We start from the raw sequence: 205,741 nt of genomic DNA, 5'->3' as shown, positions 1-205,741 counted from the left end.
GCCATGCGCGGCCACTCCTTCGAGTTCCGCATCAACGGCGAAGACCCCGGCCGCGGCTTCCTGCCCGCCCCCGGCACCGTCACCCTCTTCTCCCCACCCACCGGCCCCGGCGTCCGCCTCGACGCCGGCGTCGAATCCGGCTCCGTCATCGGCCCCGCCTGGGACTCCCTGCTCGCCAAACTCATCGTCACCGGCGCCACCCGCCAGCAAGCACTCCAGCGCGCCGCCCGCGCGCTCGCCGAATTCACCGTCGAAGGCATGGCCACCGCCATCCCCTTCCACCGCGCCGTCGTCACCGACCCCGCCTTCACCTCCGACCCCTTCCGCATCCACACCCGCTGGATCGAGACCGAGTTCGTCAACGAGATCAAACCGTTCACCGCTCCCGCCGACGCCGAGACCGACGAGGAGCCCGGCCGCGAAACCGTCGTCGTCGAGGTCGGCGGCAAGCGCCTCGAGGTCTCCCTGCCCTCGTCGCTGGGCATGAGCCTGGCCCGCACCGGACTGGCGGCGGGCGCCAAGCCGAAGCGCCGCGCGGCCAAGAAGTCCGGCGCGGCAGCCTCCGGCGACACCCTCGCCTCCCCCATGCAGGGCACGATCGTCAAGATCGCCGTCGAAGAGGGCCAGGAGGTCAAGGAGGGCGACCTCATCGTCGTCCTGGAGGCCATGAAGATGGAACAGCCGCTCAACGCCCACCGGTCCGGCACCGTCAAGGGCCTCGCCGCCGAGGTCGGCAGCTCGCTCTCCTCCGGTGCCGTCATCTGCGAGATCAAGGACTGATCCTCGCGACACCTGTTCCACCGGCGCCCCGCTCATGTCGGAAGACGTGACCGGGGCGCCGGTCATCGCGCGGTCCGGCCCGGCCGTACAGCGTTACGGAGGACACCTCCGGTTGCGCGATGGCATCCTGGACTCCGGAGCGGACACAGGGAGGACTGCGCGATGGCGATGAGTACGGCAGGGACAGCGGTCCGCACGCCGGACCGGCCCATGCGCGCCGACGCGCGCCGCAACTACGACCGGCTGCTGACCGAGGCCCGTGACAGCTTCGCCGAACACGGCACCGACGCGTCCCTGGAGGACGTCGCGCGGCGGGCGGGCGTGGGCATCGGCACGCTGTACCGGCACTTCCCGACCCGGCACGCGCTGATGAGTGCGGTCTTCCAGGAGGCGGTGACCTCCCTGATCGACCGCTCGCACGAACTGGCCGAGGCGGAGCAGCCGTGCACCGGTCTGGTGGAGTGGCTGGGCGCGCTCATTACTCATGCGGGTGAGTACCGGGGACTGGCCCAGGCGCTCATGTCGACGTGCCGGGACGAGACTTCGGCACTGTCGGGGTGCAATGTGCCGTTGCGCGAGGCGGGTTCGGTACTGCTTCGCCGGGCGCAGGCGAGCGGGACGGTGCGGGCCGACGTGTCCATCGACGACCTGATGCAGCTGACGAACGCGATCGCGCTGGCCGCCGAGCAGTCCCCGGATGATCCGGGGCTGGCGGGGCGCTTGCTGACGCTGACGCTGCGGGGGCTGCAGGCCGCCTGAGGGGGCCCCAGGCTGGTCCCGGCCCGATCCGGAGCCCGCGAGGCCCCCGGGCGGCGTACGGGGGCTTGAGGGGCGGAGCTCCGGGGGCTGCGCCCCCGGGCGGAACCGTGACCGCGCCCGCCCCGCTACCGGCGACGAAGGTCCGCCACTCTCGCCCGGTCCCCCGGCCCGGGCTCCGCCAGCACCGCCGCGCCCCGCAACTGCTGCGCGTGCGTGCGGCGCTGCCCCGGCAGGGGCATGTCGCGGCGGGCGGCCCGGCCGGGCGGGGCCGCATCCGCCGAGGACGGCCCGTTCCCGGCGCCCGCCACCGCGATCTGCACCCCCTGGTCCGCCAGGGCCTGCAGTTCCGCGGCCGCCCGGTCGTCGTGCGAGGCCGGCTCGTCCGTCACCAGACGGGTGATGAGATCCGTCGGCACGGTCTGGAACATGGTGTCGGAGCCGAGCTTGGTGTGGTCGGCGAGGACCACCACCTCCGCCGCGGCCTGCACCAGCGCCCGGTCCACGCTCGCGGAGAGCATGTTGGACGTGGAGAGTCCGCGTTCGGCGGTGAGCCCGCTCCCGGACAGGAAGGCGCGCGAGACCCGCAGCCCCTGGAGCGACTGCTCGGCCCCACTGCCCACCAGGGCGTAGTTGGAGCCGCGCAGGGTGCCCCCGGTCATCACCACTTCGACCCGGTTGGCATGGGCCAGCGCCTGGGCGACCAGCAGCGAGTTGGTGACCACGGTCAGGCCGGGGACCCGCGCGAGCCGGCGGGCCAGCTCCTGCGTGGTCGTACCGGCGCCGACCACGATGGCCTCGCCCTCTTCGACGAGACCGGCCGCCAGGTCGGCGATGGCCGTCTTCTCCGCGGTGGCGAGATGGGATTTCTGCGGAAAGCCGGACTCCCGCGTGAATCCGCCCGGCAAGACCGCACCGCCGTGCCGGCGGTCGAGGAGTCCTTCTGCCTCCAGTGCCCGCACGTCCCGCCGTACGGTCACTTCGGAGGTCTGGACGACGCGGGCGAGCTCACGGAGGGATACCGCCCCGTTGGCACGCACCATTTCGAGGATCAATTGACGACGTTCTGCAGCGAACACAAAACTGACAGTAACGTGACCGCCCGAGCGTTTTCAGCTGTTTGCGCCGAATACCAGAAGTTGTACATCCAAGGGGCCCCCAAGTGGTATAGGTGGCCCCGTTGTTGTCCCGTACTGACCGAACGGCGGCCGCCGGCACGCCTGAGCTGCCGGGGGTTGCCGCGTCAGGCCAGGCTGCCCGGCTCTCCGCGGCTCCCCCCGGGAGCGGTTACGCCTCGCCCGCCTGCTTACGGGTGTGCAACTGACGGGCCACTTCCGCGATCGATCCCGACAGCGACGGGTACACGGTGAAGGCGTTCGCGATCTGTTCCACGGTCAGATTGTTGTCGACCGCGATCGAGATGGGGTGGATCAGCTCGCTCGCCCGGGGCGCGACGACACAGCCGCCGACCACGATGCCGGTGCCGGGGCGGCAGAAGATCTTGACGAAGCCGTCGCGGATCCCCTGCATCTTGGCGCGCGGGTTGCGCAGCAGCGGGAGCTTGACGACCCGGGCGTCGATCTTGCCGCCGTCGACGTCCGCCTGGCTGTAGCCGACGGTGGCGATCTCGGGGTCGGTGAAGACGTTCGAGGAGACCGTCTTCAGGTTCAGCGGGGCCACGGCGTCACCGAGGAAGTGGTACATCGCGATCCGGCCCTGCATGGCGGCGACCGACGCCAGGGCGAAGATCCCGGTGACGTCACCGGCCGCGTAGACGCCCGGCGCGCTGGTACGGGAGACCTTGTCGGTCCAGATGTGGCCCGAGTCCTTGAGCCGCACCCCGGCCTCCTCCAGGCCCATGCCCGCGCTGTTCGGGATCGCGCCGACCGCCATCAGGCAGTGCGAGCCGGTGATGACCCGGCCGTCGGCGAGGGTCACCTCGACACGGTCGCCGACCCGTTTGGCGGACTGGGCGCGGGAGCGGGCCATCACGTTCATGCCGCGGCGCCGGAAGACGTCCTCCAGGACGGCCGCCGCGTCGGGGTCCTCGCCCGGCAGCACCCGGTCCCGGGACGAGACGAGGGTGACGCGGGAGCCGAGGGCCTGGTAGGCGCCGGCGAACTCGGCGCCGGTGACACCGGAGCCGACCACGATGAGCTCGTCGGGGAGCTCGTCGAGGTCGTAGACCTGGGTCCAGTTCAGGATGCGCTCACCGTCGGGGAGCGCGTCCGGGATCTCCCGGGGGTGGCCGCCGGTGGCGATCAGCACGGCGTCCGCCGTGAGCGTCTCCTCCGTGCCGTCGGCGGCGGTGACGACGACCTGGCGCGAGCCGTCGGCGGCCTGGAGGCCCTCCAGACGGCCGCGCCCGCGCATCACCCTGGCGCCCGCACGGGTGACGGATGCGGTGATGTCATGGGACTGGGCGAGCGCCAGGCGCTTCACCCGCCGGTTGACCTTGCCCAGGTCGACGCCGACCACGCGCGCCGCCTGCTCCAGGTGTGGCGTGTCGTCCGCGACGATGATGCCGAGCTCCTCGTACGAGGAGTCGAAGGTGGTCATCACCTCTGCCGTCGCGATCAGGGTCTTCGAGGGCACGCAGTCGGTGAGCACGGACGCGCCGCCGAGGCCGTCACAGTCGACGACGGTCACCTCCGCGCCGAGCTGGGCGCCCACCAATGCCGCCTCGTACCCGCCGGGTCCGCCGCCGATGATCACGATCCGGGTCACGAAAAGTCCGCCTCGCGTTTCTCGTCCCGCGGCCGTCTGCTGCCCCGGCCGGGGGTCCGGGGGGCCGCCCCGGGGGAATGCAGTACGTACTTCATTGTCCCGCACGCGCCAAGGTGCTTCGCCCCGGGGCCCTCCATACGTGCGCCGGGGGCCCTCGGGCACGGGAAGCGGCAGGTGCGTCCGGGTTGCCGGGCGGGGCTGTTCCTCCCAGGAACCGACGCTCCCGGTGTCACCTCCCGTACCCTCGATCCCATGTCGCTCTACGCCGCGTACGCCGGCAACCTCGACGCGCGGCTGATGACGCGCCGCGCACCGCACTCCCCGCTGCGCGGCACCGGCTGGCTGAACGGCTGGCGGCTGACGTTCGGCGGCGAGCAGATGGGCTGGGAGGGTGCGCTGGCCACGGTGGTCGAGGCGCCCCGCTCCCAGGTGTTCGTGGCGCTGTACGACCTGGCGCCGATGGACGAGGACTCCATGGACCGGTGGGAGGGCGTCGGCCTGGACATCTACCGCCGCATGCGGGTCCGGGTCCACACCCTGGACGGCGAGGAGCCGGCCTGGATGTACGTCCTGAACGGGTACGAGGGCGGGCTGCCGTCCGCCCGCTACCTGGGCGAGGTGGCCGACGCGGCCGACTCCGCGGGCGCGCCGCACGATTATGTGATGGAACTCCGCAAGCGCCCCTGCTGAGCGCCGGAAACCCGCACTGATCTGCCTTTTCCCGCGATCACCGCGGGGACGCTGTGCGAACACACGAACGAACGCGGCAAGACTCTGTACGGGCGCATCTACGCGCGTAGGGATTCAGCGGTTACGCTCATCCGCGTGAACGCATCAGTTATTCCGGAACACATCCAGGGCGACCCGCACGCCGCCGCCGCCGACGCCGCCGCCCGCCTGCGCGAGCTGACCGGTGCCGAGACCCACGACGTCGCCCTCGTGATGGGCTCCGGCTGGGCACCCGCCGGCGATGCGCTCGGCATTCCGGAGGCCGAGTTCCCGGTGACCGACCTGCCCGGTTTCCCCGCGCCCGCCGTCGAGGGCCACGGCGGCACGATCCGCTCGTACCGCATCGGCGACAAGCGCGCCCTGGTCTTCCTGGGACGTACCCACTTCTACGAGGGCCGTGGCGTCGCCGCAGTGGCGCACGGGGTGCGTACCGCCGTCGCCGCGGGCTGCAAGACCATCGTGCTGACGAACGGGTGCGGCGGTCTGCGCGAGGGCATGCGCCCCGGGCAGCCGGTGCTGATCAGCGACCACATCAACCTCACGGCGGCCTCGCCGATCGTCGGCGCCAACTTCGTCGACCTGACCGACCTGTACTCCCCGCGGCTGCGGGCGCTGTGCAAGGAGATCGACGAGACCCTCGAAGAGGGCGTGTACGTGCAGTTCCCCGGCCCGCACTACGAGACCCCGGCCGAGATCAACATGGTCCGCGTGATGGGCGGCGACCTCGTCGGCATGTCCACGGTGCTGGAGGCCATCGCGGCCCGCGAGGCGGGCGCCGAGGTGCTGGGCATCTCCCTGGTGACGAACCTGGCGGCGGGGCTGAGCGGGGAGCCGCTGAACCACGAGGAGGTCCTCCAGGCGGGGCGCGACTCGGCGACCCGGATGGGCTCGCTGCTGGCGAGGGTCCTGGACCGGATCTGACCCGGAGCGTCGGCCCCGGCCCGCCCGGCCGGTGGGGACGGCGGCACTGCCCCGCCCCCACCGGCCGGGCGCGGGCCCGGAGCAACGCCACATCCGGCCGGCCGAGCCCCCGGCCCGTCCGGCGATTGAGGAGCGGGGCGCGGGGCAGAGCCCCGGGTACGGGAAGGCGCGGGCAGGGGAACGAGGCCGCCGCAGGCGCGAAGACACCCCCGGCGCCCCACCGCACCCCGGCCCCGCACGCGCACCCGCTCCCGCACCCCACCCCCGAAGCACCCCGGAACCCGGACACCGTAAAGGCGGACACCGTGACGACGCAGGACCTCATCGCCCGGGCCACGACCTGGCTCACCGAGGACCCCGACCCCGAGACCCGCGACGAGCTCGCCAAGCTCATCGACGCCGAGGACCTCGACGAACTCACCGCCCGCTTCGCCGGCACGCTCCAGTTCGGCACCGCCGGACTCCGCGGCGAGATCGGCGCCGGGCCCATGCGGATGAACCGCGCCGTCGTCATCCGCGCCGCCGCCGGGCTCGCCGCGTACCTGAAGGACCAGGGGCGGGAAGGCGGCCTCGTCGTCATCGGGTACGACGCCCGCTACAAGTCCACCGAGTTCGCCCGGGACACGGCAGCCGTGATGACCGGCGCCGGTCTGCGGGCGGCGGTGCTCCCCCGCCCGCTCCCCACCCCCGTGCTCGCGTACGCCATAAGGCATCTGGGGGCCGTCGCGGGCGTCGAGGTCACCGCCAGCCACAACCCGCCGCGCGACAACGGCTACAAGGTCTACCTCGGCGACGGCTCGCAGATCGTGCCGCCGGCCGACGGCGAGATCGCCGCCGCCATCGCGGCGGTCGGCCCGCTGGACACCGTGCCCCGCCCCGACAGCGGCTGGGAGACCCTCGGCGACGAGGTCCTGGACGCCTACCTGGCGCGCACGGACGCCGTGCTGGACGCCGGCTCGCCGCGTACCGCCCGCGTCGTGTACACGGCCATGCACGGTGTCGGCACGTCCGTGCTCACCGCCGCCTTCGACCGCGCCGGCTTCCCCGCCCCGGTCCTCGTCGCCGAGCAGGCCGAGCCCGACCCCGCGTTCCCCACCGTGGCGTTCCCCAATCCGGAGGAGCCCGGCGCGATGGATCTCGCGTTCGCGACCGCGCGCCGTTCGGACCCGGACATCATCATCGCCAACGACCCCGACGCGGACCGCTGCGCCGTCGCCGTCCCGGATCCGGCCGCGGACGGCGGCTGGCGGATGCTGCGCGGCGACGAGGTCGGCGCGCTGCTCGCCGCTCACCTGGTCCGCCGCGGCGTCACCGGCGTGTTCGCGGAGTCCATCGTGTCGTCGTCGCTGCTGGGCCGGATCGCCGGGAAGGCGGGTCTCGGCTACGAGGAGACGCTGACCGGCTTCAAGTGGATCGCCCGCGTGGAGGGGCTGCGCTACGGCTACGAGGAGGCGCTCGGCTACTGCGTCGACCCGGACGGCGTCCGCGACAAGGACGGCATCACGGCCGCGCTGCTGGCCACCGAGCTCGCCTCCGTGCTCAAGGAGCAGGGCCGCACGCTCCTGGACCTGCTGAACGACCTGGCCCTGGAGCACGGACTGCACGCCACCGACCAGCTGTCGGTCCGGGTCGAGGACCTGTCCGTCATCGCGAACGCCATGCGCCGCCTGCGCGAGCGTCCGCCGACCGCACTCGCGGGCCTCGCCGTCACTTCGGCCGAGGATCTGACGGAAGGCGCCGGGCAGCTGCCGCCCACGGACGGGCTGCGCTACCAGCTGGAGGGCGCGCGGGTGATCGTCCGTCCGAGCGGCACCGAGCCGAAGCTCAAGTGCTATCTGGAGGTCGTGGTGCCGGTCGGCTCGGCCGACGAGCTGCCCGCGGCCCGCGCGAAGGGCGCGGAGCTGCTGGCCGGCATCAAGCGGGACCTGGCGGCCGCGGCCGGCATCTGATCCGGAAGGTCCGGGGCGCCCTGCGCGGGTGTCGTGCCCGTCCCCCGGCAGGGGTGGCCGCGACCCGTGCGGGGCGGAGCGCCCCGGCCGGGCGCGACGGCGCCGCACACGCGGCGGACCGTGCGGCCGACGGGAGGGCCCGGCGGCGGGCGGGGAGCATGAGGGGGCCCTGCTGGTGAGCCGGGCGGTCACCACGCCGCCACCGCTCCCCGCGACGCCGCACCGGCGGCGCGGGCCCGCCACCGCCGGACGCTGGCCTGTCCGCCGCCCACCGCCCGGTGCGGGGCACACGTCACGGCCCTCAGGACCGGACGCGCTCCCCCCGCTCGCGCGGCGGTCCGTCCCTCAGCCGATCGCGCCCAGCACCACCAGCAGCACCGCGCCCGCCGCGGCCGGCGCGATCACCTCGTACGCCCAGCGCACTGACGTGACGGGGGCCCCGGGGACGGGCTTGTCGCCCGCGCGTTCGGCCATCTCCCTCAGGTCCACGACCGTCTGGTCCGCGGCCGCCACCCGTGCCTTCGTGTCGCGCACGTCGGCGGTGACGGACGTCCTGCGGTACGGGTCGTCCATCGACTGCCGGGACTGATCGCGGGCGGCCTTCTTGCGCTGCCGCAGCGACACCGGGACCGCCCACAGCTGGTACTTCCGGCCGTCGTTCGCGATGACCTCGCTGGAGTACCCGGCCCGGACGTCCGCGACGTCGGTCCACGGCAGCGTGATCGTCCGGAACGGGTTGCGGATCCGCAGGCGCTGTTCGTTGGCGAAGACCACGGGGCGCAGCGTGAAGGCGACCACCAGCGGCACCGCGGTCAGCAGTCCGGCCAGCGCCAGCCACGGCACCCGGCCCTCGCCCCGGATCGCGGCGTCCCCGCCGATCCAGCCGATGAGCAGGAGCAGCAGGGCGCCCCCGACCAGCCCGGCGGGCGACCGGAACGTCCGGTCGGCGTAGGTGGGCTCGGAGGGCGGCGTGGGGCTCGTCATGAGCCCGATTCTGCCTGACGTGCGCGCCGGACGCGGGGGCGGCCGCCCGCAGGCGCGTACGCGGCCCGGCAGGACGGGTCCCGGGCGCGCGTACCGAGCCCGCGGGGCGCATCCCGGACACCCGCACGACGTCCGGAAGGCGGGCCCCGGACGCGCCCCGCATACCCGCCGGGCGCCTTCCGCCGTGAGCCGCGCGTCGCACCTACCTCACCGCACCACATCGCCCCGCCCCACGCCGAAGAACGCGCGATGCGGGGCCGCCGCGCGATGCGCGAACGGCATGGGCCCCTGTACAGGCCGCTACGCGCGTAGATATGCTCATGTGGTGACCATGCCCACCACTGCCCCCGCATTCGCCGACGCGACGGCGTCCGACAGTGCGCTGCGCCGCTTCCTGCACGGGCTGCCCGGCGTCGACGCCGTCGGCCTGGAAGCGCGCGCCGCCTCGCTCGGAACCCGTTCGATCAAGACGACGGCCAAGGCGTACGCCATCGACCTGGCCATTTCGATGATCGACCTGACGACGCTGGAAGGCGCGGACACCCCGGGCAAGGTCCGGGCTCTCGCCGCCAAGGCCGTCAACCCCGATCCCACCGACCGCACGACCCCGCGCACCGCCGCTGTCTGCGTCTACCCCGACATGGCGGCGACCGCGGTCGCCGCCCTGGCCGGCTCCGGCGTGAAGGTGGCGTCCGTCGCGACGGCCTTCCCCGCCGGGCGCGCCGCGCTCGACGTGAAGCTCGCGGACGTCCGCGACGCCGTGGCGGCCGGGGCCGACGAGATCGACATGGTGATCGACCGGGGCGCCTTCCTCTCCGGCCGCTACCTGAAGGTGTACGAGGAGATCCTCGCCGTGAAGGCCGAGTGCGGCCGGGCACGGCTGAAGGTGATCTTCGAGACCGGCGAGCTGTCCACGTACGACAACATCCGGCGGGCCTCCTGGCTCGGGATGCTGGCGGGCGCGGACTTCATCAAGACGTCGACCGGCAAGGTCGGCGTCAACGCCACCCCCGCGAACACCCTGCTGATGCTGGAGGCGGTGCGCGACTTCCGTGCGCAGACCGGCGTCCAGATCGGCGTGAAGCCGGCCGGCGGCATCCGCACCTCCAAGGACGCGATCAAGTTCCTGGTGCTGGTGAACGAGACGGCGGGCGAGGACTGGCTGGACAACCACTGGTTCCGCTTCGGCGCGTCCAGCCTGCTGAACGACCTGCTGATGCAGCGCCAGAAGCTCAGCACCGGCCGTTACTCCGGCCCCGATTACGTGACGGTGGACTGATTCCCATGGCATCTGCATTCGAGTACGCACCGGCGCCGGAATCCCGTTCCGTCGTCGACATCGCCCCCTCGTACGGCCTGTTCATCGACGGCGAGTTCACCGAAGCCGCCGACGGCAAGGTCTTCAAGACGGTCAGCCCGTCGTCCGAGGAGGTGCTCTCCGAGGTCGCGCGGGCGGGCTCCGCGGACGTGGACCGGGCCGTGAAGGCGGCCCGCCGGGCGTTCGAGAAGTGGTCGGCGCTGCCCGGCTCCGAGCGCGCCAAGTACCTGTTCCGGATCGCCCGGATCATCCAGGAGCGCTCCCGCGAGCTCGCGGTCCTGGAGACCCTGGACAACGGCAAGCCGATCAAGGAGACCCGCGACGCGGACCTCCCGCTGGTCGCCGCGCACTTCTTCTACTACGCGGGCTGGGCCGACAAGCTGGACCACGCCGGCTACGGCGCGAACCCGCGCCCGCTGGGCGTGGCCGGTCAGATCATCCCGTGGAACTTCCCGCTCCTGATGCTGGCGTGGAAGATCGCCCCGGCGCTCGCCACCGGCAACACGGTGGTGCTCAAGCCCGCCGAGACGACGCCCCTGTCCGCGCTGTTCTTCGCGGACATCTGCCGCCAGGCGGGCCTGCCCAAGGGTGTCGTCAACATCCTGACCGGGTACGGCGACGCGGGCGAGGCACTGGTCTCGCACCCGGACGTGAACAAGGTCGCGTTCACCGGCTCGACCGCCGTCGGCAAGGCCATCGCCCGCCAGATCGCGGGCACGGACAAGAAGGCCACGCTGGAACTGGGCGGCAAGGGCGCCAACATCGTCTTCGACGACGCCCCCATCGACCAGGCGGTCGAGGGCATCGTCACCGGCATCTTCTTCAACCAGGGCCAGGTCTGCTGCGCCGGCTCCCGGCTCCTCGTGCAGGAGTCGATCGAGGAGGAGCTGCTGGACTCCCTCAAGCGCCGGCTGTCCACGCTGCGCCTGGGCGACCCGCTGGACAAGAACACCGACATCGGCGCGATCAACTCCGCCGAGCAGCTCTCCCGGATCACCACGCTCGTCGAGACGGGCGAGGCCGAGGGCGCGGACCGCTGGTCGGCGCCGTGCGAGCTGCCGTCGGCCGGTTACTGGTTCGCGCCGACGCTGTTCACCGGCGTCACCCAGGCGCACACCGTCGCCCGCGACGAGATCTTCGGCCCGGTGCTGTCCGTGCTGACCTTCCGCACGCCGGACGAGGCGGTCGCCAAGGCCAACAACAGCCAGTACGGCCTCTCGGCGGGCATCTGGACGGAGAAGGGCTCCCGCATCCTCGCGGTGGCGAACAAGCTCCGGGCGGGCGTCGTCTGGGCCAACACGTTCAACAAGTTCGACCCGACCTCGCCGTTCGGCGGTTACAAGGAGTCGGGCTTCGGCCGCGAAGGCGGCCGTCACGGTCTGGAGGCCTACCTCGATGTCTGACGGGCGACTGAGCGTCTTCAAGACCTACAAGCTGTACGTCGGGGGCAAGTTCCCCCGCTCCGAGAGCGGCCGGGTGTACGAGGTGACGGACTCGAAGGGCAAGTGGCTGGCGAACGCGCCCCAGTCCTCCCGCAAGGACGCGCGGGACGCCGTCGTGGCCGCCCGCAAGGCGTTCGGCGGCTGGTCGGGGGCGACCGCGTACAACCGCGGCCAGATCCTCTACCGCGTCGCGGAAATGCTGGAGGGCCGCCGGGACCAGTTCGTCCGCGAGGTGGCGGAGGCCGAGGGGCTGTCGAAGTCCAAGGCCGGGGCCGTCGTGGACGCGACGGTCGACCGCTGGGTCTGGTACGCGGGCTGGACGGACAAGATCGCCCAGATCGTGGGCGGGGCGAACCCGGTCGCGGGGCCGTTCTTCAACCTCTCGACGCCCGAGCCGACGGGAGTGGTGGCCGTCCTCGCCCCGCAGGAGTCGTCGTTCCTGGGCCTGGTCTCGGTGCTCGCCCCGGTGATCGCGGCCGGCAACACCGCGGTCGTCATCGCCTCGGCCGAGGCCCCGCTGCCCGCGCTGTCGCTGGGCGAGGTGCTGGCCACCTCGGACCTGCCGGGCGGTGTGGTCAACATCCTGTCGGGGAAGACCGCGGAGATCGCCACGCCGCTCGCCTCCCACCAGGACGTGAACGGCATCGACCTCACGGGGGCCGACGCGGATCTGGCGAAGGAGCTGGAGATCGCGGCCGCGGACAACCTGAAGCGCGTATCGCGTCCACAGCCTGTGGACGGCGTCGACTGGTCGGCCGATCCGGGCACCCGGCGGCTGACGGCGTTCCTGGAGACCAAGACGGTCTGGCACCCGACGGGCGCGCTGGGCGCCTCGGGTTCCTCGTACTGACGCAACCACGGAAGTGGCCCGTACCCCCGCGGACGGGGGGGTACGGGCCACTGCGCACCGCGCCGTCAGCCGGGCAGCAGGCCCGTGGCCTGTCCCGCCACGGGCAGGTCCTTCAGCGCGCCGCCGCTGGTCAGGGGGTCGGTGGCGACTTCGGTGGAGATCGGCTTGAAGTCGGCGACCTGCGTGCCCACGGCATTGTCGAGCGGGTCCACGCCCGTGCCGGCCAGCGGGTTGAGCCGCAGATGCGTCACGGGCGCGACGCTGTTGTCGAGGGAGTGGCCGAGCCCCCCGGCGATCCCCGCCGCGCTCGCAGCGCCGAGGTCGGTGTCGGCGCCCGTCGCCTGCCCGAGGGGCAGGGGGGCGGCCTGCGCCGCCGCTCCCCCCGCACCGAGCGCTGCCCCCACGGCGGCAACGGTCAGGCCTGCCCGCAGCAGAGAGCGGCGCCGGGACTTGGAAAGTGCGTGACGTGCCATGGAGTTCCCACCTGATCGGGGCCGGTCGAACCATCAGTCGAGTAATCGGTTGAGCGCACAGCGTAGTTGAGGTGTGATGCCGGATACCAACAGGACCTCCGGGGATCCCCTGCGCGGGTCAATGCCTCACACTTGTGTTCCGTGAGTTCCCAAGCGCTTTCGACCCGCGTCGTCCTGTTGGCGGGCCCCTCCGGCTCCGGCAAGTCATCCCTGGCCGCCCGCACCGGCCTTCCGGTGCTGCGCCTCGACGACTTCTACAAGGAGGCGGGCGACCCCACGCTGCCGCTCGTCACCGGCAGTACGGACATCGACTGGGACTCCGCACGGTCCTGGGACGCCGACGCCGCGATCGCCGCGATCACGGAACTGTGCCGCACCGGACGCACCGACATACCCGTGTACGACATCTCGACCAGTTCGCGGACGGGCCACGAGGTCTTCCACATCGAGCGCACCCCGCTCTTCGTGGCCGAGGGGATCTTCGCCGCGGACATAGTCGAGCGGTGCCAGTCTCTGGGCCTCCTGGCGGACGCCCTGTGCCTGCGCGGCCGCCCGTCGACGACGTTCCGCCGCCGGCTGCTGCGGGACCTGCGGGAAGGCCGCAAGTCCGTGCCGTTCCTGCTGCGGCGGGGATGGCGGCTGATGCGGGCCGAGCGCAGGATCGTGGCGCGTCAGGCCGAGCTGGGGGCGCACCCCTGCGGCAAGGACGAGGCCCTGGGCCGACTGGCCGCCGCCGCGGCGGGCCGGTGCCGCACACCGGCCACGGCGAAGGCGAGCCCCGCGGGCGAGTGACCGCGGCGAAGCGAGCTGCCTCCGCCACTGGGTTCAGCCCCTCCGGCGATTGAGGAGCGGGGGTCCGGGGGCAGCGCCCCCGGTGAAGTTCAGCCCCTCCGGCGATTGAGGAGCGGGGGTCCAGGGGCAGCGCCCCCGACGAAGTTCAGCCCCTCCGGCGATTGAGGAGCGGGGGTCGGGGGGCAGCGCCCCCGGTCGGCGCGCACGAGAACCCCGCGCACACGCGCTGAGGGGCCGGACAGGACCCCCCGGCCCGTCCGACCCCTCAGCTCCCCGTACACCGCCGCCTCCCCCGAAGCGGCGACGCTTCCCCCCGTACACCGCCGCCTCCCCCGAAGCGACGACGCGTTCCCCCGTACACCGCCGCCTCCCCCGAAGCGGCGCCCCCGTGTCCCCCGTTGCCTCAGGCCACCAGCTCGCCGAAGGACTCCTCCTCGTCACGGCCGAAGCTGAGGACCTCGTCCTCGCGCAGCCGGCGGAGCGACCGCCAGATGCTGGACTTCACCGTGCCGACACTGATGTCGAGGATGGACGCGATCTCCGGGTCCGTGCGGCCCTCGTAGTAGCGCAGGACCAGCATCGTGCGCTGTGTCTCGGGCAGTCGCGCCAGCGCCTGCCAGAGCACGGCGCGCAGCTCCGTACCGCGCATCGCGTCCATGTCGCCCGCCGTCTCCGGCAGCTCCTCGGTCGGGTATTCGTTCAGCTTGCGCCTGCGCCAGGCGCTGATGTGCAGATTGGTCATGGTGCGGCGCAGATAGCCGCCGACCGCCGCCTTGTCGCTGATCCGGTCCCAGGCCCGGTACGTCGAGAAGAGGGCGCTCTGCAGCAGGTCCTCGGCTTCGAACCGGTCACCGGTCAGGTGGTAGGCGGTGGCGTACAGGGAGGCGCGGCGCTCCCGGACGTAGGCCGTGAACGCCGCTTCGGCGTCCTCGGACCGCGCCGGGGCCTTCCGCTCCCCCGTGACCTCCCCGTACGCGCTTCCCCCGTCACCCGCGTCGACCACCGTCATGTACGACGGGTGCTGACGCCCGGCGCCTCGAACGCACCCCCGCCCGTTCACCGCGGCGCCGGACTTCTCGGTGCTCCGCCCGACATCGTGGAGACGCGTGACAACTGCGCTGGTGGTGATGCTGTGCGTTGCGTTCATCTCGCGCCCCCCGTCGGTGGAGTCCGTCCGTTCCTTGTGTCAACGAGCTTGCCGGGGCGATTTCATGGCGCTGTCCGCCGACTGTCACAGGCCTGTCACAGGGCCCGGCGCCGAGCCGATTCGGTGCTGCCGGATGCATGAGGGGGGACCAACTGTCGAACTAGGGCACCCCCATGGGTCAGAATGACCAGCGTGCCTTTCCTGTTGCTGATCGAGGACGACGACGCCATCCGCACGGCCCTCGAACTCTCGCTGTCACGCCAGGGCCACCGTGTGGCCACCGCGGCGACGGGAGAGGACGGCCTCAACCTGCTGCGCGAGCAGCGCCCCGACCTGGTCGTGCTGGATGTGATGCTGCCCGGGATCGACGGTTTCGAGGTGTGCCGGCGCATCCGGCGCACCGACCAGTTGCCGATCATCCTGCTGACCGCGCGCAGCGACGACATCGACGTCGTGGTCGGTCTGGAGTCCGGTGCCGACGACTACGTGGTGAAGCCCGTGCAGGGGCGGGTGCTCGACGCCCGCATCCGCGCGGTGCTGCGCCGCGGCGAGCGCGAGTCCACCGACTCCGCGACGTTCGGCAACGTGGTGATCGACCGCTCCGCCATGACCGTGACCAAGAACGGGGAGGACCTGCAGCTCACGCCGACCGAGCTGCGCCTCCTGCTGGAGCTGAGCCGCCGGCCGGGCCAGGCCCTGTCCCGGCAGCAACTGCTGCGCCTGGTCTGGGAACACGACTACCTCGGTGACTCCCGGCTGGTGGACGCCTGCGTCCAGCGGCTGCGCGCGAAGGTGGAGGACGTACCGTCCTCGCCGACCCTGATCCGTACCGTGCGGGGCGTGGGATACCGGCTGGACTCGCCGCAGTGAGTACGGCTGTGCGGCGGAGCCTGCTCGCCGGGCTCCGCTGGACCAGCCTGCGGCTGCGGCTCGTCGTCGTGTTCGCACTGGTCGCGCTGACCGCCGCGGTGTCCGCGTCCGGGATCGCGTACTGGCTGAACCGCGAGGCGGTGCTGACCCGTACGCAGGACTCGGCGCTCGGGGACTTCCGTCAGGAGATGCAGGGCCGGGCGGCCTCGCTGCCGCTCAGCCCCACCAAGGAGGACCTGCAGGCCGCCGCCGTGCAGATGGCGAGCAGCAGCCCCGGCTACAGCGTGCTGCTGATCGACGAGCGCGACGCCGGCAAGCCGATCGTGGGCAACTCCGACCTGGACACGTTCACCCGCGACAACGTGCCGGTGTCGCTGCAGAAGCAGGTCGACAAGAAGCAGCCGGTCAAGGCGGGCAACAAGTACGAGTACCACCTGTTCTGGCAGCGGACCTCGATCCGCGGCACGCCGTACCTCGTCGCCGGTACGAAGATCATCGGCGGCGGTCCGACCGGCTACATGCTCAAGTCGCTCGACCAGGAACGGCAGGACCTCAACTCCCTCGCCTGGTCACTGGGGATCGCCACCGCCCTGGCCCTGGTGGGCTCGGCCCTGCTCGCGCAGGCCGCCGCGACGACGGTGCTGCGTCCCGTGCAGCGGCTCGGTGACGCCGCCCGCAAGCTCGGCGAAGGCAAGCTCGACACCCGGCTCGTGGTGTCCGGCACGGACGAACTGGCCGATCTCTCCAGAACGTTCAACAGAACGGCGAGCTCCCTGGAGAAGAAGGTCGCGGACATGAGCGCGCGGGAGGAGTCCAGCCGCCGCTTCGTCGCCGACATGTCGCACGAACTGCGCACCCCGCTCACCGCGATCACCGCGGTCGCCGAGGTGCTGGAGGACGAGGCCGACAGCCTCGACCCGATGATCGCGCCCGCGGTGCACCTGGTGGTCAGTGAGACGCGGCGTCTCAACGACCTGGTGGAGAACCTGATGGAGGTCACCCGCTTCGACGCGGGCACGGCCCGTCTGGTCCTGGACACCGTGGACGTCGCCGACCAGGTGACCGCCTGCATCGACGCCCGGGCCTGGCTGGACGCGGTGGACCTGGACGCCGAGCGCGGCATGATGGTCCGCCTCGATCCGCGCCGGCTCGACGTGATCCTGGCCAACCTGATCGGGAACGCGCTGAAGCACGGCGGTTCGCCGGTGCGGGTCGCCGTACGGACCGAGGGCGAGGATCTCGTCATCGAGGTGCGCGACCACGGCCCCGGCATCCCCGAGGACGTGCTGCCGCACGTCTTCGACCGCTTCTACAAGGCCAGCGCCTCCCGGCCGCGCTCCGAGGGCAGCGGGCTCGGGCTGTCGATCGCCATGGAGAACGCGCACATCCACGGCGGCGACATCACCGCCGCGAACTCGCCGGACGGCGACGGCGCGGTGTTCGTCCTGCGCCTGCCGCGCGACGCCGAGGCACTGGACCGCACCACCGAGGGTCACGACGCACAGATCCCGGACGAGGAGGACGACGCGACGTGACACGCAGCGAACGCCGGGGCCCCCGCCCCGCCGCGGCCGTGGCCGCTTCCGCGCTCTGCGCCATACTGGCGGCGGGCTGCGGGATCCGGACCACCTCGGTACCCGTCGACGCCGGGCCCGCCCCGTCCCGGGTGCCGTGCGCCATGCCCGCGGAGGACATCGCCACCCAGGCCCAGCAGGGCATCCCCGTACAGATCTACCTGGTCTGCGCCTCGGAACTGGTCACCGTCGACCGTACGGTGAAGGTGCAGGAGACGACGTCGGACCGGCTCCGGATCGCCCGTGCCCTCCTGGACCAACTCCGCCAGGAACCGCCGGCCCCGGAGCGGCGGGCGGGCTTCTCCAGCCACGTCCCCGAGGCGCTCCGCGTCGGCGGCCCCCGCGCGGGCGACCCGAAGGGCACCCTGCGCCTGAGCGTGCAGCCGGAGGACCTGCCGTCCGAGGCGCTCGCGCAGATCGTCTGTACGTACACCGAGAGCGAGTCGCTCGTCCCCGACGGCTCGGTGACGCTGGGCGGACCGGGCACCTACATACCGCGCGCCTACCTGTGCACCACGGAGACGAAGGCGAGCCCGGAGGCCGTACCGACGACGGACGCGGCCCGACAGCCCTGACGCGTCCGCACCGGTGCGGGCACGGCCCTGAGGGGGACGGGACGGGGACGGGTACGGGGGCGCCGCGGGAGGGTGAGCCAGGTCTCCCCGGCCTGAGCGGAACCGATCCTGCCGCCGCCCGCGTCTTGGGACACGTGCGTCAAGGTTCGGGCGGCCAAGCCGTCATCCGCTTCCGCGCGATCGGAGTGTCCCTGCTCCTCGCGCACCTGCTGCTCGTCGCGTGGCTGACACTGCGCCCCCTGGACGTGCCGTGGATGACCGCCCCCAACCTCCAGCCGTTCGCCGGCATCAAGGCCGACCTGTCCCTCGGACCGGTCACCGCCACCCGCCGCATCGGCAAGGAACTCCTGCTGCTCGCCCCCCTGGGCGTCCTGCTGCCCCTGGCCGGGGGCCGGCTCCTCGTCTCGCCGTGGGCCTCGCTGACCCGGACGGTCGCGGCCGGGACGCTGATCTCGCTGGCCATCGAACTGGGCCAGACCGGGGTGCCCGGCCAGGTCGTCGACATCGACTCGCTGATCCTGAACACCGCCGGCATCGCACTCGCCCACGCGCTGTTCGTACCGGCGGGCCGGGCGCGGCTGCGCCGCCGCGAGCAGCACCGGATCCGGGTGGTTCCCCGCACCGGCCATGAGGTCCCTCAGGGGCCGACCCCGAGGATTTCCAGGGTCGGTATCGCCCCGTAGAGCGACGCTTTGCCCCGTTGCGCGAGCCATCCTGGTCATACCGGGGAGCGCAACGGACCGCTCCCTCAGTAACGGTTCGCGAAGGAGCCCACCATGGCCGCACTTGCCCGCCCCCGTGACGGACGCATGCTCGGCGGAGTGTGCGCAGCGCTGGCACGGCGCTTCGGCACCTCCGCGAGGACCATGCGCATCATCTTCGTCGTCTCGTGCCTGCTGCCGGGCCCGCAGTTCCTGCTCTACCTGGCGCTGTGGCTGCTCCTCCCCGAGGAGAGCCCGTCGTCCACGGCGACCGCCTGGTAATCCCCGTACGGGGCCTGACAGACGCCTGTGGGCGGGCACCCGGCAACGGGTGCCCGCCCACAGGCAGGTGCGGGACGGCCTCAGAGGCCGAGCGGCAGACCGTCGGCCGTCAGCCCGTCGGTCGTCAGGCCACCGGTGGGCATACCGCCGAGGAGGCTCCGGGCGGGGGCCGTGACCTCGTTGAGGGCCTTCGTCTGGCTGGTGCCGAGGAGCTCCGTGGCGGTGTCCTGGACCGGCTTGGCCGATGTGACGTCCGTCAGTGCGCCGGCGACGGGCAGCATGCTGGTCGCGCTTTCCAGCGGCAGCGTGGTGGCCGACGCGGTTCCGGCGGCGGCAGCGGCGAAAGCGGCACCGAGAACGGCGACGCCGAGAGTCCTGGCAGCAGACTGCTTCATGTGGAATTCATCCTTGGGGAAGGGGATGTGAGCGGCTCTGCAACTTAGCCATCCGGCTGCCCGTCCCGCAAACCTCCGAAAACGCGGGAAACGGCCGGGAAAAGTGATTCCCGGCCGTTTCCCGAAGGTGGATGATCAGCCGTCCACCGAGGTGGAGACGCTGGTCGCAGCGGTCTGCTCGAAGAGCCATTCGGATTTCAGCTCGGCGTACCCGGGCTTGATGACGTCACTGATCATCGCCAGACGTTCATCGAAAGGAATGAATGCTGATTTCATCGCATTGACGGTGAACCACTGCATGTCGTCGAGCGTGTATCCGAAGGTCTCGGTCAGCTTCTCGAATTCCTGACTCATGCTCGTCCCGCTCATCAGCCGGTTGTCCGTGTTCACGGTGGCCCGGAAGTGGAGCCGGCGCAGCAGCCCGATGGGGTGCTCGGCGTACGAGGCCGCGGCACCGGTCTGCAGGTTGGAGGTCGGGCAGAGCTCGAGCGGGATGCGCTTGTCCCGTACGTAGGAGGCGAGGCGGCCGAGCTTCACACTGCCGTCCTCCGCGACCTCGATGTCGTCGATGATGCGGACGCCGTGGCCGAGCCGGTCGGCGCCGCACCACTGGATGGCCTGCCAGATCGACGGCAGCCCGAAGGCCTCGCCGGCGTGGATGGTGAAGTGGTTGTTCTCGCGCTTGAGGTACTCGAAGGCGTCGAGGTGCCGGGTGGGCGGGAAGCCGGCCTCGGCGCCCGCGATGTCGAAGCCGACGACGCCCTGCTCGCGGTAGCGGTTGGCCAGTTCGGCGATCTCCAGCGACCGGGCGGCGTGCCGCATCGCGGTGAGCAGCGCGCCCACCCGGATCCGGTTGCCGTCCTGGCGCGCCCGGCGCTCGCCCTCGCGGAAGCCCTCGTTGACCGCCTCGACGACCTCTTCGAGGGTCAGCCCGGCTTCCAGGTGCTGCTCGGGCGCGTACCGCACCTCGGCGTACACGACACCGTCCGCGGCCAGGTCCTCCGCGCACTCGGCGGCGACCCGGACCAGTGCGTCACGGGTCTGCATGACGGCGCAGGTATGGGCGAACGTCTCCAGATACCGCTCCAGAGAACCGGAGTCGGCGGCTTCCCGGAACCAGATGCCGAGCTTGTCGGCCTCGGTCTCCGGAAGGCCGTCGTATCCGTTCGCGGCGGCGAGTTCGACGACCGTCCCGGGGCGCAGGCCGCCGTCGAGGTGGTCGTGGAGAAGGACCTTGGGGGCACGCCGGATCTGGTCCTGGCCGGGCACATTACGGGTCGGGCTCATCATCTACGCACTCTAGCGCCTACGCGCGTAGAGCGCCGCCCCGGCGATACGTAACAGAGACCGCGAAGACAGGTGGCGTACACCCGCGCTTCTGACACTGTTACGTCATGGCACAGCGCGCACTCCCCCTGCCTGCTGCAAGGCTGGGACGGGCCGTCAGGACGGCCGGAGCATCCATCACGGTCAGCGGCGTCGTCCTGCTGCTCCCCGACGGCGAGCCCCACTCGTACCGCCGCCCCTCCCCCCTCTCCTACGCCCGCCGGCTCCCGCTGGCCCGGGCCCTGGCCCGCGCCGGCGGCGACGACGGCCTCGCCGCCCACGTCGTGCACTACCGCTGCCGCGGCTGGAACACCACGGACGCCCACCTCGCGGCGGACGCCGAATGGGCGGTGGACGAGGTCGTACGCCGCTACGGCGACATCCCCGTCTGCCTGGCCGGCCACGGCATGGGCGGCCGCGCGGCCCTCCGCGCGGGCGGCCACCCGGCCGTCACCTCGGTCCTCGCGATGGCCCCCTGGCTCCCGGGCGACCCTGACGCCGAACCGGAGCCGGTCAAGCACCTGGTCGGCCGCCAGGTCCTGCTGGTCCACGGCACGAACGACGCCCGCTCCGACCCCGAGCTGTCGTTCCGCCTGGCCGAACGGGCCAAGAAGTCCAACCGCGACACCTGCCGCTTCGAGGTCCACTCGGACGGCCACGCACTGCGCCAGCACAACGCCGAAGTGACGGCCCTGGCCACGGACTTCATCCGCGGCTCCCTCTTCGGCCGGGGCTACGCGCGCCCGGTCGCCGACGCACTGGCGGCCCCGCCGCCGCTGGGACTGCGGATGCCGCTGGCGGCGGGGTTCGGGAGGTCGTTGCAGGGGTGAGGGGCCCGGGGAGATTGGTCACCGGGCCCTCTCTCCGCCACCGCGGGACTCCGTCAGGTGCCCTGGTGCCCCGTAGTTCCTCCACTGCCGCCCGGGCGGGCGGCGCTCCTCGAAGACGGCGGGTTCCGGGGGCGCTGATGGGGGCCCGGTCGCTGCGCGGTTCCTGTACAACCTCGCACAGTGAGCAGCAGCGGCCTGTCCGAACGGCCGCCACCGAAGGGAACGTCCACACCTCATGCACCGTCGCACTCGCGTCTCCCGTCGCGCCGCCCTCGCCGTGCTGGCTGGAGCCGCGACCCTGCCTCTCGCCGGGTGTGCCGCCACCCCGGACGACACCGCCCCGACGACATCCGGTCCGACTCCGCCCGCAGCGAAGCCATCCGCATCACCGCCGTCTGCCGATCTCCGTGCGGAGCGCGCGTTCATGGAACTGGAGCGGAAGTTCGACGCCCGGCTGGGCGTCTACGCACTCGACACCGGCAGCGGCCGGACCGTGACCCACCGGCCCGACGAACGCTTCGCCTACGCCTCCACCTGCAAGGCACTGCTCGCCGGCGCCGTACTCGACAGGAACTCCCTGCGACAGCTCGACCGGCTCGTGCGCTACGACCGCGACGACCTCGTCGACAACTCGCCGATCACCGAGCAGCACGTCGCCGCCGGACTCACCCTGCGTGAGCTGTGCGACGCAGCCGTCCGCTACAGCGACAACGCCGCGGCCAACCTCCTCTTCCGCGAACTCGGCGGCCCTCGGAGCCTCCAGGACGCCCTGCGCGCGCTGGGTGACAGCATCACCCGCTGTGACCGCTACGAGACCGCGCTCAGTGACGCGACCCCAGGGGACCTCCGCGACACCAGCACGCCCCGCGCCCTCGCCGAGGATCTGCGCGCGTACGTCCTGGGCACCACTCTCCCGGCGGACAAGAGGGCGGTACTGACCGACTGGCTCAGGCGCAACACGACCGGTGACCACACCATCCGGGCCGGCACTCCCGACGGATGGCAGGTCGCGGACAAGACCGGCACCGGGGGCTACGGCACGCGCAACGACATCGCGGTCATCTGGCCACCCGACGCCGCCCCCCTCGTCCTGTCCGTCCTCTCGCGGCGCGACACCAAGGATGCCGGACGCGACGACGCCCTCATCGCTCACGCTGCCGAGGCCGCTCTCATGCGGTTGCCCAGATGACGATTCCCCTTCCGAGGGGCAGCGGGCTTTGAGCGGACAGCTAGGATCAGGGCCTTTGGGTGCGGGCTGTGGGGGCGCTTTTATGGTCGGCTCGGCGGGCCTCAGACGTCGGGGCGCGCTCGCGCTGTGCCTGGCGACCGTACTGGTGGCGTGTACGTCGACTGCCAGGGAGAAAGACGGCAACGAAGTCCGTACGGACTCCGAACCGCTCGAACGTCGGTTCGCCACGCTCGGCCCGCTCTCCGACGCACATTGGCTCGGCGTCGTGCCGGGTACCACCGATTCGAGGATTCCTGGCCCCACCGACCTTCGTGTGGTGGGCTTCGCCCAGCTGCGGGCCGGTGCCGTCGCCTCCATCGTGGGGGCGTCGCAGCGAGGTTTTCAGGCCGAGAAGCCACCCCGACTGCCGGAAGAACTTGCGCCGTTCATGCCGAAGAAGGCCCGGTGGGTCCGTAGCGAGTCCTTCGACCGCCAGGTGACGGGCGGGACGTATCCCGGACGGTTCTACTTCGACGCGGCTACGGACCGGGTCTGCTTCGACACGATCAATGCGAGCGTTGCTGCCGGTTCCAGAACGTGAGGGGGCCCGGTTCGACTGCGTAGACGTCAGCTTCACCGAGCGCGCTCGGTGGGCGACTCACCCCGCCTACCGCTCGGATCGAGCCGTGGCCCTCGTGTCCGGCGGTCGACCGGCCCCGTCTCCGCCCACACCGTCTTGCCCGGCCCGAGCCGGTCGCTCACGCCCCAGCGGCCGGCGACGGCCTCCACGATGAGCAGGCCCCTGCCACCGTCGGCCTCCGCGTCGGGCGGAGGAACGGACGTGGGGTCGGGGCGAGCGTCATGGGTATCGGAGATCTCGACGCGTACGACGCCGGTCTCGTGGGTGTACGAGAGCCGCAGCTCGAAGTCCCGCCCCGGTACGCGTCCGTGCAGGACCGCATTGGCGGCGAGCTCCGCGACAAGGAGTGCCACGTCGTCGGAGAGCGGGGTGCCGTACGGGATCCCCCAGACGTCGAGCTTCCATACGGCCAGGCGCCGCGCGAGGGTCGCCCCCAGACGCGTGGCCGAGCACCGCTGGGCGAACGCACATACGGTCACGGGTGGTTGGGCTTGCAGTGCTGTCATGCGCTCAGCGTTCCGCCCCGGCCGCCCCTTCCAGCAGGAACAACACCCATACAGATCCAGCTGTATGGGTTGACGCTCTGGACGGGGCGAGTCACCGTCCGTAATCATGGCCGAGTTGATCGAGGCGCGGAAGACGGAGCGGCGATGACGGCGGACCACGAGAGCACCACATCCAACGGCGAACCCGAACCCTCCGACAGCCTCAAGACGTTCGGTGCGGTCATGAAGGCCCTGCGCGAGGCCGCCGGCCTCACGCAGGAGGAGTTCGCACCCCGCGTGCGGTACTCGCCCGCCTACATCGCCAAGATCGAGCAGGGCAAGCGGTTCCCGCCCGAAAACCTCCCGGAGCGGGCGACCGAGGCCCTGGGGCCGGTAGCGGGCAAGGTCCTCGCCGCTGCCGCGCGAAGTCTGCGGAGGAGGGCCGGGCTGGCCTCCTGGTTCCAGCAGTGGGCGGGGATCGAGGAGGAGGCGATCACGCTGTACGCGTACGAGTGCCGGGGCGTCCCGGGACTGCTGCAGCCGGAGGAGTACATCCGGGCGGTGTTCGAACGGCGCCTTCCACCACTCGCGGAGGACGCGTTCGAGCAGCAGGTGGCCGCACGTCTGGCGCGCCAGGATCTCCTGCGGGGACGCCCCAACACCTCCTTCTCGTTCCTCATCGAACAAGCCGTACTCGAACGCCGCTTAGGGGGTGCGCAGGTCACGTCCGCACTCATCGACAACGTGCTGAGGCAGGGCGGCCGACGCAACGTAGAGGTTCTCGTCATGCCGCTCAGGCAGCCGGATCACTCCGGCATCGACGGGCAGATGTACCTCGCCGAGACTCCCTCGAACAGCTGGTTCGGCTACGTCGAAGGCCATGACAGCAGCACCCTCCTCACCGACCCGAAAGTGGTCAGTGCCATGCTCCAGCGCTATGGCAAGATGCGCTCACAGGCGCTGAGCCACGAGGCCTCGGCGGGCCTGCTGAAGCAGATGCTAGGAGCGCTATGAGTACCGAACTGGCCTGGTTCAAGAGCAGTTACAGCGGCAGCGGCGGCGACAACTGCGTCGAGGTCGCCCTGCGCCCCGACGCCGTCCACGTACGCGACTCCAAGGACACGTCCCGCCCGCCCTTCACCGTCTCCCCCACCGCCTGGTCGGTCTTCACCCCGTACGCGTCCGCCTCCCCCGCCTCCTGACCCGCCCCGTCAGTCCGGCAGCAGGTTCCCCCGCCGCGACAGCAGGAACTTCTTGAACGCCGCCACCGGTGGGGTGTCCGGGTGCCCGTCCAGCCACGCCACACCGATCTCCCGCGCGGCCCGGGGTGCCGTCACCGTCAGCTCCACCACTCCGGGGCGGGCCACCGCCGGGGGCGGGAGCAGCGCCACGCCCAGGCCGGCCGCGACCAGACCGCGGAGGGTTTCGGCCTCCTCGCCCTCGAACGCGACGCGCGGGACGAAGCCCGCCTCCGTGCACAGGTCGTCCGTGATGCGGCGCAGGCCGTAGCCGGGTTCCAGGGTGACGAAGGTTTCGTCGGCGGCCTCCGCCAGGCGGATGCGGCGGCGGGTGGCCAGGCGGTGGTCCTCGGGGACCACCAGGCGCAGCCGCTGTTCGTCCAGGCGGCGGGCGACGAGGTCCGGGGCGTCGGGGACCGGTGAGGTGAGGCAGAGGTCGAGGCCGCCGGCGCGGAGGCGTTCGAGCATGGCCTCGCCGTAGTTCTGGACGAGCTGGAAGCGGACCCGGGGGTGGTCGACGCGGAAGGCCCGGATGAGGGCGGGGACGGTTTCCGAGCCCATGGTGTGCAGGAAGCCGAAGGCGACCCTGCCCGCGGTGGGGTCGGCGTCGGCCCGTACCGAGTCGGCGGCCTTCTCCACCTCGGCGAGGGCCCGCTCGGCGGAACCGAGGAAGGTGCGGCCCGCGGGGGTGAGGGAGACGGTGCGGCCCTTGCGGGCGAAGAGGGCGACGCCCAGGTCCTGTTCCAGGCGGACCATGGCCCGCGAGAGCGTGGACTGCGGGACGCCCAGCTCGTGCGCGGCGCGGGTGACGTGCTCGTGGCGGGCGACGGCCTCGAAGTACACGAGGCGCGGCGCAAGGACCGCGCGGATGTCTTCTTCGTAACTGCTCGGTGACAGCCGAGGCTGTGAGCTGTACTGATGCGCCATGGGATTGATTATCGCGTGTCTGTGCATTGGACGCATGAAACGTGGCGGCCTACGTTCGTGGCATGCCTCCTGCCAGTACCGGGGCGTCCACCCTCATCGTGGCCGCCTCGACCCAGTCGTCCCCCGTCGCCGCAACCGTTCCCGCCGTACCCGCCGTCGCGGACCGGCTCGAGCCCGGACGCCCCGGCTACCGCCGGATGAGCTTCGCGCTCTTCGCCGCCGGTGTCGCGACGTTCGCACTCCTCTACTCCACCCAGGCGCTGCTGCCCGCCGTCTCCGCGTCCTTCGGCGCGACGGCCGGGCAGGCGAGCTGGACGGTGTCCGCCGCGACGGGCGCGCTGGCGCTGTGTGTGCTGCCGATGAGCGCGCTGTCCGAGCGGTTCGGGCGGCGGCAGATGATGACCGCCTCGCTGGTGGTGGCCGTGGCGGTCGGGCTGTTCGTGCCGTTCGCGCCGTCGCTGGGCTGGCTGATCGCGCTGCGCGCGATCCAGGGCGCCGCGCTCGCGGGTCTGCCCGCCTCGGCGATGGCGTACCTGGCGGAGGAGGTCCGGCCGAAGGCGCTCGTCGCCGCGATCGGACTGTTCGTGGCCGGCAACAGCATCGGCGGCATGAGCGGCCGCATCCTCACCGGCTGGATCGCCCAGGCGTGGGGCTGGCGGGCGGCGCTCGGCGCGGTGGGGCTGCTGGCCGTGGTCTGCGCGGTCGTCTTCCACTTCATGATTCCCCGGGCCCGGCACTTCACCCCGGGTTCGCTGAATCCGAGGGCCCTGGCGAAGACCGTCGGAGGGCACCTCTCCGACCCGCTGCTGCGCCGGCTGTACGCGATCGGCGCACTGTTCATGACGGTGTTCGGCGCGGTCTACACGGTGATCGGCTACCGGCTCGTCGAGGCGCCGTTCAACCTGCCGCAGGGTGTCGTCGGCTCGATCTTCCTGGTCTATCTCGTCGGCACGGTCTCCTCCGCGGCCGCGGGGCGGCTCGTCGGCCGGCTGGGCCGCCGGGGCGCGCTCTACCTCGCCGTCTCCACCACGGCCGCCGGTCTGCTGCTCTCGCTGGCCGACCAGCTGGCCGCCGTGCTCCTCGGCCTGGTCCTGATCACGGCCGGCTTCTTCGCCGGGCACGCGGTCGCCTCGTCCTCCGTGAGCCGTACGGCGACCACCGGGCGCGCCCAGGCCTCGGCGCTCTACCAGTCGGCGTACTACCTGGGCTCCAGCGCGGGCGGCACGCTCGGCGCGGTCGCCTTCCACGCCGGGGGCTGGGCGGGCACGGTCACGCTCGGACTGCTCGCGGTCCTCGGAGTCGCCTCGATCACGCTGTACGGCACGCGTGCGGCGCGTGTCGAGCGGCGCCGGCCGGCCGTCGCGACGGCGTCCGTACAGAACTGAGACATTCGACGCACAACCATCCACTCCCCGACGCGCGTCTAGCAGGCGGAATCACCGCACGGCGCGCGAAGGGGAGTTGGCGTACATGGAAAGCACAGGGATCATGCGGAACATACGAGGCGTCCGGATGCGGCGCGGGCTCGCGCTGTCCGTCGCCGGACTGACCGCGATACCGGCGTTCGTGCTCGGGACCGGCGGCACCGCCCAGGCGGCGTCCTGCACGACGTCCAAGGGCCCGTACCAGAAGCAGGTCGAGAAGTACCTGCACCTGAAGGTGGACGGCAAGCAGTCGGCGGCCGACTGCAAGGCGATCCGCTCGTTCCAGAGCACGTACGGGGTCACGCCCACGATCGGTTACGCCGGGCCGGTCACCTGGCGCACCATGCAGACGATCACCGCGCAGAAGGCGGCCGGGAAGAACCCGAACAAGGCCAGGAAGTGCCCCACCAACAAGGGGCGCATCGCGTGCGTGGACCTGACCCGGCAGATCACCTGGATCCAGGACGGCAGCAAGCTGAAGTTCGGGCCGGTGCCGGTGCGGACCGGCCGGGACGGGTACGAGACCCGGACCGGGGCGAAGAAGATCTACTGGAAGCACAAGAACCACGTCTCGTCGCTCTACCACGTGGCGATGCCGTACTCGCAGTTCTTCGACGGCGGCCAGGCCTTCCACGCGGTCGGCGTGAAGATGTGGAACCCGCCGGGCTCGCACGGCTGCGTCAACATGCGCACCGCCGACGCGAAGTCATACTGGAACCTGTTGAAGAACGGCGACGACGTCTACGTGTACGGGCGCAAGCTCGGAACGTGACCGCTTCTCCTCTTCCCGCCCCCGTTGTCAGTCCTCTGCGGTAGCTTCCGAAGTGCTGGAGTGAGCGGTGTCACAGCACAACAGGGGTGAAGTGAAGCGATGACTGATCTGACGGCGACGACGACCGACATCGACAGCCGTCTGGAGGGACACCGGGTCGAGCTGACCGGCTACTGCTACCGGATGCTCGGCTCGGCCTTCGAGGCGGAGGACGCGGTCCAGGACACCCTGGTGCGCGCGTGGCGCAACTTCGACAAGTTCGAGGGGCGCTCCTCGCTGCGGTCCTGGCTCTACCGCATCGCGACGAACGTCTGTCTCGACATGCTGAACGCGGGCAACAAGCGGGCCAGGCCGGTCGATCTGACCGGTCCGACCCCGCTCGCGCAGGCCGCGCTCAACCCGCTCCCGGAGAACACCTGGCTGGAGCCGATGCCGGACGGGCGGATCCTGCCGACGGTCGCCGACCCGGCGGAGGCGGCGGTGGCGCGCGAGTCGGTACGGCTCGCGTTCGTCGCCGCGCTCCAGCACCTTCCGCCTAAGCAGCGGGCGGTCCTGATCCTGCGCGAGGTGCTCGCGTGGAAGGCGAGCGAGGTCGCCGAACTGCTCGACACCTCGGTCGCCTCGGTCAACAGCGCCCTGCAACGGGCCCGGGCGACGCTGACCGAGCACCAGGGCTCCGCCTCGACGGCCGACACCGCCGACCCGCTCGACGAGGAACAGCGCAAGCTCCTGGAGCGGTACGTGGCGGCGTTCGAGGGCTACGACATGAAGGCCCTGACCGCGCTCCTCCACGAGGACGCCGTGATGACCATGCCGCCGTTCGACCTCTGGCTCCAGGGGCACGACGACATCGCGGGCTTCATGACGTCCATCGGGGCGTCCTGCGAGGGCTCCCGGCTGGTCGCCACGTCGGCGAACGGCACCCCGGCGTTCGCACACTACAAGCCGAATCCGGACGGCCCCGGCTTCGTGCCGTGGGCGGTCCAGGTCATCGACATCCAGGCCGGCGCGATCACCGGGATGCACTGCTTCCTGGACACCCCGCGCTGGTTCCCGCTGTTCGGCCTGCCGGACCACCTGGAGGCGGACGCGGCGTGAGACGGGGCGTGGGGCGAGGGCTGGTGGCGGGGTGGGTGGTGCTCACGGTCGCCGGCTGGGGCGTCGCGCAAGGACTGGGTGAAGTGGTCAGCGACTACGCGGTGATCGGCGGCTGATCCGCGGGGCCGCCCCGGCCTGACCGGGACGCCGACGCCCCGCCCCCTCAGGAAGGCACGTCGTCCAGGCCGACCACGTCCGCCAACCCCACCAGATCGATGAGCAGTTGAAGCTCGGGCGGGGTCCCGCGCAGCCGCAGCCGTCTGCCGCCCGCCCGGCGTGCGACCAGTGAGAGGCGGGCGATCGCCTCCACGGAGGCCAGATCCGGCTCCACGACGCCGCCCACGTCACAGTCCACCACCGCGGCGTCCGACGTGGTCAGTATCGCCTCCAGGTCGGCGCAGAGGCGGGGCGTACCGGCCCGGGTGACGCGTCCGGAGAGGACGAGGACGGCCGGTGACAAGGGATCCATACCTAGGAGACCGGCGATGCGGGCGAAACTCATCGCGGCGCTGTGGTGCTTCTCAGCTCACGGGGAAGATCCCGGTGTCCAGATCCAGCCCGAACGGCTCGGGAAGCGTCAGCTTCTCCCCGTACTCGACCGTGTTCAGCACGCGGTACGTGCCGTCGGCCGGCTCCCCGTACAGCGTGGCGGTGGGGCGGCCGGAGTGCCAGGGATCGAGGAGCAGGAAGAGCTCGACGCCGGCCTGCGCGTACCCGTGTGTCTTGCCGATGCGGTCGTGGTTGGCGTTGGCCCGCGAGGTGATCTCGACGACGAGCCGTACCTCTTCCGCCGGGACGCGGTTGCCCGGCCCGGTGGCCACCGCTCGCGGCAGCACGACGAGGTCGGGGATGTAGAGCCCGGCACGGCCCGGCACGGAGACGCCGAGGGTCTGGTAGATCCCCCAGTCATCCGGGATGACGCCGTAGAGCCTGCGCTGTAGCAGTTCAGCAGTGGTGTTGTGGTCCTTGGACGGCGGTGGCGACACGGTGACGATCCCCTCGATGATCTCCACCTTGCAGCCCTCGGGCGCGTCCGTCTCCTCCCAGATCCGGACGAGGTCGTCCCAGTCCTGGCCGAAGCCCGGCACGGGGTCGACAGTGAGTGCGCTCATGGCGGTCTCCTCTTATCGGTGCGTCACCGAGTCCAGCATGCCGAACGGGACCGGTGGCAGTCCACCGGTCCCGTTCACCCGTACGAGGAAGCCGCAGGTCGCAGGTCGCAGGTCAGGAGAGGTCAGGCGATACGTTCCCGCACCACCGGCGTGGCCGTGAACGGCGTGCCTGACGGGGCGATGTCGTACGCCTCCGGCAGCGCCTTCAGCGCGTACTCGAACTTCTCCGGGGTGTCCGTGTGCAGCGTCAGCAGCGGCTGGCCGGCCGTCACCTCGTCGCCCGGCTTGGCGTGCAGTTCGACGCCCGCGCCGGCCTGGACCGGGTCCTCCTTGCGGGCGCGGCCCGCGCCGAGGCGCCAGGCGGCGACGCCGATGTCGTAGGCGTCCAGGCGGGTCAGGACGCCGGAGGACGGGGCCGTGACGACGTGCTGTTCGCGGGCGACCGGCAGCGTGGCGTCCGGGTCGCCGCCCTGGGCGGAGATCATGCGGCGCCAGACGTCCATGGCCGAGCCGTCCGCGAGGGCCTTCTCCGGGTCGGCGTCCTTGAGTCCGGCGGCGTCCAGCATTTCGCGGGCGAGGGCGAGGGTGAGGTCGATGACGTCCTTCGGGCCGCCGCCGGCCAGGACCTCCACCGATTCGCGGACCTCCAGGGCGTTGCCCGCGGTCAGACCGAGGGGGGTGGCCATGTCGGTGAGCAGGGCGACCGTGCGTACGCCGCTGTCGGTACCCAGGGCGACCATGGTGGAGGCCAGTTCGCGGGCGTCGTCGATCGTCTTCATGAAGGCGCCGGAGCCGACCTTGACGTCCAGGACGAGTGCGCCGGTGCCTTCGGCGATCTTCTTGGACATGATCGAGCTGGCGATGAGCGGGATGGCCTCGACGGTGCCGGTGACGTCGCGCAGCGCGTACAGCTTCTTGTCGGCGGGGGCCAGGCCGTCGCCCGCCGCGCAGATGACGGCGCCGGTCGTGTCGAGGACGTTCAGCATCTCCGCGTTGGAGAGGTGCGCGCGCCAGCCGGGGATGGACTCCAGCTTGTCGAGCGTGCCACCGGTGTGGCCGAGGCCGCGGCCACTGAGCTGCGGTACGGCGGCGCCGCAGGCGGCGACCAGCGGGGCGAGCGGCAGGGTGATCTTGTCGCCGACGCCGCCGGTGGAGTGCTTGTCGGTGGTGGGGCGGGAGAGCGCGTCGAAGTTCATCCGCTCGCCGGAGGCGATCATGGCGGCGGTCCAGCGGGCGATCTCCGTACGGTTCATGCCGTTGAGCAGGATCGCCATGGCCAGTGCGGACATCTGCTCGTCGGCGACCTCGCCGCGGGTGTACGCGTCGATGACCCAGTCGATCTGCTCGGGGGTCAGCTCGCCTCGGTCCCGCTTGGTGCGGATGACGGAGATGGCGTCCATGTCCTGGAGTCCTTCCGGCCGGTACGTACGCATGAGTGTGGTGACTCTACGCGCATAGAGGATGTGAGAACCGCCGGACGGGCCCTCAGTGGTCCGGGGGCCCGTCCGGCGGTGGGGAACGAAGCGGTGGTCAGCCGAGGTGCGCGGGGCCGAACGCCTGCGGCAGCATCTCGTCGAGCGTGCGGAAGCCGTCCGGGGTCTCCAGGACGAGTTCCGGTCCGCCGAACTCGTACAGCAGCTGCCGGCACCTGCCGCACGGCACCAGGATCTCGCCCGCCCCGTCCACGCAGGTGAAGTGGGTCAGACGGCCGCCGCCGGTGGCGTGCAGCTGGGAGACCAGTCCGCACTCGGCGCACAGCCCGATGCCGTACGAGGCGTTCTCGACGTTGCAGCCGGCGATCGTACGGCCGTCGTCGACGAGGGCGGCCGCGCCGACCGGGTAGCCCGAGTACGGGGCGTAGGCCCGGGACATGGCGTCCCGGGCGGCCGTACGCAGTGCCTCCCAGTCGACCGGGGGCGTGACGTCCGCGGTCACTTGCCCTCGCCCTTGCGGTACGGCACGCCGTCCGCCTTGGGCATCCGCAGCCGCTGGGACGACAGCGCGAGCACGAGGAGCGTGGTGACGTACGGGGCGGCGTCGACGAACTGGCTCGGGACCTGGTCCGTCAGCCCGTACCAGGTGAACAGCAGTGCGGAGCAGGCCGCCGAGATCACCGCGGCCACGTACTTCTTCCTGTACAGCTGCCAGAAGGCGACGATCACGAGCAGGATCGCCAGGAGCAGCAGCATCGCGTGCACGTTCTCCGCGCCGCCGCGCAGCTTGAGGCTGTCGGTGAAGCCGAAGAGTCCGGCGCCCAGGGCCATGCCGCCCGGCATCCAGTTACCGAAGATCATCGCGGCGAGACCGATGTAACCGCGGCCGCCGGTCTGGCCCTCCTGGTAGATGCTGGTCGCGACGATGGAGAGGAAGGCGCCGCCGAGACCGGCCAGTCCGCCGGAGATGACGACGGCGATGTACTTGTACTTGTAGACGTTCACGCCGAGGGTCTCGGCGGCCACCGGGCTCTCGCCGCAGGAGCGCAGCCGCAGGCCGAACGCCGTGCGCCACAGCACCCACCAGGTGCCGGGGATCAGCAGCAGGGCGACGACGGTCAGCAGGGACAGTCCGGTCACGAGCCCGCCGATGATGCCGGCGAGGTCGGAGACGAAGAACCAGTGGTGTTGCTGGAGGTCCTGCAGCCAGTCGGAGAGACCTGGAATGGTGATCTTGTCGATCTCCTCCAGGCGGGGGGACTGCTTGGAGGAGCCGCCCGGCTCGTCGGCGAAGGTGAAGTTCGAGAGGTAGCGGGTGACGCCGACGGCGAGGATGTTGATCGCCACACCGGAGACGATGTGGTTCACGCCGAAGGTGACCGTCATGACCGCGTGCAGCAGACCGCCGAGCGCGCCGCCGATGATGCCGAACAGGACGCCGACCCACGGGCCCCACTGGAACCCGGCCCAGGCGCCGAACCAGGTGCCGAGGATCATCATGCCTTCGAGCCCGATGTTGACGACACCGGCCCGCTCGGCCCACAGACCGCCGAGGCCGGCGAGACCGATGGGAACGGCCAGTTCCAGGGCGCCCGCGACCTGGCCCACGGAGGTGATGTCGTTCGCGCCGCTGATCAGCCGGACCAGCGAGACGAGGGCGAGCGCGCCGGCGATGATCAGCAGGACGGCCGGCAGGGAGAGCTTGCGGCCGCCGCCCTTCTTGGGGGCGACGGGTGCGGCGGAGACTTTGCTGGTGCTCACAGGGCCGCCTCCTTCTCGGTCGTGAGGGCGTGGCCGGCGGCGAGCTCTTCGCCGACCTTCTGCTGCTGACGGCGGGTCCCGTAACGGCGGACCAGCTCGTAGCTGATGACGACGGAGATCACGATCAGGCCCTGCATGATCGTGGCGATCTCCTTCTCGAACCCGAACTGGTCGAGGGGGGAGGACGCCTTGTCCAGGAACGCGATCAGCAGGGCGCTGAGGGCGATGCCCACCGGGTGGTTCCGGCCGAGCAGGGCGATGGTGATGCCGGTGAAGCCGATGCCGACCGGGAAGTCGAGGCTGTAGGTGTGGGTGTCGCCGAGCAGCGTCGGCATGCCCGCCAGACCGGCGACCGCGCCGGAGATGAGCATGGACGTCAGGATCATCTTCTTGGCGTCCACGCCGGATGCCTGGGCGGCGCTCTCACTGGCGCCGGTGGCCCGCAGGTCGAAGCCGAAGCGGGTGCGGTTGAGGACGAACCAGTACACGAGGCCGCAGCCGGCGGCGACGAAGGTGAAGCCGTAGATCTCTCCGGACTCGGGGCCCAGGGACAGTCCCGGGAACCAGCCGGACTCGGCGATGTCGCCCGTCGTGAGGTTGTTGGACCCGGCTGCCTGGTCACCGAAGTTCTTCGGCAGGATCAGCCAGGCGATCAGTGACGTCGCGATGGAGTTGAGCATGATCGTGGAGACGACCTCACTCACACCCCGGGTCGTCTTGAGGATGCCCGCGATGCCCGCCCAGAACGCGCCCACCAGCATCGCCACGACGACGATCAGGGTGATCTGGAACGGTCCGGGAAGGTCGACGCTCGCGCCGACGAGGGCGGCCATCATCGCCGCGAGGCGGTACTGGCCGTCGACGCCGATGTTGAAGAGGTTCATCCGGAAGCCGACCGCGACCGCGAGAGCGGCGAGGTAGTACGTACCGGCCTGGTTGATGATCAGTACCTGTACGTCGGAGTACGACGCCTGCTCGAAGAGCAGCCGGTACAGCTCGAACGGATCGCGGTTCGACACGAGCAGCACCAGGGTGCTGAGCACGAAGGCGACGACCAGGGCGAGTGCCGGTCCGGCGAAGCCCAGGATCAGCCGGTCCTTGTCGAGTTTCTTCATCAGGCCTCGTCCTCCGGTGCTGCTTCGAGGTGACCTGCGGCGGCGCCGGTCATGGCCGAGCCCAGTTCCTCGGGGGTGATGGTGGCGGGGTCGGCGTCCGCCACGAGCTGTCCGCGGTACATGACGCGCAGGGTGTCGGAGAGCCCGATGAGCTCGTCCAGGTCCGCCGAGATGAGCAGGACGGCGAGCCCTTCGCGACGGGCGTCGCGGATCTGGTCCCAGATCTGCGCCTGCGCGCCGACGTCCACGCCACGGGTGGGGTGGGCGGCGATCAGGAGCTTGGGCGCGTGGCTCATCTCCCGGCCGACGATCAGCTTCTGCTGGTTGCCGCCGGAGAGGGACGCGGCCGTGACCTCGATGCCCGGGGTGCGGACGTCGTACTCGCGCACGATCCGCACGGTGTCGGCGCGAGCCGCCTTGGTGTCCAGCAGGAAGCCGCGGCTGTTGGGCTTCTCGGTGACGTGGCCGAGGATGCGGTTCTCCCAGAGCGGTGCGTCCAGCAGGACTCCGTGCCGGTGGCGGTCCTCGGGGATGTAGCCGATGCCGCGCTCGCGCCGCTTGCGCGTGGGGGCGCGCGAGATGTCCTCGTCGTCCAGGGTGATCACCCCGCTGTCCGCCGCCTTCATCCCGATGAGGGCGTCGATCAGCTCGGTCTGGCCGTTGCCCTCGACGCCCGCGATGCCGAGGACCTCGCCCTTGTGGATGGTGAAGCCGACGTCGGACAGGACGTCGCGGACGACTCCGTCCGGGTCGGTCATGCTGAGGGAGAGCCCCTCGACGCGGAGCATCGGCACGTCCGTCACCGTGGACTCACGGGTCTCGGGCGACGGCAGTTCGCTGCCGACCATCAGCTCGGCGAGCTGCTTGGTGGTGGTCTGCGCGGGGTCGGCGGTGCCCACCGTCGTGCCGCGCCGGATCACGGTGATCTCGTCGGCGACCGAGAGGACCTCGCCGAGCTTGTGCGAGATGAAGATGACGGTGAGGCCCTCGGCCTTGAGCTCGCGGAGGTTCGCGAAGAGCGCGTCCACCTCCTGCGGGACGAGCACCGCGGTCGGCTCGTCGAGGATGAGGATGCGGGCGCCGCGGTAGAGGACCTTGAGGATCTCCACGCGCTGCCGGTCGGCGACCCCGAGGTCCTCGACGAGCGCGTCGGGCCGGACCCCCAGGCCGTAGGCGTCCGAGATCTCCTTGATCTTCTTGCGGGCGGCGGAACCGATGCCGTGCAGCTTCTCGCCGCCGAGGACGACGTTCTCCAGGACGGTGAAGTTGTCGGCGAGCATGAAGTGCTGGTGCACCATGCCGATGCCGCGCGCGATGGCGTCGCCCGGGTTGTTGAACGAGACCTGCTCGCCGTCCACGGCGATGGTGCCCTCGTCCGGCTTCTGCATGCCGTAGAGGATCTTCATCAGGGTGGACTTGCCGGCACCGTTCTCGCCGACGAGGGCGTGGACCGTGCCCTTGCGCACGGTGATGCCGATGTCGTGGTTGGCGACGACGCCGGGGAAACGCTTGGTGATGCCGTGCAGTTCCACGGCAGGGGGGCTGCTGGACGCGTTGATGACGCACTCTCCTTGGCCGGACAGGAGCGGGGGCGGAGGGGCAGGGGGTGTCTGACGATTCCGCGTGGATCAGCGGGCGGCGGCCCACGCGGGATTGTCAGGCATCCCCTGGGGGGCGGGGTGAAGTTATCGCGCCTGAAGGCTGTCTACACGCGTAGCGTTGCCGAATCGTCAAACGCATGTGCACAGCGCGGCCCGAACGCCGGGTTCGAAGCCTGTCCGAGAGGGCACTGCAACGGGCGGAACTACTTCGAGAAGTACTCCGCGGGCCCGGAGCAGCGATGCTGCGCGCTCCGGGCCCACGGGGAATCCAACCGTACGACCGGGGTCGTTACGGGGTGGTCTTGACGGTGATCTTGCCGTCGATGATCTCCTGCTTGGCCTTGTCCACGGCGGCGATGACCTCGGTCATCGCGGTGAACTTCGGGTTCGACATGGCCAGGCCGACGCCGTCCTTGTCGAGGCCGTAGCGGATCTCACCGGTCTGCGGCTTGCCGTCCACCACGGACTTGATCAGGTTGAAGACCGAGTCCTCGACGTCCTTGGTGACCGACGTCAGGATGGACTCCTTGTAGGCCGCGAGGCCCTTCTGGTTGTACTGGTCCGAGTCGACGCCGATGTTCCACTTACCGGCCTTGGCGACGGCCTCGATGGCCCCGGTGCCGGCGAGACCGGCTGCCGAGTAGACCACGTCGGCGCCCTTGTCGAGCTGGCCCTGGGCGGCGGCCTTACCGAGGTCGGGCTTGGAGAAGCCGTCGAAGTTCGGCGGCTGGGTCAGGTACTGGGGGATCACCTTCACCGCGGAGTTGGTGTCCTTGACGCCCTGGGTGAAGCCCGCCTCGAACTTCTTGATCAGCGGGGTCTCGACACCACCGATGAAGCCGACCGTCTTGGTCTTGGTGACCTTGGCGGCGGCGACACCCGCGAGGTAGGAGCCCTGCTCCTCGTTGAAGACGATGTTGGCGATGTTGGGGCCGGTCACCGAGGCGTCGTCGATGATGCCGAAGGTGATCTTCGGGAACTTCGGCGCGACCTTCTTGATGGCGGGCGCGTAGGCGAAGCCGACGCCGATGACCGGGTTGTTCCCGGCGCGGGCCAGCGAGGTGAGGCGCTGGACCTTGTCCGCGTCCGACTCGCCGTCGGAGGGCTCGGCCTCGGTGCCCTTGACGCCGAGGTCCTTCTCGGCCTTGGCCAGACCCGCGTAGGCGGCGTCGTTGAACGACTGGTCGCCGCGGCCGCCGATGTCGTACGCGAGGGCGGTCTTCTTGTCCTTGGAGTCGGAGCTGCTGCTCGACGAGGACGAGTCGCCACACGCGGTAACGCTGAGTGCGAGTGCCGCGGACATAACGCCCACAGCGGCAATCCTGGTGATCCGGCGCAAGGGAAGGCTCCTTCAAACCTGACCGAAGCGCCTCTTCCGGCGCTGGTTTCGCCGCGATCGTAACGCGCGTAGATGTCAGATAAAGCCCTGTACGGAAGCCGTTATCGGATCGTCGTGAACCGCGGGCGACCTGTCCGGTTACGGACGGTTGCCGTGCAGCAGAGCGGAGGCGGTGAAGAGCTCCACGGCCACGGTGATCGCCTCCTCGTCCGCGTCGAAATTGCCCCGGTGCAGGTCCAGCCCGCGCGCGTCGCCCGGCGTGCGCACCCCGAGCCGCGCCATCGCGCCCGGCACGTGCTCCAGGTACCAGGAGAAGTCCTCCCCGCCCAGGCTCTGCTCGGTGTCCTCGATCGCGTACGCGCCGCGGCGGGCGGTCATCGCTCCCGCCAGCAGGTCGATCGCGGCCGCGTCGTTCACCACGGGCGGGACGCCCCGGACGTAGTCGATCACCGTCTTGGCGCCGTACATCCCGGCCACCTCGTCGATCGCGGCGTGCACCAGGTCCGGTGCGTCGCGCCAGGCCACCAGGTCCAGGCAGCGCACCGTGCCGGACAGCTCGGCGTGCTGCGGGATCACGTTGCAGGCGTGCCCGGTCTCCAGACGTCCCCAGGTCACCGCGAGCCCGGCCCGCGCGTCCACCCGGCGGGCCAGCAGCGCGGGCACCTCGGTGGCCACCTTCGCGGCGGCGGTGACCAGGTCCGTCGTCAGGTGCGGGCGGGCGGTGTGCCCGCCGGGGCCGTCCAGGGACAGCTCCAGCCGGTCGCAGGCGGAGGTGATCGCGCCGACCCGCAGCCCGATCCGGCCCACGTCGACCTTCGGGTCGCAGTGCACGCCGATGATCCGGCCGACGCCCTCCAGCACTCCGTCCTCGATCGCCTCGGACGCCCCGCCCGGCAGCACCTCCTCGGCGGGCTGGAAGATCAGCCGCACCGGGTTGGGCAGCAGCCCCTGCCGGTCGAGCTCGGCGAGCACGAGGCCGGCGCCGAGGACACCGGCGGTGTGCACGTCGTGCCCGCAGGCGTGCGCCCGGTCCGGCACGGTGGAGCGGTAGGGGACGCCCGCCTTGGTGTCCGGGATCGGCAGCGCGTCGATGTCGGCGCGCAGCGCGAGCATCGGCCGCGTCGCCTCGTCCCGCGTCCCGACGTCGCACATGAGCCCGGTCCCGGAGGCGAGCACCCGCGGCTCGAGACCGGCCTGCTCCAGCCGGGCCTTGATCGCCGCGGTGGTGCGGTGCTCCTGGTTGCCGAGCTCGGGGTGCATGTGCAGATCCCGGCGGAAGGCGATGAGCTCGACGCGCAGCGGCTCGGGGAGGGAGCCGGGCAGGGCCTCTCCGGTGAGGGGGCGGGCTTCACAATCGCGGAGCGTCTCGCGGGGCGTCGAGTGGTTCACTCGTGAAGGGTAAGGCTGTTCCCGCTCCAACTGACCATGAAACAGGAAAAGATCAGCCACATAGACGAATAAATGACTGCGTCACGGCGTGTGGGACGACCGTGAGGTGGGTAAGGCATTCGCCCCTGCCGACCTCGGAGACCACGCGCCGCGGAGGCCGGAGTCCGGTGTGCCGGCGTATCGCGGAATGGCCTCGGTCCAGTGGTGCCGGACACGGCGTACGGGCGGGCCGGCTGCCCGGGCACCACCGGGATCCCTTCGACCGGATACTGACCGCCCAGGCCCAGACCGAGGGCATGACCATCCTGACCCGGGACAAGTGGATCCCCACTGACGACGTGCAGATCATGTCCGTTTGATCCTGCCGGGGCCTGCCCGGCCCCCTCACGCCTCCGTGGTCACCGCCGTCGCCCGCCACGGGGACAGCCGCTGGACGTCGCGGGCCGTTTCCGTGACGCCCGTGAGGAAGCCCTGGGCCCTCGGGGACGCCGTTTCGCGGAGCCATTCCGGGGCGATGTCGCAGACCGCCACCTTCACCTCGGTGCCGACCAGGGCGAGGGGCAGGGTGTGGACCACCGTGGAGGGGAAGCTCAGGACCGTGCGGCCGATGGGGCCGCGGCGGGCGATGAGTTCCAGGGGGAGGTCGGGGCGGACGATCTCCAGGCCGGTGGCCGCCTCCAGGGCGTGGAGCTTCTCGGTGGATTCGCGGCGGTGGGCGAAGTAGCGGGTGGCGCCGTGCGTACGGGCCAGAACGGCGACCGCCTCCAGGTACGGGACGCGGTCGACCACGCCCGTCTCGACCAGCGAGGTGCCGACCAGGTCCGCTCCCTTGGTGAGCCGCGGCGGGCCGAAGCGCGAGCGGGTCCAGGAGAAGGTGTTGGGGATGAGGGTGATGCCCGGCGGCGGGACCACCGGCATCGCGGTGAACAGTTCGACCTCGCGCGCCGCGGACGGTGTGAAGCGGCGGCGGGCGGTGGCGGAGACCGGGGCCAGGGCCAGCTCGCGGGGGCCGGAGCCGCCGCGGCGGTGCCAGCGCACCAGGCGCTCGCCCCGGGTCAGCAGGGCGACGAACTCCATGGTGGCGGTGCCGTCGTCGACCACGGTGAGCCGGCGGGGGCGGACCAGGGAGAGCAGGAGCTGTACGTAGCGGGAGAACGGGTCGCCGATGACGATGTGGTCGGCGCCCCGCACCAGGCGGGTGAGGGCGCGCAGCGACTTCAGGGGGGTGCCCGAGTCGCCGCGCGCCTCCTGCCAGCGCACGGTGATGCCCTCGTCGCGGGCCAGCTCCGCCATCCGGCGCAGTTGACCGCGCGACATCGGGTCGACCGGAGGGAGGACGACGACGGTGACGTCCGCGACGACACGGCCGCCGCCCCCCTCTGTGTAGGCCCACTCCAGGACGTTCAGGAGCTGGACCGGGCTCTCGACGAAGGCGAGGTTCACCGGTCTGCCCGTCAGACCGCGACCGGCTCGGCGGCCGGGGCCGTCTCGCCGCTCTCTGCCACGACGCCCGGGACCCGGCGGAGCTTCTTCATCGGGCCGAGCTCCGACTCGTACACCTTCTTGACGCCGTCGCCGAGCGACGCCTCGATGGTGCGGATGTCGCGGACCAGGCGGGTCAGGCCCTGCGGCTCGACGGACGCGGCCTGGTCGGAGCCCCACATGGCGCGGTCGAGGGTGATGTGGCGCTCGACGAAGGCGGCGCCGAGGGCGACGGCGGCCAGCGTGGTCTGGAGGCCCGTCTCGTGGCCGCTGTAGCCGATCGGGACGTTGGGGTACTCCTGCTGGAGGGTGTTGATGACGCGGAGGTTCAGCTCCTCGGCCTTGGCCGGGTACGTCGAAGTGGCGTGGCAGAGCAGGATGTTGTCCGAGCCGAGGACCTCGACGGCGTGCCGGATCTGGCGCGGGGTCGACATGCCGGTGGAGAGGATCACCGTGCGGCCGGTGGCGCGCAGGGAGCGCAGGAGTTCGTCGTCGGTGAGCGAGGCGGAGGCCACCTTGTGGGCGGGGACGTCGAACTTCTCCAGGAAGGCGACGGCCTCGGTGTCCCACGGGGAGGCGAACCAGTCGATGCCGCGCTCGGCGCAGTGCTCGGAGATGGCCCGGTACTCGCTCTCGCCGAACTCGACGCGGTGGCGGTAGTCGATGTACGTCATCCGGCCCCAGGGGGTGTCGCGCTCGATGTCCCACTGGTCGCGCGGGGTGCAGATCTCCGGGGTGCGCTTCTGGAACTTGACGGCGTCGCAGCCGGCTTCGGCGGCCACGTCGATGAGCTTGATGGCGTTGTCGAGGTCGCCGTTGTGGTTGATGCCGATCTCGCCGGTGACGTAGACGGGGTGGCCGGGGCCGGCGGTGCGGGAGCCCAGGGTGCGCAGGCGGGAGGTGCTCATGAGGGTGGTCCTTACTTACTTGGTGGGGGTGGGATCGGTCAGGGTGGGGCCCAGGAGCCAGGCCGCGATCTCGCGGACGGCGCCGGAGCCGCCGGGGGTGGTCGTCACGGCGCGCGCGGCGGCGCGGACCGAGTCGTGCGCGCTCGCGACGGCCACGGGCCAGCCGGCGAGTGCGAAGCAGGGGAGGTCGTTGACGTCGTTGCCGACGTACAGGACGCGCTCGGGGGCGATGGACTGCTCGTCGCACCACTGCTTGAGCGCGAGGTCCTTGCGGTCGATGCCGTGCAGGACGGGAACGCGGAGCTTGTGGGCGCGGGCGGCGACCACCGGGTTCTGTTCCGTGGAGAGGATCAGGAGGGGGACGCCCGCCTTGCGCAGGGCGGCGATGCCGAGCCCGTCGCCGCGGTGCACGGCGACCGTCTCGCGGCCGTCGGAGTCGATGAGGACCCGGTCGTCGGTCTGGGTGCCGTCGAAGTCGAGGACGACCGCGTCGATGTCCTCGCGGGTGGGCAGCGGGGCGGGGTCCAGCAGCGGGGCCAGGGCGCGGGCGCGGGCCAGGTCGTGCGGGTCGTCGATCTCCAGGACGCGCGCCGGCTCGGTGCGCACCAGTGCGGTGTGGCCGAAGAAGCGGTGGCGATGGGTGCGGAATCCCGCCGCGTCCATCGCGTAGGCGGCGCCCGTCTCCAGGAGGTCCTCGGGGCGGTCCTGGCGGCGGGGGCGGACGGCCTTGTCGTGGTTGACGCCGTAGTTGTGGTCCTCCACCGCGCTGCCGTCGCGCCACAGGAAGCCGTGGAACGGGGCCACGGTGACGGCCGTGTCGGCGCCGTCCCGGGCGACCGCGGCGGCGACGCCGTCGATGTCCTCGCGGGCGACGAAGGGGCTGGTGCACTGGACGAGCAGGACCACGTCCACGGTCCGGCCGTGCTCCGCCTCGTACGTGTCCAGCGCGTGCAGGACGGCGGCCTCGCTGGTCGCGGTGTCCCCGGCGATGGCTTCGGGGCGCTGGACGCAGTGCAGCCGGCCGGTCTCGCCGAGCGCCTCGCCGGCGGCCCGGGCGGCTTCCGCGACGGCGGGGGCGTCGGTCGTCACGACGACGTCCGTCACCTCGCTCGACGCGAGGCAGGCGCGGACCGCCCGGACGACCAGGGGTACGCCGCCGACCTGGGCGAGGTTCTTGGCCGGCACGCCCTTGGATCCGCCGCGGGCGGGGATCACGGCGAGCACGGTGGGCTGCGTCATCGCTGCTCCATGAGGTGGTGGGGTGGTGGTGTTCACAGCTCGCCCATCCGCCGGATGACGGGGGCGACCCGCTGGACGCCCTGGCGGTACGCGCCCCTGGCCGCGTCCCGGACCGCCTCGCGCACCGCTCCCCTGACCCGGCCGGTCTCCTTGGGCGCCGTGGCGCCGGGCAGCGGGCGGCCGTCGGGGGCCAGGTGGTGGCGGGCGAGGATGCCGGGGAGGTAGCCGGGGGCTGTGGCGGGTGTGTAGTAGGGCGCGAGGTCCGGCAGTTGGTCCCGCGCCAGCAGGGCGGTGACCCGGGCGCGGGCGGTGTCGTAGGCCGTGGCGTAGGTGCCGTCGGCGGCGACGCCCTGGCCGGCCAGCCACGCGGCGTCGGGCTCCGGGTGGGCGCCGCCGTCGAGGTGGTCCCAGGAGGTGAGCAGGCCGGAGCCGACGAAGTGGTGGTTGCCGAGGGCCTCGCGGACCCCGAGGTCGGTGAGGACCGCGGTGGGGATGCGCCGGTGCAGGGACTCCAGGGCGGCGGTCGAGGAGACGGTGACCAGCAGGTCGGTGCGGTCCAGGACCTCGCCCATGTGCCCGTACACCAGCCGGAAGTTGGGCGGGAGGGCGCCGGGCAGCCTCTCGGCGAGGCGCTGGTACGGCAGTTCCTCGATGTGCGTGGTGTGCTCACCGGGCTTGGAGCGCAGCTTGAGGAGTACCTCGCGCCGGGGGTGCAGCCTGGCGTGCTCGACGAGCCGGCGCAGCAGGTACGTCCGGTCGGCGCGGGACGCGGGCACGGACGGCTGGGCGGCGAAGACGACGGTGTCGCGGCCGGGTTCGGGGCGGTGCGGGGCGCCGCCGAGGAACGGCAGGGCGGCCTCCGTGACGGCCGAGGCGTCGGCGCCCACTCCCTCGTACACGGCACGGAAACGGTCCGCGTCGTGGCGGGAGTTGGCGAGGACGACGTCGGCGCCGTGCCTCAGCAGCAGTCCGTCGGCGAGCTTCTCGTAGACGACGCCGACGTAACCGGTGACGACGACGGGCCTCGCGGGCAGCCGGAGTGCGGCGAGCCCGTGCAGCATCGCCTGGACGGCGCCGCCGACGAGGGCGAGGACCACGAGGTCGTACCCCTCGTCGCGCACGGTGTCGAGGAACTCGACGGCCGTCACCTCGCGCACCCGGTCGGTGTCGATGCCGACGTCGCCGACCTCGGCGAGCTGGCGGGGTGTCGGGGTCGCCCGGCCGCGCAGCAGCAGTCCGCTGATCTCCGTGCGGGGTGCAGGCGCGTCGCCGGCGCCCGTGGTCAGCCGGCGCGCGGTGAGCGCGCCCCACTTCCATCGGGTGTCGGAGTCGGCGAGCACGGCTACCCGGAGGGCGGTCGTCTTTTCGGTACGTGGGGGCACGTCCCAGAACTTAGGAAGGCATTTCGGTGAGCGGCCCAACGTGGCGGCAACAGCGGGTTAACAGCCCGACGACGCTTGGCTAATCACCCTGACAAATGCCGCACGCACAGCGGGGAATCGATCCGGTTCATCAGGTCGACGTTCTTCGTTCACCTGCCGTCCCTGTCAGGGCCAGGGCAAATGACGGACCTCCGCCTAGCGTGTGGCGCGTGGTTAAGCTCTCCGTCATCGTGCCGTTCTACAACGTACGGGCCTATGCCCCCGACACCTTGAGAAGTCTGCGGGCCAATGCCCGCGATGATTTCGAATTCATTTTCGTCGACGACTGTTCGACCGACGGGACTCTGGAGATCCTCCAGCGCGCCGAGCGCGAGATCCCGGGTGCCGTCCTGGTCGCGCACGAGAAGAACGGGGGCCTGGCCACCGCACGCAACACCGGTATCGACGCGGCGCGTGGCGAGTACCTCACCTTCCTCGACGGGGACGACTGGGTCGTCCCCGGCCACTACGAGCGGCTCCTGGCCGCCATCTCGGGGCTGGGATGCGACTTCGTGCGTACGGACCATGTGCAGTTCACGGACCGCGTGCGCACCGTGCACCGGGTCCCGCACGGTCTGCGCGACACCGTGCTGCGCCCGCGTGACGTGATCCTGCCTTCCGACCGGTCGACGCCGGTGGACTACGCGTACGCCTGGGCCGGCGCCTATCACCGGCGGCTCGCGGAGTCGGGGCTGCTCCGCTTCCGGGACGGGCTGCGCACCGCGGAGGACCGGCCCTGGATCTGGCGGCTGCACCGCGAGGCCGCGTCGTTCGCGGTGGTCGGCCTGCCGGGAGTCTTCTACCGGCGCGGGGTCGCGTCCTCACTCACCCAGATCGGTGATGTGCGCCAACTCGACTTCGTCCGCGCATTCGACCAGGTTCTGGAAGAAACGTCCCAGGACCCGGAGGCGGACCGGCTGCTGCCGAAGGCGGTGCGCACCTATTGCGCGGTCATGGCGCACCATCTGGAATCCATCGAAAGGTTCGAACCAGCTGTGGCACGGAAATTGCGCTCCATGAGCGCGGCTTCCCTGCGGCGCATGCCTCAGGACATTCTCGCCGATACGCTCAATTCGCTGGGCGACCGTCGCGCGGACCAACTGCGACGGGTACGCCGCCGCTCCGTCTCCCGGGAGGTCGCGGCCTGATGTCCGGCACGTACACCGCGCCGGCCGGCCGGTCCACCACCCAGATCTTCTCGGCGTGCACGCAGTACGCCGCCGCCACCCTGGTCGCCGCGCTGCGCGCGGGCCAGTTCGGCCCGCGCTCCGAGCACCGGCGCGTCCTCGTCGTGAGCGACACCTCGCCCTCGCCCGAACTGGGCACACCGCTGCACGAGCGGCCCGGATTCGAGGCGCTGACCGCGGAGTTCGACGACGTGCGGTCCTGGAACGACTTCATCCGGCCGTTCCACCCCGCCGGCTGGTCGCCCAGGGAGCAGGACGCCTCGCTGTGGGAGCGGGCCGTGCGACAGGCCTGGGACCTCGGCGACGAACCGGTCGAGATCGCCTGCGAGTCCATCCAGGCCAATCCCGCCCAGGCCCTCACGCTGATCTTCGGCGACAGCCCGGTGCACATCTACGCCGACGGGCTGATGAGCTACGGCCCCACCCGCAGCAAGCTCGACCAGCTGCTCGGCACCCGCATCCGCCGGCTCCTCCACCTCGACCTGGTGCCGGGCCTGCGGCCGCTGCTGCTCACGGAGTTCGGGGTCGAGTCGGAGATCGTGCCGACCGACGTCTTCCTGAAGGTGCTGGGCGAGCTCGCCGGACCGGTGGAGTTCCCCGGCGACGACGGCGGCCCCGGCCCGGCGCTGCTGCTCGGCCAGTACCTCTCCACGCTGGGCATCCTCACGCCCCGGCAGGAGGAGGAGCTGCACGCGCGGATGCTGCGGGGCGCGGTCGCCCTCGGCCACACCCGGATCGTCTTCAAGCCGCACCCCAGCGCGCCGGCCCAGTGGACCCGCTCGCTGGAGCAGGAGGCGGAGCGGCTCGGCGCGGACCTCACCGTGCTCGACAGCCCGGTCCTCGCCGAGACGCTGTTCGACACCATGCGTCCGGCCCTGGTCGTCGGCTGCTTCTCCACCGCGCTGCTGACGGCCGCCTCGTTCTACGGGCTCCCGGTCGCCCGCGTCGGCACCGGCCCGCTGCTGGAACAGCTCGCCCCGTACCAGAACAGCAACCGCGTCCCCCTGACGATCGTCGACGCGCTGCTGCCCGACCTGGAGGACCCGTCCGCCGTCACGGGCTGGTCGCTGCCCGGCGCCGAAGAGGTGCGGGGCGAGCCGACCGGACTCCTCGCCGCGGTCGGATACGCCATGCAACCGCAGATCCAGGCCGCCCTGCGCCCGGAAGCCGAGCGCTACCTCGGCCTGCACCGCGACACCGTGTGGCGGTACTTCAAGCGGCGCCGGCTGACCGCGCTGGGGCTGCCCGGGGCCGTTCCCGCGCAGCTCGCGTTCATCCCGCGCAACGCGACGGTCCGCCGCCTCGCCCGCAAGGCCCGCACCTTGAGGCGGGCGGCGGCGGGCTGAGCGGGGCGCCATGCACGCGCCCGCCCCCGGCCGATCCCGCGGTATGCGCGGCGTTGGCCGGGGGCGGGGCGCGGCGGCCGAGCAGGCGGGCTGCCGTGCCCCGCCGCGTCAGGCGCCGTGCCCCTTGCGTTTCCCCAGCCGGTCCGCGCACCGAGCCCGGTGGAAGGCGAAGCGCTCCTCGTCGGGATCGACGAACTCCAGGATGTCCAGAGCCGCCTCGGTGTCACCGGTGGCGGCCTCCGCGTACAGCTGCCAGATTCCCTCCCTGGCCGCTTCGGCGCACTCCTCATCGAGTCCGGGCCGGCCGGCCGCCACCTCACTGCTGTGGGACTCACCCGTGACCAGGAAGCCCAGCATGCTCAGCAGGGGCCCCCGGACGAGGGCCGGCGGGTGCTCCGCAAGCGCGGCGAGAATCACCGGAACCGCGTGCGGAGCCGCCTCGAAGAGCATGGACTGCTCTTCGAGGTGACCGGCGAGCGTCCTGCCCGCGCCCCCGTCGGCGGCCGGGTCTCCCAGGAGCCGTTCGAACGTTGCGGGCAGGTGCCCCGCGCCCAGACCGCACCCGCACCGCAGGGCCGCCCAGTCGTGTCTCCGAAGCTCCCACTGCCAGGCCTTCACTGTCATCTCCTGCCGATCATCCACGGGCCGTCCCGATTGATCAGTACGCCTTCGACCATGTTCCCGGGCGGATAGTTCCCCTGGCACACGGGGCAGATCTCCTTCTCCTGGAGGACCTTCCCCATGCCGTCGCCGATGTCCTCCCGTCTCACCGCGCGGGTGAAGACGACATCCCCGGCGTCCCATCCTGTGGCTTCGAGGATGTTCGGCTCCGCGCAGCTGCCGTTCCCCGAGCAGCCGACGGCGATGTCACCGGTGCGGCGGTGGACCGCCGCGGTGTAGGTGCGGTTCTTGGCCTTGCCGGTCGCGGCCTCGGCCGCCTCGTGCCTCAGGCCGGTCGCCTCGGACAGCCGCTCGTCCATGTCCCAGTCGCCCTGGGACCGGTGCACGCTGACCGTGGGCTGGAAGCTGCCCTTCTTGCCCCGGGTGCCGGTTCCGCAGTTGTGGACCAGGGCTGTCGCGGCACCCGATGCCACGAAGTAGGTATGGGCGGAGTCGACGTCGAGGTTGTAGACGGTTGCCTGCTGGGTCCAGGAGCTGAGCGCCTCGACCTGGACCCAGCTGCCGCTGCCCGTACGGAGCCACTGGCCCGGCTTCAGTTCCCCGGCGGTCAGCCACGTGCCCGCGGACGGGACCCAGAACGGGTGGCCCGCCGTCGCCGTCAGGGTGTCGGTCGCGTCGCCCTTGTCGCCGTCCGTGTCCAGTGTCAGGCGGACCAGTTTCTTCAGGCCCTTGCCCTTGATGGTGGCCGTGACCTCCTGGGTGGAGGTCGTGCCGGTGGTGGGGTCGGTGGCCCGGACCTCGTCGCCCGCCTCGACCTGTTCGATGGGTTCCCGGCTGCCGTCCGCCATCACCACTTCGGTGCCCGGTACGAAGCTGTTGCCCACCAGGTCGGAGGCGAGCTGGACGCATTCGACCGCCGACTCGACCCGGTCGAGTGTGTCGTCGGCCTTCTTGGCGGCCTTCGCGATGTCGTCCGCGTACTTCGCGGCCTTCGTCGCCATCCGGCCCGCCTTGGCCGCCCGGACCGCGCCCGCGCCGACCCCGCCGAGGGCCACGCCCGCGACCGTCGCGACGGCCCAGGCGCAGGCCTCCATGTCACCGGTGGTGACGCAGTCCCTGATGTCGTTGAAGCCGGTGACGTCGCCGACGACGTCGCCGACCGTCTTGACGCCCTCCCACACCGCGCCCCAGTCGACGGAGTCGCGGACCGTCTCGACGACGGCCCCGACCTGTTCGACCACCGCCTCGCGAATCGCGTCCGTCGCCTTCGCGACGTCCGCGATCACGTCGCGGGCCGCGCCGACGAGGATCGCCGGCAGGTTGGGATCGGCCGTCACGATCGCCTTGGCCACCGCCATGAGCGGCCGGGCCGCGGCCACGATGTCGGGGATCGGGTTGTGCTTGGCGACGAACGCGGCCGCCTCCCGGGCCTTGCGGCTGACCGCGGCCCGGGTCTCGTGGTAGATCCTGCGGGCCTCGGCCGCCTTCTCCCGGGCCCATTGGGTGGCCCCGGTACTGCGTCCGACGCTCTTCGCGATCCGCACGCCGGCGTCGACGATCGTCTTGAGCCCGGACTTGCGGTAGACGTAGCTCGCCACCTTGCCCGCGTAGCTGAGGGCCTTCCTCAGTGCGGACACCGGATGGCGGACGGTGTAGACGACCGCCTTGCCGATGTTCTTGGCGGTCTTGACGGCGGCACGGACGTACTTGTTCTTCTTGATCTTGTTGTACGCCTTCTTGCACCAGCCGCAGCTCGGCCAGTGGCCGTCCGGGTCGGTGTAGTCCATCGGGGATCCCGCCCCGTAGGTGTACCGGTTCGCGAGGATCGAGGCCCCGGAGGCGTACGAGTAGGAGTCCCGGGAGTCGAAGACGCCGGTGCCCGGGTCGTACCAGCGGGCCCCCATGTTCACCTGCTCGGTGTCGGGGTCGGTCCAGTCGCCCTGGTAGCCGGCGTTGCCCGCCGTGTCCGGCTGCGCGTCGCTCGCCGCGGACGGCTGCCCGAACGGGTCGAACGCCGTGGAGCCGGTGAGCGCGGTCGCCGCCCCGTCGGTCGCCGACAGGTCGCCGACCACGTCACCGTGTTTGTCCGTCACCGTCAGCTGCGCGGCGCCCGTGCCCTCGGCGACGGACAGCAGTTCGTCAGAAGCGCCCCTGCCGTACGTGGAGTTGTTGTCCTGGACCGGGTCGGGGGCCAGGCCCGCGTAGCTGAAGTCGGCCCCGTTGCGGGAAGCCACCCGGTCCAGCGAGTCGTAGGTGTACTCGGTCCCCGACTCCCCCGCCTTCGTCAGCCGGTCGAAGGCGTCGAAGGTGAACTCCTCCGTCATCCCGGAGCTGGTGCGGCCGGCCAGGGTGCCGCGGGGGGTGTGGTCGTAGGTGTAGTCCCCGTCGGACAGCAGCCGGTTGCGTTCGTCGAAGGCGGCGGCCTTGTCCCCGTTCTTGACGCGGTTGCCGCTCTTGTCCCAGGCGTACGCGGTGGTGGTGCCGTTCTCCGTCCAGGAGGTGAGGCGTCCCGCGTCGTCGTACCCGTAGGCGTTGTCACCGGCCCCGGCGGTTCCGGTGGTCTTCTTGGAGGTGAGGTGGTCGTCGGAGTCGTATCCGTAGTCGGTCGCCGCGATCGTGGCGCCGCCGCTGCTCGTGACCGTGTCCGCGTCGATCCGGCCCAGGTCGTCGTAGGCGAAGGTGCGCGACTGGCCGGCGGCGTAGTCGATCTGCTCGATGGACCCCGCCCCGTCGTAGCGGTAGGTCTGGGCGGCGCCGGTGAGCGGGTCGGTGGCGGAGGTCAGCTGTCCGCGGGCGTAGCCGAAGTTCGCCGTTCCCGCCGCGTCGGTGCGGGAGGTGAGCAGACCGTCCGCGTCGTACGCGTAGGTCGCGTCGCCGGACGGCCCCTTCGCCTCGGTCAGCGAGCCGCGGTCGTTGTACGTGTAGGTGTCGTCGCCCTTGGGGGACGAGGCCCGGGTCAGCCGCCCCGCCAGGTCGTAGCCGAAGTCCTTCTCCGCGGTGGCGGCCTCGGCGCCGCTGCCCGTCTCGTGGACGAGCAGGCCGGCCCGGTCGTAGCCGCGTTCGCGCACGACGCCGCCGGGCGCCGTGAGCCTGACCGCCTGGCCCGCGGCGTCGTACGCGGTGGTCCAGGTGCGGTCCTGCGGCGCGGGGTCGCGGCTGGTCTCCGGTTCGACGACGGACTCGGGCAGGCCGAGGGTGTTGACCGTGTAGAGGGTCCGGTTGCCGCGGCCGTCGGTGTAGCGGGTGCGGTTGCCCACCGCGTCGTATCCGAAGGAGGTGGTGATCGATTCGGTGGCGGAGACCGGTTCGGTCTGGCCGGTCAGTCTGCCGAGCGGGTCGTACGCGTAGTGCGTGGTGCGGCCCAGCGGATCGGTGGAGGTGGTGAGGTTGCCGGCCGTGTCGTAGCCGTAGTCGACCGCGCGCAGGGGGCTGTTGTCGGTGTCCAGGTCGGAGTCGCGGACCAGTTGGCCGAAGGCGTCGAAGAGCTTGGCCGACGTCCGGCCCATGCCGTCGGTGCTGCGGACCTCGCGGCCGCTCATGTCGTAGCCGAACTGGGTGACCACGCCGCCCGGGTCGGTCGCCCGGGTGAGCTGCCCCAGGGCGTCGTAGCCGTACAGGCTGACGCCGCCGCCGGGTTCGGTCTGCCCGACCACGTTGCCCGCGTCGTCGTACTCGTTGCGGGTGGTGAACGCGGCGGGCAGCGGCTCGCGTTCGACGCGGGTGGTCGTGACGGGCCGGTCGAGGTCGTCGTAGGTGCTCTCGGCGCGGGCGCCGTTCGGGTCGGTGACCGACAGGAGTTCACCGGTCCGGGTGTAGGTGTACGACCACCGGGCCTGCTCGTCGTCCTCGCCGACGGGAACGTCCTTGGTGGTGAGCCGGTTCTGCCGGTCGTAGCCGAACGTGGAGACCCGGCCGAGCGCGTCGGTCTCGGTGACCACGTTGCCCAGCGCGTCGTAGCTCCGGGAGGTCGTCGGGGTGACGGTCGTGGTGGCGCCGGGTGCCCGGTAGGCGGGCGCGGTCGCGGTGAGGGCGCGGCCCAGCCGGTCGTAGGTGGTGCGGTTGGTGTTGCCGAGCGCGTCGACGGATTCGGTGACCGCGCCGAAGGTGTCGTAGCCGGTGTAGGTGGTGGGGCGGGAGGTGACGGGGGCCGCGCCGCCGGACTCGGTCGCCACGGCGGGTGAGGTCGCCGACAGCGGCCGGCCGACCTCGTCGTAGGCGTAGTCGGTGCGGTTGCCCGCCGGGTCCGTGCGGGAGGTGACGAGGCCGCGCTGGTCGTACCCGTAGACCGTGGCGCGGCTCTCCGCGCCGTTCTGGACGATCTCCTGCTCGGCGTTGCCCGCGTTGTCGTAGACGTACCGGACGGTCTCGGGGGTGGCGCTCGTGGGCCACGGCACGTTGGACGGGGCGCCGTTGGACGTGGTGGTCTCCACGTTGCCCGCGAGGTCGTAGCTGTACGTGGTGCGGCGGGCGAGTCCGGCCGGATCGGTGACCTCGGACTTGGTGCGGCCGACGGCGTCGTAGGTGTACTCGGTGACGAGCTTGCCGTTGTTCGCCTTCTCGGTCAGGACGTTGCCGGCGCCGTCGTACGTGGTGGACTCGATGACGAGGTCGCGCCGGGTGCCGTCGGGGTTGTGGAAGCCCTTGAGCGTGAGGGACTTGAGCAGGTCGTCGCCGTAGTACTCGTAGACGAGGTCGCGTCCCATGGCGTCGGTGTTGCGGACGACGCGGCCGCCCATGTCGTAGGCGTAGGACTGCACCACGGTGTAGTCGGGGTCCCCACCGTCGTCGTCCCAGTCGCGCATCCGGGTCTCGGCCATCATGTTGCGCGCCGTGTACACGTAGTCGAAGTGGTTGCCGTTGGCGTCGACCATCGAGGTCTTGTTGCCGAGGGAGTCGTAGCCGTACGTGGTCTCGCTGCCCTCGGCGTCGGTCACCTTCTCCGGCCGTCCGTACGCGTCGTGCTCGAAGGTCATCACGCGGGGGGCGTCGCCCCCGAGCACGTCGGTGACCTCGGTGCGCACGGTGTTGCCGTCGGCGTCGTAGTTGGTGACGGTGCGCTGCTGGTGCCGGGCGAGGGTGACGACGTTGGTGGCGGCCGGTTCGGTGGTGGAGACCAGCCGGGACAGCTTGTCGTAGGCGAGGGTGACGGTGGCGCCGCCGGGCTGGGCGTCCGAGACGGCGGTCTCGGTGAGTTTGCGGCCCAGCGCGTCGTAGGTGAACTTCGTGACGAGGCCGGAGGGTTCGGTCACCTGGGCGAGATCGCCGCTGGTGAAGTACAGGTAGCGGGTGACCTTGCCGCGCGGATCGGTGGAGGTCAGCGGGAGCCCGGTGGGGGTGTTGCCGCCGTTGACGGCCGGCTCGGCGCCGGTGGTGTAGGTGTTCTTGACGGTGCCGCCGTCGGCTGCCGTCTGCAGGGTGAGCAGCCCCCGGGAGTCGTACTGGTACTGGGTGCGGAAGCGGGTGTCGGTGGGACCGGAGGACCGGCCGTCGAGGGTCTGCGAGGGCTGGTCGGCGCGCAGGTCGATGTCGCCGGCGGGGGCCGGATAGGTGGTGTACGTGGTCTGGCAGTCGTCCTTGGCCCGGCAGGTGGTCCGGCTGGTGACGTTGCCCCGGTCGTCGTACCCGAGGGTGACGCGGTCGCCGTTCTCGCTGGTGATGCCGGTCTGGAAGCCCCTGTCGTCGTAGCCGAAGAGGCGGATGGCGACACCGTCGGCGGGGTGCCGGATGAAGTCCGGTTCGCCGCCGCCGTCGCCGGGCGGGTTGGTGCAGAACGCCGGGTCGCCCGGGTCGGGCTCGGTGCAGACCTCCTGCGGCGGGTCGGTGTCCGAGGGGCTCGGCGAGGGACCGGAGTCGCGGGCGCCGAGCGCCATCGGCTCGCCGTAGCGCAGCATCCGGGAGGTCAGCCCGTCGTACTCGTAGAAGTACGGGGAGTCCACCGGGTCGTGGACCTCGACGGTGCGCCGCAGGTCGGTGTCGTCGCCGAAGACGGCGGGGGCGCCGATCTTCCAGGTGCCGCCGTTGCGGTCGGTGTACTCCTGGACGCGGTCGCGGGCGGTGTCGTACGCGACCTCGGAGGCGATGCGGCCGGAGGGCAGCGTCGTCCGGGTCAGCACGTCCGCGGTCCGGGTGCCCTCGCGGTAGTGGGCGGCGACGGCCGTCGCGCCCAGCGGGTGGTGGTAGACGGCGACGTCGTCGAGGGTGCCGGCGAAGGAGCGGGCCGCGGCGGCGCCCCAGCCGGGCCAGGAGGCCGGGGAGGTGGCGTGTGCGGCGCCTATCTGGTTGTAGGTCAGGTCGCCGGCGGCGAGCTGCTTCCCGGTGAGGGTGCCGGAGAGCTTCCCGTCCAGGTAGAGGCTCTGTGTGGAGCCCGAGGCGGAGAGCACGGCGTGGTGCCACTTGCCGTCGTTGACGTTCTTGGTGCTGTCGGTGACCGGGGCCACGGTCCCGGTCCAGAACTGGCCGCGCAGCTTGCCGTCGTTGCCGACGTACAGGGCGGGCACGCCGGTGCCGGGCGCGGTGCCCCAGGCCTTGTTCTGGTAGCCGAGAAGCGGGCCGCCGACGCCGGAGGCGGGCGTCTTGAACCACACCTCGACGGCCGTGTCCCGGCTCTTCTTCAGCGTTCCGGTGGGCAGCACGACGCGGGAGGTGCTGCCGTTGAAACCGGCCGCGGTGCCCGGGTCGCCGGGGATCGCGCCGGCCGCACCGAGGGTGACGTCGGTGGAGACGCCGCGGTCCTTGGCGAGGTTGGCCTCGACGGCGCTCTCGGCCGCCGTGCCCTCGGCCTCACCCAGCTTCCAGTAGGACTCGGGGTGGGAGTCGAGCACGGTGGTGCCGTAGTGGCTGCCCGCCCCGTACGCGTACCGGGTGCAGCCTCCCGTCGGGTCGCAGACCTTGTCGAGCAGGTCGCCGGTGTAGGTGTACGACCAGGTGAGCGGGGCGCCGTCGACCGGGTTCGTCGAGACGGCGGTGACGTGGGAGCCGGTCCAGGTGAAGGTCAGCGAGCGGCCGCTGCGGGGGTGCGTCGCGCTCTGGATCTTCCCGCCGGACCAGGTGTAGGCGACCACGTTGGACGAGGCGTCCGTGATCTTCGCGAGCAGCCCGCCGGTGCTGAAGTCGTAGCTGGTGCCGGACTTGTCCTGGAGCCGGTACGTGGAGGTCGTGGGGTCGAGGGTGAGCTTGGCGTAGCGGCCGGGCGGCGGGGCGAAGGTGCCGTCCGGGTTCTTGCCGAAGCGGACGTCCTGGCCGTCGGGGTAGCGGATGACGACGTTGCCGCTGCCGTCGTCGTCGGGGGTGAGCCGCATGTCGTACCGCGTCGACCAGCCCGCGCCGAACGCCAAGTCGCGGCGGGGGTCGAGGCTGTTGTACGTGCGGACCAGGGTCAGGTCGGGCCCGGTCGTGGTGAGGGACGCGTCGATCGCGGAGGAGGTGAAGTTGCCGACGTTCGGGTCGAACTCCTTGCCCGGCGCTTCGGACAGCCGTGAGGTGATCTCGGGCTGCGGCACGGCCGCGACCAGTGCGGTCTGCGCGGTGGGGACCTCGTTGGACGCGTCCTTGACGAAGCCGCGCCACAGGTAGGTGACGCCCCACTTCAGCCGGCCGGCCGGGACGGGGTAGGCGGACGCCGTCTGGTAGGCGGAGGTGGTGCAGCCGGTCGGCTTGCCGTCCTTGTCCGCCTCGCAGATCTCGTACTTGTACTGGAGGGCCGAGCCGGGCGGCGCGTCGATGTCGACCCCGGCGGCCCAGAGCTGCGGGGTGAGGGTCTGGGCCTGGTAGCCGTTGGGCGGGAACTGCTCCTTGACCACCGGGGCGATGTCGAAGACCTGGAGGGTGAGCCGGCCGGGCGGCACCTGTTCGTCGGTGAAGACCTTGCCGCCGGTGCGGACCATGGTGAAGTCGAGCAGGTACGTGCCCGGGGGCAGCGCCTTGACGGTCGCGTCGAGCACGGTCCTCGCGCCGTGGGCGACGTTGCCGCCGAGGTTGGCGGCCCGCTGCTGCGTGACGAGCTTGCCCTTGGCGTCGTAGGCGCGGTAGGCGAGGTAGTAGGTGCCGGGTGTCCAGGTCTCGGCACCCGTGTTCGTCACCGCGACCTTGACCTTGCCCGCCTGGTTCTGGAGCACGGGCGGGTCGGGGACGGGCTGGGGGAAGGCGTACGTGGCGCTGTACGGGGAGTGCGTGACGTACAGCTTCGGCGGGTTCGCGGTGGCGTGGCCGGTGAGCTTCTTGAAGGAGAGCGTGTCGGTGGCGGAGGCGCGCAGCGACAGCCCGTAGTTGGCCTGGGTGCCGTCGGCCCAGCGCTGGACCAGGTCGCGGCCGCCCTTACCGAGGTCGAAGAGTTCCCCGGCCGCCGGGCAGTTGGACTTCGAGGCGCCGAAGGCGACGTGCCCGTACGCGAACGACCTGGTGGCGAGCGCCCCGGCGACCGACGGCCCCGGGTAGGCGGTGGTGGTGCCCGCGGTCCACGACTGGGTCACCGGGTGGACGGAGACCGGCCGCGCCGCGCAGGAGGCGGAGTCGAAGTTCACGATCTGGAGCTGCGCCCCGAAGATCCGGTGGTTGCGCAGCCGTTCGTCGAGGCCGGGGAAGCCGAGGTAGGAGTAGGTCGCGCCCGACGGGCCGCGGCCGACCTGGAGTTCGTCGGCGCCGACCACGGAGGGGCCGCCGTCCCTGACGTACATGGAGGTGGCGGCGGCGCCGGTGTCGACGGACGGGTCCACGCGGACGGGAAAGGCCCGGTCCGGGGCGGAGAGCCAGCCGCGGTCGGCGTTCACCTTCAGGGCCCGGTGGCCGTCGCGGTCGACGAGGGTGTAGCGGACCGCGTACGAGGTGACACCGCGGGCGTCCGTCATGAATCCGGCCGGGATGACGGCTTCGGTACGGCCGTCGGAGCCGGTGAGCACGACGGCGCCGTCCCGGACGGTGGCGTCGAGGCCGTCGAGGGCGAGCGGGAAGACGAACTCGGCGGGGGCGGCCGCGGAGTGCAGGACGAGGGTCTCCTTGACCCCGCCCGCCTGCGAGTCCAGCCACAGATCGGTGTCGGGCAGGACCTTCTCGTAACCGACCCTGGCGCCGTCCGCGCTTCCCGGTGCCGGCGCGGCACCGCTCAGTCCGTAGGAGAGCGACGCGCCGGACGGGAGGGTGAGGGCGGCGAGCCGCGGGGAGTCGGCGCGTGCGGCCAGGGCGAGGCCGACGGAGTCGGCGGTGTTGGTCCACCCGGCGCCCGTCCCGTCCGCGCGGGCGGTCCCCGCGGTGTCCTCGCGCCCGGTCAGCCCGGAGTCGATCGGACGCCAGTCACCCTTGTCGTCGCGGTAGTTGAGGGGCGTGGTGGAGATCTCGGTGGTGCGGGTGCCGTCCTGGTTGGCGTAGGTGCGGCTGCGGGCATCCCGCTCGGAGACGAGTTCCGTGCTGGTGGCGCGGTCGAACCCGGTGGTCCGGGCGGCGGGCGGTGCGGTGACCTCGGCGACGTTGTACCGGGCCGCGGGCCGGGCCGGCTTCGGGGGTGTGAGCGGGTACTTGGCGCGCGTCGACACCGGCGCGTCGGTGTTGCCCGGCCCGCCCGCGGCATGGTCGCGCCCTTCGGCGCTCCCCCACTGCTGGCCGGGCCCCTCGGCGGCCCCGGGCCTGTCCGGGAACAGCGGGAATCCGGCGCCCGCCAGGGCCAGTGAGCCGACGGCCAGCGTCACGGCGACGGCCAGCCCGACGCCCGCGCCCCAGATCCCGCGTACCGCGCGAAGCATCAGCAGACGTCGCGCGATTCTTCGGTACGCGGGCACGGCTCCCCCAAGTGCGTGATGGATCAGTCCCGTTGATGTTGGGGAGCGTGAGGGAGGCGTGTCGACGGAAGCACCGACTGTTCATGTACTCGTCAATTACGGTCAGGCCTTCTTCACTCGGCCGCTACCGCCCCGTTCACCGCCGCTCGCCTAGCGTCCGACTTCATGACTTCCACCACCACGCGACGTACGGCCCGTTGGGCCGCCGTCGCGACCGCCGCCCTCACCGCGTTCCCGCTGCTCGTGGCCCTGCCCGGCACCGCACAGGCGGCGGACTCCGCCACCTGCACGGCCACGGGCCCCGTCTACGCCCTGGACTCCGCGGGCAAGCTGCTGCGCTACGACATGCCGACCCCGGTCAGCGGCGGCAACCTCGCCTCCCCCAGCACGATCGACACGGGCTGGACCGGATACGGCCGGATGATGGCCGGGCAGGGCGCGCGCTTCTACGGCATCAAGGCCGACGGCCTCTATCTGAGTCACCGGGTCAGCGCGACCGGCGTCTGGGACATCCACCACAAGAAGATCAGCCCCAACTTCGGCTGGCTGACCAAGGCCGCGGACCGCGACCAGGTCACGATCGACCGGGGCGACCGGATCTGGGTGCTGGACAACGAGGGCGCGCTGCGCACGTACAAGTACGACGTGGCCGCCGAGTCCTTCACCGCCGACAGCGGGAAGATCATCGACCAGGACTGGCAGCGCTACGACCTGATCGTCGCCGCCGACTCCGGCGTGGTCTACGGCCGTTCGGCGACCGACGGCAAGCTCTACCGGTCGCGCTACGACTTCACCAGCCAGCGCTGGATCGAGCGGCACGTCGTGGAGAGCCTCGCCGACTGGCGCCAGTACAGCCGGGGGATCACCTCGATCGGTGGGGACACCCTGGTCGGCGTGAACGCGGCGGGCGTCGCCGACTACTACCGCTTCGACGAGAACATCCGCGACTTCCCGGTCTACAACAAGACCGTCGGCAGCGCGGGCTGGCAGAACTACTCCAACGTGTCGGGGGCCCCGGACGCCTGCCGCATCACCACGAACCACACCCCCGCGTCCCCCTCGGCGCCGCTGGAGAACTACACCCCGGCCGCGGTGACCCAGTCCGCCACCGGCTCGCTGGAGTTCGCGTACACGGACAACATCGGCCGTCTGGTGCACGGCCGGATGGCCGACGCCTCGGACTTCAACGGCGTGCAGTGGACCACCGTCTCCGGCAACGAGGCGTTCACCGGGCGCCCCACCCTCACCGAGCACACCGACGGCCGCGTCGTCCTCACCGCGCAGAACACCTCGGGCAGCGTCTGGCAGCGCAACCAGACCGCCAAGGCCTCCGCGGACTGGAACGACTGGATCGACCTGGCCGGCGCCATGGCCCACCACCCGGTCACCGCGAAGACCCCGGACGGGCTGATCGCGCAGTTCGCCGTCGACGGCGCCGGCAAGCCCTGGTACCGCATCCAGCAGCGGGCCAACGTCGACTTCATGGGCTGGATGCCGCTCAGCGGCGCCGGGCTCTCCGGCACCCTCCAGGCGGTCACCGCGCGCGACGGCATCCAGCTCTTCGCCACGACCACCGCGGGGACGCTGACCACGGCCACGTTCTCCGCCGACGGGGCCCTCACCGCCTGGACCGGGCTCGGCGCGCAGAACGTCAGCGGGACGCCCTCGGTCGTCGTCTACCCCGGTTATCGCATCCGGGTGTTCGCCAACGACGGCCAGGGCCACATCGTCACCGCGGCCCAGTCCGCCGAGAACGGCACCTACGGCGCCTGGGACACCGTCGCCGGGCTGACCGCCGACGGGGAGCCCTCCGCCGTCATCTCGCCCCTGACCGGCCTCACCGAGATAGCCGCGCGCGGCGCCGACGGCTACATCCACAACACCGGGGAGACGACCCAGGGCAGCGGCGTCTGGCGCGCCTGGCAGCAGGCGTCCTTCGAGGCCGCCGCCACCGTGCCGACCGCCTTCACCTACACCAACGCCAATGGCCCGACCTGGGCCTACACCTTCCGTACCGCCGACAACCAGACCCGCGTCTACCAGGTCCAGCAGAGCTTCGCCGCGCGCGCGGCCGTGAACACGGCCGGCACCGCACCGGCGTTCGAGGGCCGGGCGCTGCCCGAGCCGTCCGGCAGCTGAGCCGAGCGCGGGGGCGGGGCCGTGGCATCGGCTCCGCCCCCGTACCGGCGCGGTGCGCGACCGCCCGGGGACAGTCGCGTGAAGCCCGGCCGTCCATTGGATGAACCAGCTTTCCCCGCCCGGGATTTCACGATGTTCGATGACATATTCGACCCATCATGAGGACTCCGTCGATTCCGCGATCGCCGCGCCCCCGGGGCGCCGCCCTGGCCGCGCTGCTCACCGTCGTGACCGTCTGCGCCGGGGACGCGGTGGCCCGCAGCTACCCCTTCGGCCCGCACACCCGCAGCGTGAACGACCTGGGCAATCAGTTCGTCCCGTTCCACACCCGGCTCTGGGACCTGCTGCACGGGCAGGCGGACGGCGGGCTGCTGCTGAACTGGCAGTCCGGCTTCGGCACCAGCTTCCTGCCGGACTTCGGTACGTATCTGAGCAGCCCGTTCGCCCTGCTCGTCGGGGTCTTCCCGAGGGACCGGATCGACCTGGCCGTGTACGCGGTCACGCTGGTGAAGACGGGCGTGGCGGCGGCGGCCATGACGTGGCTCCTGACCGCGCTGCGCCGGGGCCGGGGCCGGGAGTGGATGGCGGCCGTGCTCGGCGCCTCGTACGCCCTGTGCGGCTGGTCGGTCGTCGAGGCCGTCTACAACCCCATGTGGCTGGACGGGCTGATCGCCTTCCCGCTGCTGTGCCTGGCCGGTGAGTGGGCGCGTACCGGACGGCGTCCGGTGCTGGGGACGCTCCTGGTGACGCTCGCCTGGGTGTCGAACTTCTACACCGCGTACATGGCCACCCTCGGGGCGGCCCTGGTGCTGGTGGTGCGGCTGCTGCTGGAGGACGGGACGTCGCGGGAGCGTGTCCGGGGCCTGGTGCGTGCGGTACGGACCGTACTCGTCGGCATCGGGCTGGCGGCACCGGTCCTGGTGCCCGTGTTCCTCGGCACCCGGCACGCCTACCCGGGCTGGAACCGGGAGTTCGCCCCGGCCGCCTGGCCCGACGTCGCCGCCCGGCTGCTGCCGGCCACGTACAGCTTCTTCAGTCCGGCGCTGTTCCTGGGGACCGGCGCGCTGCTGCTGGCCTGCGCGCTCGCCTTCCACCGTGCCGTGCCGCGCGCCGACCGGCTCGTGTGGCCGGGGCTGGTGGCCGCGGTCGCGCTGTCGTTGCAGTGGGGGCCGACCCATCTGCTGTGGCACGCCTTCGCGACGCCGAACGGGAGTCCGTACCGGCAGACCTTCGTCCTGTCCGGGCTCGTGGTCATCGCCGCCTGGACCGCGGTCGCCACCGCCTGGCCCGACCGGCGGACCCTGCTGGGCGGTGGCGTGGTGCTGGTGCTGATCGCGGCCGGGGCCGCGACCAGCACCCTGGTCACCGGGTGGACCTATCCGCTGTTCGCGGCGGGCCTGGTGGCCGTGATCGGGGCCCTGGCCCTGGCCCGCAGCGGCAGGTTCGCGGTGCTCGCGGCGCTGCTGCTGGTCGGGGCGCAGGCCGGCCAGGCCGCCGCCACCACCGCGTACGCCGACCGGCAGCGCCTGAACCGGCTCGACGACTACGCCCCCTGGGGTGAGCGCCAGGACCTCCAGGCCGCCGCGGTCGCCCAGGCCGACGGCTGGCCGCGCTACCGCACCGACCCCGGGCTGGAGCAGTCCACCGCCAACGACCCGCTGCTGGTCGGCGGGGAGGGCGGCGCCTACTACAGCAGCCACACCCCCGACGTGCTGACCCGCACGTTCCTCGCGCTGGGCGCCGGCTGGACGTCGAACGGCCGCGCCCTGCACAGCCTGGACAACCCGGTGACCGACGCGGTGTTCTCGGTGGGCGCCCGGGTCCATGTGCCCCGCGATCCGCACCAGGGCTGGAACCGCCCGGACGACCGTCCGGTCACGGTCACCCGGCAGGACGTACCGCCGCTGGTGACGGTGCGGCCTTCCGTCGACTCCGGGGCACGGATGGGGCGTTCGCCGTTCCGCAACCAGGAGAAGCTGCTGGGCGCGGCCGTGTACACGGTGCCCGCGACCGCGCTGCGCTCCGAGGGCGGCGCGGCCGCCCCGGACGAGGGCGCGTACGACTACCGGGTGCGGCCGGGCGCGTACACCCTCAGCGTGAGCTGCCCCGTGGACAGTGAGGTGTATCTGTGGGCCCCCGACCTGTTCGGGCGGGCGCAGCTCGGCGCTTCGGGCGAACCGGGCGACTTCCGGGGTGAGTTGCCGGGCCGGCGGGCCGGGATGCGGATGCTGGGCACGGGCGGCGGACAGCTCGCGGTGTCCCTGCGGGTGGCCCGGGCGGGCACCGTTCCGCACGAGGCCGTCGGCTGCCTGGACCGGGGGCGGCTGGCCGGGGCGGTGGCCGGGCTGAAGCGGACGGGTGCGACGCGGGTCTCCGTCACCGACAGCGGGGTGCGGGCCGAACTCCCGGCGCACACGCGGGGGGTGGCGGTGCTGGCCGCGCCCCGGATCGCGGGCTGGAGCTGCGACGGGCGGCCCGCCGGCTCGTATCTCGGCCTGGTCGCCGTGCCGGTGAGCGGCGACCGCACGACCGTGGACTGCGCGTTCCGTCCGCCGGGACTGCGGGCCGGGTCGCTCGCCGGCGCGGGGGCCCTCGCCGCACTGCTGGCGACCGCCCTCGCCCCCTGGGCGCGTACGCGGATACGGCGGCGGGCGGTACGGCCGCTGCCGTAGTCGCGACGACACCGAGACTTCATCTCCGCGTGGTGGGAGGGGCGCGCTCCGCGCGCGTACGTTCCCACCCATGCCCTCCCTTCTGAACAACCGCCTGACGAAACGCGCCCTGCGCCCGGTCCTCACCCTGGTCGACCGCCGCATCCGGCTGCGGGTGGAACGTGCCGCCGAGCCCCTGCTCAGCGAGCTCGCCGTGCTGCGCCAGGAGGCCGGGGAACTGCGGCGGGGGCAGTACGCGCTGGGGCTGCTGCTCGACGGCACGGGGCGGGGCGCGCACCGCAATCCGCCTGCCCGGGAGATCGACGAGCTGGTCCGTCAGATCGGCGCGTTGTGCGGCGACGAGGGCAAGGCCCGGCGCGGTGTCGTCGTCGCCTACCGGACCGTGGTGGCACTGGAGGCACTCGGCGTGGGCCGGCTGGCCGGCTCCACGTCGAATGTGTGCGGGAAGCTGGCGACGGTGCCGCTGCTCTCCCCGCCGAACGGCAGCGTCCTGGAGATCGGCACGCTGTACGGGCTGTTCGCCGCGGGACTGACCCGGATGGTGCACCGGGCGGGCGGCGAGCCGGATCTGACGATCGTCGACCCGCTGGCCGGGGCCCAGCTCCAGCCGGGCACGTCCCAGCCCGCCGACCCCACGGGCACGCCCGTGCGCGAGGACGTCGTACGGGCCAACCTGGCTCTGACCGGCGGGGGTTCGACGCACCACCCCCGCATCCGTCAGGGCTTCTCGTCCGATCCGGAGGTCCGGGCCGAGGTCGCCGACCGTCGGTACGGCGTGATCGTCGTGGACGGCGACCATTCCCTGGAGGGGGTGGCCGCCGACCTGGAGTGGGTCGAGGAGATCGTCGCCCCGGGCGGCGTCGTGGTGCTCGACGACTACGGCGACGCGTCCTGGCCGGGCGTCCAGGAGGCGCTGGACAAGCACCTGGCGGACGGCGCCTCGCGGCTGCGGCTGCTGGGGCGGGTCTCGACGTCGGCGTACCTCCGGGCGGAGTGACGCCCCCTACGCCCGCCCGCCGTACCGCACCTCGATGCCCGCGACGATCAGCCGAAGGCCGTCCTCGAAGCGTTCGTCGTAGTGGGCGAAGATCTCCTCCCCGGCCGCGGCGGCCAGCGGGTAACGGGCCAGCCGTTCCGCGCGCTCGCCGATGTCGAAGCCCTCGCGCCGCTCGCCGGGCGTCGGGCGGACGCCCTGCTCCTCGCTGACGAAGCCCATCGTGTAGGAGTACGCGGTCGTGCCCGCCCGGACCGCCTGCCACAGCTCGAAGCCCGCGTCGACCATGGTCCGCAGATGGCTTTCGAGCCCGTCGGCGTGATCGGTGCCGGTGAACCGCGCGCCCCCGTAGACCTTCGCCCCGTCGCGGTAGCGCAGCAGCGCGGTGCGCAGCCCGGTGTTGTACGCGACGAGCTGGTCCTGCCAGGTCTCCGGGGACGGCCCAGGCAGGTCCTCGTCGAGCATCCGGCGGTACATCACCGTGGCCATCTCGTCGAGCAGCGCCTGCTTGTCCTTGAAGTGCCAGTAGAGGGCGGGGGCCTTGACGTCCAGCTCCTTGGCGATGGCGCGCAGGCTGAGGCCGTCCAGGCCCACCTCGTTCAGCAGCCGCAGTGCCGTGTCGGCCACCCGGGACCGGTCGATCTTCGTCGTACCCACCCGGACAAGTTAACAGCCCGCCCTTGACAACTTAACAGCGTTAAGCACACACTCGCCGACATGGAACTTAACGGTGTTAAAGAAACGCCCCGGGAGACTTCGGTCCTCATCGTCGGCGCAGGCCCCTGCGGCCTCGCCCTGGCCTGCGACCTGGCCCGCCGGGGCGTCCCCGCCCTCCTCGTCGAGCAGACGCCCGCCCTCTTCCCCGGCTCGCGCGGCAAGGGCGTCCAGCCCCGCACCCGGGAAGTCCTCGACGACCTCGGGGTCGGCGACGCGGTCCGCGCGCACGGCGGTCCGGCTCCCGTCGGGATGGTCTGGCAGGACGGCGAGCGGGTGGGCGAGCACCGCATGTTCCGGGTGGCGGCCCCGACGGACGCGGAGCCGTACGGGGAGCCGTGGATGATGCCGCAGTGGCGCACCCAGGAGATCCTGCTGGCCCGGCTGCGCGAACTGGGCGGCGACGTCGCCTTCTCCACCGCGCTCACCGGCCTCGCCCAGGACGCCGACGGGGTCACCGCCCAGCTGAGCACCGGCCCCGTCCGCGCCTCCTTCCTGGTCGCGGCCGACGGCGGACGCTCCACCGTGCGGCGTGCCCTCGGCATCGCGATGACCGGGGAGACGGTGGACCCGGCGCCGATGCTGGTGGCCGACGTACGGGTCGCCGAGGACGCCCTCGACCGGCTCAACTGGCACATGACGAACGGCGACGCGGGCTACCTCACGCTGTGCCCGCTGCCCGGTACCACGGACTTCCAGCTGGTCGCGCAGTTCAAGGAGGGCGAGCCGGACACCACCCCGGAGGGGGTGCGGGCCGTCGTCGCGGAGCGCACCCACCTGGAGGCGCAGGACGTCACCGAGGTGCTCTGGTCCTCCGACTTCCGCCCGCGCGCCGCGCTCGCCGACCGGTTCCGCGCCGGGCGGGTCTTCCTGGCCGGGGATGCCGCCCACGTCCACTCCCCCGCGGGCGGCCAGGGTCTCAACACCAGCGTGCAGGACGCGTACAACCTGGGCTGGAAGCTCGGCCAGGTGCTGCGCCACGGGGCGCCCGCGGCCCTGCTCGACAGCTACGAGGAGGAGCGCCGCCCGATCGCGGCCGAGATGCTCGGCCTGTCCACCCGGATCCACCGCGGTGAGCAGGAGCGTGGCGCGGCCGCCCAGCAGCTGGGCATCGGTTACCGGGAGGGCCCGCTGTCGGCGGGGCGCGCGGGCGTCCTGGAGGCCGGCGACCGGGCGCCCGACGGGCCCACGGACGGCAGGCGGCTGTTCGACGTCTTCCGTGGCCCGCACTTCACCCTGCTGGCCGTCGGCACCGACGCGGAGCTGCCGGAGCCCGCGGGACCGTCCGTCCGGGTGCACCGCATGGACGCCTACGAGGCGTACGGCAAGGGCGTGTTCCTCATCCGGCCGGACGGCTACGTCGGCTGGGCGGGCGAGGACGCGGCGGGGCTGGCGGAGTACGGTGCGGCGCTGGGCCTTGACCTCGAGCGCGGTTGAGCTCCTACGTTCGTCGTCATGGACTTCTCCCATGACGACGAGGGTCTCGCCCGGCAGCCGATCGGTTACTGGAGCTGGGCCGCGCACAAGGCGACCGTGACCCACATCCGTGCGGCGCTGGCCGAGCACGGACTGACGCAGCCCCGGTGGTGGGTACTGAACCAGCTCGCCGACGCGGACGGCTCCGGCCGCGCGCGGGCGGAGGTGGTCACCCTGCTCCGCGGCTACCTCGACATCGAGGACGGCCTGGAGCCCGAGATCGACACGCTGATCGGCCAGGAGCTGATCACCGAGGACTCCCGTGCGCGGCTGCGGCTGACCCCCGAGGGCCATGCCCTGCGCACCCGGGCGTACGCCCGCGTCGCGCGGGCGCGCGAGGAGATGCACGAGGGCATCGCGGACGAGGAGTTCGTCAGCGCCCTGAAGGTGCTCCAGCGCATGATCCACAACGTCGGCGGCCAGGCCTGGCACGCATGACCGGGGGCGGCCCGGACGCGGCCGCCGGTCAGACGCTGCTGAGCGACAGCTTCGCGGCGAAGCCGAGGAACAGCACCCCCGCCGCCGACGTGGCTCCCGCCGAGAGCCGCCTCCGGCGACGGAACGCCGCGGACAGCCGGGTGCCGCCGAATATCAGTGCCGACAGGTACAGGAAGCTGGCGATCTGGAGCAGGGTGCCGAGCAGCAGGAAGGAGAGCGCCGGGTAGGCGTACCCCGGATCGACGAACTGCACGAAGAACGAGATCAGGAACAGGATCGCCTTCGGGTTGAACAGGCTGACCACCAGCGCCCGCCGGTACGGCCGCTCCATGGCGCCCGGGGTCTCGGAGGCGTCCGGCGCGTCGCCCGTGAGCGCGGCCACCCGCCGGTGCCGCTCGCGCCACATGGACACGGCGGCGCGCAGCATCCCGATCGCCATCCAGGTCAGATAGCCCGCGCCGGCGTACTTCACCACGGCGAAGAGCACCGGTGTCGTCTGCAGCAGGGACGAGGCCCCGAGCGCGGACAGCGTCATCAGCACGGTGTCCCCGGTCCACACCCCGGCCGCGGCCACATAGCCGGTCCGCACCCCGCGCCGGGCGGCGACGGACAGCACGTACAGCGAATTCGGCCCTGGCAGCAGAACGATCAGCACCAGGCCGGCGAGATAGGTCGGAAGGTCGGTGACACCCAGCATGGAACGGAGTGTCGCACGCGGGTACGACACTCAGGACGCGGGGTTCCCGCACCGCACATCGCGGCCCGGGCCGCGATGTGCGCGGGCGGGGCCACCTCATCCCCTGACGTCGCAGGCCGGCCCGTGGCCGCCCCGCGCCCGTCCCCGGTGTCAGAACGCGTCCGTCGGCACGTACCTCCCCCACACCTCCCGCAGCGCGTCGCACACCTCGCCCACCGTGGCGCGGGCCCGCAGGGCGTCCTTCATCGGGTACAGGACGTTGTCCGTGCCCTCGGCCGCCTTGCGCAGGGCCGCCAGCGCCGTGTCCACCGCGCCCTGGTCGCGTTCGGCACGCAGTTTCGCCAGCCGGGCCGCCTGCTGGGCCTCGATCGCCGGGTCGACGCGGAGCGGCTCGTACGGCTCCTCCTCGTCGAGCCGGAAGCGGTTGACGCCGACGACCACCCGTTCGGCGCTGTCCGTCTCCAGGGCGATGCGGTAGGCGCTGCGCTCGATCTCGTTCTTCTGGAAGCCGCGCTCGATCGCGCGGACCGCCCCGCCCATGTCCTCGACCTTCAGCATCAGCTCCAGGGCCGCGGCCTCGACGTCGTCGGTCATCTTCTCGACGACGTAACTGCCGGCGAACGGGTCGACGGTGGCCGTCACGTCCGTCTCGTACGCCAGGACCTGCTGGGTGCGCAGGGCGAGGCGGGCCGACTTGTCGGTCGGCAGCGCGATCGCCTCGTCGAAGGAGTTGGTGTGCAGGGACTGCGTGCCGCCCAGGACCGCGGCCAGGCCCTGGACCGCCACGCGCACCAGGTTGACCTCGGGCTGCTGGGCGGTGAGCTGGACGCCCGCGGTCTGGGTGTGGAAGCGCAGCATCAGCGACTTGGGGTTCCGCGCCCCGAACTCCTCCTTCATCACCCGGGCCCAGATCCGGCGGGCGGCGCGGAACTTGGCGACCTCCTCCAGGATCGTCGTCCGCGCGACGAAGAAGAAGGAGAGCCGCGGGGCGAAGTCGTCGACGTCCATGCCGGCCGCGACGGCGGTACGGACGTACTCGATGCCGTCCGCGAGGGTGAAGGCGATCTCCTGCGCGGGCGAGGCCCCGGCCTCCGCCATGTGGTAGCCGGAGATCGAGATGGTGTTCCACTTCGGGATCTCGGCCCGGCTGTACTTGAAGATGTCGGCGATCAGGCGCAGCGAGGGTTCCGGCGGGAAGATGTACGTGCCGCGGGCGATGTACTCCTTGAGCACGTCGTTCTGGATGGTGCCCGTGAGCTGCCGCGCCGGGACGCCCTGTTCCTCCGCGACCAGCTGGTAGAGGAGGAGCAGGAGGGCGGCGGGGGCGTTGATCGTCATGGACGTGGAGACCTGGTCCAGCGGGATTCCGTCGAAGAGCACACGCATGTCGTCGAGCGAGTCGATCGCCACCCCGACCTTGCCGACCTCGCCGGACGCGATGTCGGCGTCGGAGTCGTGGCCCATCTGGGTGGGCAGGTCGAAGGCGACCGAGAGGCCCGTCGTGCCGTTGGCGATGAGCTGCTTGTAGCGGGCGTTGGACTCCGTGGCCGTGCCGAAGCCGGCGTACTGGCGCATCGTCCAGGGGCGTCCGGTGTACATGGACGGGTACACGCCGCGCGTGAAGGGGTAGGCGCCCGGTTCACCCAGCTTCTCGGCGGGGTCCCACCCGTCGAGGGTGTCCGGCCCGTAGACCGGCTCGATCGGCAGTCCCGATTCCGACTCGCGCGTCATCTGCTGTGCCTCCCGCTGGTGCTACTCACTGGTAACCAATGGCCTTCGCGACGGACTGTAGCGGCGGGTGCCCAAGCGTTGGAGGGGGCCGGGCTGGGACCTTGCTCACAGCCCTGATGCCTGACATCCTCCGGTCCTCGGTGCCGCTTTCCCCATCATGCGCAGGATTCGGCAACCGGGCAGAGCGGGAATCCGTCCCATGAGATACCGCAGATTCAGGGGGGCCGAGATGAGACGCAGCAGCAGGACCGGGCGCGGCAGCGCGCACCGGGTCGGACGCGGGTCCGGCGCGGCGACCGCCGCCGTCGCCGTACTGGCACTGAGCGCCGTGACCGCCGGGTGCAAGGCGCAGCCCGCCGGCAGCGCGCCGGCCGCTCCGTCGCCGCCGGCGAGCAGCTCACCCACCGACGACGCCAAGCCCGGGAAGGACGGTACGCAGTCGGCGACGCCGTCCGCGAGCGCGAAGCCCAGCACGAAGCCGAGCGCACCGCCGACGTCCTCACCGAAGTCCACCCCGTCCGCCGATCCGCAGGCAACGGTGCTGATGGCGAGTGGCTCCCAGGGCAAGCAGGTGCGCGAGCTCCAGGCCCGGCTGCGCCAGATCGGCCACTTCGACCGCAGCCCCACCGGCTACTACGGCTCCGTCACGGTCACCGCCGTGCAGTCGTTCCAGGGCAAGCGCGGGCTGTCCCGCACGGGCAGGACGGACACCGTCACCTGGCAGAGGCTCCTCGGCATGACGCACGCGCCGACGGCCGCGGAGCTGAACCCGCCGACCACCCGCCCGGCCGCGAAGCCGGACAAGCGCTGTATGACCGGCCGGGTGATCTGCATCAGCAAGAACAGCCGGACGCTGTCCTGGATGAACGACGGCAAGGTCGTCTCGTCGATGGACGTGCGGTTCGGCTCGCAGTACACGCCGACCCGCGAGGGCACCTTCTCCGTCTACTGGAAGTCCCGGCACCACGTGTCGTCGATCTACCACACGGCCATGCCGTACGCGATGTTCTTCAGCGGCGGCCAGGCGGTGCACTACTCGTCGGACTTCGCGGCCCGCGGCTACAGCGGCGCCTCGCACGGCTGCGTCAACGTCCGGGACGAGGGGAAGATCGCCTCGCTGTTCGCCCAGGTCCGCAACGGCGACAAGGTCGTCGTCTACTGACGGGCCGTGGGTGAGGGGCGCGGGCGGGACCGGGGGAACGTGTCCCGCCCGCGCCATGTGCGCCGAGCCGTAGGTACGGGGGGAACCCCGGCTCCGGGCGCTGCCGATGACCAGTCGGCTCACTCACTACTGCGCCCGCGGGCCGGAAAACGTCACACCCGGTGGCGGTGGGCCGGTGCGGACCGTCAGCGCGCGGCGAGGGAGAGGGCCGGCTCGGGGGAGTGCGAGGTCCCGGAGGCCGGGGAGCCGGCGTCCGTCGTGGGCTCCGGGGCGACCGGGGTGAACCCGATCGACGGCAGGGCGCCCGAGCCGCCGCCGGACGAGCCGTCGTCGCCGGCCGAGTCGTCGCCGTTCTGGCCGCCGTTCTTCCCGCCGGCCTGGTTCAGCAACCGGTCGCAGAACCGGTCGAGGTTGTGCGCTCCCTTGGCCAGGGCTTCGAGGCGCTTCCTGCGCTCGTCGTCGAGCTTGCCGTTGCGGTAGTCACGACAGGCCTTCAGGGTCTTGGCGTACCAGGCGGACGACTTGTCCTCGGTGTCGCCGGATGCTCCGTCGCCGTCCTGGCCGTCCTGGCCCTTCGCCGGGCCGGTACCGGCCGGCGGTTTCTTCGCGACGCCCCCGGTTCGGCCGTCGCCGGTGTCGTCCTCGTCCGTGCCCTGCCGGCCCTCCTCGGGGGTGCGGCCGCCGGCGTCGGCGCGGCCGTCCTCGGGCCCCGCGGTGCGGTCGGCGCCGGGGGCGTCCGGCGCCGCGGTGTCCTCGCCCGGGGCCCCGGGAGGCGGTGCGGACCCTTCGTCGTCGGTGGTGAGGCCGGATCCCAGTTCCTCGGGGGACGCGGCCGCCGACACCGAGGTGGCCGGTGCGGGCGCGTGCCGGCCGAAGGGGCCGGGCAGCACCCCGGTGCCGGCGGCCACGGCCACCCCGCCGATCGCGCAGCACGCGAGGGAGGCGACCAGGCCGAAGCGGAGGGGACGGCTCCACCGCAGGGGGCGGGGGCCGCTCGGACTCGCCTCGCCGGAACCGGCCGGGCGTATGCGTACGGGGGCGAGCATCCCGGACGCGGCGGAGCCGCCCGCGGCGGCTGACCGGCCGAGCCCTGCCGAATCCGCCGGCGCGGGCACGGCGGGGGTACGGGGTGCGGGGCGGCGGGCAGCGCGGAAGGCGGCCAGCGCGGCGGCCTCTCCGGGCAGTTCCCCGGCGGCGGGCCGGGCGGTGCGGGCCACGGCGTCCAGGGCGGCCGCGAGCCTCTCGGCCTCCTGTCGGGGCCGGCCGTCGGCAGGGTCGACCGGTTCGCGGCGGAGCATTTTCTCCGCCGCTTCCTTGTCAAGCCATTCGTACTGCTCGTCGGCCATCACATGTCCTTCTGCGTCCACACACGCGAATGCGTCACACCGGCGGGCGCCACCAGGCCGGTGCGGGAGGGGCGTTGTGCGGGGACGGCGCCGAGTTCCGCCGTCCGTCCCGTCCCGCTGTCGCGCGGGCGCGGCGCCGGAGCCGTGCGGTCGGACGGGTCCCTCGGCGCGCCGATCCCGCCGGCCGGTCGCTCGCCGTGCGGACGGCTTCCTTCCGCGGGGCCGGCCGCCGGCAGACCGCCTTCGCCGCCCGGGTTCCCGACGCCGTCCGCGCCCTCCGCGCCGTCCGCCCGCAGCAGCTCGGCGAGCCGCTTCAGCCCCCGGTGCGCGGCGGTGCGGACCGCGCCGGGCCGCTTGCCCAGCGTCTGCGCCGCGCTCTTGGCGTCGAGACCGACCACCACGCGCAGCACCACGGCCTCGGCCTGGTCCTGCGGCAGCTGCGCGATGAGCGACATGGCCTGCCCGGTGGCCAGGGCCTCGATCGCCTCGTCGGCCGTGTCGGAACCGGCCGGTTTCTCGGCCAGTTCCGTCTCGTCGCCGCCGATGGCGGGCCGCCGGCCGCGCATCCGCAGATGGTCCAGGGCGCGGTTGCGCGCTATCCGCGCCGCCCAGCCCCGGAACCGGTCGGCGTCGCCGCTGAACCGGCCGAGGTCCCTGGCTATCTGCAGCCACGACTCGGACGCCACGTCCTCGGCGTCCGGCTCCCCCACCAATGTCCGTATGTAGCCCAGCAGCCGTGGCTGCACAGCGCGGTACACAGTACGGAAGGCAACTTCGTCCCCGTCCTGCGCCGCGAGCACCGCGGCGGTGAGCCGCGCGTCGTCCCCCAGCACTCCCTCAACCTGCCCTGCTGTCCTGAATCGCAGCTGGTCGCCACTGCCGCGCCACCCTGCGCGACTCCGCACGCTACGTCCTTCCCGGGCATCGCGTCCATGACTTGTACAACCCGCAACATTCCACGGACACCGTGCGGTGTGACAGAAAACGCAGTCATGGCGCTGAGATGAGTACGGGGCCGTCCTGCGGCCCCGCGGAAGACGACCGGGGCCTCTCCTGTGGGGGGTGGCGGCCTCGGTCGTCCTCCATTCACCGCGCTCCGACCGGACGGCGCCCGGGCCCGCGCACCGGGCCGCACGCCGCCGGGACCGGCCCGGGTCAGCCGCGCACGCGGGCCCGGCGCGAAACCGCCGCCCGCAGCACCCGCTGCCCTTCGGCCGACACGTCCCTCACCTGGCGGAGCCCGGCCCCCGTGGGAGCGCCGTCCCCGGTCTCCGCCAGCATCTCCAGGATCCGGACCTGCCGGGCGGTCTCCCCCGACACCAGCGGGCCGGCGCCCCGCGGGTCGCCGGCCCGGCAGCGTCCCACCAGCTCCGTGGCGTCGGCGCGTACGGCGTCGTGGCCGAGATGGATGTCGAGGGCCAGCACCGAGCAGGCGTCCGCCCAGGTACGCAGCGCCTCGTCCGCCCGGTCATCGGGCGCCTCGGCGAGCAGCGCCCGGACGCGCCGGACGTACTCGGGCGCGTCCGGCAGGACGTCCAGCGCCGCCCGCGCCTCGGCCAGCCGGTCCGGCCAGAGGCGCGGGTCGGCGCAGCCGGCCCACAGCGGTCGCAGCGGATCCGGTTCGCCGCCCTCGGCGGGCTGCGGCAGGCACCGGTCGAGGCAGGCGGCCCCGCTCGCGGCGAGCCCCCGGGCGTCAGCGGCGGCGATCAGTTCGAGCAGGCTCATCGGCGTCTCCCGTCGGCCTCCCCGTATCCGGACGGACGGGGACGCAGCGCGTCGTCTTATCGCGTTCAGCGCCGATTGGCCGAAAAGCGTCACTGTCTCCGTCTGAATATCGCCTCTGCTCCCTGCTCCGGCCCCCCGCTCTCAGTGCGCCCGCCCGGCGGAAAGGGGCGCGGCGAGCGGGTCCGCCGGCCCCCGCGCCGCCCGCTCGCCCTGCATCGCGGTCAGCCGGCGCACGAACAGGATCGCGAGCACGGCGGCGGCGATGTCGAGGGCGTCGGCGGCCATGCCCAGGTCGAAGGCGTGCAGGACCTCGTCCGGCTCCTCGGCGTCCGAGGAGAGCCGCCCCGTGTACCGGGAGAAAAGCTCCGAGCAGAGCAGCGTCACCCACCAGGCGTGCAGAAGCCCGCGCGGGGCCGGAAGCCGGTTGCTGCCGCCCGGGGAACTCGCCGTCCAGATGCCGCTCGCGACGCGGTGCGGCAGCCAGAGGTTGCCCAGCGGCACGAACCAGCCGCCGATCGCCCAGCCGGGCCGCATCGGGTGGGCGTAGGCGTCGAACACCTCAGCGTTGCGCCGCACCCGGCGAAACCAGACGAGGAAGACGACGGCCGTGGCCAGGAACGTCAGCACCTGCAGCGATCCCGAGCCCTGGTACAGCATGTCGGCACGGTCCCAGGCCGCTTCGTCGTACGTCAGGAAACCGTCGGCCATCCCGTCGCTGAACCCCTGACGCGCGTTGACACCGGCGCCGATCGACAGCAGGTCCGCCACGGCAACCGAGCCGAGCAGCACGCACACCGCCTTGCCGAGCCCGACCGGTGAGCGCAGGGACCGCACGATCTGCGGCCCCGTGGGCGTCGGCATCAGTCCGCCCGCCCCTGAGCGACGGGTGGCGGCGCACACCGTGCACCGGCCGTCGGCGGTGCCGGCAGGTCTCGTACCGCAGAGTGAGCAGAGCATGAAAGCGGAACCCCCCAGGATTCGGACGTCTACGCACGGAGCGCGCGTCCCTCCCCGGACCACGCGGCAAGCGGAACGTAGCCCCCCGCCGGCCGCGCTGTCCACGGTCCGCAGCCCTCAGCCCTGGTCGATCTCCGCCGCCAGCGCCTTGAACCCCTCCCAGCTGAGCTTCGGCTTGCCCGGGTCCCACAGCTTCTGGGACGTCGCCCGCAGCGGCATCCGGATGCCCTCGGCGACCTGCGCCGCCGTCTGGGCGTTCGGGAAGTCCCCCCAGACGGCGAAGCGGCCGCCCAGGATCTGGTCGGAGTAGCGGGCCGGGACGGGGCTCGTGCCGCGCAGCACGAGGGGGGTCCACTGCTCGTAGATGCGCTTGCCCGTCGGATAGACGAAGGCGTTGGGCTGGCCGAGCACGTAATAGAGGAACTCGTCGTTGAGGTTCAGCATCTTGAACCCCTCGCGCAGGTAGTCCTCCGGCGGCCGGGCGCCGTACTCCTTGCCCGTCCAGTACTCGATCTCGATGTCCTTGTCCGCCCGGACGGTGCTGTCGCGGAAGAGGCCGTCGTTCCACGCCTTGGGCGTCATGCCCTTCGGCCGGACCACGGCCGCACGGTCGTTGAGCCAGCCGGTGGCGAGGTCCTCGATGCCGGCCTGCGCCCCGTACTTCTTCACGGCCGCGCGCTGGAGCTGTGGGTACGAGGCGGCGGGATCACGCACCGTGAGCGCCTGGTACTCGTCGGCGCCCAGGTGCCAGTAGGCGCCGCCGAACAGTTCGGTGTACTCGCCCAGGAGCTCGTCGAGCAGCTTCGCCGCGCCCGGCTTGGAGATGTCGAGCGATCCCTTCGAGGGCACGCCCGAGACGTTGAGCAGTTGGAGGTCGGGGTGGGCGCGCAGCACCGCGCCGAGGTGGCCCGGCGAGTCGATCTCGGGGACGACCTCGATGTGCAGCCGGCCGGCCAGCGCGACGATGCGCCGCACCTCGGCCTTGGTCAGGTGCTCGGGCGACACCACCTCGGGGTGGGTGTCGGACTCGATGCGGAAGGCCTGGTCGTCGGAGAAGTGCAGGCCGAGCTGGTTGAGCTTGAGGTCGGCCATGTCGCGCAGCCGGTCCTCGATCCAGCCGGCGCTGTAGTGCTTGCGGGCGATGTCGAGGTTGAGTCCGCGCTGCGGGCGGTCGGGGCGGTCGCGCACCTCGCCCTCGGGCATGACGCCGTCGGCGCGCACGGACTGCTTGAGGGTGCGGGTGCCGTAGAAGACACCCGCCTGGGCGGGACCGCTGATCGTGACGCGCCCGTCGTGGGTGCGCAGGGTGTACGACTGAGGCCCGCCGCTGTCCTTCGGGCTCAGGGCCAGTTCCACGTCACCCGCACGGGCCGGGACCTCGCCCCGGTAGCTGATCTTCAGCTCACCGGCGAGCAGCCGCCCCTCGTCGGCGAGCCCCGTGTCGCCCTTGCCGATCACCACCCCGCTGCCGGCCCCCGGCTGCCAGCCGGGGCCGTGGGCGGCGGTGTGCTGCCGTACGGCGGGAATGGTGCGGGGCGTCTTCGAGAGCGGATAGCTCCGGGTCGGGGAGGGCGAGGGGGCGGCGGACGAGGGGGTGGACGGGGCTGCGGCCCCGTCCCGGCCCCCGGTGCCGGAGCCTTCGGGCCAGACGACGACGGCGACGGTCACCGCGGCCGCCGCCGTGAGGGCCGCACCGGCCACCAGAGCACCGCGTGAGGGCGACATAAGTCTGAAACCTCCGGATTCAGCGCGAAAAAGAATAGAAAGAATAAAAGTGAGACTATCCGTCAGATGCCGGGCGATCTCAGGGCTGACCGGGCATTCTTCTCTCCCGAGGCTCCTCAGGCATCCCGAATCTCTCCCGTCCGGGTGAAATTCGCGCATCCGTCGGACGGCCGTTGCCCTGCGTCGCTAACTTTGAGGCACATTCGTCTCTCCCTTCACCCTGCATCCACCTGGTCTCTCCCGTCCCTCCCCACTCCAGGTTCACAGATGCCGTTGATTCCAGGAGCCCACGCTGTCCAGGTCCAGCGAGTCCCACGCCGGCCTCCCCGAGCAGCCGCCCCCGTCCGCCCGCCGGACCGCCGTACCCGTACAGAGCTGCGGGCCCGTGCCCGGCCCCGGCGGCCTGGCGCGGTTCAACAGCGCGCCCGCCGCCGCGGCCGAGGCCGCCCTGGTGGAGTGCTACGGCAGCCGCCGCTGGGCCAAGCGGCTGGTGGACCACCGCCCCTACCCGGACCTGGACGCGCTGCTCGCCGCCGCCGACGAGGCAGGGTACGACCTCTCCCCCACCGACCGCGCCGAGGCGCTGGCCGCCGAGGTCTCGCCGGGGCTGCACCCGGACGCGCCGCGCGCCGCGCACCTCGCGCTGGCGGCCGCGCACGCCGCCTACGAGTCCAGGTTCGGCCATGTCTTCGTGATCTGCCTGGACGACTTCCGCCCCGCCGAGCACCCCGATCAGCTGCTGGCCGGCATCCGGGCCCGCCTGGGGCACGAGCCCGAACAGGAGCGCGTGGTGGCGGCGGACGAGATGCGGCGACTCGCCCGGGGCCGCATCATCGAGCTGGTATCGAGTCAGTAACGGGTTGGCGACGCTCCCCGAGGGGCGGATTCCCCGTCAGAGGCGGGCAAACAGGCCCGTCGGCGGCTGTCCATAGCCCGTCCGTGCCTGATTCATTGCCACTTTGATCACACCAGAGGCCCCCGCGCGATCGAACCGACAATCCGTCGCTACGATGGCCGGGGCCGGTGGACCGTACCCGGCCGGGTCAGACCGACAGTCAAGCCGGCCGACCCCAATCCCCGCTCCCGGAGGGTTCTTCCGTGCCGGCTGGAACGCTGTACCGCGGCCGGGAAGGCATGTGGTCCTGGGTGGCTCATCGAGTCACCGGTGTCCTCATTTTCTTCTTCCTGTTCGTACATGTCCTGGACACCGCCCTCGTCCGCGTCTCCCCCGAGGCCTACGACGACGTCGTGTCCACGTACAAGACGCCGATCGTCGCGCTCCTCGAATACGGCCTGGTGGCCGCGATTCTCTTCCACGCGCTGAACGGTCTGCGCATCGTCGCCGTGGACTTCTGGGCCAAGGGCCCGCGCGTTCAGAAGCAGATGCTCTGGGCCGTGCTGGGCATCTGGATCGTGCTGATGGTCGGGGCCCTGTACCCCGTCCTCGGCCACGCCGTACGCGAAGTATTCGGGAGCTGAGGCCAATGTCCACCGAGACTTCCGCGATCGGCGCCGTCGAGGGCGTTCACCCTGTGAGCCGATATGACGCTGACAACCCGGCGCCCGTGATCGAGCCCCCGCGCAAGCGGACCGGCAAGACCCCCAAGGGCTCGCGCACCAACTTCGAGATGTACGCCTGGCTCTTCATGCGCCTGTCGGGCATCGTGCTCGTCGTCCTGGTCATCGGCCACCTGCTGATCCAGCTGGTGCTGGACGGCGGCGTCTCCAAGATCGGCTTCGCCTTCGTGGCGGGCCGCTGGGCCTCGCCGTTCTGGCAGGTCTGGGACCTGGCGATGCTGTGGCTCGCCATGCTGCACGGCGCCAACGGTCTCCGTACGGTCATCAACGACTACGCCGAACGGGACAACACCCGCTTCTGGCTGAAGATGCTGCTGTACACCGCCACGGTGTTCACCGTCCTGCTGGGCACGCTGGTGATCTTCACCTTCGACCCGAACATCCGCTAGGCGCCGGGCCCGAAGGACCAGAGGTAAACCATGCAGATCCACAAGTACGACACCGTCATCGTCGGCGCCGGCGGCGCCGGAATGCGCGCGGCCATCGAGTCGACCAAGCGCAGCCGCACCGCCGTGCTGACCAAGCTCTACCCCACCCGCTCCCACACGGGCGCGGCGCAGGGCGGCATGGCCGCCGCGCTCGCCAACGTGGAGGAGGACAACTGGGAGTGGCACACCTTCGACACGATCAAGGGCGGCGACTACCTGGTCGACCAGGACGCCGCCGAGATCCTGGCGAAGGAGGCCATCGACTCCGTTCTCGACCTGGAGAAGATGGGCCTGCCGTTCAACCGCACGCCCGAGGGCAAGATCGACCAGCGCCGCTTCGGCGGCCACAGCCGTAACCACGGCGAGGCCCCGGTCCGCCGGTCCTGCTACGCCTCGGACCGCACCGGCCACATGATCCTCCAGACGCTGTACCAGAACTGCGTCAAGGAGGGCGTGGAGTTCTTCAACGAGTTCTACGTCCTGGACCTCCTGCTCCAGGAGGTCGACGGGGTCAAGAAGTCCGCGGGCGTCGTCGCGTACGAACTGGCGACCGGCGAGATCCACGTCTTCCAGGCGAAGTCGATCATCTTCGCCTCCGGCGGCACCGGCAAGTTCTTCAAGGTGACGTCGAACGCCCACACCCTGACCGGTGACGGCCAGGCCGCCGCGTACCGCCGCGGTCTGCCGCTGGAGGACATGGAGTTCTTCCAGTTCCACCCGACGGGCATCTGGCGCATGGGCATCCTGCTGACGGAGGGCGCCCGCGGTGAGGGCGGCATCCTCCGCAACAAGGACGGCGAGCGCTTCATGGAGAAGTACGCGCCCGTCATGAAGGACCTCGCGTCCCGTGACGTCGTGTCCCGCTCCATCTACACGGAGATCCGTGAGGGCCGCGGCTGCGGTCCCGAGGGCGACCACGTCTACCTCGACCTCACGCACCTGCCGCCGGAGCAGCTGGACGCCAAGCTCCCGGACATCACGGAGTTCGCGCGTACGTACCTCGGCATCGAGCCCTACACGGACCCGATCCCGATCCAGCCGACCGCGCACTACGCCATGGGCGGCATCCCGACCAACGTCGAGGGCGAGGTGCTGGCCGACAACACCACCGTCGTCCCGGGCCTGTACGCCGCCGGCGAGGTCGCCTGTGTCTCCGTGCACGGCGCCAACCGCCTCGGCACCAACTCGCTGCTCGACATCAACGTCTTCGGACGCCGGTCGGGCATCGCCGCCGCCGAGTACTCCGCGAAGAACGACTTCGTCGAGCTTCCCGAGAACCCGGCGCAGATGGTCATCGACCAGGTCGAGCGGCTGCGCAACTCCACGGGCACCGAGCGCGTCTCGGCGATCCGCCTGGAGCTGCAGGAGTGCATGGACGCCAACGTGATGGTGTTCCGTACCGAGCAGACGATCAAGACCGCGGTCGACAAGATCGCGGAGCTTCGCAAGCGCTACCTCAACGTGTCCATCCAGGACAAGGGCAAGCGGTTCAACACGGACCTGCTGGAGGCCATCGAGCTGGGCAACCTGCTCGACCTCGCCGAGGTCATGGCGACTTCGGCGCTGGCGCGCAAGGAGTCCCGCGGCGGTCACTACCGCGAGGACTACCCGAACCGCGACGACGTCAACTTCATGCGCCACACCATGGCGTACCGCGAGGTCGCCGACGACGGCACCGAGTCGATCCGGCTGGACTACAAGCCGGTCGTCCAGACCCGCTACCAGCCGATGGAGCGTAAGTACTGATGGCTACCCCCACCTTGGAAAAGGCCGACAAGGCTCCCGAGCCCGAGGCCGGCTTCGCCGACTCGCCGTACATCACGGCGACCTTCCGGATCCGCCGGTTCAACCCGGAGGTCTCCGACGAGGCCCAGTGGCAGGACTTCCAGATCGAGATCGACCCGAAGGAGCGTGTGCTCGACGCCCTTCACAAGATCAAGTGGGAGACCGACGGCACGCTGACGTTCCGCCGCTCGTGCGCGCACGGCATCTGCGGTTCCGACGCGATGCGGATCAACGGCAAGAACCGGCTGGCCTGCAAGACGCTGATCAAGGACCTGAACCCGGAGAAGCCGATCACGGTCGAGGCCATAAAGGGCCTCACGGTCCTCAAGGACCTCGTGGTCGACATGGACCCGTTCTTCCAGGCCTACCGCGACGTCATGCCCTTCCTCATCACCAAGGGGAACGAGCCGACCCGCGAGCGTCTGCAGTCCGCCGAGGACCGCGAGCGCTTCGACGACACCACCAAGTGCATCCTGTGCGCCGCGTGCACGTCCTCGTGCCCGGTGTTCTGGAACGACGGCCAGTACTTCGGCCCGGCGGCGATCGTCAACGCGCACCGCTTCATCTTCGACTCGCGTGACGAGGGCGGCGAGCAGCGCCTGGAGATCCTCAACGACCGTGACGGTGTGTGGCGTTGCCGCACCACCTTCAACTGCACGGACGCCTGCCCGCGTGGCATCGAGGTCACGAAGGCGATCCAGGAGGTCAAGCGCGCACTGATCACGCGTCGCTTCTGATCCCCGGGGTTCCCCGCGTACGCCGAGAGGCCCCGCCTCCCGCAATGACACTGCGGGAGGCGGGGCCTCTCGGCGTACGCGGGGCGGCTCAGTCCCAGTCCGCGCCGCCCCTGTGCTCCGCGACCACCATGACGCGTCGCAGCATGTCGTTGAGCAGCACGCGCTCGTCCTCGTCGAGGACGCCCAGCAGGCGCTCCTCCTCGTGGCCGAGGAACTCCATGGCGCCGGTCCAGGTCGCGCGGCCCTCGTCGGTCAGCTCCACGTCGACGCGGCGCCGGTCGGTGGTGGAGGGCGTCCGGCGGGCGTACCCGCGGCGCTCCAGGGAGTCCAGCCGGCCGGTGACGGAGGCGGGCGCGAGGTCGAGGTCGGCGGCGAGTTCGGAGGGGGTCGCCTTACCGCCGCGGCCGGCGAGCTTGTGCAGGGTGTCGAACTCCTGGCGGTCCAGGTCGAAGTCCACCAGGGACTGCTCACGCACCCGGCGCAGATGGACGGAGAGCTTGTGCATCCGCGTCACCGCGCCCTCGACATCGGGATCGAGGTCGGGAAGCACCGGCTTCCACCGCTCCACGTGGGCGTCGGTCCAGTCGCGTTGCTGCATGGGCTCAGCCTACGCCGAGCCCCTCATCCACTTCGGACTCTTATATTTCGTTGACGAATAGTTCGGTGACGAAATAGATTCCGTCCCATGTCTCACCCCTTACGCACCCGGTCCTTCCGGCTGCTCTTCATCGGGCGCAGCCTCTCCCTGCTCGGTGACGCCGCGATTCCCGCCGCGCTCACCCTCGCCGTCTACCTGGCCACCGGCTCCACCGGCGCCCTCGCCCTGGTGCTCGGCTGCGCGATGGTGCCCAAACTGCTCCTGCTGCCCCTCGGCGGGGTGGTCGGGGACCGTTTCAACGCCCGTACGGTCGCGCTGACCACCGACCTCGTGCGGTGCGTCACCCAGCTCTTCGTCGGCGCCGAACTCCTGTCGGGCACCCCGGCGCTGTGGCAGATCGCCCTGGCCGAGGCGCTCGGCGGCGCCGCCGGCGCCTTCTCGATGCCGACCGTCTCGCCGCTCATCCGCGGCACCGTGGCCGAGTCCGGGCTGCTGCGCGCCAACGCCCTGATGGCGGTGGTCAGCAGCGCCACCCGGATCGGCGGCCCGGCCGTCGCCGGAGCGCTGGTGTTCACCGCGGGGCCCGGCTGGGCCTTCGTGCTGGACGGCGCGAGTTTCGCGGTGAGCGCGGCGCTGCTCGCGGCGATCGAGGTGCGGCACGTCCCCATCCCCCGGCGTTCGCTGCTCAGCGACCTCAAGGAGGGCTGGGGTGAGGTCCGGGGCCGCGACTGGTACTGGACGAGCCTGATCGCCCACGCCGCGTGGAACGGCGCGGCCGCCGTCCTGATGACCCTGGGACCCGCCCTCTTCCTCCGCGATCTGGGCGGCAAGGGCGTCTGGGTCGCCTTCCTCCAGACCGGCGCCGTGGGCCTCCTGCTCGGCTCGCTGGTGGCCGGCCGGGCCCGGCCGCGACGGCCGGTGCTGACCGCCAACCTGGGCGGCGCCCTCTACGCGCTGCCGCTCTGCCTGCTGGCCGCCCACGCCCCCGTGGCCGTGTCCCTCGTCGCGTACGGGATCGCCCTGGCCGGGCTCGGATTCCTCAACCCGGTCTGGGAGACCGCCGTCCAGTCCGCCGTCCCGGCGCACGCGCTCGCCCGGGTGACCTCGTACGACTGGCTGCTCTCGCTCGGCGCGATGCCGCTCGGCTACGCCCTGGCCCCGCTCGCCGCCTCCGCGTGGGGCGCCGAAGTCCCGCTCGCCGTGGCGGGGTCGCTGGTCGGCGCGGCCTGCCTGGCCACCGCGGCCGTGCCGGGGGTGCGGCGCTTCAAGGCGCCCGCCGAGTCCGCCGGCTCCGCCGGGGCGGTGGAACGGACCGCCGGGTCCCCGGCCTGACCTCCTGAGGCGGCGAGGACCGTCGCTCCCCGGGCACAGGGCCCCGGCCCGGGGACGCAGCCGGTGCGGATACTCTCGGGACCGTGGTGAAGGAAGAGACAGACGCGAAGGAAGTCAGGGCTCCCAAGAGCGAGCAGACCCGCACCCTCATCCTCGAAACCGCGCTCCGGCTCTTCCAGGAACGCGGTTATGACAAGACGACGATGCGGGCCATCGCCCAGGAGGCCGGCGTCTCCGTAGGGAACGCCTACTACTACTTCTCGTCCAAGGAACACCTGGTCCAGGGCTTCTACGACCGGATCGCCGCCGAGCACGAGGCGGCGGTCCAGCCGGTCCTGGCCGGCGACGAGGACCTCGCGGTACGCATCCGCGGGGTCCTGCTCAGCTGGCTGGACGTCGCGGAGCCGTACCACCGCTTCGCCGCCCAGTTCTTCAAGAACGCCGCGGACCCCGAGAGCCCGCTCAGCCCGTTCTCGTCCGACTCGGTCGCGGCGCGGGAGGCGGCGATCTCCATCCACGCCCGCTGCCTGTCGGGCTCCGGCACCAAGGTCGATCGCGGACTGGCCGACGTGCTGCCGCAGTTGCTGTGGCTGAACCAGATGGGTCTGGTGCTGTACTGGGTGTACGACCGGACGGACGACGCCGAACGCAGCCGCCGCCTCGTCGAGCGCACCGCCCCGATCGTCGCGCGGGCCATCGCCCTGTCCCGGTTCCGGGTGCTGCGGCCGCTCGTGCGCCAGGTCCACGAGGTGCTGGAGGAGTTCCTTCCCGGAGCGGCGGTCCGGGCGGGCGGCAAGTAGCCCCCGGAGGCCCGGCCGGGGCGGGGCCGGGCCGGAAACGGCCGAGCGGCCGTCCCGGACTCCCGGGGCGGCCGCTCGGTGCGGTGCGGTGCGGTGACGGCGGATCAGATCCAGCCCAGTTCCCACAGCCGCCAGATGCCGGTGCCGTCGGAGAGGTACTGCGAGCCGGAGACGTCGGGCTTGGCCACGACGTAGTCCTTCTTCTGCCACAGCGGCACGAGCGGCACGTCCTCGCCGACCAGCTTCTGGAGTTCCTTGAAGTCGGCCGAGGTGCGGCTGCGGTCGCTGTACTGCAGCGTCGAGCTGATCAGCTGGTCCATCTTCTTGCTGGTGTAGCCGTTGTGAAGGCTGCTGTCGCGGCCGACGAGCGGCTGGCTGAAGGTGTCGGGGTCCGGGTAGTCGGGGAGCCAGCCGACGGTGTACATGTCGTACGCGCCGACGGCGTACTCCTTCTGGAACTTCGTCCACTCCACGGCCTTGACGGTGACCTTGAACAGTCCGTCCGCCTCCAGCTGGCGGCGGATCTCCTTCGTCTCCGGCGTGTACTCGTCGTCGTCGCGGTAGGCGAAGGTGACGGGCAGGGGCAGCTCGACGCCGGCCTTCTCCATCAGCTTGCGGGCACGCTTGGGGTCGGGCGCGGGGTACTGGTCGAAGAACGGGGTGCTGTGCCCGATGTAGCCCTGCGGGATCAGCGAGTAGAGCGGTTCGACGGTGCTCTTGTAGACGTTGCTCACCAGCGGTGCGCGGTCGATGATCGCCGCGATGGCCTGGCGGACCCTCTTGTCGGCGAGCGGCGAGCCCTCGCGGACGTTGAAGACCAGGTTGCGGATCTCGGCGCTGTCGGCTTCCGTCACGCGCTGGTCGACGTCACCGGTGTCCAGGTCGGCGAGCGTGGACGGCGGGAGCTGACGGTGTGTCACGTCGACCTGGCCGGACTTCCAGGCGGCCAGGAGGTCGTCCGACTGCTTGTAGTAGCGCACGTTGACCGGACCGCCGGTGGTCTTCAGCGCGCCCTTGTACTTGCTGTTCGGCACCAACTCGGCGGAGACGCCGGGCTCGTACGCCTTCAGCACGTACGGCCCGGAACCGGTCACCTTGTTGTCGGTCTGCAGCTTGTGCTCCGAGTAGGCGTCCTTCTCGACGATCGAACCCGCACCCGTGGCGAGCTTCTGCGGGAAGGTCGCGTCACGCGAGGAGAGGTTGAAGGTGATGTCCTGACCGTCGGTCACCACGTTCTTCAGACTGGGGAAGAGGACCGAGGGACCGACGTCCGTCTTGATCTCCATCATCCGGTCGAAGGAGTACTTGACGTCCTCGGCGGTGATCTCCTTGCCGTCGGAGAAGGTCAGGTCGTCCCGGAGCGTGCACCGGTACGTCTGCAGCTTGCCGCCGATGAAGCCGCAGCTCTCCGCGGCGTCCGGCTCGGGGACGATCGCCCCGGACTTGAACGTCATGAGGGACTGGTAGACGTTGCTGTACATCGCCCACGAACCCGCGTCGTACGCGCCCGCCGGGTCGAGCGAGGTCACCGCGTCCGTCGTGCCGATCGTGACGGGGTCCTTCTTCCCCCCGTCCGAGGGGAGCAACTGCCAGGCGACCACGCCTGCGATGACCAAAACCGCGAGAATCGCGAGAATCCGTAGCCGGATCGACCGCATTGCCGTGCTCTCCCTTACCAGCCCCACCACGGCGTCGCGCTCAGACACGCAGATCACCGCACGTTCGCGCTCAGCCAATCACACGAATTTCACATCTGGAAGAGGAAATCAGAGGCTCATAGCCTTTTGTTCGTTACTTGAAACCTTGGGCCGATACGCCGGATACAGAGGGTTCACGACCGGTCACCCGATCAGGTATTACCGGCGGTTCAGCGGTGATTACGCCTGCCGCGCGGCGAGTTCGACGACGGTGATGTCGGAGGGGGCGCCGACCCGCACGGGCGGGCCCCAGGCTCCGGCGCCGCGCGTGACGTACAGCTGGGTGTCGCCGTAGCGTTCCAGGCCCGCGACCGTGGGGTTGGACAGTTCCGCGAGGTAGTTGCCCGGCCAGAGCTGGCCGCCGTGGGTGTGCCCGGAGAGCTGGAGGTCCACGCCGTACTGGACGGCCTCGTCGATGACGACGGGCTGGTGGGCCATGAGGACGGCGGCGCGGCTGCGGTCGCGGTCGCCGAGCGCCCGGCCGAAATCGGGGCCCTGCCCTTCACTCCCGCCCGCGAGGTCATTGACCCCCGCGAGATCGAAGGCGCCGATCTCGACCCGGGCGTTCTCCAACGGGTGCAGACCCAATTCCCTTACGTGATCCACCCATTCGGCGGCCCCCGCGTAGTACTCGTGGTTGCCGGTGACGAAGAAAGCGCCGTGCCGGGACCGCAGCCGGGCCAGCGGTTCGGCGGCCGGGCCGAGATCGGCGACCGATCCGTCGACGAGGTCTCCGACGACCGCGATCAGGTCCGGCTGGGTCCGGTTGACCGTGTCGACGATCCGCTGCGTGTGGGCCCGGCCCAGGATCGGGCCCAGGTGGATGTCGCTGACGACGGCGATCCGGAAGCCGTGGGCGGACCGGGGCAGCCTGGCCAGCGGAACGGTGACGCGCTTGACGCGGGGGCCGCGCAGGACCCCGTAGGCGCCGTACCCGGTCGTCCCGAGCCCGGCCACGGCCGCGGCGCCCCCGACGGCCCGCGCGACGAAGAGGCGGCGCGAGGGGGTGGAGAGCGAGGCGGTGGAGGCGGACGGGGGTGCGGGGTCCGGCGCTTCCGGGGCGAGCGCCTCCGGTGTCCGCGCGCCCGGCGTCCGCGCGCCCGTCGCGGCGACAGCCGCTTCCGATGCCGCGACAGCCCCTTCCGGCGCCTCGGCAGTCGCTTCCCGCGTGCCCGCGGTCCGGCGCGCGAGCAGCCGGCGCAGCAGCGGCCGTACCGCCTCGCCGGCCAGCAGGGCGAGTGTCAGGTAGAGCAGGGCGGCCAGCCACAGATAGCCGGGCCAGGCCAGGACCCGCTGGAGCCAGAAGGGTGCACCCGTGCGTCCGGAGACCAGGGCGCCGACGCTCAGCAGCGGCAGGACGTACACCGCCACCGTGCCGGCCCTGCGCGGGAGGCTGCCCGCCGTCGTCGTGTCACCGACGAAGCGACGCCACACATAGCGGTGCACGAGGGCCAGCAGTGCGAGCACCACGACCGCCGCCAGAGCGAGACCCATGACCGCCACGCACACTCCCCCGCCTCGTTCGCCCCTGTTTGTCCCTCATCCGGTTTCGGCCGGAAGTCGACGCGCTAGGCGTCCTTGCCGCGCAGGGACCTGACGCCACGGAACCCGATCACTCCGACGGCCGTCCCCAGAAGAAAGGACGTGATGGCGAGCAGCAGATGCACCCAGAAGTAGGCAGTCGGGTCACCCGCGTCGTCGAAGGCGAGACCACTGCCGTCCTTCCACAGGTTCTTGACGAAAGTGATCCAGATGAACCAGCTCCACACCCCGAAAGCGAGCAGGAACCAGGAGACGGGGCGGCTGAGCTTCATGGAATCAGTATCTCCGCCACGCTCCGGCCGGCTCGCCCGGGGTGGGCTGTCCCGGCGGTCCGCACGGCGGGTCACACCACCGGTATCAATAATCAGATCAACTGCATGTACGTTTTCGCTCGTGCCAGCTCTCAAGAAGGCCGCGCTGTCGGTCACCTCTGCCGCTCTGCTGTCCGCCTTCCTCGTCGGTCCCGCCTCGGCGGCCGGCCAGGACACCGCGGACGACGAGCCGAAGCCGCCCACCGGCATGTCGCAGGTCGGTGGCGCGCAGCTCGGCCGGAGCGGGACCCAGGTCAATCTCGGCGCCGGCGCACCGGTCCTGCCGAAGGATCTGACCGGCAGGTCCTGGATGGTCTCGGACGCGGAGACCGGCGACGTGCTCGCCGCGCACAACCCGCACTGGCGGCTGCCTCCCGCCTCCACGCTGAAGATGCTCTTCGCCGACACCGTGATGCAGGCGCCGGCGCTGCAGCCCAAGACGCTCACGTACACGGTGAAGGACCAGGACCTCGCCGATCTCGGTGAGGGCAGCAGCCTGGTCGGCGTCAAGGAGGACCTCAGTTACACGGTGCGCGACCTGTGGCTCGGGGTCTTCCTGCGTTCGGGCAACGACGCGGTGCACGTGCTGGCCTCGATGTACGGCGGTGTCCCCAAGACCGTCACCGACATGCAGGCCCACGCGGAGGAGCTCCAGGCCCTGGACACCACGGTGGTGTCGCCCGACGGGTACGACGCCCCGAACCAGGTCTCCAGCGCGTACGACCTCACGCTGTTCGCCCGCAGCGGGCTGCAGAAGGCGGACTTCCGCGAGTACTGCGCGACCGCCACGGCGCAGTTCCCGGGGAAGCAGGAGGAGGGCAAGAAGCGTGAGAGCTTCGGCATCCAGAACACCAACCGGCTGCTCACCGGGGCCGATGGCGTCACCCCGTACGCCGGCATCGCGGGTGTCAAGAACGGCTACACGACGCATGCCGGGAACACCTTCACGGGCGTAGCCGAGCGCAACGGCAAGGTGCTGCTCGTCACCGTCATGAACCCGTCGTCCGACAAGACGCACGCCGTCTACAACGAAGCGGCGAGCCTGCTCGACTGGGGCTTCGCCGCCAGCGGCAAGGTCACCCCGGTGGGCGAACTCGTCGCGCCGAAGTCCGCCGGAACCGGAACCGATACGGGTACGGCTACGGGCAAGGGCGCGCAGGCCGACCGGCCGGCCATGGACAAGGGAGTGAACGGGCCCGGCACCACGAAGGCCGCCGCGGCCGACGACAGCTCCGGCGGAGTCGGGATCGCCCTGGGCATCGCCGGCGGGGCGCTGGTCCTGCTGGCCGGGGCGGTGTTCCTGGTCAACCGGCGGTGGCCGCTGCCGGACCTGGTGCGCCGCGTCCCACGCCGCTGACAGTGCCGCGGCCGGCCCGGCCGCCTCGGTCGGCCCGGCCGCCTCGGTCGGCCCGGCCGCCTCGGTCGGCCCGGCTGCTGCCGCCTGCTTCGCGGTCGCCGACGGGCGCGGAGGCGTCCTTCCCGTCCTCCGCGTCCTTCGCGTCCTTCGTCTCCTCCGCGGGCTCCTCGCCCTTGCTCCGCGTGGCCGTCCAGGCGGCGCAGAACAGCAGGAGCTTCGCGGTGAAGTTGATCCACAGCAGCAGAGCGATCGGCACGCCGAAGGCTCCGTACATGCTCTTGGAGGCGACGCCCTTCATGTAGCTGCCGAGCAGCAGCTTGAGCAGTTCGAAGCCGACCGCGCCGATCAGCGCGGCCACCATGAGCCGGCGCCGCGGCGGCTCGACGCCGGGCAGCAGGGTCAGCAGGTAGAGCAGCAGCAGGAAGTCCGCGATCACCCCCACCACCAGGGCCGCGATCCGCAGCAGCACCCCGCCCGCGCCGTCCTCCGGGATGTTGAGCAGATCGGCGACCCAGCCGACGGCAACGGAGCCGACCGAGGAGATCCCCATGGTCACCACGGCCGCCCCGCCCAGCCCGAACAGCACCCCCGCGTCCTTGAGTTTACGCAGGACGGGATTGCCCTCGTCCAGGTCGTCCCTCTCCCAGACGGCGCGCAGGCAGTCCCGCATCGAGCCGATCCAGCCGATGCCCGTGAAGAGCAGCAGCGCACCGGCCACCAGCCCGACCGTCCCCGCGTGGGCCACCAGGTTGTCGATCCCGAGCTGGTCGGAGATGCCGGGCACCTGCTCGGCGAGCTTGTCCTCGATCTTGTTCAGCTGCTCGGTGGAGAGCAGCGCCGCACCGATCGCCGCGCCCACCGCGATCAACGGGAAGAGCGCCAGGAAGCTGATGAAGGTGATCGCCGCCGCGAGCCTGGTCCAGTGGACCCGCACCAGCGTTTCGTAGCTGCGCCAGGCGTGCGTCTCCATCAGCCGGGAGACGATCGGCCCGATGACGGGGAGTTTTTTCAGCCAGTCCATGACGTACGACTACCCTCCCGGGCACCGAAAACCGGGGTGCGGTCCGCCGTGGGCGAGTTGACACTCCCTCAATCACCCATTCCGGTGAGTGTTGTAACAAATCCCTCAAAGGGGTTTTCTCGGGCGATACGGTCACCCTCATGTCTGTCGACACCGTGTCCCTGACCGGCTGGGGCCGTACCGCCCCGACGACCGCGCTGCGTTTTCACCCCCGTAGTCACGAGGAGGCCGTCGCCGCGGTGCGCGGCTGCGGGCCGCGCGGCTCGATCGCCCGCGGGCTGGGCCGGTCGCACGGCGACGCGGCGCAGAACGCCGGGGGCTCCGTGCTCGACATGACGGGACTGGACCGGATCCGCACCATCGACGCCGGCGCCGGTCTCGTGGTGTGCGACGCGGGCGTGAGCCTGCACCGGCTGATGGAGGTGCTGCTGCCCCTCGGCTGGTTCCTGCCGGTGACGCCCGGCAGCCGCCACATCACGGTGGGCGGGGCGATCGGCTCCGACGTCCACGGTCACGACCACCGCACCGCCGGCTCCTTCTCCCGTCACGTCACGGAGTTCGCACTCCTCACGGCGGACGGAGGGGTCCGTACGGTCCGCCCCGGCACCCCGCTCTTCGACGCGACCGCGGGCGGCCTGGGTCTGACCGGGGTGATCCTCTCGGCCACGCTCCGGTTCCGTCCGGTCGCGACGTCCGTGATGTCGGTGGACACCGAACGGGCCCTCGATCTCGACGACTTGATGACGAGGCTCGCCACCGGCAGCCGCCGCCACCGTTACGCGTCCGCCTGGGTCGACCTGACCGCCCGCGGCCGGTCGACGGGACGCGGCGTCGTCACCCAGGGGGAGCACGCACCCCTGCACATGCTCCCGGCGCACGCCCGGCGCACACCGCTGGCTCTCCGCCCCTCCCTCCTGCCTGCCGCGCCCTTCCCCGCGCCGGACCTGGTGCCGGGCGGGCTGTTCGGACGCGTCTCCGCCGCCGCGTTCAACGAGTTCCGCTACCGCCGCGCACCCCGGTCCCGCACCGGTGAACTGCAGCGGATCCCGACGTTCTTCCACCCGCTGGACCGCGCGCCGCACGCCTACCGGATCCCCGGCCGGGGCGGCTTCGTGCATTACGAGTTCGCCGTCGGGGACAGACGGGCGGAGACGCTGCGCCGGATCGTCGGACGGATCTCGCAGCGGCGCTGCCCGGCGTTCAACGCCGCACTCGGACGGTTCGGCCAGGGCGGCCCCGGCTGGCTGTCCTTCCCGGAGCCCGGCTGGAGCCTCGCCCTCGACCTGCCCGCCGCCCTGCCGGGACTGGCCCGCTTCCTCGACGGCCTGGACGAGGAGGTGGCGGCGGCGGGCGGCCGGGTCTGCCTGACGGACGACTCCCGGCTGCGCCCCGACGCGCTGGCCACGATGTACCCCCGGGTCGACGCGTTCCGGCAGCTCCGGGCCGAGTGGGACCCCGACGGGGCCTTCCGCTCGGATCTGTCGCGTCGGCTGTCGCTGTGACCCCCGTCCACCCCCGCCTTCCGCCACCCGCCTCTAAGGAGCTCTCGTGAAGGATGCCTTCGGCGCCCCGCAGTCCCTGCTCGTCCTCGGCGGCACATCGGAGATCGGGCTCGCCACCGCACGCCGCCTGATCGCCCACCGCACCCGCACGGTCTGGCTGGCCGGACGCCCCTCCCCCGCCCTGGAGTCCGCCGCGGCCGAACTGCGCGGACGGGGCGCCTATGTCCGGACCGTCGACTTCGACGCACTGGACACCGGGTCCCACGAGACGGGCCTCGGCAAGATCTTCACCGAGGGCGACATCGACATGGTGCTCCTCGCCTTCGGCATCCCCGGCGACCAGGAGCGCGACGAGGAGGAGCCGCCGGCCGCGGTCCGGGTCGCCCAGACGAACTACACGGGGGCCGTCTCCGCAGGGCTGGTGTGCGCCGGCGCACTCCAGGCGCAGGGGCACGGCTCGCTGGTGGTGCTCTCCTCGGTGGCGGGGGAGCGCGCCCGGCGCGCGGACTTCATCTACGGGTCGAGCAAGGCGGGCCTGGACGCGTTCACGCAGGGGCTCGGGGACGCCCTGTACGGGACGGGCGTGCACGTGATGGTCGTGCGCCCCGGTCTCGTCCGTCCGGCGACGGCGCCGGCCGGTTCCGGCGCGGCGGCGGCCGAGGCTCCGCTCGCGATGATCCCGTTCACCCGGACTCCGCTCGTGACCACGCCGGACGCGGTGGCCGACGCGATCGTCACGGGGCTGCGGCGGCGTTCGGAGACGGTATGGGTGCCGGGGGCGCTGCGGGCGGTGATGTCGGTGCTGCGGCATGTGCCGCGACCGCTGTTCCGGCGCCTGCCGGTCTGAGCGAGCGGGCCCGGCCGGAGGGAACCGGCCGGGCCCGCCGCCCGGTGTGCCTGAGGTCTCTCAGGAGTGGAGCGACGGCGCGTCCAGGGAGCTGCCGGTCTGCGCGGGCACGGCGGGGCCGCCGCCACCCGCTTCGAACGGGAACTCGTTGATCTTGCGCCAGACGCTGTCCACGCCCTGCTCGTACAGCGCGAACGAACCGCAGGTCCAGGACGCCTCGTAGTCGGCCAGTTCCGCGTAGGCCCGGTCCATCGCCGCTTCGGAGATGCCGTGCGCCACCGTCACGTGCGGGTGGTACGGGAACTGGAGTTCCCGCACCAGCGGCCCGGAGGCGTCCCGTACCCGCTTCTGGAGCCAGGAGCAGGCCGAGGCGCCCTCGACGACCTGCACGAAGACGACCGGCGAGAGCGGGCGGAAGGTGCCCGTGCCGGAGAGCCGCATCGGGAAGGGCCGGCCGGCGGTCGCGATCGAGGCGAGGTGCGCCTCGATCGCGGGCAGGCGGGCCGCCTCGGCCTCGGTCGGCGGCAGGAGGGTGACGTGGGTGGGAATGCCGTGTGCGGCAGGGTCCCCGAAGCTCGCGCGCCGCTCCTGGAGCAGGCTGCCGTAGGGCTCCGGGACCGCGATCGAAACGCCGAGCGTTACGGTCCCCACGTCGTTCTCCTCAATCCTCGATGGTCTATTTCCAGCCACTGACGGCCGCATGCTTTACGCCGCCAGTGTGCCGCCTGTGGAGGTGTTGACGCCAGGGTCCTTGGACTCAGTGCTTGGCGGGCAGAAGGCCCATCCGGTCATAGGTCCGCGCCAGGGTCTCGGCGGCGACGGCCCGGGCCTTCTCCGCTCCCTTGGCCAGGATGGAGTCCAGCGACTCGGCGTCGTCGAGATATTCCTGCGTGCGGGTGCGGAACGGTGTGACGAAGTCGACCATGACCTCGGCGAGGTCCGTCTTCAGCGCACCGTAGCCCTTGCCCTCGTACTTCTGCTCCAGGTCGGCGATGGTCGTGTCGGTGAGCGTCGAGTAGATCGTCAGCAGATTGCTGATCCCGGGCTTCTCGGCCCGGTCGAAGCGGATCACCGTGTCCGTGTCGGTGACGGCGCTCTTCACCTTCTTGCCGGTCGTCTTCGGCTCGTCGAGGAGGTTGATCAGGCCCTTGGGGGTCGCCGCCGACTTGCTCATCTTCGCGGACGGGTCCTGCAGGTCGTAGATCTTCGCCGTCTCCTTGAGGATGTACGGGTCCGGCACGGTGAAGGTGTCGCCGTAGGTGCTGTTGAACCGCTCGGCGAGGTTGCGGGTCAGCTCCAGGTGCTGGCGCTGGTCCTCGCCCACCGGGACCTGGTCGGCCTGGTAGAGCAGGATGTCGGCGACCATCAGCATCGGGTACGTGAAGAGCCCCACCGTGGTGCGGTCGGCGCCCTGCTTGGCGGACTTGTCCTTGAACTGCGTCATCCGGGACGCCTCGCCGAATCCGGCCAGGCAGTTCATGACCCACCCGAGCTGGGCGTGCTCGGGGACGTGGCTCTGGACGAAGAGCGTGCAGCGGTCCGGGTCCACCCCGGCGGCGAGCAGCTGGGCGACAGCGAGCCGGGTGTTGGCACGCAGCTGCGCGGGGTCCTGCGGGACGGTGATCGCGTGCAGGTCGACCACCATGTAGAAGGCGTCGTGGGACTCCTGCAGAGCCACCCACTGGCGGACCGCGCCGAGGTAGTTACCGAGGTGGAACGAGCCTGCGGTGGGCTGGATTCCGGAGAGCACACGGGGACGTTCAGAGGCCATGGGAGTCATTGTCTCAGGTGCGGAACCCATCCCGGGCAGCTGGTGCGGGAAAGGTGTGAGGGTCCGCGAGGGGGCTTCGGGGGCGGACCGGCAGGCCCTCGCGGCAGCGGAAAACGCGGGCACGCCGCGAAGTGAAGGTTTCCTCGTGGGAGATCCGACCGACGATACAAAGTGGGCACGACCCCGGCCCACGCCGCACGACGAACGGAGATCCCGTGTCGACCACGGAAAACGCCCTCGCCTCCGCCGAGGCGCACAGTGCGCACAGTGCGCACAACTACCATCCGCTGCCGGTCGTCGTCGCCACGGCGGACGGCGCGTGGATGACCGATGTCGAGGGCCGGCGCTACCTCGACATGCTCGCCGGGTACTCCGCGCTCAACTTCGGCCACGGCAACCGTCGTCTGATCGACGCGGCCAAGGCGCAGCTGGAGCGGGTGACCCTCACCTCGCGGGCCTTCCACCACGACCGGTTCGCCGACTTCTGTACGCGGCTCGCCGAGCTGTGCGGCATGGAGATGGTGCTGCCGATGAACACCGGGGCGGAGGCGGTGGAGACCGCGGTGAAGACCGCCCGCAAGTGGGGATACCAGGTCAAGGGCGTCCCGGACGGCATGGCGAAGATCATCGTCGCCGCCGACAACTTCCACGGCCGGACGACGACGATCGTCAGCTTCTCCACGGACCACGAGGCCCGCGCGGACTTCGGTCCGTACACCCCGGGGTTCGAGATCGTGCCGTACGGGGACCTGACGGCGCTGCGGGCGGCGATGACCGAGAACACCGTGGCGGTGCTGCTGGAGCCGATCCAGGGCGAGGCCGGGGTGCTGGTCCCGCCGTCCGGCTACCTCCCCGGGGTCCGTGAGCTGACCCGCGAGCGGAACGTGCTGTTCATCGCGGACGAGATCCAGTCGGGTCTGGGCCGGACCGGGAAGACCTTCGCCTGTGAGCACGAGGGCGTCGTGCCCGACATGTATGTGCTCGGCAAGGCGCTGGGCGGAGGTGTGGTGCCGGTGTCGGCCGTGGTCTCGTCCGCGGCGGTGCTGGGGGTCTACCGGCCCGGGGAGCACGGCTCGACGTTCGGCGGCAACCCGCTGGCCTGCGCGGTCGCGCTGGAGGTCATCGCGATGCTGCGCACCGGCGAGTTCCAGCAGCGCGCGGCGGAGCTGGGCGAGCACCTCCACCGGGAGCTGGGCCTGATGGCGGGAGGCGGCGCGGTGGAGGCGGTGCGGGGGCGTGGGCTGTGGGCCGGGGTCGACATCGCGCGGGGCCACGGCACGGGACGGGAGATCTCCGAGAAGCTGATGGACCGGCGGGTGCTGGTGAAGGACACCCATGGTTCGACGATCCGGATCGCCCCGCCGCTGGTGATCAGCAAGGAGGACCTGGACTGGGGCCTGGAACAGCTGCGCGAGGTGCTGCGCGGCTGACCGACGGGACGACCGCCCGGCGGGAGGGCGTCCCGGCACGACCGGCCGGCGGGAGACCGGGCGCCCGCGCCGTGCCAGTAGAGTCCCGCCTGTGCTCCTGGGGATGATCTGCGCGCTCGGTTCCGCGGTCTGCTTCGGCACGGCCTCCGTCTTCCAGGCCGTCGCCGCGCGGGCCGCCGCCGAACCGGGGGCCGACGCGGGGGTGGACCCGGCGCTGCTGCTGCGGGCCGTGCGCCAGTGGCGTTACGTGGCCGGGCTGGCGCTCGACGGCCTCGGCTTCGTCCTCCAGATCATCGCCCTGCGCTCGCTGCCCATCTACGCGGTGGGGGCGGCCCTGGCCGCGAGCCTCGCCGTGACCGCGGTCGTCGCCGCCCGGCTGCTCGCGGTGCGGCTGAGCGGCACCGAGTGGGCGGCCGTCGCCGTGGTGTGCGCGGGCCTCGGCATGCTGGGACTCTCCTCCGGCGGGGAGGGGCACCTGTCCGGACCGGATGCGCTGCGCTGGTGGCTGCTCGGCGTCGCCGTCGGCATCCTCCTGATCGGCACGGCGGCGGGCCGGCTGCCCGAGCGGGCGCGCGCCCTCGTCCTGGGGCTCGGCGCCGGCTGCGGTTTCGGGGTGGTGGAGGTCGCCGTCCGGCTGATCGACGACGTGACGCCGTCCGCGCTCGTCACCGACGCCGCCGTGTACGCGCTGCTGGTGGGCGGCGGCTCGGCGTTCCTGCTGCTCACCTCGGCGCTGCAGCGCGGTTCGGTGACGACGGCGACGGCCGGGATGGTGCTGGGCGAGACGATCGGGCCCGCGCTGGTGGGAGTCGTCTGGCTCGGCGACCGTACCCGCGAGGGGCTCGGCTGGTTGGCGGTCACCGGCTTCGCGGTGGCCGTGGCCGGCGCGCTGGCCCTGGCCCGGTTCGGCGAGGCCCCGGCGGACACCCCGGAGCCCGCGGCTTCGGGCACGCCCGCGTAGAGCGCGTCACGGGAGCACCCGGCACAGGGCGTCCAGCGCGCCCGCCCAGGCGCTGTCGGCCGGTGTTCCGTACCCGATGACCAGTCCCTCGCGCCGCACCTCGGCGTCCGGGTGCCGGAAGGAGGACAGGCCCTGCACCGCCAGTCCCTGCCAGGCCGCCGAGCGGATCACCTCGGCCTCGCCGCCCTCCGGGAGTTCGAGCACGGCGTGCAGGCCCGCGGCGATACCGCTGACGCGGACGGCGGGGGCCCGCTCCGCCAGTGCCGCGACCAACTGGTCGCGGCGGTTGCGGTAGCGCAGGCGCATGGAGCGCACATGCCGGTCGTAGGCGCCGGAGGCGATGAACTCCGCCAGGGTCAGCTGGTCCAGCGCGCTCGACGCCCAGTCGCTCCATCCCTTGGCCGCCGTCACCTCGCCCACCATGTCCCGCGGCACCACCATCCACCCCATCCGCAGCCCCGGCGCCAGGGACTTGCTGGCCGTCCCCAGGTACACCACGCGTTCGGGGTCCAGGCCCTGGAGTGCGCCGACCGGCTGGCGGTCGTAGCGGAACTCCCCGTCGTAGTCGTCCTCCAGGATCAGTCCACCGGTGCCGCGCGCCCAGTCGACCGCCGCGGCCCGCCGGTCGGGGTGGAGCGGCACCCCGGTCGGGAACTGGTGAGCGGGTGTCAGGAGCACCGCACCCGCGCCCCGCAGCCCGCGCAGTTCGCCGGTCCGGGAGCCGAGTCCGTCGAGCGGCAGGCAGGGGGTGCGCAGCCCGGCGTCCGTGAGCAGGCCCGTGTGCACGTCCAGTCCGTACGACTCGACGGCCACCTCCCGCACGTGGCGCTCCCGCAGCACCTTCCCCATCATCCTCAGCCCGTGGACGAAGCCGGCGCAGACCACTATGCGTTCGGGATCCGCGTACACCCCGCGGGCCCGTGCCACGTAGTCGGCGAGGACGGTGCGCAGTTCGATGCGGCCGCGCGGGTCGCCGTAACCGAAGGCCTCGTTGGGCGCGCGGGTGAGGGCGCGGCGGGCCGCCTTCAGCCACGCGGCGCGCGGGAACGTCGCCAGGTCCGGCGACCCCGGCATCAGGCTGTACGCGGGGCGGCTGCGGGGCGGCCGGGTGCGGGGCGGCCGGGTGGCGGACGGGCGCGGCTCGGACCGTTGCGCCACCCGGGTGCCGGAGCCCTGGCGGGCGGTGAGCCAGCCCTCCGCGACCAGCTCCGCGTAGGCGTCGGCGACCGTGTTGCGGGCGATGCCGAGGTCCGCGGCGAGCGTCCGGGAGGACGGCAGCCGGGTCCCGGGCGCCAGCCGGCCGGTCCGGGCCGCCTCCCGCAGGGCATCCATGAGGCCGGCCCGCAGCCCGGTGGACCCGGTGACGTCGAGGTGCAGGTCGGCGCCGAAAGTGGCCCAGGGATCTGTCATGGAAATGGACCATACAGGTGCGCCACTCACCGCGTAGCGTCATATCCATGACGACGAACGCACACAGCCACGCGACCTCCGAGTACACCCCCGAGCACACCCCGCGCATGCAGTGGACCGAGCACGCCCCCGACGTCTACAAGGCGATGGCCCGTCTGGAGGCCGCCTCCAAGAAGGGGCTCGACCCGGTCGTGGCCGAGCTGGTGAAGATCCGGTCCTCGCAGCTCAACCACTGCGCGTTCTGTCTCGACATGCACACCAAGGACGCGCTCGCCGCCGGCGAGTCCCTCCAGCGGATCGTGCAGCTCAGCGCGTGGGAGGAGTCGCAGCACTTCTACACGCCGAAGGAGATCGCGGCGATCGAGCTGACCGAGGCGGTGACCGTCCTGACCGACGGTTTCGTGCCGGACGAGGTGTACGCGAAGGCCGCCAAGCACTTCGACGAGACGGAGCTCGCCCATCTCATCGCCGCGATCATCACGATCAACGCCTGGAACCGGTTCGCCGTGTCCACCCGCATGGTCCCGGGCCACTACACCCCCGGGGACCACTGACCCGCTCCCCCCGGCCCACCTCACCCCGCCTCAGGAGCCTTCCGCGATGACCGCGTCCGCCCTCCGCGCACTGCACCACGGCCGCACCCCCGGCGATCCGCTGATCCTCCCCGGCCCCTGGGACGCCGCGAGCGCCCGCGTTCTCTCCGCAGCGGGCTTCCCGGCCCTCGCCACCCCGAGCGCGGGGGTGGCGGCCTCGCTCGGATACGAGGACGGGGCCACGCCGGCCGCCGAGATGTTCGCGGCGGTGGCGCGCATCGTCCGCGCCGTCTCCGTACCCGTGTCGGCCGACGTCGAGGCGGGGTACGGGCTGGCGCCCCGGGAGCTGGTGGAACGGCTGCTCGCCACCGGGGCCGTCGGCTGCAACCTGGAGGACACGGTGGACGGTGTCCTCGTCGACGCCGGGTGGCAGGCGGACCGGCTGGCGCAGGTGCGGACGGTCGCCGGGGACGAGCTGTTCGTCAACGCCCGGGTGGACACGTACGTCACCGGCGTCCCGGAGGGAACGGACCAGGAGGCGGAGACCGTGCGCCGCGCACTGCTGTACGTGGCGGCGGGCGCCGACGGCGTCTACCCGATCGCGGCGCCGCCCGAAGCGCTCCCCCGCCTGGCCGCGGCCGTTCCGGCGCCGCTGAACGCCCTCGCCCGGTCGGACGGTCCGGGCCCGCGGCGCCTCGGTGAACTGGGCGCCGCCCGCGTCACGTTCGGCCCCGGCCTCCAGCACCGGGCCATGGCGGCCCTGCGCGAGTACGCCGGAGGGCTCCGCACGGTCTGAGGCGGCCCGTCCGCCCCACGAACGCCACCGCCCCCGGCAGCGACTGACTGCTGCCGGGGGCGGTGGCGTCCGCGTGTCCCCTGGGGGGGGTGCGGAGCGAAGCGTTCCCGTACCCCCGAGGGGGCGTACGGAGCGCGTCGTCCGCTTCCCCTCCAGGGGCGTACGGATCAGATCAGGCCGAGCTCGCGGACCGCGTCGCGCTCCTCGGTGAGCTCCTTCACCGACGCGTCGATGCGCGCGCGGGAGAACTCGTTGATGTCCAGGCCCTGGACGATCTTGTACGTGCCGTTCTCCGTGGTGACGGGGAAGGACGAGATGATGCCCTCGGGCACGCCGTAGGAGCCGTCCGACGGGATGCCCATGGAGGTCCAGTCGCCCGCGGCGGTGCCGTTGACCCAGGTGTGCACGTGGTCGATGGCGGCGTTGGCGGCCGAGGCGGCCGAGGACGCGCCACGGGCCTCGATGATCGCGGCGCCGCGCTTGGCGACGGTCGGGATGAAGGTGTCGGCCAGCCACGCCTCGTCGTTGACGAGCTCGGCGGCGTTCTTCCCGGCGACCTCCGCGTGGAAGATGTCGGGGTACTGGGTGGCCGAGTGGTTGCCCCAGATCGTCAGCTTCTTGATGTCGGAGACGGCGGCACCGGTCTTGGCGGCCAGCTGCGAGATCGCGCGGTTGTGGTCCAGACGGGTCATCGCGGTGAAGCGCTCCGCCGGTACGTCCGGGGCGGCGGCCTGCGCGATGAGCGCGTTGGTGTTGGCCGGGTTGCCGACGACGAGGACCTTGATGTCGTCCGCGGCGTTGTCGTTGATCGCCTTGCCCTGCGGCTTGAAGATGCCGCCGTTGGCGGAGAGCAGGTCGCCGCGCTCCATGCCCTTGGTGCGCGGGCGGGCGCCGACGAGCAGGGCGACGTTGGCACCGGCGAAGCCGACGTTGGCGTCGTCGGTGATCTCGATGTTGCGCAGCAGCGGGAAGGCGCAGTCGTCGAGCTCCATCGCGGTGCCCTCGGCGGCCTTCAGCCCCTGCGGGATCTCCAGGAGACGCAGGTTGACCGGCACGTCCGGGCCGAGCAGGTGGCCGGAGGCGATGCGGAAGAGCAGCGCGTAGCCGATCTGGCCGGCTGCGCCGGTCACGGTGACATTCACGGGAGTGCGGGTCATGGCGATCTCCGTTAGACAGCTGGCGGTGGGGGCTCCTGGCCCCTGGTGCTGGACATCCCTGAATCTTGACGTGAAGAGATATCCAGCGGTCAGGCTATCCGACCCGGGACCCCACGGCCGCCCGCCCCCCTGTGGCACCGCACACAACCGGTCACTCCCCGCTCACCGGGGCCGGCCGCCGCGCCCGGTCCGGTGGGCCCGGCCGCCACCCCGGCGGGATCGGGCGGCTGCGGCCGGCCGCCCCCAGCGAATGCTCAGGAGGCTGCGGCCGGCCACCTCGCCGCGCTCAGGCCCCTGCGGTCGGCGACGAGCCGCGCAGTCGCCGGCGTGCTCCCGGATGTCTGGGGCGCGCACCCGCTCACGGCGGTCGGTCGGTCTCCCACCGTTGCCCAGCGATCACACCGTGGCGGAATGGTCACTTCCGTGCCACAGGCCCCAGTCATCCCTTGAACCCTCGATCCCCGTCCACAAGGCTGGAGTCAGGACGGGGCAAGGCCGCTCAAGTCGCCACGTTCCGGAGCATTTCGCTCCGGTGTGCTCCGTCCCCGGTGTCCGTCCCTTCTCGGGGGAGGGGACGGGCACCGGTCAGCGGATCGTGAAGTGGACCGCGTCCTCCAGGAACGGGATGTCCAGCCACGGTTTGGGCTGCGCCATGAGCGACAGCATCACGATGAGGACGCCCAGCAGTCCGTACGTGACCAGGTCGGTGAAGCGGGAACGCACCGCGAGCATGCCCACCGAGGGGACCACCAGACGCAGGACCGCGCCCCCGATGAGCGCCACGCCGATCAGGATCGTGCCGATCCGGAAGGCCTGCTCGAAGGGGTCGGCGGCCACGATCAGGAGGCCGGCCCCGGCCGTGCAGAGCACGGCGAGCAGCGGCCACTGACGGGCGGGCGCGGGGGCGTCCCCACCCGCCGCCCGGCCGCCGCCCTCGGGACGCGCGGTGTCGCGGGTGAACGTGAAGCGCCGCGACCGGCGCGTCGCGCCGGGGCCCGGCTCCGGGTGGCTGCCGGTGCGCCCTTCCGGGCCCTCCACGGCGCCCTCGGCCGCACCCGCCTCGGGGGCGTCGACCGCGGCCTCAGCCGCCTCCTCGGACCGCCCGGCGTCCGGCCCGGTCGCCGAGGCGGCCCGGTCGGCCGGGCTCGTACCAGCACCCATGGGGTTCCTTCCGGATCGGATCAGCCGGCTCAGACGGCGTCGGCGGCGTCGCGCTCGGCCGCCTCCACCACGTTGACGAGCAGCTGGGCGCGGGTCATCGGGCCGACACCGCCCGGGTTGGGCGAGATCCAGGCCGCGACCTCGGCCACGCCCGGGTGGACGTCACCGACGATCTTGCCGTTCTCGTCACGGCTCACGCCGACGTCGAGCACGGCCGCGCCCGGCTTCACGTCCTCGGGCTTGATGATGTGCGGCACGCCCGCGGCGGCGACGATGATGTCGGCCTGGCGGAGGTGGGAGGAGAGGTCACGGGTGCCGGTGTGGCACTGGGTCACGGTGGCGTTCTCGGACTTGCGGGTGAGCAGCAGCGGGATCGACCGGCCGATGGTGACACCGCGCCCGACGACCACGACGTGCGCCCCGTTGATCTCGACCCCGTGGTGGCGGAGCAACTGCACGACGCCCTGCGGGGTGCAGGGCAGCGGGCCCGACTCGTTGAGCACGAGCCGGCCCAGGCTCATCGGGTGCAGGCCGTCCGCGTCCTTGGCAGGATCCATGAGTTCCAGGACGCGGTTGGTGTCGATCCCCTTGGGCAGGGGCAGCTGCACGATGTAACCGGTGCACGCGGGGTCGGCGTTGAGTTCGCGGACGACGTCCTCGATCTCCTCCTGCGTGGCGGTGTCGGGGAGTTCACGCTGGATGGAGCCGATGCCGACCTGGGCGCAGTCCTTGTGCTTGCCGTTCACGTACCACCTGCTGCCCGGGTCGTCCCCGACCAGCAGGGTTCCCAGCCCGGGGGTGATACCCCGGGCCTTGAGGGCCGCCACGCGGACGGTGAGATCGGACTTGATCGCGGCTGCGGTGGCCTTGCCATCGAGAATCTGGGCAGTCATGTATCCATACTCGCGGATGACCCCGCCCGCGGACCAATTCCGGGTACCGGCCGTGGACGCAAGGTTGCACTTGGACAACTTCTTGGGCAGCGACTGGACAAACTTACGTCCCGCTTATGACGATGAGGGCCGCAGTGCCGCAGAAGTACCCGGGGGGCGGACCGCTGATGTTTGCATTCCTCCGTGCGGCCGCATTCGTCCCCGTACGTCCGTTGGAGGAACGCCCCAGATGAGCTTCGGCGACCCGAACCCGAACAATCCCTACGGGCAGCAGCCCGGTCAGCCGCCGCAGGGCCAGCCGCCCCAGGGCCAGCCGGGCTACGGCTACCCGCAGCAGGCCCCCCAGGGCGTCCCGCCGCAGGGCCAGCCGGGTTACGGCTACCCGCAGCAGCCGGGCGTGCCCCCGCAGGGCCAGCCGGGCTACGGCTACCCGCAGCAGCAGCCGGGCACCCTTCAGGCCAACAACGGGTACATCAACGTGCCCGTGCTCGGCACGGTCGAGGTCGCCTCGATGGGCCGCCGCCTCGGCGCCCGCTGCCTGGACGGTCTCATCATCGGTGTGCTCTACGGCATCTTCAGCGCGATCGGCCTGGCCGGCGCCCTGGGTCTCGCGGAGAGCACCGATGACTGCGGTTCCTCCCTGGACCCGGGCTACCAGCAATGCGTCAACGACGCCGGCATGAGCTTCATCGCCACCATGTTCGGCATGCTCGCCATCCTCGTCCTGATCACGCTGCTCTACGAGTGGCTGATGATCTCCCTGATGGGCGCCACGCTCGGCAAGAAGGCCCTCGGCGTCAAGGTCGTCAAGGAGAACACGGGCCTGAACCCGGGCCTCGGCGCCGGATTCATCCGCTGGATCATCCCGATCGTCGGTGCCTTCCTCTGCTACATCGGCGCCATCCTGACCTACCTCTCCCCGTTCTTCGACAACTCCGGGAAGCTGCAGGGCTGGCACGACCGTGCCGCCGGCACCCTGGTGGTCAAGATCAAGTAGTAACGCGGCAGAGCGGCACGAAGGGCCGGTCCCCCCGAACTCGTTCGGGGGGACCGGCCCTTCGTCGTGAGGTCAGTGGAAGAAGTGCCGCGTACCCGTGAAGTACATCGTCACGCCCGCCTTCTTCGCGGCCTCGACCACCAGCTCGTCGCGGACCGAACCGCCCGGCTGCGCCACGGCCTTGATGCCGGCCGCGGTCAGGATCTCCAGTCCGTCGGGGAAGGGGAAGAAGGCGTCGGAGGCCGCGTACGCGCCCCGCGCCCGCTCCTCGCCCGCACGCTCGACGGCCAGCTTCGCGGAGTCGACGCGGTTGACCTGGCCCATGCCGACGCCGACCGAGGCGCCGTCCTTGGCGAGCAGGATCGCGTTGGACTTGACCGCGCGGCACGCCTTCCACGCGAAGGCGAGCTCCCGCAGCTCGTCGGCGGAGAGCGCCTCACCCGTGGCCAGCGTCCAGTTGGCCGGGTCGTCGCCGTCGGCCTGGAGGCGGTCGGTGACCTGGAGCAGCGCACCGCCGTCGATCGGCTTGACCTCGACCTCGGCGGACGGGGCCTCGGGGCAGCGCAGCACCCGGATGTTCTTCTTGCGGGTGAGGACCTCGACCGCGCCGTCCTCGTACGCCGGGGCGACGATGACCTCGGTGAAGATGTCGGCGACCTGCTCGGCCATGGTGACGGTCACCGGGCGGTTGACGGCGATGACGCCGCCGTACGCCGACAGCGGGTCGCAGGCGTGGGCGTTGCGGTGCGCCTCGGCGATGTCGTCGGCGATCGCGATGCCGCACGGGTTGGCGTGCTTGATGATCGCGACGCACGGCTCGGCGTGGTCGTACGCGGCCCGGCGCGCGGCGTCGGTGTCCGTGTAGTTGTTGTACGACATCTCCTTGCCGTGCAGCTGCTCCGCCCCGGCCAGGCCGCCGGTGCCCGAGGTGTAGAGCGCGGCGGGCTGGTGCGGGTTCTCGCCGTAGCGCAGGACGTTGCCGCGCTCGTACGTCGTACCGAAGAAGTCGGGGAAGCCCGAGTCGTCGGCGGCGGCGTAACCGTCCGCGAACCAGGAGGCGACGGCCACGTCGTACGCGGCGGTGTGCTGGAAGGCCTCGGCGGCGAGCCGCTTGCGGGCGGTCAGGTCGAAGCCGCCCGCCTTGACGGCGGCCAGGACATCGGCGTACCGCTCGGGGCTGGTGACGACGGCGACCGACGGGTGGTTCTTGGCGGCGGCGCGGACCATCGACGGGCCGCCGATGTCGATCTGCTCCACGCACTCGTCGTCGGAGGCGCCGGAGGCGACGGTCGCCTTGAACGGGTAGAGGTTGACGACCACGAGGTCGAACGGCTCCACGCCGAGCTCGGCGAGCTGCTCGCGGTGGGCGTCCAGGCGCAGGTCGGCCAGGATGCCGGCGTGGACGCGCGGGTGCAGCGTCTTGACGCGGCCGTCGAGGCACTCGGGGAAGCCGGTGAGCTCCTCGACCTTGGTGACCGGCACCCCGGCGGCCGCGATCTTCCCGGCGGTGGAGCCGGTGGAGACCAGCTCGACACCCGCCTCGTGCAGACCGCGGGCGAGGTCTTCGAGCCCCGTCTTGTCGTAGACGCTTACCAGGGCGCGGCGGATGGGCTTATTCACCGTCATGACCGAGATGAACCTTTCGTCCCTCAATGCGATAGCCGTCACGGGCGAGCCGCCCCACGGCCTCGACGAGCAGCTGGCGCTCGACTTCCTTGATGCGTTCGTGGAGGGCCTCTTCGCCCTCCGGGGTGTCCTCTTCGGTCACCTCGACCACGCCCTGCGCGATGATCGGACCGGTGTCGACGCCGTCGTCGACGAAGTGGACGGTGCACCCGGTGACCTTCACGCCGTACGCGAGCGCGTCGCGCACGCCGTGGGCTCCGGGAAAGCTGGGGAGCAGGGCGGGGTGGGTGTTGATGAACCGGCCGCCGAACCCGGCGAGGAACTCCTTGCCCACGATCTTCATGAAGCCCGCGGACACGACGAGGTCGGGGCGGTGCTCGGCGGTGGCCGCGGCGAGCGCCGCGTCCCACTCCCCCCGCGTCGCGTAGTCCTTGACCCGGCACACGAAGGTGGGAAGCCCGGCCCGCTCGGCCCGCTCCAGACCGGCGATGCCGTCGCGGTCCGCACCGACCGCGACGATCCGGGCGCCGTACCCGTCGGGGTCGGCGCCGATCGCGTCGAGCAGGGCTTGGAGGTTCGTACCGGAGCCGGATACCAGGACGACCAGGCGGGCCGGTCCGGCGGAGGAGAGCGGGGAGGCCACGGGCGGGCCCTTTCTCGCGTGTGGAGCGGTTCGAAGCGGCCGCACCACGCGCCGCACTGCGGGAGCGGCGGCACGACGGCCATGCTGTTTGTACGGTCGTACGAAAGAATCACGCCCCCCGATACGGGGAACTCTACGAACGTGCCGACCGTCAGCAACGATACCGGCACCTCGGAAGGCCCTCGCCTGACGGGGGTGAGGGCCCGGAGCCCGCGGGCCTGTGCGGGCAACGGGGTCCTGGGTGGCGGCTGCCCGCCACCGCGCCCGTACGCCCAGCTTTCGGCCCGTCCTCGCCGGAGGGTAGCGTCAGGGAGAGCGAACCGTCCGCAGGGCGGAAATGACGAGATGGGGAAGACGTTCACCACATGCCGGACCGACGCCGCACCGCCTTCCGCCACCCGCTGCCCGAGCGGTCCTCACTGCTGATGCGGGAGCGCCAGTCCCCCACGGGATCCTCTTCTTCCTCTTCCTCGCCGGCCGGGTCCTCCGGCCCGGGGGACGACAACCCCTTCGCTCCGCCGCCCGAGGACCGCCCCGACCAGCCGTGGCAGCCGCGCCGGCCGGTCAACGGCGGTACGAACGGTGACGGCGAGGGCAACGGCGAGTCCGGGGATGCGCCCGAGGACGGGTCCTCCGACAACCGGCCCGTCTGGGGCAGCCAGTGGAGCAGCCACCAGCCGGGGCGCCAGAGCGGCACCTTCGGCGGCCGGCCCGGCGGACCGAACGGCCAGGGCGGTGGACGGGGCGGCTCCGAGGGTCCCCGCGGCGGCCTGCGCTGGGACCCGACCGACCCGGTCCAGCGCCGCGCCCGGTACTCGCTGCTCTCCGGCATGTGGGCCTTCTTCTTCGCGCTCTTCGACTTCCCGGAGATCGCGCTGCTGCTCGGCGCACTCGCCACCTACTGGTCGATCAGCGCGCTGCGGGCCAAGCCGAAGGAACCGGCCGCGACCGGGGAGGCCACCGGGGCTCCCGGCATGAGCGCCTTCGGGCAGGGGCCCGGCACGGCGTCCGGCACTCCGTCCGCACCGACGCCGGCCGCGGACTCCCCGGCCGGGGCGGGCCCGCAGAACACCGCCTATCTCCAGCGCGGCAGCCGGCAGCAGACGACGGCCGCGGTCAGCGGTCTGGTGACCGCGCTCATCGCCCTGTCGATCGTCGCGACGACGTTCACGGTGCAGCTCGTCTACCGCGACTACTACACCTGCGTGAACGACGCCCTCACCAAGACGGGCCAGCTGTCCTGCAACGACCAGCTCCCGAAGCCGCTGGAGCCCTTCTTCGGCGTCAAGGAGTAGCTCCGTCGAGGCGTCGGACCCGCACGGAGCGGCCGCGTCACGGCATGACACCGCGGAGGACCGTCACGGCTGAGCGTCCCGCGTACCGGGCGGGCCGAGGGGTGTGGCCGGTGGGGACGACGCCGGGTCCGGGGCAGGTGCGGACGCCGTGGCTGGTGCAGGGCCCGTGGCCGGTGTGGAGTCGGTGAGCGGTGTGGAGTCCGTGAACGGTGTCGAGTCCGTGAGCGGTGTGGGGTCTCCTGGGACTGTGGGTTCGCCGGGCTGCGCCTCGGACGCCAGGGGTTTCGGCGGTGCGAGTGGTGCCTGTGCTGCCCGGGGTGGCTTTGGTGCCTGGGGTGCCTTCGTGTGCCAGGGGTTGGTCGGCAGGAAGTCGTACGCCTCGAACTCGTCGTCCTCCTCCTCCGGGCGACCGTCCGTCAGGCCGGCCGGGTGGGCCACGGGCGCCGGGGCCTCCTCCGCCCCGGATTCCGCCGGCCGGCGGCCGTGCCTCGGCCACCACCCGGGCCGGGCCCTCCCCGGTTCCGCCTCCGCCGCGTCACCGGGTTCCCGCGCCGTGTCCGCACCGCCCGGGCCGCCGCCCGAGGGGGCGGCGCCCTGCGACTCCGCCGGTGTACGCCCGCGCAGCCGCCAGGCCCGCAGCAGCAGCGCCGCCGGGACGGCGAGCGCCGCCGTCCACCCGAAGGCGGCCGCACCGGTGAGCCACCACACGGGGCCCAACCGGGCGAGGGCGTGGGTCCCGAGCGGTCCCCCGGCCGCCGCCGCCAGCAGGGCCGCGCCGATCCCGCAACCGACCGCCCCCAGCGCGGTGGTGAGCGCCGTCTCCCCCGCACCCCAGGCCTCCGCGCGCTCACCGGGGGTGGGTGCCGCCCTCAGCACGGTGAACCAGGCCACCGTCGCGGCGACGGCCACGGGAACCGCCGCTGTCAACCAGTGCAGAGGCGTCCCGGGGCCCTGTGCCGGGAGTGCGGCCAGCAGCGGGAAGTCCGGCAGGGACGGATGTCCCAGGAAGCCGAGCGGGGTGGCCGTGGACGCCGTACCGAGCACGAAACCCGGGCCGAGCCCGTACGCGGCGCCCCACACCGCGGCATTCGGCACCAGCGCCAGTGCCAGCAGGAGCACCGAGAACCGGCCGGCCCAGTCGCCGGAAAGGTGCAGGAAGGACTCCTGGACCGATCCCGCGTGCCACATCAGCCCCACCGCTGCCACCAGCGCGCCCCCGCCCAGCAGGACCGCCACTCCGGCCGCCGCCGACCTGCCCACCACCTCGGCGCGCCGCGCGAACCGGGACCGTGCCATCGCCTCGTGCAGCCACACCGGCGCCCAGGAGGGCGGGGGCCCGAGCGGGAACCCCGAGGCCGTCCACACCCCGGCGGCGGCCGCACCCGCCACGACGAGGACCGTCGGGAACAGCAGGGTCAGCGGCCGGGCCGACAGCGAGGTCTCCCGGACATAGAGCGCCGCAGCCGCCCCGACCAGCAGGTATCCCCCCGTCACCAGGGCGACCGTGCCTCCGGCCGAGAGAACGCCGTGCCCCTCTTCGGACTCCGCCACGTCCCTGGCCGCCCGGTGCACCAGCCAGACCGGCAGGGCGGCGAGCAGGAGCGGAACGACGCCGACGGGGGACGGGGCCCCGGTCAGGGTGTCGGTCCTGACCAGTTCGGCGCCGTGCGCGAGCAGCCAGACAGCCGCCGCCGCCCGGAAGGCTTCGCCGGGGCTGCTGGCCGGGCCCGGGGAGCTGATCCAGAGCACCACGACGAGCACGATGACGGAGCCCAGTCCCAGCCCTGCCGCGAGCGCCCCGCGCAGGAGCGCCCTGGTCTGCACGACGGACCGTCCGTGCTCTGCCGACAACGACGGGCCGCGTTCGGTCATGTGGGTCACGCCGCCATGCTCCCAACGACACGCACTTATTTCGTGTAACGGGCGAACGGCCGTGGTGTCGCCCAATATACGTTTATGTACTTTTTCCCCCAGTGCGGGCCGGGCGAGGCGCCCTCATGACCCAGAGCACGACCGTCGCGCCCGCCGCCCCGCCGCTCCCCTCACCCAAGGAGCGACGCAGGCTGCGGGAGGCGAAATCGCTGAGTGAGGAGCAGGTCGCGGCGGCCGTGGGCGTCACCCGGGCCACGGTCCGGGCCTGGGAGACGGGCCGCACCAGCCCGCGGGGACGCAAGCGCGAGGTGTACGCGCGTCTGATCGGAAGCGGGGGGACGCGGTCCGCCTCACACCCCGCCCGCATCACGTCGGCCACCCCGAACTGCCGGCCGAGAGCCGCCGCACGGCAGGCCAGGTCGGACGAAGCCGCGAGGACCGCCGGCGCCGAGAACGCGAGGACCGCTGCCGCCGAGAACGGGACGACCACCGCCGCCGAGGACCTGAGGACCGCTGCCGCCGAGAACGGGACGACCACCGCCGCCAAGGACCTGAGGCCCGCTGCCGCCGAAGCCCCGGCGGCAACGGCGGTCCCGGCGGCCCTGGCGGCAGCGGCGGCGACGAAGCCGGCGGCCGGGTCTTCAGCTCCGAAGGCCGCCGGGCCGCCCGCGACTCCCTCCCCGAAGACCCGTCCGCCGACCCCCGTCGAAGCCACCGGGAGCGACGTCATGGATCCGACCGAGCCCAGCACCACCGCACCCGAGACACCCAGGCCCGCCGAGGCGCCCGAGGTGCTTGAAGCGATCGAGGTGATCGAGGCAGCCGCAGCGGCCGAAGGGGCCGGTGGGGCCGGGCCGTCCTCGGCCGCCGAGGCCTTCGACGCGCTGTACCAGCACGCCGCCGCCTCGCTCTACCGGCAGACCTACCTGCTGACCGGCCGCCGCGCCCTGGCCCGGGAGGCCGTCGGCAAGGCCTTCGAGCAGACCTGGCAGCGCTGGCCGGAGGTCGCCGTGGACCGCGATCCGGTGGGCTGGGTGCGCGCGGCCGCCTACGAGTACGCGATGTCGCCGTGGCACCGGCTGCGCCGTGAGCATCGCCACCCCGACCCCCCGCCCGAGGCACCCGGCCCCCGCGCGCTGCTCGACGTGCTGCTCGCCCTGCCGCCCTCGTACCGCCGCACCCTGCTGCTGCACGACGGTGTCGGCCTGGGGCTGCCGGAGACCGCGGCGGAGACGGAGGCCAGCACTCCGGCGGCCGCTGGGCGGCTGATGAACGCCCGGGCCGCCGTCACCGAGCAGCTGCCCGAGCTCGCGAAGCCGTCCACACCGGCCGAGCAGTCCGCGCTGCTGCACGAACACCTCGGCGCCCTCGCCCTGACCCAGCCCGTCCCCTCGCTCCTCGAGCCCGGCCTGATCCGGACGGGCTGCGAGCGCAAGGCGGAGCTCTGGACCCGGGCGGCCATCGCGTTCACCGTGCTGCTGATCGGGCTGACGCTGATCACCCTGGCCACGGCCCCGACGCGGTACGAGACACCCCAGTCGCCCGCGCAGAAGGTGGAGGGGGTGCCTCCGCTCGGTGGCCCGCAGAAGCTGACTCCGCAGGACAAGAAGCTGCAGAAGAAGCTCGGCGGTGAGCTGGTGCGGGGTCCGGCCCGCCTGGTCCCCCGGGCCGGCTGATCCGGCACTCCGGCAGCGCTTGCGGCAGACGAAGACGCGGGCCCGCACCCCTGGTCAGGGGTGCGGGCCCGCGTCTTCGTCCGTGAGCGCCGACCGCGGTGACGCTCCGACGCGGTGAGGCGTGGGGCGACGGCGGCAGGCTCAGGCGTCCGGCGGCCGGCGCCGGACCTCACGCGCCTGGCGTCAGGCGCCGAGGATCTCGCGTGCCAGCTTGGCGGTCTCGGTCGGCGTCTTGCCGACCTTGACGCCGGCGGCCTCGAGGGCCTCCTTCTTCGCCTGGGCGGTGCCGGAGGAACCGGAGACGATGGCGCCGGCGTGGCCCATGGTCTTGCCCTCGGGGGCGGTGAAGCCCGCGACGTAACCGACGACCGGCTTGGTGACGTTCTTCGCGATGAAGTCCGCCGCACGCTCCTCGGCGTCGCCGCCGATCTCGCCGATCATGACGATCAGGTCGGTGTCGGGGTCGGCCTCGAACGCCGCGAGGGCGTCGATGTGCGTCGTACCGATGACCGGGTCGCCACCGATGCCGACGGCGGACGAGAAGCCGATGTCACGCAGCTCGTACATCATCTGGTAGGTCAGCGTGCCGGACTTCGACACCAGACCGATGCGACCGGGCTTGGTGATGTCGCCCGGGATGATGCCGGCGTTGGACTGGCCGGGGGTGATGAGACCCGGGCAGTTCGGGCCGATGATCCGGGTCTTGTTGCCCTTCGCGCCGGCGTACGCCCAGAAGGCGGCCGAGTCGTGGACGGCGATGCCCTCGGTGATCACGACGGCGAGCGGGATCTCGGCGTCGATCGCCTCGACGACGGCGGCCTTGGAGAAGGCCGGCGGCACGAAGAGGACGGACACGTTCGCGCCGGTCTTCTCCATCGCCTCGGCGACGGAGCCGAAGACCGGTACCTCGGTGCCGTCGAAGTCGACGGTCGTGCCGGCCTTGCGCGGGTTCACGCCGCCGACGATGTTGGTGCCGTCGGCGAGCATGAGCTTGGTGTGCTTCATGCCCGTCGCGCCGGTCATCCCCTGGACGATGACCTTGCTGTCCTTGGTGAGGAAGATAGCCATGGTGGTCTGAGTCCCTCTTCCTTACTTCGCAGCCGCGGCGAGCTCGGCGGCCTTGTCGGCCGCGCCGTCCATGGTGTCCACACGCTGAACGAGCGGGTGGTTGGCGTCGGAAAGGATCTTGCGACCCAGCTCCGCGTTGTTGCCGTCAAGACGCACGACGAGCGGCTTGGTGACCGCTTCGCCCTTGGACTTGAGCAGCTCGAGCGCCTGGACGATGCCGTTGGCGACCTCGTCGCAGGCGGTGATGCCGCCGAAGACGTTGACGAACACGGACTTGACGTCCGGGTCGCCGAGGATGATCTCCAGGCCGTTCGCCATGACCTCTGCGGAGGCGCCGCCACCGATGTCGAGGAAGTTGGCGGGCTTCACGTTGCCGTGGTTCTCACCGGCGTACGCGACGACGTCCAGGGTCGACATGACCAGACCGGCACCGTTACCGATGATGCCGACCTCGCCGTCGAGCTTGACGTAGTTGAGGTTCTTGGCCTTGGCGGCGGCCTCGAGCGGGTTGGCCGCGGCCTTGTCCTCGAGCGCCTCGTGCCCGGGCTGACGGAAGTCGGCGTTCTCGTCGAGAGACACCTTTCCGTCGAGCGCCAGGATGCGGCCGTCCTTGGTCTTCACCAGCGGGTTGACCTCGACGAGGAGGGCGTCCTCGGCGACGAAGGTGTCCCACAGGGTCACCAGGGCCTCGGCGACACCCTCGGCCACGTCGGCCGGGAACTTCGCCTGGGCCACGATCTCGCGGGCCTTGACGATGTCGACGCCGTCGACGGCGTTGACCGGGACCTTCGCGAGGGCCTCGGGGGTCTTCTCCGCGACCTCCTCGATGTCCATGCCGCCCTGCACCGAGGCCATGGCCAGGAAGGTGCGGTTGGTGCGGTCGAGGAGGTACGAGACGTAGTACTCCGCCTCGATCTCCGGGGACAGCTCGGCGATCATCACCTTGTGGACCGTGTGGCCCTTGATGTCCATGCCGAGGATGTCGGTCGCCCGGGCGACCGCCTCGTCGGCGGTGGCGGCCAGCTTCACGCCACCGGCCTTGCCGCGGCCACCGACCTTCACCTGCGCCTTGACGACCGACTTGCCGCCCAGCCGCTCGGTCGCCTCGCGGGCTGCCTCAGGCGTCTCGATCACTTCACCGGCCAGCACCGGTACACCGTGCTTGGCGAAGAGGTCCCTCGCCTGGTACTCGAACAGGTCCACGCGCGTCCGTCCCTTATCAAATGGTCTCGCGGTTGGTTTTCTGCGTGGGCGTGCCGCGAGGGGCAACGTGACTGCTCTGTCACTAGGAAGGCGCACACGGTGACCGGATACGCGGCATGTCCATCTCGCAGGTTATCCCCGCGCCCCGCATGACCCTAAATCGCAGATCCCCCCTGGGCGGTGATTACGGTCACAGATCGCGCTGGTGGCCGGGTCGCAGTGGACAAATCGATACGGGGACGGTGGTGAGGCGCCGGCGGTCGCGCACGGCCTGACGTCACCGAGGGACCTCCTTGTCCGGTATGGGGAGGGGCCGCTTCTCGATCGCGGCCGCCATCACGTCCGGGAAGAGGTCCGGCGTACAGGCGAAGGCGGGAGCGCCCAGGGCGGAGAGGGCCGCCGCGTGGTCACGGTCGTAGGCGGGAGCCCCCTCGTCGGAAAGGGCGAGCAGGGTCACGAACTGCACTCCGGACGCCTTCATGGCGGCGACCCGCTTCAGCATCCCGTCGCGGATACCGCCCTCGTAGAGGTCGCTGATGAGCACGACGACGGTGTCGGCGGGGCGGGTGATCCTCGACTGGCAGTAGGCGAGTGCCCGGTTGATGTCGGTGCCGCCGCCGAGCTGGGTGCCGAAGAGCACGTCGACGGGGTCGTCGAGCTGGTCGGTGAGGTCGACGACCGCGGTGTCGAAGACGACGAGCCTCGTCCGCAACGAGCGCATGGAGGCGAGGACGGCGCCGAAGACCGAGGCGTAGACGACGGAGGCGGCCATCGAACCCGACTGGTCGACGCAGAGGACGACCTCCTTCTTCACGGACCGCGCGGCCCGCCCGTAGCCGATGAGCCGCTCGGGGACGATCGTGCCGGCGCCGTCCTCGCCGGGGAGGGTCAGGTAGTTCTTGAGGTTGGCCCGGATGGTGCGGTCCCAGTCGATGTCGTGGTGCCGGGGGCGCGTGACCTTCGCGGATCGGTCCAGGGCGCCCGTGAGCGTCGCTCGGGTACGGGTCGAGAGCTGCCTCTCCAGCTTCTCGACGACCTTGCGCACGACGGCTCTTGCCGTCTCCTTCGTCGTCTCGGGCATGGCCTTGCCGAGGGAGAGCAGGGTGCCGACGAGATGGACGTCCGCCTCGACGGCTTCCAGCAGCTCCGGTTCCAGCAGGAGCGCGGAGAGGCCGAGGCGGTCGATGGCGTCGCGTTGCATGACCTGGACGACGGACGTGGGGAAGTACGTGCGGATGTCGCCGAGCCAGCGGGCCACGGAGGGGGCGGAAGCCCCGAGTCCGGCCGCTCTTGCGCTGCCGCCCCGGCCGCCGGGCCGGCCCCCGCTCTCGTAGAGCGCGGTCAGCGCACCGTCCATCGCCGCGTCGCGTCCGGTGAGGGTGCGGCCGGTGCTCTCCGCACTGTCCGCGCCCAGCACCATGCGCCACCGCCGCAGCCGCTCCTCGTGACCCGCGGGGCCCGGGGGCGTGGCAGTCGCCGCCGTCGCTGTCCCCGTCGTCGCTGTTGCCGTCGTCGCTGTTGCCGTCGCCGCCGTCCCCGTCGTCGCTGTCACGGGAATGCCCGCCGCCGTGCTCGTCGTACCCGTCGTGTTCGTCGACTTCGTCATCCCGTTGCCCCCAGCTGTTCCTCGTGGTTGTCGGGTTTCTCCGCTTTCTCCGCCGGCCTCTCGACGTCCAGGCCCAGCAGCAGGCGCAGGACCGGCACCACCGCGTCCGCCCGTGGCCCGTCCAGGACCGGGCCGAACCCGGGTGCGGTGGACTCTCGGCCCGCGACGGCTCCGGCGCCGGAAGTCGTGGCTGCGGCCGGGCCGCGCCGGACCAGTTCGCCCAGCGTGCGCCGCACCCCCGCCTCGTACGCCGAGAAGGTGCGGCGCAGCAGGGGCAGGACGTCGGTGAAGGTGTCCGCGGGGACGCCGGTGAGCCAGGCGTCGACCAGGGCGAGCAGGCGCTCGTCGTGGACCAGCAGCATGCCGCCGCCGGCCGCGCCGCCGACGAAGCCCTCGATCCATGCGGCGGCGTCGGCGGGAGGCGTGCCGGGTGACAGGGCGAGGCCCATCAGCCGGGCGGCCTCGTCGTGGGCGAGGTGTCCGTCGTCGAGCAGCAGCCGGGCGGCCCGGCCGCGGATCACGCCGGCGACCGCTACCCGGACGGCGAGCCGGTGCAGCACGGTTCTCCAGCGCTCGCGCAGTCCGTCCGCGTCCGCCGGTACGGCGCCGGCGAGCAGTCCGATCGCCGTGTGGACGCCCTCCACCTGACGCCGCAGGGCGGCGGCCGCGTCCGTGTCGAGCCCGGTGCAGGCGGGGGGCAGTCCGACGCAGATCCGCTCCGCGAGTCCGGCCGCGACCTCGCCCAGTGCGGCGGTGTCCGTGGCACGGACGTCCCCGTAACGCAGCGTGCGGGCCAGGGCCGGCAGGGCGTCGGCGAGGTGGCCGACGTCGGCGTCGAGGGCCGCCCGGTCGGCGAGGACCCGCATCACGACGGGGAGCGCCTCGGGCAGTCCCGCGAGCAGGCACCGCTCGGCCAGGGCGGTCACCTCGGCGAGTGAGGTGGCGGCCAGGGCCTCCGACTCGGCGCGTGCGGTGGCGGCGGCGAGCACGGTGGTGCCCCAGACGCCCGCCTCCGCGACGCGGACGTACAGCTCCGGCTCCCAGCGCAGCCGCCAGCTCTCCCGGAAGGTGCCGGTGCTCCCCCGGCCCGCGGCGGGTTCGCCCCAGCCGATGCCGAGGAGGCGCAGCCGGTGCAGCAGGCGGCTGCGGGCGGCGTCGGTGTCCTTGCGCAGGTCGAGCTCCAACTCCCGCTCCGCCGCCTCCGGTTTGAGCCTCAGGGCGCGCTGCCGCCGGTTCAGGTCACGCTGGAGCGGCACGGCGGGCGCGGTGTCCGGCACGTCGCCGAGTGTCACGCCGACGACCAGCCGGTCCCGGACGAGGGCGAGCGGCACGTCGGAGCCCTCGCACATCACGGCCCGGACGGCGTCGGTCGTCTCGCTGAGTCCGGCGAGCGGCCGGCCCCGCAAGGCGGCGAGGGTGTCGGCGAGCCGGACCGCCTCGATGACGTGGGCGGAGGACACGAACCGGTCCTCGTCGCGCAGGAGTCCGGCGACCTTGGTCATCCACCGTTCGACCGGGCGGTCAGGGGAGGCGAAGAGGTGCTCGTACCAGCCGGGCGAGTCGATCCCTGCCCCGTATCCGCTGTGCCGGGCGAGCCGCTGATGGGTCCAGGGCACCCACGTCAGCTCCGTCTTGACCTTCGGGAGGCCCTTGAGGAGCGCCCGGTCGGCGGTCTGCGTCGTCCGCGCTTCGAGGGCGGGAACATGCCAGGCGCCGCAGACCACGGCGAAGGCGCCGCCGAACTCCTTGCGGGCGGCGCGGATCTGGAGGCGCATGTACGCCTCCCGGACCGCGTCCCTGGGGTGCCCGCCGTCCCCGTACACCTCGCGCAGGGCGGTCATCGCCTCGCCGAGCGCGGCGAAGGCGGCCAGCGGGTCGGCGACCGCGGCACCAGGGGCGCCCGTGCCGGGGACGCGGTGTTCGACCACGTCCTCCCACCAGCGTTCGGGGTCGTCGTAGCCCGCCGTCTCGGCCAGCACCCGGATCGGGTCGACGGGCGGCACGGCAGGCCCCGTCTCCCCTTCCGCGGGCGCCTCCGCCCCGCCGTCCCGTCCGCCTTCCTCCGCCATGGCCAGGGAGTGCGCCGCGGGCAGGTCGATGAAGCGGACCGGGACGCCGTGCGCCAGGGCCCAGCGCAGGGCGACCCATTCGGGCGAGAACGCGGCGAGCGGCCAGAACGCCGCCCGTCCCGGATCGTCCACCGCGTGGGCGAGCAGGGCGACGGGCGGCCGCATCTGCTCGTCGGCGGCGAGCGGCAGCAGCGCGTCACCCTCCGGCGGTCCCTCGATGAGCACCGCCTGCGGGCGGGCCGCGTCGAGGGCGGCACGGACGGCGCGGGCCGAGCCCGGGCCGTGGTGCCGCACCCCGAGCATCAGCGGCCCCGCCGGGCGCGCGCCGGTCATACGGAGACCTCGCGGCAGGCGCGGTAGAAGTCCTTCCAGCCGTCCCGCTCGCGCACCACGGTCTCCAGGTACTCCTGCCAGACCACGCGGTCCGCCGCCGGATCACGGACGACCGCGCCGAGGATGCCGGCGGCGACGTCACCGGGGCGCAGCACGCCGTCACCGAAGTGGGCGGCGAGGGCCAGGCCGTTCGTGACGACGGAGATGGCCTCGGCCGTGGACAGCGTTCCCGAGGGGGACTTGAGCTTGGTCCGGCCGTCGGCCGTGACCCCGTCGCGCAGCTCACGGAAGACCGTGACCACGCGGCGGATCTCCGCGAGACCGTCCGGTGCGGGCGGCAGGTCGAGCGAGCGCCCGACCTGGTCGACGCGGCGCGAGACGATGTCGACCTCCGCCTCGGGGGTGGCGGGCAGCGGCAGCACGACGGTGTTGAAGCGACGGCGCAGCGCGCTGGACAGCTCGTTGACCCCGCGGTCGCGGTCGTTGGCCGTGGCGATGACGTTGAACCCGCGGACGGCCTGGACCTCCTGGCCCAGTTCGGGCAGTGGGAGGGTCTTCTCCGACAGGATCGTGATCAGCGAGTCCTGCACATCGGCGGGGATGCGGGTGAGTTCCTCGATCCGGGCGGTCATGCCCTCGGACATGGCGCGCATCAGCGGACTGGGCACCAGCGCGTCCCGGCTGGGCCCGTGCGCGAGCAGCTGTGCGTAGTTCCATCCGTAGCGGACGGCTTCCTCGGGCGTGCCCGCCGTGCCCTGGACGAGCAGGGTCGAGTCGCCGCTGACGGCGGCGGCGAGGTGTTCGGACACCCAGGTCTTGGCGGTGCCGGGCACGCCGAGGAGCAGCAGCGCCCGGTCGGTGGCGAGGGTGGTGACGGCGACCTCCACGAGGCGGCGCGGGCCCACGTACTTCGGTGTGATCACCGTGCCGTCGGAGAGGGTGCCGCCGAGCAGATACGTGGCGACGGCCCACGGTGACAGCCGCCAACGCGGGGGCCGGGGGCGGTCGTCGGCGGCGGCCAGCGCCTTCAGCTCCTCGGCGAAGGCGTCCTCGGCATGCGGGCGCAGGGCCTCGGCGCCGGTGGCTGCGGTGGTTTCGGGCACGGTCATGGATCCCCCTCCAGGTCGGTCGGCCTGATGCGGTTCCCACGGTGCACCATGGCACTGACAATCGAAGTCCTCGCAGGTCAGAACCCGTTGTCAGTGGGGCGGCCTAACGTCGTTCCCATGCTGCTGACTGACGGGGGAGAACCCTTGGGCGCCGCTGCTCCGGCGGCGCGCTGGACGGTGGAGCAGGTCCTGGCCCTGGCTCCTGACGACGCTTCACGCAAGGCGGGGAACAAGCTGGGTGCGGCCGGTCCGTGGTCGGACACCGGAGGGGACGGTTCGGGCGCGGTGTGGGGGCTGTGCCGGGGAAGCGGGAGCAGGCCCTACCGGACGGTGATCGACACCATGGGCCCCGCGTACAAGTGCAGTTGCCCCAGCCGCAAGTTCCCGTGCAAGCACGCGCTGGGTCTGCTGCTCCTCCACGCGTCCGACGGATCGGCGCTGCCCGCCGCCGCTCCGCCCGACTGGGCGGGCGAGTGGCTGGAAGGCCGCCGCGTCCGCGCCCGGGGCAAGGAAGAGGTCGCGGGCGGTGGTCCGGCCGATCCGGAGGCCGCCCGGCGCCGCGCCGAGCGGCGGGCGGAGCGGATCGACGGCGGTGCGCAGGAGCTGGAGCAGCGCCTGACCGACCTGCTGCGGGGTGGGCTGGCCTCGGCCGAGCAGTCGGGGTACGGGCTGTGGGAGGAGACGGCTGCCCGCATGGTCGACGCGCAGGCACCCGGTCTGGCGGGGCGGGTGCGGGAGTTGGGCGCGATCGTGGCCTCCGGTCCAGGCTGGCCGGTGCGGCTGCTGGAGGAGTGCGCGCTGCTTCACATGCTGGATACGGCGTGGCTGGGCATCGACCGGCTTCCGCAGCCGCTGGCGGCGACGGTCCGCACCCGCGTGGGACTGACGTCGCCCGCGGAGGGACCGCCGGTCCGCGACCAGTGGCTGGTCCTCGCGCAGTACGACACACCCGAGGGCAAGATCGTCGCGCGCCGCATCTGGCTGTACGGAAGGGACTCGGGCCGCGTCGCGCTGCTGCTGTCCTTCGGGGCCGCGGGGCGCTCCCCCGCGCAGGCCCTGCCCGTGGGCCTCACGCTCGACGCCGAGGTCACGCCCTATCCGGGGTCCGGACAGCTCCGGGCGGAGCTGGGCGAGCAGTTCGGGCCGCCCGTGCCGGCCGGGGCTCCGCCGCCCGGCGTCGCGGTCGGCGAGGCGATCGCCGCGTACGGCAGAGCGCTGGGCGACGACCCGTGGCTGGAGTCCTGGCCGGTCACGCTCCGCGATGTCATACCCGTGCCGTCCGCGGACGGCTGGCAACTGGCGGACGCGGAGGGCGATGCGGCCCTGCCCGTCGCCGCTGCCGCGCTGTCCCGGCCGGCGCTGTGGAAGCTCGTCGCGCTCTCGGGCGGCGGCCCGCTCACCGTCTTCGGGGAGTGCGGCCACCGCGGCTTCGACCCGCTCGCGGCGTGGCCGTCCGGACCTGAGGGCCGTCCCGCGACGACGGATCCGTCGTCGCGCGTCCGCCCGCACGCCACCGAGGCCGTACCGCTCGTCTGACCTCCGGAGGAGGAGTGATGCCCCCTACCACCACGCCCGCGCCCACGACCGCCTCGCACGGACCCGGCGCCCCGCCACCGGCCGCTCGCTCGGCCGCCGAGCCCACCGCGCCCCACGGGACGCTCGCCTCCGCGCCGTGGGAGGAGCTCGTCACCTCGGCGTTGCTCGGCACGGACCGCCGCCCGCCCGGGGTGGCATCCGGCACCGGCCCGGACGGCACGGCGGCAGCGCTGCTGGACGCCGCCGCGCTGCACACCGTGCGGCGGCGGGCGGGCCTGTTGCCCGCCCCCGCGGCGCCCCGGCCCGAGCCCGCGCCCGTCGACCCGCGGCCGGCGCTGCCGGAGGCCGCCCGGAACCGGCTGGCGCAGCTGCTCGCGGACCGGGCGGCCCCGAGCGGTTCGGGTGGGAGACGTGGCACGGCCCCGGATCTCACGGAGCTGATCCCGCAATGGCTCGCCACCGCCAACGCGCACGGATACCGGGCCCCGGACGCCGCGTTGCCTCCCCTGCTGGACGCGGCCCGGGCGCGCACCGATCTGCGGCCCCAGGCCCTGGCGTTCGCCGGGCCGCGCGGGCTGTGGCTGGCCGGGCTGAACCCTGACTGGAAGTTCGCGCTGCGGGGCGCGTCGGGCAGTGCGCTGCTGCCCGAGGTGACGGACCGGGAGGCGGTGCGCCGCCTGTGGGAGGAGGGCCTGTTCGCCGAACGCGTCGCTCTGCTGTCCGCCGTACGGGCGCATGACGCGGACGCCGCCCTCGCCCTGCTCGCCACCACCTGGTCCACGGAGCGGGCCGAGGACCGGCTGATGTTCATCGACTCGCTGCGCACCGGGCTGTCCGGAGCCGACGAGGAGTTCCTGGAGCGGGCCCTCGCCGACCGCAGCCGCAATGTGCGCGCCACGGCCGCCGAGCTGCTGTCCGCGCTTCCCGGATCAGCGCTGGCCCACCGGATGGCGGTCCGCGCCCTGTCCTGCGTGAGCCCCGGGCTCACCGGCACGGGCCCGTCCGTGGCTGTGGAGGCCCCCCATGAATGCGATGCGGCGATGCAGCGCGACGGTGTGACGGCACTCCCACCGTCCGGGCGGGGCGAACGGTCGTGGTGGCTGGGCCAGCTGGTGGAGTCGTCCCCGCTGTCCGTCTGGCCGACGCGGTTCGGCGGGCGTGGCGCGCGGGAGATCGTCGCGCTGCCCGTGGCCGACGGCTGGGGCGAGGAACTGCACGCGGCCTGGTGCCGGGCGGCGGTGCGGCAGCGCGACCCGGAGTGGGCGCGGGCGCTGCTCGGCGCCCCCTCCACGCCTCCGTCGAACGGCCCCGGTACGGCGTCGCTCGCCGAGCGGTCGAAGCTCCTGGCGGTGCTGCCCGCCGCCGAACGGGCCGACTGGGTGGCCGGGTTCATCGCGGCCCACGGCCTGTCGGAGGCGTTCCAACTGCTGGGGGTCTGCCCGACGCCGTGGGCGGAGCCGCTCGGGCGGTCCGTCGTGGACGCCCTCGACATCGCCCGGGACGCGGGCAGCTACCCCTGGAGCTTCAGCGGGGTGATGGGCCTCGCCGAACGCTGCCTGAACCCGGCCGCGGCGGACCGGCTCGAGATACTCACCACGACGCCCGACGAGCCAGCGGATGCCTCACCGGGTGCGAACGGCTACTGGTCGGAAGCGTTCCGGCGCCTGGTCTCCACTCTGCGGCTGCGCGCGTCGATGGATCTGGAGCTGGCACCGGAGACCTGAGCGAGAGGGCCACTGGGCCTCGGCCCCGGCCGCTGGCCTGAAGGCAAAAAAACCGGGCCATTGAGGCAGCCCCGACCCAGGCCCGGCCCCGGCACCGCGAGGCCGGCCCCCACGGCGGAACGATGGCCGGGCCGGGACCAAGGCCGGGATGAAGGCCGGGGCCGGGCGCCACCGGATGCGTCGGCCCCGGCAGGAACCGGGCGCCACTGAAGATTGGAAGAAGACCAGGCGCCACTGAAGCCCGGGAACCGCACGAAACGGGCCGCCTGATACCGGCGCCCGCTCGAACCCGGGCACCCCGGAAACGGCCCCCGCAGCACACCCGGCCCGCCGCCAGCTCAAGCTCGGCGCCATACAGGCCCCGCGTCGTTCAGCCCTGGCGTCGTACAGGCCCGCCGCTCAGACCTGGCGTCGTGCACGCTCGCCGCCAGCTCAAACCGGCGCCATACACGCCCGGCGCCATACACGCCCGGCGCCATACACGCCCGGTGCCATACAGGCCCCGCGTCGTTCAGCCCTGGCGTCGTACAAGCCCGCCGCTCAGACCTGGCGTCGTGCACGCTCGCCGCCAGCTCAAACCGGCGCCATACACGCCCGGCGCCATACAGGCCCACCGTCAGCTCAGGCCCGGCGTCGATCAGGCCTGGGCCGGCTGGCGGACGTGCGCGTTGACCCACTCGACGATCGCGACCGTCGTCGCGCCCGGCGTGAAGATCTCCGCGACGCCCTGCTCCTTCAGCGGTGCGATGTCCGCCTCGGGGATGATGCCGCCGCCGAAGACCTTGATGTCCGCCGCGTCGCGCTCCTTCAGCAGCTCGATCACCTTCGCGAAGAGCGTGTTGTGCGCACCGGAGAGGATCGAGAGCCCGATGGCGTCGGCGTCCTCCTGGATCGCGGTGTCCACGATCTGCTCAGGTGTCTGGTGGAGGCCCGTGTAGATGACCTCCATACCGGCGTCGCGCAGTGCCCGCGCGATCACCTTGGCCCCGCGGTCATGGCCGTCGAGGCCCGGCTTGGCCACCACCACACGGATCGGACCGGTCACACCCATCACTGCCTCCACATGCGTCTCCCGTGCCTGAAGGGCCGGGGATGTGAACGAACGTTATCGACAGCATCTCGCAAGCCGCCGTTTCGCGGTGGGCGGGGAGGGGGAAATCACACGTGGGACATGTTCACCGGGCACCGCTCCCGCAGCACGCGGCAGTCCTGCCGTGCGGGACCGGCCGCCAGGGGAGCCGCGACGAGGTCGCCGTACCACCGCGCCGCCAGCCGCGCGGCACGGTGGTACGGCTCATCACCCGCCTGCCCTCGGTCACCGTGTGTGACCTGGGGACGAGCGCGGGCGGCGAGTCCCGGACGGCGACCCGCCGGTCCGGACCTCCTCCGGCATGGCGCCCCACGAGGGCATACGGGGCAGCGAGCCGCTCCTCACCGGATGCCGGAGCAGGAGGTCGACCATGCAGACCCTGCCAAGCCTTCCCCTACTGCTGCGCCGACTGGGCGTGGGCAGCGCCTGGCTGCCGTCCGCCCGGATGCCGTCCACCCCGTTGTCCGCAGCCCTGCTGAGAGCAACCGCGCTGGAACTGGTGGTGCTCGCGGGGCACACGCTCCTGTATCCCACCGGCATCGCCGGCGAGCGGCACCCCGCGGGCGGGGCGACAGCGGCGACAGGAACGCCGGCCGCCGCACCAGGACCGACCGACCCGGCCTCCGCACCCACGCCCCCGCCCGCGCTCACTCCCGCGCCCACGCCCGCACTCACGCCCGCATCCACGCCGGCGACTGCGTCCGCGACCACACCCGCGACCGCGCCCGCAGGGACCACCGCCCTCCCCACCGGAGCCTCCGAACGGCCGCCCGTCGTGCTCCTGCACGGCTTCATCGACAACCGCTCGGTCTTCGTCCTGCTGCGCCGCTCACTGGCCAGGCACGGCTGGCACCACCTGGAGTCACTCAACTACTCGCCGCTGACCTGCGACATCCGCACGGCCGCCGAGCTGCTCGGCCGGCACGTCGAGGAGATCTGCGCCCGCACCGGCCATCACGAGGTCGACATCGTCGGACACAGCCTCGGCGGCCTGATAGCGCGCTACTACGTCCAGCGACTGGGCGGTGACCAGCGGGTCCGCACGCTCGTCACCCTCGGCACGCCGCACGGCGGTACCGCCGTCGCCCCGCTGGCCGGCGCCCTCCCCATCGTGCGCCAGATGCGCAGCGGTTCGGCGCCGATCGAGGAACTGCGACTGCCTGCGCCCGGCTGCCGCACCCGTTTCGTCAGCTTCTGGAGCGAGCTGGACCAGGTGATCGTTCCGGTCGAGGCCGCCTGCGTCGACCACCCGGACCTGGACGCGGTGAACGTACGCGTCAGCGGGGTCGGGCACCTCGCCCTGCCCGTGCACCCCGCCGTGGCCGCCCGCATCCGCCAGGCGCTCGACGCCCACGCGTCGGGCCAGAGCTCCGCCGGCACCGCGTCCGTGGCCTGAACCTGCCCCGTTTCCGGCAGACATCCCCGGCCTGTCAACGCCGCACATCACTCACAAATAGAACGCGTTTCGAACATAGAGCCAAGGCTGTGTGAGTGGCCCGTCGAAAGGCAGCCGATTGCCCGTTTCCTGAGCGCTCGGAGGCCGTCGAAGATTGTCGGCGTCACGTACCGCCGGGTACAGTCGCGGCCACTGCTTCCCCCGGAGTCCCACGGGACCCCGGACACACTGGTCCTGCTGCCGAGGCGAGAGAGAAGTTGGTGAACGACCAGCACCCCCACGCCGGGCACGCCGGGTACGACGGCCACTCCACGGGCACCTTCGACGGCGACCCGCTCTTCGGCTCCCTCCCCGGCAGCTACGACGGCTCGTACGACACCACGACGGGTTACGGCACCGCCTACGGCAGTGACCAGGCCGCCTACAGCGGCGCGTACGACGCATCCCAGTGGGACACGGGCACGCACCACGCGGCCGGCTACGGCCACACGGCCTATGCCGCGCCACCCCAGCACCCGTACGACGCCGACCCGCAGTACGACACCGGCGCGACGTGGGTGCCCGCCGACGGCGGCTACGGCCACACGGTCCCGGCCCAGCACGGCGCCCCGGACTCCTCCGGCCAGTGGGACACGACCGCCTGGCACCAGAACGGCGGGTGGAACGGCGCCGCCGCGACGGGTCACGACACCGGCACGTACGACGCCACCGCCTGGAACACCGGCGCCACGCCCGAGTACGACCAGCAAACCGCGCAGAGCGCCCACCTGGCGACGGCGCCCTACGAAGCCGAACAGACGGCGCAGTATCCGCACGGAAGCCACGAACCGCACGAGGCATACGGGGCGTACGAGACCTACGAGCCTCACGCGGCTCATGAGACGGCGCACGAGACGGCGCACGAGCCCCCCGCTCCTCACGAGGCGTACGGGCATCAGGCCTCCTACGACCCGTACGAGCCCTACCTGACCGCCGAGTTCAGCCTCCCGGAGACGGGCTTCGACGCCGAGGCCCCCGACAGCGCCGAGGCGGACGGCAACGGGCCTGACGACACCGGGCAGGAGCCGGTCGGCCACACCCGCGACCACGACTCGGCGACCACGACCTCCCCGGAGCCGGGCCCGGACCCCGCCCCGGCCGGCAGCCACCGCCCCGCGGCCCGCCCGGTCACCCGCGGCGGTGGCGGGAGCCGCAGCCGCAGGCGCTCCCCCGCGAAGCGTTCCGCACTGCTCACCGTCGCCGTTCCGTCCGCCTGTGTGATGAGCGTGGCGGGCATCGCCGCAGCGTCCGTGGGCGGCATGGGCGGCGGCGAGGAGAAGAAGGACGAGACCACGACGATGGCGGCCGCCGATCCCGGCACCGTCAAGCCGGTCGCGGCGAACAACAAGCTGGACACCCAGCTGGCCAATCTCAGTGCCGACGCGGAGAACTTCGCCGACCGCGCCAGCCGCACGCAGGAGCGTATCGACCTGAAGGAGCGGCAGGCCGCCGAGAAGGCGAGGCGCGCGGCGGAGGCCGCCCGCAAGGAGGCGCTGCGCCCCAAGTTCGTCATGCCGGTCAAGGATCACCGGCTCAGTGCGTACTTCGGCCAGGCGGGCGTCAACTGGATGTCCGTGCACACGGGCATCGACTTCCCCGTCGACTACGGCACGCCGGTGATGGCGGCCACCGACGGCACCATCCGTACGCAGTTCAACACCGCCTACGGGAACATGGCCATCGTCACCGCGGCCGACGGCACCGAGACCTGGTACTGCCACCTCAGCAGCACCCGGATCCGCTCGGGCCCGGTCAAGGCCGGTGACGTCATCGCGCACTCCGGCGACTCCGGCAACTCGACCGGCCCGCACCTGCACTTCGAGGTGCGCCCCGGCGGCGGCGCGGCCATCGACCCGCTGCCCTGGCTCCGTAGCCACAACGTCAACCCGAACTGACCGGCGCGCGGAACGGCCGGGGAAACCCCGGCCGGCCGTCCCGCCGGGCGCTACAGCTTCTCGACCGGGGCGTACCGCAGCAGCAGCTTCTTCGGCCGTTCGTCCCCGAAGTCGACCGTGGCCTTCGCCTGGTCCCCGATGCCCTCGACCGCCGTCACCGTGCCCAGACCGAACTGGTCGTGGGTGACCCGGTCGCCGGCCACCAGCGTGATCGTCGGCTTGTCCGAGGTCCGCCGGGTCGCGAAGCCCGAGGGGCCCGAGCGTGCGCGGGACGCGGAGAGCGACGACGTGATCCCCGACGTCGGTCCGGCCGGGGCCGCCATCGGCCCCTTGCGCTTCCACTCCAGGTGCTGGTCCGGGATCTCCTCCAGGAACCGCGACGGCGGGTTGTACGAGGGCTGGCCCCAGGCGCTGCGCATCGCCGCCCGGGTGAGGTAGAGCCGCTCGCGGGCGCGCGTGATGCCGACGTAGGCCAGCCGGCGCTCCTCCTCCAGCTCCTTGACCTGGCCCAGCGCCCGCATGTGCGGGAAGACGCCGTCCTCCATGCCGGTCAGGAAGACGACCGGGAATTCGAGGCCCTTGGCGGTGTGCAGGGTCATCAGCGTGATGACGCCGGAGCCGTCGGTGTCCTCGTCGGGGATCTGGTCGGAGTCGGCGACGAGCGCGACCTTCTCCAGGAACTCCGCGAGGGTGCCCGCGCCCTCGTCCTCGCCCCGCTCCTGCTCGAATTCGAGGGCGACGGCGGCGAGTTCCTGAAGGTTCTCGATCCGGGTCTCGTCCTGAGGGTCGGTGGACGCCTGGAGTTCGGCGAGGTAGCCCGTACGCTCCAGCACCGCTTCCAGCACCACGGCCGGCCCCGCACCGGACTCGACGATGGTGCGGAGCTCCTCCATCAGCGTGTTGAACCGCTTGACGGCGTTCGCGGAGCGGGCCGCCATGCCGTACGCCTCGTCGACGCGGCGCAGCGCCTGCGGGAAGGTGATCTTCTCGCGCAGGGACAGGGCGTCGATCATCGCCTCGGCGCGGTCGCCGATGCCGCGCTTGGGCACGTTCAGGATGCGCCGCAGCGGGACGGTGTCCTCGGGGTTGGCGAGGACGCGGAGGTAGGCCAGGACGTCGCGGACCTCCTTGCGCTCGTAGAAGCGCACCCCGCCGACGACCTTGTAGGGCAGGCCGACGCGGATGAAGATCTCCTCGAAGACACGGGACTGCGCGTTCGTCCGGTAGAAGATCGCCACGTCGCCGGCCTTGGCGTCGCCCGCGTCGGTCAGCCGGTCGATCTCGTCGGCGACGAACTGCGCCTCGTCGTGCTCGGTGTCCGCGACGTATCCGGTGATGCGGGCACCGGTGCCGGCGTTGGTCCAGAGGTTCTTCGGGCGGCGACTCTCGTTGCGCTCGATGACCGCGTTGGCCGCGGACAGGATCGTCTGCGTGGAGCGGTAGTTCTGCTCCAGCAGGATCGTGGTCGCGTCGGGGTAGTCCTCCTCGAACTGGAGGATGTTGCGGATCGTCGCGCCGCGGAAGGCGTAGATCGACTGGTCCGCGTCACCCACCACGCAGAGCTCGGCGGGGGCGTTCTCCGGGCCGGACGGGCCGACCAGTTCCCGTACGAGCGTGTACTGGGCGTGGTTGGTGTCCTGGTACTCGTCGACCAGGACGTGCCGGAAGCGGCGGCGGTAGTGCTCGGCGACGTCGGGGAACGCCTGGAGCAGGTGGACCGTCGTCATGATGATGTCGTCGAAGTCCAGCGCGTTGGCCTCGCGCAGCCGGGACTGGTACAGCGCGTAGGCCTGGGCGAGGGTCTTCTCGAAACCGTCCGCCGCCTGGCCGGCGAAGGTCTCCTCGTCGATCAGTTCGTTCTTCAGGTTCGAGACCTTCGCCGTGAACGACTTCGGCGGGTAGCGCTTCGGGTCGAGGTCCAGGTCGCGGCAGACCAGGGCCATGAGGCGCTTGGAGTCGGCGGCGTCGTAGATCGAGAACGAGGAGGTGAAGCCGAGCTTCTTCGACTCGCGGCGCAGGATGCGTACGCACGCGCTGTGGAAGGTCATGACCCACATGGCGTTGGCCCGCGGTCCGACGAGCTGCTCGACGCGCTCCTTCATCTCGCCGGCGGCCTTGTTGGTGAAGGTGATCGCCAGGATCTGGCCCGGGTGCGTCCCGCGCTCGGCCAGCAGGTGCGCGATGCGGTGGGTCAGGACACGGGTCTTGCCCGACCCGGCGCCGGCGACGATGAGCAGCGGGGACCCGGCGTGCACGACGGCCGCGCGCTGTTCGGTGTTCAGCCCGTCGAGCAGCGCGGCCGCGTCGATGACCGGGCGGTGGGCCCCGTCGCGGTAGTACGCGTCGCGGGGCGGCGGGGGCCCGTCGAAAACGCCCGCGAAGAGGCCCTCCGGCACCGCTTCGGGTGCGGAGTCCTCGGGGGGCGGCGGGGGCCCTTCCTCCGTGTGCTGGAGGCCGGCCAGGAAACTGTCGTCAAAGAGGCTGCTCATCGCTGTCCGAGTCTAGGGCTCCGCACTGACACTCCGGGGCCGAGTGACGAACCCCGCACCGGCGGCCGGGCACCGAGAGCGATCCGGGGTCTACGGTGCGTGGACGTCCGCCGGTCCCCGCCCGCCCGCCTTCGCTCCGATCCGTACAGGTCACGAAAATGTATCGGGCATATCGAACATCAACCTTCACAGCGGCACCATGAGTTGGCTAGCGTGCTCGTCCGGGCGGCCCGTACCCCCAGAGGCGATCCACGCCGACCGGGCGTCCACGCCGAATCCGGGCTGCCCGCAGGGAAGTCCGGAACCGGGGACCCACACGCATCACCGGGGTGAATCGGTCCACGTCCCCCACCAGGACCGTAGGGCAGCCTTCCGTTCCGCCCGAACCCGACAGCTAACCCGGTAGGCGGTCCACGGAAGGAGATGCCGGCCTTGGCGTCGCATCGCAAACCGCGCACCCTGGTGCGCAGCACCGGCCCCGCCGTCGGGCTCACGACGGCCGCGCTGGCGTCGGTGACCCTGCTGTCCACGCAGAGCGCACTGGCCGCCCCGGCGCCCAAGCCCAGCATCGAGGACGTGCAGAAGAAGGTCGACGACCTCTACCGGCAGGCAGGCACCGCGACCCAGCAGTACAACCAGGCGAAGGAGGCGACGGCCGAGCAGCGCTCCAAGGTGGACACGCTGCTGGACGATGTGGCCCGGCGCACCGAGAAGCTGAACGAGGCGCGCAGGACGCTCGGCACGTACGCCGCCGCCCAGTACCGCGGCGGCGCCCTGGCCCCGACCGCCACCTTCTTCCTGGCCGACGACCCGCAGTCGTTCTTCGACCAGACCCACCTCATGGACCGGATGACCGAGCGCCAGACGCGGGCCGTGTCGGACTTCCGTACGCAGCAGGCGAAGGCTTCCGAGCAGCGGGCCGAGGCCGTGGCGAGCCTGGAGACCCTCACCGAGTCGCAGGCGACCCTGCGCACCAGCAAGCAGAGCGTCCAGACGAAGCTGTCCCAGGCCCGCGGCCTGCTGTCGAAACTGACCGCCGAGGAGAAGGCGCGCCTGGCCGAGCTGGAGCGCAAGAAGGAGGCGGAGGCCGAGCGCAAGGCGGCGGAGCTGGCGAAGAAGCAGGCCGCCGCGAAGAAGGCCGAGGCCGACCGCAAGGCGGAGGAGGGCGCGAAGGAGACCGGCAGCGGCACGGGAACCGGTACGGGCTCCGGTTCCGGTGCGGACGCCGGCGCCTCGACCAAGGCCGCGACGGTCATGGCGTTCGCCCGGGCGCAGCTCGGCAAGCCGTACGTCTGGGGGGCGACCGGCCCGGCCTCGTACGACTGCTCGGGGCTCACCCAGGCGGCGTGGAAGGCGGCCGGCGTCGACATACCGCGGACCACCTGGGACCAGGTGAACGTCGGCACCCGGATCGCCACGGAGGATCTGCAACCCGGTGACCTGGTCTTCTTCTACGACGACATCAGCCACGTCGGCATCTACAAGGGCGACGGCATGATGATCCACGCGCCGAAGCCGGGAGCGAACGTGCGCGAGGAGTCGATCTACTACATGCCGATCTACGGGAGCGTGCGGCCGGGCTGAAGCCGGTCGGCCCACGTCGCGTGGACGCCGCTGCCCGGACCCTCGCGGGTCCGGGCAGCGGCGTTCGCCCCCGCTCAGGTCCAGAGCGTGGCGATGAAGATGTTGACGACCGTCAGTCCGCCGACCGTCGCGAAGAGGCCCTTGTCGACCTTCTCGTCGTCGCGCTTGACGTAGACGAGCGCGAGGATCACGACGAGGATCAGCAGCTTGATGCCGATCTTCACGTTGTTCACGGGGTGGTCGTCGGCCTGGTCGAGGCCGACCAGCGCCACTCCGGTGACCAGCATGGTCAGCGCTCCGTGCAGCATCGCCGGGACGAATCGCGCCGTGCCGGCCCCCATCGCCTTCATCTGGGTGAGGAATCCGCCCAGCAGAGAGGCGATGCCGATGATGTGCAGGGCGACGAAGACATCGATGAGTACACGCATGGCTCCGCAGCCTAGCCGCGGCCTTGTCGGCACTCGGCGGCCAGGTGAGGCTTAGTGGCACCTGACCACGGGATGCACCAATTGCCTGGTCTGGTGCCATTTTTCCGATCGTCCGGCGACAACGCAACGCCAAATTCACACAATAAGCGCCATGACAACTCTTTCTCCTGGCCCGGGCTTAGCGTCCCATCCAGGTGGCCGGCACACCGCCGATCCGCACCCGGACGGCGTTCCCGGTCACCCCGCCGGGGCTCCGGCGGCGGGCCGCTCCCCCTGTTGGCGGCCCGCCGCCGGGCCGGGCGGGCCCGTCGGTAGACCCCGGCGGGCCGTCGACAGGAAGGACGCCCGCCCTCGTGGCAGCGCACCGGAAACCCAAGCAGCGCCCGTACACCGGCTCTGCTGCCCGCACCGCAGCGACGCTCGCCTTCGCCGGGGCCGCGACCGCTGCCGCGTTGCCGGGGGCCGCGCACGCCGATCCGGCACCGACCGCCGCCCAGGTGAGGGCCGAGGTGGACCGGCTGTACCGGGAGGCGGAGGTCGCCACCGAGCGGTACAACGGCGCCAAGGTGAAGGCCACCGCCGCCGAGAAGTCCGTGGACGCCCTGCGCGACGAGGCCGCCCGCAGGACCGAGCGGCTCAACGCCGCCCGCGACAGGCTGGGTTCCTACGCCGCGGCCCAGTACCGGTCCGGCGGCCTCGACCCCGCCGTGCAGCTGGTGCTCTCCTCGGACCCCGACCAGTACCTCCAGCGCGCCTCGTACGTGGAGCGGGCCGGTGAGCGCCGCGCCACCGAGGTCCGCGCCGTGCAGCGCCAGGTCGCGGACGTGGCCCAGGTGCGCGCCGAGGCCGCCGGCCGGCTGAGCGAACTCGCCACGCGCCAGGCCGCCCTGAAGGAGCACAAGGCCACGGTCCGCGCCAGACTCGCCGAGGCACGGCGGCTGCTGGCCCGCCTCACGCCCGCCGAGCGCGCCTCCTACGACGCCTCGGAGGGCGGCCGTGGCGGCGCCCACGCCGACCGCAGCGCCCCGCGCGGCTCCGTCCAGGCACCCAACGCCCGCGCCGCCGAGGCGGTCGCCTTCGCGTACACGGCCCTGGGCAAGCCGTACGTCTGGGGCGCCACCGGACCCTCCTCGTTCGACTGCTCCGGCCTCACCCAGGCCGCCTACCGCTCCGCGGGTGTCTCGCTCCCCCGGACCACGTACACGCAGATCGCCGCCGGCCGGCGCGTATCACGCTCCGAACTCGAGCCGGGGGACCTGGTGTTCTTCTACTCGGGCATCAGCCACGTGGGCCTCTACATCGGCAACGGCCAGATGATCCACGCCCCGCGCCCGGGAGCCCCCGTCCGCGTGGCGCCGATCGACCAGATGCCCTTCGCGGGAGCGACCCGGGTGGCATAGGCTCCGGGCTTTCGATCCGGAACGGCCCTGAGGACACCCGCACATGCCCATGGACGTCGACGTCCAGACCCATGCCCGTACGCTCACGCTCCGCTCCCCGGACCACGTCCGGGTGGGCCCCTTCGTGATGCGTTACAACCCCGACTGGTCCATCAAGTACGCCAATTACGCGATCCCCGACCAGGGTGCCGAGCCGACGGCGGCCGAACTCGACGCCCTGACAGCGGCCTTCCGCGAACGGGACCGGATGCCGCGTCTGGAGTTCCTTCCCGCCTGGGCCCCCGCCGTCGAACCGGCGCTGCTGGCCGCGGGGTTCACGGTGGAGAACCGCGCCCCTCTCCTGGCCTGCGCCCCCGGGGAGCTGCTGCCGCCGAAGCCGGTGGAAGGCCTGGTGATGGCGGAGCCCGTCACGGACGCGGAGTTCGAGTCCGCCGCCCTCGTCCAGCACCTGGGTTACGGCGGGACGGGCGAACCCGAGGGCGGCGAGGTGAAATGGCTGCGCACCGCCGCAGCCGGTGGCGGGGTCGCCGCCCTCGCCACGTTCGAGGGCGCCCCGGCGGGCGCGGGCGGCTGCTCGGTGCCGGTCGACGGGCTCAGTGAGCTGGCCGGGCTCGCCGTCGCGGCGGACTTCCGCCGCCGGGGCATCGGGGCGGCCCTCTCCGCCCATCTGACGGAGACCGCGTTCGCCCGGGGCTGCCGGGTGGTCTGGCTGGAGCCGGGCGACGCCGAGGTGGAGCGGATCTACGCGAGCATCGGCTACCGCCGGATCGGCGAGAAGCTGAACATCTCGCTCGACCCGGAACGCGAGGGCCTCTGACGCCAAGGCCTCTGACGCGAAGGCGCCCGCCCGCACGAAGGCCCCTCACGCGCACGTGCCGAACCGCGCGAAGGCCCCTGACGCCAGGGCGCCTTCGCGCGGGCGGCCGGCTCAGACCAGCCGTCGCGCCGTCGCCCACCGCGTGAGCTCGTGCCGGTTGGAGAGCTGGAGCTTGCGCAGCACCGCCGAGACGTGCGACTCGACCGTCTTCACCGAGATGAACAGCTGCTTGGCGATCTCCTTGTACGCGTATCCCCGGGCGATCAGCCGCAGCACCTCGCGCTCGCGCTGCGTCAGCCGGTCGAGGTCCTCGTCGACCGGGGGCGCGTCCGTGGAGGCGAAGGCGTCGAGGACGAAGCCGGCCAGCCGGGGCGAGAAGACCGCGTCACCGTCCTGGACCCGGAAGACCGAGTCGACGAGGTCGGCGCCGGTGATGGTCTTGGTGACGTAACCGCGGGCGCCGCCGCGGATGACGCCGATGACGTCCTCCGCGGCGTCCGAGACGGACAGCGCCAGGAAGCGCACCGGGTTCTCCGCCGCGCCCATGAACGGGGCGCAGCGGCGCAGCACCTCGACGCCGCCGCCGCCGGGGAGGTGGACGTCGAGGAGGACGACCTCGGGGCGGGTCGCCGTGATGACGGTGACCGCCTGGTCGACGTCGGCGGCCTCGCCCACGACCTCGACGCCGGTCTCCTCGGTGCGGCCGATCTCGGCCTGCACCCCGGTGCGGAACATCCGGTGGTCGTCGACGAGCACGACTCGTACCCGGCGCTCCGGGCCCTCGTGGCCCCCGGTCGCCTCAGTGGTCCCGTTCATCGCTCGTCCTCTCCATCTCCAGCTCGACTTCCGTGCCCCCGCCGGGCACCGAACGCAGCCGTGCGTTACCGCCGTTGCGCTGCATCCGGCCGATGATTGATTCTCGTACGCCCATTCTGTCCCCCGGTACCGCGTCCAGGTCGAAGCCCGGGCCCCGGTCGCGCACCGAGACGAAGACCGTGCGGCCCTCGACCTCCGCGAAGACCTGGACGGCGCCGCCCTCGCCACCGTACTTGGCGGCGTTGACCATCGCCTCGCGCGCTGCCTGCATCTGTGCGGTCAGCTTCTCGTCGAGCGGGCAGTCGCCGACGACGACGACCTCCAGCGGGACGCCGTGCTTGTCCTCCACCTCGGCCGCGGCGCGTTTGACGGCCTCGGCCAGGGTCTCCGGCTCGTCGTCCTCGTCCTTGCCGGTGCCCTCGGGGTTGTACAGCCAGTTGCGCAGCTCGCGTTCCTGGGCGCGGGCCAGCCTGCGGACCTCGCCCGGCTCCTCGGCGTTGCGCTGGATCAGGGTGAGGGTGTGGAGCACCGAGTCGTGGACGTGGGCGGCGACCTCGGCGCGTTCCTGGGCCCTGATGCGCATCAGGCGTTCCTCGGACAGGTCCTGGCTCATGCGGACGAGCCAGGGACCGGCCAGCAGGGCGATGCCGGTGAGCACGGCGATGGCCGCGGTGATGACGTTGCCCAGCTGGGCGGCCGAGCCGCGTACGACCATGAATCCGGCGAGGCCGAGGCCCACCAGGGCGACCCCGGCCAGTCCCCGGGCCAGGTGCAGGACCTGGCGGCGGCTGCCGACGTCCATCCAGCGGGCGCGGCGGGCGTTGTCGGCCTGCCGCCACACCAGGACGGAGCCGGCGCCGATCAGCAGGATCGGCCAGATGTAGCGGTCGGCCTTGCCGCCCATGTCGACGTTGCCGACGAAGATCAGGGCGCCGATGAACAGCGCGACGAGGGCGAAGACCTGGCCCTTGTCGGGCTTGCGGAGTCTGCGGGTGCCGTCGGGGGCGGTCTCGAAGACCGAGCGCGGGCTGTCCACGCCGCCGACCCCGAGCGGGACGACGATCCAGAACACGGCGTACAGGAGCGCGCCGAGGCCGTCCGAGAGGAACAGGCCGAGGAAGACGATCCGCACCCAGGCGACCGGCAGGCCGAGGTGTCCGGCCAGTCCGCGTGCGACGCCGCCGAGCAGCCGCCCGTCGGCGCTGCGGTACAGCTTGCGCTGGGGCGGCTCCTCCGGGTCGGGGGCGAGGGAGCTGGCGGCTCGGGGCGTGGCGGCTGGCATGACCCGATCGTCACACGTCCGCGGGGGCGGTGGCATCAGGGTCGGCCCCCAGTTCCACCCTGAGACCGGCCGCGGCGGGATGCGGGCCCCTCAGGGTCGGCCGGACCAATATCAGGGAACGGCCAGGGTCGGGGCGGGTGCCGGAAGGGACCGGGGCCCGTCACCATGGAGCCATGACCGTTCCCCAGGATGCGCCGCCCGGCGCCGTACCGCCCCCCGGGCCCGTACCGCAGCTGCGCCGCAGCTCGCGGCAGAAGGTGGTGGCCGGGGTGTGCGGCGGGCTCGGCCGGTACTGCAACGTCGATCCGGTGATCTTCCGGATCGTGCTCGGCGTGCTCTCCGTGACCGGCGGCCTCGGGCTGATCTTCTACGGCTTCGCGTGGCTGCTGATCCCCTCCGAGGGCGAGGAGGAGAACGAGGCGCGCCGGCTGCTGTCGGGCCGGGTCGAGGGGGCGTCGCTCATCGCGGTGCTCTGCGCGCTGATCGGCTGCGGTCTCTTCCTGTCCATGCTGGGCAACAGCGGCACGCTGGCGTTCTCCGCGATGCTCTCGGTCGCGGTCATCGGCTTCACCGTCTGGACGCAGCACCGCAGGACGGCCGATCCGCAGGAGCGGGCGCATCCGGCGGCCGACCGGGCGGTGTCGGACGCGCCGCCCGAGGTGAAGGCGCCGCCGAAGCCGTCGGGCCCGTCGTGGTGGCGCGACCCGATCGTCAAGGACGGGACCACGGGGCCGGCCGGTGCGGGCTATCTGTGGGGGCCGCCGGACGCCGTGCTCGACGGGCAGGAGCAGGGGGCGCGCCGGGCGACGGCGAACGCCCCGTTCCGCCCGCCGCAGCGGTCGCGGGAGGTGCGGGGGCCGCGGTCCATCGCCGGTCTCGTCTTCGTCGGCGCGATGGTGGCGGCCGGTCTGGGCACGGGTCTGAGCTGGGACTCCCATCCGCTCGGTACGAGCGTGCAGATCGGCCTGGCCGCCGCGCTCGCGGTCTTCGGGGCGGGGATGCTGATCAGCGCCTTCGCGGGCCGGACCGGATTCGGCACGCTCCTGCTGGCGATGATCACGGCGGGCCTGCTCGCGGGAGCGTCCGCGCTGCCCAAGGACATCACCACGCACTGGGTGCGCGAGGAGTGGCGGCCGGCGTCGGTCGCCGCGGTGCAGCCGCGCTACCAACTGGGCTCCGGTCAGGCGAAGCTGGACCTCACCCGGGTCGCCGTGCCCGAGGGGGACACGGTGCGGGCCCAGGTGGAGGTCGGTGCGGGCCGGGTCGTCGTGCACGTGCCGAAGGCGGCCACCGTGAAGGTGGACGCCCGGGCCGGTCTCGGCGACATCACCCTGCCGGGAGACCGGCGCCAGAGCGATGTGGACATCCGCCCCTCGCAGAACGAGCACCGGACGCTGCCGCCGGCCGCGGGCAGCGAGCCGGCCGGCACCGTCGAGCTCGATCTGGAAGTGGGCCTCGGACAGGTGGAGGTCATCCGTGCCGCGCAATGAGTTCAGGCCAGGACGGGCGGTCGCGGGCCTGGTGATGCTGACGCTCGCGGGCGGGTACGCCGCGGACGCGGCGGACGTGTGGGAGGCCCCGTGGGTCTTCTTCGTCCCGGTCTTCGTGGGCGGCCTGTGGCTGGCCGCCACGGTGACCTGGGTGGCCTACCGGATCCGTCGCCGCCGCGTCGCCCGGAAGGCGTCCACGGAGAACGACGCGGCCCCGCCGAGCAGCAGCGGCAGCCAGGCCATCAGGTAGACCAGGTCGTTGCCGAAGTAGTAGGGCGAGACCTGCCAGCTGACGGTCAGCCACAGGCTGAGCGAGATCAGTGCCCCGCCGAGTGCCGCGATCCGGGTCCACAGGCCCAGCAGCGTGCCGATGCCGACGGCGAGCTCTCCGATGGCGATGGCGTACCCGAAGCCGGACGGGCTCTTCAGCGCGAGGTCGACCAGGGCCGGGATCGCGGAGGAATCGCGGACGGCGCTCATCTGCTCGCCGATCGACCCGGGGCCGGTGGCGTGGAAGAAGGAGCTGTCGGTCAGTTTGTCGAGCGCGGCGTAGACGAAGGTGACCCCGAGGAAGATCCGCAGGGGCAGCAGGGCGTGCTGCCGCGCCAGCTCCCCCAGGCTCGTGGCCTCACCCGGACCGCGCCCGTTCATGCCGTACCCACGCATGGTTCTCCCGCCTTCCGCGGCCCGCCGCCGGACGCCGGGTCCGCCAACAGGGCCGTTCGACCCTCGCCGGACCGTTCGATCCGTCACCTGACCATACGTACGCCCCGGACGCACGGCTCACCAGGTGCGCGTCCGGGTTCCCCGGGCCGGCGGTCGGGGCGCGGCCCCGGTCAGTCGGTCACGTCGATCGCGACGCGGTTCGACTCCGCTCCGGAGGCGGTCACCACCTGCACCTCGACCACCCCCGGCTCCACCTCCACGGGCACCGGCACGGTCAGCACGGTGTCGGTGGGGTTGGCGAAGCCGCCGGTGACCGGGACCATCGGGACGTGTACGTGGACGGTGCCGATCCGCACGACCATGCGGGCCAGCCGGTCCGGGGTCCCGGCGCCCGGCGGCACGAACCCCGCGCCGCGGATCTCGATGTCGTCGCCGGTACGGATCGGCGCGTCCAGGTCACCGGCCTCGCGGGCCCGGACGACCGACAGCACCACGGGCCGGCCGCCCTCGGTGTACTTCCCGGCGAAGTAGGCCGCCGCCGAGACGGCCACCAGCAGGGCGAGCCCCCACGGCAGGTCGGGCAGTTGCTCGGGCCGGCGGGCGAGCCGGACCGCGGCGAAGACCACCGCGACGGTGGACACCAGCACGTACTGCACATCGGTGAACCCGCCCCGCCCGGAGTCGTCGGTGAGCAGGTCCGCGGCGCGCGGCCGGTCCGCCCGCAGCTTCTGCAGCCGCCCGGCCAGCACCCGTACGCTCACCACCCGCCGCACCACCACCGCGATGGCGCACACCAGGGCCAGCACGGTCACCACACCGGCGCCGCGCGCCAGGTCCAGGCCCTCGATCAGCGCGTCGCGCTGCGCGTGGCCGGAGGCGCCCGCCAGCTGGAGGGCGAGGACGAGGACGGAGAAGACGGCGAGCAGCACCCAGGACGCGGCGACGGCGCGTGAGGTGGAGAGCCGGTTGTCCTCGCCGATCAGCGGGGCGAGGAGGCCGCCGCGGGCCCGGTGGACGTGCGCGGCGGTGGTGAGCAGCCCCGCGGTGACGAGTCCGGCGACCAGACCCGCGGTACGGGCGTGGGTCCAGCCGGCCCCGATGGCGGTGGCGGACTCGGCGACGGCCAGCACGGCGACGGCGCCCCAGACGATGACCAGGGTGCGCTGCCACACCCGGTACAGCCAGGCGTCACCGGCTTCCCGGCCGCGTTCGGCGACGGCGCGCGCGGACTGGGTCAGCTCGTCCGACACCCACTGCCGGGTCGCGGAGGCGGACCGGGCGACCCCGGTGGGGAGTCCCTGGCCGGCGGCGAGTTCGTCCCGCTTGGCCAGGAAGGCGGCCACCGCGCGCCGGTGCCCCTGGCGTGCTCCGTGCGGGCAGTCGCCGCACGTGCAGCCACCGCCGTGCGTGCTCTGTCTCGCCTCGTCCAACGCCACGGAGAACTCCGCCCCTTTCCGCACCGGTACAGCCGTCGGCCAACCCAACTCGACTGTGATTGCTGCGAATTGTGCCGTACCGTGCGGGAGGTTCCCGCATCGGGGCGCACCGGACGGGTGGGATCGTCAGAACGTTCGAGAGATCCGGTGCCACAGGGGCTGGTAGTTGATCCAGGCGACCAGGTCGCTGCCGAGCTGTTCGCGGGTGGCGACCGCGTCCCGGTGCTCGATCAGCACCGGTTTGCCGGCCGCCCGCGCGGCCAGCTGGACCTGGCAGGACCGCTCCAGGGTGAGGAACCACCAGGCGGCCGCGTCCACCGAGTCGCCCACGGTCAGCAGCCCGTGGTTGCGCAGCACGATGGCCTTGCGGGCCCCGAGAGCGGCCGCGATCCGGCGCCCCTCGTCCTCGTCCACGACGACCCCGGTGTACGCGTCGTAGAGCGCGTGGTCCTCGTAGAAGGCACAGGCTTCCTGGGTGATCGGCTCGACGAGCTCGCCCAGCGCGGCCAGCGCCCTGCCGTGCACGGAGTGGGTGTGCGCGACGGCGACGACGTCCGGGCGGGCCCGGTGCACCTGGGCGTGGACGGCGAACGCCGCCTGGTTGACGTGCCGGCGCCCCTCGACGACCTGGCCCTCACCGTTGACCAGGATCAGCTCCTGCGGCCCCAGCCCGTCGAAGGGGGCGCCGAAGGGATTGACCCAGAAGCAGTCGGTGAACTCCGGGTCGCGTGCCGTGATGTGCCCGGAGACCCCGTCCTCGTACCCGTACTCCCCGAACAGGCGCAGCGCCCCGGCCAGGCGCTCCTTGCGGTGGGCGCGCTCCTCCTCGACGGAGGCGTGCGCGGGCGGCATGGCGAAGTGGAGCTGGTCCACGGGTACGGGTGTGGGCTCGGGCATGGCGACTCCTCGGTGCTCCCGGGGCGTACGGATCAGGCGTACGCGATCGGAAGTTACCGCCGGTCGCCGCAGGTGACCAGAGGCATCCGCCCTCGATCGCGCGGCCGCCGGGGCCGGGAACGCGGCGATGCCGCCGCCCGCGGGACGGGCGACGGCATCGGGACCGGCCGGAAGCCGGGCAGGACCGGGAGGGCTACTCCCACTCGATGGTCCCCGGCGGCTTGCTCGTCACGTCGAGGACGACGCGGTTGACGTCGGCGACCTCGTTGGTGATGCGGGTGGAGATCTTGGCGAGGGTCTCGTACGGCAGGCGCGACCAGTCAGCCGTCATGGCGTCCTCGGAGGAGACCGGGCGCAGCACGATCGGGTGGCCGTAGGTGCGGCCGTCGCCCTGGACGCCGACGCTGCGCACGTCCGCGAGCAGGACCACGGGGCACTGCCAGATGTCCCGGTCCAGGCCGGCCTTGGTCAGCTCCTCGCGGGCGATGGCGTCGGCGTCGCGCAGCAGGTCGAGCCGCTCCTTGGTGACCTCGCCGACGATCCGGATGCCGAGGCCGGGGCCGGGGAAGGGCTGGCGCTGGACGATCTCCTCCGGCAGGCCGAGCTCCTGGCCGACCATCCGGACCTCGTCCTTGAACAGCTGGCGCAGCGGCTCGACGAGCTCGAACTCGATGTCGTCGGGGAGGCCGCCCACGTTGTGGTGCGACTTGATGTTGGCGGTGCCGGTGCCGCCGCCGGACTCGACGACGTCCGGGTAGAGGGTGCCCTGCACGAGGAAGGCGACCTCCGGGCCGTCCTCCTGGAGGATCTCCAGCTGGGCCTGCTCGAAGACGCGGATGAACTCGCGGCCGATGATCTTCCGCTTCTGCTCCGGGTCGGACACGCCGGCCAGGGCGTCGAGGAAGCGCTTCTCCGCGTCGACGACCTTCAGCTTCGCACCGGTGGCGGCGACGAAGTCCTTCTCGACCTGCTCGGTCTCGCCCTTGCGCATCAGCCCGTGGTCGACGTACACGCAGGTCAGCTGGGAGCCGATGGCCTTCTGCACGAGGGCGGCGGCGACGGCCGAGTCCACCCCGCCGGACAGGCCGCAGATGGCGCGCTTGCTGCCGACCTGCTCGCGGATGAGGGCGATCTGCTCCTCGACGACGTTGGTCGTCGTCCAGTTCGGCTCGATGCCGGCACCGCGGTAGAGGAAGTGCTCCAGGACCTGCTGGCCGTGCGTGGAGTGCAGGACCTCCGGGTGGTACTGGACGCCGTAGAGCTTCTTCTCGTCGTTCTCGAAGGCGGCGACCGGGACGACGTCCGTGGACGCGGTGACGGTGAAGCCCTCGGGGGCGGCGGAGCAGGCGTCGCCGTGCGACATCCACACCGGCTGCTCGGTCGGGGTGCCCTCGAAGAGGGTGGAGCCGGGCTTGGAGACGGTGAGCGCGGTACGGCCGTACTCCCGGGCTCCGTTGTCGTCGACGGTGCCGCCCAGCGTGGTGGCCATCAGCTGGAAGCCGTAGCACATGCCGAAGACGGGGACCCCCGCCTCGAAGAGCGCGCGGTCGAGCGAGGGCGCGCCCTCGGCGTACACCGAGGAGGGTCCGCCGGACAGGATGATCGCCCGGGGGTTCTTGGCCAGCATCTCGGCCACCGGCATCGTGGACGGCACGATCTCGCTGTAGACGCGGGCCTCACGGACGCGTCGGGCGATGAGCTGGGCGTACTGCGCGCCGAAGTCGACAACGAGGACCACGTCGGTGGTGATGTCGGGGGCGGCGGGGGGTGCTGCTGGCACGGGGGCGGCCTTCCGGCGGTGGAGAGAGGGGGTCGGTTCCTCCAATTCTACCGGCGGCCGGATGCTTGCCTCGTCGTCCCGGTACACGGCCCGGGACCGCGGGCCGTCTCACCATCCGGGCCCGGCGCCGGCCCGGGCCCCCGCCGGGTCCATACTGTTCCCCATGCGTCAGCACACGACCTTCGTCTTTACCTATGGCACCCGGCCCGCCGGCTGCCATGGTCGTGCTGCTTGAGCAACTGACAAGCAACGTTCCAGGCGCCCCGGGCCGACAGGCCCGGGGCGTTCTGGCGTTCCGGGGCCGGTCGGTCCCCGGGGAGCCGCACTCCACCGGGAGACCCGCCATGAGCACCACCGCCACCGCGCAGTCCGCCACCGAGGTGACCGGCGCGCACACCGACGAGGCCGCGTCCCTGATCGCGGACGCGCGGGCCCGCATCGACGCCCTCGACGACCGGATCATCGGCCTCGTCCAGGAACGGACGGCCGTCTCCACGGTCATCCAGGAGGCCCGGATCACCTCCGGGGGCCGCCGGGTCAACCTCTCGCGCGAGATGGAGATCCTCGGCCGCTACCGGGACGCGCTGGGCAAGCCCGGCACCTCCCTCGCGATGACGCTGCTGGAGCTGTGCCGCGGCCGCGTGTGACGTCCCGCACGTCGACCGCCTGGGGCCCCGGCAGGGCTGTACGGCCGTATCCCAGTTCGGGCGGACTCTCACCCGTACGGCGCGTGACCGGGCCCGCCGCGGCTTCGTTGGTCCCGGTGTCCGTGCCAGCCAGGGGCGGCTCTGAACGAAAACCACGCGTGGCTTCGCCGGGGCGTGTGGCGTACTGCACGTACGCCGTGGGACCGCGCACCGGCGTGCGTGACCGGTCGGCAGGGGACAGCAGCCCGGTCACCCGGAGGTTCCGCCCTGAGGGGGCGGACCCTCGAAAGGACGGCCGGCTCCGGGGACGCCCGGGGCCGGCCGTTCTCCGTTGCGCCCGCGGGGCTGGTGTCCGGATCAGCGGTGCGCGCGGCGGCGGGACACCGTGAGGAGGACACCGCCCGCGACCAGGGCGGCCAGGGCCGCGGCGCCGGTCGCCAGGGCGTGGGAACCGGTGGCGGCGAGGCCCCCGCCCGTGCTGCCGCCCAGGTCCGTGCCGGCCGAGCCGGCAGATCCGGTCGAGCCGCCGGAGCTCGTGGACGTGCCGCCGGCGGAGTCCGGGCCCCCGCCCCCGGTGGAACCGCCGGCGACGGCCGTTCCGCCCGACGCGCCACCGTCGGTGGTGGCGCCCGAGTCGCCCGGCTCGGTGTCCCCGGCGTTGAGCACCAGCGACGCGGTGTTGTCGGCCGGCTCGGGGTCGAAGGGCAGCTCCGGGTCCGCGAGGCGGGTGTTGCGGACCACGACCTTGCCGGAGGCCCCCTCGGCCACCTCGGTGATCCTCAGCACGAAGGGCAGGGTGAGGACCGCGTCCTCGCGCACCGACATCGGGGTGGAGCAGAAGTAGCGCGGGGCCGCCGTCCGGTCCTCGCGGTACTGCCCGTCGGCCGTCACTCCTCGGCAGGTGTCGGGCGCGCTGACGACGGAGGCGCCCTCGGGCACGGTGACGTCGACGGTGGCGACGTCCTCGCCGGAGCGGATGTTCCCGATCCACGCCGGCCCCCGGTTACGGAATCCGACGTTCACCTCGACCGAGTCGCCCGCCGCCCCTTCCGCCCGGTCGCCGTACGCGGCGAAGTCGGCGCTGTTGGCAGTCCGGAAGTCGGCGTCCTGCTGGTTGTCACCCGGGTTCAGGTCGGCCGTCAGGGCGGGCGGGGCCTCGCGCAGCGCCAGCGTGGCGCCCTTGCCGGGGCTGTACCGCGCACCGCCCCGCTGTGCCGCACGGGCCGCGGGGCCGTCCTCCGCGATGCGGTAGAGCAACGAGTCGTAGTACGCGCGCTTCGTGGCCCTGAGGGAGGGCGGCTCGCTGAGCGTGTAGGTGACGCCGGGCTCGTAGCTGCCGCCGAAGGAGCACAGGGCGGTGGTCCAGGCGCCCGGACTGCCCATGCCCAGGTCGTCCTCGCTGTACTCGCAGTTCCGGTACCGCTCGGTGAACTCCATGCCGCGGGTGTGCCGCAGCGTGAGCAGCACGCCCTCGGCCGCGCGGGTGCCGTTGTTCGTGAAGGTGACGGGCACCGGCTGGGTGTCGCCGGGCTCGAGCTCCGTCCTGAAGGGCAGCCGTCGCATCGACAGGTCGGGGCCGCCGATGCCGACGCGGGCGGTGAACGGGGTGAACGTGGCCCCGTCCGCCTCCGCCGTGACCTCGATGGATCCCGTGGCGCCGTCCTTGCCGCCCTTGGCCGCGGTGACCTCGAGCCGGGCGAGGGTGCTGAGCCCCGGGAGGATTCCCCGGTCGTGGCAGACGGCAATCGTCCCGGTGGTGGTGCAGTCTGCGCCGCCGTCGCCGTCGAAGGACACGTCCGCGACCCCGGCCAGCGCGCTGAGGTCGAAGCGGACGGTGTACTCGCCCTGGAAGGCGCCGTTCTCCTCGTCCTCGGACGGGTTGTCGACCGTGAAGGCGAGGGACGCCTTCTGCGGGGCGCCCGTCGCCGGGTACGGATGCAGCGCGGTCCCGGCCGGGCCGCCGAGCGTGAACGAGGGGACGGAGGCCTGCGCCGGAGCGGTCAGGGTGAGCGATCCGGCGGCCAGCAGACCGGCGGCGGCGAATCCACCGGCGGCTCTGCGGAGAGCGGCTCTCGGGGTCGTGCGTCTCATCGCGGGCCCTCTGGGGTCGTGGGAGCTGTGTGATCACCGTTACGGCGACGTGGGTACGACCAAGGGCCCCTGTGAATAGTTGCGCGGATCCTGATCACGGATCGAGCACATCCCGGACGTGACTGACGTCACATGAGGATGTGGTGCACTCGGGGACAACCATCGGGACGCCCCGCAGGTCATGCATGCGGAACCACCGGTCACATCCGTCACGCGGCTTCACCGGTAGAGCGTGAGGGGCTGCACTCGGAGGGGGGTGCAGCCCCTTCTGCTGTCCGGCGCCCTCCCGGCACGCGGCTCCCGCGCTGTCCGGCGCGCGTGATCCCTGCTCCCGTCCGGCGCCCCTCAGGGCGCGGCCCCTACTCCGCCGTCGTGGCCTGCTTGGGCGGCATCGCCGGCATTCCCAGGAACGGCAGCCTCAGCGCGCCGAACGCCTCCTCGGGGACGGCCGGTGTCCGCGGCCCGACCGCCGCCAGCCGCTCGTACTCCTCGCCCTGCGCCGGGCGCGGGTCCCGCTCGCCCTTGTTGGGCCAGAAGGACATGGCCCGCTCCGCCTGCGCGGTGATCGTCAGCGACGGGTTGACGCCGAGGTTGGCGGAGACCGCGGAACCGTCGACGACCGAGATGCCCGGGTGCCCGAACAGCCGGTGGTACGGGTCGATGACCCCCTCCTCGGCACTCGCGCCGATCGGGCAGCCGCCGAGGAAGTGCGCGGTGAGCGGAGTGCCCATCAGCTCGCCTATGTTGGAGCCGGCGAACCCGTTGATCTCGGCGGCGAGCAGTGTCGCGCTCCGCGTCGCCTCGGCGATCTGCGTCGGGTTGGGCGCGCCGTGGCCCTGGCGGGCGGTGAGCAGCCCCTTCCCGATGCCGCGGGGCTTGCGGTACGCGGTCAGGGAGTTGTCCAGCGACTGCATGACGAGTCCGATGATGGTCCGCTCCGACCAGCGCCGGTTGGAGAGCGAACGCAGGGCGAGCGTCGGGTGCTTGGCCAGGTTGCCGAGCCAGCTCAGCACCCGGTGGGAGCTGTAGGGGACCTGGAGGATGGTCAGTCCGCCCATCGCGTTCGATCCCTTGCCGTACCGGACCGGTTCGATGTGGGTGTCGGCGTCGGGGTGGATCGACGAGGTGATGGCGACGCCCCGGGTGAAGTCGGCCTTGGTGCCGTGCTTCCTGCGGTAGCGGCGGTCGGAGGTCTGCGCGCCGACGAGGCCCTCGGAGTTGGTCCGGGTCAGCTCACCGAGGCGGGCCGAGATCCGGGGCAGCAGCCCCTGGTCCTTCATGGTGTGCAACAGGGTCTGGGTGCCGTACGTACCCGCCGCCACGACCACCTCGCGGGCGCGCAGCCGCGTGGGCTCCGCCTTCCTGCGCCGGTCGGTCGGCACGGTGGAGACGTGGTAGCCGCCCTCCGGGTCCTCCGTGACCGCGACGACGGACGTCATGGGGTGGATGACCGCTCCGGCCTTCTCGGCGAGGTGGAGGTAGTTCTCGTTGAGGGTGTTCTTCGCCCCGTGCCGGCAGCCGGTCATGCACTCGCCGCATTCGATGCAGGCCTTGCGGGCCGGGCCCACGCCGCCGAAGTACGGGTCGGTGACGGTCTCGCCGGGCTTCGCCTTCGCCGTGCCGTCGGCGTCCTCGCCGTCGCCGAAGAAGACGCCGACCGGCGCGAGGTGGAAGGTGTCGCCGACGCCCATCGTCTCGGCGACCGCCTTCAGATGGACGTCCGAGGGTGTCGTCGTCGGGTTGAGCCTGACCCCGAGCATCCGCCTGGCCTGGTCGTAGTACGGCTTCAGCTCGTCCTGCCAGTCGGTGATGTGCGCCCACTGCCGGTCCGCGAAGAACGGCGCCGGAGGCACGTACAGCGTGTTGGCGTAGTTCAGCGAACCGCCGCCGACCCCCGCGCCCGCGAGCACCATCACGCTGCCGAGCAGATGCACACGCTGGATGCCGAAGAGGCCGAGGGCGGGCGCCCAGAGGTAGTTCTTCAGGTCCCAGGAGCTCTTCGGCAGCGTTCCCGGGGTGAAGCGGCGGCCGGCTTCCAGGACGCCGACCCGGTACCCCTTCTCGCTCAGCCGCAGCGCCGACACCGCGCCGCCGAAGCCCGAACCGACGACCAGGACGTCGTAGTCGTACGCGGCGTCGTCATCGGCTCCTTCCGGGTCCACGGACTGATTCCGGGCAGGGCTGACCTGGGACATGGCTCTCCTCGGTGCGGTACGAAAAAAGCGGGGCGGGGCGGGCGCTGCGGTCAGCGCAGGCGGAAGGCCTTCATCGCCTTGAGACTGCGGCTCATGAACGCCGCGTACTTCGCGTCGTCCATCCCGAAGGCCGGGGCGAGCGGGATCAGCCGCTGCTGGGCGACGGTCTGGGCCTCGGTGTACTTGAGGATGCCCTCGGAGCCGTGCCGGCGGCCGAGGCCGGAGTCCTTCATGCCGCCCATCGGGGACTGCACGCTGCCGTACGCGGGGGCGTACCCCTCGTTGATGTTGACCGTGCCGGTCCGCAGCCGGGCGGCGACCTGGTGGCCGCGCCTGCCGTCCTTGGTCCAGACACTCGAATTCAGGCCGTACGGGGTGGCGTTGGCCAGGGCGACGACCTCGTCCTCGTCGCTGAAGCGGTAGACGGAGACGACCGGTCCGAAGGTCTCCTCGCCGCAGACGGCCATCGGGGCCTCGACGCCCTCCAGGATGGTCGGCTCGTAGAACAGCGGGCCGATGTCGGGGCGGGCGACGCCGCCGGCGACGAGCGTGGCGCCCTTCTCGACGGCCTCCGCGACGTGCCGGCTGACGGTCTCCAGCTGGCGCTCGCCGACGAGCGATCCCATGTCGGCGCCGTACGCCAGGGAGCTGCCGAGCCGCATCGCCTTCGTACGGGCGGCGAACCGGGCCACGAAGTCGTCGGCGACGGACTCGTGGACGTACAGCCGCTCGATCGAGATGCACAGCTGGCCGGCGGAGGAGAAGCAGGCGCGGACGGCGCCGGCGGCGGCCTTCTCCACGTCGGCGTCCTTCAGCACCAGCATGGCGTTCTTCCCGCCGAGTTCCAGTGAGACCCCGACGAGGCGGGCCGCGGCGCCCTGGGCGACCTCGCGGCCGGTGCGGGTGGAGCCGGTGAACGAGACGTAGTCGGCGTGCTTGACGACCTCGGGGCCGACGACGGGTCCGTCACCGAGCACCACCTGGAAGACCTCGGCCGGGAGTCCGGCCTCGATGAGCAGGTCGCGGGCCCACAGCGCGGTCAGCGCGGTCTCCGTGTCCGGCTTCATCACCACGGCGTTGCCGGAGACGAACGCGGGCAGCGCGTCGCCGACGGACAGCTCCAGGGGGTAGTTCCACGGCGCGATCTGGCCGATCACACCACGCGGCTGCCGCAGCTCGGTGACCTTGGTCAGCGTGGGGACGACACCGGTGTGCCGCTTGGGCTTCAGATAGGCGCCCGCGCGGCGGCCGTAGTGCCGGGCGGCGACGGCGACCGCCTGCACCTCCTCGTGGGCGTGCAGCCGGGCCTTGCCCGTCTCCAGCTGGATGAGGTCGAGGACCTCCGACTGGCGTTCGAGGACCAGGTCGTGGAAGCGCAGCAGCACGGTGGCCCTGGCCCGCACGGGCGTCGCGGCCCAGGCGGACTGGGCGGCCCGGGCCCGCTCGAAGGCGGTCGCCACGTCCTCGGGGGTGGACTGCGGCAGATCGGCCAGCTTCTCCCCGGTGAAGGGGGTGTGGTTGGCCGTACGGCCGGAGCCGACGACGCCCCGGGTCAGCTGGGCGACCACCTCGGGCGTCACGACATCGGCGGCCGTGCGCACGCCCGCGGGCGCGGCGGCCACCGGGTTGGTGCCGGCAACCGCGGCGGAGGTGGGCGTGGAGGCCTGCGAGTCCGTCATGAGGGCGAGAGTACGTCGCGCCGGATGCTTTGGGTACCCGTGGGTAACAGCTTTTCACACTCCCCACAACGGCCCCCGGACGCCCACCGTCAATACAGCCAGTGATCACTGGCGGCATAACCGCTGATCAGGGGGTATCTCCCTCGGCATCGTCGGCCCGGAAGACCCGGCCGGAGCCGGCGACAGACGGTCGGCCTCAGTTGGAGTCGACCGGCGGGCGCCAGCTGCGCAGCATCGTGTTGAACCGGTCCCGGGTGATGTCCCAGTCGGCCTCCGGTCCCGTCATGTACAGCGCGTACTCCGGACCGCCCTCCTGCGCGTAGTACATCTGGTCGATGGCGTGCCGCGGTCCGACGCCGTCCTTCTCGGTCCAGGTGAACTCCCAGATGGATCCGGGGCAGTCCCGGTAGACGTTGGAGTTCATCTCCAGGCTCCGGTAGTCCGGCAGCCGCTTGCGCAGGCTCGTCTCCAGGTTCTGCATGTGCGTGTACGGGTGCTCGAAGTCGGGCGCCGGGTCCACGCTGACGCGGAAGTAGTGCGCACCGTCGTCCGGGGTGTAGTCGATGTTGGTGCCCTCCACCCGGCGCTCCCAGCCGATCGGCATGAGGATGCTGAACCCTGACGGGTCCTCCACGCGCCGCCAGCCGTCCGGTACGCCGTCCTTCACCGGCTCCGACTCGGTCGTGGGGGTGGGGGTGGGACGGGGACTGGCAGTGACCGGTCCCGGCGACCGGGTGCCGTGGGAGGCGGTGCCGCCGCTCCCGGTCTCCGCGTCCTTGTTGTTCGCGTACATCGCGGCCAGACCCCCGCCGCCGCCCACCAGGGCCGCCACGGCGATGACCAGGACCGTCGTCCGCAGCCGGCCACGCCCGCGCCCGGTCACCGGTGCGGAGGCGGGCGGTGGGACGGGTCCGGGGTAGGGCAGTTGAGCCGTGCCGCCGTTCGGCGCCCCGCCGTCGGCGCCCATCGCCCGCAGGGCCTCCTCGGAGACCCGCTGCGTGGGGACGTACTCCTGGGCCGACCGGGGCGCGCGCCCCTCCATGGCCTCCAGCAGCATCCGTTCGGTCTCCACGGCCGACGGCCGGTCCTCGGGTTCCTTGCGGAGCAGCGCGGTGATGACGGGGGCGAGCGCCCCGGCCCGGGCGGGGGCAGGCGGTTCCTCGGTCACGACGGCCTGCATGGTGGAGATCGGGGAGGTGCGGCGGAACGGCGAGCGCCCCTCGACCGCGGTGTACAGCGTGGCGCCCAGCGACCACAGGTCGGAGGCGGGGCCGGGATCGCCGCCCCGGACCCGCTCGGGCGCCAGGTAGTCGATGGATCCGACCAGTTCACCGGTCCTGGTGATCGTCGAGTCGCCTTCGATCGCCGCGATCCCGAAGTCGGTGAGCAGCACCCGGCCGTCCCGGGCGAGCAGGACGTTGCCCGGCTTCACATCGCGGTGCAGCACCCCGGCGCCGTGTGCGGCGCGCAGGGCGCCCAGCACGTGGAGCCCGATCCGGGCGGCCTCGCGCGGTTCGATCTCGCCGGATTCCTTGGCCCGGTCGGCGAGTGACGGGCCGTCGACGTACTGCATGACGATCCACGGCCGGTTGTCGTACTCGATCACGTCATGGACGGTGACCACGCCGGGGTGCGTGATGCGGGCGGCCGCGCGGGCCTCCTTCTGGGTGCGCGCGTGCAGCACGACCCGGTCCGCCTCGGCGACGTACAGCCCGGCGGTCAGCTCCTTGACGGCCACGGTGCGGTGCAGCACCTCGTCATGGGCGCGCCAGACCTTCCCCATGCCGCCGCGCCCGAGGACTTCGCCGAGCCGGTACCTGCCGGCCAGCACCAGTCCCGCTTCCGTTCCCTGTGATCGATCCACGTGTCCCCGCCCCGTTCCTTCGGCTGACAGGTTACGGAGGGGAGGCACGGCCACGGAACCTCGCACCGCCCACGAGATCGCACTGTGATGCTTGTCGCTCTGCCGGACCGCCCCGTCCGGATTCCGTCCTTCGCTACGTCACGCGGTAGGAGGCGGTGGCTTGTTGGTAGATTTCGGTCACCTTGTCGCGCTGGTCCTCCGGGCCGATGACCTGGAGGATGTGGTAGCGGCCCTTGACGATCATCACGAGGTTGCGTACGTAGACCTCACGGCCGCCCGCTTCCTGCCAGGTGAACTGACCCTCCGCCATGGCCTGCCGGCCGACGTCGATCCGGCGCAGCCCGCTCGCCGACGCCCAGCTGGAGTCGCGGAACTGCTGCAACTCCGGTTCCTTGTCCCGCTGGTAGTCGAGCGGATCGGCTCCGTTGGCCGTCACGGTGTCGCGCCCCGGGACGACGAGGAGGCTGAAACCGTCGCTGCCGTAACGGATCTGACGGTCCGCGCCGGCCGGGCTGCGCTGCCAGCCCTTGGGCGCTCCGACCTCGAAGCCCTCGGCGTCCTTGCGCAGGGTGTAGCCGGGGGCGAGGGCTACGGCGGAGCGGCTGGTCTGCGGCTGCTGGGCGCCCGAGGAGTGCGAGGGCGTCGGCTCGCCGGAGTCCTGGGTGCCGGGCTCGGGCGCCGTGGAGGCGGTACGGGACGGCGCGGCGCCGGACTCCATACCCGACTTGGGCATGAACATCACCGCGTACACGATCGCGGCGGCCAGGAGCAGCAGGATCAGGACGAGCAGCAGCCGGCCGAGCCTGCGCGGTGCGTGCCGCCCGTCCGGTTGCGGGCGGGGCGGGGTGCGCAGCGCCTTCGGGCCCTTGGGTTCACGGGGCGGCTTCGGGGCCGCCGTCTCGCGCGGTCCGCGGACGGCCCGCTCCGCGGGTTCCAGGCGGTCCTTGGTGTGGCGGTGCCGGCCGTGGGCCGCCCCGCCCCGCCGGCCGCGGCGCTTGCGGACCAGTTCGCCGCGGCGGCGCACCACGGGCAGCCGGGTGGCGTCGGCGGAGGGCAGCGGCACGACGTCGAGACCGGCGTCCGGCTCGGGCGCCGACCGCACGAGGGAGCGCAGCCAGCCGCGCAGTTCCTCGAAGTCCGGCCGCTCGGTGGGGTCCTGGCGCAGCAGCGACTCGACGACGGGCCGCAGCGGGCCGCACTCCTCGGCGAAGGCGGGCGGTTCGCCGCAGACCATCTGGACGAGTTCGGCGGCGTTCTCCTCCGGGTACGGGGCGTGGCCCTGTACGGCGCGGTAGAGCAGGGCGCCCAGTGCCCACAGGTCGGTGGACGGGCCGATGGGCGGGGCCAGCTGCCAGTTCTCGTGGACCGGTCCGGCCTGCTCGGGCGCCCAGCGCTCGGTGACCGCGCCGACGACGGCGATCCGGGCCTGCCGGGCCCGCTCGGCGGCGAGGGTGGTGGCGGGGCCGCGGTACGCGGACGCGTCACGGCTTCCGGCGACGATCTCGTCCCAGCGGCCCGGGGAGGTCTCGCGGGGGGCGGCCGGAGACTGGGGGCGGACGGCCGGGGCGGCGCCGGTGCCCTGGCGCCGGGAGTCGGCGCGCAGGGCGTCCTCGCTGGAGCCCCCGGCGGGCACCGGGCGCCCTCGGCCGGGGCCGTCGTCCCAGGAACCGGTCAGATGGAGCCGCCGGGGCGGCGGGCCGTCGTCTCCCTCGTCGTCGTACGGATCCTCGTCGTCGTACAGGTCCTCGTCGGCGTACCCGTCCGGGACGCCGGGCCGGCCCGGGGACTGCTCCGGGTACTCCGGGCGGGCGGGCCGCTGGACCGGCAGGGTGCCGGTGTCCGCGCCGGCCCGGCGCTCCTCCTCGCTGATGCGGGCGGCGGCGCGGGCGCCCGCACGGTACGCGGCGATGGCGCCCGCCCGCGCGGCCCGCGCCTGTGCGCTGCCGGCCTCGGGGAGGGGGAGGGGCACGGTGGCCGGCGGCACGGGCGGTGACGGCCGGCGCACGGACTCCAGCTCGCCGGCGCCGTGGGGCCGCGCCGGGCCGCCCCCGGCCCCCGAACCGGACTCGATGGCCGCGGGCCCACGGGATCCGGGCACCTCGGGCGGGCCGTACGGATCGCCGTCCCCCGGCTCCACCTCGGGCGGGCCGTACGGATCGGTTCCGCCGGTCTCGACCGCCGGCGGGCCGTACGGATCGCCGTCTCCCGGCTCCACGGCGAGCGGGCCGTGCGGACCGATTCCGCCGGTCTCGACCGCGGGCGGGACGTACGGGCCCGTGGGCCCCGATTCGACCGCGGGGGCGCCGTAGCCGTCCTCGTCGTCGGCGCGGGGCACCGGCACGTACCCGCAGAGCGCCTCCTCGGCCGCTCCGGCCGCCAGGCCGGTCAGCACGACGCGTCCGTCGTCGCAGACGAGCACCGTGCGCACGGTGATGTTGCGGTGGGTCCAGCCGTGGGCGTGCAGCACGCGCAGCGCGGTCAGGACGTCGGAGCCGATCTCGGCGGCCCGGTACGGATTGAGCGGGCGCTCCGCGAGGAGGGCCGCCAGCGGCCGGGCCGCGACCAGTTCGCTCACTATCCAGAGCGAACCCGCCTCCGCGAACACGTCGAAGACCTGGTCCAGGCGCGGGTGGTCGGGCACCTGGGCCGCCGCCTGGGCGGCCTCGATGGCGCGCCGGACCGCCGGATCGGTGGACCGCCGCACCGTGCGCCCGCCGGCGCGCCGCGCCGCCATGGGCAGCCCGTCCGCGTCGAGCACCTCGGCGTCCACGACCTCGGGCAACGGCACCTGCCGGACCAGGACCTCCTGGCCGCTGTAGGTGTCGAACGCCCGGGTCTCGACGAGTTCGTACTCATCGGACGGAGGCAGCGGAAGGCGGTAGCGGTCGGCAAGTACCCGACCCGCGTAGTCGTCCACGACGCCTCCCCAGAGCGCGCTGTCCCCCGGTCACTTCGACCGCATGAAACCGTCAATCGCGGTCACTTACGGTGCAATTGGCTCGCGGTCCCGGCTGCGTACGGTCTTCGAGCTCTCACAATACGTGGCAAGAGTCGACCGCGCGGCAGGGTCGGCGCAACCCGGCCGCGCGGCGTCCCTCAGTCGAGGGGCTTGAACGTGTCGAACGCCGTCTTGCGCAGCGTCCGGCACGCCTCGCCGTCCCACTCGTCGGCCTTGCAGCTGATCATGATCGAGTAGCCGCGCTTGGCGTCGACCTTGAAGCCGCGGTTCAGGACGCGGCTCCGCTGGCCGTTCTCGTTCCGCTCGAACTGCCAGTCGGCGACGGTCGGGTACCCGTTGTACTGGACCTTCTGTATCCCCAGGTGGTGGTACCCGTTGCTGCTCGCGGCGACCGCGCCCTTCAGCGCGTTCCAGGCGGCGGCCGCGTCCTTGCCGGGCGAGTCGTTGTAGTCGATCTGGACGCGCGGGTACCCCTTGTCGACGTTGTAGATCCCGCCGGAGTTGACGCCCGCGATCGAGTTGCGCCGGAAGCCCTCGGGCATGGCCATGGTGAAGTGGAACCGCTTGTCGGTGACCCACCGGTACCCGGCGGGCAGCGCGTCAGCGCCGTCCGAGTCGTCGCCGGAACCGTCCGATCCCTTGCCCGAGTCCTCGTCCTTCCCCTGGCCACCGCCCTTCTCGGCCTCGCCGGTGCCCTGCCCCTTGCCACTGCCCTGCTCCGTGTCGGCGGAGCCGTTGGAGCCGCTGCCGTCGCCACTGCCGGCGGAGGCTCCGGCGGTGGCGGTCGTGCCGTCCTTGCCCTTGCCGGCGTTGTCGGAGCCCGCGTCGTCCCCGCCGAGCGTGAGCGCGAGGACCGTGCCGAGCACGGCGAGCGCGATGACGGCCGCGATGATCGCCAGCGTCCGGCGCGGCACCACGTCCGTGAGGGACGCGCGGGGCGGGGTGAGCGGTGACGTGGCCGGACGCGGCGGCGGTACGGCCCCCGAGGGGGAGGCCGTGGCCGTCGAGGGAGCCTTGGCCGGCCGGGCCGGGGCGGACGCCACGGCGGCTGCTCCGGCGGCCGCGGCGGGGGCCGCCTTGGCGTTCCGCGCCGAGCGCAGCGCCCCGCGCAGCCGGTCGCGGGCGCCCTCGCCCGTCTCGGGGGCCTTCTGCGCCGCCTTGGCGGGGGCGCCGGTCACGTTCTTCGGGAGCGCCATCACCTGGGTGGCGTCGGCCGGCGGCGGGACCGGGGCCTCCGGCTGCTCCGGGGCGTTGATGACCTCGTTGAGCAGGGCGCGCGCGCCCGCGTCGTCGAGCCGCTGCTCGGGGTCCCGGGCGAGCAGCCCGTAGATGACCTCCTCCAGCGGGCCCGCGTTCTTCGGCGGGTCGAGCGGCTCGGTCATCACGGCGGTCAGGGTCGCGATCGCCGACCCCTTGTCGTACGGCGGGGAACCCTCCACGCTCGCGTACAGCAGTCCGCCGAGCGACCACAGGTCGGCGGGCGGTCCCGGCTTGTGCCCGCGGGCCCGCTCCGGCGAGATGTACGAGGGCGCGCCGACGAGCATGCCGGTGGAGGTGACCGACGGGTCGCCCTCGACCTGGGCGATCCCGAAGTCGGTGAGCACGACCCGGCCGTCCTCGGCGATCAGCACGTTGGACGGCTTCACGTCGCGGTGCAGGATGCCCTCGCGGTGCGCCGAGCGCAGCACGTCGAGGATGGCGAGGCCGACCTCGGCGGCCCGCTTCGGCGTCAGGACGCCGTCCTCCCGCACCGCCTCGGCCAGCGACTTGCCCTCGATGAGTTCCATGACGATCCACGGCCGGTCGTCCTCGTCGACCACGTCGTAGACGGTGACCGCGCCGTTGTTGCGGATCCGGGCGATCGCCTTGGCCTCGCGCAGCGTGCGCGTGATGAGCCGGCGCTTCTCGTCCTCGTCGATCGCGGAGGGGAACCGCAGTTCCTTGACCGCGACCGTACGGCCCAGCGTCTCGTCGACAGCGCGGTGGACCGTGCCCATACCGCCCCGGCCGAGCACCTCTCCGAGCCGGTACCGCCCCGCGAGAAGACGTCCGTCCTTGTCCCGTTGGGGCTCCCGTGCCTGCTCCGCCTCCGACATGCGTCCCCTCTGCGATCAACCCGCCCTGGCAGAGCGTTCATTGTCCCTCACCCCGGGACCGGTCCTGGTGCCGGGTCCGGGGACCGTCATGATGGGGCCGGGCGGAAGGGATTCCGGCCGGGCCCGTACGCGCGGCGCCGCCGCGCCAGGACCACGCCTCCGCCCGCTCCCCCAGCGAACCACATCTCACCCGAGTAGCCTCCCGCCTGCCAGGGCCCGCCGTCCAGAGCGACGCCCCGGACCACCGCGATCCCGAACCGCCGCACGCGTGGCCCGCCCTGACGCCCCGCCTTGGCGGGCGCACCCCGGGCGTCGCGGCGGGCAGACGTCGCCTGCCCGCCGCGGCACTAGGTAGGCAGGATGTCGGGCGCCCCCAGCCGCGCCGCGTCCGCCGTCAGGTCGTCCGGCTGGCGCTGCGACTCCCGTTCCGCCTCCACCCGCTTCTCGTAGTGCGCGACCTCGCGGTCGATCCGGCCCTGGTCCCAGTCCAGCACCCGCGCCATCAGCTCCGCGCACAGCCGGGCGGAGCGCGTACCCCGGTCGAAGGTCTCGATGGAGATCCGGGTGCGCCGCGTCAGGACGTCGTCGAGGTGGCGGGCCCCCTCGTGCGAGGCCGCGTAGACGATCTCGGCCTTCAGGTAGTCGTCGGCGGCCGGCAGCGGTTCGCCCGTCACCGGGTCGGCGACGATCAGCTCCAGGATCTCCTCGGCCATGGAGCCGTACCGGTTGAGCAGGTGCTCCACCCGGGCGACGTGCAGGCCCGCGCGGGCGGCGATCCTGGCCCGTGCGTTCCACAGGGCGCGGTAGCCCTCGGCGCCCAGCAGCGGGATGTCCTCGGTGACGCACTCCGCGACCCGCTGGTCGAGGCCGTGCACCGCCTCGTCGACGGCGTCCTTGGCCATCACCCGGTACGTCGTGTACTTGCCGCCCGCGACGACGACGAGGCCCGGCAGCGGGTGCGCCACCGTGTGCTCGCGCGACAGCTTGCTGGTCGCGTCCGACTCACCGGCCAGCAAAGGGCGCAGCCCCGCGTAGACGCCCTGGACGTCGTCCCTGGTCAGGGGCGTGGACAGGACCGAGTTGACGTGTTCGAGCAGGTAGTCGATGTCCGCGCTGGACGCCGCCGGATGGGCCTTGTCCAGGTCCCAGTCGGTGTCCGTCGTCCCGACGATCCAGTGCCGCCCCCACGGGATGACGAAGAGCACGGACTTCTCGGTCCGCAGGATCAGACCCGTGGAGGAGTTGATGCGGTCCTTCGGGACGACCAGGTGGATGCCCTTGGACGCCCGTACGTGGAACTGGCCGCGCTCGCCGATCAGGGACTGGGTGTCATCCGTCCAGACGCCGGTGGCGTTGACCACCTGTTTGGCCCTGACCTCGTACGTACCGCCCTCCTCCACGTCCTCCACGCGGGCGCCGACGACGCGTTCGCCCTCCCGGAGGAAGCCGATGACCCGCGCCCGGTTCGCCACCTGGGCCCCGTACCCGGCGGCGGTGCGCACCAGCGTCGCGACATAGCGGGCGTCGTCCATCTGGGCGTCGTAGTACTGCAGGGCCCCCACCAGGGCGTCCCGCTTGAGCGCCGGCGCGACCCGCAGGGCCCGGCGGCGCGAGAGGTGCCGGTGCATGGGCAGTCCCCGGCCGTGCCCGGACGACACCGACATGGCGTCGTACAGAGCGACGCCGGAGCCCGCGTACAGCCGCTCCCAGCCCTTGTGCTGCAACGGGTAGAGGAACGGCACCGGCTTCACCAGGTGCGGGGCCAGCCGCTCCAGCAGCAGCCCGCGTTCCTTCAGTGCCTCGCGGACGAGCGCGAAGTCGAGCATCTCCAGATAGCGCAGTCCCCCGTGAATCAGCTTGCTCGACCTGCTCGACGTGCCGGACGCCCAGTCACGCGCCTCGACCAGGCCGGTCGACAGTCCTCTCGTCACCGCGTCCAGCGCCGTCCCGGCGCCGACCACGCCCGCCCCCACGACCAGCACGTCCAGTTCGCGCTCGGCCATCGCGGCGAGCGCCTCGGCGCGCTCCGCGGGCCCCAGTGTCGCTGTCCTCACTGCTGCCTCCCGTAGATCGGGGTGGTCCGGCACGGGGGGTGCGGCCCGACCGCGGGGTCGGGTACCCGTGCCCACCTCTCGATTCTGTCCGTGCTCCGCGACTTCAGCCACCGCCTGTGGACAACACCCGGACGACAAGGGCCCCACAATGCGGCATATAGGTCATATTTACGCCTAGTCTGACATTGCGCTGTCCCCAGCAGTTGCGCTTTCTGTCCTCATGGTCATAGGGAAGGACGGCCACCACGTGCCTGCAGACCTCGCCGTCATCGGACTCGGTCACCTCGGCCTGCCCCTCGCCCACGCCGCCGTCGCCGCCGGTATCCAGACCATCGGCTACGACACCGACCCCCGGGCCTTCGCGGAGCTCTCCGCGGGCCGCACCCCCGTCGAGGGATCACTCCCCGCCTCCGACATCCGCCGGATGCTCGCGGGCGGATTCCGCCCCACCACCAACCAGGCCGAGCTGGGCCGGGTCCGTACCGCCGTGATCTGCGCGCCCACCCCCCTCGGCCCCGACCGCACCCTGGACCTCACCGGCGTGGGCGACGCGGCCCGCGCCCTGGCCGCCCGGCTGCGCCCGCACACCACCGTGCTGCTGGAATCGGCGGTCCCTCCCGGCACCACCGAGAACTTCCTGCTCCCCCTCCTCGAGGAGGGTTCGGGGCTGCGCGGCGGACGCGACTTCCACCTCGCCCACTCCCCCAGCCGGCTCGACCCCGGCAACCGCACCCACGTCTACGCCAACACCCCCAAGGTCATCGGCGGCCTCACCCCCGCCTGCACCGAATCGGCCGCCGCCTTCTACGGCCGGCTCACCGACAAGGTCGTCCGCGCCCGCGGCCCGCGCGAGGCCGAGATGACGAAGGTCCTGGAGACCAACTTCCGGCACGTCAACATCGCCCTGGTCAACGAGATGGCCGTGCTCTGCCACGACCTCGGCGTCGACCTCTGGGACGTCATCCGGTGCGCCGAGACCAAGCCCTTCGGCTTCCAGCCCTTCCGCCCCGGCCCCGGCGTCGGCGGCCACGGCGCCGCGGTCGACCCGGGCTACCTCCCGTACAACAGCCGCACCCCCGGACACCCGCTGCGGATGGTCTCGCTCGCCCAGGAGATCAACGACCGGATGCCGCAGTACGTGATCCAGCGCTGCGCCACCCTCCTCAACGAGCACGGGAAGTCCGTCCGCGGTGCCCGGATCCTCCTCCTCGGCATCACCTACAAGCCGGATCTCGCCGACCAGGAGGCCTCCCCCGCCCGCGAGATCGCCACCCGGCTGATGGACATGGGGGCCCAGATCGGCTACCACGATCCGCACGTCCTGGACTGGCGCGTACGCGAACTCCCGGTCCCCCGTGCCGATTCGCTGTACGAGGCCGCCTCCAGCGCCGATCTGACGGTGCTGCTCCAGCACCACCTCACCTACGACCTCCAGGGCCTCGCGGTGAAGGCGCAGCTCCTTCTCGACACCCGCGGCGCGACCCCCGCCGGGGCCGCGCACCGGCTCTGATCGCAGTCCCCCCAAGGATTCCGGTGCGTCGATGTCGGAACCGACTGCTAGCCTGCGGCGTCACTCATCGCACATTCGTGCGCCACCGTCCCAGGGGGAACCCACCATGAGCACGCCCGTACCACCGCCGAACCAGCCCTACGACGGCCAGCCGCAGGCCGGCAACCCCTACGCCGCGCAGCCCGGCCAGCCCCAGACCGGCGCCCCGACCGGCAACCCGTTCGCGGGCCAGCAGCCCGGCGGCGCCCCGTTCGGCGGCGGCGCCCCGTTCGCACCGGTGGCACCGGCGCGCAACAACGTGGGCCTCGGCATCGTCGTCGCGCTCGTCGCGGCGCTCGTCGCGGCGGGCATCTACGGTGCGATCATCGGTGCCACGAAGCACGAGATCGGCTACGCGGCCGTGGGCGTCGGCGCCATCGTCGGCTTCGCCGCCGGCAAGCTCGGCGGCCGCAACCCCGCCCTGCCGGTCATCAGCGGCGTCCTCGCGCTGGTCGGCGTGTACCTCGGCCAGCTGCTCGGTGAGGCGATCATCATCAGCAAGCAGCTGCCGCTCTCGGTCACCGAGATCTTCACCGAGCACTTCAGCGACCTGAACACGGTGTGGAAGGAAGACTCCGACGCCCTGAGCTTCGTGTTCTTCGCGGTCGCCGCCGTGGTCGCGTTCTCCACGGCCCGCAAGACGTCCGACTAGTCGCGGACCGCACGCAGGACACACGGGAGGGCCCGGACCGCGATCGCGGTCCGGGCCCTCCCGTCATGCTCCGGGCAGTCAGCGGCGGTGCTGCGAGTCCGCCACCGTCACCTCGACGCGCTGGAACTCCTTGAGGTCGCTGTACCCCGTCGTCGCCATCGCCCGGCGCAGGGCGCCGAAGATGTTCATCGAGCCGTCCGGGGTGTGCGAGGGGCCGGTGAGGACCTCCTCCGTCGTCCCGACGGAGCCGAGGTCGACCAGCTTGCCGCGCGGCACGTCCTCGTGGACCGCCTCCATGCCCCAGTGGCGGCCACGGCCCGGCGCGTCCGTCGCGCGGGCCAGCGGGGAGCCCATCATCACGGCGTCGGCGCCGCAGGCGATGGCCTTCGGCAGGTCGCCGGACCAGCCGACGCCGCCGTCCGCGATCACGTGCACGTACCGGCCGCCGGACTCGTCCATGTAGTCACGGCGGGCCCCGGCCACATCGGCGACCGCGGTCGCCATCGGGACCTGGATGCCGAAGACGTTGCGCGTGGTGTGCGCCGCGCCGCCGCCGAAGCCGACGAGGACACCGGCCGCGCCCGTGCGCATCAGGTGCAGGGCCGCGGTGTACGTGGCGCAGCCGCCGACGATCACCGGGACGTCCAGCTCGTAGATGAACTGCTTGAGGTTGAGCGGCTCGGCCGCACCCGAGACGTGCTCGGCGGAGACCGTCGTACCGCGGATGACGAAGATGTCCACCCCCGCGTCGACGACGGCCTTGGAGAACTGCGCGGTGCGCTGCGGGGAGAGCGCGGCGGCGGTGACGACGCCGGAGTCGCGGACCTCCTTGATGCGCTGCCCGATCAGCTCCTCCTGGATGGGCGCGGAGTAGATCTCCTGGAGCCGGCGCGTCGCGGACTCGACGGGCATCTCGGCGATCTCGTCGAGGAGCGGCTGCGGGTCGGCGTGCCGGGTCCACAGGCCTTCCAGGTTGAGCACACCGAGACCGCCGAGCTCACCGATGCGGATGGCGTGCTGCGGGGAGACGACGGAGTCCATGGGAGCGGCCAGGAACGGCAGCTCGAAGCGGTAGGCGTCGATCTGCCAGGCGATCGAGACCTCCTTCGGGTCGCGGGTCCGGCGGCTCGGGACGACGGCGATGTCGTCGAATGCGTATGCCCGGCGGCCGCGCTTGCCGCGCCCGATCTCGATCTCAGTCACGATGGTGTGGCCTTTCCCTCTGCGTCTGCGCTGTCCAGTATCCCCGACACAGCAAGGAGGGGCGGTTCCGGGAATGCCGGACCGCCCCTCACCTGCGCTGTCGCGTTACTTCCTGCTGTAGTTCGGTGCTTCGACCGTCATCTGGATGTCGTGCGGGTGGCTCTCCTTGAGACCCGCCGACGTGATCCGCACGAAGCGGCCCTTGCTCTCCATCTCGTCGACGGAGGCGGCGCCCACGTACCCCATCGTCTGGCGGAGACCGCCGACGAGCTGGTGCAGCACGTTGGCCAGCGGGCCGCGGTAGGGCACCTGGCCCTCGATGCCCTCGGGGACGAGCTTGTCGTCGGAGGACACCTCGGCCTGGAAGTAGCGGTCCTTCGAGTACGAGCGGCCCTGTCCACGGGACTGCATCGCGCCCAGCGAACCCATGCCGCGGTACGACTTGAACTGCTTGCCGTTGATGAACTGGAGCTCTCCAGGGGACTCCTCACAGCCCGCGAGGAGGGAGCCCAGCATCACGCTGTCGGCGCCGGCGGCGAGCGCCTTGCCGATGTCGCCGGAGTACTGCAGGCCTCCGTCGCCGATGACCGGGACGCCCGCCGCGCGGGCGGCCAGCGCGGCCTCGTAGATCGCGGTGACCTGGGGGACGCCGATGCCGGCGACCACCCGGGTGGTGCAGATCGAACCGGGTCCGACGCCCACCTTCACGCCGTCCACGCCGGCGTCGATCAGGGCCTGGGCGCCGTCGCGGGTCGCCACGTTGCCGCCGATGACGTCCACGTCCACGGCCGACTTGATCTTCGCCATCCAGTTGAGGGCGTTGCTGTTGTGGCCGTGCGAGGTGTCGACGATCAGGAAGTCCACCCCGGCCCCGGCCAGCGCCTGGGCGCGGTCCAGCGCCTCCGGGCTCGCGCCGACGGCCGCGCCGACGAGCAGCCGGCCCTCCGCGTCCTTGGCCGCGTTCGGGTACTGCTCGGCCTTCTTGAAGTCCTTGACCGTGATGAGGCCCTTGAGGATGCCCGCCTCGTCGACCAGCGGAAGCTTCTCGATCTTGTGGCGGCGCAGCAGCTCCATGGCGTCCACGCCGGAGATGCCGACCCGGCCGGTGACCAGCGGCATCGGGGTCATGACCTCACGCACCTGGCGCGAGCGGTCCGACTCGAACGCCATGTCACGGTTGGTGACGATGCCGAGCAGCTTGCCCGAGGGGTCGGTGACCGGGACGCCGCTGATGCGGAACTTGGCGCAGAGCGCGTCCGCCTCGCCGAGCGTCGCGTCCGGGCTGACGGTGATCGGGTCGGTGACCATGCCGGACTCGGACCGCTTCACCAGGTCGACCTGGTTGACCTGGTCCTCGACCGACAGGTTGCGGTGCAGTACGCCGACGCCGCCCTGACGGGCCATGGCGATGGCCATGCGGGCCTCGGTCACCTTGTCCATCGCGGCGGAGAGCAGCGGGATGTTCACGCGGACGTTCCGTGAGATGAGCGTCGAGGTGTCGACCGCGTTGGGCAGCACTTCAGATGCGCCCGGCAGCAGCAGCACGTCGTCGTATGTCAGCCCGAGCGTCGCGAATTTCTCGGGCACTCCGTCGACGTATGCAGTCATGACACCTTCCCCAAATGGCCTTGATCGGTGCGGATGTCCATGCTAACGGCCTCCGGGGGTGTCTCATTCCACGGGCAAGATCACCTGGAGGTTCTGTAGCTTTCTACGGGGCCGGTCACGGCCCGTGTCACTGTTCCGCGAGGGCCCGCAGCCGGCTCAGCGCACGGTGCTGGGCGACCCGGACGGCACCCGGCGACATGCCGAGCATCTGTCCGGTCTCCTCCGCGGTGAGCCCGACGGCGACCCGCAGGACCAGCAGCTCGCGCTGGTTCTCCGGGAGGTTGGCCAGGAGCTTCTTGGCCCAGGCGGCGTCGCTGCTGAGCAGGGCCCGCTCCTCGGGCCCGAGCGAGTCGTCCGGCCGCTCCGGCATCTCGTCGGAGGGCACCGCGGTCGACCCCGGGTGCCGCATCGCGGCCCGCTGGAGGTCGGCCACCTTGTGGCCGGCGATGGCGAAGACGAAGGCCTCGAAGGGTCTGCCGGTGTCCTTGTACCGCGGCAGTGCCATCAGCACCGCGACACAGACCTCCTGCGCCAGGTCCTCCACGAAGTGACGGGCATCACCGGGCAGCCGGTTCAGCCGGGACCTGCAGTAGCGCAGCGCGAGGGGGTGGACATGAGCCAGCAGATCATGGGTGGCCTGCGCGTCGCCCTCGACGGCGCGATGCACCAGGGCGCCGATCACCGTCGTTCCGTCCTCGCGCATCGGACCATGGTGCCCCGGTGCCGCGTCATCCGCGGCACCCCGTCCGTAGTTGTGCACTGAAGCGTTATGAGCGGGTGCGCCGGAAGTCATGTCCTGCGCCCTCCCCTTCCGCTCGACCGAATCGTTCCCGAGGAACTCCACGTCTCAAGGATGCGTCATCGGCCGGGAAGCGTCACATGCCGCCGGTGAGGCGGGTTTCCCCGGCGGGGTACGAGCGGGCCGCGTCCGTGGACACGACCCCTGACCGCGCCCTGCGCCCGGGTCGCCCCGTCCGCCCGCGAGCGGACGGGGAGTGGATCGGCGGCCGGTCACGGCCGGCCCTCAGCGGACCAGGCCCCAGCGGAAGCCGAGCGCCACCGCGTGCGCGCGGTCCGAAGCGCCCAGCTTCTTGAACAGGCGCCTGGCGTGCGTCTTCACCGTGTCCTCGGAGAGGAACAGCTCACGGCCGATCTCCGCGTTGGAGCGGCCGTGGCTCATCCCTTCGAGCACCTGGATCTCCCGCGCCGTGAGCGTGGGCGCCGCGCCCATCTCGGCCGACCGCAGCCGGCGCGGGGCGAGCCGCCACGTCGGATCGGCCAGGGCCTGGGTGACGGTCGCCCGGAGTTCGGCCCGGGAGGCGTCCTTGTGCAGGTACCCGCGCGCCCCTGCGGCGACCGCGAGCGCCACGCCGTCCAGGTCCTCGGCGACGGTCAGCATGATGATCCGCGCACCGGGGTCGGCGGAAAGAAGCCGGCGGACTGTCTCCACCCCCCCGAGGCCGGGCATGCGTACGTCCATGAGAATCAGATCCGAACGGTCGGCACCCCAGCGGCGGAGCACTTCCTCCCCGTTGGCCGCCGTCGTCACACGCTCGACGCCGGGCACGGTCGCGACCGCGCGCCGGAGCGCTTCTCGGGCAAGCGGGGAATCGTCGCAGACGAGAACGGATGTCATGACCGCCCCCCGCAGCTGATGCGCGTCACCTTGTGCCTCCAGGCTGTTACAAGTCGTCACCTGTGCGGTTGACGCTCTCGGACACCTGCCCGATCGCTTTCTCTGCCAACCGCCTCCGCACTCTCAACGATGGTCACTCGAAAGAGTTACGGGTCGGGCGACCGGGTTCGGCACTCTACGTGAGGGGTCGAGCACGGAGGAGAACGCCACGAGGTCATGCAGCCGTCAACCGAACCGCCGGACGGCCTTATGCACCATTTAGCGGGTTTTCTTCCCTTTTGCTGGTGTCTGTGACTAGATTCGCAATCAGTCATATTTACATCTACTAACACCGTAGATGTACGGTCATGGGCATGGCACGACGGACGACCACGACGTTTCCGACTCAGCATGGTTTCGAGGGGACTAGCAATGGCAGATTTCTCCCGCCTACCCGGACCCAACGCCGATCTGTGGGACTGGCAGCTGCTGGCGGCCTGCCGAGGGGTCGACAGCTCGCTCTTCTTCCACCCCGAGGGGGAACGCGGAGCCGCCCGGAGCGCCCGCGAGACCTCCGCGAAAGAGGTCTGCATGCGCTGCCCGGTGCGCGCCGAGTGCGCCGCCCACGCCCTGGCGGTACGCGAGCCCTACGGGGTGTGGGGAGGGCTGACCGAGGACGAACGCGAGGAGCTCATGGGCCGCGCCCGTAACCGGCTGATCGGCGCGGCGGCCCCCTCGCCCCCGCCCGGACGCGGCTGACCTCGCCACGCCCCACCAGAACAGAAACGTTTCTTCACTCAGCCGCGCGGGCCGGTCGAAGGCCGCTCAGCGCGCGGCCGCCAGCGACAGCTGGTCCAGGGTGGCCGCCACGGCCGGGACCTGTGCCAGGTCGGGCAGGGTCAGGGCGACGATCTCGCGCTCGATGGCCGGCTCCACCGTGACGGTCCGGGCACCCCTGGGGCGTACCGACTCGATCGCCAGCGCCGGCAGGACCGCCACCCCGAGCCCCGCGCCGACCAGGCCGATCACCGCCGGGTAGTCGTCGGTGGCGAAGTCGATCCGCGGGGTGAAGCCGGACGCCTCACAGACCTCCACCAGCTGCCGGCGGCAGCGCGGGCAGCCGGCGATCCACGGCTCCCCGGCGAGTTCGCCGATGCCCACCTCGTCCCGGTCCGCGAGCCCGTGCCCCTCGGGAACCAGCCCGATCAGCCGGTCGGTGAGCAGGGGCCGCACCACCAGGTCGTCCCACTCGGCGCCCGGCGTGCCGTACCGGAAGGCCAGGGCGATGTCGCAGTCGCCGTCGCGCAGCATCTCCACCGAGCGGGGCGGCTCCGCCTCGACCAGGGAGACCCGGGTGCCGGGATGGGCGGCCCGGAGCGCGGCGAGGGCCCCCGGCACCAGGGAGGAGCTGCCGCTGGGGAAGGAGACCAGCCGGACCCGCCCGGCCCGCAGCCCGGCGATCGCGGCGACCTCCTCCTCGGCGGCGGTGAGCCCGGCGAGGATGCCCGAGGCGTGGCGTACGAGCGCCTCACCGGCCTGGGTCAGCCGCATCTCGCGTCCGGTGCGGATGAGCAGCGTGGTGCCCGCCGAGGACTCCAGCGCCTTCATCTGCTGGCTCACGGCGGGCTGGGTGCAGCCCAGCTCGCGGGCGGCGGCGGAGAAGGAGCCGGTACCGGCCACGGCGCGCAGGACTCGGAGATGACGGGCTTCGATCACCCTTCGAATATAAGGGACGCTTGGACTGCCCGTGCATTACTCGCGTGCGGCTTTGGGTCACGGGTCGCTAGCGTGCGGGCATGACTGCGATGACTGTGCTGACGGTGAACGCGGGACGTCCCGTGGCGGCGCCCTACACCGATGCCCCGGCCGGCGTGACCGGGATCGACAAGCGCCCCGTGGAGGGGCTCATACGGGTTGGCGACCCGGGCCCGGAGGGCGAGGGCGGCAGCGGGGTGGCCGGGGACACCGTCTGCGACCTGCGCCACCACGGCGGCTCGCACCAGGCCGTGTACGCCTTCGCCCGCGAGGAGCTCGACGCCTGGGAGCGGGAGCTGGGGCGCCCGCTGGCCAACGGCACGTTCGGCGAGAACCTGACCACGAGCGGGGTGACGGTCAGCGAGGCGCTGATCGGCGAGCGCTGGCGGATCGGTGCCGAGCTGGTCCTGGAGGTCACGTCCGGCCGGATTCCGTGCCGCACGTTCGCGGGCCACCTGGGCGAGGAGCGCTGGGTCAAGCGGTTCACGCGGGCGGCGGCCCCCGGTGCGTACCTCCGGGTGATCACGCCGGGCGGCATCCGGGCCGGCGACCCGGTCGAGATCGTGCACCGGCCGGCCCACGAGGTGACGGTGGCCCTGCAGTTCCGGGCCGTGACGACCCGGCGCGACCTGCTGCCGCTGCTGCTTCCGGCCGGCGAGGCCCTGCACCCCGAGGCGCTGCGGCAGGCGCGCGCCCACGAGGGGAAGGCGGCGGCGTCCTGACGGGCCCGGTCCCCGGCGGGCCGGGCGGACGGCCGGGAAACGGAGCGGGCTCCGCGGGCCGGAAGGACACCGCCGGATCCCCGGGGGGGCACACACTGATGAGCGCGCCGCGGTGGGCCGGCCCCGCCGATCCCGACACTCCGTACATGTCCCCCGCCCACCGCCGTCCCCCGCGGACGGCGGGGCGGCGGGGCAGGTCGTGGCCGTCGGGCCGGGGGCCGGGCGGGTCGTCCGAGGGCGCACGCGGGGCACTAACGTGCCGCGTATGACGACTGCACTGATTACGGGCGCGACCGCGGGCATCGGGGCCGCCTTCGCGCGGCGGCTCGCGGCCGGGGGGCACAACCTCGTGCTGGTGGCCCGCGACACCGACCGGCTGCGGGAACAGGCCACCGAGCTCCACGACCGGCACGGCATCGAGGCCGAGGTGCTGACCGCGGACCTGTCCCGGGACGACGGGATCGCCGCGGTCGAGAACCGGCTGGCCGACCGCACGCAGCCCATCGACCTGCTGGTCAACAACGCCGGGTTCGGCAACAAGGGCCAGTACCTCGACGTCCCGATGGCCGACGAGCTGGTGATGCTGAAGGTGCACTGCGAGGCGGTCCTGCGGCTGACCTCGGCGGCCGCGGCCGGCATGAGGGAACGGGGCAGGGGCGGCATCGTGAACGTGGCCTCGGTGGCGGCGTTCCTGCCGCGCGGTACGTACGGGGCGTCCAAGGCGTGGGTCGTGCAGTTCACCCAGGGCGCGGCGAAGGACCTGGCCGGGTCGGGCGTGCGGATGATGGCGCTCTGCCCCGGCTTCGTCCGCACGGAGTTCCATCAGCGGGCCGGGATGGGCACGGGCAACATCCCGGGCTGGATGTGGCTCGACGCCGACAAGGTGGTGGCCACGGCCCTGGCGGACCTGGCGCGCGGCAAGTCGGTCTCGATCCCGGACCCGCGGTACAAGGCGTTGATGGGGCTGGTGAAGGTGACGCCGCGCGGCCTGCTCGGAGGTGTCACCTCCAGGACAGGCCGCAAGTACGGGCCGCGGTGAGTGGTGGGTTACCGGATCCCGCGGCCCGCGTAGGCGCCGATGTTCGGGGCGCCGGGCTTCAGCCGGTCGCCGAAGTAGTCCTTGCCGCCGTTGTCCGCGATGACGGCTCCGGCGGCGAGGGCGGGCGAGCCCGCGCCGAGGCGGAAGTCGTCCCGGAGCTCCGGGTCGGCCGTGATCCCGCCGGGGTTCGGGCGCGTCATGTCGATGCCGTAGAAGGCGTTGTGGTCGAAGGAGAGCCCGGGGGTCGGGTTCTTGAAGGCGTAGCCTCCGGCGCCCTCGCTGACGAAGACGTTGTTGCGGACCGACAGTTCGTGCTGGGTGGTGGCGGGGCTGCCGGCGTCGTCCTGGACGAGGTGGCCGGGGATCCGCTTCGTGTTGCGGAAGGTGTTGTTGTAGATCTGGGTGCCGAGGATCGGGCCCCAGCAGTTCTGGATCAGGCGGGCGCCGTCGTCGCTGCTGACGTTGTAGCGGGCGACCGTGCCGATGGTCTTCGCCCCGCTGTACGGGCAGATCAGCAGGAAGCCGCCCTCGTTGTCGTGGCTGTGGTTGTACTGGAAGACGGTGTTCCGCGACGCGCCGTCGGCGTCGAAGGACATGCCGTCATGGGTGTTGCCGCCGCCCGAGACCTCGTTGTACTCGACGGTCGTGTCGTCGGTGTTGAAGGTCCAGATGCCCGCGTTGGCGGAGGGCGAACGGAGCTGGAAGCCGTCGACCCGGTTGTGGTCGACGCGGGCGCCGCTCGTGGTGTCGAGCTTCATGCCGTCGCCCGCCAGGGACTTCAGCGTGTTGTGGTGGATGCGGACGCCGGTGCTGGGGGTCCACTCCCCCGGGTAGACGTTCGGGTCCTGCTGCTGACCGACCAGATCGCGCTTGGAGAAGGTCGACTTGAAGTAGATGCCCTCGCGGTCGACGTCCTCGATGCGGTTGTGCCCGATGTCCAGCCCGCCGTACCAGCTGGCCTTCGCCGTGCCCTCGACGGCGATGTGGAGGGCGCTGGAGCCGGCCAGGGTCTTGTGGTCGCCTCCCCGCACATCGTGGATGTAGAGGCCGCTGATGACGAAGCCCCGGGCGACGCCGTAGTCGGTGAGGCGCAGGCGGACACCGTTGCGCTCGCTGCCCGGGTTGTCGGCGTTGGTGATCTCCAGGTTCCTGAGGTGCACGTACTGCGTGTCGGCGAGCAGGACGGTGTCGTGCGCGCCGGCGCCGTCGAGCCGGGCGCGGGCCGGGCCGGTGCCGTAGTCGGCGATGGTGAACGGGGCTCGGGCGGAGCCCGCGCCGGTGGGGGCCAGGGTGCCGGTGCAGGTGGCGCCGCGCTTGAAGAGGAGCCGGTCGCCCGGCCCGTAGGTATGCGCACCGGCTTCGGCGAGTGTGGTCCAGGGATGCCGCCTGCTGCCGTCCGCCCCGTCCGGGGACGCGGCGCAGTCGACGTGGAAGGTCCGGCCGGCGGGCGCCGCCTGCGCGGAGGCCGGGCCTGCGAGCGTCAGACCGGCGGTGGCGGTCAGGGCCGCGAGCGCTGCGGCGGTGAGGCGATGTCTCACAATTCCTCCGTGCGAACAGTCAGGGTCGGGACGGGCCGGGAGCGGCCGGATCGGCATCGCCGGGAATCCTGGACTCGGATTGATCGAACGTCAATGGATCGCGTTTGAATGATCGAAACTCCCATCGTTCGATCACGTTGGTCTAGGGTCGGACATCGGCTCCGGAACCGGCCGGGCCAGGGGCCGGGTCACACACTGCGAGGGGACTGCCGCCGTGCGCGAAAGTGCTGCTGAACGTCATGACCGCCTGCTCGGGCTGGTACGCGACCGGGGTTCGGCCCGGGTGTCGGACCTGGCCTCCCAGCTGGGGGTCTCGCCCGTCACGGTGCGCCGGGACGTCGAGGACCTGGCCGGCCGCGGCCTGCTCGACCGGGTCCACGGTTCGGTGTCCTGGCCCCAGGACACCGCCCCCGCCACGGGCCCCGCCGGCGCCGGGCACGGCCTGGTCCTCGGCATGCTGGCGCCCTCCGCGACCTACTACTTCGCCGAGGTGATCAGGGGCGCCCACGAGGCCGCCGCCCGGGCGGGCGCCCGGCTGATCCTTCGGATCTCCGACTACCGGCCGCAGGAGGACCACGCACGCACCGAGGGGCTGCTGTCCGCGGGGGCCGAGGGCCTGCTGGTCGCGCCCGGCTGGCAGCATCCCGGCGACCCGTCGGCCTTCGGCGACTGGATCAGCTCACTGCCGGTGCCGACCGTCCTGCTGGAGCGCAGGCCCACCGCCGGGTCGCCTCTGGACGGCCTGGACCGCGTCTGCTCGGACCATGCCCACGGGGTGCTGCTGGCCGTGCGCCATCTGGTGGACCTCGGGCACGGAGCGCCGCTGCTGATGGCCCGCGCGGACTCCCCGACCGCCCTCGCGGTGCGCTCCGGATACGCGGAGGCACTGGGGGTGCTCGGGCTGCGCGCACCGCAGGACGTGATCGATTCCGTACCGGCGGAACTGGCTCCGGAGGCGTTCGAGGAAGCCGTGCGGGCGCTGCGCGAGGCGGTCCGCTCGGGGGTGGCGACCGCGGCGCTCATCCACAACGACGTGGACGCGATCCAGGTCGTGCAGCGCTTGGCGGAGCTGGGCGTGCGGGTGCCGGAGGACCTCGCGCTCATCGCGTATGACGACGAGGTGGCCGCGCTCGCGGACACCCCGCTCACCGCCGTGGCCCCGCCCAAGCGCGAGGTGGGCCGGCATGCGACGGACCTGCTGGTGGAGCGGCTCGGCCAGGGCGCGGACGCCCCGCGCCGGCATCTGACGCTGCTGCCGCAGCTGCGGGTCAGGGACTCCTGCGGAGCGCCTCTTCCGTAGGCGTTCCCCCGGCACCGGGGCGGCGTCCGTACGCAACTCTTCTGATCTTTTTTCGATCAATCGATCTTTCGCTCTTGACTTCGGTCACGGCTGGTCCAAGGATCACGGCCAACGCCATGTCGCCGCCTGGTCAGGAGCCTCGCCGTGAGCCGCAGTCCGAGCAGAACGTCCCTCGCCGTAGCCGGAGCCGCCACCGCCCTCGCCGTTCTCACGGCTTGTGGCGGCGGCGGTGACGACACGTCCGCCGCCGGAGGTGACGGCAAGCCCGTCAGCATCACCTTCTGGGGCTGGGCCAAGGGATCCAAGGAGGTCGTTGACGCGTTCAACGCCTCGCACACGAACATCAAGGTGGTGTACGAGGAGATCCCGTCCGGCAACGCGGGCGGCTACGCCAAGATCTCCAACGCCGTGAAGGCGGGCAACGCCCCCGACCTCGTCTCCATCGAGTACCCGCAGCTCCCGGAGTACGTCAGCCAGGGCGCGCTCCAGGACATCGGCCCGTACTTCACCGAGGACATCAGGAAGAAGCTGCTGCCCCAGGCGGTGGAGCTGACGACTCTCGGCGGCAAGAACTGGGCCGTCCCCTTCGACGCCTCCCCGCAGTCCTTCTACTACCGCAAGGACCTGTTCGCGAAGTACGGCGTGGAGGTCCCCAGGACCTGGGCCGACTTCCGCAAGGCCGCGGAGAAGGTCAAAAAGGCCGACAAGAAGGCCCGGATCGGCACCTTCTTCCCCGACGACCCGACCACGTTCCAGGCGATGGCCTGGCAGGCCGGCGCCCAGTGGTACAAGCCCGAGGGCGACACCTGGAGGGTGAACACCACCGACGCGGCCACCGGCAAGGTCGCCGACTACTGGCAGGGTCTGCTCGACGACGACCTGATCCGTGCCAACGCCTCGTTCAGCCCCGAGTGGACCAACTCCCTCAAGAACGGCGGCACCATCGGTTACCTCGGCGCGGCCTGGGGCGCGGGTGTCCTCAAGGGCACCCTGCCCGAGCAGAGCGGCAAGTGGGCCGTCGCCCCGATGCCCAGCTGGGACGGCAAGCCGGCCAGCGGCATGCTCGGCGGCTCCACCTTCGCGGTGCCGAAGACCAGCGAGAAGGCGGACGCGGCGGTCGAGTTCGCCACCTGGATGTCGACCACCGAGGCAGGCATCAAGGCCCGCATCGAGTCCGGCACGTCGAGCGCCTTCCCGGCCGCGGCATCGCTGCGTCCGGTGGCGAAGAAGGCGTTCGACGCGGACTTCTACGGCGGTGAGGACATCTACCAGGTCTTCGAGGACGCCGCGGCGTCCATCGGCCCGGACTGGAGCTGGGGACCGACGACCGGGACCACGAACACCACGATGAAGGACCAGTTCGGCAAGGTCGCGAGCGGGGGCACCACCGTCGGGGCCGCCGTGCAGGCCGGGCACGACGCCACGGTCGCCGAGCTGAAGAAGCGCGGTCTGAAGGTCGAGGACGCCGGCTGATGAAGCGCGCCCGGACCACCAGAGCCGCCGCCATCCTGCTGGGGCCCTTCTTCGTACTGTTCACGCTGGCCATGGTGCTGCCGATCGGCTACGCGGTCTGGCTCAGCCTGTTCACCGAGAAACAGTCCGGCCTGGGCTTCGGCGGCACCGAGTCCGTGTTCAGCGGGCTCGACAACTACACGGCGGCCCTGGGCGACCGGGCGTTCCGCGAGGGCTTCGGCGTACTCCTCGGATACTGCCTCTTCTACATACCGCTGCTCCTCGTCGGAGCCCTCGCCCTCGCGCTGCTGCTGGACTCCACGCTGGCCCGTGCCCGCCGGTTCTTCCAGCTCGCGCTGTTCCTGCCGCACGCCGTGCCCGGCATCATCGCCGCGCTGATCTGGGTGTACCTCTACACGCCGCAACTCAGCCCGGTGGTCAGCGCCATGGAGTCCGGTGGCGTCGGCTTCGACTTCTTCTCCCCCGACGGAGCCCTGCCCTCGGTCGTCAACATCGCGCTGTGGGAGTGGCTCGGCTACAACATGGTGATCTTCTACGCCGCGTTGCAGGCCATCGACCGCTCCGTCCTCGAAGCGGCCACGGTCGACGGGGCCGGCGCCTGGCGGATCGCGATCGGCATCAAGGTGCCGCTGATCCGGGCCTCCGTCGTGATGGTCGCGCTGTTCACCGTCATCGGCTCGCTCCAGCTGTTCACCGAGCCCCTGATCCTCAACAAGGGGACCGGCTCCGCCGTCACCTCCACCTGGACGCCGAACATGTACGCGTACACCGCGGCCTTCGAGCGCAACGACTACGGTCTCGCCGCCGCCGCCTCCCTCCTGCTGGCGCTCACGGCCGCGCTGCTGTCCTTCGTCGTCACCCGCTTCACCGGCCGGAAGGGCAAGACAGCATGAGTTCCCCCGCCTCCCACGGCCGCTGGATGTCGAAGACCGCGGTCAACGGCTTCCTGTTGCTCGCCGTCGTCTACATGCTCTTCCCGCTCGTCTGGCTGGTCACCGCGGCCACGAAGGACACCGGCGGCCTGCTCGCGGGCAACGCCTTCTCCTTCGACGGCTTCAACCTGGGCGAGAACCTCTCGGACCTGGCCGCCTACGGCGACGGCATCTACTTCCGCTGGTACCTCAACAGCCTCGGTTACGCGGGCGGCGGTGCGCTCGTCTGCTCGCTGATCTGCGTCGCCGCCGGGTACGCCTTCGACAAGTACGCCTTCCGGGGCAAGGACCAGCTGTTCGGCCTGGTGCTGATGGGCGTGCTCGTCCCGACCACGGCGCTCGCCCTGCCGATGTACCTGCTGGCGTCCGACGTGGGCCTGGTCAACACGTACTGGTCGGTGCTGATCCCGGTGCTCGTCAATCCGTTCGGCGTGTACCTCGCCCGGGTGTTCAGCTCGGGTTACATACCGAACGAGGCGCTGGAGGCCGCCCGGATCGACGGGGCGGGCGAGCTGCGCGTCTTCTGGTCCGTCGGCCTGCCCATGGTCATGCCGGGCTTCGTGACCGTCTTCCTCTTCCAGTTCACCGCGATCTGGAACAACTTCTTCCTCCCCCTCGTGATGCTCTCGGACCGCAAGCTCTTCCCCCTGAGCCTCGGCCTGTACGCGTGGAACACCAACACCCATGGCGAGCCGGGCTTCTACCCGCTCGTCGTCACCGGCTCCCTTCTCGCCGTCATCCCGCTGATCGTCGCCTTCGTCTCCCTGCAACGGCACTGGAAGGCGGGACTGACCGCCGGAAGCGTCAAGTGACCGACCACGCGAGCCCCGAGGAGTACGAGTCCCACCATGCCGCACGCCACTGACAACCGGCCCCGGGCCCTGCTCGCGATGGGCCCCGGCATCGCCGGACGCCTCCTCGCCGCGCGCCACCACACCCGGCTGGCCGCCCTCACCCGTACGGACACCCGGCTCGTCGCCCACGACCTGGCCGACCCCGCACCCGAGGTGGCGGCCGCGCTCGCCGAGGCCGAGGTGCTGTTCACCTGCTGGGGCGCGACCCCGCTGACCGCACCGGTGCTGGCCGCCGCCCCGCGGCTGCGTGCGGTGGTGCACGCGGCCGGGTCCGTCAAGCACCACATCACCGACGCCTGCTGGGAGCGGGGCATCGCCGTCACCTCGGCGGCCGGCGCCAACGCCCTGCCGGTCGCCGAGTTCACCCTCGCCGCGATCCTCTTCGCGGGCAAGCGGGTCCTCGGATCCGCCCAGCGCTACCGCACCCTGCGCACCGCCCACGACTGGCTCACCGAACTGGACGGCACCGGCAACTACCGCCGCACGGTGGGCATCGTCGGCGCCTCCCGCATCGGCCGGCGGGTGATCGAGCTGCTGCGCCCCTTCGATCTGGACGTCCTGCTGTACGACCCGTATGCCGGCGAGGCCGAGGCGGCGCGGCTCGGCGTCCGCCTCACCACGCTCGACGACCTGTGCGCGCACAGCTCCGTCGTCTCGGTGCACGCCCCGCAGCTTCCCGAGACGCACCATCTCATCGGCGCCGCCCAGTTGGCGGCCATGCCGTCGGGCGCGACGCTGATCAACACGGCGCGCGGGTCGCTGGTCGACGAGGACGCCCTGCTCGCCGAGCTGACGGGCGGGCGGCTGCACGCGGTCCTGGACGTGACGGACCCCGATCTGCCCGTGGCGTCCTCGCCGCTCTACGACCTGCCGAACGTCCTGCTGACGCCGCACGTCGCGGGGTCGCTGGGCAACGAGCTGCACCGGATGGCGGACCAGGCGCTGGACGAGCTGGAACGCTTCGCGTCCGGGCGGCCGTTCGCGGACCCGGTGTGCGGGGACGCGTTGTCGCGCTCGGCGTGACCCTCCCCGCACGCGCACACGCACGAGGCCCGGCACCCCTCACGGGGTACCGGGCCTCACCGCTTCGCGCGGGAACTACGGCTGCACGCTAGTGCGAGTGACCGTGGCCGTGACCGGCCTCGGCCTCTTCCTCGGCCGGCTTCTCGACGACCAGGGTCTCGGTCGTGAGCAGCAGCGACGCGATGGACGCGGCGTTCTCCAGGGCGGAGCGGGTGACCTTGACCGGGTCGATGACGCCGGCCTTCACCAGGTCGCCGTACTCGCCGGTCGCGGCGTTGAAGCCCTGGCCCTTGTCGAGCTCGGAGACCTTCGAGGTGATGACGTAGCCCTCGAGGCCCGCGTTCTCGGCGATCCAGCGGAGCGGCTCGACGGCGGCGCGGCGCACGACCGCGACACCGGTGGCCTCGTCGCCGGTCTTGCCGAGGTTACCCTCGAGGACCTTGACGGCGTGGACCAGAGCGGAGCCACCACCGGAGACGATGCCCTCCTCGACCGCGGCGCGGGTCGCGGAGATGGCGTCCTCCAGACGGTGCTTCTTCTCCTTGAGCTCCACCTCGGTGGCCGCACCGACGCGGATCACGCAGACCCCGCCGGCCAGCTTCGCCAGGCGCTCCTGGAGCTTCTCGCGGTCCCAGTCGGAGTCCGTGGACTCGATCTCGGCCTTGATCTGGTTGACGCGGCCGGCGACCTCGTCGGACTTGCCGCCACCGTCGACGATGGTGGTGTCGTCCTTGGAGACGGTCACGCGGCGGGCGGTGCCCAGCACGTCCAGACCGGCCTGGTCGAGCTTGAGGCCGACCTCCTCGGCGATGACGGTCGCACCGGTGAGGGTGGCGATGTCGCCGAGCATGGCCTTGCGGCGGTCACCGAAGCCCGGGGCCTTCACCGCGACGGCGTTGAAGGTGCCACGGATCTTGTTGACGACCAGGGTCGACAGGGCCTCGCCCTCGACGTCCTCGGCGATGATCAGCAGCGGCTTGGAGGCACCGGCCTGGATGACCTTCTCCAGGAGCGGCAGCAGCTCCTGGATCGAGCCGATCTTGCCCTGGTGGATCAGGATGTACGGGTCGTCGAGGACGGCCTCCATACGCTCCTGGTCGGTCACCATGTACGGGGACAGGTAGCCCTTGTCGAAGGCCATGCCCTCGGTGAAGTCGAGGTCCAGACCGAAGGTGTTGGACTCCTCGACGGTGATGACACCGTCCTTGCCGACCTTGTCCATCGCGTCCGCGATGAGCTCGCCGACCTGGGCGTCCTGCGCGGAGAGCGCGGCCACGGCGGCGATGTCGGACTTGTCGTCGATCGGGCGGGCGGTCGCGAGGAGCTCCTCGGACACGGCCTTGACCGCGGCGTCGATGCCCTTCTTCAGGGCGGCCGGGGACGCGCCCGCGGCCACGTTGCGCAGGCCCTCGCGGACGAGCGCCTGGGCCAGGACGGTGGCGGTGGTCGTACCGTCACCGGCTACGTCGTTGGTCTTGGTCGCCACCTCCTTCACCAGCTGGGCACCGAGGTTCTCGTACGGGTCGTCCAGCTCGACCTCGCGCGCGATGGTGACACCGTCGTTGGTGATGGTGGGCGCACCGAACTTCTTGTCGATGACGACGTTGCGGCCCTTGGGGCCGATCGTCACCTTGACCGTGTCGGCAAGCTTGTTGACGCCGCGCTCGAGGGCGCGACGGGCGTCCTCGTCGAACTTCAGGATCTTCGCCATGGAGCTGAACTGTCCTCTCAACACAAAGAACTGCGCCCCTGCCGCCCGGCTAGTTATTTCGCAGGGGGCCAGGGGCGCAGAACAGAAGCAAACGTTAAGTGAATTACTTCTCGATGATCGCGAGCACGTCGCGAGCCGAGAGGACGAGGTACTCCTCGCCGTTGTACTTCACCTCGGTGCCGCCGTACTTGCTGTACAGCACGACATCGCCGGTCTTGACGTCGAGCGGAAGGCGCTCGCCGTTCTCGAAGCGGCCCGGGCCCACGGCCAGGACGACGCCCTCCTGGGGCTTCTCCTTGGCTGTGTCCGGAATGACCAGGCCGGAGGCCGTGGTCTGCTCGGCGTCGAGCGGCTGGACCACAATGCGGTCCTCGAGCGGCTTGATCGCAACCTTGGAGCTGGCGGTCGACACGATCCGGTCTCCCCCTTCGGAGATCTCACGGGGTTATCAGTCTGTGGGTGGCGACCAGGTGGGCCCGTCGTCGCGGGTGCCGGACCTGCCGGTCGCACAGTACTGCTGGCACTCTCCAGTGGGGAGTGCCAGCACTGAGACTATGACCGCGATTAGCACTCGGTCAAGCGGAGTGCCAATTCATGACCCTCGTGGCGTCCTGGGGGGCGCGTCCGTACGACTGCGGCCGCGCAACGTTCCGCTCACCCCAGGGACAACGCGGGGGCCGTCCGGAGCGTTCCGCGAGACCCCCTGCGGGCCCTACCGCCTCACACACCCCGCGTCCGCGTCCGCGTCGGCCCCCGGCCACCAGCGCTTCGACCGGGCCACCGCCCCGGTGCGGCCGGGGCCGCCGCAGGCGACGACGACCATCGCCCCCGGCGCCCCGTGATCACCGCGCACCACAGCGGGCCGCGCCGCCTCCTGAGCGCCCGGCGACAGGTTCACCCGCCGCGCCGCCTTGCGGCCCAGCCGCTCGATCGGGTCCACCGACTGCGCGCAGCCGGCGGTGGCGGTCAGGAGCGCACCGGCGGTCAGCAGTCCGGCCAGCAGCCGGTGCGCCCTTCTCATACGTAGTCCTCCAGCCGGGCCACGGCGTATCCCTTGTCCGTGACGACCTTCATGACGGACCGGATCAGGTCGGGCATGCTGCCCTTCCACTCCTCCTTGCCCCGGAAGTGCGTGAGGATGATGTCGCCGGGGTGCAGGTCCCGGTCCTCCTCCCGCCACTCCATGTGGTCGGGGAACGCCTCCGCCGCCCACAGGGGCACGGCCGTGATCCCGCAGGACTTGGCGATCCGCAGGGTGTCGCCGTTGTAGTTGCCGTACGGCGGCCGGAAGAGCCGGGGGCGCTCGCCGTACTGCTTCTCGAGGATGTCCTGCTGGTCGCAGATCTCCCGCTTCTGCTCGTCGTGGGAGAGACCGGGCAGGTAGCGGTGGTTCAGCGTGTGGTTGCCGAGGACGGCGCCGCGGACCTGCGCCTCCTTGAAGTACGTGTAGTCGTCGCGCACCAGGTAGTCGCTGAGGAAGGCGCTGTACGGGATGTTCAGCTCCGACATCATCTTCAGCAGCTCGGGGTCCTTCTCCTCCCCGTCGTCCATCGTCAGGAAGACGACCTTCTCCTTGGTGGGGACCGTGGTGAAGACGGGCGGCAGCGACGCGTCGCCGCCCTCGACCTCGAAGCCCTTGCGGGTGGTGAGGTGCGGCTTCACGGCGGGGGGCAGGGGCGGGGTCAGCGGGGTGCTCGCCAGGCCCCACTTCCTGGCGGCGACGGCCCGGGCGGCCTGGGCGCGGCGCGCCTTCTCGGCCTGCCCCGCCATGGAGCCCGCCGCCCCCGCCGGGGGGCCGCCCGGCTGTCCGGCCCGGGCGGCCGCCGCGCGCCCGGGGTCGGGGTCGGACGCGGCGCCACCGCCGGTCTCCGCCGCACAGCCCGAGCCGACCGCGGCGACCAGGAGCGCGGCGAGCACCGCGTAGCCCGGCCGGCGCCGCAGGTGGCCGTGTCCGCGCTTCACGCGTCCCTGCCCGCCCGACACGGCACCCGGTCTGCGTCTCTTCATGATGAATTCTTCCTTTTGTCGTACTGGCTGCATGGCGCCGCATCCTGCCAGCCCGGGATCGGGCATCCGGGCCGACACAGCGCCCACCCCGCACGGTCCCCCGGCTGGCGCACAACCGGCTGGCCCACAATGGGGCGGGTGAACGCTCTCGCCCCGTCCGGCCCGTCCGACGCACCCGACCCCCTCGCCGCCTTCCTGGCCCTGCGCACCCCCGAGGGCGCCGGGCTGCTGGCCGGGCTGCGGTCGTACGACCCCGCCACCGAACTGGCCACCGCCACCCGGCTGCGCCGCACCCATCCGGCCGCCCTCGTCTCGGCGGCGCTGGGGCAGGCCCGGCTGCGGCAGCGGGCGGTGGCGAAGTTCGGCGCCGAGGACGCGCACCGGATGTTCTTCACGCCGAACGGCGTCGAGCAGGCGACCCGCACATCGGTGGCCGGCTACCGCGCCCGGCGGTTCGCGGACGCCGGGGTGCGCAGCGTCGCCGACCTCTGCTGCGGGATCGGCGGCGACGCGATCGCCCTGGCCCGGGCCGGGATCTCCGTGCTCGCCGTGGACCGCGACCCGCTGACGGCCGAGGTGGCCCGCGCCAACGCCGCCGCGCTCGGGCTGGACGCGCTGATCGAGGTGCGGTGCGCCGACGTCACGGAGATCGACACCTCGCCCTACGACGCGGTGTTCGTCGACCCGGCCCGCCGGGGCGGCCGCGGCCGGATCTTCGACCCGGAGGCGTACTCCCCGCCCCTGTCCTGGGCGACCGCGGCCGCGCTGAAGGCGCCCAGGGCCGCGCTGAAGATCGCCCCGGGCGTCCCCCACGAGGCGATCGGGCCGCAGGCGGAGGCCGAGTGGATCTCGGACGGCGGCGACGTGAAGGAGGCGGTGCTCTGGTTCGGCGAGGGCTTCACGGCCGGCTCCTACCGCGCGACCCTGCTCCCCTCGGGCGCCACGCTGTCCGCTCCGGCCGCACTGCCCGCCCCGCCGGTCGGGCCGGTGGGGCGCTATCTGTACGAGCCGGACGGCGCGGTGATCCGGGCGCATCTGGTCGCCGGGATCGTGGAGCGGTGCCACGGCCGGCTGTTCGACGAGATGATCGCGTACGTCACGAGCGACGAGCTGTACGACTCCCCGTACACCGCCGGCTACGAGATCACCGATCAGCTCCCCTTCAGCACAAAGCGGCTGAAGGCGCTGCTGCGGGAGCGGGAGGTCGGCGTCCTCACGGTCAAGAAGCGCGGCTCGGCGGTCGAACCGGAGGAACTGCGAAGGAAGATGAAGCTCCGGGGCCCGAACGCGGCCACGGTCTTCCTCACCCGGGTCGCGGACGCGCCGACGATGCTGATCGGCCGTCCCGTGACCGGCCCGGAGGCCGGCCTCGGCTGACGGCGGGCCGGGGCCTCAGGCGAGGTCGGTCAGGTCCTCCGCGTACACCTGCGAGAGGGGCTGCGGGCCCACGTACTGCTGGCAGTTGCACTGCCCCGACTCGAAGCGCACCGGCTTCTTCTGCTCGTCCCACGCGGTCGGCACCTCGACCCGCTCATGGCACTTGCCCTGCTTGTCGTGCTTGGCGAGGTGGTGCGTGCAGCCGCAGACCGGCTCGGGCGGCCTCTTCGACGCCTCGACCGCCAGCCGTTCCCGCTTGCCGGCCTCCAGCAGTTCCAGCTTGCGGGTGTGCCGGTTGCGCATCGCCGTACGGACGTTGTCGGCCACCCAGCCGAAGCCACCCGTCCAGAAGATGATGAGCACCCACCAGTACCACTCCATGAAACGCCCTCCCCCTGAGTCGCCCGTGTGCCTGCCAAGGATAGGGCCGGGATCAGCGGTGAGCGCCGCCGCCGAGGGAGATCAGCGGTTCGGGAGCGGGGGCGCCGAGCAGCGTCCGCACGATCCAACGCCGGTGCCAGAACGCCTTGGTGACGCCGATGAGGCCGAGCAGCCAGCCGATGAAGCCGAGGCCCATGACGAGGGCCGTCAGGCCGTAGGTGTCGTCGCCGCGGGCGGCGCCGGCCGGCACCGCGAAGCAGGCGTACAGCCCGAGGGCGCAGAGCGCGAAGGAGGACAGCAGCCAGAAGAGGCTCAGACCCGGCAGCCGGTAGGCGCTGTCGCCCGCCGGATCACGGTCCAACGCCCCCCACTGCGACAGCAGTCGGCGCAGCCGGCGGTCCCGGCGCAGGCCGATGACGACGAGGATGACGGCCGGCACCAGGCAGCAGGCGCCCATGGCCAGCAGGATCACGCCGAAGATCGCGCTGAAGATGTCGTACGACTGCTCGAAGGTGACGAGCGCGGTGCCGATCAGGGCCCAGCCGAGTGCGCCGACCGCTCCCCACGCCCACAGCAGCCCGAGCCGGCCGGGGCCGATGTGCATCTTCACCAACGCGCCCAGGATGTAGGCCCGGTCGGCGAGCATCGCTCCCCGGTCGGGCCAGGCGCGTATCTCCACGGGTGGCGGGGGCGGCGGCAGTGCCGAAGTGCGGGACATGGGCCAGACCCTATCGAGCGGCCGTGCCCCCGTGCGCGGGTGATCACCCGTCAGGCGTTGCGCAGGGCCTCGATGTCGAGCCGCTTCATGCCGAGCATCGCCTTCATGGCCCGGGCCGCCTTGTCCGGGTCCGGGTCGGTCAGGGCGTCACCGAGACCGGGCGGGATGATCTGCCAGGAGACGCCGAACTTGTCCTTGAGCCAGCCGCACTGGCTCTCCTGGCCGCCGTCCGCGGTCAGCTCGTCCCACAGCCGGTCCGCCTCCTCCTGGGACGCGCACTCGACGGAGAGGGAGACGGCCTCGCTGAAGGGGAACTCGGGGCCGCCGTCGAACGCGATGTACTCGGTGCCCTCCAGGAGGAAGCGGACCGTCATCACCGCCCCCTCCTCGCCCGGGGAGGACGCGGTCCAGCGGGTCACGTCGAGGACGCGCGAGTCGCCGCCGATGACGGAGATGTAGTGCTCCGCCGCCTTCTCGGCCTGGTTTTTGTCGAACCACAGGAACGTGGTGACCTTCTGCATGGTCTTCTCCTGACTCGGGGGTGCGAAAAGACGCCGTGCAGGGTAGACCGGCGGCGGGCCCGGAACTCATCGGCCGGCCCGGCCCAGCAGCAGCGCCCGTTCCCGTGCGTTGCGGGTGAGCTCCGCCGCCCGTACGAACTCCTCGCGCGCCTCGTCCGTACGTCCCATCCGCTCCAGCAGATCCCCGCGGACGCTCGGCAGCAAGTGGTAGCCCTTGAGCGCGGGGTCGGCGACCAGGGCGTCGACCAGGACGAGGCCGGCGGCCGGCCCCTCGGCCATGGCGACGGCGACGGCGCGGTTGAGCTCGACGACGGGCGACGGGGCCAGGGCGGCGAGCCGGTCGTAGAGCGCGGTGATGGCCGCCCAGTCGGTGTCCTCGTAGCGCGCCGCCCGGGCGTGGCAGGCGGCGATGGCGGCCTGGAGGGCGTACGGCCCCAGGGCCTGCCCCGCCTCGGCGGCCGTCCCGGCGGCCCGGAGCAGGGCCGCGAGGCCGCGCCGGATCAGCAGCCGGTCCCAGCGGGCCCGGTTCTGGTCGGCGAGCAGCACCGGGGCGCCGTCCGGTCCGGTCCTGGCGGCGGTCCGCGAGGCCTGGAGCTCCAGCAGGGCGGCCAGTGCGTGCACCTCGGGTTCGTCCGGCATGAGCCCGGCCAGCACCCGGGCCAGGCGCAGCGCGTCCTCGCAGAGCGCCGGGCGCAGCCAGTCCTCGCCGGCGGTCGCGGCGTAGCCCTCGTTGAAGACGAGGTAGATGACTTCGAGCACCGATCCGAGCCGGGCGGCGCGCTCGGGGCCGTACGGCACCTCGAAGGGGACTCCGGCGCGGCCGAGTGCCCGTTTGGCCCGGACGATCCGCTGGGCGACGGTCGGTTCGGTGGTGAGGAAGGCGCGGGCGATCTCCTCGGTGGTGAGGCCGCCGAGGAGCCGCAGCGTGAGGGCGATCCGGGCGTCGGTGGAGAGCACCGGATGGCAGGAGGTGAAGATCAGCCGCAGCAGGTCGTCGTCGATGTGGTCGGGATCCGCGGCACCGGGGTCCGGTTCACCGCAGACGCCGTCCAGGTCGCGGCCCATCTCGGCCAGCTTGCGGGCGTACGTCTCACGGCGGCGTACGAGATCGATGGCGCGGTGCTTGGCCGTGGCCATGAGCCAGGCTCCCGGGTTGTCCGGGACGCCCGACTCCGGCCACTGTTCCAGCGCGGCGACCAGGGCGTCCTGCGCGAGTTCCTCGGCGATGCCCACGTCCCGGACGATGCGGGCGGCACCGGCGATGATCCGCGCGGACTCGATCCTGAACACCGTCTCCACCGCGCTCGCTGCCGTCACGACCACCCATCAGAGCAGCCGTACCGGACGCGGGCAAGCGCGACCCGCGGAGCCCTCAGGCCTCGTCGAGGGCCCGGACCTCGCAGGTGACGCTCCAGCTCTCCGGGTGCACCCGCAGGAACCTGCGGGCCCACTCGAGTGCTTCCTCCTTGTCCTTGCACTGGAGGATGGCGTATCCGCCGACGACTTCCTTCGTCTCGGTGAAGGGCCCGTCGGTGTGGCTGAGCTTGCCGCCGGACCAGTGGACGCGGGTGCCCTGGGAGGTCGGGGTGAGGCCCGCGGTCTCCAGCATCACGCCCGCCTTGTTGATCTCCTCGAACAGGGCGGTGACCCGCTCGTCGAAGCCGGGGTCGGGCTCGAAACCGGCTGCCGCCTGCTCGTCGAGGCGGATGAGGGACATGAAGCGCGGCATGGTGACTCCTCGGTCGGGAGGGCGGGGACCTCTTCCCCGCCTCTCACCCCTGCGTCGAACGGGAGACGCCCGGATCGACAGCCCCTCCGGAATTCTTCTGAACTTTTTCCGGGCCGGCCACCGGGGCGGTCGGCGGGTGTGTCAGGGGGTGGGGTCCCCCGCCGCCGGTCCGAGGGACTCGAAGCGCCAGCGGTGCACCGGCCGGGTGACGATCCCCGCGTCCGGTTCCGGCAGCTCCGGCAGGGCGTCGCCGTACGCGCCCTCCCACCACGTGACGACCAGGACGCGGTCCTGCGGGGCCCGCAGCAGCTCGCTGCGCAGCGGGGGGCGCGCCAGCTCGCCGGCGCGGGCGCGGGCCCACTCCAGCAGTTCCGCGCCCCGGCCCTCGGTGGCCCGGGCCTCCCACATCAGCGCGACGGTCGTACCGCTCATGAGTACAGGTTGTCCTTGCTGATCTCGTGCACGTGATCGTGCGTGTGGGCGTGGTCCGCGCCCGGTACGTGGGTCTCGGTGACCGGCAGCGAGGAGTCCGCCGAGAGTTCCAGGTCGGAGGCGGGCCGGTTGCGGGCGACCATCTCCGCGCCCAGGGCGGCGACCATGGCCCCGTTGTCGGTGCACAGCCCGGGCCGCGGCACGCGCAGCCGGATGCCGGCCCGCTCGCACCGCTCCTCGGCGAGCGCCCGCAGCCGCGAGTTGGCGGCGACGCCACCGCCGATCATCAGGTGGTCGACGCCCTCGTCCTTGCAGGCGCGGACGGCCTTGCGGGTGAGCACGTCCACCACGGCCTCCTGGAAGGACGCCGCCACGTCCCGCACCGGCACCTCCTCGCCCGCCGCGCGCTTCGCCTCGATCCAGCGGGCGACGGAGGTCTTCAGGCCGGAGAAGGAGAAGTCGTACGCGGGGTCGCGCGAGCCGGTCAGGCCGCGCGGGAACGCGATGGCCTTCGGGTCGCCCTCCCTGGCGAGACGGTCGATGACCGGGCCGCCGGGGAAGCCGAGCTGCAGCACGCGGGCGATCTTGTCGAAGGCCTCGCCGGCCGCGTCGTCGATGGTCGCGCCGAGCGGCCGCACGTCGTGGGTGATGTCGGGTGCGAGCAGCAGCGAGGAGTGGCCGCCGCTGACCAGCAGCGCCATGGTCGGCTCGGGCAGCGGGCCGTGCTCCAGCTGGTCGACGCAGATGTGCGAGGCGAGGTGGTTGACCCCGTAGAGCGGCTTGCCGAGCGCGTACGCGTACGCCTTCGCCGCCGAGACGCCGACGAGCAGGGCGCCGGCGAGTCCGGGGCCGGCGGTGACGGAGATGCCGTCGAGGTCGCGGCCGGTGACCCCGGCCTCCTTCAGGGCGCGCTCGATCGTGGGGACCATCGCCTCCAGGTGGGCGCGGGAGGCGATCTCCGGGACGACGCCGCCGAAGCGGGCGTGCGTGTCGACGCTGGACGCGACGGCGTCGGCGAGCAGCGTCGTCCCGCGGACGATGCCGACGCCGGTCTCGTCGCAGGAGGTCTCGATGCCGAGTACGAGCGGTTCGTCAGCCATCAGTCAGTCTCTGTTTCCTGTACGGGCGCCTGTCCGTCTTCGTGTACGTCTTCGTGTACGTGGAGGCGCATGACGAGTGCGTCGATGTTGCCCGGCTGGTAGTAGCCGCGGCGGAAGCCGATCGGTTCGAAGCCGAAGCGCTCGTACAGCTTCTGCGCCCGGGTGTTGTCGACGCGGACCTCCAGCAGCACCTCGGCGCACTCGAAGGCCGTGGCGTGCTTCAGCAGGTCGGTGAGGAGCTCGGAGCCGAGCCCGCCGCCCCAGTGCCCGCGGGTGACGCCGATCGTCTGTACGTCGGCGAGGTCGCCGGCCGCCGCGAGGCCCGCGTATCCGACGATCCGGCCGGTGACCGGGTCCTCGGCGACCACGTAGCGGCGGGTGGCGCGCGGGCCGCGGGCGTGCGCCAGTTCGGACCAGAACATGCCGGCCGACCAGGCGTCGTCCGGGAACAGCTCGTGCTCCAGGTCGAGCACCGGGTCGATGTCCCACCAGCGCATCTCGCGCAGCACTGCGGTCGTGGCGGTCACTTCGGCGTGACCACCTTGTAGTTCTTCGGGACCTGCGCGTCGGGCCTGCGCAGGTAGAGCGGCTGCGGCGGCAGCAGGCCGGTGCCCGCGGCGAGGCGCTCGGCGGCGAGGGCGGCCAGCGCACCGGCCGCGACGTGCTCGGGGCCGCGCGCGTCCGGGAACGCCTCGGGGTAGAGCGCCGCGCCCGCCCCGACGACGGGCAGGCCCGCGAGCCGCTCCGCGAGGTCGGCGGGCCGGTCCACGGCGGGTTCACCGGTCCGGGTGCGGGGGTCCTCGTACCGCGCCCAGTAGACCTCCTTGCGGCGGGCGTCCGTGGCGACGGCGAACGGGCCCTCCAGCCCGGCCTGCCCGGCGGCGTACGCGAGGGCGTCCAGGGTGCACAGCCCGTGGACGGGCACGGACAGCGCCGAACCGAAGGTCGCGGCCGTCACCAGGCCGACCCGCAGTCCGGTGTACGGGCCGGGGCCGACGCCCACGGCCACGTCCGTCACGGCGTCGAGTTTCACTCCGGCCTCGGCGAGGACCCGGTCGACGGCGGGCAGCAGCAGCTCCCCGTGCCTTCGGGCGTCGACCTGACCGGACTCGGCGACGACGCGGGTCCCGTCGTACAGGGCGGCGGTGACGGCGGGGGTGGCGGTATCCATAGCGAGCAAGAGCACGCAAACAGCCTACGGCTCCGCCGGGGGCGGCACGGCCCCCCGTACGGCGTCCCGGTGCGGGGGTGCTCCGGTGCTACCGTCACCGGGTATACGCGGAGTACGTGTAAACGCTTGTACGACTAACGACGGTGAACGATGGCGAAAGAGGCGCACGGTGGCTAGGGGCAGCTCGGGAATCGTGGCCGCGCTCACCGCGGCGGCCGTCGCCGCGGTCGGCTTCCTGGCCTACCAGGCTTCGGCGAACGTCCCCGACAACCTCGGCGTCGCGCCGAAGGCGTCCAGCAGCGCCCCGGCCACCGGCCACGTCAAGCCGAAGCCGAAGAAGGACCCCCTCGCGGTCCCCGCCGCGTCCGGCACGGGCATGCGCGTGGTCTACGCGCTCGGTGACCGCCGGGTGTGGCTGGTGGACGCCAAGAACAAGCCGACCCGGACCTTCAAGGTGATGCCGAGTTCGGTGAGCGCCCTGCCGGGCGCCTACCAGGTGACCTCGCGCTCCGGCAGGGTCACGGGCTCCGACGGGGTGCCGATCGAACACGTGGTCCGGTTCGCGACCCACGACGACGTGCCCATCGGCTTCAGCGCCGCGCAGGACGGCTCGCTGGAGAGCCCGGACCCGACGCTGAAGACGGGCGGGGTGCGGATGTCCCGTGCGGACGGCGACGCCCTGTGGTCGTTCGCCACGGTGGGCGCGAAGGTCGTCGTCGTCCGGTAACCCTGGCGGGCCCGTCCGCGCGGGTCAGGGCCGCTTGCTGACCGGCCCCTCGCCCTCGCTGGGCGCGGGCGCCCCGTCGCGCGGGCGCGGGGCGGGCGGGGTGGAGACCGCGTCGGCCGCCGCCCCCGCGGCGAGCAGATCTTTCATCGATACCGCCCGCGGCGGCTGCACGTCACGCTCGGATGTCGGCATGGACCCCTCCTCGGGCTCCGGCTGGAAGGCACGTTAGGCAGACCTAACCTGCTCTCGTCCTCCATGTCACCACGCCCGGACCGCCCCGCGCAACAATGTGCCGACACCTTGTCGGAAACAGGCCCCGCCCACCGCTCCTCAGGCTCCCGCCACGTCCCACGGACCCCAGGACTCCACCGGCAGCCCCGCCCACCGTGCGCCGACGCCCACGAGCGTCACCTCGCGCCGTTCGTCGTCCGTGTCCCCGACCGCGCGGTCGATCAGCACCTGGAGCCGGTCCTCGGACAGCTCCTCCACCTTGCCGTCGCCCCACTCGACGACGACCACCGAGTCCGGCAGCGACACGTCGAGATCGAGGTCCTCCATCTCGTCGAGCCCGCCGCCCAGGCGGTACGCGTCGACGTGGACCAGCGCCGGGCCGTCCCCGAGCGAGGGGTGGACGCGGGCGATCACGAAGGTGGGCGAGGTGACGGCGCCGCGCACGCCCAGGCCCTCGCCGAGACCGCGGGTCAGGGTCGTCTTCCCGGCGCCGAGCTCGCCGCTGAGCATCACCAGGTCGCCGGGGCGCAGCACACCGGAGATCCGGCGGCCCAGGGCCGTCATCTGTTCGGGGGACTCGACGGCCAGCGTCACGGTGACGGTGCCGTGCGCGGTGCTTCCGGCAAGCTCGGCGGCCGGGCTGTTGTGCGGTGCTTCCATGCCCGCCAACGATACGACCTCAGCGACGGGCCCCGGCGGACGCCGGCGCGGCGCCGGCCCTCACGCACGAGCGCGGACACCCGCGTAGGGCTCCGCCCTCACCCACGGGCCTCGGAGGATTCCGGTACGGCCCCGGCCCGCACCAGCAGGTCCGCCAGCCGGTCCGTCACCGTCTCCGGGTGCTCCAGCATCACCAGGTGCCCCGCGTCCGGGACGATGACCAGCTCCGCTTCGGGCAGCTCGTCCGCGATCGCCTCGCTGTGCGAGCTGGGCGTCACCAGGTCCTTGTCGCCCGCCAGGACCAGCACCGGGACGTCCCTGAACAGCGGCAGGGCGTTGCTCTTGTCGTGTTCGGCGAAGGCGGGGTAGAACTCCGCGACGACGTCGATCGGCGTGGACTCGATGAGCCGCTCGGCGAACCGCTCGACCGCCGGGTCCACGTCCCGCGAGCCGAACGAGTAGCGCTTGATCAGCCCGGCGAACAGATCCGCGGTCGCCCGCCTCCCCCGCTCCACCAGCTCCGCCTGCGAGCCGAGCGCCTTCAGCACACCGGGCAGCACCCGCCGCACGGCGTTCACTCCCGCCACCGGCAGTCCGAAGTTGACCTCGCCGAGCCTCCCGCTCGACGTGCCCACGAAGGCGACGGCGGCGACCCGGTCGCGCATCAGGGCCGGGTACTGGTCGGCGAACGCCATGATCGTCATGCCGCCCATGGAGTGCCCCACCAGCACCACGGGTCCTTCGGGGGCGGCCGCGTCGATCACGGCCTTGAGGTCACTGCCCAGCTGGTCGATGCCGACGTGGACGCCCTGCGCCTGCGCCCGGCCGCGCTCGGAGCGGCCGTGGCTGCGCTGGTCCCAGTGGACGGTGCGCACGATGCCCCGCAGCGCCGCCCGCTGGAAGTGCCAGGAGTCCTGGCTGAGGCAGTAGCCGTGGCTGAAGACGACCGTCACCGGGGCGGGCGCCTTGCGCCCGAAGAGGCGGCGCCTGCGCGGACCGGCGGCGGAGCCGGGGGGCGTGCCGCCCGTTCCCGTGCCGCCGCCCGGTTCGACCTCGTCGATCTCGTAGTACAGCTCGGTGCCGTCGTCGGCCGTCGCCCGGCCGGGCAGCCCGCGCAGCGAGCCGTACGGTCCGGTGGCGTCCAGCGCCAGCCTGGCCCGCTTGCGCATGCCGCGCCCCACCGTCAGCCGCTCGACGGCGACCCCGGCCGCCGCACCCGCGGCGATCACGCCTATGGCGGCGCCGGCGATCCCCGCCCGGCGCCAGCCGGCCGCCGAAGCGGCCGCCACCACCACGTCCTCCGCGCTGATCTCGCTCACCGTGCCGCGCTCCTCGTCGGTCGTGTCCGTCGGGTCCGAGGCCCGGCCCGGTCTCCTGTGTTCTTGTCCGGCCCACCTGGGACATGTTCAGATCGTGCCTGGTCAGGGGCGCCTGTCCGGTCAGGACCCGGCCGAGGGGCCCGTCGGCGTTTCGTCGTCCCGGTAGACGCGCGGGACCCGGTCGCTGATCCGGGTGACGATCTCGTACGCGATCGTGCCGGCCGCCCGCGCCCAGTCCTCGGCGCTCGGCTCACCCTGGTCCCCCGGGCCGAACAGCACGGCGTCGGCGCCCACCACCGGCTCGTCCCCGTGGAGGTCGACGACGAACTGGTCCATGGCCACCCGGCCGGCGATCGTCCGCCGGACACCGCCGACCAGGACGGGGCCGCGGCCCGAGGCGTGGCGCGGGACGCCGTCCGCGTACCCCACCGGCACCAGGCCGAGCGTGGTCTCCTCGGACGTCGTGTAGTGGTGGCCGTAGCTGATGCCGTGGCCGGCCGGCACCCGCTTGACCAGGGCGACCGAGGCGGCGAGCGTCATCACCGGGCGCAGCCCGAAGTCGGCCGGGGTGCCGAGCTCGGGGCTGGGCGAGATGCCGTACATGGCGATCCCGGTCCGCACGAGGTCGAAGTGCGACTCGGGGACCGTCAGCGTCGCCGGGGAGTTCGCGATGTGCCGCACCTCGGGCTCGACGCCGGCCTTCTCCGCGTACGCCACCATGTCGCGGAAGGTGTCCAGCTGGGCGGTGATCGACGGGTGTCCTGGCTCGTCCGCGCAGGCGAAGTGGGACCAGAGGCCGGTGATGCGGACGGTGCCCGCCTGCTCGGCGGTGCGGGCGGCGGCGACCAGTGCGGGCCAGTCGGCGGGCTGGCAGCCGTTGCGTCCGAGGCCGGTGTCGGCCTTGAGCTGGATACGGGCCGGCCGGCCGGCCCGCGCTGCCGCCGCGGTGACCTCGCGCAGCGCCCACATGCCGCTCACCGACACGTCGATGTCGGCCTCGATCGCCTCGCGCCACGGACCGCCCGGCGTCCACAGCCAGCACATCACCCGGCCGCCGAGACCGGCCGCGCGCAGGGCGAGCGCCTCCTGGGGCGTGGCGGTGCCCAGCCAGGTGGCGCCGGCTTCGAGCGCGGCGCGGGCGCAGCGCACCGCCCCGTGCCCGTAGGCGTCGGATTTGACCACGGCCATGAGGTGCGCGCCGGAGGCCCGGGCGCGCAGAACGCGCACGTTGGCGCGGAGTGCGGCGAGGTCGATCTCGGCACGGGCTCTCAAGGACGCTGTCTCGTTCATCGCGCCCAGTGTCTCAGAGCCGTACGGCGCATCTCCTGCCCGCCGGTCGCGCGAGGGCGTGCCGCGATGGCCGGACGCGCACGTCAGCGACGGTGCGCTTCGTGTTCCACATGGTCGACGAGGACCGGGACGTGACTGTGCGGGACGTCCTTGACCGCCGTGACGAGCGTCACCGGACCGCCCTCGCGGACCAGCGCCGTCAGCTCGTCCACGGCCGCCGTGTGCGCGGGGTCGGCGAGCTCGGCGCGGTAGCGGTCGACGAACTCGTCGTAGCGGGTGCCGGAGCGGTCCTCGTGGTACCAGGAGCGCAGTGCGTCCGACGGGGTGACGTCCTTGAGCCACCGGTCGATCGCGGCCCGCTCCTTGGTCACGCCGCGCGGCCACAGCCGGTCGACGAGGACGCGGGTGCCGTCGCCGTCCTCCTGCGGGTCGTACACCCGCCGTACCCGCACGTCACCGCCGCTGCTCACGACCGACCACTCCTCGCGCCGTCACCGGGTCCCGGAGGCCGCTCCCGGCATCGCTCCGGCCCGTTCTCAGCATCGCTCAGGCCCGTACGTCCCGCCAGGCCGCGACGAGCGCCTCCGCGACGTCCTGCGCGGCGACCGGGGAGCCGTCCGAGGCGTGCCGGGCGGCGAGGCCGTGGAGGTAGGCGCCGGCCGACGCGGCGTCGCGCGGGGCGAGGCCCGCGGCGAGCAGCGAGCCGGTCAGCCCGGAGAGCACGTCGCCGCTGCCCGCGGTGGCGAGCCAGGGGGTGCCGGTCGGGTTGACCCGCACCGGCGTGTGCGGGGTGGGGGAGGCGACCAGGGTCGTCGACCCCTTGAGCAGGACCGTGGCGCGAAACCGCTCGGCGAGCGCCCGTACGGCGGCGAGCCGCCCCGCCTCGACCTCCTCGCGCGCGACGCCGAGCAGCGCCGCGGCCTCCCCGGCGTGCGGGGTCAGGACGGTGGGCGCGGTGCGGGCGCGTACGACGTCGGCGTCCAGGAGCCGCAGCCCGTCGGCGTCGACGAGCACGGGGACGTCGGTGGCCAGGACGTCGGAGACCGCCTCCACGGCGTCCGTGCCGTCGCCGAGCCCCGGACCGGCCACCCAGGCCTGCACGCGCCCGGCCTTGGACGGGGGGCCCGCGTGGACCAGCGTCTCGGGGTGCCGCGCGATGACGGCGTCGGCTCCCGGCCCGACGTAGCGCACGGCCCCCGCCCCGCCGCGCAGCGCGCCGGAGACGGCGAGCACCGCCGCCCCCGGGTAGCGCGCCGATCCGGCGACGATGCCGACGACGCCGCGCCGGTACTTGTCGCTCTCGGCGGCGGGCACGGGCAGCAGCGCGGCGACGTCCGCGTACTGGAGCGCCTCCAGATCGGGCACGTCCGGCAGTTCGGCGCCGAGCCCGATGTCGACGAGGTGCAGGGCCCCGGCCCGTTCGGCGGCCGGGTCGACGAGCAGCCCCGGTTTGTACGCGCCGAAGGTGACGGTCGCGTCCGCCCGCACCGCGGCTCCCCGCACCTCGCCGGTGTCCGCCTCGACACCGCTCGGCAGGTCGACGGCGACGACGGGCGCTCCGTGGGCCGTGTAGTGCTCCACCACGGCGGCGGCCTCCGGCCGTAGTCCGCCGCGCCCGCCGATGCCGGTGATGCCGTCGACGACGAGGTCGATGTGCCCGCCCCAGTCGCGGTGCGGGGCCGCCTCGCCGCCGTCCATCACCCGCCCGCCGGCCGCCAGCAGGGCCGCGGTCCCGCCTTCGTGGGCCCGGCCGGGCGAGACGCGCACGGACACGACGCCCGCGCCGCGCCGGGCCAGCCTGGCCCCCGCGTACAGGGCGTCGCCCCCGTTGTCGCCGCTGCCGACGAGGAGGACGACCCGGGACCCGTAGACCCGCCCGCCCCGTCGCAGCACATCGGCGCAGGCCGCCGCGAGCCCGGCGGCGGCGCGCTGCATCAGCGCGCCCTCCGGGAGCCGTGCCATCAGGGCCTGTTCGGCCGCCCGTACGGTCGAGACGCTGTAAGCGGTACGCATGCCTCCAACGTACGCAGGAATCCGCGCGCACGCCCCCGGCTCACCCCTCAGCGATCACCACCGCCGAGGCCACTCCCGCGTCGTGACTGAGCGACACGTGCCACTGCCGCACGCCCAGTTCGGCCGCGCGTGCGGCGACGGTCCCCTGGACCCGCAGCCGGGGCTGCCCGCTCTCCTCGACGTACACCTCGGCATCCGTCCACAGCAGCCCGGCGGGCGCTCCGAGCGCCTTGGCGAGGGCCTCCTTGGCGGCGAACCGGGCGGCCAGCGAGGCGATCCCGCGCCGCTCGCCCCCGGGCAGCAGCAACTCCCGTTCCACGAAGAGGCGCGCGGCCAGCTGCGGCGTACGCACCAGCGCCGCGTCGAACCGCTCGATCTCCGCCACATCGATCCCGACCCCGATGATCACGTACGCACCCTCACTGCTCGCTCGACGCCGCATCACGGCTCACTCCACGGTGACGGACTTCGCCAGGTTGCGCGGCTGGTCCACCTCGTTGCCGCGGGCCGTCGCCAGCTCGCAGGCGAAGACCTGCAACGGCACGGTCGCGACCAGCGGCTGAAGCAGCGTAGGCGTTGCCGGAATCCGGATGAGGTGGTCGGCGTACGGCACCACCTCCTCGTCGCCCTCCTCCGCGATGACGACGGTGAGCGCGCCGCGGGCCCGGATCTCCTGGATGTTCGACACGATCTTGCCGTGCAGCACGGAACGCCCGGCCGGTGACGGCACCACGACGACGACCGGCAGGCCCTCCTCGATGAGGGCGATAGGCCCATGCTTGAGCTCGCCGGCGGCGAAGCCCTCGGCATGCATGTACGCGAGTTCCTTGAGCTTCAACGCGCCTTCCAGGGCGACCGGGTAGCCGACGTGCCGGCCGAGGAAGAGCACGGTGTCGTGCGCGGCGAGGGACCTGGCCAGCGCGCGCACCGGCTCCATGGTCCCCAGCACCCGGTCGACGGACCCGGAGATCTCGGAGAGCTGGCGGATGACGGTGCGGATCTCGTCGCCCCACTTGGTCCCGCGGACCTGGCCGAGGTACAGGGCGACGAGGTAGCAGGCGACGAGCTGGGTGAGGAACGCCTTGGTGGAGGCGACGGCGACCTCGGGGCCGGCGTGCGTGTAGAGCACGGCGTCCGACTCGCGCGGGATGGTCGAGCCGTTGGTGTTGCAGATGGCGAGGACCTTCGCGCCCTGCTCACGCGCGTGCCGCAGCGCCATCAGGGTGTCCATCGTCTCGCCGGACTGCGAGATGGCGATGACGAGGGTGTGCGGGTCCAGGATCGGGTCGCGGTAGCGGAACTCGCTGGCGAGCTCGGTCTCGCAGGGGATGCGGGTCCAGTGCTCGATGGCGTACTTGGCGATCATCCCCGCGTGGAACGCGGTCCCGCAGGCGACGATCACCACCTTGTCGACCTCGCGCAGCTCGCCCCGCGTGATCCGCACCTCGTCGAGGTGGAGCGTGCCCTCCCGGTCGATCCGGCCCAGGAGGGTGTCGGTGACGGCCTTGGGCTGCTCGGCGATCTCCTTGAGCATGAAGGAGGCGTAGCCGCCCTTCTCGGCGGCGGAGGCGTCCCAGTCCACGTGGTACGCCCGCACCTCGGCGGGCTCCCCGTCGAACCCGGTGACGACGACCTGTTCCCGCCGCAGCTCGACCACCTGGTCCTGGCCGAGCTCGATCGCGGACCGGGTGTGGGCGATGAACGCGGCGACGTCGGAGGCGAGGAACGCCTCGCCGTCCCCCACGCCGACGACGAGCGGCGAGTTCCGCCGGGCCCCGACCACCACGTCGGGCGCGTCCGCGAACACGGCGACGAGCGTGAAGGCCCCTTCGAGGCGCCGGCAGACCTGCCGCATGGCCTGTGCCGGGTCCGCGCTCTGCGCGTACGCCTCGGCCAGGAGATGGGCGACGACCTCGGTGTCGGTGTCGGAGACGAGGTCGTGGCCGCGCCGGCCGAGCTCGGCGCGCAGGGCGGCGAAGTTCTCGATGATCCCGTTGTGGACGACGGCGACGCGGCCCGCGTTGTCGAGGTGCGGGTGGGCGTTGGCATCGGTGGGGCCGCCGTGGGTGGCCCACCGGGTGTGTCCGATCCCGGCGCTGCCGGCCGGCAGCGGCTGCTCGACCAGCGCCTTCTCCAGGTTGACGAGCTTCCCGGCCTTCTTGGCCGCGGCCAGTCCCCCGTCGGCGAGGACCGCGATCCCGGCGGAGTCGTACCCCCGGTACTCCAGCCGCTTGAGGCCCGCGACGACGACGTCCTGCGCCGATTGCCCACCGACGTAACCCACGATTCCGCACATAGTGGTCCTTTCCTGGTCACCAGCCCCTGTTCTTCGCATAGTCGCAGAAGCAACCGTTATTTCAAGCCCACCAACCGAGCCCGCCCGCCACGTCGAGGCCGACGCCGCCCCGCCCGCCTTCGGCTGGGCGGCCCCCGATCACCCACCTCGCGGCGCGGGTGCCGTCACCTCTCCGCGCGCACCGCCACCCGGGCCGGGCGCTGCGGAACCGGCCGGGCCGGGCGGTCCCCCCGGACCAGCAGCAGCACCGCCATGCCCGCGACGACCCCCACCGCCCCGGCCACCACGGCCGCCGTGTTCAGCCCCGAGGCGAACGCCGCCCGCAGCGCGTGCTCCGGCGTCCCCGCCGACCGCAGCCCCGGCGCACCGCCGCCCGCGAGCGCGTGCGCCTGCCCCTCGCTCAGCGTCCGGCCGATCCGCGAGGTCAGCACCGCCCCGAACACGGCCACCCCGAGGGCGTACCCGAGCTGCCGGAAGGTGTTGACCGCGCCGCCCGCCATACCGGCCCGCTCCGGCGGTACGGCGGCCAGCGCGGCGCCCGCGAGGGCCGGGGAGACCAGTCCGGTGCCGATGCCCGCGACCACCAGGCCCGGCAGCAGCGCCGGCCACGAGGAGCCCGCGCCGAGGACCGCCTGGCCGAGGGTGCCGACGCCGATCAGGGCGAGCCCGACGCCGATGGTCAGCCTCGGCTGCACCCCGTGCAGCAGCCGCCCGCCGAGGGCCGCCACCACGAACGCCGTCGCGGCCAGCGGCAGCACAGCGAGACCGCCCTGGACGGGGCTGAGCCCGAGCACGGTCTGCAGCCAGATCGAGGTGTAGGGCAGGACGGCGAAGGCCGCCATGTTGTACGCGAGCGCCCCGGCCATCACTCCGGTGAACGCGGACGTCCGGAACAGCGACAGCTCCAGCAGCGGGTGGGCGACGCGCCGCTCGACGAGCACGAAGCAGAGCAGGGCGAGCGCGGCGACCCCGAACGTGGCGAGGGTGCGCCCCGACGCCCATCCCACGCTCCCCGCCCGTACGACGGCGTACGTCGCCGCCGCCGCGAACACCGCGAAGCTCACGGTCCCCGCCCAGTCGATCCGCCGGCCCCGCGCCCCGCGCGACTCGGGCACCGTCCGGGCCGTCAGCCAGACCGCCGCGACGCTGACCGGAAGGTTGACGAAGAAGATCCAGCGCCATCCCGGCCCCTGGGTCAGCAGCCCGCCGACCACCGGCCCGATCGCGGCGGCGCCCCCGCTCACGGCCCCCCACAGCCCTAGCGCGACGGAACGCTCCCTGCCCTGGTAGACGGAGGCGAGCAGCGGCAGCGTGGTCGCGAACATCGCGGCCGCGCCCACCCCCTGGACCCCGCGCGCCGCGACCAGCACCGCCGGCGACGAGGCGAGCCCGCAGGCCAGCGAGGCGACGGCGAAGAGCACGACGCCCGCGACATGGACCCGCCGTCGCCCGAGCAGATCGGCGGCGGCCCCGATGCCGAGCAGCAGCGCGGCGAGCGCGAGGGCGTACCCGTCGATGACCCACTGGAGGTCGGAGAGCGACGCGTCCAGCACCCGCGCCATGTCGGGCAGCGCCACGATGACGATCGTGACGTCGAGCAGCAGCATGAACGTCCCCAGACAGACCGCGGTGAGCGGCCCCCACTTGCGCATGTCGTTTCTCCCTGTACGGCTTCGGCGTGGTCGGCGACCACTCCCGTACGATCGGACGGGCGCGACCGGACTCCCCAGCCAGAGCCGCTGATCCGCCGGAATCCGACATGGAAGAGGCACATCGCGATGGAATCCCGTGTACCGGGCGACGCCCTGGACCTCCGGATCCTGCACGCCCTGGAGCTGGACGCCCGGGCCCCCTTCAGCCGGATCGCCACCGTGCTCGGCGTCTCGGACCAGACGGTCGCGCGCCGGTTCCGCCGCTTGCAGGCCGTCGGCGGTCTGCGGGTCGTCGCGGTCCGCTGCGCGGCCGCCGAGGACGCGCTCGACCACTGGCTGCTGCGCGTGCGGTGCGCGCCCGAGGGCGCGAGGGCCATCGCCGAGGCCCTGGCCAAGCGCCCCGACACGGCATGGATCGGCCTGACCTCGGGCGGCACCGAGGTGACGTGCACGGCCAACGTGCGCAGCCAGGGCGACGCGGACGACCTGCTCCTCGGCAAGCTCCCCCGCACCCCGCACATCGTCGACATCCGCGCCCACCAACTGCTGCACCGCTTCTACGGCGGCCCGTCCGGCTGGCTCCACAAGAGCGGTGCGCTCTCCCCCGAAGAGGCCGCCGCCCTCACCCCCGAACGGGTCCCGGAGCCGCCGGGCCCACGCGTCATCACCGCCGAGGACGAACCGCTGGTCGCCGCGCTGGAGAAGGACGGCAGGGCCACCTACCCCGAGCTCCAGAGGGCGACGGGCCGCTCCGAATCGGCGGTGAAACGCCGCCTGGCCCAGCTCGTCGCCTCGGGCGCGCTCTACGTGGACGTCGAGTTCGACTCCGAGCACTTCGGCTTCCGCAACGCGAGCATGCTGTGCGTCACCGCCGCGCCCCGCGCCCTCCACACGGTGGGCGAGGCGCTCGCCACCGACCCGGAGGTCGCGTACGCCACCGCCACCACGGGCCCGTCGAACCTGATGGCGGTCGTGATCACCCGCGACACCGGCCACCTGTACCGCTATCTGAGCGAACGGCTGGGCCGGCTGGAGGGCGTCGAGCACGTGGAATCGATGCCGTTCCTGCGCCGCGTCAAGCAGCTGACGTACCGGCCGTTCCGGGGGTAGCCGAAGGCCCCCGAGCGGTACGGCGCGAACGGCGCAGGCGGCACCCCCGCTGTCAGGCGCCCAGGGGGAGCCAGGCAGGACGGTCGCCGTCCTGCCGGACGCGCCCGAACACCACGTCGGCGAAGTGGACGCCGAAGCCGATGGTGCCGGGCTCCGTCAGCTCGGCGACGAGGCGGCGGCGGTGGTCTGCGGAGTGGACGGGGTCGTGGTCGAAGGCGGAGGACCATGCGGGGTGGCCGACCTGGATCGGCGAGTGCAGGGCGTCGCCGAAGGCGATCAGCCGCCGGCCGCCCGAGGTGATGACGTACTCGGCGTGCCCGGGCGAGTGACCGGCCCCGATCCGCATCCGCACGCCCGGGAAGATCTCCTGTCCGTCGGTCACCGTGCGGACCCGCGGTGCCAGGCCGGCGACCTCCTGCGCCTCCGCCAGGTCCCGCCGCGCCCATTCCTGCGCGGATACCAGGTAGTCGGCGTGAGCGAAGGCGGGCCGGTCGGTGCCCGGTGCGGGATGCCAGGCCCAACCGGTGTGATCGGAGTGCAGGTGCGTGAGGGCCACCGCCTCGATCTCCTCGGGCCTGCGGCCGAGTGCGGACAGGCTGTCCAGGAGGGCGCCCCCGTGGATCGCGCCGCGCGGGCCGTCCGGCGCGGGCGGCCAGGACCGGGGCCCGAACCCCGCGTCGATCAACAGGGCGCGGTCGCCGTTCTCCACCAGCAGGCCGCCGATGCTCGCCACGAGGCTGCCGGACTCGTCCAGGAACTCGGGATGCCCCTCCCACACCTCGCCGGTGGTGTCGGGGAGCAGATCGCGCGGCCGCAGCCGCACCGCCCCGTCCGGTACGTAGGACACCTTCGTGTCGCCCAGGTGCAACGAACGGACACCGGCCGGCCGCCGCAGCGCGTCCCGGTCCCCCATGGAATACCTCACGGTCCCTCTCCCCTTCGTCCGGCGGGTGGTCGCCCCACCCCTCGGATGCGGCACCCTCACCATAAGCATCAAGCTTGAACCATGCAAGCTAGAAATATACTCACTTGATGGACTTGCTAGAGTGGGACGCATGACGAAGCCCGTGGAACCGCACGCCGTCGCCGAACGGGAACTGTGCGGCCTGGTGAACGGACTGGCCCAGCAGATCGCCGATCACGTACGCCACCGCGCCGTCCCGCTGGGCCTCACCGCGGCCCAGGCGACCGCACTGCGGGAGATGACCGGGCCGATGACCATGCGTGAGCTCGCCGAGCGCATGAGCTGCGAGCCCTCCAACGCCACCTTCGTCATCGACAAGCTCGAGAAGCAGGGCCTGGTCGAGCGTCGCGCACACCCCACCGACCGCCGCGCCAAGCACCTCTTCCTCACCGCGACGGGTGGCGCGGCCCGCGAACGGCTTCTCGAACTCCTCGCCCAGGACTCGCCGCTGTCCGGCCTCAGCCCTGAACAGCAGCGCGTCCTTCAGGGCCTCCTCGAACAGGCGCTCACGCACCCGTAGCCGACGCCGGGGGCCGGCCGGCCGTCACCGGTCCTCGGCCAGGCGACGAGTCGCGTCCGTCCTGGGACTCGGCGCCGCACCTGGACGGCTCGCCGGTCATGCCGTCGGCGCGGGTCTCGTCGCCGTACCGGCAGAACGAGGTTCTACCCGGCCCGCACCTCGGTGTTCCGGCAGGCGTGCAGCAGCCGTCTCCCGTCTTCCCGCTTCGTCATGACGTAGAGCGGGGCGCCTTCCGGCCGCGAGCCGTTTCCGGCCCTCTTCCGTCAGCCGGTCACATCTCTCCCGCGCGATCCGTCAGTGCGGTGACAGCGACAGGAACAACTGAGGAGACGACGATGGAAACACGTGCGATCACGGCAGAGCTCCCGATGGCTCCCCGGATGTCCGAGGACCCCGCCGAGCTCGTCCCCGAGCTGGCGGCTGTGTCGGCGGCACTGTTCAGGGTCACCGGCAACGGGTCGGTACCGCGGTCCACCATCAACCTGGTCCACCTGCGGGCCGGCCAGATCGTCGGCAGCACTTACCTGACCGTGCTGCACACGGGTTCCCTGCGCAAGGCCGGGGAGTCGGAGGAACGGATCACGTCGGTGGCGTCCTGGCAGGACTCGCCGTACTTCACCGGTGCCGAGCGTGCCGCTCTGGCACTGGTGGAAGCCGTGCTGCGGCCGTCGGCGGACGGCGAGAGGGTCTCCGACGAGCTGTTCGCCCAGGCGGCCGAGCACTACGAGGACAAGGCCCTCGCCACGCTGATGTTCGCGATCGGCCAGGTCAACTTCTTCGTCCCCATAGCGCTCATCGCCAAGCCGGTGCCCGGCCGGTCGTTCACCGACCCGTGGAACTAGTGCCGGGCGCCCGGGGCGAAGCCGGGCGGGGAGCCGTTCCCCGTACGGAGCCCGCGCGTACGAGCCGGTGGGCCCTCGCCACTACGGCGTAGTCGCCGCGTCCGGTGACCGCAGCCAGCCGCCGGACCGGGCCGTCTCGCGTGCCGTACGCAGGAGTTGAGCCACGACGGGACGTGCGCCCCGCCCGCGGGTCAGCAGGTGCAGTTCGATGGCGGCTCCCCCGGACAGCGGCCGCCACACGAGCTCCGCGGGCAGGCTGGACGCGGCCGACCGGCCGACCACGGAGACGGCGGCGGCGCGCACCACCGGTGTGTGGCCGGCGTCGAACGACAGCGGGCGCAGCATCAGGCGCGGGCTGACACCGGCGCGGTCGAGGATGCCGATGATCGCGTCGTAGTGGCCGGGGTTGGCCTCGCGGGGGTGCAGGAGCAGCGTCTCGTCGGCCAGTTCGGCGGGGGCGACGACGGGCCGGGCGGCGAGGCGGTGACCGGCGGCCATGAGGACGCCTTGCGGTTCCAGCCGTACGAGCGTCCGCACGAGCTCGGGCGTGGGCGGCGGGCAGCGGACCAGGCCGGCGTCGAGGGTGCCGTCGGCGACACCGGCGAGGATCTCGGCGGTGGGGAGGAGGTGCGTGGCGGCGGTGAGACCCGGCAGGCGTTCGGCGAGGGCGGCGAGGAGGGCGGGGGCCGTCTCGTAACTCGTACTCATGCTGTACCCGAAGGCGAGCGTGCCCTGCTCGCCACCGGCGAAGCCGCGCACGTCGCGCCAGAGCCGGTCGGCGTCCTCGCAGAGGGCGGCTCCGCGCTCCATCAACACCGTTCCCGCTTCGGTCGGTTCGACGAAGTGGGTGGTGCGGTCGAGGAGCTGGACGCCCAACTCCCGCTCCAGCTCGCGTATCTGCCTGCTGAGGGCGGGCTGGGCGATGTGGAGCCGCTCGGCGGCGCGGGTGAAGTTGCGCTCCTCCGCCACCGCCAGGAAGTAGCGCAGACGCCGCAGTTCTGACATGCGCAGCAGCATACGAGCCGCCCTGAGCTGGGGCGATGCCGAACGGTTCTGGAGCGATCGAGAAGAGGTCTTTCCCTGCGCGCCCCTCCCCTTCCTAGCCTTCAGGGGTCAGCGGAGCACACCGGACAAGGAACCCAGCCATGGACAGCACGCAGCAGACCCCCACCCCCAAGGACGTCGTCCTCGACTACATGGACGCCCTCGCGTCGGGAAGCGACGAGGAGCGGCTGCGCTCCTTCTTCGACGCCGACGTCACCTGGACGCTCGCCGGGGACCTGCCGGTGTCGGGCACCTGGACCGGCCCTGACGAGATCTTCGGCTCCTTCGTGGCGCAGATGGTCGCCCGGCTGGTGCCGGAGTCGATGGAGATCGAGTGCGAGGGCGTGATCGCCGAGGGCGAGCGGGTCCTGGCGGAGTGGAACACCCGCGGGCTGACCCGCAAGGGGGCCCGGTACGACCAGCACTGCCTGGCCGTGTTCACGGTGCGGGGCGGTCGCATCGCCTCCGTCCGCGAGCACTTCGACACGCTGCACGCGCAGACCGTCGTCTTCGCGTAGGGGGAGGGCATCCGATGCAGGCACTACTTCCCGACACCGAGCCCGAAACCTCGACCACGACCACGCCCACGCCCGAAACCACGGCCACGTCCACGACCGGCGGAACGGTTCTCCTGGGCGATGTGCCGGAACCCGTCCCCGCCGCCGACGAGGCGCTGATCGCGGTGGAGGCGTACTCGGTCAACCGGGGGGAGACGTTCCAGCTCGACGGGCAGCTCGACCGGCGCTGGGCGGGCTGGCGGCCCGGCAAGGACGTCGCGGGGACGGTCCTGCGGGCCGCGGCCGACGGTACGGGCCCTGCGGCCGGGACCCGTGTGGTGGCGCACCCGCCCGCGTACGGGTGGGCCGAGCGCGTCGCGGTCCCCGTCCACAGCATCGCCGAACTCCCGGACAGCGTCGACGCGGTCACGGCGGCCGCCCTCCCCCTGGCGGGCATCACCGCGCTGCGCCTCCTGCGGGCGGCGGGTCCCGTGGCGGGGCGGAGGCTGCTGGTCACCGGGGCGAGCGGGGGCGTCGGCCACTACGTCACGGAGCTGGCGGCGTCCTCGGGCGCGGCGGTGACGGCGGTCAGCTCGACGCCCGAGCGCGGGGCGAGGCTGCTGGACCTGGGCGCGGCCGCGGTGGTGACGTCACCGGCCGACGCCGGGGGACCGTACGACATCGTGCTGGAATCGGTGGGCGGCGACGTGCTGCCCACCGCCCTGGCCCGGCTGGCCCCGGGCGGTCTGCTGGTCTGGTTCGGCCAGGCGAGCCGCACCCCGTCCACGCTGGACTTCTTCGACTTCTTCAAGGGCCCGGCCCAGGCCCGTATCGCGCACTTCGACTACACCCGCGCGGACACCACGTACGCCGCCGACCTCGCCACCCTGGTCCGGCTGGTGGCGGGCGGCCGTCTCCACCCGGAGATCGGCTCGGTGCGGGACTGGTCGCGCACGGGCGAGGTCATCGCGGACATCCGCGGGCGCCGGGTGCGGGGGAACGCGGTCCTGACGGTGGGGTGAAGCACTTCTCCCGTGACCGGCCCCTCGCCGACCCGGAGGGGGGCCTGATCCGCGCCACGTTGCATGAACATGCGCGATGATGCATAATCTTCCTATGTCTAAGGTCCTCACCTCCCTGCCCACCGGCGAGCGCGTCGGCATCGCCTTCTCGGGCGGCCTCGACACCTCGGTCGCGGTCGCGTGGATGCGCGACAAGGGCGCTGTCCCGTGCACCTACACCGCCGACATCGGTCAGTACGACGAGCCCGACATCGCCTCCGTGCCCGGCCGCGCCAAGGCCTACGGCGCCGAACTCGCGCGTCTGGTCGACTGCCGTGCGGCGCTCGTCGAGGAGGGGCTGGCCGCGCTCACCTGCGGGGCGTTCCACATCCGCTCGGGCGGGCGGGCGTACTTCAACACCACGCCGCTCGGCCGCGCCGTCACGGGCACGCTCCTGGTGCGGGCGATGCTGGAGGACGACGTACAGATCTGGGGCGACGGCTCCACGTTCAAGGGCAACGACATCGAGCGGTTCTACCGCTACGGTCTCCTCGCCAACCCGCACCTGCGGATCTACAAGCCCTGGCTCGACGCGGACTTCGTGACGGAGCTCGGCGGGCGCAAGGAGATGTCGGAGTGGCTGGTCGCCCACGACCTGCCCTACCGCGACAGCACGGAGAAGGCGTACTCCACCGACGCCAACATCTGGGGCGCCACCCACGAGGCGAAGACCCTGGAGCACCTGAACACCGGCGTGGAGACCGTCGACCCGATCATGGGTGTGAAGTTCTGGGACCCCTCGGTCGAGATCGCGACCGAGGACGTCACGATCGGCTTCGACCAGGGCCGCCCGGTCACCATCAACGGCGAGAAGTTCGACTCCGCCGTCGACCTGGTGATGAAGGCGAACGCCATCGGCGGCCGTCACGGCCTGGGCATGTCGGACCAGATCGAGAACCGGATCATCGAGGCCAAGAGCCGCGGCATCTACGAGGCCCCCGGCATGGCCCTGCTGCACGCCGCGTACGAGCGCCTGGTCAACGCGATCCACAACGAGGACACCCTCGCCCAGTACCACAACGAGGGCCGGCGTCTGGGCCGGCTGATGTACGAGGGCCGCTGGCTGGACCCGCAGGCGCTCATGGTGCGGGAGTCGATCCAGCGGTGGGTCGGCACGGCCGTCACCGGCGAGGTGACGCTGCGGCTGCGGCGCGGCGAGGACTACTCGATCCTCGACACCACGGGACCGGCGTTCAGCTACCACCCGGACAAGCTGTCCATGGAGCGCACCGAGGACTCCGCGTTCGGCCCGGTCGACCGGATCGGCCAGCTCACCATGCGCAACCTCGACATCGCCGACTCCCGCGCCAAGCTGGAGCAGTACGCGGGCCTCGGTCTGATCGGCACCGCCAACCCGGCCATCGGCGCGGCCCAGGCCGCCGCCACCGGCCTGATCGGCACCCTGCCCGAGGGCGGCGCCGAAGCCATCGCCTCCCGCGGCGAGGTCTCCGACGCCGACGAGATGCTGGACCGCGCCGCGATGGAGTCCGGCACGGACTAGGCCGGTACGGGCCGGGTCCGGTACGGATCAGGTCGAGTACGGGCGAGGCCCGGTATGGGCCACGTCGCGTACGAGCCACGTCGCGTACGGACCAGGTCCGCGCGGGCCGAACCCAGGAGCACGGGCTCACCGCGGGCGGCACATGACGGGCGGCTCGCTACGCGCTGAGTCCCCACTCCGGAATCAGGCCGGCCGGGCGCCCCGGGCGCCGGGCCGGCCTTTCCGTTTGCCGGGGTCCCGCACCCGGCGCCCGTCCCCCACGTGACCGACCCCACCCCCCACTCCGTTCGAACTCCCGCGACAATGAAACCGTGATCTCTTCGCCGACACGGAGCACGAACCGACGCGCCGAGCCCGCCGCGACGCCGTACGTCGACCTCTCCCGGGCGGAGTGGAGCGCGCTGCGCGACAAGACGCCGCTGCCGCTGACCGCCGACGAGGTGGAGCGGCTGCGGGGGCTCGGGGACGTCATCGACCTCGACGAGGTGCGGGACGTCTACCTGCCGCTCTCGCGACTCCTCAATCTGTACGTCCAGGCCACCTCCGGACTGCGCGGCGCCCTGAACACGTTCCTCGGGGACGCGGGCAACGGGCACGGGGCACAGCGCGGGACCCCGTTCGTCATAGGGGTCGCGGGCAGTGTCGCGGTGGGCAAGTCCACCAGTGCCCGTATCCTCCAGGCGCTGCTGGCCCGCTGGCCGGAGCACCCGCGGGTGGAGCTGGTCACCACGGACGGGTTCCTGCTGCCGATGAAGGAGCTCCACGCGCGCGGCCTGATGTCGCGCAAGGGTTTCCCGGAGTCGTACGACCGGCGCGCCCTGACCCGCTTCGTCGCCGACATCAAGGCGGGCAAGGACGAGGTGACGGCTCCCGTCTACTCGCACCTGATCTACGACATCGTGCCGGACGAGCGGCTCACCGTACGGCGTCCCGACATCCTCATCGTCGAGGGCCTGAACGTGCTCCAGCCGGCCCTGCCCGGCAAGGACGGCCGTACCCGGGTCGGGCTCGCGGACTACTTCGACTTCAGTGTGTACGTCGACGCGCGCCCCGAGGACATCGAGACCTGGTACCTCAACCGCTTCCGGAAGCTGCGCGCCACCGCGTTCCAGGACCCGTCCTCGTACTTCCGCAAGTACACCCAGGTCTCCGAGGCGGAGGCGATGGAGTACGCGGCGACGATGTGGCGGACCATCAACAAGCCCAACCTGGTGGAGAACGTGGCGCCGACGCGTGGCCGTGCCACGCTGATCCTGCGCAAGGGACCCGACCACAAGGTCCAGCGACTGTCCCTGCGTAAACTCTGACGCCGCCCGTCACACCTGCCCCCTCCCGAGGAGCGTTGTGCTTCATCTGCGCCTGCTCGTCCCCGCCGACCGTACGGACGAGGTGACGAGCCTGCTGGAGCGGACCGTCGGCACCGCCCATCTCGTGGTGCTGCCGGGGGTCGCGCGTGATCCGGTCGGTGACATGGTGCTGTGCGACGTGGCGCGCGAGGCGGGCGACGAGCTGATCGCTGCCTTGCGCCGGATAGGAGTCGACACGTACGGGGCCATCACCGTCGAGAACCTGGACCTGACGCTCTCCAAGCGCGCCGACCGGGCCGAGGAGGAGGCACCGGGCGAGGGTGCGGACGCGGTGCTGTGGGAAGAGCTCGTGGAGGCCACGCACGACGACTCGACGTTCAGCGCCACCTATGTGGCGTTCCTCGCGGTCGCGACGATGCTCGCCGCCTGCGGTGTGATGCTCGACAACGCGATCCTGATCGTGGGCGCGATGGCGGTGGGTCCGGAGTTCGGGCCGCTGGCGGGGATCTCCACGGCACTCGTGCAGCGCGCTCCGCGTCTCGTGGGGCGCTCCCTGTGGGCGCTGATCGGCGGCTTCGCCGCCGCCATACTGCTGACGGTCGGCTTCGCCTGGCTGATGAACGCCTTCGGACTGTTCGACGCCGCGATGGTCGAGGCGGACCGGCCCAACACGGCGTTCGTCTGGCAGCCGGACTGGATGTCGTTCGTGGTGGCGTTCCTCGCGGGCATCGCCGGGACGCTCTCCCTGACCTCGGCGAAGTCCGGAGCCCTGATCGGTGTCGCGATCTCGGTGACGACCGTGCCGGCCGCGGCCAACGCGGCGGTGGCGTTCAGCTACCGCGACTACGGCCAGATGACGGGCTCCGTCCAGCAGTTGCTGGCGAACCTCGGCGGCATCGTGCTCGCGGGGACGCTGACGCTGCTGGCGCAGAAGGCCCTCTGGCGGACGACCCGGCATCACCAGCGGGCCCACACGAAGCCGACCGCCCCCACGGACGCGTAGCAGCGCGACGGGCGGACACCCGGGCCCCCGCACCCCGGCCATCCGCCCCGACCCGCAGAGCACGAGGGCGGGCGCACCGGCCTGGCGCGCCCGCCCCTCGCACCGGTCAGCCCAGCGCGGACTTCACGACGTCGGCCAGCCGTCCGGCCACCGCGCGCGCCTGCTCGATGTCGGCCGCCTCGACCATGACCCGCACCAGCGGCTCCGTGCCCGACTGGCGCAGCAGCACCCGGCCGGTGGCGCCCAGCTCGGCCTCCGCCTCGGCGACGGCCGCGGCCAGCTCCGGGGAGGTGCTCACGCGGGACTTGTCGACGTCCGGCACGTTGACGAGGACCTGCGGCAGGCGCTCCATCACACCGGCCAGCTCGGCGAGCGAACGGCCGGTGGCGGCGACCCGGGCCGCCAGCATCAGACCGGTCAGCGTGCCGTCGCCGGTCGTGGCGTGGTCCAGGACGATGACGTGCCCGGACTGCTCGCCGCCCAGGGCGTAGCCCTCGGCCTTCATCGACTCCAGGACGTAGCGGTCGCCGACGGCCGTCTGGACGAGCTGGATGCCCTCGCGCTCCATGGCGATCTTGAAGCCGAGGTTCGACATCACGGTGCCGACCACGGTGTCCTTGCGCAGCTGCCCGGCCTCGCGCATGGCGAGGGCCAGCACGGCCAGGATCTGGTCGCCGTCGATCTCCTCGCCCGCGCCGTCCACGGCCAGGCAGCGGTCGGCGTCGCCGTCGTGGGCGATGCCGAGGTCGGCGCCGTGCTCGACGACGGCGGCGCGCAGCAGCGCCAGGTGCGTGGAGCCGCAGCCGTCGTTGATGTTCAGGCCGTCCGGCTCGGCGCCGATCGTGATGACCTCGGCCCCGGCCCGTGCGAACGCCTCGGGCGAGACGTGGGCGGCGGCGCCGTGCGCCTCGTCCAGGACGACCTTCAGGCCGTCGAGCCGGTTGGGGAGCACCCCGATGAGGTGGGCGACGTAACGGTCGAAGCCCTCGACGTAGTCGTTGACCCGGCCCACGCCGGCACCGGTGGGACGGGCCCACGGCTCGCCGGTGCGGTGCTGCTCGTAGACCGTCTCGATGCGGTCCTCCAGCTCGTCGGCGAGCTTGTGCCCGCCGCGGGCGAAGAACTTGACACCGTTGTCCGGCATGGCGTTGTGGCTGGCGGAGAGCATCACGCCGATGTCGGCGCCCAGGGCGCCGGTGAGGTAGGCGACGGCCGGGGTCGGCAGTACTCCGACGCGCAGCACGTCGACGCCCGCGCTGGCCAGGCCGGCCACCACGGCCGCCTCCAGGAACTCTCCGGAGGCGCGGGGGTCGCGGCCGACCACGGCCGTAGGCCGATGGCCCTCGAAGGTGCCTGCTTCGGCCAGTACGTGCGCCGCCGCGACCGAGAGGCCGAGCGCGAGCTCGGCCGTCAGGTCCGCATTGGCGACGCCGCGCACGCCGTCCGTGCCGAAGAGTCGTCCCACTGGTGTCCTCCGAAGGTGCTCCGAAACGCAAAAAAATCAGACCAAGTAAGCAACAAGCCTATGAACGCCTTATGTCGTTATATGCCCGAGGCTGTCAATAAACGAACGCCCCGGCAGCACGAAGAGTGCCGCCGGGGCGAACGTGTAACGCGTTTGAGCAGGCGGTTTAGCGCTTGCTGTACTGCGGGGCCTTACGGGCCTTCTTGAGACCGGCCTTCTTGCGCTCGACCGCACGGTCGTCGCGGGAGAGGAAGCCGGCCTTCTTCAGCGTGGCGCGGTTGTTGTCCACGTCCGCCTCGTTCAGCGCGCGGGCCACACCGAGACGCAGGGCGCCGGCCTGACCCGAGACGCCGCCACCCGAGATGCGGGCGATGACGTCGTAACGGCCGTCGAGCTCGAGCACCTTGAAGGGCTCGTTGACTTCCTGCTGGTGCACCTTGTTGGGGAAGTAGTCCTCAAGGGTGCGACCGTTGATCTTCCACTTGCCGGTGCCCGGAACGATCCGGACGCGGGCGATGGCGTTCTTGCGACGGCCAAGGCCGGCCGCGGGCTGCGGGTCGCCGAAGCGGCCCGCGAGCGACTCGGAGGTGTACTCACCCTCGACGGGGACCTCCGACTCGAACGTGGTCACCTCGGCGAAGGTCTCCTCGCCCTCGGTGCCCTCGATGGGGGTCTCAACAGTGGTCTCGGCCACGATTCTCCTCAGATCTTTCTTTACGTCTTTGGGGGGAGGCCGGAACTACTGCGCGACCTGGGTGATCTCGTACGGGACCGGCTGCTGCGCAGCGTGCGGGTGCTGGTCGCCCGCGTAGACCTTCAGCTTCGAGATCATCTGGCGGCCCAGGGTGTTCTTGGGGATCATGCCCTTGATGGCCTTCTCGACGGCCTTCTCGGGGTTCTTCGCCAGCAGCTCGTCGTAACGGACGGAGCGGAGACCACCCGGGAACCCGGAGTGGCGGTACGCCATCTTCTGGGTCTTCTTGTTGCCGGACAGGTGAACCTTGTCGGCATTGATGATGATGACGAAGTCGCCCATGTCCATGTGGGGGGCGTAGATCGCCTTGTGCTTGCCTCGGAGGAGGTTCGCAGCCGTGGTGGCCAGACGGCCCAGGACGATGTCCTGCGCGTCGATGATGTGCCACTGGCGAGTGACATCGCCGGGCTTGGGGCTGTACGTACGCACTTCGTAGCCTTCGCTTCTTCAGTGGATGAGGTCCAGACACATGGCACCTCTGAAGCGATCATGCAGCTGGGGCTCACAATGCCGGGGACGCTGCCCGTATGCGAGCCACTGGTAACTGCTCCAGAGAACCTACGTAAGGCCCTTCGCGTGAGAACGACGAAGCCAATACGTATAACAACCCCAGAGACTACCCGCCTGCCCCGGACGGGTCAAAACGGTGCCCTTGGGCGGGCGGCGTGTGGTCCTCCGGGGCGCGGGTCGCTCCGTGGGGTGCGGTGGTCCGGGGCGGGCCCGTTGTTCGCCCCGGTCCGGGGCGCGGGGTTCCGTCCTCAATCGCCGGACGGGCTCAATGGGTGCGGCCTGCCCCGCGGGGTGCGCCCCTGCCGCTGGGTGGGGGTCCGGGGTCCCTCCGGGGCGTCTCCTCAAACGACGAACGTTCCGCGGGTACGCAGCGGACCCGGGTCGATGTTCGTCGTCCTGCG

At 72.2% G+C, this 205,741-nt stretch carries 177 protein-coding genes, 1 pseudogene and 1 riboswitch; of the genes and pseudogenes, 77 read left to right on the top strand and 101 right to left on the bottom strand.

The genetic code is table 11. The features are described from left to right. On the top strand, positions 1-780 hold a 780-nt coding region (locus ABZ454_RS25245; RefSeq protein WP_359541085.1), incomplete at its 5' end, for a biotin/lipoyl-containing protein. 162 nt (positions 781-942) lie between these two features. After that, complete coding sequence (locus ABZ454_RS25240) at positions 943-1,539, top strand: helix-turn-helix domain-containing protein (RefSeq protein ID WP_356315293.1); 597 nt, start codon at positions 943-945, stop codon at positions 1,537-1,539. A 125-nt stretch (positions 1,540-1,664) separates the two neighbouring features. Here the strand turns inward: ABZ454_RS25240 and ABZ454_RS25235 are convergent, their stop codons facing one another. Then, the gene (locus ABZ454_RS25235; RefSeq protein ID WP_356315296.1) at positions 1,665-2,615 is read right to left on the bottom strand and encodes a DeoR/GlpR family DNA-binding transcription regulator; all 951 of its coding nucleotides are present in this window, start codon (positions 2,613-2,615) and stop codon (positions 1,665-1,667) included. 208 nt (positions 2,616-2,823) lie between these two features. Beyond that, a complete protein-coding gene (locus ABZ454_RS25230) occupies positions 2,824-4,263 on the bottom strand; it encodes an NAD(P)H-quinone dehydrogenase (RefSeq protein ID WP_356315299.1) in 1,440 nt (479 codons plus the stop codon). Positions 4,264-4,515: 252 nt separating this feature from the next. On the opposite strand from ABZ454_RS25230, the gene ABZ454_RS25225 reads away from it, so the two are divergent. From ABZ454_RS25225 to ABZ454_RS25215, 3 genes are all read left to right on the top strand, one after another. Beyond that, a complete protein-coding gene (locus ABZ454_RS25225) occupies positions 4,516-4,953 on the top strand; it encodes a gamma-glutamylcyclotransferase (protein ID WP_136327705.1) in 438 nt (145 codons plus the stop codon). 135 nt (positions 4,954-5,088) lie between these two features. Beyond that, a complete protein-coding gene (locus ABZ454_RS25220) occupies positions 5,089-5,913 on the top strand; it encodes a purine-nucleoside phosphorylase (RefSeq protein WP_356315303.1) in 825 nt (274 codons plus the stop codon). Between the two features lie 305 nt (positions 5,914-6,218). Continuing rightward, positions 6,219-7,862, top strand: coding sequence for a phospho-sugar mutase (locus ABZ454_RS25215; RefSeq protein WP_359541081.1), 1,644 nt, complete (start codon positions 6,219-6,221; stop codon positions 7,860-7,862). 345 nt (positions 7,863-8,207) lie between these two features. Here ABZ454_RS25215 and ABZ454_RS25210 read toward each other — a convergent pair whose 3' ends face one another. Beyond that, positions 8,208-8,846: a PH domain-containing protein gene (locus ABZ454_RS25210; protein WP_359541078.1), complete on the bottom strand. Its 639-nt coding sequence runs from the start codon at positions 8,844-8,846 to the stop codon at positions 8,208-8,210. Positions 8,847-9,177: 331 nt separating this feature from the next. Between ABZ454_RS25210 and deoC the strand changes: the two genes are divergently transcribed. Genes deoC through ABZ454_RS25195 form a run of 3 tightly spaced genes read left to right on the top strand, consistent with a single transcriptional unit; the run spans position 9,178 to position 12,456 of the window. Continuing rightward, positions 9,178-10,125: a deoxyribose-phosphate aldolase gene (deoC, locus tag ABZ454_RS25205; RefSeq protein ID WP_356315637.1), complete on the top strand. Its 948-nt coding sequence runs from the start codon at positions 9,178-9,180 to the stop codon at positions 10,123-10,125. Positions 10,126-10,130: 5 nt separating this feature from the next. Continuing rightward, complete coding sequence (locus ABZ454_RS25200) at positions 10,131-11,567, top strand: aldehyde dehydrogenase family protein (RefSeq protein ID WP_359541076.1); 1,437 nt, start codon at positions 10,131-10,133, stop codon at positions 11,565-11,567. Further along, positions 11,560-12,456 (top strand): aldehyde dehydrogenase family protein, encoded by an 897-nt coding sequence (locus ABZ454_RS25195; RefSeq protein WP_359541075.1) that lies wholly within the window; start codon positions 11,560-11,562, stop codon positions 12,454-12,456. The genes ABZ454_RS25200 and ABZ454_RS25195 overlap by 8 nt, the downstream gene beginning before the upstream one ends. Positions 12,457-12,521: 65 nt before the next feature. Here ABZ454_RS25195 and ABZ454_RS25190 read toward each other — a convergent pair whose 3' ends face one another. Continuing rightward, positions 12,522-12,929 carry a hypothetical protein gene (locus ABZ454_RS25190; RefSeq protein ID WP_359541073.1) on the bottom strand — a complete coding sequence of 136 codons (408 nt, stop codon included), beginning with the start codon at positions 12,927-12,929 and terminating at the stop codon, positions 12,522-12,524. A 141-nt stretch (positions 12,930-13,070) separates the two neighbouring features. Between ABZ454_RS25190 and ABZ454_RS25185 the strand changes: the two genes are divergently transcribed. Next, the gene (locus ABZ454_RS25185; protein ID WP_359541072.1) at positions 13,071-13,721 is read left to right on the top strand and encodes a uridine kinase; all 651 of its coding nucleotides are present in this window, start codon (positions 13,071-13,073) and stop codon (positions 13,719-13,721) included. Between the two features lie 403 nt (positions 13,722-14,124). Here the strand turns inward: ABZ454_RS25185 and ABZ454_RS25180 are convergent, their stop codons facing one another. Beyond that, positions 14,125-14,868, bottom strand: a complete 744-nt coding sequence (locus ABZ454_RS25180; protein ID WP_359541071.1) for a SigE family RNA polymerase sigma factor — start codon at positions 14,866-14,868, stop codon at positions 14,125-14,127. A 192-nt stretch (positions 14,869-15,060) separates the two neighbouring features. Between ABZ454_RS25180 and afsQ1 the strand changes: the two genes are divergently transcribed. The 5 genes from afsQ1 (at position 15,061) to ABZ454_RS25155 (ending at position 18,870) form a co-directional block, all read left to right on the top strand. Beyond that, a complete protein-coding gene (gene afsQ1, locus ABZ454_RS25175) occupies positions 15,061-15,738 on the top strand; it encodes a two-component system response regulator AfsQ1 (RefSeq protein ID WP_026171255.1) in 678 nt (225 codons plus the stop codon). Continuing rightward, on the top strand, positions 15,735-17,273 hold the full coding sequence (locus ABZ454_RS25170) for a HAMP domain-containing sensor histidine kinase (RefSeq protein ID WP_356315327.1): 1,539 nt from the start codon (positions 15,735-15,737) through the stop codon (positions 17,271-17,273). The genes afsQ1 and ABZ454_RS25170 overlap by 4 nt, the downstream gene beginning before the upstream one ends. Next, positions 17,270-17,887, top strand: coding sequence for a hypothetical protein (locus tag ABZ454_RS25165; protein WP_359541068.1), 618 nt, complete (start codon positions 17,270-17,272; stop codon positions 17,885-17,887). The genes ABZ454_RS25170 and ABZ454_RS25165 overlap by 4 nt, the downstream gene beginning before the upstream one ends. 134 nt (positions 17,888-18,021) lie before the next feature. Next, entirely contained in the window at positions 18,022-18,570 is a 549-nt protein-coding gene (locus ABZ454_RS25160; RefSeq protein ID WP_359541067.1) for a VanZ family protein, read from the top strand. A gap of 93 nt (positions 18,571-18,663) precedes the next feature. Beyond that, entirely contained in the window at positions 18,664-18,870 is a 207-nt protein-coding gene (locus tag ABZ454_RS25155; protein WP_356315336.1) for a PspC domain-containing protein, read from the top strand. An 80-nt stretch (positions 18,871-18,950) separates the two neighbouring features. Here ABZ454_RS25155 and ABZ454_RS25150 read toward each other — a convergent pair whose 3' ends face one another. Together ABZ454_RS25150 and ABZ454_RS25145 are read right to left on the bottom strand one after the other, a co-directional pair. Beyond that, positions 18,951-19,265 carry a hypothetical protein gene (locus tag ABZ454_RS25150; protein ID WP_356315339.1) on the bottom strand — a complete coding sequence of 105 codons (315 nt, stop codon included), beginning with the start codon at positions 19,263-19,265 and terminating at the stop codon, positions 18,951-18,953. 135 nt (positions 19,266-19,400) lie between these two features. Next, positions 19,401-20,555 carry an adenosine deaminase gene (locus ABZ454_RS25145; RefSeq protein WP_356315342.1) on the bottom strand — a complete coding sequence of 385 codons (1,155 nt, stop codon included), beginning with the start codon at positions 20,553-20,555 and terminating at the stop codon, positions 19,401-19,403. A 104-nt stretch (positions 20,556-20,659) separates the two neighbouring features. Here ABZ454_RS25145 and ABZ454_RS25140 point away from each other — a divergent pair, with 104 nt between their 5' ends. The 3 genes from ABZ454_RS25140 to ABZ454_RS25130 all read left to right on the top strand — a co-directional run bounded on the left by ABZ454_RS25140 (position 20,660) and on the right by ABZ454_RS25130 (position 23,190). Next, positions 20,660-21,421: an alpha/beta hydrolase gene (locus ABZ454_RS25140; protein WP_356315345.1), complete on the top strand. Its 762-nt coding sequence runs from the start codon at positions 20,660-20,662 to the stop codon at positions 21,419-21,421. Between the two features lie 235 nt (positions 21,422-21,656). Continuing rightward, a complete protein-coding gene (gene bla / locus ABZ454_RS25135; RefSeq protein WP_359541063.1) occupies positions 21,657-22,610 on the top strand; it encodes a class A beta-lactamase in 954 nt (317 codons plus the stop codon). Between the two features lie 82 nt (positions 22,611-22,692). After that, positions 22,693-23,190, top strand: a complete 498-nt coding sequence (locus ABZ454_RS25130; RefSeq protein ID WP_359541062.1) for a hypothetical protein — start codon at positions 22,693-22,695, stop codon at positions 23,188-23,190. Positions 23,191-23,222: 32 nt separating this feature from the next. Here ABZ454_RS25130 and ABZ454_RS25125 read toward each other — a convergent pair whose 3' ends face one another. Beyond that, on the bottom strand, positions 23,223-23,735 hold the full coding sequence (locus tag ABZ454_RS25125; protein ID WP_359541061.1) for an ATP-binding protein: 513 nt from the start codon (positions 23,733-23,735) through the stop codon (positions 23,223-23,225). Positions 23,736-23,879: 144 nt separating this feature from the next. Here ABZ454_RS25125 and ABZ454_RS25120 point away from each other — a divergent pair, with 144 nt between their 5' ends. Further along, the gene (locus tag ABZ454_RS25120; protein ID WP_359541059.1) at positions 23,880-24,728 is read left to right on the top strand and encodes a helix-turn-helix transcriptional regulator; all 849 of its coding nucleotides are present in this window, start codon (positions 23,880-23,882) and stop codon (positions 24,726-24,728) included. Beyond that, the gene (locus ABZ454_RS25115; RefSeq protein WP_359541057.1) at positions 24,725-24,916 is read left to right on the top strand and encodes a DUF397 domain-containing protein; all 192 of its coding nucleotides are present in this window, start codon (positions 24,725-24,727) and stop codon (positions 24,914-24,916) included. The genes ABZ454_RS25120 and ABZ454_RS25115 overlap by 4 nt, the downstream gene beginning before the upstream one ends. A gap of 9 nt (positions 24,917-24,925) precedes the next feature. Here ABZ454_RS25115 and ABZ454_RS25110 read toward each other — a convergent pair whose 3' ends face one another. Continuing rightward, positions 24,926-25,879 (bottom strand): LysR family transcriptional regulator, encoded by a 954-nt coding sequence (locus ABZ454_RS25110; RefSeq protein WP_356315373.1) that lies wholly within the window; start codon positions 25,877-25,879, stop codon positions 24,926-24,928. A 62-nt stretch (positions 25,880-25,941) separates the two neighbouring features. Between ABZ454_RS25110 and ABZ454_RS25105 the strand changes: the two genes are divergently transcribed. From ABZ454_RS25105 to ABZ454_RS25095, 3 genes are all read left to right on the top strand, one after another. Then, on the top strand, positions 25,942-27,264 hold the full coding sequence (locus ABZ454_RS25105) for an MFS transporter (RefSeq protein WP_359541054.1): 1,323 nt from the start codon (positions 25,942-25,944) through the stop codon (positions 27,262-27,264). Between the two features lie 103 nt (positions 27,265-27,367). Then, on the top strand, positions 27,368-28,075 hold the full coding sequence (locus ABZ454_RS25100; RefSeq protein ID WP_356315379.1) for a L,D-transpeptidase family protein: 708 nt from the start codon (positions 27,368-27,370) through the stop codon (positions 28,073-28,075). 99 nt (positions 28,076-28,174) lie between these two features. Continuing rightward, positions 28,175-29,173: a sigma-70 family RNA polymerase sigma factor gene (locus ABZ454_RS25095; RefSeq protein ID WP_359541052.1), complete on the top strand. Its 999-nt coding sequence runs from the start codon at positions 28,175-28,177 to the stop codon at positions 29,171-29,173. Positions 29,174-29,336: 163 nt separating this feature from the next. Here ABZ454_RS25095 and ABZ454_RS25090 read toward each other — a convergent pair whose 3' ends face one another. From ABZ454_RS25090 to ABZ454_RS25050, 9 genes are all read right to left on the bottom strand, one after another. Beyond that, entirely contained in the window at positions 29,337-29,675 is a 339-nt protein-coding gene (locus ABZ454_RS25090; RefSeq protein ID WP_356315384.1) for an STAS domain-containing protein, read from the bottom strand. Positions 29,676-29,694: 19 nt separating this feature from the next. Further along, positions 29,695-30,285 (bottom strand): Uma2 family endonuclease, encoded by a 591-nt coding sequence (locus ABZ454_RS25085; protein ID WP_359541051.1) that lies wholly within the window; start codon positions 30,283-30,285, stop codon positions 29,695-29,697. 122 nt (positions 30,286-30,407) lie between these two features. Further along, positions 30,408-31,685 (bottom strand): thymidine phosphorylase, encoded by a 1,278-nt coding sequence (locus ABZ454_RS25080; RefSeq protein ID WP_359541049.1) that lies wholly within the window; start codon positions 31,683-31,685, stop codon positions 30,408-30,410. Positions 31,686-31,815: 130 nt separating this feature from the next. Next, a complete protein-coding gene (locus ABZ454_RS25075; protein WP_356315393.1) occupies positions 31,816-32,220 on the bottom strand; it encodes a cytidine deaminase in 405 nt (134 codons plus the stop codon). Then, a complete protein-coding gene (locus tag ABZ454_RS25070; protein ID WP_359541048.1) occupies positions 32,217-33,479 on the bottom strand; it encodes an ABC transporter permease in 1,263 nt (420 codons plus the stop codon). Before ABZ454_RS25070 ends, ABZ454_RS25075 begins: the two co-directional genes overlap by 4 nt. Continuing rightward, positions 33,476-34,594: an ABC transporter permease gene (locus ABZ454_RS25065; RefSeq protein WP_356315399.1), complete on the bottom strand. Its 1,119-nt coding sequence runs from the start codon at positions 34,592-34,594 to the stop codon at positions 33,476-33,478. Before ABZ454_RS25065 ends, ABZ454_RS25070 begins: the two co-directional genes overlap by 4 nt. Further along, positions 34,594-36,177: an ABC transporter ATP-binding protein gene (locus ABZ454_RS25060; RefSeq protein WP_359541102.1), complete on the bottom strand. Its 1,584-nt coding sequence runs from the start codon at positions 36,175-36,177 to the stop codon at positions 34,594-34,596. The genes ABZ454_RS25065 and ABZ454_RS25060 overlap by 1 nt, the downstream gene beginning before the upstream one ends. A gap of 307 nt (positions 36,178-36,484) precedes the next feature. Next, a complete protein-coding gene (locus ABZ454_RS25055) occupies positions 36,485-37,534 on the bottom strand; it encodes a BMP family ABC transporter substrate-binding protein (RefSeq protein ID WP_359541047.1) in 1,050 nt (349 codons plus the stop codon). Between the two features lie 138 nt (positions 37,535-37,672). Beyond that, positions 37,673-38,923 (bottom strand): amidohydrolase, encoded by a 1,251-nt coding sequence (locus tag ABZ454_RS25050; RefSeq protein WP_356315405.1) that lies wholly within the window; start codon positions 38,921-38,923, stop codon positions 37,673-37,675. A gap of 167 nt (positions 38,924-39,090) precedes the next feature. On the opposite strand from ABZ454_RS25050, the gene ABZ454_RS25045 reads away from it, so the two are divergent. Continuing rightward, positions 39,091-39,282, top strand: a complete 192-nt coding sequence (locus ABZ454_RS25045) for a hypothetical protein (RefSeq protein WP_359541046.1) — start codon at positions 39,091-39,093, stop codon at positions 39,280-39,282. Positions 39,283-39,307: 25 nt separating this feature from the next. Here ABZ454_RS25045 and ABZ454_RS25040 read toward each other — a convergent pair whose 3' ends face one another. The 4 genes from ABZ454_RS25040 to ABZ454_RS25025 are packed head-to-tail and all read right to left on the bottom strand — an operon-like array spanning position 39,308 to position 43,934. Continuing rightward, positions 39,308-40,366, bottom strand: coding sequence for a hypothetical protein (locus ABZ454_RS25040; protein ID WP_359541045.1), 1,059 nt, complete (start codon positions 40,364-40,366; stop codon positions 39,308-39,310). An 11-nt stretch (positions 40,367-40,377) separates the two neighbouring features. After that, positions 40,378-41,313 carry an N-acetylneuraminate synthase family protein gene (locus tag ABZ454_RS25035; RefSeq protein WP_356315414.1) on the bottom strand — a complete coding sequence of 312 codons (936 nt, stop codon included), beginning with the start codon at positions 41,311-41,313 and terminating at the stop codon, positions 40,378-40,380. Positions 41,314-41,328: 15 nt separating this feature from the next. Next, on the bottom strand, positions 41,329-42,552 hold the full coding sequence (locus ABZ454_RS25030; RefSeq protein WP_356315417.1) for an acylneuraminate cytidylyltransferase: 1,224 nt from the start codon (positions 42,550-42,552) through the stop codon (positions 41,329-41,331). Between the two features lie 32 nt (positions 42,553-42,584). Beyond that, a complete protein-coding gene (locus tag ABZ454_RS25025) occupies positions 42,585-43,934 on the bottom strand; it encodes a DUF6716 putative glycosyltransferase (protein WP_359541044.1) in 1,350 nt (449 codons plus the stop codon). A 209-nt stretch (positions 43,935-44,143) separates the two neighbouring features. On the opposite strand from ABZ454_RS25025, the gene ABZ454_RS25020 reads away from it, so the two are divergent. Together ABZ454_RS25020 and ABZ454_RS25015 are read left to right on the top strand one after the other, a co-directional pair. Then, positions 44,144-45,121, top strand: a complete 978-nt coding sequence (locus tag ABZ454_RS25020) for a glycosyltransferase family 2 protein (protein ID WP_359541043.1) — start codon at positions 44,144-44,146, stop codon at positions 45,119-45,121. Then, entirely contained in the window at positions 45,121-46,506 is a 1,386-nt protein-coding gene (locus ABZ454_RS25015) for a polysialyltransferase family glycosyltransferase (protein ID WP_359541041.1), read from the top strand. Before ABZ454_RS25020 ends, ABZ454_RS25015 begins: the two co-directional genes overlap by 1 nt. 108 nt (positions 46,507-46,614) lie before the next feature. Here the strand turns inward: ABZ454_RS25015 and ABZ454_RS25010 are convergent, their stop codons facing one another. Further along, positions 46,615-47,130, bottom strand: a complete 516-nt coding sequence (locus ABZ454_RS25010) for a hypothetical protein (protein WP_359541040.1) — start codon at positions 47,128-47,130, stop codon at positions 46,615-46,617. After that, positions 47,127-56,894 (bottom strand): polymorphic toxin-type HINT domain-containing protein, encoded by a 9,768-nt coding sequence (locus tag ABZ454_RS25005; protein ID WP_359541038.1) that lies wholly within the window; start codon positions 56,892-56,894, stop codon positions 47,127-47,129. Before ABZ454_RS25005 ends, ABZ454_RS25010 begins: the two co-directional genes overlap by 4 nt. Before the next feature lie 165 nt (positions 56,895-57,059). Between ABZ454_RS25005 and ABZ454_RS25000 the strand changes: the two genes are divergently transcribed. The 3 genes from ABZ454_RS25000 to ABZ454_RS24990 all read left to right on the top strand — a co-directional run bounded on the left by ABZ454_RS25000 (position 57,060) and on the right by ABZ454_RS24990 (position 62,702). Further along, positions 57,060-59,033 carry a tachylectin-related carbohydrate-binding protein gene (locus tag ABZ454_RS25000; protein WP_359541037.1) on the top strand — a complete coding sequence of 658 codons (1,974 nt, stop codon included), beginning with the start codon at positions 57,060-57,062 and terminating at the stop codon, positions 59,031-59,033. A 158-nt stretch (positions 59,034-59,191) separates the two neighbouring features. Continuing rightward, a complete protein-coding gene (locus ABZ454_RS24995) occupies positions 59,192-61,705 on the top strand; it encodes a YfhO family protein (protein WP_359541035.1) in 2,514 nt (837 codons plus the stop codon). Positions 61,706-61,775: 70 nt separating this feature from the next. Continuing rightward, a complete protein-coding gene (locus tag ABZ454_RS24990; RefSeq protein WP_359541034.1) occupies positions 61,776-62,702 on the top strand; it encodes a class I SAM-dependent methyltransferase in 927 nt (308 codons plus the stop codon). 6 nt (positions 62,703-62,708) lie between these two features. Here the strand turns inward: ABZ454_RS24990 and ABZ454_RS24985 are convergent, their stop codons facing one another. Beyond that, positions 62,709-63,356 (bottom strand): TetR/AcrR family transcriptional regulator C-terminal domain-containing protein, encoded by a 648-nt coding sequence (locus ABZ454_RS24985; protein WP_359541033.1) that lies wholly within the window; start codon positions 63,354-63,356, stop codon positions 62,709-62,711. A 60-nt stretch (positions 63,357-63,416) separates the two neighbouring features. Between ABZ454_RS24985 and ABZ454_RS24980 the strand changes: the two genes are divergently transcribed. Both ABZ454_RS24980 and ABZ454_RS24975 read left to right on the top strand, forming a co-directional pair. Continuing rightward, positions 63,417-64,850, top strand: a complete 1,434-nt coding sequence (locus ABZ454_RS24980) for an FAD-dependent monooxygenase (protein WP_359541032.1) — start codon at positions 63,417-63,419, stop codon at positions 64,848-64,850. Between the two features lie 18 nt (positions 64,851-64,868). Continuing rightward, positions 64,869-65,327 carry a MarR family winged helix-turn-helix transcriptional regulator gene (locus tag ABZ454_RS24975; RefSeq protein WP_359541031.1) on the top strand — a complete coding sequence of 153 codons (459 nt, stop codon included), beginning with the start codon at positions 64,869-64,871 and terminating at the stop codon, positions 65,325-65,327. 28 nt (positions 65,328-65,355) lie between these two features. Here ABZ454_RS24975 and leuE read toward each other — a convergent pair whose 3' ends face one another. Both leuE and ABZ454_RS24965 read right to left on the bottom strand, forming a co-directional pair. Then, positions 65,356-66,024 (bottom strand): leucine efflux protein LeuE, encoded by a 669-nt coding sequence (gene leuE, locus ABZ454_RS24970; RefSeq protein ID WP_359541028.1) that lies wholly within the window; start codon positions 66,022-66,024, stop codon positions 65,356-65,358. A 150-nt stretch (positions 66,025-66,174) separates the two neighbouring features. Then, positions 66,175-67,755: a methylmalonyl-CoA mutase family protein gene (locus ABZ454_RS24965; RefSeq protein WP_359541026.1), complete on the bottom strand. Its 1,581-nt coding sequence runs from the start codon at positions 67,753-67,755 to the stop codon at positions 66,175-66,177. Between the two features lie 229 nt (positions 67,756-67,984). On the opposite strand from ABZ454_RS24965, the gene ABZ454_RS24960 reads away from it, so the two are divergent. Next, positions 67,985-68,917 (top strand): L,D-transpeptidase family protein, encoded by a 933-nt coding sequence (locus ABZ454_RS24960; protein WP_359541024.1) that lies wholly within the window; start codon positions 67,985-67,987, stop codon positions 68,915-68,917. A gap of 185 nt (positions 68,918-69,102) precedes the next feature. On the opposite strand, the gene ABZ454_RS24955 is transcribed toward ABZ454_RS24960, so the two are convergent. From ABZ454_RS24955 to ABZ454_RS24935, 5 genes are all read right to left on the bottom strand, one after another. Further along, positions 69,103-70,263 (bottom strand): hypothetical protein, encoded by a 1,161-nt coding sequence (locus tag ABZ454_RS24955; protein ID WP_359541021.1) that lies wholly within the window; start codon positions 70,261-70,263, stop codon positions 69,103-69,105. After that, on the bottom strand, positions 70,263-71,096 hold the full coding sequence (locus ABZ454_RS24950) for an RNA polymerase sigma factor (RefSeq protein WP_356315463.1): 834 nt from the start codon (positions 71,094-71,096) through the stop codon (positions 70,263-70,265). Before ABZ454_RS24950 ends, ABZ454_RS24955 begins: the two co-directional genes overlap by 1 nt. A gap of 322 nt (positions 71,097-71,418) precedes the next feature. After that, complete coding sequence (locus tag ABZ454_RS24945; RefSeq protein WP_359541018.1) at positions 71,419-71,988, bottom strand: hypothetical protein; 570 nt, start codon at positions 71,986-71,988, stop codon at positions 71,419-71,421. A 141-nt stretch (positions 71,989-72,129) separates the two neighbouring features. Next, on the bottom strand, positions 72,130-72,849 hold the full coding sequence (locus tag ABZ454_RS24940; protein ID WP_359541017.1) for a DUF4328 domain-containing protein: 720 nt from the start codon (positions 72,847-72,849) through the stop codon (positions 72,130-72,132). 213 nt (positions 72,850-73,062) lie between these two features. Next, positions 73,063-74,670 (bottom strand): glycoside hydrolase family 20 protein, encoded by a 1,608-nt coding sequence (locus ABZ454_RS24935; RefSeq protein ID WP_356315469.1) that lies wholly within the window; start codon positions 74,668-74,670, stop codon positions 73,063-73,065. Positions 74,671-75,055: 385 nt separating this feature from the next. On the opposite strand from ABZ454_RS24935, the gene ABZ454_RS24930 reads away from it, so the two are divergent. The 5 genes from ABZ454_RS24930 (at position 75,056) to ABZ454_RS24910 (ending at position 79,198) form a co-directional block, all read left to right on the top strand. Further along, positions 75,056-75,526: a 2-oxo-4-hydroxy-4-carboxy-5-ureidoimidazoline decarboxylase gene (locus ABZ454_RS24930; protein ID WP_356315472.1), complete on the top strand. Its 471-nt coding sequence runs from the start codon at positions 75,056-75,058 to the stop codon at positions 75,524-75,526. Positions 75,527-75,768: 242 nt separating this feature from the next. Continuing rightward, positions 75,769-76,149, top strand: a complete 381-nt coding sequence (sdhC, locus tag ABZ454_RS24925; RefSeq protein WP_026249405.1) for a succinate dehydrogenase, cytochrome b556 subunit — start codon at positions 75,769-75,771, stop codon at positions 76,147-76,149. A gap of 5 nt (positions 76,150-76,154) precedes the next feature. Continuing rightward, entirely contained in the window at positions 76,155-76,637 is a 483-nt protein-coding gene (locus ABZ454_RS24920; RefSeq protein ID WP_356315476.1) for a succinate dehydrogenase hydrophobic membrane anchor subunit, read from the top strand. A gap of 30 nt (positions 76,638-76,667) precedes the next feature. Beyond that, positions 76,668-78,422, top strand: coding sequence for a succinate dehydrogenase flavoprotein subunit (gene sdhA, locus ABZ454_RS24915; protein ID WP_359541013.1), 1,755 nt, complete (start codon positions 76,668-76,670; stop codon positions 78,420-78,422). Next, positions 78,422-79,198: a succinate dehydrogenase iron-sulfur subunit gene (locus tag ABZ454_RS24910; RefSeq protein WP_356315482.1), complete on the top strand. Its 777-nt coding sequence runs from the start codon at positions 78,422-78,424 to the stop codon at positions 79,196-79,198. The genes sdhA and ABZ454_RS24910 overlap by 1 nt, the downstream gene beginning before the upstream one ends. 88 nt (positions 79,199-79,286) lie before the next feature. On the opposite strand, the gene ABZ454_RS24905 is transcribed toward ABZ454_RS24910, so the two are convergent. After that, positions 79,287-79,796: a MarR family transcriptional regulator gene (locus tag ABZ454_RS24905; protein WP_356315485.1), complete on the bottom strand. Its 510-nt coding sequence runs from the start codon at positions 79,794-79,796 to the stop codon at positions 79,287-79,289. Positions 79,797-79,883: 87 nt separating this feature from the next. Here ABZ454_RS24905 and ABZ454_RS24900 point away from each other — a divergent pair, with 87 nt between their 5' ends. Next, positions 79,884-81,128 carry an MFS transporter gene (locus tag ABZ454_RS24900; RefSeq protein ID WP_359541009.1) on the top strand — a complete coding sequence of 415 codons (1,245 nt, stop codon included), beginning with the start codon at positions 79,884-79,886 and terminating at the stop codon, positions 81,126-81,128. An 83-nt stretch (positions 81,129-81,211) separates the two neighbouring features. Beyond that, the gene (locus tag ABZ454_RS24895; protein ID WP_356315492.1) at positions 81,212-81,928 is read left to right on the top strand and encodes a TetR family transcriptional regulator; all 717 of its coding nucleotides are present in this window, start codon (positions 81,212-81,214) and stop codon (positions 81,926-81,928) included. Between the two features lie 104 nt (positions 81,929-82,032). Here the strand turns inward: ABZ454_RS24895 and ABZ454_RS24890 are convergent, their stop codons facing one another. From ABZ454_RS24890 to ABZ454_RS24880, 3 genes are all read right to left on the bottom strand, one after another. Further along, a complete protein-coding gene (locus tag ABZ454_RS24890) occupies positions 82,033-83,586 on the bottom strand; it encodes an ABC transporter substrate-binding protein (protein WP_356315642.1) in 1,554 nt (517 codons plus the stop codon). A gap of 219 nt (positions 83,587-83,805) precedes the next feature. Beyond that, positions 83,806-85,119: a metallophosphoesterase gene (locus ABZ454_RS24885; RefSeq protein ID WP_359541100.1), complete on the bottom strand. Its 1,314-nt coding sequence runs from the start codon at positions 85,117-85,119 to the stop codon at positions 83,806-83,808. 74 nt (positions 85,120-85,193) lie between these two features. Further along, a complete protein-coding gene (locus ABZ454_RS24880; protein WP_356315495.1) occupies positions 85,194-85,439 on the bottom strand; it encodes a hypothetical protein in 246 nt (81 codons plus the stop codon). A gap of 121 nt (positions 85,440-85,560) precedes the next feature. Here ABZ454_RS24880 and ABZ454_RS24875 point away from each other — a divergent pair, with 121 nt between their 5' ends. After that, positions 85,561-86,835 (top strand): D-alanyl-D-alanine carboxypeptidase, encoded by a 1,275-nt coding sequence (locus ABZ454_RS24875; protein WP_356315498.1) that lies wholly within the window; start codon positions 85,561-85,563, stop codon positions 86,833-86,835. On the opposite strand, the gene ABZ454_RS24870 is transcribed toward ABZ454_RS24875, so the two are convergent. Beyond that, a complete protein-coding gene (locus ABZ454_RS24870) occupies positions 86,783-87,856 on the bottom strand; it encodes a YihY/virulence factor BrkB family protein (protein WP_359541007.1) in 1,074 nt (357 codons plus the stop codon). The two genes, ABZ454_RS24875 and ABZ454_RS24870, sit on opposite strands and share 53 nt — an antisense overlap. A gap of 140 nt (positions 87,857-87,996) precedes the next feature. Here ABZ454_RS24870 and ABZ454_RS24865 point away from each other — a divergent pair, with 140 nt between their 5' ends. Both ABZ454_RS24865 and ABZ454_RS24860 read left to right on the top strand, forming a co-directional pair. Continuing rightward, positions 87,997-89,358 carry an FAD-binding oxidoreductase gene (locus tag ABZ454_RS24865; RefSeq protein ID WP_359541004.1) on the top strand — a complete coding sequence of 454 codons (1,362 nt, stop codon included), beginning with the start codon at positions 87,997-87,999 and terminating at the stop codon, positions 89,356-89,358. 46 nt (positions 89,359-89,404) lie between these two features. Next, positions 89,405-90,205, top strand: coding sequence for a decaprenylphospho-beta-D-erythro-pentofuranosid-2-ulose 2-reductase (locus ABZ454_RS24860; protein ID WP_359541003.1), 801 nt, complete (start codon positions 89,405-89,407; stop codon positions 90,203-90,205). A 60-nt stretch (positions 90,206-90,265) separates the two neighbouring features. On the opposite strand, the gene ABZ454_RS24855 is transcribed toward ABZ454_RS24860, so the two are convergent. Both ABZ454_RS24855 and trpS read right to left on the bottom strand, forming a co-directional pair. Beyond that, the gene (locus ABZ454_RS24855; RefSeq protein WP_359541002.1) at positions 90,266-90,856 is read right to left on the bottom strand and encodes a 2'-5' RNA ligase family protein; all 591 of its coding nucleotides are present in this window, start codon (positions 90,854-90,856) and stop codon (positions 90,266-90,268) included. A gap of 106 nt (positions 90,857-90,962) precedes the next feature. Beyond that, complete coding sequence (trpS, locus tag ABZ454_RS24850; protein WP_359540999.1) at positions 90,963-91,976, bottom strand: tryptophan--tRNA ligase; 1,014 nt, start codon at positions 91,974-91,976, stop codon at positions 90,963-90,965. 215 nt (positions 91,977-92,191) lie between these two features. On the opposite strand from trpS, the gene rocD reads away from it, so the two are divergent. After that, complete coding sequence (rocD, locus tag ABZ454_RS24845; RefSeq protein ID WP_359540997.1) at positions 92,192-93,406, top strand: ornithine--oxo-acid transaminase; 1,215 nt, start codon at positions 92,192-92,194, stop codon at positions 93,404-93,406. A gap of 103 nt (positions 93,407-93,509) precedes the next feature. Continuing rightward, a complete protein-coding gene (locus ABZ454_RS24840; RefSeq protein ID WP_359541097.1) occupies positions 93,510-94,367 on the top strand; it encodes a hypothetical protein in 858 nt (285 codons plus the stop codon). Between the two features lie 6 nt (positions 94,368-94,373). On the opposite strand, the gene ABZ454_RS24835 is transcribed toward ABZ454_RS24840, so the two are convergent. Beyond that, complete coding sequence (locus ABZ454_RS24835; protein ID WP_359540995.1) at positions 94,374-95,777, bottom strand: PLP-dependent aminotransferase family protein; 1,404 nt, start codon at positions 95,775-95,777, stop codon at positions 94,374-94,376. A 47-nt stretch (positions 95,778-95,824) separates the two neighbouring features. Here ABZ454_RS24835 and ABZ454_RS24830 point away from each other — a divergent pair, with 47 nt between their 5' ends. Continuing rightward, positions 95,825-96,331 carry a carboxymuconolactone decarboxylase family protein gene (locus ABZ454_RS24830; protein ID WP_359540993.1) on the top strand — a complete coding sequence of 169 codons (507 nt, stop codon included), beginning with the start codon at positions 95,825-95,827 and terminating at the stop codon, positions 96,329-96,331. Positions 96,332-96,377: 46 nt separating this feature from the next. Then, on the top strand, positions 96,378-97,106 hold the full coding sequence (locus tag ABZ454_RS24825) for an isocitrate lyase/phosphoenolpyruvate mutase family protein (protein WP_359540991.1): 729 nt from the start codon (positions 96,378-96,380) through the stop codon (positions 97,104-97,106). Positions 97,107-97,273: 167 nt separating this feature from the next. Here the strand turns inward: ABZ454_RS24825 and ABZ454_RS24820 are convergent, their stop codons facing one another. From ABZ454_RS24820 to ABZ454_RS24810, 3 genes are all read right to left on the bottom strand, one after another. Next, positions 97,274-98,263, bottom strand: coding sequence for a malate dehydrogenase (locus ABZ454_RS24820; RefSeq protein ID WP_136327632.1), 990 nt, complete (start codon positions 98,261-98,263; stop codon positions 97,274-97,276). Positions 98,264-98,848: 585 nt separating this feature from the next. After that, a complete protein-coding gene (locus ABZ454_RS24815; protein WP_356315528.1) occupies positions 98,849-99,424 on the bottom strand; it encodes a DUF3017 domain-containing protein in 576 nt (191 codons plus the stop codon). 29 nt (positions 99,425-99,453) lie between these two features. Further along, positions 99,454-100,317, bottom strand: a complete 864-nt coding sequence (locus tag ABZ454_RS24810; protein ID WP_359540987.1) for a bifunctional methylenetetrahydrofolate dehydrogenase/methenyltetrahydrofolate cyclohydrolase — start codon at positions 100,315-100,317, stop codon at positions 99,454-99,456. A gap of 229 nt (positions 100,318-100,546) precedes the next feature. On the opposite strand from ABZ454_RS24810, the gene ABZ454_RS24805 reads away from it, so the two are divergent. Further along, complete coding sequence (locus ABZ454_RS24805) at positions 100,547-101,314, top strand: RDD family protein (protein ID WP_359540985.1); 768 nt, start codon at positions 100,547-100,549, stop codon at positions 101,312-101,314. A 72-nt stretch (positions 101,315-101,386) separates the two neighbouring features. Here ABZ454_RS24805 and purH read toward each other — a convergent pair whose 3' ends face one another. After that, positions 101,387-102,940, bottom strand: coding sequence for a bifunctional phosphoribosylaminoimidazolecarboxamide formyltransferase/IMP cyclohydrolase (purH, locus tag ABZ454_RS24800; protein ID WP_359540983.1), 1,554 nt, complete (start codon positions 102,938-102,940; stop codon positions 101,387-101,389). Beyond that, complete coding sequence (purN, locus tag ABZ454_RS24795; RefSeq protein WP_359540981.1) at positions 102,927-103,583, bottom strand: phosphoribosylglycinamide formyltransferase; 657 nt, start codon at positions 103,581-103,583, stop codon at positions 102,927-102,929. Before purN ends, purH begins: the two co-directional genes overlap by 14 nt. Before the next feature lie 365 nt (positions 103,584-103,948). Here purN and ABZ454_RS24790 point away from each other — a divergent pair, with 365 nt between their 5' ends. After that, on the top strand, positions 103,949-104,878 hold the full coding sequence (locus ABZ454_RS24790; RefSeq protein WP_359540978.1) for a hypothetical protein: 930 nt from the start codon (positions 103,949-103,951) through the stop codon (positions 104,876-104,878). Positions 104,879-104,941: 63 nt separating this feature from the next. On the opposite strand, the gene ABZ454_RS24785 is transcribed toward ABZ454_RS24790, so the two are convergent. Next, positions 104,942-106,750 (bottom strand): DUF6350 family protein, encoded by a 1,809-nt coding sequence (locus tag ABZ454_RS24785; RefSeq protein WP_359541096.1) that lies wholly within the window; start codon positions 106,748-106,750, stop codon positions 104,942-104,944. A gap of 125 nt (positions 106,751-106,875) precedes the next feature. Here ABZ454_RS24785 and ABZ454_RS24780 point away from each other — a divergent pair, with 125 nt between their 5' ends. Continuing rightward, positions 106,876-108,426, top strand: a complete 1,551-nt coding sequence (locus ABZ454_RS24780) for a helix-turn-helix domain-containing protein (protein WP_359540976.1) — start codon at positions 106,876-106,878, stop codon at positions 108,424-108,426. Between the two features lie 183 nt (positions 108,427-108,609). On the opposite strand, the gene sucD is transcribed toward ABZ454_RS24780, so the two are convergent. From sucD to ABZ454_RS24755, 5 genes are all read right to left on the bottom strand, one after another. Then, the gene (gene sucD, locus ABZ454_RS24775; protein WP_356315549.1) at positions 108,610-109,494 is read right to left on the bottom strand and encodes a succinate--CoA ligase subunit alpha; all 885 of its coding nucleotides are present in this window, start codon (positions 109,492-109,494) and stop codon (positions 108,610-108,612) included. 21 nt (positions 109,495-109,515) lie between these two features. Next, positions 109,516-110,697: an ADP-forming succinate--CoA ligase subunit beta gene (gene sucC / locus ABZ454_RS24770; RefSeq protein ID WP_356315552.1), complete on the bottom strand. Its 1,182-nt coding sequence runs from the start codon at positions 110,695-110,697 to the stop codon at positions 109,516-109,518. A 277-nt stretch (positions 110,698-110,974) separates the two neighbouring features. Further along, positions 110,975-112,117 carry a VWA domain-containing protein gene (locus ABZ454_RS24765; RefSeq protein WP_359541093.1) on the bottom strand — a complete coding sequence of 381 codons (1,143 nt, stop codon included), beginning with the start codon at positions 112,115-112,117 and terminating at the stop codon, positions 110,975-110,977. A gap of 182 nt (positions 112,118-112,299) precedes the next feature. Further along, a complete protein-coding gene (locus tag ABZ454_RS24760) occupies positions 112,300-114,705 on the bottom strand; it encodes a DUF5682 family protein (RefSeq protein ID WP_359540975.1) in 2,406 nt (801 codons plus the stop codon). Next, on the bottom strand, positions 114,702-115,814 hold the full coding sequence (locus ABZ454_RS24755; RefSeq protein WP_359540974.1) for an AAA family ATPase: 1,113 nt from the start codon (positions 115,812-115,814) through the stop codon (positions 114,702-114,704). Before ABZ454_RS24755 ends, ABZ454_RS24760 begins: the two co-directional genes overlap by 4 nt. 117 nt (positions 115,815-115,931) lie before the next feature. Between ABZ454_RS24755 and ABZ454_RS24750 the strand changes: the two genes are divergently transcribed. Beyond that, complete coding sequence (locus ABZ454_RS24750; protein WP_359540972.1) at positions 115,932-117,350, top strand: SWIM zinc finger family protein; 1,419 nt, start codon at positions 115,932-115,934, stop codon at positions 117,348-117,350. A 17-nt stretch (positions 117,351-117,367) separates the two neighbouring features. Further along, on the top strand, positions 117,368-119,074 hold the full coding sequence (locus ABZ454_RS24745) for a DUF5691 domain-containing protein (protein ID WP_359540969.1): 1,707 nt from the start codon (positions 117,368-117,370) through the stop codon (positions 119,072-119,074). A 637-nt stretch (positions 119,075-119,711) separates the two neighbouring features. On the opposite strand, the gene ABZ454_RS24740 is transcribed toward ABZ454_RS24745, so the two are convergent. Further along, positions 119,712-120,125, bottom strand: a complete 414-nt coding sequence (locus tag ABZ454_RS24740; RefSeq protein WP_356315564.1) for a cobalamin B12-binding domain-containing protein — start codon at positions 120,123-120,125, stop codon at positions 119,712-119,714. A 409-nt stretch (positions 120,126-120,534) separates the two neighbouring features. Here ABZ454_RS24740 and ABZ454_RS24735 point away from each other — a divergent pair, with 409 nt between their 5' ends. Next, positions 120,535-121,560, top strand: coding sequence for an alpha/beta fold hydrolase (locus tag ABZ454_RS24735; RefSeq protein WP_359540966.1), 1,026 nt, complete (start codon positions 120,535-120,537; stop codon positions 121,558-121,560). A 260-nt stretch (positions 121,561-121,820) separates the two neighbouring features. Next, positions 121,821-123,494 (top strand): peptidoglycan DD-metalloendopeptidase family protein, encoded by a 1,674-nt coding sequence (locus ABZ454_RS24730; RefSeq protein ID WP_359540964.1) that lies wholly within the window; start codon positions 121,821-121,823, stop codon positions 123,492-123,494. A 50-nt stretch (positions 123,495-123,544) separates the two neighbouring features. On the opposite strand, the gene pcrA is transcribed toward ABZ454_RS24730, so the two are convergent. Continuing rightward, on the bottom strand, positions 123,545-125,983 hold the full coding sequence (gene pcrA, locus ABZ454_RS24725) for a DNA helicase PcrA (RefSeq protein WP_359540962.1): 2,439 nt from the start codon (positions 125,981-125,983) through the stop codon (positions 123,545-123,547). A gap of 259 nt (positions 125,984-126,242) precedes the next feature. Continuing rightward, positions 126,243-126,408, top strand: a riboswitch (cyclic di-AMP (ydaO/yuaA leader). Here pcrA and ABZ454_RS24720 point away from each other — a divergent pair. Next, positions 126,407-127,567 carry an NlpC/P60 family protein gene (locus tag ABZ454_RS24720; protein ID WP_359540959.1) on the top strand — a complete coding sequence of 387 codons (1,161 nt, stop codon included), beginning with the start codon at positions 126,407-126,409 and terminating at the stop codon, positions 127,565-127,567. Its footprint overlaps the riboswitch before it by 2 nt. Before the next feature lie 74 nt (positions 127,568-127,641). Here the strand turns inward: ABZ454_RS24720 and ABZ454_RS24715 are convergent, their stop codons facing one another. Next, positions 127,642-127,995 (bottom strand): hypothetical protein, encoded by a 354-nt coding sequence (locus ABZ454_RS24715; RefSeq protein ID WP_356315581.1) that lies wholly within the window; start codon positions 127,993-127,995, stop codon positions 127,642-127,644. Between the two features lie 353 nt (positions 127,996-128,348). On the opposite strand from ABZ454_RS24715, the gene ABZ454_RS24710 reads away from it, so the two are divergent. Beyond that, a complete protein-coding gene (locus ABZ454_RS24710; RefSeq protein ID WP_359540958.1) occupies positions 128,349-129,395 on the top strand; it encodes an NlpC/P60 family protein in 1,047 nt (348 codons plus the stop codon). A gap of 43 nt (positions 129,396-129,438) precedes the next feature. Next, positions 129,439-130,212 carry a GNAT family N-acetyltransferase gene (locus ABZ454_RS24705; RefSeq protein ID WP_359540955.1) on the top strand — a complete coding sequence of 258 codons (774 nt, stop codon included), beginning with the start codon at positions 129,439-129,441 and terminating at the stop codon, positions 130,210-130,212. Positions 130,213-130,323: 111 nt separating this feature from the next. Here ABZ454_RS24705 and ABZ454_RS24700 read toward each other — a convergent pair whose 3' ends face one another. Beyond that, entirely contained in the window at positions 130,324-131,028 is a 705-nt protein-coding gene (locus tag ABZ454_RS24700; RefSeq protein WP_266781807.1) for a response regulator transcription factor, read from the bottom strand. After that, positions 131,012-132,310, bottom strand: a complete 1,299-nt coding sequence (locus tag ABZ454_RS24695; RefSeq protein WP_356315591.1) for a PspC domain-containing protein — start codon at positions 132,308-132,310, stop codon at positions 131,012-131,014. The genes ABZ454_RS24700 and ABZ454_RS24695 overlap by 17 nt, the downstream gene beginning before the upstream one ends. Before the next feature lie 173 nt (positions 132,311-132,483). Between ABZ454_RS24695 and ABZ454_RS24690 the strand changes: the two genes are divergently transcribed. After that, a complete protein-coding gene (locus tag ABZ454_RS24690) occupies positions 132,484-133,800 on the top strand; it encodes a PspC domain-containing protein (RefSeq protein WP_359540954.1) in 1,317 nt (438 codons plus the stop codon). A gap of 156 nt (positions 133,801-133,956) precedes the next feature. On the opposite strand, the gene ABZ454_RS24685 is transcribed toward ABZ454_RS24690, so the two are convergent. The 4 genes from ABZ454_RS24685 to guaA all read right to left on the bottom strand — a co-directional run bounded on the left by ABZ454_RS24685 (position 133,957) and on the right by guaA (position 138,579). Continuing rightward, positions 133,957-134,466 (bottom strand): DoxX family protein, encoded by a 510-nt coding sequence (locus ABZ454_RS24685; protein WP_359540951.1) that lies wholly within the window; start codon positions 134,464-134,466, stop codon positions 133,957-133,959. A 170-nt stretch (positions 134,467-134,636) separates the two neighbouring features. Beyond that, positions 134,637-135,902 (bottom strand): hypothetical protein, encoded by a 1,266-nt coding sequence (locus ABZ454_RS24680; protein WP_356315603.1) that lies wholly within the window; start codon positions 135,900-135,902, stop codon positions 134,637-134,639. A gap of 126 nt (positions 135,903-136,028) precedes the next feature. Further along, the gene (locus tag ABZ454_RS24675) at positions 136,029-136,799 is read right to left on the bottom strand and encodes a class II aldolase/adducin family protein (protein ID WP_356315606.1); all 771 of its coding nucleotides are present in this window, start codon (positions 136,797-136,799) and stop codon (positions 136,029-136,031) included. Positions 136,800-136,992: 193 nt separating this feature from the next. Further along, positions 136,993-138,579 (bottom strand): glutamine-hydrolyzing GMP synthase, encoded by a 1,587-nt coding sequence (gene guaA, locus ABZ454_RS24670; RefSeq protein WP_356315609.1) that lies wholly within the window; start codon positions 138,577-138,579, stop codon positions 136,993-136,995. A gap of 344 nt (positions 138,580-138,923) precedes the next feature. Here guaA and ABZ454_RS24665 point away from each other — a divergent pair, with 344 nt between their 5' ends. Next, positions 138,924-139,226 (top strand): chorismate mutase, encoded by a 303-nt coding sequence (locus tag ABZ454_RS24665; protein WP_359540948.1) that lies wholly within the window; start codon positions 138,924-138,926, stop codon positions 139,224-139,226. Positions 139,227-139,583: 357 nt separating this feature from the next. Here ABZ454_RS24665 and ABZ454_RS24660 read toward each other — a convergent pair whose 3' ends face one another. The 7 genes from ABZ454_RS24660 to ABZ454_RS24630 form a co-directional block, all read right to left on the bottom strand. Continuing rightward, the gene (locus ABZ454_RS24660) at positions 139,584-141,317 is read right to left on the bottom strand and encodes a peptidase (protein ID WP_359540946.1); all 1,734 of its coding nucleotides are present in this window, start codon (positions 141,315-141,317) and stop codon (positions 139,584-139,586) included. Between the two features lie 359 nt (positions 141,318-141,676). Then, on the bottom strand, positions 141,677-143,512 hold the full coding sequence (locus tag ABZ454_RS24655; protein ID WP_359540944.1) for a GMC family oxidoreductase: 1,836 nt from the start codon (positions 143,510-143,512) through the stop codon (positions 141,677-141,679). Between the two features lie 50 nt (positions 143,513-143,562). After that, positions 143,563-145,191 carry a succinic semialdehyde dehydrogenase gene (locus ABZ454_RS24650; protein WP_359540941.1) on the bottom strand — a complete coding sequence of 543 codons (1,629 nt, stop codon included), beginning with the start codon at positions 145,189-145,191 and terminating at the stop codon, positions 143,563-143,565. 196 nt (positions 145,192-145,387) lie between these two features. After that, complete coding sequence (locus ABZ454_RS24645; RefSeq protein ID WP_359540939.1) at positions 145,388-147,055, bottom strand: serine/threonine-protein kinase; 1,668 nt, start codon at positions 147,053-147,055, stop codon at positions 145,388-145,390. Positions 147,056-147,188: 133 nt separating this feature from the next. After that, entirely contained in the window at positions 147,189-149,972 is a 2,784-nt protein-coding gene (locus tag ABZ454_RS24640) for a protein kinase (protein WP_359540938.1), read from the bottom strand. Between the two features lie 179 nt (positions 149,973-150,151). After that, positions 150,152-152,110: a serine/threonine-protein kinase gene (locus tag ABZ454_RS24635; protein WP_359540934.1), complete on the bottom strand. Its 1,959-nt coding sequence runs from the start codon at positions 152,108-152,110 to the stop codon at positions 150,152-150,154. 347 nt (positions 152,111-152,457) lie between these two features. Then, entirely contained in the window at positions 152,458-154,164 is a 1,707-nt protein-coding gene (locus tag ABZ454_RS24630; protein WP_359540932.1) for a glycerol-3-phosphate dehydrogenase/oxidase, read from the bottom strand. 247 nt (positions 154,165-154,411) lie between these two features. Here ABZ454_RS24630 and ABZ454_RS24625 point away from each other — a divergent pair, with 247 nt between their 5' ends. Together ABZ454_RS24625 and ABZ454_RS24620 are read left to right on the top strand one after the other, a co-directional pair. Continuing rightward, complete coding sequence (locus ABZ454_RS24625) at positions 154,412-155,674, top strand: nucleotide sugar dehydrogenase (RefSeq protein ID WP_359540930.1); 1,263 nt, start codon at positions 154,412-154,414, stop codon at positions 155,672-155,674. A gap of 106 nt (positions 155,675-155,780) precedes the next feature. Then, entirely contained in the window at positions 155,781-156,365 is a 585-nt protein-coding gene (locus ABZ454_RS24620) for a DUF1427 family protein (RefSeq protein WP_359540928.1), read from the top strand. 78 nt (positions 156,366-156,443) lie between these two features. Here the strand turns inward: ABZ454_RS24620 and ABZ454_RS24615 are convergent, their stop codons facing one another. The 4 genes from ABZ454_RS24615 to ABZ454_RS24600 form a co-directional block, all read right to left on the bottom strand. After that, positions 156,444-157,568 carry a GuaB3 family IMP dehydrogenase-related protein gene (locus tag ABZ454_RS24615; RefSeq protein ID WP_007453079.1) on the bottom strand — a complete coding sequence of 375 codons (1,125 nt, stop codon included), beginning with the start codon at positions 157,566-157,568 and terminating at the stop codon, positions 156,444-156,446. A gap of 105 nt (positions 157,569-157,673) precedes the next feature. Next, complete coding sequence (gene guaB / locus ABZ454_RS24610; protein WP_356321997.1) at positions 157,674-159,176, bottom strand: IMP dehydrogenase; 1,503 nt, start codon at positions 159,174-159,176, stop codon at positions 157,674-157,676. 127 nt (positions 159,177-159,303) lie between these two features. Beyond that, positions 159,304-159,879, bottom strand: a complete 576-nt coding sequence (locus ABZ454_RS24605) for a sigma-70 family RNA polymerase sigma factor (protein ID WP_148020273.1) — start codon at positions 159,877-159,879, stop codon at positions 159,304-159,306. 321 nt (positions 159,880-160,200) lie between these two features. Next, positions 160,201-160,812 (bottom strand): response regulator transcription factor, encoded by a 612-nt coding sequence (locus ABZ454_RS24600; RefSeq protein WP_003948568.1) that lies wholly within the window; start codon positions 160,810-160,812, stop codon positions 160,201-160,203. 411 nt (positions 160,813-161,223) lie between these two features. On the opposite strand from ABZ454_RS24600, the gene ABZ454_RS24595 reads away from it, so the two are divergent. Then, positions 161,224-161,550, top strand: a complete 327-nt coding sequence (locus ABZ454_RS24595; protein ID WP_356321996.1) for a WhiB family transcriptional regulator — start codon at positions 161,224-161,226, stop codon at positions 161,548-161,550. Between the two features lie 66 nt (positions 161,551-161,616). Here the strand turns inward: ABZ454_RS24595 and ABZ454_RS24590 are convergent, their stop codons facing one another. Continuing rightward, positions 161,617-162,507, bottom strand: coding sequence for a LysR family transcriptional regulator (locus tag ABZ454_RS24590; protein ID WP_359540923.1), 891 nt, complete (start codon positions 162,505-162,507; stop codon positions 161,617-161,619). Between the two features lie 89 nt (positions 162,508-162,596). Here ABZ454_RS24590 and ABZ454_RS24585 point away from each other — a divergent pair, with 89 nt between their 5' ends. Next, positions 162,597-163,268 (top strand): MOSC domain-containing protein, encoded by a 672-nt coding sequence (locus ABZ454_RS24585; protein ID WP_356322000.1) that lies wholly within the window; start codon positions 162,597-162,599, stop codon positions 163,266-163,268. Between the two features lie 265 nt (positions 163,269-163,533). Continuing rightward, positions 163,534-164,307, top strand: a complete 774-nt coding sequence (locus ABZ454_RS24580; RefSeq protein ID WP_356321994.1) for an SDR family oxidoreductase — start codon at positions 163,534-163,536, stop codon at positions 164,305-164,307. A gap of 8 nt (positions 164,308-164,315) precedes the next feature. On the opposite strand, the gene ABZ454_RS24575 is transcribed toward ABZ454_RS24580, so the two are convergent. Continuing rightward, complete coding sequence (locus ABZ454_RS24575; RefSeq protein WP_359540921.1) at positions 164,316-165,845, bottom strand: right-handed parallel beta-helix repeat-containing protein; 1,530 nt, start codon at positions 165,843-165,845, stop codon at positions 164,316-164,318. Positions 165,846-166,059: 214 nt separating this feature from the next. Between ABZ454_RS24575 and ABZ454_RS24570 the strand changes: the two genes are divergently transcribed. The 5 genes from ABZ454_RS24570 to ABZ454_RS24550 all read left to right on the top strand — a co-directional run bounded on the left by ABZ454_RS24570 (position 166,060) and on the right by ABZ454_RS24550 (position 171,427). After that, a complete protein-coding gene (locus ABZ454_RS24570) occupies positions 166,060-167,145 on the top strand; it encodes a substrate-binding domain-containing protein (protein ID WP_359540918.1) in 1,086 nt (361 codons plus the stop codon). Between the two features lie 144 nt (positions 167,146-167,289). Then, positions 167,290-168,618 carry a sugar ABC transporter substrate-binding protein gene (locus tag ABZ454_RS24565; protein ID WP_359540917.1) on the top strand — a complete coding sequence of 443 codons (1,329 nt, stop codon included), beginning with the start codon at positions 167,290-167,292 and terminating at the stop codon, positions 168,616-168,618. After that, complete coding sequence (locus ABZ454_RS24560; RefSeq protein WP_359540915.1) at positions 168,618-169,511, top strand: sugar ABC transporter permease; 894 nt, start codon at positions 168,618-168,620, stop codon at positions 169,509-169,511. Before ABZ454_RS24565 ends, ABZ454_RS24560 begins: the two co-directional genes overlap by 1 nt. Next, complete coding sequence (locus ABZ454_RS24555; protein WP_356321988.1) at positions 169,508-170,362, top strand: carbohydrate ABC transporter permease; 855 nt, start codon at positions 169,508-169,510, stop codon at positions 170,360-170,362. Before ABZ454_RS24560 ends, ABZ454_RS24555 begins: the two co-directional genes overlap by 4 nt. Positions 170,363-170,398: 36 nt before the next feature. Then, positions 170,399-171,427: a hydroxyacid dehydrogenase gene (locus ABZ454_RS24550; protein ID WP_359540914.1), complete on the top strand. Its 1,029-nt coding sequence runs from the start codon at positions 170,399-170,401 to the stop codon at positions 171,425-171,427. 88 nt (positions 171,428-171,515) lie between these two features. Here ABZ454_RS24550 and groL read toward each other — a convergent pair whose 3' ends face one another. From groL to ABZ454_RS24530, 4 genes are all read right to left on the bottom strand, one after another. Beyond that, positions 171,516-173,138: a chaperonin GroEL gene (groL, locus tag ABZ454_RS24545; protein ID WP_356321986.1), complete on the bottom strand. Its 1,623-nt coding sequence runs from the start codon at positions 173,136-173,138 to the stop codon at positions 171,516-171,518. A gap of 103 nt (positions 173,139-173,241) precedes the next feature. Beyond that, entirely contained in the window at positions 173,242-173,550 is a 309-nt protein-coding gene (gene groES, locus ABZ454_RS24540) for a co-chaperone GroES (RefSeq protein ID WP_018101172.1), read from the bottom strand. A gap of 300 nt (positions 173,551-173,850) precedes the next feature. Beyond that, positions 173,851-174,159: a hypothetical protein gene (locus ABZ454_RS24535; RefSeq protein WP_359540912.1), complete on the bottom strand. Its 309-nt coding sequence runs from the start codon at positions 174,157-174,159 to the stop codon at positions 173,851-173,853. Continuing rightward, positions 174,156-175,178: a polysaccharide deacetylase family protein gene (locus tag ABZ454_RS24530; protein ID WP_359540910.1), complete on the bottom strand. Its 1,023-nt coding sequence runs from the start codon at positions 175,176-175,178 to the stop codon at positions 174,156-174,158. The genes ABZ454_RS24535 and ABZ454_RS24530 overlap by 4 nt, the downstream gene beginning before the upstream one ends. A gap of 96 nt (positions 175,179-175,274) precedes the next feature. Between ABZ454_RS24530 and ABZ454_RS24525 the strand changes: the two genes are divergently transcribed. Beyond that, entirely contained in the window at positions 175,275-176,522 is a 1,248-nt protein-coding gene (locus ABZ454_RS24525; protein WP_356321983.1) for a methyltransferase domain-containing protein, read from the top strand. Between the two features lie 15 nt (positions 176,523-176,537). Here the strand turns inward: ABZ454_RS24525 and ABZ454_RS24520 are convergent, their stop codons facing one another. The 9 genes from ABZ454_RS24520 to tsaB form a co-directional block, all read right to left on the bottom strand. Then, positions 176,538-176,903, bottom strand: coding sequence for a hypothetical protein (locus ABZ454_RS24520; RefSeq protein WP_359540906.1), 366 nt, complete (start codon positions 176,901-176,903; stop codon positions 176,538-176,540). 52 nt (positions 176,904-176,955) lie between these two features. Beyond that, complete coding sequence (locus tag ABZ454_RS24515) at positions 176,956-177,621, bottom strand: hypothetical protein (RefSeq protein WP_359540904.1); 666 nt, start codon at positions 177,619-177,621, stop codon at positions 176,956-176,958. A 50-nt stretch (positions 177,622-177,671) separates the two neighbouring features. After that, on the bottom strand, positions 177,672-178,142 hold the full coding sequence (locus ABZ454_RS24510) for a VOC family protein (protein WP_356321980.1): 471 nt from the start codon (positions 178,140-178,142) through the stop codon (positions 177,672-177,674). A gap of 66 nt (positions 178,143-178,208) precedes the next feature. Beyond that, a complete protein-coding gene (locus ABZ454_RS24505) occupies positions 178,209-179,459 on the bottom strand; it encodes an RNA polymerase sigma factor (protein WP_359540901.1) in 1,251 nt (416 codons plus the stop codon). 55 nt (positions 179,460-179,514) lie between these two features. Further along, the gene (locus ABZ454_RS24500; RefSeq protein WP_359540899.1) at positions 179,515-179,871 is read right to left on the bottom strand and encodes a YciI family protein; all 357 of its coding nucleotides are present in this window, start codon (positions 179,869-179,871) and stop codon (positions 179,515-179,517) included. Positions 179,872-180,012: 141 nt separating this feature from the next. Further along, on the bottom strand, positions 180,013-180,303 hold the full coding sequence (locus ABZ454_RS24495; RefSeq protein ID WP_359540897.1) for a hypothetical protein: 291 nt from the start codon (positions 180,301-180,303) through the stop codon (positions 180,013-180,015). Continuing rightward, complete coding sequence (gene tsaD, locus ABZ454_RS24490; RefSeq protein ID WP_356321976.1) at positions 180,300-181,403, bottom strand: tRNA (adenosine(37)-N6)-threonylcarbamoyltransferase complex transferase subunit TsaD; 1,104 nt, start codon at positions 181,401-181,403, stop codon at positions 180,300-180,302. The genes ABZ454_RS24495 and tsaD overlap by 4 nt, the downstream gene beginning before the upstream one ends. Then, positions 181,403-181,930: a ribosomal protein S18-alanine N-acetyltransferase gene (gene rimI, locus ABZ454_RS24485; RefSeq protein WP_356321975.1), complete on the bottom strand. Its 528-nt coding sequence runs from the start codon at positions 181,928-181,930 to the stop codon at positions 181,403-181,405. Before rimI ends, tsaD begins: the two co-directional genes overlap by 1 nt. Then, positions 181,927-182,574 (bottom strand): tRNA (adenosine(37)-N6)-threonylcarbamoyltransferase complex dimerization subunit type 1 TsaB, encoded by a 648-nt coding sequence (tsaB, locus tag ABZ454_RS24480; protein WP_359541091.1) that lies wholly within the window; start codon positions 182,572-182,574, stop codon positions 181,927-181,929. Before tsaB ends, rimI begins: the two co-directional genes overlap by 4 nt. 169 nt (positions 182,575-182,743) lie before the next feature. Here tsaB and ABZ454_RS24475 point away from each other — a divergent pair, with 169 nt between their 5' ends. Then, complete coding sequence (locus ABZ454_RS24475; protein ID WP_359540894.1) at positions 182,744-183,301, top strand: hypothetical protein; 558 nt, start codon at positions 182,744-182,746, stop codon at positions 183,299-183,301. Between the two features lie 24 nt (positions 183,302-183,325). On the opposite strand, the gene ABZ454_RS24470 is transcribed toward ABZ454_RS24475, so the two are convergent. The 9 genes from ABZ454_RS24470 to ABZ454_RS24430 form a co-directional block, all read right to left on the bottom strand. Beyond that, on the bottom strand, positions 183,326-183,493 hold the full coding sequence (locus ABZ454_RS24470; RefSeq protein ID WP_356321973.1) for a hypothetical protein: 168 nt from the start codon (positions 183,491-183,493) through the stop codon (positions 183,326-183,328). Positions 183,494-183,631: 138 nt separating this feature from the next. After that, entirely contained in the window at positions 183,632-184,192 is a 561-nt protein-coding gene (gene tsaE, locus ABZ454_RS24465) for a tRNA (adenosine(37)-N6)-threonylcarbamoyltransferase complex ATPase subunit type 1 TsaE (RefSeq protein WP_359540890.1), read from the bottom strand. A gap of 98 nt (positions 184,193-184,290) precedes the next feature. Continuing rightward, positions 184,291-185,511 (bottom strand): alpha/beta hydrolase, encoded by a 1,221-nt coding sequence (locus ABZ454_RS24460; RefSeq protein WP_359540887.1) that lies wholly within the window; start codon positions 185,509-185,511, stop codon positions 184,291-184,293. A 120-nt stretch (positions 185,512-185,631) separates the two neighbouring features. Continuing rightward, positions 185,632-186,801: an alanine racemase gene (alr, locus tag ABZ454_RS24455; protein ID WP_359540885.1), complete on the bottom strand. Its 1,170-nt coding sequence runs from the start codon at positions 186,799-186,801 to the stop codon at positions 185,632-185,634. Positions 186,802-186,884: 83 nt separating this feature from the next. Further along, positions 186,885-187,271, bottom strand: coding sequence for a DUF488 family protein (locus ABZ454_RS24450; RefSeq protein WP_356321969.1), 387 nt, complete (start codon positions 187,269-187,271; stop codon positions 186,885-186,887). Between the two features lie 76 nt (positions 187,272-187,347). Next, positions 187,348-188,814 carry an NAD(P)H-hydrate dehydratase gene (locus ABZ454_RS24445; RefSeq protein WP_359540883.1) on the bottom strand — a complete coding sequence of 489 codons (1,467 nt, stop codon included), beginning with the start codon at positions 188,812-188,814 and terminating at the stop codon, positions 187,348-187,350. 40 nt (positions 188,815-188,854) lie between these two features. After that, the gene (locus ABZ454_RS24440; RefSeq protein ID WP_356321967.1) at positions 188,855-189,256 is read right to left on the bottom strand and encodes a holo-ACP synthase; all 402 of its coding nucleotides are present in this window, start codon (positions 189,254-189,256) and stop codon (positions 188,855-188,857) included. Between the two features lie 6 nt (positions 189,257-189,262). Next, complete coding sequence (glmS, locus tag ABZ454_RS24435; RefSeq protein WP_359540881.1) at positions 189,263-191,110, bottom strand: glutamine--fructose-6-phosphate transaminase (isomerizing); 1,848 nt, start codon at positions 191,108-191,110, stop codon at positions 189,263-189,265. Between the two features lie 164 nt (positions 191,111-191,274). Continuing rightward, positions 191,275-192,762 (bottom strand): MFS transporter, encoded by a 1,488-nt coding sequence (locus ABZ454_RS24430; protein WP_359540880.1) that lies wholly within the window; start codon positions 192,760-192,762, stop codon positions 191,275-191,277. Between the two features lie 126 nt (positions 192,763-192,888). On the opposite strand from ABZ454_RS24430, the gene ABZ454_RS24425 reads away from it, so the two are divergent. Continuing rightward, positions 192,889-193,872 (top strand): Lrp/AsnC family transcriptional regulator, encoded by a 984-nt coding sequence (locus tag ABZ454_RS24425; RefSeq protein WP_359540877.1) that lies wholly within the window; start codon positions 192,889-192,891, stop codon positions 193,870-193,872. 52 nt (positions 193,873-193,924) lie between these two features. On the opposite strand, the gene ABZ454_RS24420 is transcribed toward ABZ454_RS24425, so the two are convergent. Continuing rightward, positions 193,925-194,785: an MBL fold metallo-hydrolase gene (locus tag ABZ454_RS24420; RefSeq protein WP_359541088.1), complete on the bottom strand. Its 861-nt coding sequence runs from the start codon at positions 194,783-194,785 to the stop codon at positions 193,925-193,927. A gap of 142 nt (positions 194,786-194,927) precedes the next feature. On the opposite strand from ABZ454_RS24420, the gene ABZ454_RS24415 reads away from it, so the two are divergent. Then, positions 194,928-195,356, top strand: a complete 429-nt coding sequence (locus ABZ454_RS24415; RefSeq protein WP_359540874.1) for a MarR family transcriptional regulator — start codon at positions 194,928-194,930, stop codon at positions 195,354-195,356. A 143-nt stretch (positions 195,357-195,499) separates the two neighbouring features. Here ABZ454_RS24415 and ABZ454_RS24410 read toward each other — a convergent pair. Next, positions 195,500-195,589: pseudogene (locus ABZ454_RS24410) on the bottom strand (DUF4440 domain-containing protein); the annotation flags it as partial. 102 nt (positions 195,590-195,691) lie between these two features. Between ABZ454_RS24410 and ABZ454_RS24405 the strand changes: the two are divergent. Continuing rightward, complete coding sequence (locus ABZ454_RS24405) at positions 195,692-196,198, top strand: carboxymuconolactone decarboxylase family protein (protein WP_359540871.1); 507 nt, start codon at positions 195,692-195,694, stop codon at positions 196,196-196,198. Positions 196,199-196,279: 81 nt separating this feature from the next. Here ABZ454_RS24405 and ABZ454_RS24400 read toward each other — a convergent pair whose 3' ends face one another. Next, the gene (locus ABZ454_RS24400; protein ID WP_359540870.1) at positions 196,280-197,203 is read right to left on the bottom strand and encodes a LysR substrate-binding domain-containing protein; all 924 of its coding nucleotides are present in this window, start codon (positions 197,201-197,203) and stop codon (positions 196,280-196,282) included. A gap of 140 nt (positions 197,204-197,343) precedes the next feature. Between ABZ454_RS24400 and ABZ454_RS24395 the strand changes: the two genes are divergently transcribed. From ABZ454_RS24395 to ABZ454_RS24375, 5 genes are all read left to right on the top strand, one after another. Next, positions 197,344-197,760, top strand: coding sequence for a nuclear transport factor 2 family protein (locus tag ABZ454_RS24395; RefSeq protein WP_359540867.1), 417 nt, complete (start codon positions 197,344-197,346; stop codon positions 197,758-197,760). A 14-nt stretch (positions 197,761-197,774) separates the two neighbouring features. Next, on the top strand, positions 197,775-198,761 hold the full coding sequence (locus tag ABZ454_RS24390) for a zinc-binding dehydrogenase (RefSeq protein WP_359540866.1): 987 nt from the start codon (positions 197,775-197,777) through the stop codon (positions 198,759-198,761). A 94-nt stretch (positions 198,762-198,855) separates the two neighbouring features. Continuing rightward, positions 198,856-200,301, top strand: coding sequence for an argininosuccinate synthase (gene argG, locus ABZ454_RS24385; RefSeq protein ID WP_356321958.1), 1,446 nt, complete (start codon positions 198,856-198,858; stop codon positions 200,299-200,301). Between the two features lie 311 nt (positions 200,302-200,612). Then, complete coding sequence (gene coaA, locus ABZ454_RS24380) at positions 200,613-201,608, top strand: type I pantothenate kinase (protein WP_359540864.1); 996 nt, start codon at positions 200,613-200,615, stop codon at positions 201,606-201,608. A gap of 37 nt (positions 201,609-201,645) precedes the next feature. After that, positions 201,646-202,611: a DUF389 domain-containing protein gene (locus tag ABZ454_RS24375; protein ID WP_359540861.1), complete on the top strand. Its 966-nt coding sequence runs from the start codon at positions 201,646-201,648 to the stop codon at positions 202,609-202,611. Positions 202,612-202,717: 106 nt separating this feature from the next. Here ABZ454_RS24375 and glmM read toward each other — a convergent pair whose 3' ends face one another. The 3 genes from glmM to rplM form a co-directional block, all read right to left on the bottom strand. Then, the gene (glmM, locus tag ABZ454_RS24370; RefSeq protein ID WP_359540860.1) at positions 202,718-204,076 is read right to left on the bottom strand and encodes a phosphoglucosamine mutase; all 1,359 of its coding nucleotides are present in this window, start codon (positions 204,074-204,076) and stop codon (positions 202,718-202,720) included. 166 nt (positions 204,077-204,242) lie between these two features. Further along, on the bottom strand, positions 204,243-204,770 hold the full coding sequence (rpsI, locus tag ABZ454_RS24365; protein WP_356321954.1) for a 30S ribosomal protein S9: 528 nt from the start codon (positions 204,768-204,770) through the stop codon (positions 204,243-204,245). A 45-nt stretch (positions 204,771-204,815) separates the two neighbouring features. After that, complete coding sequence (gene rplM, locus ABZ454_RS24360; protein ID WP_018550601.1) at positions 204,816-205,259, bottom strand: 50S ribosomal protein L13; 444 nt, start codon at positions 205,257-205,259, stop codon at positions 204,816-204,818. Positions 205,260-205,741: the final 482 nt, after the last annotated feature.

The organism is Streptomyces sp. NPDC005803 (assembly GCF_040630435.1).
In the GTDB taxonomy this organism is placed as follows: Bacteria; Actinomycetota; Actinomycetes; order Streptomycetales; family Streptomycetaceae; genus Streptomyces.
The sequence above is the reverse complement of the archived record's forward strand: the minus strand, read 5'-3'. Positions and strand labels throughout refer to the sequence as shown.

What these genes read in the sequence shown, in the direction of transcription:
- ABZ454_RS24525 (WP_356321983.1), top strand. Translation starts at nt 175,275, where the DNA reads ATGGGGCGGGTGAACGCTCTCGCCCCGTCCGGCCCGTCCGACGCACCC.
- ABZ454_RS24415 (WP_359540874.1), top strand. Translation starts at nt 194,928, where the DNA reads ATGACGAAGCCCGTGGAACCGCACGCCGTCGCCGAACGGGAACTGTGC.
- ABZ454_RS24935 (WP_356315469.1), bottom strand. Translation starts at nt 74,670, where the DNA reads ATGTCGCCCTCACGCGGTGCTCTGGTGGCCGGTGCGGCCCTCACGGCG.
- trpS (WP_359540999.1), bottom strand. Translation starts at nt 91,976, where the DNA reads ATGGCCTCTGAACGTCCCCGTGTGCTCTCCGGAATCCAGCCCACCGCA.
- ABZ454_RS24835 (WP_359540995.1), bottom strand. Translation starts at nt 95,777, where the DNA reads ATGACAGATCCCTGGGCCACTTTCGGCGCCGACCTGCACCTCGACGTC.
- ABZ454_RS25110 (WP_356315373.1), bottom strand. Translation starts at nt 25,879, where the DNA reads ATGGCGCATCAGTACAGCTCACAGCCTCGGCTGTCACCGAGCAGTTAC.
- ABZ454_RS24720 (WP_359540959.1), top strand. Translation starts at nt 126,407, where the DNA reads ATGCCGGCCTTGGCGTCGCATCGCAAACCGCGCACCCTGGTGCGCAGC.
- ABZ454_RS25080 (WP_359541049.1), bottom strand. Translation starts at nt 31,685, where the DNA reads ATGGACGCCATCTCCGTCATCCGCACCAAGCGGGACCGAGGCGAGCTG.
- ABZ454_RS24580 (WP_356321994.1), top strand. Translation starts at nt 163,534, where the DNA reads ATGACGACTGCACTGATTACGGGCGCGACCGCGGGCATCGGGGCCGCC.
- ABZ454_RS24880 (WP_356315495.1), bottom strand. Translation starts at nt 85,439, where the DNA reads ATGAAGCTCAGCCGCCCCGTCTCCTGGTTCCTGCTCGCTTTCGGGGTG.
- ABZ454_RS25180 (WP_359541071.1), bottom strand. Translation starts at nt 14,868, where the DNA reads ATGAACGCAACGCACAGCATCACCACCAGCGCAGTTGTCACGCGTCTC.
- ABZ454_RS24395 (WP_359540867.1), top strand. Translation starts at nt 197,344, where the DNA reads ATGGACAGCACGCAGCAGACCCCCACCCCCAAGGACGTCGTCCTCGAC.
- ABZ454_RS25105 (WP_359541054.1), top strand. Translation starts at nt 25,942, where the DNA reads ATGCCTCCTGCCAGTACCGGGGCGTCCACCCTCATCGTGGCCGCCTCG.
- ABZ454_RS24445 (WP_359540883.1), bottom strand. Translation starts at nt 188,814, where the DNA reads ATGCGTACCGCTTACAGCGTCTCGACCGTACGGGCGGCCGAACAGGCC.
- ABZ454_RS24870 (WP_359541007.1), bottom strand. Translation starts at nt 87,856, where the DNA reads ATGGACTGGCTGAAAAAACTCCCCGTCATCGGGCCGATCGTCTCCCGG.
- ABZ454_RS24655 (WP_359540944.1), bottom strand. Translation starts at nt 143,512, where the DNA reads ATGTCCCAGGTCAGCCCTGCCCGGAATCAGTCCGTGGACCCGGAAGGA.
- ABZ454_RS25125 (WP_359541061.1), bottom strand. Translation starts at nt 23,735, where the DNA reads ATGACAGCACTGCAAGCCCAACCACCCGTGACCGTATGTGCGTTCGCC.
- ABZ454_RS24890 (WP_356315642.1), bottom strand. Translation starts at nt 83,586, where the DNA reads ATGCGGTCGATCCGGCTACGGATTCTCGCGATTCTCGCGGTTTTGGTC.
- ABZ454_RS24695 (WP_356315591.1), bottom strand. Translation starts at nt 132,310, where the DNA reads ATGCCAGCCGCCACGCCCCGAGCCGCCAGCTCCCTCGCCCCCGACCCG.
- ABZ454_RS25210 (WP_359541078.1), bottom strand. Translation starts at nt 8,846, where the DNA reads ATGACGAGCCCCACGCCGCCCTCCGAGCCCACCTACGCCGACCGGACG.
- ABZ454_RS24620 (WP_359540928.1), top strand. Translation starts at nt 155,781, where the DNA reads ATGAGCACGCCCGTACCACCGCCGAACCAGCCCTACGACGGCCAGCCG.
- ABZ454_RS24790 (WP_359540978.1), top strand. Translation starts at nt 103,949, where the DNA reads ATGCCGGACCGACGCCGCACCGCCTTCCGCCACCCGCTGCCCGAGCGG.
- alr (WP_359540885.1), bottom strand. Translation starts at nt 186,801, where the DNA reads ATGAACGAGACAGCGTCCTTGAGAGCCCGTGCCGAGATCGACCTCGCC.
- ABZ454_RS24665 (WP_359540948.1), top strand. Translation starts at nt 138,924, where the DNA reads ATGAGCACCACCGCCACCGCGCAGTCCGCCACCGAGGTGACCGGCGCG.
- ABZ454_RS25155 (WP_356315336.1), top strand. Translation starts at nt 18,664, where the DNA reads ATGGCCGCACTTGCCCGCCCCCGTGACGGACGCATGCTCGGCGGAGTG.
- ABZ454_RS25190 (WP_359541073.1), bottom strand. Translation starts at nt 12,929, where the DNA reads ATGGCACGTCACGCACTTTCCAAGTCCCGGCGCCGCTCTCTGCTGCGG.
- ABZ454_RS24700 (WP_266781807.1), bottom strand. Translation starts at nt 131,028, where the DNA reads ATGAACGGGACCACTGAGGCGACCGGGGGCCACGAGGGCCCGGAGCGC.
- ABZ454_RS24635 (WP_359540934.1), bottom strand. Translation starts at nt 152,110, where the DNA reads ATGTCGGAGGCGGAGCAGGCACGGGAGCCCCAACGGGACAAGGACGGA.
- ABZ454_RS24825 (WP_359540991.1), top strand. Translation starts at nt 96,378, where the DNA reads ATGACCGCGTCCGCCCTCCGCGCACTGCACCACGGCCGCACCCCCGGC.
- ABZ454_RS25120 (WP_359541059.1), top strand. Translation starts at nt 23,880, where the DNA reads ATGACGGCGGACCACGAGAGCACCACATCCAACGGCGAACCCGAACCC.
- tsaE (WP_359540890.1), bottom strand. Translation starts at nt 184,192, where the DNA reads ATGGAAGCACCGCACAACAGCCCGGCCGCCGAGCTTGCCGGAAGCACC.
- ABZ454_RS24425 (WP_359540877.1), top strand. Translation starts at nt 192,889, where the DNA reads ATGGAATCCCGTGTACCGGGCGACGCCCTGGACCTCCGGATCCTGCAC.
- ABZ454_RS24560 (WP_359540915.1), top strand. Translation starts at nt 168,618, where the DNA reads ATGAAGCGCGCCCGGACCACCAGAGCCGCCGCCATCCTGCTGGGGCCC.
- ABZ454_RS25115 (WP_359541057.1), top strand. Translation starts at nt 24,725, where the DNA reads ATGAGTACCGAACTGGCCTGGTTCAAGAGCAGTTACAGCGGCAGCGGC.
- ABZ454_RS24815 (WP_356315528.1), bottom strand. Translation starts at nt 99,424, where the DNA reads ATGGGTGCTGGTACGAGCCCGGCCGACCGGGCCGCCTCGGCGACCGGG.
- argG (WP_356321958.1), top strand. Translation starts at nt 198,856, where the DNA reads ATGTCTAAGGTCCTCACCTCCCTGCCCACCGGCGAGCGCGTCGGCATC.
- ABZ454_RS25100 (WP_356315379.1), top strand. Translation starts at nt 27,368, where the DNA reads ATGCGGAACATACGAGGCGTCCGGATGCGGCGCGGGCTCGCGCTGTCC.
- ABZ454_RS24535 (WP_359540912.1), bottom strand. Translation starts at nt 174,159, where the DNA reads ATGAGAAGGGCGCACCGGCTGCTGGCCGGACTGCTGACCGCCGGTGCG.
- ABZ454_RS24660 (WP_359540946.1), bottom strand. Translation starts at nt 141,317, where the DNA reads ATGAGACGCACGACCCCGAGAGCCGCTCTCCGCAGAGCCGCCGGTGGA.
- sucD (WP_356315549.1), bottom strand. Translation starts at nt 109,494, where the DNA reads ATGGCTATCTTCCTCACCAAGGACAGCAAGGTCATCGTCCAGGGGATG.
- ABZ454_RS24500 (WP_359540899.1), bottom strand. Translation starts at nt 179,871, where the DNA reads ATGCCGCGCTTCATGTCCCTCATCCGCCTCGACGAGCAGGCGGCAGCC.
- ABZ454_RS24990 (WP_359541034.1), top strand. Translation starts at nt 61,776, where the DNA reads ATGCCCTCCCTTCTGAACAACCGCCTGACGAAACGCGCCCTGCGCCCG.
- groL (WP_356321986.1), bottom strand. Translation starts at nt 173,138, where the DNA reads ATGGCGAAGATCCTGAAGTTCGACGAGGACGCCCGTCGCGCCCTCGAG.
- ABZ454_RS24600 (WP_003948568.1), bottom strand. Translation starts at nt 160,812, where the DNA reads ATGACATCCGTTCTCGTCTGCGACGATTCCCCGCTTGCCCGAGAAGCG.
- ABZ454_RS24555 (WP_356321988.1), top strand. Translation starts at nt 169,508, where the DNA reads ATGAGTTCCCCCGCCTCCCACGGCCGCTGGATGTCGAAGACCGCGGTC.
- ABZ454_RS25145 (WP_356315342.1), bottom strand. Translation starts at nt 20,555, where the DNA reads ATGATGAGCCCGACCCGTAATGTGCCCGGCCAGGACCAGATCCGGCGT.
- ABZ454_RS24780 (WP_359540976.1), top strand. Translation starts at nt 106,876, where the DNA reads ATGACCCAGAGCACGACCGTCGCGCCCGCCGCCCCGCCGCTCCCCTCA.
- ABZ454_RS24905 (WP_356315485.1), bottom strand. Translation starts at nt 79,796, where the DNA reads ATGCAGCAACGCGACTGGACCGACGCCCACGTGGAGCGGTGGAAGCCG.
- ABZ454_RS24685 (WP_359540951.1), bottom strand. Translation starts at nt 134,466, where the DNA reads ATGCGTGGGTACGGCATGAACGGGCGCGGTCCGGGTGAGGCCACGAGC.
- ABZ454_RS24765 (WP_359541093.1), bottom strand. Translation starts at nt 112,117, where the DNA reads ATGGTGCTGGGCGCGGACAGTGCGGAGAGCACCGGCCGCACCCTCACC.
- ABZ454_RS24715 (WP_356315581.1), bottom strand. Translation starts at nt 127,995, where the DNA reads ATGCGTGTACTCATCGATGTCTTCGTCGCCCTGCACATCATCGGCATC.
- ABZ454_RS24605 (WP_148020273.1), bottom strand. Translation starts at nt 159,879, where the DNA reads ATGCGCGAGGACGGAACGACGGTGATCGGCGCCCTGGTGCATCGCGCC.
- ABZ454_RS24945 (WP_359541018.1), bottom strand. Translation starts at nt 71,988, where the DNA reads ATGAGCCTGCTCGAACTGATCGCCGCCGCTGACGCCCGGGGGCTCGCC.
- ABZ454_RS24430 (WP_359540880.1), bottom strand. Translation starts at nt 192,762, where the DNA reads ATGCGCAAGTGGGGGCCGCTCACCGCGGTCTGTCTGGGGACGTTCATG.
- ABZ454_RS24900 (WP_359541009.1), top strand. Translation starts at nt 79,884, where the DNA reads ATGTCTCACCCCTTACGCACCCGGTCCTTCCGGCTGCTCTTCATCGGG.
- ABZ454_RS24440 (WP_356321967.1), bottom strand. Translation starts at nt 189,256, where the DNA reads ATGCGGCGTCGAGCGAGCAGTGAGGGTGCGTACGTGATCATCGGGGTC.
- guaB (WP_356321997.1), bottom strand. Translation starts at nt 159,176, where the DNA reads ATGACTGCATACGTCGACGGAGTGCCCGAGAAATTCGCGACGCTCGGG.
- ABZ454_RS24980 (WP_359541032.1), top strand. Translation starts at nt 63,417, where the DNA reads ATGGAACTTAACGGTGTTAAAGAAACGCCCCGGGAGACTTCGGTCCTC.
- ABZ454_RS24805 (WP_359540985.1), top strand. Translation starts at nt 100,547, where the DNA reads ATGAGCTTCGGCGACCCGAACCCGAACAATCCCTACGGGCAGCAGCCC.
- tsaD (WP_356321976.1), bottom strand. Translation starts at nt 181,403, where the DNA reads ATGGCTGACGAACCGCTCGTACTCGGCATCGAGACCTCCTGCGACGAG.
- ABZ454_RS24400 (WP_359540870.1), bottom strand. Translation starts at nt 197,203, where the DNA reads ATGTCAGAACTGCGGCGTCTGCGCTACTTCCTGGCGGTGGCGGAGGAG.
- ABZ454_RS25085 (WP_359541051.1), bottom strand. Translation starts at nt 30,285, where the DNA reads ATGAGCGCACTCACTGTCGACCCCGTGCCGGGCTTCGGCCAGGACTGG.
- ABZ454_RS24735 (WP_359540966.1), top strand. Translation starts at nt 120,535, where the DNA reads ATGCAGACCCTGCCAAGCCTTCCCCTACTGCTGCGCCGACTGGGCGTG.
- ABZ454_RS25225 (WP_136327705.1), top strand. Translation starts at nt 4,516, where the DNA reads ATGTCGCTCTACGCCGCGTACGCCGGCAACCTCGACGCGCGGCTGATG.
- ABZ454_RS24760 (WP_359540975.1), bottom strand. Translation starts at nt 114,705, where the DNA reads ATGACCGGCGCGCGCCCGGCGGGGCCGCTGATGCTCGGGGTGCGGCAC.
- sdhA (WP_359541013.1), top strand. Translation starts at nt 76,668, where the DNA reads ATGCAGATCCACAAGTACGACACCGTCATCGTCGGCGCCGGCGGCGCC.
- ABZ454_RS24910 (WP_356315482.1), top strand. Translation starts at nt 78,422, where the DNA reads ATGGCTACCCCCACCTTGGAAAAGGCCGACAAGGCTCCCGAGCCCGAG.
- ABZ454_RS24520 (WP_359540906.1), bottom strand. Translation starts at nt 176,903, where the DNA reads ATGGAGTGGTACTGGTGGGTGCTCATCATCTTCTGGACGGGTGGCTTC.
- ABZ454_RS24675 (WP_356315606.1), bottom strand. Translation starts at nt 136,799, where the DNA reads ATGCCCGAGCCCACACCCGTACCCGTGGACCAGCTCCACTTCGCCATG.
- ABZ454_RS24585 (WP_356322000.1), top strand. Translation starts at nt 162,597, where the DNA reads ATGACTGTGCTGACGGTGAACGCGGGACGTCCCGTGGCGGCGCCCTAC.
- ABZ454_RS24390 (WP_359540866.1), top strand. Translation starts at nt 197,775, where the DNA reads ATGCAGGCACTACTTCCCGACACCGAGCCCGAAACCTCGACCACGACC.
- ABZ454_RS24955 (WP_359541021.1), bottom strand. Translation starts at nt 70,263, where the DNA reads ATGGCCGACGAGCAGTACGAATGGCTTGACAAGGAAGCGGCGGAGAAA.
- ABZ454_RS24755 (WP_359540974.1), bottom strand. Translation starts at nt 115,814, where the DNA reads ATGACCGTGCCCGAAACCACCGCAGCCACCGGCGCCGAGGCCCTGCGC.
- ABZ454_RS24830 (WP_359540993.1), top strand. Translation starts at nt 95,825, where the DNA reads ATGACGACGAACGCACACAGCCACGCGACCTCCGAGTACACCCCCGAG.
- ABZ454_RS24515 (WP_359540904.1), bottom strand. Translation starts at nt 177,621, where the DNA reads ATGTCCCGCACTTCGGCACTGCCGCCGCCCCCGCCACCCGTGGAGATA.
- ABZ454_RS25200 (WP_359541076.1), top strand. Translation starts at nt 10,131, where the DNA reads ATGGCATCTGCATTCGAGTACGCACCGGCGCCGGAATCCCGTTCCGTC.
- ABZ454_RS24595 (WP_356321996.1), top strand. Translation starts at nt 161,224, where the DNA reads ATGGCAGATTTCTCCCGCCTACCCGGACCCAACGCCGATCTGTGGGAC.
- ABZ454_RS24960 (WP_359541024.1), top strand. Translation starts at nt 67,985, where the DNA reads ATGAGACGCAGCAGCAGGACCGGGCGCGGCAGCGCGCACCGGGTCGGA.
- ABZ454_RS24885 (WP_359541100.1), bottom strand. Translation starts at nt 85,119, where the DNA reads ATGGGTCTCGCTCTGGCGGCGGTCGTGGTGCTCGCACTGCTGGCCCTC.
- ABZ454_RS24705 (WP_359540955.1), top strand. Translation starts at nt 129,439, where the DNA reads ATGCCCATGGACGTCGACGTCCAGACCCATGCCCGTACGCTCACGCTC.
- ABZ454_RS25015 (WP_359541041.1), top strand. Translation starts at nt 45,121, where the DNA reads ATGTCCGGCACGTACACCGCGCCGGCCGGCCGGTCCACCACCCAGATC.
- ABZ454_RS25095 (WP_359541052.1), top strand. Translation starts at nt 28,175, where the DNA reads ATGACTGATCTGACGGCGACGACGACCGACATCGACAGCCGTCTGGAG.
- ABZ454_RS24865 (WP_359541004.1), top strand. Translation starts at nt 87,997, where the DNA reads ATGTCTGTCGACACCGTGTCCCTGACCGGCTGGGGCCGTACCGCCCCG.
- ABZ454_RS24995 (WP_359541035.1), top strand. Translation starts at nt 59,192, where the DNA reads ATGAGGACTCCGTCGATTCCGCGATCGCCGCGCCCCCGGGGCGCCGCC.
- ABZ454_RS24650 (WP_359540941.1), bottom strand. Translation starts at nt 145,191, where the DNA reads ATGACGGACTCGCAGGCCTCCACGCCCACCTCCGCCGCGGTTGCCGGC.
- deoC (WP_356315637.1), top strand. Translation starts at nt 9,178, where the DNA reads ATGCCCACCACTGCCCCCGCATTCGCCGACGCGACGGCGTCCGACAGT.
- ABZ454_RS25030 (WP_356315417.1), bottom strand. Translation starts at nt 42,552, where the DNA reads ATGACGCAGCCCACCGTGCTCGCCGTGATCCCCGCCCGCGGCGGATCC.
- ABZ454_RS24550 (WP_359540914.1), top strand. Translation starts at nt 170,399, where the DNA reads ATGCCGCACGCCACTGACAACCGGCCCCGGGCCCTGCTCGCGATGGGC.
- ABZ454_RS25035 (WP_356315414.1), bottom strand. Translation starts at nt 41,313, where the DNA reads ATGAGCACCTCCCGCCTGCGCACCCTGGGCTCCCGCACCGCCGGCCCC.
- ABZ454_RS24510 (WP_356321980.1), bottom strand. Translation starts at nt 178,142, where the DNA reads ATGCAGAAGGTCACCACGTTCCTGTGGTTCGACAAAAACCAGGCCGAG.
- ABZ454_RS24470 (WP_356321973.1), bottom strand. Translation starts at nt 183,493, where the DNA reads ATGCCGACATCCGAGCGTGACGTGCAGCCGCCGCGGGCGGTATCGATG.
- bla (WP_359541063.1), top strand. Translation starts at nt 21,657, where the DNA reads ATGCACCGTCGCACTCGCGTCTCCCGTCGCGCCGCCCTCGCCGTGCTG.
- ABZ454_RS24965 (WP_359541026.1), bottom strand. Translation starts at nt 67,755, where the DNA reads ATGACGCGCGAGTCGGAATCGGGACTGCCGATCGAGCCGGTCTACGGG.
- ABZ454_RS25150 (WP_356315339.1), bottom strand. Translation starts at nt 19,265, where the DNA reads ATGAAGCAGTCTGCTGCCAGGACTCTCGGCGTCGCCGTTCTCGGTGCC.
- ABZ454_RS24690 (WP_359540954.1), top strand. Translation starts at nt 132,484, where the DNA reads ATGACCGTTCCCCAGGATGCGCCGCCCGGCGCCGTACCGCCCCCCGGG.
- ABZ454_RS25090 (WP_356315384.1), bottom strand. Translation starts at nt 29,675, where the DNA reads ATGAGTTTCGCCCGCATCGCCGGTCTCCTAGGTATGGATCCCTTGTCA.
- ABZ454_RS24920 (WP_356315476.1), top strand. Translation starts at nt 76,155, where the DNA reads ATGTCCACCGAGACTTCCGCGATCGGCGCCGTCGAGGGCGTTCACCCT.
- ABZ454_RS24840 (WP_359541097.1), top strand. Translation starts at nt 93,510, where the DNA reads ATGATCTGCGCGCTCGGTTCCGCGGTCTGCTTCGGCACGGCCTCCGTC.
- ABZ454_RS24750 (WP_359540972.1), top strand. Translation starts at nt 115,932, where the DNA reads ATGCTGCTGACTGACGGGGGAGAACCCTTGGGCGCCGCTGCTCCGGCG.
- leuE (WP_359541028.1), bottom strand. Translation starts at nt 66,024, where the DNA reads ATGCTGGGTGTCACCGACCTTCCGACCTATCTCGCCGGCCTGGTGCTG.
- ABZ454_RS25065 (WP_356315399.1), bottom strand. Translation starts at nt 34,594, where the DNA reads ATGAAGAAACTCGACAAGGACCGGCTGATCCTGGGCTTCGCCGGACCG.
- tsaB (WP_359541091.1), bottom strand. Translation starts at nt 182,574, where the DNA reads ATGGATACCGCCACCCCCGCCGTCACCGCCGCCCTGTACGACGGGACC.
- ABZ454_RS25010 (WP_359541040.1), bottom strand. Translation starts at nt 47,130, where the DNA reads ATGACAGTGAAGGCCTGGCAGTGGGAGCTTCGGAGACACGACTGGGCG.
- ABZ454_RS25195 (WP_359541075.1), top strand. Translation starts at nt 11,560, where the DNA reads ATGTCTGACGGGCGACTGAGCGTCTTCAAGACCTACAAGCTGTACGTC.
- ABZ454_RS24975 (WP_359541031.1), top strand. Translation starts at nt 64,869, where the DNA reads ATGGACTTCTCCCATGACGACGAGGGTCTCGCCCGGCAGCCGATCGGT.
- purH (WP_359540983.1), bottom strand. Translation starts at nt 102,940, where the DNA reads ATGACGGTGAATAAGCCCATCCGCCGCGCCCTGGTAAGCGTCTACGAC.
- ABZ454_RS24495 (WP_359540897.1), bottom strand. Translation starts at nt 180,303, where the DNA reads ATGAGCGGTACGACCGTCGCGCTGATGTGGGAGGCCCGGGCCACCGAG.
- ABZ454_RS24420 (WP_359541088.1), bottom strand. Translation starts at nt 194,785, where the DNA reads ATGGGGGACCGGGACGCGCTGCGGCGGCCGGCCGGTGTCCGTTCGTTG.
- ABZ454_RS25000 (WP_359541037.1), top strand. Translation starts at nt 57,060, where the DNA reads ATGACTTCCACCACCACGCGACGTACGGCCCGTTGGGCCGCCGTCGCG.
- ABZ454_RS24405 (WP_359540871.1), top strand. Translation starts at nt 195,692, where the DNA reads ATGGAAACACGTGCGATCACGGCAGAGCTCCCGATGGCTCCCCGGATG.
- glmS (WP_359540881.1), bottom strand. Translation starts at nt 191,110, where the DNA reads ATGTGCGGAATCGTGGGTTACGTCGGTGGGCAATCGGCGCAGGACGTC.
- ABZ454_RS24940 (WP_359541017.1), bottom strand. Translation starts at nt 72,849, where the DNA reads ATGCCGACGCCCACGGGGCCGCAGATCGTGCGGTCCCTGCGCTCACCG.
- ABZ454_RS24785 (WP_359541096.1), bottom strand. Translation starts at nt 106,750, where the DNA reads ATGACCGAACGCGGCCCGTCGTTGTCGGCAGAGCACGGACGGTCCGTC.
- pcrA (WP_359540962.1), bottom strand. Translation starts at nt 125,983, where the DNA reads ATGAGCAGCCTCTTTGACGACAGTTTCCTGGCCGGCCTCCAGCACACG.
- ABZ454_RS24810 (WP_359540987.1), bottom strand. Translation starts at nt 100,317, where the DNA reads ATGACTGCCCAGATTCTCGATGGCAAGGCCACCGCAGCCGCGATCAAG.
- ABZ454_RS24530 (WP_359540910.1), bottom strand. Translation starts at nt 175,178, where the DNA reads ATGCAGCCAGTACGACAAAAGGAAGAATTCATCATGAAGAGACGCAGA.
- ABZ454_RS24745 (WP_359540969.1), top strand. Translation starts at nt 117,368, where the DNA reads ATGCCCCCTACCACCACGCCCGCGCCCACGACCGCCTCGCACGGACCC.
- ABZ454_RS24740 (WP_356315564.1), bottom strand. Translation starts at nt 120,125, where the DNA reads ATGGGTGTGACCGGTCCGATCCGTGTGGTGGTGGCCAAGCCGGGCCTC.
- ABZ454_RS25130 (WP_359541062.1), top strand. Translation starts at nt 22,693, where the DNA reads ATGGTCGGCTCGGCGGGCCTCAGACGTCGGGGCGCGCTCGCGCTGTGC.
- ABZ454_RS25140 (WP_356315345.1), top strand. Translation starts at nt 20,660, where the DNA reads ATGGCACAGCGCGCACTCCCCCTGCCTGCTGCAAGGCTGGGACGGGCC.
- ABZ454_RS25240 (WP_356315293.1), top strand. Translation starts at nt 943, where the DNA reads ATGGCGATGAGTACGGCAGGGACAGCGGTCCGCACGCCGGACCGGCCC.
- ABZ454_RS24820 (WP_136327632.1), bottom strand. Translation starts at nt 98,263, where the DNA reads ATGACCCGCACTCCCGTGAATGTCACCGTGACCGGCGCAGCCGGCCAG.